Annotated in this window: 212 protein-coding genes, 6 pseudogenes and 2 riboswitches (2 of these 220 cut by a window edge); of the genes and pseudogenes, 57 read left to right on the top strand and 161 right to left on the bottom strand. The window is 36.5% G+C overall.

Translation table 11 applies throughout. From position 1 onward, the window contains the following. The 15 genes and pseudogenes from prfB to JFU18_RS17135 form a co-directional block, all read right to left on the bottom strand. A protein-coding gene (prfB, locus tag JFU18_RS17205) for a peptide chain release factor 2 (protein WP_100248371.1) occupies positions 1–464 on the bottom strand; the annotation gives its coding sequence in 2 pieces (ribosomal slippage) (positions 1–391 and positions 393–464; 1098 coding nt in all); it reaches 635 nt to the left of the window's first position. 143 nt (positions 465–607) lie between these two features. Next, positions 608–3115: a preprotein translocase subunit SecA gene (gene secA / locus JFU18_RS17200; protein WP_002034761.1), complete on the bottom strand. Its 2508-nt coding sequence runs from the start codon at positions 3113–3115 to the stop codon at positions 608–610. Between the two features lie 758 nt (positions 3116–3873). Further along, on the bottom strand, positions 3874–4401 hold the full coding sequence (locus JFU18_RS17195; RefSeq protein WP_201034625.1) for a hypothetical protein: 528 nt from the start codon (positions 4399–4401) through the stop codon (positions 3874–3876). Between the two features lie 41 nt (positions 4402–4442). Beyond that, positions 4443–5081: an ATP-binding cassette domain-containing protein gene (locus JFU18_RS17190; RefSeq protein WP_201032116.1), complete on the bottom strand. Its 639-nt coding sequence runs from the start codon at positions 5079–5081 to the stop codon at positions 4443–4445. A 3-nt stretch (positions 5082–5084) separates the two neighbouring features. Further along, positions 5085–5849 (bottom strand): hypothetical protein, encoded by a 765-nt coding sequence (locus JFU18_RS17185; protein ID WP_201032289.1) that lies wholly within the window; start codon positions 5847–5849, stop codon positions 5085–5087. 71 nt (positions 5850–5920) lie between these two features. Further along, positions 5921–6615, bottom strand: a pseudogene (locus JFU18_RS17180) (hypothetical protein). After that, a complete protein-coding gene (locus JFU18_RS17175) occupies positions 6602–7390 on the bottom strand; it encodes a hypothetical protein (RefSeq protein ID WP_201034502.1) in 789 nt (262 codons plus the stop codon). The pseudogene JFU18_RS17180 and the gene JFU18_RS17175 overlap by 14 nt, the downstream one beginning before the upstream one ends. A gap of 31 nt (positions 7391–7421) precedes the next feature. Further along, on the bottom strand, positions 7422–7991 hold the full coding sequence (locus JFU18_RS17170; RefSeq protein ID WP_098632001.1) for a hypothetical protein: 570 nt from the start codon (positions 7989–7991) through the stop codon (positions 7422–7424). A gap of 378 nt (positions 7992–8369) precedes the next feature. Next, positions 8370–8912, bottom strand: coding sequence for a ribosome hibernation-promoting factor, HPF/YfiA family (hpf, locus tag JFU18_RS17165; RefSeq protein ID WP_002034758.1), 543 nt, complete (start codon positions 8910–8912; stop codon positions 8370–8372). A gap of 319 nt (positions 8913–9231) precedes the next feature. Further along, positions 9232–9429, bottom strand: coding sequence for a cold shock protein CspC (gene cspC, locus JFU18_RS17160; RefSeq protein WP_001990088.1), 198 nt, complete (start codon positions 9427–9429; stop codon positions 9232–9234). Positions 9430–9555: 126 nt separating this feature from the next. After that, positions 9556–10260 carry a ComFC family protein gene (locus JFU18_RS17155; RefSeq protein WP_201034503.1) on the bottom strand — a complete coding sequence of 235 codons (705 nt, stop codon included), beginning with the start codon at positions 10258–10260 and terminating at the stop codon, positions 9556–9558. After that, positions 10260–11609 (bottom strand): ATP-dependent helicase ComFA, encoded by a 1350-nt coding sequence (gene comFA / locus JFU18_RS17150; RefSeq protein ID WP_201034626.1) that lies wholly within the window; start codon positions 11607–11609, stop codon positions 10260–10262. Before comFA ends, JFU18_RS17155 begins: the two co-directional genes overlap by 1 nt. Positions 11610–11739: 130 nt before the next feature. Continuing rightward, a complete protein-coding gene (locus JFU18_RS17145; protein ID WP_201034504.1) occupies positions 11740–13044 on the bottom strand; it encodes a C40 family peptidase in 1305 nt (434 codons plus the stop codon). 264 nt (positions 13045–13308) lie between these two features. After that, positions 13309–13623 carry a winged helix-turn-helix transcriptional regulator gene (locus tag JFU18_RS17140; protein WP_002089608.1) on the bottom strand — a complete coding sequence of 105 codons (315 nt, stop codon included), beginning with the start codon at positions 13621–13623 and terminating at the stop codon, positions 13309–13311. Between the two features lie 162 nt (positions 13624–13785). Further along, positions 13786–14628 (bottom strand): DegV family protein, encoded by an 843-nt coding sequence (locus JFU18_RS17135; RefSeq protein WP_002016143.1) that lies wholly within the window; start codon positions 14626–14628, stop codon positions 13786–13788. A 380-nt stretch (positions 14629–15008) separates the two neighbouring features. Here JFU18_RS17135 and JFU18_RS17130 point away from each other — a divergent pair, with 380 nt between their 5' ends. Together JFU18_RS17130 and JFU18_RS17125 are read left to right on the top strand one after the other, a co-directional pair. Next, on the top strand, positions 15009–15644 hold the full coding sequence (locus JFU18_RS17130) for a YigZ family protein (RefSeq protein ID WP_002143754.1): 636 nt from the start codon (positions 15009–15011) through the stop codon (positions 15642–15644). Positions 15645–15718: 74 nt separating this feature from the next. After that, positions 15719–16843 carry an LCP family protein gene (locus tag JFU18_RS17125; RefSeq protein WP_098635154.1) on the top strand — a complete coding sequence of 375 codons (1125 nt, stop codon included), beginning with the start codon at positions 15719–15721 and terminating at the stop codon, positions 16841–16843. Positions 16844–16896: 53 nt separating this feature from the next. Here JFU18_RS17125 and wecB read toward each other — a convergent pair whose 3' ends face one another. Both wecB and JFU18_RS17115 read right to left on the bottom strand, forming a co-directional pair. Further along, positions 16897–18012, bottom strand: coding sequence for a non-hydrolyzing UDP-N-acetylglucosamine 2-epimerase (wecB, locus tag JFU18_RS17120; RefSeq protein ID WP_201034505.1), 1116 nt, complete (start codon positions 18010–18012; stop codon positions 16897–16899). A gap of 75 nt (positions 18013–18087) precedes the next feature. Continuing rightward, the gene (locus JFU18_RS17115; RefSeq protein WP_201034506.1) at positions 18088–19458 is read right to left on the bottom strand and encodes a UDP-glucose dehydrogenase family protein; all 1371 of its coding nucleotides are present in this window, start codon (positions 19456–19458) and stop codon (positions 18088–18090) included. Positions 19459–19909: 451 nt separating this feature from the next. On the opposite strand from JFU18_RS17115, the gene JFU18_RS17110 reads away from it, so the two are divergent. The 3 genes from JFU18_RS17110 to JFU18_RS17100 all read left to right on the top strand — a co-directional run bounded on the left by JFU18_RS17110 (position 19910) and on the right by JFU18_RS17100 (position 24794). Continuing rightward, positions 19910–20983 carry a glycosyltransferase family 4 protein gene (locus JFU18_RS17110; RefSeq protein WP_012261991.1) on the top strand — a complete coding sequence of 358 codons (1074 nt, stop codon included), beginning with the start codon at positions 19910–19912 and terminating at the stop codon, positions 20981–20983. Positions 20984–21193: 210 nt separating this feature from the next. Then, a complete protein-coding gene (locus JFU18_RS17105) occupies positions 21194–21931 on the top strand; it encodes a polysaccharide deacetylase family protein (RefSeq protein WP_201034507.1) in 738 nt (245 codons plus the stop codon). A gap of 184 nt (positions 21932–22115) precedes the next feature. Further along, positions 22116–24794: a sigma-54-dependent transcriptional regulator gene (locus JFU18_RS17100; RefSeq protein WP_201034508.1), complete on the top strand. Its 2679-nt coding sequence runs from the start codon at positions 22116–22118 to the stop codon at positions 24792–24794. Between the two features lie 73 nt (positions 24795–24867). On the opposite strand, the gene exsM is transcribed toward JFU18_RS17100, so the two are convergent. Next, positions 24868–25281 carry an exosporium regulatory protein ExsM gene (gene exsM / locus JFU18_RS17095; RefSeq protein ID WP_050000995.1) on the bottom strand — a complete coding sequence of 138 codons (414 nt, stop codon included), beginning with the start codon at positions 25279–25281 and terminating at the stop codon, positions 24868–24870. 190 nt (positions 25282–25471) lie between these two features. Between exsM and JFU18_RS17090 the strand changes: the two genes are divergently transcribed. Further along, positions 25472–26653: a chromate transporter gene (locus tag JFU18_RS17090; protein WP_201034509.1), complete on the top strand. Its 1182-nt coding sequence runs from the start codon at positions 25472–25474 to the stop codon at positions 26651–26653. A gap of 41 nt (positions 26654–26694) precedes the next feature. Here the strand turns inward: JFU18_RS17090 and chbG are convergent, their stop codons facing one another. The 5 genes from chbG to JFU18_RS17065 form a co-directional block, all read right to left on the bottom strand. Further along, complete coding sequence (gene chbG / locus JFU18_RS17085; protein ID WP_201034510.1) at positions 26695–27399, bottom strand: chitin disaccharide deacetylase; 705 nt, start codon at positions 27397–27399, stop codon at positions 26695–26697. A 51-nt stretch (positions 27400–27450) separates the two neighbouring features. Next, the gene (gene celF, locus JFU18_RS17080) at positions 27451–28776 is read right to left on the bottom strand and encodes a 6-phospho-beta-glucosidase (RefSeq protein WP_002129947.1); all 1326 of its coding nucleotides are present in this window, start codon (positions 28774–28776) and stop codon (positions 27451–27453) included. A 3-nt stretch (positions 28777–28779) separates the two neighbouring features. Next, a complete protein-coding gene (locus tag JFU18_RS17075; protein ID WP_000989054.1) occupies positions 28780–29103 on the bottom strand; it encodes a PTS lactose/cellobiose transporter subunit IIA in 324 nt (107 codons plus the stop codon). Between the two features lie 183 nt (positions 29104–29286). Continuing rightward, the gene (celB, locus tag JFU18_RS17070; protein WP_002034742.1) at positions 29287–30594 is read right to left on the bottom strand and encodes a PTS cellobiose transporter subunit IIC; all 1308 of its coding nucleotides are present in this window, start codon (positions 30592–30594) and stop codon (positions 29287–29289) included. 16 nt (positions 30595–30610) lie between these two features. Beyond that, positions 30611–30913 carry a PTS sugar transporter subunit IIB gene (locus JFU18_RS17065; protein WP_201034511.1) on the bottom strand — a complete coding sequence of 101 codons (303 nt, stop codon included), beginning with the start codon at positions 30911–30913 and terminating at the stop codon, positions 30611–30613. A gap of 427 nt (positions 30914–31340) precedes the next feature. Between JFU18_RS17065 and JFU18_RS17060 the strand changes: the two genes are divergently transcribed. Then, entirely contained in the window at positions 31341–32468 is a 1128-nt protein-coding gene (locus JFU18_RS17060; RefSeq protein WP_201034512.1) for a polyamine aminopropyltransferase, read from the top strand. A 27-nt stretch (positions 32469–32495) separates the two neighbouring features. Further along, the gene (gene speD / locus JFU18_RS17055; RefSeq protein WP_060749239.1) at positions 32496–32867 is read left to right on the top strand and encodes an adenosylmethionine decarboxylase; all 372 of its coding nucleotides are present in this window, start codon (positions 32496–32498) and stop codon (positions 32865–32867) included. Between the two features lie 110 nt (positions 32868–32977). Here the strand turns inward: speD and JFU18_RS17050 are convergent, their stop codons facing one another. The 3 genes from JFU18_RS17050 to JFU18_RS17040 are packed head-to-tail and all read right to left on the bottom strand — an operon-like array spanning position 32978 to position 34923. Continuing rightward, positions 32978–33295, bottom strand: a complete 318-nt coding sequence (locus JFU18_RS17050; RefSeq protein WP_002016162.1) for a PTS sugar transporter subunit IIA — start codon at positions 33293–33295, stop codon at positions 32978–32980. A gap of 9 nt (positions 33296–33304) precedes the next feature. Continuing rightward, positions 33305–34606 (bottom strand): PTS cellobiose transporter subunit IIC, encoded by a 1302-nt coding sequence (celB, locus tag JFU18_RS17045; protein ID WP_201034513.1) that lies wholly within the window; start codon positions 34604–34606, stop codon positions 33305–33307. A 14-nt stretch (positions 34607–34620) separates the two neighbouring features. Next, entirely contained in the window at positions 34621–34923 is a 303-nt protein-coding gene (locus tag JFU18_RS17040) for a PTS sugar transporter subunit IIB (protein WP_201032130.1), read from the bottom strand. A gap of 223 nt (positions 34924–35146) precedes the next feature. Between JFU18_RS17040 and JFU18_RS17035 the strand changes: the two genes are divergently transcribed. The 3 genes from JFU18_RS17035 (at position 35147) to JFU18_RS17025 (ending at position 38112) form a co-directional block, all read left to right on the top strand. Next, entirely contained in the window at positions 35147–36364 is a 1218-nt protein-coding gene (locus tag JFU18_RS17035) for a dicarboxylate/amino acid:cation symporter (protein ID WP_002016167.1), read from the top strand. 167 nt (positions 36365–36531) lie between these two features. Then, the gene (locus tag JFU18_RS17030) at positions 36532–37689 is read left to right on the top strand and encodes an acyltransferase (protein ID WP_078184840.1); all 1158 of its coding nucleotides are present in this window, start codon (positions 36532–36534) and stop codon (positions 37687–37689) included. Between the two features lie 42 nt (positions 37690–37731). Continuing rightward, positions 37732–38112 carry a VOC family protein gene (locus tag JFU18_RS17025; RefSeq protein ID WP_002143773.1) on the top strand — a complete coding sequence of 127 codons (381 nt, stop codon included), beginning with the start codon at positions 37732–37734 and terminating at the stop codon, positions 38110–38112. A 39-nt stretch (positions 38113–38151) separates the two neighbouring features. On the opposite strand, the gene JFU18_RS17020 is transcribed toward JFU18_RS17025, so the two are convergent. Then, the gene (locus JFU18_RS17020) at positions 38152–40152 is read right to left on the bottom strand and encodes a YhgE/Pip family protein (RefSeq protein WP_201034514.1); all 2001 of its coding nucleotides are present in this window, start codon (positions 40150–40152) and stop codon (positions 38152–38154) included. A gap of 135 nt (positions 40153–40287) precedes the next feature. Here JFU18_RS17020 and JFU18_RS17015 point away from each other — a divergent pair, with 135 nt between their 5' ends. Then, positions 40288–41172 carry a LysR family transcriptional regulator gene (locus JFU18_RS17015; protein WP_201034515.1) on the top strand — a complete coding sequence of 295 codons (885 nt, stop codon included), beginning with the start codon at positions 40288–40290 and terminating at the stop codon, positions 41170–41172. 67 nt (positions 41173–41239) lie between these two features. On the opposite strand, the gene JFU18_RS17010 is transcribed toward JFU18_RS17015, so the two are convergent. Next, positions 41240–42325, bottom strand: a complete 1086-nt coding sequence (locus tag JFU18_RS17010) for a transcriptional regulator (RefSeq protein ID WP_201034516.1) — start codon at positions 42323–42325, stop codon at positions 41240–41242. A gap of 89 nt (positions 42326–42414) precedes the next feature. Continuing rightward, positions 42415–42564 (bottom strand): hypothetical protein, encoded by a 150-nt coding sequence (locus tag JFU18_RS17005; protein WP_002016173.1) that lies wholly within the window; start codon positions 42562–42564, stop codon positions 42415–42417. Between the two features lie 252 nt (positions 42565–42816). Between JFU18_RS17005 and cydA the strand changes: the two genes are divergently transcribed. The 3 genes from cydA (at position 42817) to JFU18_RS16990 (ending at position 46768) form a co-directional block, all read left to right on the top strand. After that, positions 42817–44172 carry a cytochrome ubiquinol oxidase subunit I gene (gene cydA, locus JFU18_RS17000; RefSeq protein WP_201034517.1) on the top strand — a complete coding sequence of 452 codons (1356 nt, stop codon included), beginning with the start codon at positions 42817–42819 and terminating at the stop codon, positions 44170–44172. Next, positions 44165–45190, top strand: a complete 1026-nt coding sequence (locus JFU18_RS16995; RefSeq protein WP_002089640.1) for a cytochrome d ubiquinol oxidase subunit II — start codon at positions 44165–44167, stop codon at positions 45188–45190. Before cydA ends, JFU18_RS16995 begins: the two co-directional genes overlap by 8 nt. 219 nt (positions 45191–45409) lie before the next feature. Beyond that, positions 45410–46768 (top strand): arsenic transporter, encoded by a 1359-nt coding sequence (locus tag JFU18_RS16990; protein ID WP_201034518.1) that lies wholly within the window; start codon positions 45410–45412, stop codon positions 46766–46768. A 251-nt stretch (positions 46769–47019) separates the two neighbouring features. Here JFU18_RS16990 and thiC read toward each other — a convergent pair whose 3' ends face one another. Together thiC and JFU18_RS16980 are read right to left on the bottom strand one after the other, a co-directional pair. Continuing rightward, positions 47020–48780: a phosphomethylpyrimidine synthase ThiC gene (gene thiC, locus JFU18_RS16985; RefSeq protein WP_201034519.1), complete on the bottom strand. Its 1761-nt coding sequence runs from the start codon at positions 48778–48780 to the stop codon at positions 47020–47022. A 112-nt stretch (positions 48781–48892) separates the two neighbouring features. Beyond that, positions 48893–49008, bottom strand: a riboswitch (TPP riboswitch). Between the two features lie 71 nt (positions 49009–49079). Beyond that, positions 49080–49394, bottom strand: a pseudogene (locus JFU18_RS16980) (L-lactate permease); the annotation flags it as partial. A gap of 158 nt (positions 49395–49552) precedes the next feature. Here JFU18_RS16980 and JFU18_RS30365 point away from each other — a divergent pair. Beyond that, on the top strand, positions 49553–50578 hold the full coding sequence (locus tag JFU18_RS30365) for a transposase (RefSeq protein WP_307838353.1): 1026 nt from the start codon (positions 49553–49555) through the stop codon (positions 50576–50578). 199 nt (positions 50579–50777) lie between these two features. On the opposite strand, the gene JFU18_RS16970 is transcribed toward JFU18_RS30365, so the two are convergent. From JFU18_RS16970 to JFU18_RS16945, 7 genes and pseudogenes are all read right to left on the bottom strand, one after another. After that, positions 50778–51224, bottom strand: a complete 447-nt coding sequence (locus JFU18_RS16970; protein WP_242488453.1) for a thioredoxin family protein — start codon at positions 51222–51224, stop codon at positions 50778–50780. Positions 51225–51302: 78 nt separating this feature from the next. Next, complete coding sequence (locus JFU18_RS16965; RefSeq protein WP_201050319.1) at positions 51303–51659, bottom strand: thioredoxin family protein; 357 nt, start codon at positions 51657–51659, stop codon at positions 51303–51305. A gap of 49 nt (positions 51660–51708) precedes the next feature. Then, positions 51709–53682: an ATP-binding cassette domain-containing protein gene (locus JFU18_RS16960; protein WP_374101400.1), complete on the bottom strand. Its 1974-nt coding sequence runs from the start codon at positions 53680–53682 to the stop codon at positions 51709–51711. After that, positions 53661–53777 carry a cysteine peptidase family C39 domain-containing protein gene (locus tag JFU18_RS30360; RefSeq protein ID WP_110496661.1) on the bottom strand — a complete coding sequence of 39 codons (117 nt, stop codon included), beginning with the start codon at positions 53775–53777 and terminating at the stop codon, positions 53661–53663. The genes JFU18_RS16960 and JFU18_RS30360 overlap by 22 nt, the downstream gene beginning before the upstream one ends. 86 nt (positions 53778–53863) lie before the next feature. Further along, positions 53864–54976, bottom strand: a complete 1113-nt coding sequence (locus tag JFU18_RS16955; RefSeq protein ID WP_201034520.1) for a glycosyltransferase family 2 protein — start codon at positions 54974–54976, stop codon at positions 53864–53866. A gap of 255 nt (positions 54977–55231) precedes the next feature. After that, entirely contained in the window at positions 55232–55420 is a 189-nt protein-coding gene (locus tag JFU18_RS16950; protein ID WP_201034521.1) for a hypothetical protein, read from the bottom strand. Positions 55421–55743: 323 nt separating this feature from the next. Further along, positions 55744–56047 (bottom strand): annotated as a pseudogene (locus JFU18_RS16945) (hypothetical protein). Between the two features lie 592 nt (positions 56048–56639). Here JFU18_RS16945 and JFU18_RS16940 point away from each other — a divergent pair. After that, entirely contained in the window at positions 56640–57593 is a 954-nt protein-coding gene (locus JFU18_RS16940) for an IS110 family RNA-guided transposase (protein ID WP_374101390.1), read from the top strand. Between the two features lie 169 nt (positions 57594–57762). Then, a riboswitch (TPP riboswitch) is annotated at positions 57763–57878 on the bottom strand. Between the two features lie 71 nt (positions 57879–57949). Here JFU18_RS16940 and lldP read toward each other — a convergent pair. After that, a complete protein-coding gene (lldP, locus tag JFU18_RS16935; protein ID WP_201034522.1) occupies positions 57950–59608 on the bottom strand; it encodes an L-lactate permease in 1659 nt (552 codons plus the stop codon). A 288-nt stretch (positions 59609–59896) separates the two neighbouring features. Between lldP and JFU18_RS16930 the strand changes: the two genes are divergently transcribed. After that, on the top strand, positions 59897–60214 hold the full coding sequence (locus JFU18_RS16930) for a magnetosome magnetite crystal formation protein family (protein WP_002016181.1): 318 nt from the start codon (positions 59897–59899) through the stop codon (positions 60212–60214). Positions 60215–60390: 176 nt separating this feature from the next. Here the strand turns inward: JFU18_RS16930 and JFU18_RS16925 are convergent, their stop codons facing one another. Together JFU18_RS16925 and JFU18_RS16920 are read right to left on the bottom strand one after the other, a co-directional pair. Further along, positions 60391–60882 (bottom strand): metal-binding protein, encoded by a 492-nt coding sequence (locus tag JFU18_RS16925; RefSeq protein WP_002089644.1) that lies wholly within the window; start codon positions 60880–60882, stop codon positions 60391–60393. A gap of 50 nt (positions 60883–60932) precedes the next feature. Next, positions 60933–61298: a YkvA family protein gene (locus tag JFU18_RS16920; RefSeq protein ID WP_002016186.1), complete on the bottom strand. Its 366-nt coding sequence runs from the start codon at positions 61296–61298 to the stop codon at positions 60933–60935. Positions 61299–61848: 550 nt separating this feature from the next. On the opposite strand from JFU18_RS16920, the gene JFU18_RS16915 reads away from it, so the two are divergent. The 6 genes from JFU18_RS16915 (at position 61849) to JFU18_RS16890 (ending at position 70992) form a co-directional block, all read left to right on the top strand. Further along, a complete protein-coding gene (locus JFU18_RS16915) occupies positions 61849–63777 on the top strand; it encodes an LTA synthase family protein (protein ID WP_061688708.1) in 1929 nt (642 codons plus the stop codon). Between the two features lie 482 nt (positions 63778–64259). Next, positions 64260–65144 carry a D-amino-acid transaminase gene (locus tag JFU18_RS16910; protein WP_002016184.1) on the top strand — a complete coding sequence of 295 codons (885 nt, stop codon included), beginning with the start codon at positions 64260–64262 and terminating at the stop codon, positions 65142–65144. A 211-nt stretch (positions 65145–65355) separates the two neighbouring features. After that, positions 65356–67104 (top strand): C40 family peptidase, encoded by a 1749-nt coding sequence (locus JFU18_RS16905; protein ID WP_137059364.1) that lies wholly within the window; start codon positions 65356–65358, stop codon positions 67102–67104. A gap of 362 nt (positions 67105–67466) precedes the next feature. After that, positions 67467–68678, top strand: a complete 1212-nt coding sequence (locus JFU18_RS16900; RefSeq protein WP_085312813.1) for a NupC/NupG family nucleoside CNT transporter — start codon at positions 67467–67469, stop codon at positions 68676–68678. 260 nt (positions 68679–68938) lie between these two features. After that, the gene (locus tag JFU18_RS16895) at positions 68939–69694 is read left to right on the top strand and encodes a PleD family two-component system response regulator (protein WP_201034523.1); all 756 of its coding nucleotides are present in this window, start codon (positions 68939–68941) and stop codon (positions 69692–69694) included. After that, on the top strand, positions 69691–70992 hold the full coding sequence (locus tag JFU18_RS16890) for a glycosyltransferase family 2 protein (RefSeq protein WP_016102272.1): 1302 nt from the start codon (positions 69691–69693) through the stop codon (positions 70990–70992). The genes JFU18_RS16895 and JFU18_RS16890 overlap by 4 nt, the downstream gene beginning before the upstream one ends. A 155-nt stretch (positions 70993–71147) precedes the next feature. On the opposite strand, the gene JFU18_RS30220 is transcribed toward JFU18_RS16890, so the two are convergent. Continuing rightward, positions 71148–71282: a hypothetical protein gene (locus tag JFU18_RS30220; RefSeq protein WP_002068447.1), complete on the bottom strand. Its 135-nt coding sequence runs from the start codon at positions 71280–71282 to the stop codon at positions 71148–71150. A gap of 306 nt (positions 71283–71588) precedes the next feature. After that, positions 71589–73103 (bottom strand): glycine betaine transporter OpuD, encoded by a 1515-nt coding sequence (gene opuD, locus JFU18_RS16885; RefSeq protein ID WP_088040446.1) that lies wholly within the window; start codon positions 73101–73103, stop codon positions 71589–71591. 677 nt (positions 73104–73780) lie between these two features. On the opposite strand from opuD, the gene JFU18_RS16880 reads away from it, so the two are divergent. The 4 genes from JFU18_RS16880 to JFU18_RS16865 all read left to right on the top strand — a co-directional run bounded on the left by JFU18_RS16880 (position 73781) and on the right by JFU18_RS16865 (position 79541). Beyond that, positions 73781–74656 carry a cell wall-binding protein EntA gene (locus JFU18_RS16880; RefSeq protein WP_201032140.1) on the top strand — a complete coding sequence of 292 codons (876 nt, stop codon included), beginning with the start codon at positions 73781–73783 and terminating at the stop codon, positions 74654–74656. A gap of 84 nt (positions 74657–74740) precedes the next feature. Then, positions 74741–75043, top strand: coding sequence for a DUF3910 family protein (locus JFU18_RS16875; RefSeq protein WP_201032141.1), 303 nt, complete (start codon positions 74741–74743; stop codon positions 75041–75043). A 138-nt stretch (positions 75044–75181) separates the two neighbouring features. Then, complete coding sequence (locus JFU18_RS16870) at positions 75182–76801, top strand: SWIM zinc finger family protein (protein WP_002016258.1); 1620 nt, start codon at positions 75182–75184, stop codon at positions 76799–76801. Further along, entirely contained in the window at positions 76785–79541 is a 2757-nt protein-coding gene (locus JFU18_RS16865) for a DEAD/DEAH box helicase (protein ID WP_002129993.1), read from the top strand. The genes JFU18_RS16870 and JFU18_RS16865 overlap by 17 nt, the downstream gene beginning before the upstream one ends. Positions 79542–79696: 155 nt before the next feature. Here JFU18_RS16865 and JFU18_RS16860 read toward each other — a convergent pair whose 3' ends face one another. Beyond that, a complete protein-coding gene (locus JFU18_RS16860) occupies positions 79697–80182 on the bottom strand; it encodes a VanZ family protein (RefSeq protein WP_201032142.1) in 486 nt (161 codons plus the stop codon). A 111-nt stretch (positions 80183–80293) separates the two neighbouring features. Here JFU18_RS16860 and JFU18_RS16855 point away from each other — a divergent pair, with 111 nt between their 5' ends. Continuing rightward, positions 80294–80518 (top strand): DUF1659 domain-containing protein, encoded by a 225-nt coding sequence (locus tag JFU18_RS16855; RefSeq protein WP_002089672.1) that lies wholly within the window; start codon positions 80294–80296, stop codon positions 80516–80518. Between the two features lie 21 nt (positions 80519–80539). Next, positions 80540–80755, top strand: coding sequence for a DUF2922 domain-containing protein (locus JFU18_RS16850; RefSeq protein ID WP_085312823.1), 216 nt, complete (start codon positions 80540–80542; stop codon positions 80753–80755). Positions 80756–80775: 20 nt separating this feature from the next. Here JFU18_RS16850 and JFU18_RS16845 read toward each other — a convergent pair whose 3' ends face one another. Further along, positions 80776–81174: a DUF4359 domain-containing protein gene (locus JFU18_RS16845; RefSeq protein ID WP_002034805.1), complete on the bottom strand. Its 399-nt coding sequence runs from the start codon at positions 81172–81174 to the stop codon at positions 80776–80778. Positions 81175–81368: 194 nt separating this feature from the next. Here JFU18_RS16845 and JFU18_RS16840 point away from each other — a divergent pair, with 194 nt between their 5' ends. After that, positions 81369–81875 (top strand): competence protein ComK, encoded by a 507-nt coding sequence (locus tag JFU18_RS16840; protein WP_137058234.1) that lies wholly within the window; start codon positions 81369–81371, stop codon positions 81873–81875. 54 nt (positions 81876–81929) lie between these two features. Here the strand turns inward: JFU18_RS16840 and JFU18_RS16835 are convergent, their stop codons facing one another. The 13 genes from JFU18_RS16835 to fabZ form a co-directional block, all read right to left on the bottom strand. After that, the gene (locus JFU18_RS16835; protein WP_137058233.1) at positions 81930–82406 is read right to left on the bottom strand and encodes a sigma-70 family RNA polymerase sigma factor; all 477 of its coding nucleotides are present in this window, start codon (positions 82404–82406) and stop codon (positions 81930–81932) included. 260 nt (positions 82407–82666) lie between these two features. Further along, positions 82667–82810 (bottom strand): hypothetical protein, encoded by a 144-nt coding sequence (locus tag JFU18_RS16830; protein WP_201034629.1) that lies wholly within the window; start codon positions 82808–82810, stop codon positions 82667–82669. An 82-nt stretch (positions 82811–82892) separates the two neighbouring features. Continuing rightward, positions 82893–83561, bottom strand: coding sequence for a YknW family membrane protein (gene yknW / locus JFU18_RS16825; RefSeq protein WP_201034525.1), 669 nt, complete (start codon positions 83559–83561; stop codon positions 82893–82895). A gap of 118 nt (positions 83562–83679) precedes the next feature. After that, positions 83680–84879, bottom strand: a complete 1200-nt coding sequence (locus tag JFU18_RS16820) for an ABC transporter permease (RefSeq protein ID WP_201034526.1) — start codon at positions 84877–84879, stop codon at positions 83680–83682. Further along, positions 84876–85556 (bottom strand): ABC transporter ATP-binding protein, encoded by a 681-nt coding sequence (locus JFU18_RS16815; RefSeq protein WP_002144795.1) that lies wholly within the window; start codon positions 85554–85556, stop codon positions 84876–84878. Before JFU18_RS16815 ends, JFU18_RS16820 begins: the two co-directional genes overlap by 4 nt. Next, a complete protein-coding gene (locus JFU18_RS16810; protein WP_201034527.1) occupies positions 85553–86737 on the bottom strand; it encodes an efflux RND transporter periplasmic adaptor subunit in 1185 nt (394 codons plus the stop codon). Before JFU18_RS16810 ends, JFU18_RS16815 begins: the two co-directional genes overlap by 4 nt. A gap of 249 nt (positions 86738–86986) precedes the next feature. Continuing rightward, positions 86987–88321 (bottom strand): MFS transporter, encoded by a 1335-nt coding sequence (pgtP, locus tag JFU18_RS16805; RefSeq protein WP_201034528.1) that lies wholly within the window; start codon positions 88319–88321, stop codon positions 86987–86989. Between the two features lie 19 nt (positions 88322–88340). Further along, complete coding sequence (locus JFU18_RS16800; protein WP_201034529.1) at positions 88341–89375, bottom strand: ABC transporter substrate-binding protein; 1035 nt, start codon at positions 89373–89375, stop codon at positions 88341–88343. Further along, a complete protein-coding gene (locus JFU18_RS16795) occupies positions 89372–90154 on the bottom strand; it encodes a DUF3919 family protein (protein ID WP_201034530.1) in 783 nt (260 codons plus the stop codon). Before JFU18_RS16795 ends, JFU18_RS16800 begins: the two co-directional genes overlap by 4 nt. Positions 90155–90220: 66 nt before the next feature. Next, complete coding sequence (locus JFU18_RS16790) at positions 90221–91651, bottom strand: HAMP domain-containing sensor histidine kinase (RefSeq protein ID WP_201034627.1); 1431 nt, start codon at positions 91649–91651, stop codon at positions 90221–90223. Between the two features lie 11 nt (positions 91652–91662). Further along, positions 91663–92334 (bottom strand): response regulator transcription factor, encoded by a 672-nt coding sequence (locus tag JFU18_RS16785; RefSeq protein ID WP_002166430.1) that lies wholly within the window; start codon positions 92332–92334, stop codon positions 91663–91665. 238 nt (positions 92335–92572) lie between these two features. Next, positions 92573–93481 (bottom strand): polyisoprenyl-teichoic acid--peptidoglycan teichoic acid transferase TagU, encoded by a 909-nt coding sequence (gene tagU, locus JFU18_RS16780; protein ID WP_201034531.1) that lies wholly within the window; start codon positions 93479–93481, stop codon positions 92573–92575. A gap of 170 nt (positions 93482–93651) precedes the next feature. Beyond that, a complete protein-coding gene (fabZ, locus tag JFU18_RS16775) occupies positions 93652–94086 on the bottom strand; it encodes a 3-hydroxyacyl-ACP dehydratase FabZ (RefSeq protein WP_000884318.1) in 435 nt (144 codons plus the stop codon). 509 nt (positions 94087–94595) lie between these two features. Here fabZ and JFU18_RS16770 point away from each other — a divergent pair. After that, positions 94596–95039 carry an SRPBCC family protein gene (locus JFU18_RS16770; protein ID WP_016093608.1) on the top strand — a complete coding sequence of 148 codons (444 nt, stop codon included), beginning with the start codon at positions 94596–94598 and terminating at the stop codon, positions 95037–95039. Positions 95040–95094: 55 nt separating this feature from the next. Here the strand turns inward: JFU18_RS16770 and galU are convergent, their stop codons facing one another. The 34 genes from galU to nuoA all read right to left on the bottom strand — a co-directional run bounded on the left by galU (position 95095) and on the right by nuoA (position 130789). Then, a complete protein-coding gene (gene galU / locus JFU18_RS16765) occupies positions 95095–95976 on the bottom strand; it encodes a UTP--glucose-1-phosphate uridylyltransferase GalU (RefSeq protein WP_201034532.1) in 882 nt (293 codons plus the stop codon). A 59-nt stretch (positions 95977–96035) separates the two neighbouring features. Continuing rightward, complete coding sequence (gene tagH / locus JFU18_RS16760; protein ID WP_201034533.1) at positions 96036–97712, bottom strand: teichoic acids export ABC transporter ATP-binding subunit TagH; 1677 nt, start codon at positions 97710–97712, stop codon at positions 96036–96038. Between the two features lie 15 nt (positions 97713–97727). Continuing rightward, positions 97728–98531 carry an ABC transporter permease gene (locus tag JFU18_RS16755; protein WP_201034534.1) on the bottom strand — a complete coding sequence of 268 codons (804 nt, stop codon included), beginning with the start codon at positions 98529–98531 and terminating at the stop codon, positions 97728–97730. Between the two features lie 5 nt (positions 98532–98536). After that, a complete protein-coding gene (locus JFU18_RS16750; RefSeq protein WP_201034535.1) occupies positions 98537–99730 on the bottom strand; it encodes a CDP-glycerol glycerophosphotransferase family protein in 1194 nt (397 codons plus the stop codon). Between the two features lie 48 nt (positions 99731–99778). Beyond that, positions 99779–100786 carry an NAD(P)H-dependent glycerol-3-phosphate dehydrogenase gene (locus tag JFU18_RS16745; RefSeq protein WP_201034536.1) on the bottom strand — a complete coding sequence of 336 codons (1008 nt, stop codon included), beginning with the start codon at positions 100784–100786 and terminating at the stop codon, positions 99779–99781. Positions 100787–100902: 116 nt separating this feature from the next. Next, positions 100903–101568, bottom strand: coding sequence for a DUF6270 domain-containing protein (locus JFU18_RS29880; RefSeq protein ID WP_242488452.1), 666 nt, complete (start codon positions 101566–101568; stop codon positions 100903–100905). Positions 101569–101597: 29 nt separating this feature from the next. After that, entirely contained in the window at positions 101598–102995 is a 1398-nt protein-coding gene (locus JFU18_RS16740) for a hypothetical protein (protein WP_242488451.1), read from the bottom strand. Between the two features lie 39 nt (positions 102996–103034). Beyond that, on the bottom strand, positions 103035–104207 hold the full coding sequence (locus tag JFU18_RS16735) for a glycosyltransferase family 4 protein (RefSeq protein WP_201034538.1): 1173 nt from the start codon (positions 104205–104207) through the stop codon (positions 103035–103037). Positions 104208–104227: 20 nt separating this feature from the next. After that, a complete protein-coding gene (locus JFU18_RS16730; protein ID WP_201034539.1) occupies positions 104228–107101 on the bottom strand; it encodes a CDP-glycerol glycerophosphotransferase family protein in 2874 nt (957 codons plus the stop codon). Between the two features lie 32 nt (positions 107102–107133). Next, positions 107134–108297, bottom strand: coding sequence for a CDP-glycerol glycerophosphotransferase family protein (locus JFU18_RS16725; protein ID WP_201034540.1), 1164 nt, complete (start codon positions 108295–108297; stop codon positions 107134–107136). Between the two features lie 5 nt (positions 108298–108302). Then, entirely contained in the window at positions 108303–108698 is a 396-nt protein-coding gene (gene tagD / locus JFU18_RS16720; protein ID WP_002159801.1) for a glycerol-3-phosphate cytidylyltransferase, read from the bottom strand. Between the two features lie 321 nt (positions 108699–109019). Further along, positions 109020–110021, bottom strand: coding sequence for a rod shape-determining protein (gene mreB / locus JFU18_RS16715; RefSeq protein WP_002123831.1), 1002 nt, complete (start codon positions 110019–110021; stop codon positions 109020–109022). A 161-nt stretch (positions 110022–110182) separates the two neighbouring features. Continuing rightward, positions 110183–110455: a sporulation transcriptional regulator SpoIIID gene (spoIIID, locus tag JFU18_RS16710; RefSeq protein WP_002089714.1), complete on the bottom strand. Its 273-nt coding sequence runs from the start codon at positions 110453–110455 to the stop codon at positions 110183–110185. A gap of 310 nt (positions 110456–110765) precedes the next feature. Beyond that, positions 110766–111614: a polysaccharide deacetylase family protein gene (locus JFU18_RS16705; RefSeq protein WP_201034541.1), complete on the bottom strand. Its 849-nt coding sequence runs from the start codon at positions 111612–111614 to the stop codon at positions 110766–110768. 164 nt (positions 111615–111778) lie between these two features. Further along, on the bottom strand, positions 111779–111913 hold the full coding sequence (locus JFU18_RS16700) for a hypothetical protein (protein WP_002016211.1): 135 nt from the start codon (positions 111911–111913) through the stop codon (positions 111779–111781). A 294-nt stretch (positions 111914–112207) separates the two neighbouring features. Then, on the bottom strand, positions 112208–113191 hold the full coding sequence (spoIIQ, locus tag JFU18_RS16695; protein WP_201032161.1) for a stage II sporulation protein SpoIIQ: 984 nt from the start codon (positions 113189–113191) through the stop codon (positions 112208–112210). Positions 113192–113352: 161 nt separating this feature from the next. Beyond that, positions 113353–114057, bottom strand: coding sequence for an ABC transporter permease (locus tag JFU18_RS16690; RefSeq protein WP_201032162.1), 705 nt, complete (start codon positions 114055–114057; stop codon positions 113353–113355). Further along, positions 114057–114899: an ABC transporter ATP-binding protein gene (locus JFU18_RS16685; protein ID WP_144512916.1), complete on the bottom strand. Its 843-nt coding sequence runs from the start codon at positions 114897–114899 to the stop codon at positions 114057–114059. The genes JFU18_RS16690 and JFU18_RS16685 overlap by 1 nt, the downstream gene beginning before the upstream one ends. A 179-nt stretch (positions 114900–115078) precedes the next feature. Then, positions 115079–116086, bottom strand: a complete 1008-nt coding sequence (locus tag JFU18_RS16680; RefSeq protein WP_201034542.1) for a LytTR family transcriptional regulator DNA-binding domain-containing protein — start codon at positions 116084–116086, stop codon at positions 115079–115081. 102 nt (positions 116087–116188) lie between these two features. Continuing rightward, positions 116189–117208 carry a stage II sporulation protein D gene (spoIID, locus tag JFU18_RS16675; protein ID WP_201034543.1) on the bottom strand — a complete coding sequence of 340 codons (1020 nt, stop codon included), beginning with the start codon at positions 117206–117208 and terminating at the stop codon, positions 116189–116191. A gap of 407 nt (positions 117209–117615) precedes the next feature. Continuing rightward, a complete protein-coding gene (murA, locus tag JFU18_RS16670) occupies positions 117616–118920 on the bottom strand; it encodes a UDP-N-acetylglucosamine 1-carboxyvinyltransferase (protein WP_002068497.1) in 1305 nt (434 codons plus the stop codon). A 39-nt stretch (positions 118921–118959) separates the two neighbouring features. Further along, entirely contained in the window at positions 118960–119664 is a 705-nt protein-coding gene (locus JFU18_RS16665; protein WP_002139032.1) for a YwmB family TATA-box binding protein, read from the bottom strand. Between the two features lie 51 nt (positions 119665–119715). Beyond that, positions 119716–119952, bottom strand: a complete 237-nt coding sequence (locus tag JFU18_RS16660; RefSeq protein WP_002016201.1) for a DUF1146 family protein — start codon at positions 119950–119952, stop codon at positions 119716–119718. Between the two features lie 208 nt (positions 119953–120160). Next, entirely contained in the window at positions 120161–121675 is a 1515-nt protein-coding gene (gene nuoN, locus JFU18_RS16655) for an NADH-quinone oxidoreductase subunit NuoN (protein ID WP_085313028.1), read from the bottom strand. Positions 121676–121682: 7 nt separating this feature from the next. Next, on the bottom strand, positions 121683–123185 hold the full coding sequence (locus tag JFU18_RS16650; RefSeq protein ID WP_201034544.1) for an NADH-quinone oxidoreductase subunit M: 1503 nt from the start codon (positions 123183–123185) through the stop codon (positions 121683–121685). After that, entirely contained in the window at positions 123182–125044 is a 1863-nt protein-coding gene (nuoL, locus tag JFU18_RS16645) for an NADH-quinone oxidoreductase subunit L (protein WP_201034545.1), read from the bottom strand. Before nuoL ends, JFU18_RS16650 begins: the two co-directional genes overlap by 4 nt. Before the next feature lie 29 nt (positions 125045–125073). Further along, a complete protein-coding gene (gene nuoK / locus JFU18_RS16640; protein WP_000100081.1) occupies positions 125074–125388 on the bottom strand; it encodes an NADH-quinone oxidoreductase subunit NuoK in 315 nt (104 codons plus the stop codon). After that, a complete protein-coding gene (locus JFU18_RS16635) occupies positions 125381–125905 on the bottom strand; it encodes an NADH-quinone oxidoreductase subunit J (RefSeq protein WP_001012819.1) in 525 nt (174 codons plus the stop codon). The genes nuoK and JFU18_RS16635 overlap by 8 nt, the downstream gene beginning before the upstream one ends. Beyond that, on the bottom strand, positions 125902–126321 hold the full coding sequence (nuoI, locus tag JFU18_RS16630) for an NADH-quinone oxidoreductase subunit NuoI (RefSeq protein ID WP_002016193.1): 420 nt from the start codon (positions 126319–126321) through the stop codon (positions 125902–125904). The genes JFU18_RS16635 and nuoI overlap by 4 nt, the downstream gene beginning before the upstream one ends. A gap of 25 nt (positions 126322–126346) precedes the next feature. Then, on the bottom strand, positions 126347–127348 hold the full coding sequence (nuoH, locus tag JFU18_RS16625) for an NADH-quinone oxidoreductase subunit NuoH (RefSeq protein WP_002068471.1): 1002 nt from the start codon (positions 127346–127348) through the stop codon (positions 126347–126349). Then, a complete protein-coding gene (gene nuoD / locus JFU18_RS16620; RefSeq protein ID WP_201034546.1) occupies positions 127348–128448 on the bottom strand; it encodes an NADH-quinone oxidoreductase subunit NuoD in 1101 nt (366 codons plus the stop codon). The genes nuoH and nuoD overlap by 1 nt, the downstream gene beginning before the upstream one ends. Before the next feature lie 3 nt (positions 128449–128451). Then, positions 128452–129915 carry an NADH-quinone oxidoreductase subunit C gene (locus JFU18_RS16615; protein ID WP_201034547.1) on the bottom strand — a complete coding sequence of 488 codons (1464 nt, stop codon included), beginning with the start codon at positions 129913–129915 and terminating at the stop codon, positions 128452–128454. Further along, positions 129912–130430 carry an NADH-quinone oxidoreductase subunit NuoB gene (nuoB, locus tag JFU18_RS16610; protein WP_002089729.1) on the bottom strand — a complete coding sequence of 173 codons (519 nt, stop codon included), beginning with the start codon at positions 130428–130430 and terminating at the stop codon, positions 129912–129914. The genes JFU18_RS16615 and nuoB overlap by 4 nt, the downstream gene beginning before the upstream one ends. After that, a complete protein-coding gene (gene nuoA / locus JFU18_RS16605) occupies positions 130421–130789 on the bottom strand; it encodes an NADH-quinone oxidoreductase subunit NuoA (protein ID WP_000179270.1) in 369 nt (122 codons plus the stop codon). Before nuoA ends, nuoB begins: the two co-directional genes overlap by 10 nt. Positions 130790–131095: 306 nt before the next feature. Between nuoA and JFU18_RS16600 the strand changes: the two genes are divergently transcribed. Continuing rightward, complete coding sequence (locus tag JFU18_RS16600) at positions 131096–133825, top strand: putative bifunctional diguanylate cyclase/phosphodiesterase (RefSeq protein ID WP_201034548.1); 2730 nt, start codon at positions 131096–131098, stop codon at positions 133823–133825. A 17-nt stretch (positions 133826–133842) separates the two neighbouring features. Here the strand turns inward: JFU18_RS16600 and JFU18_RS16595 are convergent, their stop codons facing one another. From JFU18_RS16595 to JFU18_RS16505, 19 genes are all read right to left on the bottom strand, one after another. Further along, the gene (locus tag JFU18_RS16595; RefSeq protein ID WP_085312853.1) at positions 133843–134496 is read right to left on the bottom strand and encodes a DUF975 family protein; all 654 of its coding nucleotides are present in this window, start codon (positions 134494–134496) and stop codon (positions 133843–133845) included. A gap of 44 nt (positions 134497–134540) precedes the next feature. Then, positions 134541–135326, bottom strand: a complete 786-nt coding sequence (locus tag JFU18_RS16590; protein WP_201034549.1) for a DUF975 family protein — start codon at positions 135324–135326, stop codon at positions 134541–134543. 331 nt (positions 135327–135657) lie between these two features. Next, positions 135658–136059, bottom strand: coding sequence for a F0F1 ATP synthase subunit epsilon (gene atpC / locus JFU18_RS16585; RefSeq protein WP_002016279.1), 402 nt, complete (start codon positions 136057–136059; stop codon positions 135658–135660). A 20-nt stretch (positions 136060–136079) separates the two neighbouring features. Continuing rightward, positions 136080–137489, bottom strand: coding sequence for a F0F1 ATP synthase subunit beta (gene atpD / locus JFU18_RS16580; RefSeq protein WP_002139020.1), 1410 nt, complete (start codon positions 137487–137489; stop codon positions 136080–136082). A gap of 194 nt (positions 137490–137683) precedes the next feature. After that, positions 137684–138544, bottom strand: a complete 861-nt coding sequence (atpG, locus tag JFU18_RS16575; protein WP_002016283.1) for a F0F1 ATP synthase subunit gamma — start codon at positions 138542–138544, stop codon at positions 137684–137686. A 214-nt stretch (positions 138545–138758) separates the two neighbouring features. Then, positions 138759–140267, bottom strand: a complete 1509-nt coding sequence (gene atpA, locus JFU18_RS16570; protein WP_002016284.1) for a F0F1 ATP synthase subunit alpha — start codon at positions 140265–140267, stop codon at positions 138759–138761. A gap of 11 nt (positions 140268–140278) precedes the next feature. Next, entirely contained in the window at positions 140279–140821 is a 543-nt protein-coding gene (gene atpH, locus JFU18_RS16565; protein ID WP_002130060.1) for a F0F1 ATP synthase subunit delta, read from the bottom strand. Continuing rightward, on the bottom strand, positions 140818–141324 hold the full coding sequence (gene atpF, locus JFU18_RS16560; RefSeq protein WP_002016287.1) for a F0F1 ATP synthase subunit B: 507 nt from the start codon (positions 141322–141324) through the stop codon (positions 140818–140820). The genes atpH and atpF overlap by 4 nt, the downstream gene beginning before the upstream one ends. A gap of 129 nt (positions 141325–141453) precedes the next feature. Further along, positions 141454–141672 (bottom strand): F0F1 ATP synthase subunit C, encoded by a 219-nt coding sequence (atpE, locus tag JFU18_RS16555; protein ID WP_000052064.1) that lies wholly within the window; start codon positions 141670–141672, stop codon positions 141454–141456. Positions 141673–141728: 56 nt separating this feature from the next. Continuing rightward, positions 141729–142448 (bottom strand): F0F1 ATP synthase subunit A, encoded by a 720-nt coding sequence (gene atpB, locus JFU18_RS16550; protein ID WP_000399874.1) that lies wholly within the window; start codon positions 142446–142448, stop codon positions 141729–141731. Positions 142449–142455: 7 nt separating this feature from the next. Then, entirely contained in the window at positions 142456–142848 is a 393-nt protein-coding gene (locus JFU18_RS16545; protein WP_002016288.1) for an ATP synthase subunit I, read from the bottom strand. Further along, a complete protein-coding gene (locus JFU18_RS16540) occupies positions 142848–143072 on the bottom strand; it encodes an AtpZ/AtpI family protein (RefSeq protein WP_002089742.1) in 225 nt (74 codons plus the stop codon). Before JFU18_RS16540 ends, JFU18_RS16545 begins: the two co-directional genes overlap by 1 nt. Before the next feature lie 26 nt (positions 143073–143098). Beyond that, entirely contained in the window at positions 143099–143212 is a 114-nt protein-coding gene (locus JFU18_RS16535; protein ID WP_000232963.1) for a DUF4024 domain-containing protein, read from the bottom strand. Between the two features lie 380 nt (positions 143213–143592). Then, positions 143593–144222: a uracil phosphoribosyltransferase gene (upp, locus tag JFU18_RS16530; protein ID WP_000517533.1), complete on the bottom strand. Its 630-nt coding sequence runs from the start codon at positions 144220–144222 to the stop codon at positions 143593–143595. 272 nt (positions 144223–144494) lie between these two features. Continuing rightward, complete coding sequence (glyA, locus tag JFU18_RS16525) at positions 144495–145736, bottom strand: serine hydroxymethyltransferase (protein ID WP_002143868.1); 1242 nt, start codon at positions 145734–145736, stop codon at positions 144495–144497. Between the two features lie 253 nt (positions 145737–145989). After that, positions 145990–146562, bottom strand: a complete 573-nt coding sequence (locus JFU18_RS16520) for a TIGR01440 family protein (protein ID WP_002130064.1) — start codon at positions 146560–146562, stop codon at positions 145990–145992. Between the two features lie 66 nt (positions 146563–146628). Next, on the bottom strand, positions 146629–147072 hold the full coding sequence (gene rpiB, locus JFU18_RS16515; protein ID WP_000869917.1) for a ribose 5-phosphate isomerase B: 444 nt from the start codon (positions 147070–147072) through the stop codon (positions 146629–146631). Between the two features lie 96 nt (positions 147073–147168). Beyond that, positions 147169–147609 (bottom strand): low molecular weight protein arginine phosphatase, encoded by a 441-nt coding sequence (locus JFU18_RS16510; protein WP_002130066.1) that lies wholly within the window; start codon positions 147607–147609, stop codon positions 147169–147171. A gap of 313 nt (positions 147610–147922) precedes the next feature. After that, a complete protein-coding gene (locus JFU18_RS16505) occupies positions 147923–148420 on the bottom strand; it encodes a PTS sugar transporter subunit IIA (RefSeq protein ID WP_002016294.1) in 498 nt (165 codons plus the stop codon). 386 nt (positions 148421–148806) lie between these two features. Between JFU18_RS16505 and JFU18_RS16500 the strand changes: the two genes are divergently transcribed. Then, positions 148807–149193 carry a DoxX family protein gene (locus tag JFU18_RS16500; protein WP_002068579.1) on the top strand — a complete coding sequence of 129 codons (387 nt, stop codon included), beginning with the start codon at positions 148807–148809 and terminating at the stop codon, positions 149191–149193. 166 nt (positions 149194–149359) lie between these two features. Next, the gene (locus JFU18_RS16495; protein ID WP_201032173.1) at positions 149360–149971 is read left to right on the top strand and encodes a flavin reductase family protein; all 612 of its coding nucleotides are present in this window, start codon (positions 149360–149362) and stop codon (positions 149969–149971) included. A gap of 179 nt (positions 149972–150150) precedes the next feature. On the opposite strand, the gene JFU18_RS16490 is transcribed toward JFU18_RS16495, so the two are convergent. From JFU18_RS16490 to spo0F, 14 genes are all read right to left on the bottom strand, one after another. Next, positions 150151–150429 (bottom strand): DUF3935 domain-containing protein, encoded by a 279-nt coding sequence (locus JFU18_RS16490; RefSeq protein ID WP_002034899.1) that lies wholly within the window; start codon positions 150427–150429, stop codon positions 150151–150153. A gap of 232 nt (positions 150430–150661) precedes the next feature. After that, complete coding sequence (locus JFU18_RS16485) at positions 150662–151210, bottom strand: manganese efflux pump MntP (RefSeq protein ID WP_002016298.1); 549 nt, start codon at positions 151208–151210, stop codon at positions 150662–150664. Positions 151211–151287: 77 nt separating this feature from the next. Next, positions 151288–152328, bottom strand: a complete 1041-nt coding sequence (locus JFU18_RS16480) for an L-threonylcarbamoyladenylate synthase (protein ID WP_002016299.1) — start codon at positions 152326–152328, stop codon at positions 151288–151290. 108 nt (positions 152329–152436) lie between these two features. After that, positions 152437–152895, bottom strand: a complete 459-nt coding sequence (locus tag JFU18_RS16475) for a GNAT family N-acetyltransferase (protein WP_002016300.1) — start codon at positions 152893–152895, stop codon at positions 152437–152439. A 49-nt stretch (positions 152896–152944) separates the two neighbouring features. After that, positions 152945–153805, bottom strand: coding sequence for a stage II sporulation protein R (spoIIR, locus tag JFU18_RS16470; protein WP_085312859.1), 861 nt, complete (start codon positions 153803–153805; stop codon positions 152945–152947). A gap of 331 nt (positions 153806–154136) precedes the next feature. Then, positions 154137–154988 (bottom strand): peptide chain release factor N(5)-glutamine methyltransferase, encoded by an 852-nt coding sequence (gene prmC / locus JFU18_RS16465; protein WP_201032176.1) that lies wholly within the window; start codon positions 154986–154988, stop codon positions 154137–154139. Beyond that, positions 154988–156055, bottom strand: coding sequence for a peptide chain release factor 1 (prfA, locus tag JFU18_RS16460; RefSeq protein ID WP_002139009.1), 1068 nt, complete (start codon positions 156053–156055; stop codon positions 154988–154990). The genes prmC and prfA overlap by 1 nt, the downstream gene beginning before the upstream one ends. A 476-nt stretch (positions 156056–156531) precedes the next feature. Beyond that, positions 156532–157116: a thymidine kinase gene (locus JFU18_RS16455; protein ID WP_000281086.1), complete on the bottom strand. Its 585-nt coding sequence runs from the start codon at positions 157114–157116 to the stop codon at positions 156532–156534. Positions 157117–157226: 110 nt separating this feature from the next. Then, a complete protein-coding gene (locus JFU18_RS16450) occupies positions 157227–157472 on the bottom strand; it encodes a type B 50S ribosomal protein L31 (RefSeq protein WP_000643447.1) in 246 nt (81 codons plus the stop codon). Between the two features lie 569 nt (positions 157473–158041). Beyond that, positions 158042–159313 (bottom strand): transcription termination factor Rho, encoded by a 1272-nt coding sequence (gene rho, locus JFU18_RS16445; RefSeq protein ID WP_002016308.1) that lies wholly within the window; start codon positions 159311–159313, stop codon positions 158042–158044. A 504-nt stretch (positions 159314–159817) separates the two neighbouring features. Further along, positions 159818–160783: a class II fructose-bisphosphatase gene (gene glpX / locus JFU18_RS16440; protein ID WP_002016310.1), complete on the bottom strand. Its 966-nt coding sequence runs from the start codon at positions 160781–160783 to the stop codon at positions 159818–159820. A gap of 183 nt (positions 160784–160966) precedes the next feature. Then, the gene (gene murA / locus JFU18_RS16435) at positions 160967–162256 is read right to left on the bottom strand and encodes a UDP-N-acetylglucosamine 1-carboxyvinyltransferase (RefSeq protein WP_002034893.1); all 1290 of its coding nucleotides are present in this window, start codon (positions 162254–162256) and stop codon (positions 160967–160969) included. A 347-nt stretch (positions 162257–162603) separates the two neighbouring features. Further along, positions 162604–163461, bottom strand: coding sequence for a class II fructose-bisphosphate aldolase (locus JFU18_RS16430; protein ID WP_002016312.1), 858 nt, complete (start codon positions 163459–163461; stop codon positions 162604–162606). 211 nt (positions 163462–163672) lie between these two features. Continuing rightward, positions 163673–164041, bottom strand: coding sequence for a sporulation initiation phosphotransferase Spo0F (gene spo0F, locus JFU18_RS16425; protein WP_000398592.1), 369 nt, complete (start codon positions 164039–164041; stop codon positions 163673–163675). A 202-nt stretch (positions 164042–164243) separates the two neighbouring features. Here spo0F and JFU18_RS16420 point away from each other — a divergent pair, with 202 nt between their 5' ends. After that, the gene (locus JFU18_RS16420; RefSeq protein ID WP_201032178.1) at positions 164244–164768 is read left to right on the top strand and encodes a DUF2529 domain-containing protein; all 525 of its coding nucleotides are present in this window, start codon (positions 164244–164246) and stop codon (positions 164766–164768) included. Between the two features lie 32 nt (positions 164769–164800). Here the strand turns inward: JFU18_RS16420 and pyrG are convergent, their stop codons facing one another. The 8 genes from pyrG to JFU18_RS16380 form a co-directional block, all read right to left on the bottom strand. Next, positions 164801–166408, bottom strand: coding sequence for a CTP synthase (gene pyrG, locus JFU18_RS16415; RefSeq protein WP_002016314.1), 1608 nt, complete (start codon positions 166406–166408; stop codon positions 164801–164803). Positions 166409–166665: 257 nt separating this feature from the next. Continuing rightward, positions 166666–167193: a DNA-directed RNA polymerase subunit delta gene (gene rpoE, locus JFU18_RS16410; protein ID WP_201034550.1), complete on the bottom strand. Its 528-nt coding sequence runs from the start codon at positions 167191–167193 to the stop codon at positions 166666–166668. A gap of 166 nt (positions 167194–167359) precedes the next feature. Further along, positions 167360–167989, bottom strand: a complete 630-nt coding sequence (locus JFU18_RS16405; protein ID WP_002034889.1) for a TetR/AcrR family transcriptional regulator — start codon at positions 167987–167989, stop codon at positions 167360–167362. A gap of 64 nt (positions 167990–168053) precedes the next feature. Continuing rightward, on the bottom strand, positions 168054–169193 hold the full coding sequence (acdA, locus tag JFU18_RS16400) for an acyl-CoA dehydrogenase AcdA (protein WP_002016320.1): 1140 nt from the start codon (positions 169191–169193) through the stop codon (positions 168054–168056). Between the two features lie 22 nt (positions 169194–169215). Beyond that, positions 169216–170346, bottom strand: coding sequence for an acyl-CoA dehydrogenase (locus tag JFU18_RS16395; RefSeq protein ID WP_002034888.1), 1131 nt, complete (start codon positions 170344–170346; stop codon positions 169216–169218). Positions 170347–170418: 72 nt separating this feature from the next. Continuing rightward, a complete protein-coding gene (locus tag JFU18_RS16390) occupies positions 170419–171270 on the bottom strand; it encodes a 3-hydroxybutyryl-CoA dehydrogenase (RefSeq protein ID WP_002016322.1) in 852 nt (283 codons plus the stop codon). 49 nt (positions 171271–171319) lie between these two features. Continuing rightward, positions 171320–172603 (bottom strand): acetyl-CoA C-acetyltransferase, encoded by a 1284-nt coding sequence (locus JFU18_RS16385; RefSeq protein ID WP_078203580.1) that lies wholly within the window; start codon positions 172601–172603, stop codon positions 171320–171322. Between the two features lie 9 nt (positions 172604–172612). Next, a complete protein-coding gene (locus JFU18_RS16380) occupies positions 172613–174724 on the bottom strand; it encodes a (Fe-S)-binding protein (RefSeq protein ID WP_002130078.1) in 2112 nt (703 codons plus the stop codon). A 378-nt stretch (positions 174725–175102) separates the two neighbouring features. Here JFU18_RS16380 and cls point away from each other — a divergent pair, with 378 nt between their 5' ends. The 3 genes from cls to JFU18_RS16365 all read left to right on the top strand — a co-directional run bounded on the left by cls (position 175103) and on the right by JFU18_RS16365 (position 180088). Further along, positions 175103–176296: a cardiolipin synthase gene (cls, locus tag JFU18_RS16375; RefSeq protein ID WP_201032179.1), complete on the top strand. Its 1194-nt coding sequence runs from the start codon at positions 175103–175105 to the stop codon at positions 176294–176296. A gap of 33 nt (positions 176297–176329) precedes the next feature. After that, positions 176330–177283 carry a UV DNA damage repair endonuclease UvsE gene (gene uvsE, locus JFU18_RS16370; protein ID WP_201034551.1) on the top strand — a complete coding sequence of 318 codons (954 nt, stop codon included), beginning with the start codon at positions 176330–176332 and terminating at the stop codon, positions 177281–177283. 126 nt (positions 177284–177409) lie between these two features. Then, the gene (locus tag JFU18_RS16365; RefSeq protein ID WP_201034552.1) at positions 177410–180088 is read left to right on the top strand and encodes a DUF4084 domain-containing protein; all 2679 of its coding nucleotides are present in this window, start codon (positions 177410–177412) and stop codon (positions 180086–180088) included. A gap of 16 nt (positions 180089–180104) precedes the next feature. On the opposite strand, the gene JFU18_RS16360 is transcribed toward JFU18_RS16365, so the two are convergent. Then, complete coding sequence (locus JFU18_RS16360; RefSeq protein WP_002068556.1) at positions 180105–180251, bottom strand: quorum-sensing peptide PapR; 147 nt, start codon at positions 180249–180251, stop codon at positions 180105–180107. 88 nt (positions 180252–180339) lie between these two features. Continuing rightward, positions 180340–181197, bottom strand: a complete 858-nt coding sequence (locus JFU18_RS16355; RefSeq protein WP_044438295.1) for a helix-turn-helix domain-containing protein — start codon at positions 181195–181197, stop codon at positions 180340–180342. Positions 181198–181367: 170 nt separating this feature from the next. Between JFU18_RS16355 and JFU18_RS16350 the strand changes: the two genes are divergently transcribed. Next, positions 181368–183128 (top strand): M4 family metallopeptidase, encoded by a 1761-nt coding sequence (locus JFU18_RS16350; RefSeq protein WP_201034553.1) that lies wholly within the window; start codon positions 181368–181370, stop codon positions 183126–183128. A gap of 37 nt (positions 183129–183165) precedes the next feature. Here JFU18_RS16350 and JFU18_RS16345 read toward each other — a convergent pair whose 3' ends face one another. Genes JFU18_RS16345 through JFU18_RS16330 form a run of 4 tightly spaced genes read right to left on the bottom strand, consistent with a single transcriptional unit; the run spans position 183166 to position 186529 of the window. Continuing rightward, a complete protein-coding gene (locus JFU18_RS16345) occupies positions 183166–183768 on the bottom strand; it encodes a response regulator transcription factor (protein WP_085312865.1) in 603 nt (200 codons plus the stop codon). Continuing rightward, entirely contained in the window at positions 183765–184895 is a 1131-nt protein-coding gene (locus JFU18_RS16340) for a sensor histidine kinase (RefSeq protein WP_201034554.1), read from the bottom strand. Before JFU18_RS16340 ends, JFU18_RS16345 begins: the two co-directional genes overlap by 4 nt. Then, complete coding sequence (locus JFU18_RS16335; RefSeq protein ID WP_201034555.1) at positions 184896–185630, bottom strand: ABC transporter permease; 735 nt, start codon at positions 185628–185630, stop codon at positions 184896–184898. It abuts the gene before it with no gap. Beyond that, on the bottom strand, positions 185627–186529 hold the full coding sequence (locus tag JFU18_RS16330; RefSeq protein WP_201034556.1) for an ABC transporter ATP-binding protein: 903 nt from the start codon (positions 186527–186529) through the stop codon (positions 185627–185629). Before JFU18_RS16330 ends, JFU18_RS16335 begins: the two co-directional genes overlap by 4 nt. Before the next feature lie 157 nt (positions 186530–186686). Between JFU18_RS16330 and map the strand changes: the two genes are divergently transcribed. The 4 genes from map to JFU18_RS16310 all read left to right on the top strand — a co-directional run bounded on the left by map (position 186687) and on the right by JFU18_RS16310 (position 200029). Then, positions 186687–187481 (top strand): type I methionyl aminopeptidase, encoded by a 795-nt coding sequence (gene map, locus JFU18_RS16325; protein WP_061673820.1) that lies wholly within the window; start codon positions 186687–186689, stop codon positions 187479–187481. An 832-nt stretch (positions 187482–188313) separates the two neighbouring features. Next, positions 188314–197457 (top strand): SpaA isopeptide-forming pilin-related protein, encoded by a 9144-nt coding sequence (locus JFU18_RS16320; protein WP_201034557.1) that lies wholly within the window; start codon positions 188314–188316, stop codon positions 197455–197457. Positions 197458–198108: 651 nt separating this feature from the next. Then, on the top strand, positions 198109–199509 hold the full coding sequence (locus JFU18_RS16315; RefSeq protein WP_201034558.1) for a M28 family metallopeptidase: 1401 nt from the start codon (positions 198109–198111) through the stop codon (positions 199507–199509). A 145-nt stretch (positions 199510–199654) separates the two neighbouring features. After that, entirely contained in the window at positions 199655–200029 is a 375-nt protein-coding gene (locus JFU18_RS16310; protein WP_201034559.1) for a hypothetical protein, read from the top strand. Here the strand turns inward: JFU18_RS16310 and JFU18_RS16305 are convergent. The 4 genes and pseudogenes from JFU18_RS16305 to JFU18_RS16295 form a co-directional block, all read right to left on the bottom strand. Further along, positions 200023–200214, bottom strand: a pseudogene (locus JFU18_RS16305) (hypothetical protein); the annotation flags it as partial. The gene JFU18_RS16310 and the pseudogene JFU18_RS16305 sit on opposite strands and share 7 nt — an antisense overlap. 35 nt (positions 200215–200249) lie before the next feature. Beyond that, positions 200250–200377, bottom strand: a pseudogene (locus tag JFU18_RS30350) (RNA polymerase sigma factor); the annotation flags it as partial. 227 nt (positions 200378–200604) lie between these two features. After that, positions 200605–202275: an arginine--tRNA ligase gene (gene argS, locus JFU18_RS16300; protein WP_201034560.1), complete on the bottom strand. Its 1671-nt coding sequence runs from the start codon at positions 202273–202275 to the stop codon at positions 200605–200607. Continuing rightward, complete coding sequence (locus JFU18_RS16295; RefSeq protein WP_002089794.1) at positions 202275–202712, bottom strand: YwiB family protein; 438 nt, start codon at positions 202710–202712, stop codon at positions 202275–202277. The genes argS and JFU18_RS16295 overlap by 1 nt, the downstream gene beginning before the upstream one ends. A gap of 148 nt (positions 202713–202860) precedes the next feature. Between JFU18_RS16295 and JFU18_RS16290 the strand changes: the two genes are divergently transcribed. After that, positions 202861–203901, top strand: a complete 1041-nt coding sequence (locus JFU18_RS16290) for a S66 family peptidase (RefSeq protein WP_201032187.1) — start codon at positions 202861–202863, stop codon at positions 203899–203901. Between the two features lie 25 nt (positions 203902–203926). Here JFU18_RS16290 and JFU18_RS16285 read toward each other — a convergent pair whose 3' ends face one another. Then, positions 203927–204289, bottom strand: a complete 363-nt coding sequence (locus JFU18_RS16285) for a YxeA family protein (RefSeq protein ID WP_201032188.1) — start codon at positions 204287–204289, stop codon at positions 203927–203929. A gap of 238 nt (positions 204290–204527) precedes the next feature. Between JFU18_RS16285 and JFU18_RS16280 the strand changes: the two genes are divergently transcribed. Next, positions 204528–205565, top strand: coding sequence for a PTS sugar transporter subunit IIC (locus JFU18_RS16280; protein WP_201034561.1), 1038 nt, complete (start codon positions 204528–204530; stop codon positions 205563–205565). A 419-nt stretch (positions 205566–205984) separates the two neighbouring features. Here JFU18_RS16280 and speB read toward each other — a convergent pair whose 3' ends face one another. The 4 genes from speB to JFU18_RS16260 all read right to left on the bottom strand — a co-directional run bounded on the left by speB (position 205985) and on the right by JFU18_RS16260 (position 209666). Then, on the bottom strand, positions 205985–206857 hold the full coding sequence (speB, locus tag JFU18_RS16275) for an agmatinase (protein WP_002016350.1): 873 nt from the start codon (positions 206855–206857) through the stop codon (positions 205985–205987). A gap of 218 nt (positions 206858–207075) precedes the next feature. Next, positions 207076–207903 (bottom strand): polyamine aminopropyltransferase, encoded by an 828-nt coding sequence (gene speE / locus JFU18_RS16270; RefSeq protein WP_000424693.1) that lies wholly within the window; start codon positions 207901–207903, stop codon positions 207076–207078. A gap of 186 nt (positions 207904–208089) precedes the next feature. Next, a complete protein-coding gene (locus JFU18_RS16265; RefSeq protein ID WP_085312873.1) occupies positions 208090–209253 on the bottom strand; it encodes an MFS transporter in 1164 nt (387 codons plus the stop codon). Between the two features lie 5 nt (positions 209254–209258). After that, on the bottom strand, positions 209259–209666 hold the full coding sequence (locus tag JFU18_RS16260) for a MerR family transcriptional regulator (protein ID WP_002034923.1): 408 nt from the start codon (positions 209664–209666) through the stop codon (positions 209259–209261). Positions 209667–209816: 150 nt separating this feature from the next. Between JFU18_RS16260 and JFU18_RS16255 the strand changes: the two genes are divergently transcribed. Continuing rightward, positions 209817–210542 (top strand): glycerophosphodiester phosphodiesterase, encoded by a 726-nt coding sequence (locus tag JFU18_RS16255; protein ID WP_061673825.1) that lies wholly within the window; start codon positions 209817–209819, stop codon positions 210540–210542. Positions 210543–210642: 100 nt separating this feature from the next. Further along, complete coding sequence (locus JFU18_RS16250) at positions 210643–212694, top strand: transglycosylase domain-containing protein (RefSeq protein ID WP_088040486.1); 2052 nt, start codon at positions 210643–210645, stop codon at positions 212692–212694. 123 nt (positions 212695–212817) lie between these two features. Here the strand turns inward: JFU18_RS16250 and JFU18_RS16245 are convergent, their stop codons facing one another. Continuing rightward, a complete protein-coding gene (locus tag JFU18_RS16245) occupies positions 212818–213327 on the bottom strand; it encodes a YwhD family protein (RefSeq protein ID WP_137057899.1) in 510 nt (169 codons plus the stop codon). A 25-nt stretch (positions 213328–213352) separates the two neighbouring features. Beyond that, positions 213353–214027 (bottom strand): site-2 protease family protein, encoded by a 675-nt coding sequence (locus tag JFU18_RS16240; protein ID WP_201034562.1) that lies wholly within the window; start codon positions 214025–214027, stop codon positions 213353–213355. A gap of 112 nt (positions 214028–214139) precedes the next feature. On the opposite strand from JFU18_RS16240, the gene JFU18_RS16235 reads away from it, so the two are divergent. Next, a complete protein-coding gene (locus JFU18_RS16235; protein ID WP_001147171.1) occupies positions 214140–214325 on the top strand; it encodes a 2-hydroxymuconate tautomerase in 186 nt (61 codons plus the stop codon). Positions 214326–214364: 39 nt separating this feature from the next. Here JFU18_RS16235 and JFU18_RS16230 read toward each other — a convergent pair whose 3' ends face one another. From JFU18_RS16230 to JFU18_RS16205, 6 genes are all read right to left on the bottom strand, one after another. Beyond that, entirely contained in the window at positions 214365–215669 is a 1305-nt protein-coding gene (locus JFU18_RS16230; RefSeq protein ID WP_002143908.1) for an HD domain-containing protein, read from the bottom strand. Positions 215670–215814: 145 nt separating this feature from the next. Beyond that, entirely contained in the window at positions 215815–216753 is a 939-nt protein-coding gene (locus tag JFU18_RS16225) for an ABC transporter substrate-binding protein (RefSeq protein WP_002138981.1), read from the bottom strand. 201 nt (positions 216754–216954) lie between these two features. Then, positions 216955–217767, bottom strand: a complete 813-nt coding sequence (locus tag JFU18_RS16220) for an ABC transporter ATP-binding protein (RefSeq protein ID WP_000212073.1) — start codon at positions 217765–217767, stop codon at positions 216955–216957. A 15-nt stretch (positions 217768–217782) separates the two neighbouring features. Next, positions 217783–218799 (bottom strand): FecCD family ABC transporter permease, encoded by a 1017-nt coding sequence (locus JFU18_RS16215; protein ID WP_201032190.1) that lies wholly within the window; start codon positions 218797–218799, stop codon positions 217783–217785. After that, on the bottom strand, positions 218796–219851 hold the full coding sequence (locus tag JFU18_RS16210; RefSeq protein ID WP_201032191.1) for a FecCD family ABC transporter permease: 1056 nt from the start codon (positions 219849–219851) through the stop codon (positions 218796–218798). The genes JFU18_RS16215 and JFU18_RS16210 overlap by 4 nt, the downstream gene beginning before the upstream one ends. A 237-nt stretch (positions 219852–220088) precedes the next feature. Further along, positions 220089–220313 (bottom strand): YuzB family protein, encoded by a 225-nt coding sequence (locus tag JFU18_RS16205; RefSeq protein WP_000526075.1) that lies wholly within the window; start codon positions 220311–220313, stop codon positions 220089–220091. Positions 220314–220602: 289 nt separating this feature from the next. Between JFU18_RS16205 and JFU18_RS16200 the strand changes: the two genes are divergently transcribed. Together JFU18_RS16200 and lipL are read left to right on the top strand one after the other, a co-directional pair. Continuing rightward, entirely contained in the window at positions 220603–221298 is a 696-nt protein-coding gene (locus JFU18_RS16200; RefSeq protein WP_002016365.1) for an RsfA family transcriptional regulator, read from the top strand. A gap of 127 nt (positions 221299–221425) precedes the next feature. Beyond that, positions 221426–222271 carry an octanoyl-[GcvH]:protein N-octanoyltransferase gene (gene lipL, locus JFU18_RS16195; protein ID WP_201032192.1) on the top strand — a complete coding sequence of 282 codons (846 nt, stop codon included), beginning with the start codon at positions 221426–221428 and terminating at the stop codon, positions 222269–222271. Between the two features lie 40 nt (positions 222272–222311). Here lipL and JFU18_RS16190 read toward each other — a convergent pair whose 3' ends face one another. Further along, entirely contained in the window at positions 222312–222728 is a 417-nt protein-coding gene (locus JFU18_RS16190) for a hypothetical protein (RefSeq protein ID WP_201032193.1), read from the bottom strand. A 142-nt stretch (positions 222729–222870) separates the two neighbouring features. Beyond that, a complete protein-coding gene (pta, locus tag JFU18_RS16185; protein WP_002016367.1) occupies positions 222871–223842 on the bottom strand; it encodes a phosphate acetyltransferase in 972 nt (323 codons plus the stop codon). A 277-nt stretch (positions 223843–224119) separates the two neighbouring features. Between pta and hemQ the strand changes: the two genes are divergently transcribed. From hemQ to gerQ, 4 genes are all read left to right on the top strand, one after another. Continuing rightward, complete coding sequence (gene hemQ, locus JFU18_RS16180; protein ID WP_002068598.1) at positions 224120–224863, top strand: hydrogen peroxide-dependent heme synthase; 744 nt, start codon at positions 224120–224122, stop codon at positions 224861–224863. A 195-nt stretch (positions 224864–225058) separates the two neighbouring features. Then, complete coding sequence (locus JFU18_RS16175; RefSeq protein WP_201032195.1) at positions 225059–226336, top strand: serine hydrolase; 1278 nt, start codon at positions 225059–225061, stop codon at positions 226334–226336. Positions 226337–226511: 175 nt separating this feature from the next. Then, complete coding sequence (gene cwlJ / locus JFU18_RS16170; RefSeq protein WP_000538158.1) at positions 226512–226934, top strand: cell wall hydrolase CwlJ; 423 nt, start codon at positions 226512–226514, stop codon at positions 226932–226934. A gap of 27 nt (positions 226935–226961) precedes the next feature. Beyond that, on the top strand, positions 226962–227399 hold the full coding sequence (gene gerQ, locus JFU18_RS16165) for a spore coat protein GerQ (RefSeq protein WP_002143914.1): 438 nt from the start codon (positions 226962–226964) through the stop codon (positions 227397–227399). Positions 227400–227430: 31 nt separating this feature from the next. On the opposite strand, the gene JFU18_RS16160 is transcribed toward gerQ, so the two are convergent. From JFU18_RS16160 to JFU18_RS16150, 3 genes and pseudogenes are all read right to left on the bottom strand, one after another. Beyond that, a complete protein-coding gene (locus JFU18_RS16160) occupies positions 227431–227799 on the bottom strand; it encodes a DUF423 domain-containing protein (RefSeq protein WP_002016371.1) in 369 nt (122 codons plus the stop codon). 63 nt (positions 227800–227862) lie between these two features. Further along, positions 227863–228150: a YwdI family protein gene (locus JFU18_RS16155; RefSeq protein ID WP_001198367.1), complete on the bottom strand. Its 288-nt coding sequence runs from the start codon at positions 228148–228150 to the stop codon at positions 227863–227865. Between the two features lie 6 nt (positions 228151–228156). Next, positions 228157–228450: pseudogene (locus JFU18_RS16150) on the bottom strand (cation:proton antiporter regulatory subunit); the annotation flags it as partial. Between the two features lie 241 nt (positions 228451–228691). Between JFU18_RS16150 and JFU18_RS16145 the strand changes: the two are divergent. Together JFU18_RS16145 and JFU18_RS16140 are read left to right on the top strand one after the other, a co-directional pair. Further along, positions 228692–229972 carry a purine/pyrimidine permease gene (locus tag JFU18_RS16145; RefSeq protein WP_201032196.1) on the top strand — a complete coding sequence of 427 codons (1281 nt, stop codon included), beginning with the start codon at positions 228692–228694 and terminating at the stop codon, positions 229970–229972. 205 nt (positions 229973–230177) lie between these two features. Beyond that, positions 230178–230686: the 5' portion of a Cof-type HAD-IIB family hydrolase gene (locus JFU18_RS16140; RefSeq protein WP_002130116.1), read on the top strand. Its footprint extends 313 nt past the window's final position; the window shows 509 of its 822 coding nt (coding positions 1–509); the start codon lies at positions 230178–230180; its stop codon lies off the right edge, out of view.

The following is a 230686-nucleotide window of genomic DNA, read 5'->3' as shown; positions in this document are numbered from 1 at the left end:
CCCAGCGCGTGTACATACGTAATAACATAGAACCCCAGTCTTGTGACTCTGTTCCACCTGCACCTGGGTGTAATTCTAAAATAGCGTTATTTTTATCATAAGGATCGCTTAATAGTAACTGCAGCTCGTACTCATTCATTTCTTGAATTAAAGTTTTCACTTCTGATTCTAGTTCCTCATGTAAATCTTCATCATACTCTTCTTTAAGTAAGTCATGCGTCATTTCTAAGTTTTCGAACGTCTCATCTAACTGACGGAACCTTCCAACCATATCTTTCAGCGCATTCGCTTCATTAATCACAGCTTGTGCGCCTTGTTGGTCATCCCAAAATCCTGCGCCCATCATCGTTTCTTCTAATTCTGCAATTTGTTTTTCCTTAGTAGGAAGGTCAAAGAGACCCCCTAAAAGCCGCTAATCTCTTAGCCATTTTTTCTAATTCTTGCCTAATTTCTACTAATTCCATTTCCTTCACCTCTATGTAATTGCTGTTACTTTCATATGAAAACAAGGGAAACTCTCTCCGCTTATTACGGAGAGAGTTTAATCCTTTTCATTATACATTTTTGATGTAAAAATTTGCAAAGCAGTCTAAACTACAGTTTCTTATTACTGCCCAATGCCACAACAGTTTTTATATTTCTTGCCACTACCACATTTACATAAATCGTTGCGTCCCATTTGGTCACCTTTTACAACCGGTTTTTTCTTCGCGTCTTCGCCATCGCTTGATGGATGAACAGCTTCACCTTGAACAACTTCTTGACGCTCTAAGTTTTGCTCAATTTCAGCTTTCATAATGTAACGAGAGATTTCCTCTTCAATAGAAGCGATCATCGACTCGAACATTGCGAACCCTTCCATTTGGTATTCACGAAGTGGATCGATTTGTCCGTAAGCACGTAAATGAATACCTTCACGAAGGTGATCCATTGCATCGATATGATCTGTCCATTTCGTATCTACAACACGGAATACAACAACCTTTTCGAATTCACGTGTCTGCTCTTCAGGTAGAAGCTTCTCTCTTTCGTTATAACGCTCTAACAATTTCGCGATAATTGATTCGCTCATTTCTTCTGGAGCAAGGCGACGTAACTCTTCTTCTTTTACATCTCCTTCTTCAAGAAGGTTTGTATTTAAGTAATCGACAAGACCTTTAATGCTCCAATCTTCTTCGATTTCTTCTTGCGTATGAAGTGCAACAGCACGTTCTATCGTAGATTTCATCATACCTTCAATAATGCTGCGTAAGTTCTCTGAATCCATTACTTCTTGACGCTGTTTATAAATTACTTCACGTTGTTGACGAAGTACATCGTCGTATTGCAATAGCTGCTTACGTGCATCATAGTTATTTCCTTCCACACGTTTTTGCGCAGATTCTACCGCACGAGAAACCATTTTACTTTCGATTGGCTGTGAATCATCCATACCAAGGCGATCCATCATCGCTTTCATATTGTCAGAACCGAAGCGGCGCATTAGTTCATCTTCCATTGATAAGTAGAACTGTGTTACACCAGGGTCCCCTTGACGACCAGAACGACCACGTAACTGATTATCAATACGACGACTTTCGTGACGCTCTGTACCGATAACTGCTAGGCCAACGTTTCTAATATCGTCGCCTAACTTAATATCCGTACCACGACCAGCCATATTCGTCGCAATTGTTACAGCGCCTTTCATACCAGCTTCTGCAATGATATCTGCTTCACGCGCATGGTTTTTTGCATTTAAGATATTATGACGTACACCTTTACGTGTTAACATTTTTGAGATAAGCTCTGACGTTTCAATTGCAACTGTACCAACAAGAATAGGTTGCCCTTGCTTATGACGATTTACAATATCCTCAACAACTGCATTGAATTTACCTTCCATTGATTTGAAGATTAAATCAGCACGATCATCACGAATAATATCTTTATTCGTTGGAATTACGATAACATTCATATTGTAAATACTACGGAATTCTTCTTCTTCCGTTTTCGCTGTACCAGTCATACCAGATAATTTTTCGTACATACGGAAGTAGTTTTGGAACGTAATTGTCGCAAGCGTCATACTTTCATTTTGAATTTCTACGCCTTCTTTTGCTTCAATAGCTTGATGTAAACCTTCGCTATAACGACGACCTTTCATAAGACGACCAGTGAATTGGTCTACGATTACGATTTCGCCTTCTTGTACAACATAATCTGTATCAAGGTGCATAACAACGTGTGCACGAAGCGCCTGATTAATATGGTGAAGAAGTGCTACATGTTTTAAATCGAATAAGTTATCGATATGGAAAGCTTTCTCAGCTTTCGTAATACCATCTTCTGTTAACATTACATTTTTCGTTTTCACATCAAATGAATATTCTTTTTCATTTTCTAATGTACGAACGAATGCATTTGCAAACATGTATAGCTCTGCTGATTTTTGAGCTTGTCCCGAAATAATAAGCGGCGTACGTGCTTCATCAACTAAAATAGAATCGACTTCATCGATGATAGCAAAATTAAGTGGACGCTGAACGCACTGCTCTCTATATAACACCATGTTGTCACGTAAGTAATCGAACCCAAGCTCGTTATTTGTGCTATACGTAATATCAGCAGCATAAGCAGCTTGTTTCTCTTCACGTGACATACTATTTAAGTTAATCCCTACAGTTAGGCCAAGGAACTCATGAAGTTGTCCCATTTCGCTCGCATCACGTTGCGCTAAGTATTCATTGACTGTAACAACGTGAACACCTTTTCCTGTTAATGCGTTTAAATATACAGGTAAAGTAGATGTTAACGTTTTACCTTCACCTGTTTTCATCTCAGAGATATTTCCTTCATGTAAGGCGATACCACCCATTAGCTGTACGCCATATGGACGCATTCCAAGAACACGATTCGCTGCTTCACGAACAACCGCAAAAGCTTCAGGAAGTAGATCATCTACTGTCTCACCTTTTGTTAGACGTTCTTTAAATTCAATCGTCTTTCCTTTTAATTGTTCATCAGTTAGCGGCTTAATAGATGATTCTAATGCATCAATTTGCTCCACTGTCTTCTGCATACGTTTAATTTGGCGTTGGTTGACATCAAATACCTTTTTTAAAATACCGATCATAGGAAATACGCTCCTCTTTTATTAAAATAAAACTTCCGATTGCTTTCTTTTTCTCTTTACAATCAGTCGTTATAAAAATCAAATTTATCCCGCATTAACGGGCTGTAAAATCCCTATCTCAAAATTCAGCAAAAGCAAAAAATTAGGTATGGGATCAACTGCCCGTAAAAGCCCGATTGGTGAAGGCTAATAATCAGTGGGTGGGAAGAACCCACCACTGATTAAAGTTTCACTTTATGTTATGCCAATTTTTCTCCTAATTAAAAAACTAAAATGTATAAACCTAATGATAATTGTAACACTTGTCTTATAACTATGACAACAATCGTCCAAATGTCGAGCCGTAGATTCAGAAAAAGTTTTTATTTTATTCGTTTCAACAAATTAATAATTCTTTTCCCTACCTCTCTATTTCAAATTCATATTCCAAATTTCATATTAATTCTAAATAATATTCTTTCCCGTTCCCTTTAAAGAGAGTAGCTGGAATGAACATATTAGTAAGATTTAAATCGACAATTACAAAAGCCAAAGATTTTGCCGGTGCAGCATCCATAGATACTCACACAATGTGCAAAACCTTCAGCTTTTGATTTCTATAAACAATATCTATCATCATGTTGCAAAATATACTCAACCATAGCAATCAAAAAACAACCTTAAAATATATCGATATCACCAAAGTACTTAACACATTTTGTATAGATTTTTTCCTTTTTTAAAACTACACTTCAAGTTAATAATACCAATGCGTTTTATTAATTTATTGGTATTTCTAATTCATGATATTTCCCTTCCTTATCCTTCATAAAAGAAATGAATTTCACCTTAGTTGATTCGTTAGAAAAATTTTCATAATTTTTACCAGGGTCATCTCCTATAAAATAATTTGTCCCTATATATCCCCGTACTGTTTTACCCGCAGGTATGAAAGGATCAAACTGATATTTTACAGGTAATTCTATTGAATAAGGAATTAAATTATAAAACTCTCCTATTTTAGAATAAAACATTGTATTAGAAATAGACTTATTACTAAGCAAGTTAATATCCCGATTTGTTGTATTTGTAATATTTAAAGGTAACACATACGTCACTACTTCACGGTCTTCATAAGGATCATAAACTTTTGTAGGATCAAGAGGATCAAGCGCATGAAACTTCACTCCTTGTCCATCTTCAAAAGCTCTATTAGATAAAAACTCATCTTTTACCACTTTATAAGATTCATTATTTTGATTTAATGTTTTAAATCTAAACAAACTAGCAAATGTACATAGCAACAGACACAATCCAATGATTATTAAGACATGTTTTCTTGTCACTATTAATCTACCAACTTTCCATTATTAACATGTACAATACGATCTACTATTTCATTATCTAGAACATGCACATCATGACTAGCTACAATAATAGTCGTCCCCTTAGATTTTTCTACTTTCAAAATATCCAAAATATCTTTTATCCCATCACTATCTAAAGCATTAGTAGGCTCGTCTAATAACAATAATTTTGGTCGTTCCATTAAAGCTTGTGCTATCCCTAAACGTTGTTTCATACCTAAAGAGTATCTTTTATACTTTCTCTTATCTGTTTTATCAAGTCCAACCCTTTGAATAATATTATAAATTTCCTCATCAGAAATTTTATTGTTAATTGATGATAAAAATTTCAAGTTTTGAAAACCAGTATACCCTGGAATAAAACTTGGATATTCAATCAATATTCCCATAGAATCTGGAAATTGCTTTTGTTTTCCGATTATTTCATTATCTACATAAACAAATCCAGAATTCAAACGCATTAACCCTGATATAGCTCGTAAAATCATCGTTTTGCCAGAGCCATTATGCCCCTTCAAAACTAAAAACTCGCCTTTTTTTACCGATAAACTAATATTATCTAACACAATATTTCCTTTTAATTTTTTCATCATACATTCACATTTAATATAATTGTCCATAAATTATTCACCTATCACATCTAGTTTTTTAAAACAAAAACTACCTAATAAAATCATTACAACAACAATTACTACTCCTATTAAAAGTAAATCATTACATTGAATAGATTGATTATTACCTAAAGTCAATTGAATTGAACTGTGATCAACAAAATACCAGCGATTTGGCATAACAAAAGAGCCTAAAAAATAAATACTATGAAAGAAAATAGACATAAATAGGTACATCAACATCAGTACAAAAACAATAGTTATTGGTATATAAAACGTTAAAAACTCAAAAATTAAAGCTAATAAAAAGCTTATGATTATTTGAATTAACATAGTACCTAATATGTTATAAGAAAATTGACTATATAAATTTAAAAAAGAATACTCGCCAAAAGAAAGCAAATAGTAAACAGTAAACCAAAGAAAATACATAACAATCCAAATACTAATTATATAAAAGAACAAAGATAATATTTTCGTTAACCAAAGAAAATGCTTCTTCTTAACACGAGGAAATAAATAAACACCATTCTGTTGAATATCTGAAAAAGCAAAATTCCCTACAAGCAACAAAGGAGTGATTTGAAAAAAAATCCAATAAAAAGGGATAGAAAATCGCCCCTCCTTATAAAAGTGAGATAAATCAACAAAGTCTACTCCATGAAAAAATCGATAAAAGGTAACATCTACTAATACAGGTTCTCTACCATTAATAAGAGACTGATTGTATAAAAAAGTAAATACAATCATAGCGTAAATTAAGAATAAAAAAGCCATTATCTTGATGGAATCTCTAAACCTTACATGTAAATCTCTTTTTAACAAATGATATAAAATCATAATGTAAACTAGATCACCTCTGTTTCATCATTCATAGAAATATAACTTTTTTAGATAAAATCCATACACTTATAAAAAAGATAGAAAAACATCCAAATAAACGTATAAATAAACCCGTAGCATCTTCAAACACATTTATATAAAAAGCATTTGTAAATAAAAATCCATGTAATATAAATCTATCTAGTAAAACAGCAGTGATCATACATATTATTGCAAGTAAACTAGGTAAAAATAATTGTAACAAAGCACTTATCATACATATAAAAATATTCGCAAATAATTGAATGCAAAATAATAATGGATAATTCACAGAAATACTATTTACAGCCATCATATTTGACATCCAAAATAACTGTAAAATCATACTCCCCGCAAAAAAACAAACGAAAACTAATAATTTTAAATAATATATAGAAACTAATTTCAATGCATTATTCACTCTATAAACAACATAAATACTAAAAAAATTCGACATAGAATATATAGAAAAAACGATGGTTAAAGGAATAAATATAGTCGATAAATTATAAAACGACATAACCTTATACAAAGTTTCCAATTCGTTCATTTTCTCTTTTACAATTCCAGGTTCAAAATACTTGAACAAACAACCAATGATACTGACATTAAGTAAAAAGAGAGTACTTAACCAAACATATTTCATCCTTATAGTTTCTTTCATTACATTAGAAAAGAACATGCTTCCTACTCCCCCGTAAATAAAGAACTACAGAACAAAGCCAAATACATAACAGTACACTAAGAAAAATTTGTAATTCGAAAAAGCCGAAGTCTTTAATTAAATAATCTTTAGGATTGAGAATCCCTTTTCCAATACCAAGCCAAAAAATATGTAAAACAAACGGAACTAAATAAATAAAATAAACTCGTTTTATAAAAAACGAAATTGATAAAGCCAAACTTGAAAAAACTGCACCGTATAAACCATTTAAAAATACATACATTAGAAAATATAAAGTAGGGTACTCATAATAAACCGTATTAAATTGAGCTGTTGGCGAAACAGTAGCAGCCATATAATTTAATATTGGGTGCGGAGCAACTGTTGGATAAGTCATTGCATATAAATAAAAATTAAATAGTAAAGGAAAACTTATAATAAAAAAAGATACAATAAAATTAATAAAATAAAGTAGCTTAAAATAATAACCTGTTCCCATTTTAGAAATAACAGGATAAATAAACCCATAATTTTTATCAGTTCTATAAATTCCGGCTACAGCCATCGCGGAAAGCATAGGAAATATAAGTAGATAAAACTCACCATAAAACGACAATCTATTAAAATGTAAAACATTGGATAAATATGGAGATACCTTTATAATCCCATCATTGTTAAATCCTTTAGTTGTTACACACATAGCAATATATTGAGCAATAACAATTACTAACATAATAAATAAGGATAACCAGAACATTCTACCTTTTAAAATTCTCCCTAAAAAGTAACTCATCTATAGCTCCTCCATAAACCATTAATTAAATTTAAATCTTTTTTAATATGAATAATTGATCCGCAACACCATAACATTTATTTTCTTTATTTAACCAAATGTAACGAAAAGAAACATTGGCTCTCTCTCCTTCAAATTTAGGAAACTCAACTTCATACTGATAAACACCATTTGCATCTTTTCTTTGCACACTCTTAACTTCTTGTTTCCACTGAATTACTTTTCCATCAATTTGTTCAATCCGTCCCAAAAGATACGTTGGTTTTTTCTTATTCGTAACACCCGTTAAAAAAACATAATAATTTTCTGGTATAACTCCTGACTTTAAATTTTTATCTAAAAGCTTATCTTCTATTGCAATATCATTTCTATCTATTTGACCTTGAAAGAAATCATTACCATTTTCATTCCCGAAAAATACTTGTTCATAAATAGTATTTTTCTTAATTTCTTGCAACTGAATACTTTTTAAATTTCCTTTTTCCGTTAAAGTATCTTCAATATTTACAATAGGTTCATCTACTTTCTTTTGACAAGAAACTAAGAAACTAATACTCAATATAAAAAAACAAACTAAAATATATTTTGAAATAAGTTTCATTACAGCTCCTCCTATTTTTAAAAATTAAATAGCAGAAAAAGTCGTATAATCTAGATTAGAAACTATACGACTTTTTTTCTTAATACTCACTAAGAACACCTCCGATAATTTGTAGCATTATATTGATTTTATTTTTTCACTGAAGGAATAAAATCAATCCTTATAATGCAATATTAGGATATCAAAACCAAAATGCACTATCAATTAATTTCAGAAGACTTAACATTTTTTTTACAATTATAAAATTTTGTTAAATTAAACAAAATTAGTATGCTCATGGCAAGGAAATACTTGTAGAGATAATCACACTCAAAATCTCAATACAACCACTAAAACATATAAAAAAAGCGCAGCCATTTCGGCTGCGCTTTTGAATGATTATTTAGTTTCGATTAAACCATATTTCCCATCTTTACGGCCATATACAACATTAGTTTCATTTGTATCAGCATTTGTGAAGACGAAGAAACTATGTCCTAGCATATCCATTTGTAAGATCGCTTCTTCAACGTCCATCGGTTTTAAATCGAATCGTTTTGTACGTACAAGTTCTAATTCATCCTCTTCTACCGCATCCAGAACAGCTACTGCTTCCGGAAGGATAAAGTTAGTTTTCACAGAACCTTTCTCACGTAATTTACGGTTTACTTTTGTTTTATGTTTACGAATTTGTCGCTCAATTTTATCAACTACTAAATCAATCGCAGCGTACATATCGCTATTTGTTTCTTCTGCACGAAGTAATAAATCTGTAAATGGAATTGTTACCTCGATACGTTGCTTGTCAGAGTATACTTTTAAATTAACCTTAATCTCTGGGAATGTATCAAAATAACGCTCTAATTTACTTAGTTTTTTCTCTACATATTCCTTTAATGCTGGAGTTACTTCAATATTTTCACCACGAATGTTGAATTTCATAGATGAATTCCTCCTTTCAAGCCTATGTACTATAATTTCGACATTGGCTTAAAAACTCCTTCTAATTTTTTAAAAAATTAGTGGAATTGCGATTTTTTTATCGTTTTTTGTTGAAATGAAAAGATGCATCGTTTCTATCTTTATTTTATCCTATTAACATCGTGAATAACGAATGTAACTGTGGACAATTAGTTACAGAAAAGAAACAACTTTTTGACAACTCCTCCAAAACAAAAAAGCCCTTGTTACGAGCAAGAGCTTTCGCCATCTATATAATGCTGCTAAAAATACAGCTCTATCTTTTCCAAAAACTTAACTTTTACAGTTTCACAACATTAGCCGCTTGTGGCCCACGTGCTCCATCAACAATATCAAACTCCACTTGTTGACCTTCTTCTAACGACTTATACCCATCTTGTTGAATAGCAGAAAAATGAACAAACACATCGTCACCATCTTCACGCTCAATAAACCCAAATCCCTTTTCTGCATTGAACCATTTTACTCGTCCTTGCATGTTCATTCCATTCCCTTCACTCTTAAAATCAGGGCATTCGCCCCATATTCTGACTATAACGAATGACAAGACTGTAAGTCAAAGAAGACCTGTCGTCTTTTTATTACTCCTTTCGACATCCACATATTAACCTCTACAAAGCGTCAAACAAGAAACCTCTCTCGCTCCTCGATCATACAAAAGGCTTCCAATTTGCCTAACAGTAATTCCTGTCGTATACACATCATCCACGATTAAAACATGTTGCTCATGAAACATCTCTTCTCCCTGAAAATAAAAAGGATTAACTCCCGATATCCTTTCTTTACGCTTCTTCTTACTTTGTTTTTCTGTTTCTACTCTTCTTAATGATGTACAAAACATTTTGATAGGCAAACAAGAAGCTAGTAACTCCGCTTGATTAAAACCACGCTCGTATTCTCGCTCTTCACTAAGAGGAACCGGAATGGCAACTGAAACATTCGCAAAATATTTTTGAAAAAGACTTCGAAAAGGCTGATGAAAAATATGCACTAATTCAGCATCTCCTCGAAATTTAAACTGTGCTAATATTTCTTTCATCCCTTCATCATACACATACAACGAACGATTTATGAGAGACGGAAACCCCTGCTCGTTCGTCCACCTTATGCAGTCCATACAAATATCCCCGTTTTTATATTCAGCTGGTACAAGTTCTAAAGGCCGACCACACGCCTTGCAAATATCTCCTATAATATAGGAAAGTTTTTGTTCACATCTATCACATATATACTTTTTATGAAGCTTAACAAAAAAAGTGTACCAACTAATCGCATATGAAATATACTCATCACAAAGTAGACAATGCATCAATCTATCAGTCCTTGTTCTTTAGCATTCTTATTCATACTTTGAATATGTTTTTTCGCACGCACCATCGCCTCTGTCTTTCCATAATGAAAATAGATAACATCTCCATGCGGTTCATCAGAGCTTCTGCCAGCACGCCCTGCAATTTGAACGAGAGCACTTTCTGAAAATATTTCTTCCTCAGCTCCTAAAACTGCAACTTGCAAATTTTTAACAGTTACTCCTCGTTCCAAAATCGTCGTTGTAACTAATAAAGGGATTTCTCCTTTTCTGAAAGCTGCTACCTTCTCTTTTCTCGCCGGATCTTCTGCATGCACACCGTCAATTTGATTGTTTAATGATTTTAATAACTGGCTAATTTCTTCTACATATCGCACATGAGGAACAAATAGAAAAATGGGGTATCGTTTCGATAAGTACAAATTTAACCATTGTAATAAAGTACGAGGAATTTTTTTACGTATAAGACCCTTTTTCCAATTTCCGCACCACCGAAATATCGGAACTGGCAATGGATGACGATGGTATCGCCCTGAAATAATAACCCCTTTTTGCTTACCACTTCGCAACTTACGCTTCCACTTTTCATCTGGAGTTGCAGTTAAATAAATACGTGCTGCCTTCTCTTTCATCGCTTCGCTTACTGCATGCTGCAACATCTTATCTGCATGATACGGAAAAGCATCTATCTCATCTACAATCATGACATGGAACGCCCTATAATAACGTAATAATTGATGTGTAGTTGCAACGATTAACGCCGCATCTTTTTCTCGGTCTAAACTCCCTCCGTATAAAGCAGCTACATTTATATTTGGAAACACTTCTTGTAATCTTGGTGCTAATTCAAGTACAACGTCCGTTCTCGGCGTTGCAATACAAACTCTTTCTCCCTTTTGTAGCGCCTCTGCAATTCCGCGAAACAACATTTCTGTTTTTCCAGCCCCGCACACCGCCCAAATAAAAAATGATTCTTTCTGCTTAACAGCGTCAACGACACTTTGCGCAGCTAACTCCTGACCAGCAGACAAAACACCTTCCCACTGTAACGGATTCAAATAATTTTCTCCTTGTATTTCAGCAATCCCGCGCACAAGTACAGTACATTCACTGACCCTTCCCATCGTTATACACTTACGGCAATACGCACATACTTCACTGCACCTTTTACATAGCAATGATGCAAATAGTCGCTGCTCTATATTTCCGCAGCGCTGACACATATATTTTGAAGACTTCTTAATTACCCCTTGTACACAAACGACGTCTCGATTCCTTTTCAGATGATCCAATTTATTCTGCAAATCTGAAGAGAGTTCTTCTAACAGTAACTGTCTACCAGCTAACATCATCAATAGCCACCTCCAGCACTACTATAAATCCTGCTCTTTATCTCGTAAAAACTCAAAAAAGCCGATAACCTACTTATAAAATAGTAAGCTATCGACTTTATACACGTTTTTTATTCAATTATAAATCCTAGAATCTACCGTATCCTAAGAAATGTTTTTGGTTGTAGCTACTGCTTAAGCTAGAGTAAGCAATCCCTTTATCACCAGCATGAATCATTTGGTCGTTACCAACGTAAATACCGATGTGAGATGGACCTGCTTTATAAGTACCTTGGAAGAATACTAAATCTCCAGGTTGTGGGCTACTTACTTTAGAAACTGAGTTCCAGTAACCTGCAACGTCTTGACGACCTACACCAAATACGTAAGAAATGAATCCACTACAGTCAAAACCACCGTTTGATGGAGATGCACTCCCCCAAACATATGGTAAACCTAAGTATTGTTGTGCTTTACCAATCACACCATGAGTTGGTGGAGTTGGTGGTGCTGGTGGTGCTGGCTTTTTCTCTTCTTGTTTAGGTGTCTCTTTTTTAGGCTCTTCTTTTTGAGCTTGTCCAGCATTGTTTGCTGGAGCAGCTTGTTCTGCAGGCGCTTGCGCTGGTGCAGCTTGTTGAGCTTGTGCTTCTTTAGCAGCTTGCTCTGCTTGTTTTTGAGCAGCAGCTTCTTGTGCAGCTTTTTCTTGCGCTTCTTTTTCAGCGATTTGTTGTAATTTTAATGCCTGTTGTTCAAGCTCTTTCAATTGACCTTCCGTACTTGTCATTGTAGTTACAACTGTATCCATTTTACCGCTTAAATCGTTTACTGCTGTTGCTTTTTTCTCTTTTTCAACGTCAAGTTCTTTCTTAGCAGTTTCAATTTGAGCTTGTGCTTCTTTTAATTCTTTTTGTTTTTCTTTTACTGTCTCAACATCTTTTTTCACGTTCGTTTGATCTTCTTGTTGTGTTTTCATGATATCTTCGTCAGATTCCATAATTTTAGACACAGAAGCTAAACGATCAACTAAATCTGCAACGTTTTTAGAGTTTACAAGAACTTCTGTTACAATGTTCGTATTTGGCTGTTCTTGTAGTGCAACTAAACGTTTTCTTAATAACTCTTCACGTTTTGCAATCTTTGTTTGTAGTTCTGCAATATCTTTATTTTTATTTTCGATTAATTGCTCAGTATCAGAAACTTTTTTTGTTGTTTCATCAAGTTTTGAAGCGTTCTCTTGAACAGACTTATCCAAACCTTGGATTGTTTTGTTTAAGTCATTCATTTGTTTTTGTAATTCATCACGTTCTTGTTGTTGTTTATGTAAAGTATCATTTTGTGTGTTAATTTGTGATTTCACGTCAGAAATTTTATCTTCTGCAAATACATTTGGTGTTAGCCCTGAAAACATTAACCCTGCAACTAATGCGCAAGATGCCATTTTTAGCTTTTTCATTTTATTTTTTACACCGCTTTCTTTTTTTCATTTTCCGTATATAACCTATTAAAATTTATACCATAATTCGGGAGTTTTTTTGCTAATGTTACGGTTTTGTAAAATAAATGTAATATTACATTTATCTCTATAGCAAAGTATATCTAAATTTGTATATATATGTAGAATTTCAGGAGCCTTACACCGTTTTTTATAGGATTGAAAAAAAACGTAAGGGAACCCCTTACGTTTTGAAAATACTCCAATATGAATGAAATAGAAACGTTACTTCATCCATTTTTCAGCCCAATTTTGGACCTCATCCATAACACTTTCCAACGCTTTCCCTTTATCAGTTACACCGTACTCGATTCTAACTGGTACTTCTGGATAAACATTACGAACTACAATACCTTCGCCTTCTAATTCCTTTAAACGTTCTGACAACATACGATCGCTCATATTCGGTATAATATCTGCGATTTCTCTGAAACGTTTCGGCTCTTCGAGCAAAGATTTAATAATTAAGCCAGTCCATTTCTTACTAAGCATTGTAAAAGCTGACTCAAACTTTGGACATAAACAAGAATTATGCTCCATATGTTTCACCTCTCTTCTATTATAATATAGTTTCTTGTAAAAAGTAAGTAATAAAACTTTCCTCATTATTTAATTTTACATACATTTTACCATTTCCAAATATTAACTTGTCAAATACCCGTAAAAAAACCCTCTTCAAGTAAGAGAGCTTTTATATCTTTATCACTTCGTATACCAACCTAAACCAAGCGCACCTTCACCTAAATGCGTCCCAATTACAGCTCCGAAATAACTCGTACGAATTGTAACATGAGGGTATATCTCTTCTAATTCTTGTTTCCATTCATTAGCTTCCTCTTCACGATTCGCATGAATAATAACAGCTTCCATAGGCACACCTTTATTTGCCTGCTCATCAAAGATTTCAACGATACGCTTTAACGCTTTTTTACGCGTACGAATTTTTTCGAATGGAATAATTACTTTATCTCTAAAGTATAATACTGGTTTTACTTGTAACAAACTACCAATGAAAGCTTGTGCACTATTTAATCTTCCACCACGTTGTAAATGATGTAAATCATCCACTACAAAATAAGCATCCATCGTTTGCTTCATTTCATCAAAGCGAGCAATAATCTCTTCTGGGGCTTTCCCTTCACTTACTAATTTCGCCCCTTCACGCACGTAAAACCCTTGTACTTCACAACTAATTTCAGAGTCGTACGTATATACATCAATACCATCTACCATCTGTCCAGCTGCCGTTGCTGTTTGATATGTACCACTAATTCCACTGGAAAGGTGAATGCTAATAACTGCATCATATTCTTTAGATAACTCTTCATATAACTCTAAAAACTTTCCAATTGCTGGTTGCGAAGTTTTCGGAAGTTCTTCTTGTTCACGTACCTTTATATAAAAATCATTTGCTGAAACTTCAGCCTCTTCTTGATAAGATTCCGTTCCAAACACAACGTTTAATGGAATCATATATATATTGAGTTCGTCACGAATATGCTTCGGTATATATGCTGTACTATCGGTAACAATAGCTGTTTTCATTTTCGTACCTGCCTTATAAAAAATTTTTATCCCCTAATTTTACACGAAAACTAGAAAAGGTGCATCCATACATAAAAATGCCGGCTAGAAACTACAATCACTCGCTCGACAAATTACAACAAAAAGATAAAGTGAAACTTTAATCAGTGGGGGTTTTGTTCATCCCCCACTGATTATTAGCCTTCACCAATCGGGCTTTTACGGGCAGCAGGGCTCCCACCTAACTTCTTTGCTCCAGCTGAATTTTGAGGTTGCCCGTTAATGCGGGATAAAATACTCACCAAAAATTTCAACATATTTGTAAAAAATGTTTGAATATAAAAACGCTCGCTTTTAAAATGTAAAGTACTAGTTATTTTGAAAGATAGGGGCGTATACCATTGTTATTACAATATTTAACAATAAAAGGCTATGGAGAGCACGAAATTGTGATTCAAAAATCAAGATTCATTTGCTATGTGAATCGCGCCACAACGGAAGAGGAAGCTCAAACATTTATACAAAAAATAAAAAAACAGCATTGGAATGCAACACATAATTGTTCCGCATATTTAATCGGCGAACAAGATCAAATTCAAAAAGCGAACGATGACGGTGAACCGAGCGGCACAGCTGGTGTGCCTATGTTAGAGGTATTAAAAAAACGAGGTCTAAAAGATACTGTCGTCGTCGTTACGCGCTATTTTGGCGGCATTAAACTTGGTGCTGGCGGATTAATTCGCGCATATGGAAAATGTACAAGTGAAGGTCTTAACCATGTAGGCGTTGTTGAACGAAAACTAATGCGCGTTATGCAAACAGAAATTGATTACACTTTACTTGGCAAAGTTGAAAATGAATTACGCAATTCAGAATATGCTATTAAAGATATACATTATCTAGAAAATGTCACATTTGATGCGTATGTAGAAGAGGACAAAAGACAACCATTCACAGATTGGATGATTGAATTAACAAACGGGAAGTGTACAATTAAAGAAGGAGATATGTTGTACTTAGAACAAGGCGTTGTCTAAGAATAGCTAACGTCTCGCCTTTAAAGATTAATGTAGTGAATTAATTCCCTACAAATGAACTAAGGAGATTATATATGGAAGAACGTTATAATCATCTCCAAAATAGCAGAATAAAAAAGAAACGTAGAAGAAAACTTTTCTTCTTTCTTATTTTCGCATTTTTATTTGGTAGCGTAGGACTTTATATGTTAAATTCCTACACTTCTCTCATGGGGATGTACAGTGGATTTAGCCGTGAAAAATCTAAATTACGAGCAGAAGATGTGGAAATCACAAAAAAACCTTTCACAATACTAATTATGGGTATTGAGGATTACGCAACAGATGGTCAAAACGGCCGAACAGATTCACTCATGTTCGCGACAGTTAATCCAAACTCAAAAAAGGTTTCACTTATGAGTATCCCACGCGATTCTCGTGTTAAGATTGTTGGCAAAAATAAAGAAGACAAAATTAACGCTGCCCATGCTTACGGTGGAGAAAAAATGGCAATCGACACCGTCGAAGAGTTTTTAAAAGTTCCCGTTGATCATTATATTAAAATTGATTTCCAAGGATTTAAAGGTATCGTTGATGCTGTTGACGGTATTACCGTTGATGTCCCCTTCGATTTCTGGGAACGCTCTGACGTGGATTACTATAAAAAAATCCAATTTAAACAAGGTCAACAGAACTTAAATGGTGAAGAAGCACTCGCATACGTCCGTATGCGAAAGCAAGATCCTAACGGTGATTATGGTCGAGCTGCTAGACAAAGACAAGTACTGGCTGCTGTTGCCCAAAAGCTAAACTCTGCTTCTACCGTATTTAAAATTAAAGATTTAACAAAGGTAGTTGGAAAATATATAAAAACCGATATTCCTATTTCAGACGGACTTGCTCTTTACAATAAAATCTCTGGATTCGATCCTTCTACAATACAAACGTTAAAACTTGAAGGAGAAGACAGAAAAATTGGCGGTATTTATTACTTCCTTCCAGATCCAATCAGTGTAGAGACTGCACGTAACGAAATTGAAAAGGAAATAGGAGAAAAAGCAAAAGTTCCAACAGAGACTACGAAAAATGAGAATACAAATTCCGATTCAAATTCTAACTCCAGCGCAAAAGCAAAGAAGGAGCCGAGTGAGAACAAAACACCACCTCCTCCCCCTTCTACAAATGCTCATGCAGAGTGGATTATGAGGAATCATGAATAAAAAAAGAGCCAAATCGTATAAGATTTGGCTCTTTTTATTTCACGCAATTGTTGTTACTTCTTAAAGTGTTGTAAAATCGCTTCTACAATACGCTCTGATGCACGACCATCGCCGTAAGGGTTAGATGCTTTCGTCATCTTATCATGAGCTTCTTTATCAGATAACAACTCATCAGCAAGACCAAAGATTGTCTCTTCATCTGTTCCTGCTAATTTCAGCGTACCTGCTTCGATACCTTCTGGGCGTTCCGTCGTATCACGAAGGACAAGGACTGGCACACCTAGTGATGGTGCTTCCTCTTGTACACCACCAGAATCAGTTAACATTAAGTATGAACGAGCTGCAACGTTATGGAAATCAATTACATCTAACGGCTCAATTAAATGAATACGGCTATGCTCGCCTAAAATATCATTCGCTATTTCGCGAACAACAGGATTCATATGAACAGGGTATACAACTTGTACATCTTCGTGCTTATCAACAAGACGCTTAATTGCACGGAACATATTGCGCATTGGTTCTCCTAAATTTTCACGACGGTGTGCTGTCATAAGTACAAGACGATCATTTCCAAGTTTCTCTAACACCGAATGGCTATAAGTTTCTTTTACAGTTGTCTTCAGTGCATCGATCGCTGTATTTCCTGTTACGAAAATGCGTGACTCATCTTTATTTTCTTTTTGTAAGTTCGTTGCTGATTTTGTTGTAGGTGAGAAATGAAGATCCGCCATTACACCTGTTAGTTGGCGATTCATCTCTTCTGGATATGGAGAATACTTATCCCATGTACGAAGTCCTGCTTCAACATGTCCTACTGGAATTTGATTATAAAAAGCAGCTAAGCTTGCAATAAATGTCGTCGTTGTATCACCATGCACAAGTACGATATCAGGCTTCGCTTCTTTCATTACTTTATCTAAACCTTCTAAACCACGTGTTGTAATATCGATTAACGTTTGACGATCTTTCATGATATTCAAATCGAAATCCGGCGTAATTCCAAAGATATTTAATACTTGATCTAACATTTGACGGTGTTGTGCTGTTACAGTCACAATTGATTCAATCTTTTCTGGGTGCTTTTGCAACTCTAATACAAGAGGTGCCATTTTAATTGCTTCTGGTCGTGTCCCGAAAATTGTCATTATTTTTAAACGTTCAGTCATTTCATTGCCTCTTTTCTTTCACTAGTTAAAACTTCTATTATCGCATATAAAAATATGCATGTGAAAATACACTTTTTAACGCGCCTGAGAAACATTACTATTACAGACGTCTTTTCGCCCAACTGAGTAATAATTTAATCCATGCTTCTCGGCATCCTCATTAGTATAACAATTTCTCCCATCAAATAGAATAGGTTCCCTCATAAGCTGTGCATACTTTTCTAGCGGATAATTTCGAATTGATTCCCATTCTGTTACGATAAAAACTGCATGCGCCTCTCTAATCGATTCATCTATACACTCAGCGTATCGTATCGTATTTCCAAATAAACTTCTTACATTTTGAATAGCTTGCGGGTCATATACAACCACATCCGCACCTACATTAATTAATTCTTCTATTATAATAAGAGATGGTGCTTCCCTAATATCGTCAGTATTCGGTTTGAATGCTGCACCAAGAACCGCAATTTGCTTCTTCTTCATATCTATAATTTTCTTCGCTTTTTCAACTAACAACAACTGTTGTTTATTATTCACTTCAATGACTGCTTTCAACAAGCGAAAATCATGAGAAACATTCCCTGCAATTTGCACAAGCGCTTTCGTATCTTTTGGAAAACAAGATCCTCCATATCCGATGCCTGCATTTAAAAAAGATGCACCAATTCTCTTATCCATCCCCATCCCTGTAGCTACATCTACTATATCTGCACCCACTTGCTCACATATATTAGAAATTTCATTAATAAAACTAATCTTCGTAGCTAAAAAAGCATTAGATGCATATTTAATCATCTCAGCACTTCGAATATCTGTAATATACGTTTGTAAGCTTAATTTACTGTACAAATTCTCTACTTTCCTTGCAGCTTCTTCACTACATGCTCCAATTACGATACGATCACCCTGAAAAAAATCATAAATACCAGAACCTTCTCTTAAAAACTCTGGATTCGATACAATATATAATTCATGTCTACCTTGTAGTTTATCCTCAATCCATTCTCTCATTACATCATTTGTCCCTACAGGAACCGTACTTTTCGTAACAACAATAATATCGTTATTCACATATGTTCCAATATCATCACAAGCGCTACGAATATACGTTAAATCTGCTGTTCCATCTAATAAAGATGGCGTTCCAACTGCAATAAATATAAACTCTACATCATTAAATGCCGCTGATTTACTTGCTGTAAAAGTTAAATGATTATTCTCGTATGCTTCATTTATTAATTCATTTAATCCACATTCATAAATAGGTAACTCGCCTTGTTTAATCCGTTCAATTTTTCCACTGTTTATATCGAAACATGTGACTGAATGTCCCAATCTCGCCAATCCTACTCCTGTAATCAATCCAACATATCCGGTACCTACTATCGTAATTTTCATTTTCCTTTCGCACAGGAATATACATAAGAAAATATACGAATACACAGAATTCTCCCTGTGCTTCCCCCTCTCACACTAAAAATGAGAAAACTCTTTTACTTCTTTATTATATGAATTGTTTTTTTATTATTTTTTAAGATTTTGTAAAGTTAAATGATGCAATATATACAAAATGTAAATTCCCACATTTTAACACGGAACTTACTCAATTTTACGTGCAACACTTATAATACTGAAACAAAAGTCATCGCTATATGAGAGGGAAGTACAATGTCACATTACAAGCCACAATATGAGAGCAACCTTCTCTAAGGACACAACATTCCATATCCAATTGTCATATATTCTATTCACTCCCCTTTACAGCCAAAAGAAAAAAAGATTGAATTCTAATCTTTTTGTGATACCATATGTTATGAGCCTGTAAATAAACATCATAATTTTCAGATAAATACAATTAGAAAAATTACGTTAAACTATAAAGGGTGGGGTATTAATGGACTCACAAGTGATTTATGCCATTTTGGCATCTTTCATCACTGTACTCGTCGTTACTCCTTTAGTTATTAAATTAGCTTTCAAAATAGGAGCAACAGACAAGCCAAATGCGCGTAAAGTACACCAAAAAATTATGCCTCGTCTTGGCGGGTTAGCAATTTTCATCGGTGTAGCCGTAGGATTTGTTGTCGGTGGATTGTACGAACAAAGAATGTTATCGATAACTTTAGGTGCTATCATCATTGTTATCATCGGGATTTTAGATGATATGTACGAACTATCTGCGAGGGTAAAATTCGGTGGACAACTATTAGTTGCCATCATGATTGTCAAAAGTGGATTATTAGTGCAAGTATTATATATTCCAATTTTCGGAGATACTGAACTCGGATGGCTTGCTTATCCAATTACTGTATTTTGGATTGTAGGTATTACAAATGCCATCAACTTAATTGATGGATTAGATGGATTATCCGCAGGGATTTCATCTATCGTACTTGCAACGCTAGCATATATGGCCTTCACTAGCCCATGGGGTACTGGAGCAGCTATTATATTACCTCTAGCACTGATTACATTAGCAAGTACAATTGGATTTTTATTCTACAACTTCCATCCAGCAAAAATTTTCATGGGAGATACAGGAGCACTATTTTTAGGATACTGTATTTCTGTTATATCGTTACTTGGATTATACAAAAGCGTAACGTTATTCAGTTTTATCGTTCCAATCATTATTTTAGGTGTACCTATATTTGATACGACGTTTGCAATTATCCGCCGTATCGTAAATAAAAAGCCTATTTCAGCACCTGATAAATCGCATTTACATCACCGTTTGCTTGCAATGGGATTCTCTCATCGTAAAACGGTACTAATTATTTACGCATTGGGTATTTTCTTTAGTGTAAATGCAATTATTTTCAGTAGTGCAACATTATGGTTATCCATTATTCTTCTTTTCATTTTAATCTTCTTTACAGAAATCATTGCTGAAGTAATCGGTCTTGTACACGAACGTTACAAACCAATTATTTCCTTCTATAAAAAAGTGAAAAAACGCGAAGACTAATTGTAGTATAGCCTTTACTATTATGAAATATTCAAATAGCATCCTCTTCCAAGGAAGAGGATGCTATTTTTTTGTTTTTTATTCCTTATTTCCTATTTCCAAAATATAGATTGTTTGAGAGTGCCTCTCTTGGAGAAAGATATACGTATAACGAAAAAAGTATCAAATTTTCATTTTTACATCTTGATTGTCAAACTGAGGGTGAATGTTATGATCAAGCGATTACTTCAATGTATAATTTTCTTTTTAACTATTACTATGTACGCATTATCGAATACAAAAGCAACTACAGACATTCAAGTAAAAGATTACCAAAGTACTCAAACTACCTCTCCTACAACAAAAATTGCGTACTTAACATTTGATGACGGACCAAATAAATACACACCACAAATTTTAAATATTTTAAAAGAGAAGAACGGAAAAGCAACTTTCTTCGTTATTGGCGGAAAGGTGCCACATTATAAAAAAACGATGGAGCGATTGATTAAAGATGGACATTATATCGGTCTCCATAGTATGTCACATGATGTAAAACGTCTTTATACTGGCGATCCATCTGTTTTAATTGCAGAAATGGAGCAAACCCAAAACATTGTCCAGCAAGTTACACATTTAAATACACATCTCGTTCGGGTCCCATACGGTAGCATGCCTTACTTAAAAAAGAATTACCGTGATGCACTCGTATCTGCCCAGTATAAAATGTGGGATTGGACAATTGATACATATGACTGGAAAAGCTATGATAATCCTTCCGCAATACTAGAAAGAGTACGAAATCAAAGCGATGAACAAGTAGAGGTTATTTTAATGCATGATTCTAGTGTCACAGTGCAAATACTCCCAAAAGTAATTGATTATTTACACTCACAAGGATATAAACTACTTCCCTACAATCCATCTTCCCATCTCGAAGTGAATTTTTGGAAAGACACAAGATTGTAACAGCTTTAGTGCCTATGTACTAAAGCTGTTTTACCCCGCGTTAACGCCCGATTGGTGAAGGCTAATAATCAGTGGGAATGAACAAAAACCCCACTGATTAAAGTTTCACTTTATTTTTCTCTTCCCACACTTCTCATTTTTGTGTAGAATTTTAAATAGTGATGAAGTTTCGAGGTGAATAGAAATGAAACGAATAGATCTCATTTTTAACGCAATACAAGAAGGGAATTATACAGAAGGTATAACAGCATCAGAACTCGCTACACTTCTACAGTTAGACCGTGCAAATGTTAGTAGCGATTTAAACAAGCTTGTGAAAGATAATCGTTTATTAAAAACGAGTACACGCCCTGTCCGTTTTTATATAGAAACGAACACTTCATTGGAAACGCATTCAACAAAGGGCACTTCATTAGATACATTTGCTATTGAAAATACAAGCCTAAAAATTGCAATTGAAAAAGCAAAAGCTTCTATTCTCTATCCTCCAAACGGTATGCATACTTTACTACTTGGAGAAACAGGTGTCGGAAAATCGATGTTTGCTTCTTTAATGCACGAATACGCAATTGAAGTGGAACAACTTCCAAAAGATGCACCTTTTATCGTCTTTAACTGTGCTGATTATGCAAACAATCCACAACTACTACTTGGACAGTTATTTGGGATAAAAAAAGGAGCTTACACAGGTGCCAGTGATCAAAAAGGGTTAATTGAAAAAGCACATGAAGGAATCCTCTTCTTAGATGAAGTACATCGCCTTCCTCCAGAAGGACAAGAGATGCTCTTCACATTTATTGATCGCGGAGTATACCGCCGCCTTGGAGAAACGGAAAATGAACGTAAGGCACGAGTGTTGATTATTACTGCAACAACCGAAGAACCAAATTCATTTTTATTAAAAACATTTACAAGACGTATTCCGATGACCGTTACGCTTCCACCACTTCGTGAGCGAACACATAAAGAACGGTTTGCTTTACTACAACTATTTTTCACAAATGAAGCAATTCGTCTAAGGAAAGAGATTCATGTTAGTCCAAATACAATGCGTGCTTTCGTCTTTTACAATTGTCCAAATAACATCGGTCAATTGAAAACGGACGTACAAATTGCCTGTGCGAAGGCTTATTCTGATTTTGTAACAAAAAAACGTGATTCTGTCTGTGTTTCAAGTACAGATTTACCTTGGTATATGAAAGAAGGATTATTTATTGAAAGAAAGAGCCGTCATCTATATCAAATACCAAATGAAACATTTGTATTTACAGGTGATGAAGGTTGGAGTAAACATACAATAAAACCCGAAGGAAGTCGCTCTTCTATTTACGATTATATTGATTATAAATATGAAGAACTTCAAGCACGCGGCATTGAAGAGGAAGAATTAGAATTACTAATAGAAAATGATATTCAAAGCTTTTTCGTCCAATACTTTAACCAAATATCTAAAAAAACAAGTCATGAAAATGTTTTTAAAATTGTGGATCGTAATATCGTTTCCGTATGTGAAAAAATTGCGGAACTAGCTGAAAAATATTTATCTAAAACTTTCGATGAAAAAGTATTTCTCGCTTTAAGTTTACATGTACAGACAACTCTACAACGTTTACAGGGCGGGAAACAAATTCACCACCCACAATTAAATCAAATTCGTACGAAATATAAAGAAGCTTTTTCCGTAGCTATGCAATGTATTCAGCTATTAGAAGAAGAATTACAAATAACAATACCTATTGATGAAGCTGGCTTTTTAACAATGTTCTTCGTTGTTGATCCAATTCCTGCCTCACAAACAGAAGTAAAAGTATTAATATTAGCACACGGTAATGGCATCGCAACAGAAATGGCAAACGTTGCAAACGAACTTCTCGGTATTGATGAAGTAACTGGTATCGATATGCCCTTGCATGAATCACCAAAAGACTTCTTAGAGCGTGTTAAAGTGTATATGAAAACACTTCAAAATATAAACGGGCTTCTTTTACTTGTTGATATGGGATCTCTCGCTTATATTGGTGATATATTAGAAACTGAATTCAAAATCCCTGTACGTGTTCTTTCCATGACGAGTACACCACACGCACTAGAAGCAGCTCGAAAAGCTCAGCTTGGCTATTCATTAGATGCACTATACGAAACAGTGAAGAACTTAACGCCGTTCTATTTAAACGTACAGGAAGAAAAGAAAAAGCCACTATCGCCAATGAAATCCGTGATTTTAACAGCTTGTTTAACCGGCGAAGGAAGTGCTTTAGCAATTCAAAAAATGTTAGAGAACTATTTACGCTTTGATAAAGACTTAATTGAAATTATTCCGATTAGCATCGTTCATGAAAAAGATTTAACGAAAATGATCGAGAACATAAAAAAAGAGCGTAATATCATTTGTATCGTCACGAATTTCGATATGCAAATACCTTGCTTAACATATCATTTCCAAGACATTGTGAACTACACAGCTATTCAACCAATTCAAGAATTGATTACGTATGAAGAAACATATGCAAAAATGGCTGATATTCTTGAACAACAAATGCAGCGTAACGATGGAGCATTACTTATTAAAACAATTCGTTATGCATTAAATACAATTCAAGAATTGATTTCTTTACAGCTAACTCCCGACAGTTTAATGGGTGTGATTTTGCATATGAGCTGCATGGTTGACCGTCTTCAAAAAGGTGAAAGTCTCCTCCCTCATCCTGATAAAGAGAAACGAAGACAAGATGAGTACTGGATGTATATGAAAGTGAAAAAAGCATTGCAACCTATTGAAAATACATTTGAAATACAAATCCCAGATGACGAAGTATTTTATATAATGGACTTCTTCATTAAAAATCAGCCTGTAAAAAATTAAACTAGGCGATATTGTAGCACTCTATATAATTAGAAAAGGCTGTTCCAAAATGTTTTTTGGACAGCCTTTTCGCTTACTTCTTTACTTCCCTTATTCTCCCCCTTATTTCTCCCTTTTTATTAGATTTCGTATTAACATTTACATATACATTTGCTTGCATTATCTCTTGAAACAAGCTGTCAAATGCTCTCCCCTGTAAAGGCCCTTCAAAATCCTCTACTCTAGCTACACCAGTAACGACTCCTTCATTCACACTAATCCCTTGCTCTAACGGACCAAACAAACTTAAAACAACTGGACCAATTTGATTCGCTTTCCCTAAATGAATTTGGCATGACGTAATTTTTTTTATATTTTTTAATATGACCCGATATTGCAACTTCTTTAAATCTTCACTAAAAATGAGCTCTGTTACACCGTAAGCTTCTGTATTTACAGGAGGTACTTCCCTCTTCCCTGTTAGCCTAGCAAAGAAATGTGTTGTCATACGGGCATTCTCCTCATATAAATTTCCCAAGCACTACTTCTACTACTTTATGGTTTAGACATAATCATTTATGACTTTTTCAAATTTTAATTACGAAGAAAAGATCCACACAATCTTTACATTAAAATCGTTTCTTTTGCTTTACTCCCTCTTGTATAATGCACTTAGAAAAACAGTCTAGGAGGAAATTTTGAAAAATAATAACTACTCTTTCCAATCATTAATAGAGATTTTTCTCGTATCATTTAAATTAGGACTTACTTCATTTGGTGGTCCCGTCGCCCATCTTGGTTATTTTCATCATGAATACGTGCAAAAAAGAAAATGGATGGATGAACGAAGTTACGGGGACTTAGTAGCGCTATGTCAATTCCTTCCTGGCCCTGCTAGCAGCCAAGTCGGTATGGGAGTTGGCTTATTACGCGGCGGATTATTAGGAGCCATTATTTCATGGATCGGATTCACTCTCCCATCTGTGCTCGTTTTAGTTTTCTTCGCTTCATTTCTTAACCAATTCGAGCTTGGGAGTACTGGCTGGATTCACGGACTGAAACTTGTAGCGGTCGCAATTGTCGCTCATGCAATATGGGGAATGGCTCAAAAGTTAACACCAGACCGAAACCGTGCAACAATCGCAATTGCAACTGCCGCAATCGCCCTATTATGGCCAAGTAGCTGGACACAAGTAATTCTCATTATAGTATCTGGTTTCATCGGTTGGTTTTTATATCGTGGTCAGCCAGTTAGCCAAGCTCATAAAATAAACGTACCTATTTCAAAAATGGTAGCCATATCTTGTCTCGTCTTATTCTTCGGACTATTAATACTGTTACCGATGTTACGACCATACTCTTGTTTCATCTCTTTATTTGACAGCTTCTATCGCTCTGGTGCACTTGTATTTGGCGGAGGGCATGTCGTACTTCCTCTTCTTGAAAGTGAGTTTGTACAAAACGGGATGATGACAAAAGAACAATTTCTTGCTGGATACGGATTAACACAAGCAGTGCCAGGGCCACTATTTACATTCGCTTCTTATATAGGAGCAGTGCTAAATGGAACCGCCGGAGCAGTTGTTGCAACGATCGCTATCTTTCTTCCTGCCTTCCTGCTCGTTGTTGGCGTTTTACCATTTTGGGACAGTGTAAGGAGAGTATCTTACATACAAGGTGCACTACTTGGAGTAAACGCAGCCGTTGTCGGCATTTTACTTGCAGCTTTTTATGATCCAATTTGGACGAGTACAATTATGAATTCTGTAGATTTCGTTTTTGCTTCTCTTCTATTTTGCTTACTCGCTTTTTGGAAAACACCACCTTGGGTTATCGTTATAATCGGGGCCTTCGGTGGATATGTTCTATCCATTTTGTAAGCACAAAAAACGACGGCCCCATTTAGCCGTCGTTTTTTCTATTAAAACTTCACAAGCTCCATTCCCTCAGGAAGCTCACTCTCCTTTAAAATACGCAACTCTTTCACGCGATCCATTACGTAAGAAGAACGTTTCACAAGCTCTGGGTCAATATAAGCTGGATGCACCATAATTTCTACCGTTTGCTCGTCCTGCACTCTTTCCTTTAACTTCACAAAGTAATCTTCCTTCACACCGTCAGCGTAAAAGTCACTGTAAAACACATCTGAAAATGGGCGCACCGCTCGCTCTTCTTCACAACGACGAATTGGAACATTATATTTACTTGCTAATCTCTCAAGAACGTCGTGTAAAAGCGGTAATCCATGCACGTGATGATGACTATCTAAATGAGTTGGTGTTAATCCGTAAGATAAAAACTTCTCAATTTGAGCAGTCCATTCTTTTTCTACCTCTTCTGGATTTATATTTCCTTCCCATACAACACTTTGTTTATGAAACAATCCATCCCTACTTACAAGTGATAGAACGTCTTTAAGAAGCGGTTCTCCTGCCGTTAATACGAGATGAACTCCTATCCCTAACGTTTTATACTCTTTCGCTAAGCGTACGGCATGCTCTGTCCCTGGCATATTCATCATCATCGTCGTTGAATTTACAATCCCGTTTTTATGTCCATCAATAATTCCGTAATTTGTACCTTCCGTAAGACCGAAATCATCTGCATTTACAATTAGTTTAATCATCGCAATACCTCCTACTAGAATTAAAAAAAGCGGGCTAAACAGCGCCGCTTTTTATTTCTCTATCTTCTTAAAGAATTGTGGAAGATGTTCTTTATGTGCTTCCAACATTTCATCTAAAATTTGTTTTGCAACTTTATCTGATGGTACAAGTGGGTTAATTGTCATAGCAAGCAGCGCCTTATGATAATCCCCTGTAACAGCAGCTTCAATTGTTGTGCGCTCAAATGATTTAATTTGCTGTACTAAACCGCGAACTGGTACTGGAAGATCTCCGACCGCAATTGGTTTTGGACCTTCTTTCGTAATAATACAGTTCACTTCAACAGCCGAATCATGTGGCAAGCTTGCAATTGTTCCGTTGTTTCGTGTATTAACAGGCTGGATATCACCTTTATTATTGTAAATAGACGTAATTAAGCTACATGCTGCATCACTATAATAAGCTCCGCCGCGCTTTTCTAATTGTGGTGGCTTAATATCTAAATTCGGGTCTTTATATAGCTCGAATAAATCATCTTCTAATTGTTTTACTACTTCTGCACGTGTACCTTTTTCAATCGAAGCTGCTTTCTCTTCTTCCAACATTTCACGTGTTTTATAGTAGTAACGATGATATGGACATGGAATTGCACGAAGACCGCGAATAAAGTCTGGCTCCCAGTTAAGCGCAGCAATGTTTTCCATCGTAATTTGCTTTTCTGGATCTGTTACAAGTTCTAATACGCGATCCATTACGCTTACGCCATCCAAGTATACATCTAATCCGTATACCATATGATTTAAACCAGCGAAATCAACGTGTACCCGGCTTGCATCTACTTCAAGTAATCTTGCAAGACCCATACGAATTCCGATTGGAACGTTACATAGACCAACTACTCGTTGAATATTCGTGTAGCGAAGTACAGCTTCTGTTACCATACCTGCTGGGTTTGCGAAGTTAATAAGCCATGCATTTGGACATAATTCCTCCATGTCCTTACAAATATCTAAAATAACAGGAATCGTTCTCAGCGCTTTGAACAAACCACCAGGACCATTCGTTTCCTGACCAATTACATCATATTTTAATGGAATTGCTTCATCTTTTGCACGTGCTTCTAACAAACCAACGCGAAGCTGCGTTGTTACGAAGTCAGCACCTTTTAATGCCTCACGGCGATCAAGTGTTAAATGAATATCAATTGGTAAACCTGATTTTTTCACCATACGTTTCGCTAAGTCACCAACGATTTCTAACTTCTCTTTTCCTGCCTCAATATCTACTAACCAAATTTCACGAACAGGAAGCTCGTCATAACGTTTAATAAACCCTTCAATTAACTCTGGTGTATAACTAGAGCCACCGCCGATTGTAGCAATTTTAATTCCAGTCATGCTTTATTCCCCTTTCGCTTCTAGCTTTTTATAAAGGTCAATAAATTCTGCCGCTAATTCTTTTACCGTAATAGAATTCATTAAATGATCTTGCGCATGAATTAAAAGAACACTAATCTCTGTTTTTTCCCCTCTTGCTTCTGATTGTATGAGCTCTGTTTGGAAATGATGCGCTTCATTAATCGCTTCTTTCGCCTTTACCATCGCTTCATCAGCTTCTGCCATTTTCCCCTGTTTGGCGAATTGAAGTGCCTCCATTGCAAAGCTTCGTGCATTACCACTATTTAAAATCAATTGGAATGGAATTTGTTCTGCTGTAGTCATCATAATTACCGCCCTCTCTATTATGGTTCAACCGATTTAAATACCCCTTCAGTTTGAACATTTCTATTAAATTATTATTTTATTAATGATAGTTTGGTGTTCTTGTAGATGGGTCTCATCTTTCTGAACATGATATAAAGGTGATTGTTCTCACAGATAATGTTACCTGTGAGAACAATTACTATGTTACATAGGTACAGAGTTGTTATTTCCTTGTGCTGCTGCTTTTTCAGTACGAACAACAGAACGGTCAGATAATACAACGAATGGATAGTAGATTACCATCGCAATTACAAAGTTGAATAACTGTAGAACTGCACCTGAGAAATGTCCACCCGTTACAAGATAACCACTAATAATTGGTGGTGTTGCCCATGGAATCATCACAACTGTTTTTGGTACCCAACCAATAGATATCGCTGTATAAGAAGTAATTACTAATACGATTGGTGTTATGATAAACGGTAAGAATAAAATTGGATTTAAAATAATTGGTGTACCAAAGATTACTGGTTCGTTAATATTGAATGCACCTGGTCCAATTGATAAGCGAGATACACCGCGTAATTGTGCACTTTTTGCTACAAGTAATACGACCACTAAGAACGCTAATGTTGCACCAGAACCACCAAGATATACAAAAGTATCAAAGAATGGTTTTGTAATAATGTTTGGAACATCAAATGCAGATGTACCACCTTGGAATAACTTCATATTTTTCTCTAATGCCGGTAAGTATAATGGCTCAATAATACCACCAACGATATTTGGCCCATGTAAACCGAAGAACCAAAGAAGATGAACAAGGAGTACAATGACAATTGCACTTGGTAATGTCCCTGCTAAACTTTGCAGTGGTGATTGAATCGTATTAAAGATAAATTCATGAACACTTGTACCAGCTAATTTCACTGCTAATTGAATACCTGCAACTACTGTTAAGATAACAAATGCTGGAACTATAGCTGCGAAAGATCTTAAAACTGCTGGTGGTACTCCATCAGGCATTTTAAAAGTAATGTTTCTTTGTACAAAGAAACGGAATACCTCAGTAACAAGGAGTGCCACGATAATTGCTACGAATAGCCCTTGTGCCCCTGTCCAAGCTAAGTTCAATCCGCCTTCTTTCGGTGTTGTTGGTGTAAGAATAATTAACGCACCAAATGAAATAATACCTGCTGACAAACCATCAACGCCGTAAGATTTTGCTAAGTTATAACTTGTTGTAAATGCTATGATTAGTGCTAGAATTGCGAAAGAACCAGTCCACATTCCACCGCCAACTTGTTTCCACGTTTCACCAAACAAACCTTTCATGAACTCTTGGAAAGCTTCAGACGGAAAACCATTAATTAGTGATGCCAATGCACCAACTAAAATAAGTGGCATAACTGCAATAAATCCATCACGGATCGCAGCTAAGTGACGTTGCGATCCGATTTTACCAGCGACAGGAACAATATACTTCTCCATAAATGCAATAAACTTTTGCATTTCGCTTCCCCCCTAATTATTTTTTTAGTGTTAATGCGTGATCTAAAACTGCTTCTCCATTCATCATGCCGTAGTCCATTGAGTTAATAACATCGACTCCAACATTTTTCTCATCGGCAAGCGTTTTCATTGTAGAAAGCATGTAACGAACTTGTGGTCCTAATAATAGTACGTCTGCTTGATCGATATTGTTTTTTACTGCATCCCCAGATACAGCCCAAATCTTACCTTCTAGACCACGAGCTTTTGCAGCCGCTTCCATTTTTGTAACTAGTAAACTTGTAGACATCCCTGCTGAACAACATAATAAAATATTCATTTATAAATCCCCCTTGTGTAGTATAAAAATTTTATGTTTTATTTATTTTTCTTTACGCTATTTATTAATGCAATTAGCGTGCCAACTTTTTAAAACCACTAAAATCAGCGCTTTTTCGAGCATTCCCTTTGTGTGTTAACGCTTTCAATTAGTGTGTTCCTTAAAAAACACACAGTGTGTTATAAAACAACATGCTTTTAACACATAACTGTATGAAAATAGATTAGTGTTTAGTTGTCTAGTTGTATTTAAAACAAAAAAACACTAATTTTTTAAAAAGTGCGAAAATATAGTACCAAAAAATATAATATTTCAACTCAAATCAAAACAAATACCTATTCAAAACACTCGTCTAGTTATTGTCCAGTCAAACTCTATTAAATTACATAGAATAGAATAAAATAAAGTATTTTGAAAGGGGATTCCAATGCCAAAGCATAGAAAAAAGAATAGAATGAAGATTTATAGAATACAGGTTCAAAATAAATGGTATAAACAAGAAGAAGATTTTGAATTAAATTCCAACACGGATACACTAGATCGACAGGACACTGAAGATAAACAAGACAGACCTGACAAACACGACGAACCAGATAAACACGACGAGGATGAAGACGATAAGCAAGTACAATCGGAAAATGTAATTATAGTACCCACAGATTCACACAGCTTAGATGTGTGGGATGAAATTTCTCTAAAGGAAATACAAGCTGGTGAACATACGAATTTATTTGAAGAAAAGAGTAATTATCAAAATATTAATTTAGTCCAAGTAAACGATGTTCGCTTATACTTGGACAAGCAACTACAATTCAGCTCCGTTGATGAGCAAATTTATCATGAAGCACTTGTACATCCGATTATGGCAAAAGTAATTGATCCAAAACGTGTTCTCATATTAGGTGGTGGCGATGGTCTTGCCTTACGAGAAGTTTTGAAATATGAAACTGTGCTACACGTAGACCTTGTTGATTTAGACGAGGCAATGATTAATATGGCACGTAATGTTCCAGAAATAGTATCTTTAAACAAAAATGCTTTTTTTGATAATCGCGTGAACGTGCACGTATGCGATGCAAAAGAATTTCTAAATTCACCTTCATCTTTATACGATGTAATCATTATTGATTTTCCTGATCCAGCGACAGAGTTATTAAGTACTTTATATACAAGCGAACTTTTTGCTCGTATAGCTACGTTTTTAACAGAAGATGGTGCGTTCGTCTGCCAATCTAATTCACCTGCTGATGCACCTCTAGTATATTGGAGCATCGGTAACACTATTGAACATGCTGGATTAACTGTGAAAAGTTATCATACAATCGTTCCTTCTTTCGGAACTGACTGGGGATTTCATATTGCTGCTAATTCTGCCTATGTACTCGATCAAATTGAGCAATTATATGTAATACCAACTCCTCGAACATTACCTTCTCTTCTTTCTCCTTTGTTTCAATTTAAAGAAGAACATTTAGAACAACGTAATCTCGCTCTTTTAAACTCAGAATCGAATCTTATCCTACATCAATGTTACAAAAAGGAAATGGAGTTTTGACAATATTATAGTAAGGAGTGCTACCCTATGGAATATTCTACTTTTGGTAAGCATATAATAGTAGATTTATGGGGAGTGGACTTTTCCCTATTAGATGATGTTCACTTTTTAGAATATCATTTAGTTAACGCTGCAGATTGCTCTGGTGCCCATATTTTAAACGTAAGTACAAAAGAATTCGATCCGCATGGCGTTACTGTTTTAGTTTTACTATCCGAAAGCCACCTTTCAATTCACACTTATCCAGAAAAAAACTTTGCAGCCATCGACTGTTATACGTGCGGTACGACCGTTGAACCGCAAATAGCGATTAATTATATCGTAAGTATATTAAGACCAAATGAGATGCATATAAAAAAACTAATTCGTGGTACAGGAGAGATTATTACTGCCGATTAATTATCACTCTTACCCATCCGTAAAAAGGAGGATTGTAAATACCATCAGTGGAACAAACACTCCACTGATGGTACGGACACATACATAAAAAAACCTCGCATAAGCAAGGTTCATTCATCCACCGACATCTTCCTATATAATTCTACAAACTCACTCGCCAATTCCTTCACTGTAATTGCGTTCATTAAATGATCTTGTGCATGCACCATCAAAAGGGTAACTTCTGTTTTTTCCCCGGCAGCCTCTTTCTGTATGAGCTCTGTTTGTAAACGATGCGCCTCTTGCAATTCATTTAAAGCTTCTTGTAGTTTCGCTTCTGCTTCCTGAAATTCACCGCGCTTTGCGCAATCAATTGCTTCCATTGAGCAGCTTCTCGCATTACCACCATGCAAAATTAAGTGAAAAGCTTTCGTCTCTATCGTATCCATTTTAGTTCTTTACTCCCCCTTTTCTTCCGCTACTTTTTGTTTATCCCATATTTTTAAGAACGGTAAGTAAATAAAGAATGCAAGTGCAAAGTTAACAAGTTGTAAAACAACACCTGAAATTTTCCCGCCTGATCCTAAATATCCACTAAAAAGAATAGGTGTCGTCCAAGGTACAGCCGCTCCGCTCGGACGTGCGACCCATCCCCATTCCATTGCAAAGTAAGAAACAACCGTTAACACAACTGGTACAAGTATAAATGGAATAAGTAAAAGCGGGTTCATTACTATCGGCATACCGAAAGTCACCATCTCATTAATATTAAAAATACCTGGTGCAATCGATAATCGCCCTAAACTTTTTAATTGCTGACTTCGCGCAAATAGTAACATTCCTACAACTAAAGCGAGTGTTGCACCAGAACCGCCCATATAAATCCATAAATCAAAGAACTGTGCAGTAATCGTATTCGGTACATCTTGCCCTGCTTGGAAAGCAACTCGGTTTTGATCCATTAACGACAACCAAACCGGGCTCATTACACCACCAACAATAGTAGCACCATGAATTCCACACGACCAAAGAACATGAACGAGAATAACTGCTATTATTGCGCCCCAAAGACTAGCACCAAGTACACTAAGTGGTTCCTGTAAAATTTGCCCCACAATATTATGGATACTGCCAAAAGAAGTATTTTCTATAATTAAGCGCAAAATCCAAATAACCGTTACAACAATAAAACCTGGAACAAGTGCCGCAAATGAACGTGTCACAGCTGGTGGAACTGTCTCCGGCATCTTTATAATCATCTTTTTTTGTACAATAAACCGATAAAGTTCAGTAGATATAATTGCAATAATCATCGCTACAAACAACCCTTGGCTTCCCATTAACGCAGCTGGTATAACTCCATCTACAAGTATACTTTCTTTCGTATTTGGTATCATATACATAACTTGGAATGGTGTTGCAAGTAAAAACGTCACAAGCGACAATGCTCCGGATGCTAAAGCGTCCACTTTATAATATTCTCCAAGTCTGTAAGCGATTCCAAAAACGGCTATTAAAGCCATTATATTAAAAGTTGCACTAACTGGATACCCTAAAGCCCTCTGCCAATTCTCACCAAATAAACCTGCCATAAAATCATTATATCCTGGTATTGGTAATGCACTAATAATAAGGAAAAATGATCCAATAATCAAGAAAGGCATCGTCAAAACAATTCCATCACGAATCGCTTGCAAATGTCTCTGTTCTGCAACCTTCCCTGCCACTGGCATCACATATTTCTCTAAAAACCCTATCATCTATCCCACACTCCTCATGGTTTCATTAACAAAGCTGCTTGCAAGATAGCTTCTCCATTACAAAGCCCGTAATGGACAGATTGAATGACATCAACAGGTATTCCCTTGTCCTTACATAATTCTTTCATTTTCGGTAATAAATAACGTACTTGCGGTCCAAGTAAAAGTACATCTGCAGTATCAATATGATTTCGCACTTCTGAACCTGATACTGCCCAAACCTTTACCTGTATCCCTCTTGCCTCTGCTGCTTTCTCCATTTTTGTAACAATCAAACTGGAAGACATTCCCGCTGCACAGCAAAGTAAAATATTCATCCCTTTTCCCTCCCCCTTTTTCCAAACCTAAGTTACGGTGCATCCTTGCCAACACTAGGTTACAAATATATATGTCTAGATTTCTAACTGTATGCCGAGCTTAAAAACAAAAATTTCTCGGTTTTCACGCTATTCCATCTATCCGTATTTTCCTAGTAAAGAAGTCTCTAACTCGCTATAATGATTCAGTATGATTTTTTATAATCGATAGGAGGATATATTTATGAAGGCATATCGCTTTCCGCTTATTTTATTATCTTCTATCCTAATTGGTGGTTTCATTGGCTATTTCATGGGTGCCGATGCAGTTGCTTTAAAGCCGCTTGGTGACATTTTCTTAAACTTAATGTTTACGATTGTTGTACCGTTAGTGTTCTTTAGCATCGCGTCATCTATTGCTAATATGGATGGATTAAAACGTTTCGGTAAAATTATGTCTAGTATGGCTGGAACTTTCTTATTTACAAGTATTTTAGCTGCTATTTTTATGATTATTATCGTGAAAGTATTCCCGCCAGCACAAGGTGTTGTATTAGAACTAACGCAGCCTGATAAAGCTGAAAAAGCAGTTAGTGTTGCTGATCAAATTGTTGGTATCATAACAGTATCAGACTTTTCAAAGTTACTATCTCGAGAGAACATGCTAGCTCTTATTTTCTTCTCTATCTTAATGGGGGTTGCAACTTCAGCAGTTGGTGAAAAAGGGAAACCATTCGCTACATTCCTACAAGCTGGTGCAGAAATTTCAATGAAAGTCGTATCTTTCATTATGTACTACGCTCCAATCGGACTAGCTGCCTACTTCGCAGCATTAGTTGGTGAATTCGGACCACAACTTCTTGGAACTTACTTCCGAGCAGCAATGGTATACTATCCAGCTTCTCTTATTTACTTCTTTGTATTCTTTACATTCTATGCGTACCTTGCAGGTCGCAAACAAGGTGTACAAGTATTTTGGAAGAACATGGTCTCTCCTACAGTTACATCACTTGCAACTTGTAGTAGTGCCGCAAGTATTCCAGCGAACTTAGAAGCAACGAAGAAAATGGGTATTTCTTCTGACGTTCGTGAAACAGTTGTCCTTCTTGGATCTACACTTCATAAAGACGGATCTGTTTTAGGCGGGGTATTAAAAATTGCTTTCTTATTCGGTATTTTCAACATGGAATTCGAAGGACCGAAAACATTAGCAATCGCACTTGTCGTTTCTCTATTAGTAGGAACAGTAATGGGTGCTATTCCGGGCGGGGGTATGATTGGTGAAATGTTAATCGTTTCTCTATACGGATTCCCACCAGAAGCATTGCCAATTATCGCAGCAATTAGTACAATCATCGATCCTCCTGCAACAGTGTTAAACGTAACAGGAGATAACGCTTGTGCCGTAATGACAGCTCGCCTTGTAGAAGGTAAAAACTGGATCAAAAATAAATTTGCTTAATATATAGAAAGAGGATGCTCGGTAGAGCATCCTCTTTTTTGTTGTTATTTGTCGAAATGTCGATATAATCCCATCCCGCCACAAATTTGTTATAATCTTCACAAATATTCCACATCCATTATCCATTCTCCGTACTATAATCATGTATGGAAAAGGAGATGGACGTAATGACTCAAAGTGCACCAGAATTCAAAGTTTTGCAAAGCATTGCATTTCTTGCTGTCGTTTTGCAAAGTTCCTTATTATATACAATGAATCAAGGAAATGTCTTACTCGAGCAATCCCTCATTATGGGCATGCTATTTAATCTTGCAAAATTTTCAGCACCTGCATTCATATTTATCGTCGGCTTCCATTTAATTCGGCTATATACGAAGCAACTCGTTTACAGAGAATATATTTATGAAAAAGCCGCACATTTACTCATTCCTTATTTCTTCTGGTCTATTCTTTACCTATTAACAACAAACGATGTCATTACACTACAAGGCGGAATAAAAAGTTTATTACTCGGAACAGCTGCACCTCATCTTTGGTACGTTATTATGATGTTCCAAATTCACTTATTGTTCCCGTTACTATGCACACTATTTTATTGGTTTCAAAAACGAACAGAAAATAAAAAAGACATATATAAATATATGACCATTTTCGCTTGTCTATATTTCTTCTTAATGTGGTACTCTTCTCACTACATTTTTAATGGAGAGAAACTGACTAGTTCAACCATTTTACATTATACAGATCGTTCCTTCTTCTTCTACTCATTCTATTTCGTCATGGGAGGAATAGCTGCTGTATCATTAAAAACTTGGCGTATATTTGTCATGAAACATATTCCGCTTATCACAATACTATTTTTCATCTTATTTTTATTCATCAATTATGAGTTATTTAGTTTTTACGGCGCCAATTCTATTCATTTAACGGTTTCTACTTATTTAAAACCGTCCATGTTTTTATATATTGTTTGTGAAATTATGATACTGTACGTGTTATCTATTACAATTGTACAGCGACGTGGTTTCTTATATAAAGCTTTACGTTTTATCGGGAATTACACGTATGGCGCTTATTTAGCTCATTTTTTCTTCTTGCAACTATGTACAAAATTTCTTTCCTTATTCGCACTGCAAGAAAACACAATATTATATAGCCTATTACTATTTATATTAACGACCACAATCTCTATTTCAGCAATGGTCATTGGTAGCATACTACCATTTCACACGTGGGTTACAGGGCCTTCCCCTACGACAAATATGAGATGGGCGAAGATTGCCATTCGGAAAAATCATGAAAAAGTATTTAAACCATATATTTGATATAATAGTATTTCATATAAGAAAAGAAAGTAGGACACACCTATGATTAATCAAATTGGACAAATTATGTTATATGTAAATAACCAAGATGAATCAGTACAATTTTGGACAGAAACAGTAGGATTCCAAATTGTTGCAGAAGAAAATAACGGTCAAGGATTTCGCTGGATTGAAATTGCGCCGGCAAAAGAAGCTGGAACAAGCATCGTCCTTCACGATAAGGCGTTAATTGCGAAGATGCAACCTGAATTAAACTTAAATACCCCTTCACTTATGTTCTTCTCTAATAACTTAGATCAACTGTATAAAGATCTTTCTGAGAAAAATGTTACAGTTGGACAAGTTGTAGATTTACCTACTGGTAGAGCTTTTAACTTCGCTGATAATGAAAGTAATTACTTTGCGGTTATGGAAAAGAAATAAGAAAAAGCTATCCGGAAAAATCGGATAGCTTTTTTCATTTTAAGAAACTTGCTCTGCATTCGTTTCCTTATGCTGTATATGACTCGTAACCCATGTGATTCCACCAGCGACAACGAGATAGCATAATAAAATTAAAATTTGCATTCGTAATTGCGACCAATCTCCTAAAGAGATAACATCTTGTAATCCTCTAAGAGAATGAGACATTGGGAGAAACTGTCCAATTTTGCTAAGAACAGCTATATTTAATTCTCCTGGGAAAGTACCTCCGCTCGTCGCTAATTGAAGAACGAGAAGCGTTACCGCTGCGAACTTCCCAACAATGCCGAATACCGTTACTAACATAAGAATAAATGTCATGAACGTAAAGGAAATAACAATACTTGATAAAACAAAGAGTGATACACTTGCAACTTCTAATTTCATAACTCCTAACACTACCACATCTACAAGTAGTGCTTGAATGAGTCCAATTAAATATACTAATCCTAGTTTATTAATAAAATGTACTGTTCCGCTTACCTTCATATTTTGTCTACGGCCAAGAGGTAAAATATTCGAAGCCATAATTCCGCCAACATAAAATGCCAGTGATAAAAAGTATGGTGCAATACCTGAACCGTAGTTAGGCACATCAGAAACTGTCGACTTCACTAATTGAACCGGCTCTGAGAACATCGTATTGCGTGCATCATCATTGCGAACATCCGCTATATTCTCTGCGCCCTCTCCCAATTTCGTAGAAAGTTCTTTCGCACCATCGTCCAGTTTAACAAGTCCGTTCGTTAACTTATCAGCACCATGATTCAGCTCTGTTCCGCCACTCGCAAGGTGATTTACACCTTCTTGTAATGATGTAAATCCATTTCCCCACTTCGTAAATCCATCAGCTAAATTCGAAGTACCATCTGCTATCTTTTTCGTTCCAGCGGTAGCTTCGTTTAACTTAACTCCGAATATATTCATGCCTTCCTCAATCTTATGCTGACCATCAGTAAGCCTCCGCGCACCTTGTGTCAATTGTTGTTGACTATTATTTAAAGTGTTTGTTGCTTTAGCTAATCCGTTAGAAGTAGCAATGATCTTTTGAAAAGCAGGATCTTGCTGCACTTCTGGATGACTTTTCACGTACTCTTCTAATTGTTGTTTTACACTATTTGCTGCATTGTCCGCTTTCACTTGCCCTTCAGCAAGTTTCTCACTTCCGTTCGCCCATTCATTTGTACCAGCACTTAATTCACTAACTCCTGATTGTAAAGACTTCTCACCCTGTGCTAGCAGCTCCATACCATTATGAAGTGATGTCGCTCCCTGACTAAGCTCATTTGCTCCCCCAGTTAAGGCCGATTGACTAGAGGCAAGCTTATCACTTCCTTCTTTTAACTTCACTGTTCCATCATTTAAACGATGAATACCATCTGTAAGCTGATTCGCCCCATTTTTTGCATCCGTCGTTCCTTCATGTAACTTCTCAGCGCCATTACTTGCATCACTCAACCCTTGTGCCAAATCTTGAAACTTTGAAAAGACACCTTCTGTATAAGATTTCGTAATACTATTTGAGATTTTTGTTTTCATATTTTCAACAGCTGTCGTTCCAATTTGAGCTGCTACAAAGTTTTTACCTGGATTTACTTTATACTGCAATTGTGCCGGCTCTGGTTTCTCATCCATTAGTGTACTTACCTTTTTAGAGAACTCCTCCGGAATCGTAACCACCATATAATACTTATCTTCTTTTAGCCCTTCATCAGCATCTTTTTCTGATACGAAATGAAACGCCAATTCCTTATTCTCTTTTAAATTTTTAACAAAATCGTCTCCAGCCTGGATTGTTTTTTCATCCATCACAGCACCCTTATCTAAATTAACAACTGCAACAGGTAATTTATCTAATTTTCCGTACGGATCCCAATATCCAGCTAAGAAGAATCCTGAATAAATTAAAGGAACGATTAATAAAAAAATTAAAGCGATACGTCCATGTTTATGGTTCCACATCGCCTTCCAATCTTTAAATATAAGTTGAATTCCCTTCATGAAACATACTCCTTCTCCTAATTTAACACCCTTCGAATGGTTTAACAGATTTACTATACACGTCACTTTCCATACTGTATAATACATCTTTAATTATCAATTCATTCCTTTTGGTCTATAGAAAGGAGATTCGAAGTGGAACTTCTTCAATTAAAATACTTTCAGACAGTCGCACGACTAGAACATATGACAAAAGCAGCTGAAGAATTGCATATCGCGCAGCCTTCACTCAGTAAAACAATCGCTAGACTAGAAAAGGACTTAGGCGTCCCCTTATTTGATCGCCAAGGTCGACAGATTACATTAAACTCTTTCGGCAAAGTATTTTTAAAACGAGTAGAACGCATTTTTCATGAATTAAGTGAAGGGGAACGCGAAATTAAAGATTTAGCTGAATTACAACAAGGCTCTATTACACTTGCAGTTTCTATTCCAAGAATATTACCCGAGCTACTCGGTTCTTTTTTACTAGAACATCCTAACGTTCGATTCCAACAATTTCTCGCATCTACTCCTTCTATGAAGCGGCAACTAGATAATATGGAAATTGATTTTTGTATCTCCTCTGTACCAATTGAAGGCGAGGAAATGGTTTGGGAACCACTTATCACAGAAGAAATTTTCTTAGCTGTTCCTTCAGGACATCGGTTATCAAACCGCGAAAGTATCTATTTGCATGAAGTAAAAGACGAATCGTTTATTAGTATGAACACTGGTTACGGATTTCGGCACTTAACAGATGAATTTTGTAAAAAAGCTGGTTTCACTCCACATATCGCTTTTGAAGTAGATGAACCAACCGTGATTAGCGATCTCATTAAGCAAGGTCTTGGCATCGCCTTTGTCCCAAGTTTAACTTTATTAAAAAACTCTACTTTAGCATCAAATAAGTTACGTATTATTGAACCTAATTGCGAACGAACTATCGGCTTAAGTTGGTCGAAGAAGCGCTATTTATCAAACACCGCCCACCAATTTCGTGAATTCGTGATTGATTACTTCTCCAATATTAGGGCGTAAAATTATATCGCTTTACAAACAAATAACGACACAAATAAAAGGTACCATCCCAATAGGGTGGCACCTTCTATTTTTTACTCTTATCCAATTCCATTTCCGCTAAAAGCGGCAATACGTTATCGAAAATATGTGTATTATTATTCTCACCTGTTACATATCCACCATAATATCTACTAAATACATTATCATTTCGAAATGTATTCATCCGCTCATACAATTCCTTCGCAAACTTTGTATCACCTGTTTGTAGTACGTACAAAATTGTTAATCCGTAAGATGCTGGTGATTCATAGTTCACAGCTTGTTTTCCCGTTTCTAAGTTATAACGACCATATAACTTTTCGTCTTCGCGAAATTTCTTCTTTATAAATTCCAAATAAGCATCTGATGAAAGACCGCCTAAACTACGATGATAAGCAACGTATGATTGATCAATAAGATTCACTTCTTTATCGTACGTAAATGTCCCATCATCTTTATACTCTTTCGGGAATGCCCAGCCCTGCCTTGGATAATCCGCTAAAAACTGAACAACTTCCTGATACTGCTGTGCAGAAATTTTTCCATACTTTTCCATATAAGAGAATGCATGCGGATTTATGTAAGATGTTGTTGCAAAGTTATTTTGTTTTCCTGTATCTGCATCATAATAATCAACGTAATAATTACCTTTTTTATTATAACGAAGTACAGAATCACTCAATTGATCTGCAAGGTTTTTATAGCGATCTTCCTTGTACATTTCATAAGCACGATATAATTGTTCTATAATACGAAGATCATCGATAAGTGCATTAGTAGCTGACTGCATTTCTCCCTTTTCAGAGATTTTCCATATAACGATGCGATCCTTGTGTACAAAGTTATTTTGAATAACCTTCACTTGTTCATCAAATAAAGCTTGATCATCTTTATCAAGTGTATATTGTAGCCATAACCCTGCAGATTCTGATAAAGCTTCACGGCCCTTCGCTTCACCCTTACCTGCCTTTGTATCCTCTAAGCGATACGTTGCAAGTGTTCCATTTTCATTCACCATATGTCGTAAAATAAAATGCTCGGTACGATTTCCTTGTAAAGCTGACCAAAATACAACTCCACCTAAAGCGATTAAGAGAATAACCCCAATCCCTATATATAAACGTTTTCGCAAGCTTTTCACCTCCTTTTAAGGCTAACCTTAATTTTACCAGAACATACGCAAATATAAAAAAGACAATCCTTTAGATTGTCTCTCTCACCTTATCCTTCGCAGGCCTCTTTAGAAGGTCTATATAGCGATTCCACAAGTCGATCATATTCACGACGCGTAATTTCTTTATTATACAACTTTAATAATAAATCTCTATGCTCTCTTGAAAATGCCATCTTTTTAATGACTTCAGGATACATAAAACACCCTCTCCATTTCACATAAACTTCTTCATCCCGGAAATAGAACTTACGTTCGCATAGAAGATTATAAAAGATTCAGCCCTAAAAAACAAATAAAATATTACTAAATATCAATTTCTTTCTTTTCGGAATATTTAAACACTATATTACCGTACTCATTTTTTAAATACATATATATTTTTGGTAGTTTTTTGAATAAATTTTCCAATTCAATCAGAAAATAATGGCAAAAAGAAGGGGAGTATACATATGGATACCGTAACATTAGCAAGGGCATTTTTTGGTTCTTCATTAGCATTCCACATTATCTTTGCAACGCTTGGAGTCGGGCTTTCTTTAATGATTTTTATAAGTGAAATACTCTATCACTGGAAGAAAGATTCCGACTATGCCATTATGGCAAAAAGATGGACAAAGGCTTTTGCTATCCTTCTCGGTGTAGCAATTCCAACTGGAACAATTGTTGGTGTACAAATTTCACTTCTTTGGCCTGGTTTCGCCAAAATTGTTGGGCAAGTTATTTCCGTTCCGTTTCAAATTGAGATTTTCGCCTTCTTTTTAGAGGCTTTATTCATGTCTATTTACGTATATGCGGCTGATAAACTACCTCCAGTTATGAGATTAATCTCGCTATTTTTCGTTATGATTGGCGCCACTGCATCTGCCGTGCTTATTACATCGGCAAACACATGGATGAATACACCTGCGGGCTTTTCAATGAATCCAGATGGCTCAGTTTTTAACGTTGATCCGTGGAAAGCTTTCTTTAATCCGAGCTTTGGCACAAGTGCATTCCACGTCGTTATTACGGCCTATACAACTGGAGCAGCTGTTATCGCTTCTATCGCTGGATTTAAATTATTAAAGAAAAATTTAAGCGCTCGTGAAATTGCTTACCATAAAAAAGGATTACTATTAGGGCTTGTCGTTACATTTATCACAGGTGCTACGATGTGGCTTTCAGGACACGAATCTGCTATTGCCTTACATAAACATTCACCTGAGAAACTAGCATCTGCTGAAGCTTTGTTTGAAACGACATCACACGCGCCTTTATCGATTGGCGGGGTTGTGGACCCTAACACACTTGAACTAAACTATGCCCTTGAAATTCCGAACATGCTTAGCTTATTAGTGGGACTAGACCCTAACACCGTTGTAAAAGGTCTAAAGGAATTCCCGCAAGAAACATGGCCACCATTTTACACACATACACTGTTCAATTTAATGGTCGGCACCGCTGCCTTTACCTTTGCAGTTGCAGCTATTGCCCTCTTATATTGGTACTTTGTTTACCGAAAAAAAGGAGTAGAGTTACCGAAGTGGCTTCTTTGGGGAGCTGCCGCCTGTGGACCCGTTATGTTGCTCGGTATTGAATTCGGATGGATTTTTAGTTGTAGTGGTCGTCAGCCATGGACAATTTATGGCATGCAACGCACGGTAGATGCTTCTACGCGCGCTGATTTCGTCGGTCCTTTATTTGTTTTATTCATCATTTTATATATCGGACTTGGTATTTTAACCATCTTTGTACTACGGACATTCTTTAAGAAACATCCGTTAAAGAATGATTTACATCACGAAGGAGGCGATTCTCGTGCATGAGGAAAGCATTGCAATCATCATCTTATGGGCTCTTATTTTCGTATATAGCATACTAGGGTCTATTGATTTTGGAGCTGGTTTTTGGGGCATGGTATACGCTAAACACCCGACGCTTGCTGCCAAGCTTGCTAATCGGTACTTATCACCTACTTGGGAAGTAACAAATACGTTTCTTGTCTTTGTCGTCGTTGCTTTTCTCGGTTTCTTCCCAAAAGCGGCCTTTACCCTTGCAACCGTTATGTTTGTACCAGTTATGTTAATTTTAGTACTCGTTGCGATTCGTAGTACATTTATGGTATTTGCTTACTCCCTGCCAAAATACCAACACCTTCTTCGGATTATTTCAGGTATTACCGGGCTCTTAATCCCAGCTCTATTAATTACCGTTCTGCCAGTTACAGAAGGTGCCTATATTACGATGTCTGAAGGAAAAGAAGTGCTCCTTTACGGAAAACTTCTTTCTAGTCCCGTTATTTATTGTTATATGCTCTTCGGACTAACTTCGGAACTATTTCTATCATCTCTCTTTCTTGCTGATTTTGCTAGGGAACAAGGTTCTGAAGATACGTACCGAATTTATAGAAGAAATGCCATCATACTTGGTCCTGCAACGCTCGTGACTGCTATTATCGCTCTCGTTGTAATGGACCCTGAAACACACTGGCTTATGCAAGGACTAATAAAGCAATTCCCATGGTTTACAGTCTCTATCATTTTATTTGTTATCGGATACTCTTCCCTTTGGTGGACAAATAAGAAATATGGCACACTAGGCTTTCCTCGCATTGCAGTTTTAGCTGTCGTCGCTCAATATGCATTTGCAAGCTACGCTTACGGCGTCGCCCATTTACCTTATATCATTTACCCGGACGTAACTGTATTTACAAGCTTTACGACGGTCGAAACATTCTATGCACTTCTTATTCTTTACGCAATCGGGATTGCAATTTTACTACCAGGATTTATTTTCTTCTGGAATTTATTCTTAAAAGATCGAACATTTTTAAAGGAAAAATAGTAAATTAGGGGCATTCACACATAGAATGCCCCTAATTTATTAGACTCCTCTCCTAATAGTTATTACACTACCCCTTATACTTGCCTTATTGCTCAAAATACACATATTCACTAGATTAAGGTAGATGCCTAGTTCTTCTTATTTTCTTTTGAATATAATGCTATATAAACTTGAGACAAGCTACATTTGTTCAAGGGAAAGTAGAAAGGTAGGTTAAATATGAGCATTGAAATATGGATTACTATTATTGTATTCTTCTTAACGATGATTGTTATCTTTTGGCGACCTCGCGGTTTAAATGAGGCGTGGCCGGCAGCAGTCGGCGCTAGCATTATCCTCATTACTGGACTTGTATCAAAACCAGACGTCATGGACATTATAAGTAAAATCGGCGGTGCCTCTATAACGATATTAGCGACCATCGTTATGGCGGTTATATTAGAAAGCTTCGGCTTCTTCCACTGGTCTGCAGCGAAGCTCGCAAATTTAGCGAAAGGTTCCGGACGACGCCTATACTGGTACATTCAATTACTATGTTTTCTTATGACTCTTTTATTTAATAATGACGGTAGTATTTTAATTACAACACCGATTTTGATTTTACTTCTGAAAAACCTTCAATTAAAACCTCATCAACAAATCCCTTATTTATTAAGCGGTGCTTTAATTGCCACTGCATCTAGTGCACCAATCGGTGTAAGTAATATCGTAAACTTAATCGCATTAAATATTGTTAATATGACTCTTTATATGCATACAGCTATGATGTTTGTACCTGCAACACTAGGACTACTGTTTATGTCATGGCTCATGTATACAGTTTTAAAGAAAAAACTTCCAGAAAGATTACCTGTTTCTTCATATGATATTGAAGAAATTTTCTTCACGAAAAACTTCCATCCGTTAAAAGGACAGAATTCTGTTAATACGAAACAAAAACGTACGAAATTCATGTTAAAAGTATTAGGCTTCGTTTTCCTTATGCGCTGTCTTCTATTCGTTGCATCCTTCTTATCGATTCCAATCGAAATTGTTGCCGTACTCGGTTCACTCGTTCTTCTCATCTGGAGATGGTACTACTTACGAACAAACCCAGTCGATATTTTGAAAAAGACACCGTGGCACATTTTAATTTTCGCTTTCTCTATGTATGTAATTATTTACGGGCTTCATAACGCAGGGTTAACAGCGGCACTTGTAAGTTGGCTCGAACCAGTTGTAAGTCAGCATCTACTCTATGCCAGCTTTGCAATGGGCGGACTCGTTTCCCTCCTCTCTAACCTCTTCAATAACCACCCTGCACTTATGATTGGTACAATCACATTAACAGAAATGGGACTAGATCCAGTCACATTAAAAACTATCTATCTCGCAAATATCATCGGTAGTGACATCGGTTCACTATTATTACCAATCGGTACACTAGCTTCCCTCATTTGGATGTATATCTTAAGACAAAACAAAATTAAAGTGAAATGGAAAGATTATTTAAGCGTATCTCTCATCGTAATCCCACTCACAACAGTCGTCACATTATTCCTCTTATACTACTGGGTACAATTATTCTTCACCTTATAAAGTGAAACTTTATAAGGTGGGTGGGTGTTCATCCCCCACTGATTATTAGCCCGTACCAATCGGGCGTTTACGGACAGTTTATCTCCCACCTAACTTCTTTGCTCCAGCCGAATTTTGAGGTGGGAGTTTTACTGCCCACAAATAGCGGGATAGACGACAGAAGCCCCCTTTGCTACCGTCTTAGCAAAGGGGGCTTCTTCTATATTTAAGTTAGGTACAGTGTGATCAATCAAGTAAAGAGGGGTAACGTGTTATTGATATAAGTGACTACCAGTTTCTTTGAATTCTACCGCTTTCTCTTTCATTCCTTTTTCAATTGCTTCTGTCGTTTCTAAGTCATTTTCTTTCGCATATTCACGAATATCATGTGAAATTCTCATACTACAAAACTTTGGGCCACACATTGAACAGAAATGCGCTGTTTTCGCCCCTTCTGCTGGCAACGTTTCATCATGGTACTCCATCGCGCGTTCAGGATCTAAAGATAAATTAAATTGATCGCGCCAACGGAATTCAAAGCGAGCTTTTGAAAGTGCATCATCACGCTGATGAGCCGTTTTGTGCCCTTTCGCAAGATCAGCTGCATGCGCAGCGATTTTGTACGTAATAACCCCTTCGCGAACATCATCTTTGTTCGGTAAACCTAAATGTTCTTTCGGGGTTACATAACAAAGCATCGCCGTTCCAAACCAACCGATCATCGCAGCACCAATCGCTGAAGTAATATGATCATAACCTGGTGCAATATCTGTCGTTAACGGCCCAAGTGTATAGAACGGCGCACCCTGACAAATATCAAGTTCTTTCTCCATATTTTCTTTAATTAAATGCATCGGTACATGCCCAGGTCCTTCAATCATAACTTGCACATCATGTTTCCAAGCGATTTTTGTTAATTCACCAAGTGTCTCAAGCTCAGAAAACTGCGCTTCGTCATTTGCATCTGCAATAGAACCTGGACGTAATCCATCTCCAAGAGAAAACGAAACATCGTACTGCTTCATAATTTCACAAATCTCTTCAAAGTGAGTATATAGGAAGTTTTCTTTATGATGGAATAAACACCACTGCGCCATAATCGAACCACCGCGCGAAACAATACCTGTCATACGCTTTGCAGTAATTGGAATGTAACGAAGTAATACACCAGCGTGAATCGTGAAGTAATCAACGCCTTGCTCCGCCTGCTCAATTAACGTATCACGATACACTTCCCACGTTAAATCCTCTGCAATTCCGTTTACTTTTTCAAGCGCTTGATAAATTGGCACAGTTCCAACTGGTACCGGAGCATTACGAATAATCCACTCACGTGTTGTATGAATGTTTTTACCTGTAGATAAATCCATAATCGTATCTGCACCCCAGCGAGTCGCCCACGTCATCTTCTCTACTTCTTCTGCAATAGAAGACGATACAGCAGAGTTTCCGATATTTGCATTTACCTTCACGTGAAAATTACGTCCAATTATCATCGGTTCCGCTTCAGGATGGTTAATGTTCGCCGGCAAAATCGCACGACCTTCTGCAATCTCCTTACGAACAAATTCAGGCTCTACCCCTTCACGAATCGCAACATATTCCATCTCAGACGTAATAATGCCATTACGCGCATAATGCATTTGCGAAACATTTGCACCTTGCTTCGCTCTAAGCGGCTTACGATCCATTTGCGGGAAAACAGGTGTATGTTTTGAAGCCACTTTCACACCGTCATCCTCAGGTTTAATTTCGCGTCCTTCATAAGCTTCCACATCACCACGCCCTAAGGTCCAAGAGTGGCGCGGCGTTGGAATCCCCTTATACAGCTCCACTTTATACTCTGGATCTGTATAAGGTCCACTCGTATCATACACACGGATTGGCGGATTTTGAACACCGTTCGTATCGCTTTGTTCAATCTCGCGCATTGGTACTTTCATACCCGCGCGGGTTCCATCCACATACACTTTCTTACTTCCTGGTAAACTCGATTTCAATTCAATTTGCTCAGCTGAAACAGACTGTTTCATAACCTTTGTTGCCCCCCTGTTCGTGACAAGGACGAGATATGGCCAGCGCATGCCAAAATAAAAAGAGCCAGGTCCATAAAAGAATAAGGACCTGGCTCATAAAGGCATAATTATGTAAAGCCGTTAACTTCCCTACGCTGGTACGAGCCAGATCAGGTCCAAAGGGTTAAGAAGTTCACACGCTTCTCTCTCAGCCTACGCATACGTTAGGCACCCCTAGTTTATCACTGATTTAATTTTCAATACTTTCCCATCATACACTATAATCTGAAAAATGAAAAGTTTATTTCTTTTGTTGCTTATGGAATCATCCAAGTTAAATAATAAGCTTGCACATACGTCATAATCCCAACAATAGTAACGAAGAATAAACTATGCTTCAATGTAAAGCGGAACAAATCTGACTCTTTCCCAGCAAGTCCAACTGCCGCACAAGCAATCGCAATTGATTGCGGAGAAATCATTTTACCTGTTACACCGCCCGTTGTATTTGCTGCAACGAGAAGTACTTCAGATACACCGACTTGCTGCGCTGTAATTGCTTGTAAATTCGAGAACAGTGCGTTCGCTGACGTATCTGATCCTGTTAAGAATACACCGATCCATCCTGTAAATTGTAGCAAGAGATGGTTCTATCACATATCATAACGCAATAACCGAAGCACACCCAGAAGCTGTACAAGTAAGCGATTGCTTCCACATTTTAAAAAATCTAACAGATTATGCGTCTGATGTATTAAAGAAGGAACTAAAGAACTCCGTAAAAATCCCTGTGGATGAATCAAAATGTGAGGAAACTTGTACGCAACAAGATAATATCCCGCAAAGCAATATCAATCGTAAACTAACTATTAAGGAAAAGTACGAACGTGCACTTCAATATAAAGCTGATGGGAACAGTAAAAGCTGGATATGTAGCCAGCTAAATATGGACGTTCGGACATATGACAAATTAATACGTCTATCAGAAGAGGAAAAGCAGAAAAAATTTAAAAAGCAAGCAACGATTATTCACGAAGAAAAGGTACAAAGGAAAATGAACGATATAAATGAAGTACGAGAGTTAAAGAAGCTTGGGCTTAGTAATAAGGAAATATCCCGTAGAACGGGCTTTGATCGTAGAACGATAAAGCGGTATTTCGATGAAGACTTCACGCCGGTACATGCTTCTTATGGAAAAAAACGGAGTAGTAAATTGGATCCTTACAAAGAGGAGATTAAAGATTTATTCGAGCGAGGGCTAATGAGTTCGAAAATAGAAAAAATAATCCAGGAAAAGGGTTATAACGGCTCATCATCTAACTTGCGAAAATATGTACATGAATTAAAGCAGAGGAAGAGAGAGCGCGCTCAAACCTTTAGTGAATCACATACTCTAACCGAAACCATAAAACGTTCAAATATCTTAAAACTTCTTTACAAGCCACTGGAAAAGGTAGAAGCTATTACACAAGAGCAATTTGAACGTGTTTGTGAAGAACACCCTATTGTAAAAATAGTTTATGACTTAACATGTGAGTTTAAAAACATCTTCACCACAAAGAGTGTTGAGAATCTCGACCATTGTATCGAGAAAATTAAGAATACTAATATACAAGAGTTTAAGAGCTTTACGAATGGATTAGCCCGGGATATTGAAGCTGTCAGAAATGCGGTAACTTATGAGAATAATAATGGTCTTGCCGAAGGGAGCATAAACAAGTTAAAGCTTATTAAAAGAATCATGTATGGTCGATGCCAATTCTCCACATTGCGGACAAAGATTCTACTTTTGGAGAGAATGAGACTTTTCAACTAACTCCGGGAAGAACCATTTTTTACTTGCCAAATACATTCATCAGTCCCGTTTGACAAAGAGCCTTTGTCTCTGCTGCATTTTGCTATTTCATTTCGTTCGTTAACATACTTTGTTGTAGTCATTTATGAACTTTTCTTCTATAATCTAATTTTGAAAAATCTTGCGAAGGTAATTTTTTTGGAATTCTAAACGTGACAAATCATTTCATTTCAAGTTTCCTAATAAATGTTTCATTCTCTTCTAACCAATTATGAAAAATTTCTTCACTCAAGCCATTTTTTTCATCCCACTGAATCATGCTTTTTACTTTACCTTGTTGAAATAATAAAAATGCTGGCGTTTGATCAAAACCGTATCTTTTTTTGAACGCTAACCACCTATTTTTATCTTGATGTATATTACTTATATTTACTAAATAAAGTGAGTCTTTAAGAGGAAAAGTTTTAACTTCCTTCTCTAATATTTTTGAGAAAAAAGAACAATCGGAACACTGACTATTTCCGATATAAATAAAAATATCATCCCCATTTTTAATTCTTTTTTCAAATGAATCTACTGTAATTGAATTGAGATAATCATAACTTCCAGTATTATCAATAACAATTTGTTTTTCTATTTCCAAAGTAGAATTATTTCTTTTTAACACTGTATTTTCTCTATAAAGAAAAAAATACTTAGCAAAAAAATAATAATAATTACTCCTAAAACTCCATATTTTTTCATATCAGAAGTCCACTTCCTTTATCGTTTGCTGAAATTCTGTGTCAGTAAAAGCAGTATTCATACGTTGAACTTCCTTTCCATTTCGATAAAATATTAATGTAGGGGTTCCCTCAATATGATATTTTTTTGATTGGCTGACATAATCTTTGTCTTTGTTTCCAATGATAGTGTATACTATCCCTTTATTTCTCTTTGCATAATCGTTCACAATAGGGTCAACTAGTTTGCAAGGTGCGCAACCATCTTGCTTTACGAAAATAATCACTTTTTCATTTTCTTCTACTATATTCGGAATTTGATTAAACTTTGTATATTCATAATTAGTCTTTTCATAGGTCATTTTGTGATACATAAACATTCCAAAAAACCTGCTAACACCAGAATTGAAATACTAATAATTATTTTTTTCATATTATCGCCTTCTTTATTATATTGTTATCTTTGACAATAAATTCTTCCAAGCATTTTTCTGTTACCTCTTTATCGTGTGTTATAAAAATTTTCAATCCTTCTAAGTTTAGCAAATAGTTAATAACAGATAATTTTACATCTTCATCTAAACCATTTGTAATTTCATCAAAAATATAAATCTTCTTTTTGATCAATGTAGAACGTAGTATTTTAACAATTTGCATTTGCCCTAAACTTAACTGTGTACCATCTACATTTTCAAAGTCTATATTTTGAAAAGCAGAATCAGCGTTGAGTTCATTTATAGTTTCTATGATATATTTGTCTTCAATATCCCGTCCTAACTTGATATTATCTAAAACATCAGACTCAAATAAACTCTCACGTCCATCTACATAAATAATATTATCTCTAATAGATTCTTCTGAAAAATCTTGTAAGTTTTGTCCATTAACCTTAATACTCCCATTATCAGGAATATAAAGACGAGCGATCAATTTACCAAATGTTGACTTTCCTACCCCATTTAATCCACTAATAGCAAGATTATTACCCTTAATATCTATTGAAAGATTTCTAAATATTTTAGCTGTTGAATCATAATCAAAGGATACATTTTCAAAACTAACTTCTATATCTTCTGCGGGTATTTCAAGTACCTCATCTCCAAAAAATTTAATTCTTGATTCAATTATATTGTAGAGTTTAGCTTGTGCTACTTTTCCTTGTACCAGTGATGACTGTAAGTTAGCAAGATTAAGAATTGGATTTGTCACATAAGAAAGTAATGCATTAAATGTTAGCAGAACACCCGTTGATAATTGGTTATTAATAATTAGATACACTCCGCATGAAAATAGCAAAATGTTAAATGAAGATAAAATAAATATTTTAAGTTGATTTTGCATAGAATCAAAATTAAACATTTTTGTTCTCGTACCAATATAGTCCGTAAGTTTATCTACTCCTCTGTTTCCAAATTCAGTTTCTAAACTAAGCTGTTTAATAATACTCATGTTGCTAAAAATATTGACTACTGTAGTATTAAATTCTTGGCCCGTTTTGACCAACGATTTACTCAATTTTTCATAACGTCCTTGTGATAAATAAAGTACAAGCAAAAGCGTAACAATTAATACAAGAACAAGACCGGATAATCTACTTTCAGATTTGAATAACAAATAAAAACTGAATCCCATAGTTATAACATTCACCGGAATCATTTGAAGATAAGTTAAAAATCTTTGTCGGATCATTAATACGTTTGAGAGGTTAGTAAGCAATTCTCCTACCTCATAAGATTCAATTGCCATATTTGGTTTAGCTAACAAGCCTTTAAAATATTTTTCAATAATTATTTTGTCAATTTTTTTACTCATCAAGTTATACATAAAATTATTAGTAAAAGATAATACGAAATTTAAGATATTTATCACTAGATAAACACCCATTAATTCTAATACAAGTGCACTTAGCTTTTGTGGTATCAGAAAGTTGAAGTACAGAGAATAAATATTTGCAAGCACTACACCCAGGAGATAAATTACAATTGATAGGACAAATGATATAACAAGTTGCCATTTTACTAATTTTAAAATTCTCCAGATACTTACTTCTTTAGTATTTTGTTCTATTTCGCACTTTATTTCAGAATTTTCTAAATCAATTTCTAATACATACGGTTGCCATATTTCTATGAACTTCTTTATTGTCATTACTTGTTGCTTATCTTTAGTAGAATCTCCAATAATTAAACTAGATTTTTTCTTTTCAAAAACTGTAACGAAATGTATTCCCTCCTCATTCTCAATTTGTGTAATAAACGGATAAGAAACTTCATCAAATACCTCTCTCTGCTTAGTTGCTTGTGAAACAGTTCCATTAATCCCCAAACGTTTTAGACCTCTTTTTAAATCCAAAAAGTTAGTCCCCAACGAATTATTTTTAATTAATGGTCGCACTTCACAGATTGAGACTTTTTTGCAAAATAGTTCTTCATTATCATAGCGACACACGCGGCGCCACAGTCTTCCTTACCAATCTGAGGAATGACTTCATATTTCATAATTAATCTCCTTACACTGAAAAATCAGTTACTTTTTAATGTTATTGAAAATTATATTAAGTGATTTTTTTGAATTTATTATATATCTAACCAAGCTTTTTTAACATTTTTGAAAGATTAGAAGAAAAATTATTTGAATTGAGCTTATGAGCTATTTCATAAGCAGTTTTGTAATCTTGCAACTCAAAAAATAATAATCCTATTAAATCATCAAATGCATATCCATTTTCAAACAGTGATTCTTCTTGATTTAAAACATTGTCTCTAGTATAAATTAGCAACCTAAGTAATTCTTTTTGTTGGGATTTCAATTTTTGAATTTCTTTTATTCCTGTGAGATATATTGCTACAGAACGATCTTCCACAGTTCCCCTCTCGGCACTTTCAAAAAGCATAGTAATATACTTTTCTGCTTCATCATTTTTATTTTTGCTTAAATAATAAAAGCCTAAATCCTTAGCAACCTGGTTACTATAAGAGTCATCAGGAAATTTTTTAAAAAAGTTAAGCATTCCTTGTTCATACTCTTGGTCAGTCAACATCGGCTTAGCATCTCTATAGTAAAAATAATAGTACCTAGAATTATTGGGATTTTGCTTAAGAATTTTTTCTATTAAAGTTGTGTTCCTGAGTGCTTTATTCTTATTTTTTATCACGACATCTTCATACCCATCATGTTTTACCACTACTTTAGATATTTTTATAGACACTAGATTTAAGCTTTCCTCTATCACAATAGGGTATTCATGAATAACTCCTTCGAATTTAACGGTGTTATCGTTAGGCAGAATTCTACCAGCATTATAAAGAACAGAATCATCTGTATTTATTATTTTCGGTGCAAAAACAATTCTTTCTCTATTGTTAGCATGTTTCAACGTATTTTTAATAGCATCATCAAGATGATCAATACTACCTTTTACTAAAATTTCATCAGAATCTATAAAAAAGATCCAATCTTTACTGGATTTAGAGATTCCAAAATTTCTAGCTTCTGCAAAGTCATCGTTCCAATCGAAATGAAAGATTTTTATATTTTCCATTGTAGCTAAGATACTCAATGTATTATCTGTTGAACCAGTATCAACAACTATTATTTCATCACCTTCTCGTAAGTCCTCATGTATAGCTTCTATACATCTCTCTATTACTCTTTCTTCATTTTTACATATAACGACTATTGAAAATGATTGACTCATTTCATCCTCCTGAAATTAGAATAATCAGATAGTTAAATCACTTTTCTATTATTGTATTATCTTACTTTGAAAAATAAATTATTATTAACAGTATTTATGAAGATATTCTGTGTACTACTGCATTTCGCTACAACTGCTATTGTTCCCCGCAATACAACCTGCTATAGCGATAGGTAACGATTTACTATACAAGGAACAAAATTGACCTGCTCCTCCATATTATTGTATTATCTTACTTTGAAAAAATAATTATTATTAACAGTTTTTACGAAGATATTCTGTGTAATGCTGCATTTCGTTACAACTGCTATCGTTTTTTGCCATACAACCTGCTATAGCGATAGGTAACAATTTACTATACAAGGAACAAAGGTAACTTGCTCCTCCATTAGGTAGCGACGTTTCCATTTCTTCATCTGTTAGTTTACGCAATAAATTAGTCATTACTTTCTCCTCCATTTAGTGATTTAACTATCTTTATTATTCAGAGCTAAAACTCAAAGAGAAAGCTCTTACATTTATTGTAACATTTTTTCCTTAATATGTTAATTCTTTTGTTGTCTTGTTAGTTAAAGGGGTACTTAGTACAAAAAATAACCGTAGATAGTAGCACGAACACTGTTCTTGTTATAATTAATTTTTTTCAGAACGTCTATAATCCTCTTTTAAAAAATATATGTAAATATAATAAAAAACGAATGATTAATAGAAATATTCTACACCACTCGTTTTTTATCGGACTTCTTTTTACTGTACTTTTATTTTCTTTATGAGTTATTAGAAAAATAATTGTCTATATAGGTCTTTATTTTTTCAAAATCCTTTTTCATAAATAAGATTGTCTGGTACTTCAATTATTGGAAGATTATTTTCATTATCAAAAGATGGACACGGTTTGGGAACTACCAAATAGTCAACTGAGTTTTTATCCCTAATATAATTAATTGAAACATCATAATACTTAGAAAAATATCCCTTCAAATCATCCTAATTCCTTAAAAATGGTAGAGAAAATATTGAACCATAATTTATACCAGCGTCGACAATTAATACAAAGCATATTTTTTTCATGATACACCCTCCTCATATAATAAGTTTTAAGTTAATAACTGTTCCTTGAAAATTAAATAGTTTTTATCTTCAAGAGCTACATCAAAAAAATGATGTATGGGTAAAATTTAGTCTTGGATACTGGGGGATTTCCCCAGATAATGGAAGTGTGAAAATGGATCCATCGGGAATATGCTTACTCCTCCTGTAGTTCGACCACGTTAAAAGACTGTGACCCAGACCAAAATGCACTGCATACGCACAAGCTGTATCGGTTTCCTTCACTTACCTCTCATAGTGGTGGGAGGGCAGTTTAGGTGAAGGCAATCATTGAATACTCATACGCGAGGTTGTGGCTATGTTTTGGACTCTAGGGAGATCCCAAAGTATCCAAGCTCATTCCAAATACTATTCAAAGAAAGGAGGTCCTTTCCATGAGATTATTCGTAGCTATTGATGTAAGCTCTGAAAAACTTGATGTATGTTTTCTTGACATTCATGACACTGTTTTGAAAGAAATTTGTCTTTCAAACGATGTGAATGGACCAACGCCATTAAGGAGGATGTTCTCCATTTTCACCAGTTGTACAACTATAAAAAAATTGTCATTGGCATGGAATCTACTTCCGTCTATAGTTTCCATCCTTCCATGTTCCTAACGGAAGATAAGGATTTGAGGGCTTTAGACGTGGAAGTGGTCGTACAAAATCCAAAAGCCATCCATCGGTATAAAAAACTCTTTGAAGAAGATAAGACCGATAAAATAGATACTTTCCGTATTGCCGATTTTTTACGAATCGGGCGGTATAATAAGTTTCTTATCAAGGAGGAAAAATACGTTGCCCTTCAACATTTAATACGATCTAGATATCAACTCGTTCACCAGCAAACAGAATGTAAGCAACACTTTCTGGAGAACCTTTACTATACGAAAGAGTTAAATACCTCTGTTTTTGGTGCGACGATGATGGAAATACTCTCAGATTCCCTTTCGTTGGATGAAATTGCAGAAATGGATCTAGAAGCACTCGCTATTCTTCTTCAGAAAAAGGGGAAAGGACGCTTTAGCGACCCGGAAAATTTAGCGAAAACCATCAAGAAAGCCATACGTGACTCCTACCGACTAGGTAATGTCGTTCAAGACTCTGTGGACGTTGTATTAGCCACTTATGCACGATTGATTCAAACATTGAAAAAACAAATCAAAGAGATAGAAAAAAGCATTACTGCTTTTTTCGAAGCCATTCCAGAAGCGAGATATTTAACAAGTGTTCCAGGCATTGGAGTCGTATACGCCGCGGGAATCATTGCAGAAGTTGGACAAATTGAACGCTTTGAGAACGAAGCACAATTGGCCAAATACACCGGTCTTTACTGGAAAAAATCGCAATTTGGAAACTTTGAATCGGAACGAACACCCATGACACGAACGGGGAACCAGTATCTTCGTTATTACATGGTTGAAGCTGCCAACTCTGTACAACTTCGTGAAGCTACTTACCGTGCTTATTATTTAAAGAAATATGATGAAGTTCCGAAATACAAACATAAAAGAGCCCTTGTCTAAAGCCGTAACTAGATTCGCTAAATTGTTTTTCAAATATTGGACCAAGCACTTGACTGATTGCTTATTGAACAACCCTATCCACTACTGTTGGTATTCCCAATTTGCGCATCTTCCATAAAAAGAGCCAGGTCCATAAAAAAATAAGGACCTGGCTCATAAAGACATCATTATGTAAAGCCGTTAACTTCCCTACGCTGGTACGAGCCAGATCAGGTCCAAAGGGTTAAGAAGTTCACGCGCTTCTCTCTCAGCCTACGCATACGTTAGGCACCCCTAGTTTATCACTGATTAAATTTTCAATATTTTCCCATTATACATAATAATCTAAAAAATACAAAGTTTATTTCTTTTGCTCTTTACGGAATCATCCAAGTTAAATAATAAGCCTGTACATACGTCATAATCCCAACAAGAATAACGAAGAATAAACTATGCTTCACTGTAAAGCGGAATAAATCTGACTCTTTCCCAGCAAGTCCAACTGCCGCACAAGCAATCGCAATTGATTGCGGAGAAATCATTTTACCTGTTACACCGCCCGTTGTATTTGCTGCAACGAGAAGTACTTCAGATACACCGACTTGCTGCGCTGTAATTGCTTGTAAATTCGAGAACAGTGCGTTCGCTGACGTATCTGATCCTGTTAAGAATACGCCAATCCATCCTAAGAATGGTGAGAAGAACGGGAATAATCCGCCAGTTCCTGCAAGTGCTAACGCTAATGTAGAAGATAGACCAGAATAGTTTGCGATAAATGCGAATCCTAATACGAATCCAATAGATAGAATTGGCATTTTTAGTTCATTTAACGTTTCTTTAAATGTTGCTACTGCATCTTTTGCACTCATTTTCAAAATAAAGATAGAAATGATACAAGCAATTAAAATTGCTGTTCCAGTCGCTGATAAAATATCTAATTTCAAGATTGCTTCATAAGGTGTTGGTTTATTTACAATAGGCTCTGCTTTCATTACTAAATTGTGCAAGCCTGGAACTTCAAATTTAAATACGAGACTTTCTAAAGCGCCGCCCGGAGCGAATAACGCTTTAAAGAAACTTTGGCTCCAGATGACTACCATCACAGTCAAAATAATGAACGGAGACCACGCTTTTACTACTTTTCCTACCGTTAGTTTCGGCATAGATGTCGCCGTCGTTGCTGCTACTTCACTATTCGCTTGCTTAGTTTGATAAATTTCTTTCGGTTGCCAAACTTTTAAGAATAGCGATAAACTTACTAAACTTACAAGCGCTGACGTAATATCCGGGAGTTCTGGTCCTAAAAACGTCGCTGTAATAAACTGTGTAATTGCAAATGAACTACCCGCTACAAATAAAGCAGGCCACGTTTGTTTTACTCCTTTAAAGCCATCCATTAAAAATACGATAAAGAACGGAACAAATAAAGATAAGAACGGTAATTGATGCCCAGCCATTTGTCCAATTTTATGCGGATCAATGCCTGTCACTTGTCCAGCAACTGTAATCGGAATCCCCATCGCTCCGAAAGCTACTGGTGCAGTATTTGCGATTAAACAAAGACCTGCTGCATATAAAGGATTTAGCCCAAGGCCTGCCAGAAGCGCTGCCGTAATCGCTACTGGTGCACCAAATCCTGCTGCCCCTTCCAAAAATGCTCCAAATGAAAATCCGATTAAAATAACGAGTAAACGATGGTCATTCGTAATGGATAATACAGATGCACGAATGACATCAAATTGACCTGTTTTCACAGAAATTTTATATAAAAATACTGACATGATGATAATCCACGCAATTGGCCATAATCCGTATAAGAAACCGTATCCGGTCGCTGCCATTGCCATTGTGAATGGCATTTTATACGCAAATAACGCCACCAAAATCGTTAATACAACTGTAATAAATCCTGCCACATACCCCTTCATGCGGAAAACCGCTAAAGCTAAGAAAAAAAAGATGATTGGAATAAGTGCGACTGCTGCCGAAATCCAAATGTTACCGAACGGATCGTAAACTTGTGTCCATGTGTTCATTGTTCTCTCCCCCTAAAGAATCCCCTTTTAAATAAGATATAACCTTATCAATAGACTACCAGGTCATCATACCTTTAAGTCTAAAAAATACAAAACGTTCAAGAAAACGTTTTCAATAATTTTATCACAACAATTTTCATTTAAAAAGATTTTTTTGAAAATTTCATCATTTAAAACAGAAAATCTTACAAAAACGTCACGTTCTTGTAATGTTAATCGATAGGAAGCTCGCCAAATCTACTGCATACTAAAGGTATAACAACGAACATTACTTATGAGGTGATATATATGAACGGAAACAAAATATTAGCAGCTTTATCATACTTTAGTGTATTATTTGCGCCTATCTTATTCCCTATTATCGTGTGGATTGTGGGCGATTCTGAAACAAAACCACATGCAAAACGTGCTCTATGGACACACATTATTCCAAGTATCGCAACATTTATTGGATTAGTTATTTTAGGAATTATGGGCATCGGATCTGATCAACCAGACGTAACACTTGGAATTGGAGCAATCATCGTCTTATGTATTTGCGGGATCATTAGCTTATACTACTTTATTTGGAATATCGTGAAAGGTATTAAGGTACTGAAAGCTTAGTTTTAAACAAACGTTTGATTAAAAAGGAACTGTCCAAAAATTGATGTCGCATGATCGTAAATGAAATTTTATCGGCGATTCGACAAGGAATATCGACTTAACTACAAAATACGACAAGAATAACCTACCTATTAATAACAAAAAAACCGTCCCAAATACCTTTTGGGACGGTCTTTTTATCTTCTGCGTTTCTTCTTTTTTCTCATCATTTTCTTGCGGCGCGTATTCGCTTTATCCGCTATAATGTGGAGCGTACTCGCCACAACAATCCCCATTACAAACGTTACAATTTCAACCTCGTGTTCCTTCGCAATTTCTATTAAATTTCCACCGAATGCGATTATATTTAATAGGAATAAAAACGGAGAAAACACGATTAACATGTATGCAATACGAATAATATCACCAATTATAATCGTATGTGTGAAGAAGGAACGATGGGGCATTACGCTCCTATATGGATACCAAAAAATACGGAGGAATCCCCATTTATTATACGCATTACTGTACGTATCTAAATCCGGTGTTAGAAATGAAGTACCTACTAAAAAGCCAATTGCAAAAGTTAATAAAAAATCAAAACTTGTTAATCCATACGAAAAGAGCATAAACAAAACAACCGGAAGGGATATTAAGTTTATTTTCGTATGCGTTCTTCCTGATGGCATAATGCACTTCCTCGCTTACGTTCGCCCTGTCATCCTATGACAGTTCTCACCTATTGATCTAATTTTTGATCGATAAATGATGTGTCTATATCCGAACCAAACCATTCTGCCAACTTCACTCGTGCCTTATCTTTCACATCTTCATTTACGTATATCGATGCTTGTAATAGTGCGGCCATTAACGCACCTAAATCATCCGTATAACCGACTCCAGCAATGAAATCTGGAATGGCATCAATCGGTGCAATGAAATAAGCAAGTGCTCCGATTACAATAATTTTCACTCGTTTTGGAACATCCGGTCTTTGCAACACGTAAAACAACAATAAACTCGCATAGATTACCGACTGCCCTGCCTGCTTCGCAACATGTTTTATTTTCTTCCAAAACGCTTCAACTGAAAATTTTTGTTTCATTCAAAAGCCTCCCTATTTTCAAAAGAAATAAGCTACAATATGTTATGTTATCAGTAAAAGTTCATCAAAATTACACATAATCTATCAATGAAATTTCATTGTAACAAACAAAACCAAAAAGAACAAGTGTTCGTTAATTTTTTCATATTTTCCTTCATATAATAGTTTTCTAGACAACCACTTAAAGATTTCTATTCCATATTTCTCAACCAAAAAACTTTCAATTCCGCTTAACATTCTTTTCTATTTTTGTTATATTTTCTAGTTGACGGGCATATAAACGAATGTTAAAGTTTTCTCTGGTAGTGACAAGTCACATACAAAAAATGTAAAACGTTATAGTGTTTCTCAGAAATGAATTTTGTTGTATAATACAGAAATGACGTTATGCTTATGAGCAGCACAAGAAACCAAAAAGGGTATGCATAGTTAAAGTCGTATATGGGTGAATATAGAAACTCTAATTATGGCCAATAAAACTATGTATTTTTTATTTTAACATTTTTCGCTCCAAAATCGACCAAGCCTGATAGAGAAAGGGTGGAAATGAATGAAAGAAACCATGAAATCACAATTTCAAAATGTGCGTTTTACTTTATTCGTAGCTTTGGCCGTATGGCTAAAATCCTACATCATTACACGCACTAGCTTCGATTTAAAACTTGAATCTTTCATGCAAGAATTTATTTTATTCATTAGTCCATTAGCAGCATCATTACTGTTTGTGGGTCTTGCATTATTTGCAAAAGGGAAAAAACGTAACTATATAGCACTAGGAATTAACTTTATCTTAACGTTCATTCTTGTTGGTAACGTAATGTTCTACGGATTCTACAATGACTTCGTTACTTTACCAGTACTAGGACAAACGTCTAATTTCGGAAGTTTAGGTTCTAGTGTGAAAGAATTATTTAACTACAAAATCATCCTTGCATTTGCGGATATTATCGTATTCTTCGTTCTATTGAAGAAGAAGAAAGATTTTGCACCGACAGAACGTGTAGCGCGTCCGATGCGTTCCCTATACTTCGTGTCAACGGTTGCTATTTTCTGCGTAAACCTAGGATTTGCAGAAGCTGAGCGTCCAGAACTATTAACACGTTCATTCGACCGCGTTATGCTTGTTAAAAACTTAGGATTATATGTACACCAAGCATACGATCTTGGCTTACAAGCAAAATCAAGTTCACAAAAAGCGTTTGCTGATGGTAGTAAATTACAAGAAACAGAAAACTACGTGAAAACAACACAAAGTAAACCAGATCCAAATATGTTTGGTACTGCAAAAGGGAAAAACGTAATTGTTGTCTCTCTTGAATCATTACAAACATTCTTAATTGGTGCACAAGTTAACGGACAAGAAGTTACACCATTCCTAAACCAATTTGCGAAAGAAAGTTATTACTTCGATAACTTCTTCCATCAAACTGGGCAAGGTAAAACGTCTGATGCTGAATTCTTAGTAGATACTTCAATGTATCCACTAGACCGTGGTGCCGTATTCTTCACACACGGTAATAACGAATATACAGCAACTCCAGAAATTTTGCGTCAGCAAGGATATCACACATCAGTATTCCACGCGAATAACGCAACGTTCTGGAACCGTAACATTATGTATCCGGCACTTGGTTATGATCGTTACTACAACGAGCTTGACTACAAAATTACGCCAGAAACAAAATTAAATTGGGGATTAAAAGATATCGAATACTTCGATCAATCTATCGATATGTTAAAACAAGTGAAGCAACCGTTCTATACTCGCTTCCTTACTTTAACAAACCATTACCCATTCACTTATGATGACAGTACGAAATTAATCGATGAATACAATTCTGGTGATGGCGTATTTGACCGTTACATGGTAACTGCTCGCTATTTAGACGAAGCAATGAAACACTTTATTGAGCGTCTAAAAGCAGAAGGTATTTACGACAACTCAGTTATCGTATTCTACGGTGATCACTATGGTATTTCTGAAAACCATAACCGTGCAATGGCACAGTTCTTAGGAAAAGAAGAAATCACTACATTTGACCATATGAACTTACAAAAAACACCGATGTTTATTCACGTTCCAGGTCAAAAAGAAGGTAAAACAATTTCAAAACCAACTGGTGAAATTGACATTAAGCCAACAATTCTAAACTTACTTGGTGTAGATTCTACGAATCAAATTCAATTCGGTCATGATGTATTCTCACCAGAAAATAAAGGATTCGTTGTTCTTCGTGACGGTAGCTTCGTTACAGATAAGTACATGTACACGAACAGTACATTCTACGACCGTACTACTGGCGAAGTTGTGCAATTACCGAAAGAAGAATCTCAACCACTAATTGATCGTGCCCAAAATGAATTGAACATGTCTGACAAAATCATTGAAGGTGACTTACTTCGCTTCTCTGAAAGTAACAAGATCAAAACTGGTGAAGTAAAGACAGCTATTAAAGAAGAAAAGAAGAGCGCTGAGTAATCTCAGCCTCTTTTTTTATTTTCTGCTATCCTTCCTCTCCTATTCATTAACTTTAAAATTACATAACCTTCACCTAATATTTACACCACATTAACGAAACATCTTTATAATAAAATATGTAAACGAGGTTCTACATATTTCTTACCCCTCACCTTCAATAAGATTCCTTAAAGAAATATGCAAATCGTTTGCTTTCTACTTTCTTATAATTGTCTTTTAAAGCGTTTTGTTTACATAAACTAAACCTTTAAAGACGATGTCCCTATGAAAGATAGCTACCCTCCTTTTGCAACATTCCATACGAATGTTGCTTTTTTTTTTCAAAAAGCAGGATTCTTATTTCTCATTTTCGAATTTGTATATACAAAATGCTATAAATCACCACTACTTCTCTATGATTTACAAATACATATACGTCATATGTAGAGAATTGCTTACATAAAAATTACTATAGTGCTTTTTATTCATGTACTAAAGAAAGGATGGGACGAAAATTGGCATACGAAAGATTTGTACTATGGAATGATGCAGTTATTGATACAACAAAACATCGCGCGTACATAGAACTTGAAGAAAGAGGTTTACAATTTGGTGATGGCGTCTATGAAGTTATTCGCCTTTATAACGGAAACTTTCACTTATTAGACCCACATTTAACAAGATTATATCGATCCCTTGAAGAAATAGAATTATCACTTCCTTTCTCAAAAGCCGAACTCATCATCTTACTCTACAAATTAATTGAAAACAATAATTTCCACGAAGACGGAACAATTTACTTACAAGTATCTCGTGGTGTACAAGCTCGAGCACATGCATTTTCATATGACATATCTCCGACAATCTATGCTTATATTTCAAAAAAAGAAAGACCATCTTTATGGATTGAATACGGTGTACGTGCTATATCAGAACCTGATACACGCTGGCTCCGCTGTGATATTAAATCGTTAAATTTATTACCAAATGTATTAGCTTATACGAAAGCTGAACGCAAAGGTTGTAAAGAAGCACTTCTCGTACGAAATGGTATTGTAACTGAAGGTAGCCACTCTAACTTCTTTCTTATAAAAAACGGAACACTGTATACGCATCCAGCTAATCACCTTATTTTAAACGGCATTATTCGTCAGTACGTCCTTTCTTTAGCTAACACTCTTCAACTTCCTGTAAAGGAAGAGCTTTTCAGCGTTCGCGATGTTTATCAAGCAGATGAATGCTTCTTTACGGGAACGACTATTGAAATTTTACCGATGACCCATCTCGATGGAACTGCGATTCAAGATGGTCAAGTTGGCCCTATCACCAAATTACTACAAAGGTCATTTTCTCAAAGCCTTTTAAAATCCAACAGCACATCTTCCTAAATACGAATAATCTTCTCATTTTCCACATCAAATATATGTATTTAAATGGAAATCAAGGTACAGATTTATACCTTGATTTTTTTTTTGTAACCTTTTTGTCATATTCAGATTACCACATAAGTCTTGACAGTAATCGACATGCTCTTTAGAATTTTTAACAGTTGGTAAATATTTCTTCACTACATTACAGACAGAAAGGAATCGACAAATTATGAAAAAATACCTTGCCGGTCTTGCGGCAGTGTCTGTAGCAGGAGGAGCAGCCCCTACACTTGATAGCGTTCAAGCTGCCCCTGAACAAAATACACAAAAAGCTGCTACACAAACTGTCCAAGCTTCCGCATCAAACAATTCATCATATACGGTGAATGCTAGCGTACTACACGTTCGTGCAGGATCAAGTACTTCTCACGACGTCATCTCTCGCGTTTATAATGGTCAATCATTAAACGTAATTGGAGAAGAAAATGGTTGGTTCAAAATTAACGTTAATGGACAAACTGGCTATGTTAGTGGCGAGTTTGTATCAAAAAACGGAGCAACGAATAACAATGTAAGCACAGGTGGAAACAATAAAGTTACTGCTGATGTATTACGTGTACGTACAGCCCCTAACACTTCTAGTTCTGTTTCAGGACGTGTATATGAAGGACAAACTTTAAACGTAATTGGAGAAGAAAATGGTTGGGTGAAAATCAATCATAACGGACAAACTGGTTATGTTAGTAGCCAATTTGTATCAGGCGCTTCTTCAAATACTGGCTCTACAAGCAATAACAACAATAGTAACAATGAAGCAACTGTTCAACCAGCAAGTGGAAACTATACAGTAAATGTATCTTCCCTTCGCGTTCGTACAGGTCCTAGCACTTCTCATCCAACTGTAGGTTCTGTTAAACAAGGACAAGTAGTACAAGTTGTAGGCGAAGTTCAAGATTGGTTCAAAATCAATTACGCAGGACAAACAGCTTACTTAAGCAAGGACTACGTAACAAAAGGCGGTTCTAACGAAAACGTTACTCAAGGTAACAACCAAGAGCAAAATAATAATGGAACTGTTCAAACTGGTGGTACTTACGTTGTTAACGCAACATCTCTACGTGTTCGTACAGGCCCTGCTGCTTACCATAGTGTAATTGGCGGCGTGTTAAATGGTACAACATTAAACGTAGTTGGATCTGAAAACGGCTGGTTTAAAGTAAACTACCAAGGTAAAACAGGCTATGTTAGTAGCGAATTCGTAAAATTCGTTAAAGGTGGCACGGCTACTCCTGAACAACCGAAACAGCCTGAACAGCCAAAACAACCTGATCAAGGTGCAATTGGCGACTACTACATTAATGCTTCTGCACTAAATGTACGTAGCGGCGAAGGTACAAATTATAGAATCATAGGCGCACTTCCACAAGGACAGAAGGTTCAAGTAATCTCTGAAAACTCTGGATGGAGCAAAATTAACTACAACGGTCAAACTGGTTACATCGGAACACGTTTCCTATCTAAAACACCAGTCGGTGGCGCAGTAGATAATAAGCCTAACGACAACCAAAATAACAATCAAAATAATAACAACAACAATAATAATACTAATAATAGCGGTGACAGTTCTTCTCTACTTGCATACGCGAAATCTATGCAAGGCGTACCATACGTTTGGGGCGGTACTTCTGCTAATGGTGTTGACTGCAGTGGTTACATCTACCACGTATTTAAGAAATTTGGTCATAACATTAGCCGCCAAAGTGTTGCTGGATATTGGAGCAGCTTACCACAAACTTCAAGTCCACAACCTGGAGACTTAATTTATTTCAAAGATACTTATAAAGCAGGTCCTTCTCACATGGGTATCTACCTTGGCGGGGGATCATTCATCCAATCCGGAGATAAAGGTGTAGCAATCGCTTCATTAAACAACTCTTATTGGAAAAGCCATTTCTTAGGGTATACGAAAGCACCTTAAGTTATAGTTTCAGAGCCTTCTAGTTTACTAGAAGGCTCTTTTTAAAAGACTCAACATAGTAATCCCCTTTCATTCTCTCTACGGAAAAATTATGCGTTCATTCTCCTATTTCGTACACTATATTCTATAAAAATTGTCCAAAACGTTATCATAATGAATATATTTCCACAAAAAACATAACCTATTTCATGTCTATTCATTTTATATGTGTTTTTTCAAAGAATTTTCTTTTTATTTAAACTTTTCATTAGACGTTTGACCTCCGATGTCCGTTATGATAAATTACTTAAGATGTTATATTCGCAAAAGTATAGACAACTGGTTTATACACTTTTTTACTATGAGGAAGGAGCATGCACTGCATGAATATTTTATGGGGAATTGGCGGCGTGATTGGAGTATTAGCAATCGCTTTCTTATTATCTTCCAACCGCAAAGCTATTAATTGGCGTACAATTTTAATCGCGCTAGCATTACAAATGACATTTTCATTTATCGTATTGCGATGGGATGCTGGAAAAGCAGGCTTAAAAGTTGCTGCTGACGGCGTTCAAGGATTAATTAATTTTTCTTACGAGGGAATTAGGTTCGTTGCTGGGGATTTAGTCAACGCAAAAGGCCCTTGGGGATTTGTTTTCGTTATTCAAGCACTACTTCCAATTGTATTTATTAGTTCATTAGTTGCAATCTTATATTACTTAGGTATTATGCAGAAATTTGTTAGTATCGTTGGTGGTGCATTAAGTAAACTTCTTGGAACTTCTAAGGCAGAAAGCTTAAATGCAGTAACAACTGTATTTTTAGGACAAACAGAAGCACCAATTTTAATTAAACCATACTTAGCACGTTTAACTAACAGTGAATTCTTCACTATTATGGTAAGTGGTATGACAGCTGTTGCCGGATCAGTTCTTGTCGGATATGCAGCAATGGGAATTCCGTTAGAACATTTATTAGCAGCAGCAATTATGGCAGCTCCATCAAGTTTATTAATTGCAAAACTAATTATGCCAGAAACAGAACAAGTAGATAATAATGTTCAACTTTCAACAGAGCGTGAAGACGCAAACGTTATCGATGCAGCTGCACGCGGTGCATCTGAAGGTATACAACTTGTTATTAACGTAGCTGCAATGCTAATGGCCTTCATTGCATTAATCGCTTTATTAAATGGCTTATTAGGATGGGTTGGTTCTTGGTTCGATATTAAACTTAGCCTTGATTTAATCTTCGGTTACTTATTATCACCATTTGCAATCTTAATCGGGGTTTCTCCAGGTGAAGCTATCCAAGCAGCAAGCTTTATCGGTCAAAAACTTGCAATCAACGAATTCGTTGCATATGCAAACTTAGGACCACACATGGCAGAGTTCTCTGCAAAAACAAATATGATTTTAACATTTGCAATCTGTGGTTTTGCAAACTTCTCTTCTATCGCAATTCAATTAGGTGTAACAGGAACGTTAGCTCCTACTCGCCGTAAACAAATTGCACAATTAGGGATTAAAGCAGTTATCGCTGGTACACTAGCGAACTTCTTAAACGCAGCAGTCGCAGGTATGATGTTCCTATAAACTCATGTAAAGTCTCCTCTTTTAAAGAGGAGGCTTTTTTATATACCTTAAATATAATTTTCGTATATATTAAATCCTTTATGTCTAGATGTATAGATGATATGTTAGAATAATTAGTATGTCTGTTTATTTTTTCTTATAAAAGAGGGATACTACTTGATGTATCTCGCCCCAAAAAACTTCCAACTACATGGTCATTTCTTAATAATTGTGCATACTACAAATATCCAGCACGAATTATTTTTAAGGAGGAAAGTTTCGTGAAAGATAAGTCCTATAAAGTCTTCTCTATGTGGATTTTACAAATTTTATTTTATTTTACTACTGTACATGTGACGAAATATGAGCACGCGCTCATTTTTACAATTATATATGTCATCATAAATGTACTATTCCTATTTTCAGCTGATAAAACAGCATTTATTTTCTTCATACTAGGAACAATCATTTCAGTATTCTATTTATTTTATCAAGCGTGGCTGCACTTATGGAGTACATCAGATCAATGGGAATATATTATTACCCACTTCCTGATGGCAGCTAACTTCTTCATTGTTTATATTTCAACCCATCTATTAAAAAAGGTTATCCTTAAAAATAAAGAGTTAACTGAACGAGTGAGAGTGCTTGAGCAATACATTGGAGAATCAAAATTATTAACAAGACAAGAATTCGAAAGACGACAAGCTTTATTAACAACTGCGATGAATCGTCGTAATGAAACAGGCATTATCATTTTCTTCGATTTCACTTCCTTTAGTAAATATACGAAGGAAAGTGTCATGGATCGTGTAGCTTCATTATTAGTTAATACAGTCAGAACTGACTTTGACCTTGCTGCTGAATATGACAGTAACACATTAGTCATTTTATTACAAAACACAAATGAAGCCGGTGCTGACATTGTAATGAACCGTCTACATCCAAAAATGGAGCAATGGCTTGCTGCTGAAGCAATTCAAGATATTAAAATAAAACGAGAACAAATCAATGCAAAGGGACATATCACATTATGATGACACTCGTTATGCTTCTTTTATTTATTTTGTTTTGTGTACTTGTTTTCTGGATCAGCATCACATTTTCAATTAAATATGTATTGATTTTTACCGCCTTTCTATTCTCTGCTTTACTCGTTTATTACTCTTTCTTAACAATTGCGGGCTTAATTCATCGAAATAGTAAACGAAAAGATCGTACGCTAGAACATTATCCAAGTGTAGATATTTTAATACCTGCCCATAATGAAGGCGTCGTTATTAAAGATACATTAGAAGCAATGGCAAAGATTGAATACCCAGGCAAACTAAACGTTTATTTATTAAACGATAACTCTCAAGATGAAACACCTGAAATTGGCGATGATTTCGACAAAGCTTATGCTCATATTCATCACATTCGTGTACCACCTGGCGAACCGAAAGGAAAATCGCGTGTATTAAACTACGGCCTTAGCATTTCGGATGGTGAATATTTCTGTGTTTACGATGCAGATAATCAACCTGAACCACATGCACTGCGAATGCTCGTAGAACATGCTGAAACAACCCAGGATGCCGTTGGAGCAGTTGGACACGTTCGTACAGTAAATGAGAAAAGAAATTGGCTTACACGAATGATTTCATTAGAATTTCAGATTTTCCAGCTCCTTATGCAATCTGGACGCTGGCTATTATTCCAAACAGGTTCACTGACCGGAACAAACATGCTTCTTCGTCGTTCTGCATTAGAAGAGCTTGGCGGCTATGATCCTTATGCAATTGCAGAGGATGCCGAATTAACATTAAGGATTACCCAAAAGGGCTATCTCTTACCAATCGTCCCGGAATCGATTACATGGGAACAAGAACCTGAGCATTTAAAAATTCTTATTAAACAGCGGACACGTTGGCTTCAAGGAAACTTATACATTTTAGAAAAAATGTTTTCTTCATTAAGCTTTTTTAAAGGAAAACTTCTCGTCCATTCCTTACAACAAGTTTTAGTGTATGTCGTATTTTGGCTATTCCTAATCATTTCAAACGTTTGGTTTATAATTGGACTGCTCGGGATATTCCAAATTCAATATAGCATTCCATTACTATTTATGTGGTATGTCGCATATATTACATATGTTTCTCAATTATTTAGTGCCCAGAGCGTCGAACGAACCTTTACACCGACCAATATTTTAATAAGCGTCATTATGTACTTTACGTACGCACAGCTCTTTACGTATTTGTTTATTCGCAGTCTCATTCTTTACTTACGTGCAAAGAGCAAGAAACAAGTAATTGGTTGGGATAAAACAGTACGATTTAAAAAAGAAAAATAGATTTCATTAAAAAATAAGCACAGAGCGCCGTATGCTCTGTGCTTATTTTTTACCGCAATACTATATATATCAGACAATACCCCTTAGCTGAAAGTTATTTCACGTCCATCCCCCAACGAACGATCGACCTTCATTTATATACGAAAAAGTGATTGCTATTTTTGTAGAACCAATTGCTTCTCTTGATGCTCTTTACGAGTTTCGGTCTTTGGTTCCGTGCTTTCTTGGGCATTTCGATGTGCCACACGTTTCAAACAAATATGCTTCCACTTTCTTTCGTAACGTTTCATTATTCTAGTTGTCCCCCTTGAATGCGCTTTAAAACTATTTGAAATCGCTTACAGGAAATAATATAGCACATATACATAAAAGTAACAACACATTTCCGACATATTTTTGTCAAAAATATGAATATAATGTGTAAAATATCGGATATTGTCGAACTATATCGATTTTTCTTTTTAAATTACCGATATCTATAGTATTCCGTAACAAAGTAATGCTTTTCCTACAATAGTATAGAACAGTGAAAAAGGACTGCCGAATGTCGGCAGTCCTAATACTATTTATATATACAGAATTTTTTTCTTCTATTATTAATGTTGTTTCATACGTCCTTCTTTTTGCAACTCTTTAAATAGTGCTGCAATCATAAAGAAAATAACAAATACGAACGGGAAGGCCGCAATAATCGACGCAGTTTGCAGCGCCTCTAATCCTCCGACATACAATAAGATCGAAGCTAACGCCGCTAGAACAATACCCCAAACCATTTTAATACGATTTGGTGGGTTTAAGCTACCATGTGTCGTTAACATCGCTAGAACAAACGTAGCAGAGTCTGCCGATGTAATAAAGAATGTTGAAATAAGTAAAATAGCTAACACACATAAAGCCGGTCCCATACTACCCATTTGGTCTAACATAGCAAACAATCCTACTTCTGTGCCCATTTCTTTAATTTGTCCATATATATTTGCACCATCAAATAGCTCCATGTGAATACCTGTTCCTCCGAAAACAGAGAACCAAAGCGCACCAATTACTGTTGGTACGAGTAACACACCAACAACAAATTCACGAATTGTACGCCCGCGTGACACACGAGCAATAAACGTACCTACGAATGGTGACCATGCAATCCACCATGCCCAGTAGAAAATTGTCCATGACTGAATCCATTGATTTCCGCCTTCATTTAATGGACTTAAACGGAAACTCATACTTGGCAATTCTTGAATGTATGAACCAATTGTTGAAGTGAAATAATTCATAATAAAGTTTGTTGGACCTGCAAATAATACAATTATCATAAGTGCAAACGCTAAAATAATATTCGCATTACTTAAATATTTAATTCCTTTATCGAGTCCCGTTTGCGCAGATAGCATATAAAGAACAGTTACAATTCCGATGATTACTAGCTGCGTTGGTAATGAGTTTGGAATGGATGTTAAATAACTAACACCACCCGCAATTTGCTTTGCCCCAAGTCCTAATGATGTCGCCACACCAAATACTGTTGCAAATACAGCTAGAACATCAAACATATGGGCAATACGGCCATGTTCACCGCCTTTAAATAGCGGACCGACCGCCGCACTAATTGTACTTGCTCTTCCTTTTCTAAATGTAAAATACGCAATACATAATGCTACAAGTGCATATAATCCCCACGGATGTAATCCCCAATGGAAAAATGAGAAACGAAGTGCAAGGCGTGCACTCTCTTCAGTCGCACTCTCTCCAAACGGAGGTGTGTATAAATGGTTCATCGGTTCTGCGACACCCCAGAAAACCAAACCGATTCCCATACCGGCACTAAATAACATAGCAAACCATGTCATATAACTATAATCAGGTTCATCATCATCTTTACCTAAACGAATCGAACCGTACTTAGAAACAATTAAGAAAATAGCAATTCCTAAGAAAATAGAAACGGAAATAATATAGAACCATCCAAACTTACTAACTAACGCAGCTTGAATTACAGTCGTTACATTTCCTAAGCTACCTTTTCCAATAATAGATTCGGGTATAATCCCCCAAAGTGTAAATGCAATACATAATGTTAATGAGACAATAAATGTTTTCGTCAGTTTCCTCATCAAATCCCCCTTCGTATGTTTCATTTCTTGTAAAAATCATAAATTCCGATATGTTAAATCGGATAGAAAACCATAGTTTTTTGTGGTGATTTTCTTTCGGCTCTCTCAAGTTTGCCTTCACCAATTAGAGTTCTTATGGACAGCCTTACCTTCCGTACAACCTTTCCACTCTGCAAGAGCTACAAGATTGGAATACTACTGTCAAATTGTGTGAGAAAAATGCGGATGGGAAGAGATTTTCCCAAAAAAGGATGTGTTACAGTTTTAAAAAAGGGCAGATTTATTCTTTACAACCCTTTCTTCTTGTAACAATTATGCGGTTTTTTGCTAGTATATAGCGCGTGTTTATAACTTCACAAACGAGATGTTTATGTTTATATAACTATATTACCCATAAAACGGTAAAATACTCAAGGAATGTAACTGTATAGTAATCATTATGTAACACCTCTGTAATATTTTTATTTGCACCGAAAAAAATATGTTGTATTAAATATTTTGAATATAACTAGAAACCTACTAATTATATGGAATGAAAAACGCTTTCCTCTCATTCTAGCTATATTACAAAGTGTTAACGACTTATTACGAATGGTTTGTAATTGTGTGTTTTCCCAAAATCCGAAAAAATCTGTTGCTATAATGAGGACACGAAAACAAACGCAATGGAGGCTATCATGAAAAAATTAATTGGAATAGCAACAGCAGCAGTTTTTGGTCTTGGGATTTTCACCGCATCTGCTAATGCAGAAACTGTTGTAACAACAGACGTACTAAACGTACGAGAAAACCCTACTACTGAATCAAAAGTTGTCGGTAAATTACAGAATGGTCATAAATTAGATGTTCTAAATACAGAAAACGGATGGTCACAAATCAAATTAGATGGTAAAGACGCATTCGTAAGTGCAGAGTTTACAAAGAACTCTTACTATGTAACAGCTAACGTATTAAATGTACGTGCTGAAGCGAACACAAACTCAGAAATTCTTGGAACGCTTAAAAAAGACGATATGATCGAAACAACGAACCAAGTACAAAATGAGTGGTTACAATTTGAATATAACGGGAAAACAGCTTATGTTCATGTTCCTTTCTTAACAGGTACAGCACCTGTTATCGAGAAACAAGAAACACCTGCTCCTGCTAAAACTGTAGCACCAGCTAAGGCTCAAGCACCTGCACCAGTAAAAACAGCTGCTAAGCCTGCTGTGAAAGCTGCTGAAACTAGCGAACCTTCTAATGGTCGTGAGTTAACAGTTGTAGCTACAGCATATACAGCTCATCCGAGCGAAAACGGTGGCACATACGGCGGCCGTGTATTAACTGCAATGGGTCATGACCTAACAGCGAACCCAAACATGAAAATGATCGCTGTTGACCCGAAAGTAATCCCATTAGGATCTAAAGTATGGGTAGAAGGTTATGGAGAAGCTATCGCTGGTGATACTGGCGGTGCAATTAAAGGTAACCGTATCGACATTCTACTTGGATCAGATAGCGCTGCTAACAAATGGGGACGCAAAACTGTTAAAGTGAAAATTTTAAAATAACCAATGACTGCTAAATTACAGCCGGTTCTCTTTATTGAGAGCTGGCTTTTATTTTTTTATAATAGCTATAAGGAGGCTATGTCCATGAATGTACAAGCGAAAGTAGACTGGGTCGGTACACCAAAACCGTACATATATAAAGATGATGTAACATATGATGCAATCGCAATTGACTTCTCACTAACAAACGATGACAATCGCTATAAATTAATTGTGCTCAAGTCTGAAGAAAATACACATTACAAACTCGTACAATACGGAATAAAACCAGGCTCTCAAAAGCCATTCCCTATTGATATTCCATTCGAGCAAAACATGTTACCAATTATAAAACAAATATTACATGATCCATATGTAAAAGCGATATTACAAGAATCACGCTCTTAATTCCCAAAAAGGATGCTACCTAGTAGGAAAGTTCAACTAGGCAACATCCTTTTTTGTAATCCAAATTTCATTTTTTCTGTTTTGAGCATTTTTTGTTTATAATGGTAAAGGAAAGAAATCTGTGTACGGAGGAATATTATGCTGCAAGACTCAATTACGAAAGATGAAATTATGATGATTGCGAATGAGTTCGTTCAAGGGCTTGATCCACAGCAAGTTGCTGATCAAGAGCATGTCGCTACAGCTCGGCAACTATATCGTAGTGGTGTTGTCTATAACGTTGACTTTGATGGCTATACGCTATCCGGAACTGTAAATGCTGAAGGTAGTGTATATAGCGTTCACATCCCGATTCGTAATGTCACTGAAAGCTATTGCGATTGCTTCGCGCCAACGCAATGTCAGCATATGCTTGCTGTGTTACTATCTGCAGCTTCTAGTTTTGGGCAAGTAGGAGATGTATTAACTTTATTCAAAAATAATACAAAACCTTCTCTTCCTCCTATTCGAACTGCACGACAAGTATTGCAATCATCAGCTTTTGAAGAAATGGATTATAAAAGTTGGCAAACATACTTTGAAAATGAATATGAATCATTTAAAAAAGAACAAGCGCGGCTCACTTATAAACAAATGTATTTTCTTATGAGTCTTTTTACAGACTTCTATACAAAATTAGAACGGAAAGCTCCGCGCATCGTTGCTATTCATGAATTATTTAAGTTGCACGCGGCACTTTATTGCTTTCAAAAATTATTAGAAGAAATTCAAGAATTTGAAGCAAACAAACTATATTCTTATCACCAACCAGTTAACGTCGTTCGCCTATTCGTTGATAAAGTTGAATCTACCGTTAGGGACCTAAAAACAGAGGCGATTCCAGAAGAATCCAAACCGATTTTAGAAGAAACAGCGCGGCTCATACATGAAGCATTCTTCTCTACCGATGCCTATACACAAGAGCGATTCTTCATTTATCGTCACGTATGGGGTGAACTGTTAAGAACAGAAGAGCAGCTACAAGAAGAAAAAAAACGAATCGATACTAAAATCAATCCACTTTCCAAAGCATTAGCATCTTCTCACCTGCTCTTTTTAAACGGTGAAGATGTATCGGCAATGGAATTACTGGAAAAACAGCCTTCTTCTGTTGTGAGCCTTTACTTCTATTGGTTAGAAGAGTTATTAAGTGCGATGGAGTGGGACCGCGGGAAAGATTGGCTTTCCTTTACTTATAAACAAGTAAAAGAAACGATAACGGAACAAGAAAATACCGTCTTCATACAAGATATCGTTCGATTATTTGTGATGATGTATGAGACATATGCAACACATACGAATGAACAAGCGGGATTAGAAATGATTTTACAAGAACTATTACCGTATAGTTTCACAAATTATGAACAATATGTACTTGCGAAGAAACAATACCATGCATGGACGGAACTTCAGCTCTTATATGGATTCGAAGTAATCGAACTTTTGAAAGAACCATTGAAAGATATTGAAAAAGAAGCGCCCGAAGCAGCACTTCCTCTTTATCACCATGCCGCAATGGAAGCAATTGAAGAGCGAAATCGCAAATCATATAAACGTGCCGTTCGTTACTTAAAGAAATTACGTATGCTTTATAAACGACTGAAGCGAACCGATGAATGGGATGCTTTCATTATTCATATCGCTAACTTACATTCACGTCTGCGTGCACTACAAGAGGAATTACGGAGAGGAAAATTAATCGATGATCATACAAACTGAAGTAACAATTAGGCTCCAGCACGTTAGTCAAGGTTGGTTCCTTTGGGGAGAAGATGATAGCGGTACTCTCTTATCCGTAGCAACTTGGAAAAAAAATGCATTCGCATGGCACTCTACTTCTTTCTACGGAACGTTTTTAAAAGAAGCAACGTATGAGGGAAAACAAGGCGTTATGTTAACGAATGCCCAGGCATTTGAATACATCGCAAATAAACCGATGAATTCATTTGCAAATATGCAAATGAACGGTCCTATTACGGCACTTACAAAGGACGCAAGTGAATTATGGGACGCTTTCGTCAGCGGCAGCTTCGCACCTGACATGAAGCATTGGTCTCAGCAGCCATCTTGGAAAGTTCAGAATACCTCAATTGAAGATGACATGTTAGCATCTCTTTTCTCTGCCGCTGTGAACGAAAGTATTTTGCAAGATGCTCGCTCAAATGACGGATGGGAAGATGCAAAGAGACTATATGAACATTACGACTTTACGAAAAGGCAATTGGAAGCAGCACTACATGAAGAAGATTGGCTTCGAAAAATTGGTTACATTGAAGATGATCTTCCATTTACAGTCGGCTTAAGACTACAAGAACCGCAAGAAGAACTTGAAATGTGGAAGCTTGAAACAATCGTTACACCAAAACGTGGTGCACATCGCATATATGTATATGAAAGTATCGATTCCTTACCAAAACGATGGCACGATTACGAAGAACGTATCCTTGAAACACAAGAAGGATTCAGTAAGCTCGTACCGTGGCTAAAAGAGGACGACAAGTTCCGAGAAGAACTCTTTGAAACGGAAGCTTGGAACTTCTTAACCGAAGCAAGTAATGAATTACTGGCAGCAGGTATTACAATTTTACTACCATCATGGTGGCAAAATTTAAAAGCAACAAAACCGAGGTTGCGTGTACAGCTGAAGCAAAGTACAGCACAAACACAGTCTTTCTTCGGCATGAATACGCTCGTTAATTTCGACTGGCGCATTTCAACGGACGGAATTGATTTATCAGAAAGCGAATTTTTCGAACTCGTTGAACAAAACAAACGTCTTTTCAATTTAAATGGTCAATGGATGAGACTTGATCCTGCCTTTATTGAAGAAGTAAAAAAACTAATGCACCGTGCCGATAAATATGGACTTGAAATGAAAGATGTGTTGCAGCAACATTTATCTAATACAGCAGAAACAGAAATTGTAGAAGACGATAGTCCGTTTACCGATATTGAAATCGAGCTAGATGGATATTACGAAGAGCTTTTCCAAAAACTTCTGCACATTGGAGATATTCCAAAAGTAGATGTACCATCTTCGCTACAAGCAACACTCCGCCCGTATCAACAACACGGTGTTGAGTGGTTGCTATACTTACGAAAGCTTGGATTTGGAGCATTATTAGCCGATGATATGGGGCTCGGAAAAAGTATTCAAACGATAACTTACTTACTATACGCTAAAGAAAACAATCTCCAAACAGGTCCTGCATTAATTGTGGCACCAACATCAGTCCTTGGAAATTGGCAAAAAGAATTTGAGCGTTTCGCACCAAGCTTACGTGTTCAGTTACACTATGGAAGTAACCGATCTAAGGATGAGTCATTTAAAGATTTTCTTCAATCAGCAGATGTTATATTAACTTCTTATGCATTAGCTCAGCTTGATGAAGAAGAACTTAGTACGTTATGCTGGGACGCTGTTATTTTAGACGAAGCACAAAATATAAAAAACCCACATACGAAACAGTCGAAAGCAGTAAGAAACCTACAAGCAAATCACAAAATTGCTTTAACCGGTACACCGATGGAAAACCGACTTGCTGAGCTTTGGTCTATTTTCGACTTTATCAATCATGGGTATCTCGGAAGCTTAGGACAATTTCAGCGCCGCTTCGTCACACCGATTGAAAAGGACCGCGATGAAGGAAAAATCCAGCAAGTTCAGCGATTTATCTCGCCGTTTTTACTGCGTCGTACGAAGAAAGATCAAACGGTCGCATTAAACTTACCAGATAAACAAGAACAGAAAGCTTATTGTCCACTAACTGGCGAACAAGCTTCCTTATATGAACAACTTGTTCAAGATACATTACAAAATGTAGAAGGATTAAGCGGAATTGAAAGACGCGGATTTATATTACTTATGCTGAACAAGCTAAAACAAATTTGTAATCACCCAGCCCTTTATTTGAAAGAAGAAGAACCACAAAATATCGTCGAGCGCTCTATGAAAACAAAAACGGTAATGGAGCTCATCGAAAATATAAAAGACCAAAATGAAAGTTGCTTAATCTTCACTCAGTACATTGGCATGGGGAACATGCTAAAAAGTATGTTAGAAGAAACATTCGGTCAGCGCGTCCTCTTCTTAAACGGGAGCGTACCGAAGAAAGAGCGTGACAAGATGATTGAGCAGTTCCAAAACGGAACGTATGACATCTTCATCTTATCGTTAAAGGCCGGCGGAACAGGATTAAACTTAACTGCCGCCAACCATGTCATTCACTATGACCGTTGGTGGAATCCAGCTGTAGAAAACCAAGCAACAGACCGTGCTTATCGCATCGGTCAAAAGCGCTTCGTTCACGTTCATAAGCTTATTACAACGGGAACACTTGAAGAGAAGATTGATGAAATGTTAGAACGAAAACAATCATTAAACAACGCCGTCATTACAAGCGATAGTTGGATGACCGAACTATCAACCGACGAACTAAAAGAATTACTTGGCGTATAAAGTGAAACTTTAATCAGTGGGGTTTTGTTCATCCCCCACTGATTATTAGCCTTCACCAATCGGGCTTTTACGGGCAGTTAATGCGGGATAAGGTGGATATTTCTATTCCCACAAATAGCGGGATAAATGAAAAAGGAGCAAATCTCTAACTGAGATTAGCTCCTTTTTCTATGCCAAAACCAATTGCTTATTATAATTCCTGTTAACCCGCCGCACGTATCAAGCAATGAATCTTGCCACATCGGTGTACGGTCTCCTGTAAACCATTGATGAATTTCATCAAATGTTGCATACCCCGCAACGAAAAGGAGGGCGTATGCAAAGCACCTTTTTCTCGAAGAACCCGATCGATGAAAAGCATAATACGTCAATGAACCGAGCATAAAGAACACCATAAAATGAGCACCTTTACGAAGGAAAAACTCAACAAATCCACCTACACCTTTATTTGCGATACTAACAGGTGTACCTCCCCCATAATCGATAGATACCCATGAAAAATGCTCTTTCACAAACTCAACATTTATATATTGCTCAATATCCGAGCGCATATCCTGTTTTTTATATGGCTGTGCTGAAGAATAGAAAATAATCCCCATCCATAGTAATACAGGAATCCAAAATAACCATTTACGATTCATTCTCCCGAAAACTCCTCTCTTAGTCTTTTAAGAGTAACAAAAAAAAGAAAAAATTTCACGCCAAAACATGACATTTACACCCTATTTATAAAGTGAAAGGGGGTGATAAACATGGCAGTTGAAACAATCATAATGGATTTAACTTTACGCCTTGTATTAAACGGAGGATTAGACAAAAACGGTAAAACAGTTTTTAAGAACAAACAATTCAAACGTGTGAAAACAAATGCAGATTTAGGAAAAGTACATGAAGTAGCACGTGCTCTTGCTTCACTACAACAATCATCACTTCACGCTGTACAACTTGTAAGCACGTCAGATCTTTCTAATCTATAATTAAAAAGGAGGGAATAAAGCATGCAGGTACTAGAGTTAGTTTTCGTGAAAGAAGATGGAAAAACAGTTGCCTTTTCTATCGAAAATCCCATCACACCAGTAAATGAACTAGTCGTAAATCAAGTAATGGATACCATTCTTGCTTCATCTGTATTTTCATCAATTAGTGAAAATACTCGTAAAAAAGGGGCTCGCCTCATAGAAAAAAACGTATCTGAAGTTCAGATCACTCCGTAAATCAAAAAGACGAATCTGCATTATTTTGCAGATTCGTCTTTTTTCTTCGGCATTTCAATTGGAATAAAAATGTTTGAAAAGCCAACACAAACATACTTATAATTCTCTCCGCCTAAATCAAACTCTGTCGTATATGTTGAGAAGAAAATATAATCATTTCGCTTTGTATAATGCTCAATTAATAATCCAACTTGTGGTTCAACATACTTATTTGCTAATTTCTTTCCCGCCGATGCTAGATCGCCAAGTATACCCTCTTTGTTTTCTTTCTCAACCTCTTCTAGCTTCTTACTCACATCATTACGCTTCATAAATTGTTTTGCTGCCCAATCCGTATATTCTCCCTTACCCGGATTACTGTTTGCTAAATAAACTAAGAGAACAACAGCTAGAGCCATAATAATATACTTTTTCTTCATGCTATATCACCGCCTACTCTTTTCTATTTTCATATATATGTACAAGCGATGCAAATTAGAAAGACTATCATCTATTGATTGTAAACGAACCGTAAAAATTTACAATACGAAACAAAAGATTAATAATAACTTTACATAATTCGTATATAATTATATTCAGAATAACAATTTTTATAAGGGAGGATTTTAGAATCATGGATAATGAGAATGATATTTTTATTTCTAGTTCTACAATGATGCTCGAACCTTGCAAACACCCTTATTACCGGACAAAAATTATCGACAGTAGCGGAAACCCTCTGTACTCTTGCCAAACAGCTATCCAACTCATAAAGAAATCTTGTCTAACACATGTCCATTCTACTTATCAAGGTAGACGTCATGCAGTCCAAATAAACTTTAAGCTCAAACAAAATGTTCCAATTCCGATTAATCACAAAGAATATATTTGCGTTTTCCCAACAGAATCTCCTTCTTCTCCAAGCTGCATTTGGTTGTTCTATAACCATATAGATGAGATAGAGTTTCCAAAAAAAACTAACAAAGCTAACATTCATTTTTTTAACGGAACTACCATAACAATACAAATAGGTTCTCATAAGTTACAGCAACAATTTTTCAAATCTGGACATGTATTATCCCGAATGAACATGAAAGATTCACTACACTCAAAAAACCTCTTGCCACATTTTCTGCCTTAATGTAAATAGAATGGAACGCAATATTTCCTTTGCCTTCCATTCTACTTATTATTCTTATCCCCTTACACTATCTCTCATTTTCTCAAGTGCTTGTCGATATACCCATCTCACTTGATAGTACGTCATCCCCATTTCAGAAGCTATCTCTCCCATATTTTTCCCTGTAAAAAATCGCTCTGAAATGATATGCTTCTCCCTCTCATCTAACACACTCATAAATTCCTTCGCCTTCGCCCTCGTTCCCGCATCTTCACACTCAAATCGTTCCTCATACTCGTCCGTGCATACATAGCGCTCTTGCACTACGCATTCTTTCTTCAACCTCTCCAATATATAACCACGTACTGTTACGACAGCATAAGCAGGGAAACTACCTTTCTCCTCCTCATACCTTTCATAAGCATGCCAAAGACCAATTAAACCACATTGATAATACTCTTCATAATCTTGGTAAATATTTAACCTCTTTATTTGATTTACAATCATACCTTCATACAAAACAACCGTATCTGCAAAAGTCGCTGGCTTCACACAGTGCCCGTTTCTAAAAGGTATACCTCTTCAGTATTCCGCGGTACCTCTACAATATAAAATGAGAAAGGAAATTTCATTGTGGGTAATTTCAAATACTGCTGCCGTAATTTGAAATTACACTAGGCAGTATTTGAAATTCTAATAGGGGTATTTGAAATAGGGATAAAAATAAAAAAGGTTCCTCCTATACATTAGAAGGAACCTTTTGTTTATATATTGGCAAACTATATTACTCTTTAGCTACGCTTTTGAAAAATCTATCGATCGCATATAAACCAGTAGCTAAAATACAGCTTGTAACCCCCAACAAATACGTATGGATTCTTATTCGGCACATATTCTACAGCTAACAACGTTACGACTAACATAAACAAAACATTCGCTAAAAATTTCTTAAGCATATGTATATCTCCTCTTTATAAAAGAAATGCTGCGATTTTTTATAATCGCAGCATTTCTTTCTAGCAGCTTGAAGTGCCGCTATTATTGGAACATACCTTGTAAGGCACCCAGCCCAAGAGTTAAGACAAAGAAGACAATAGTGATAATTGTTGCCTGCTTTTTACTTAAACTTGCCGTAATTTGAAGACCTAACCACGTTATAACAAATCCCCAAATTGTAAATACTTCAAATTTGCTTGCTATACCTTTTACAACTCCGCTACTCGAAGCAAAGATAGGACCTAATCCAGTATACATTTCTTGTCCTGATCCACCTAAAACAAACGCTAAAACTGTATTCAACAATACGCCAAGTAATGAAATAATGCTTGAATATACGCTAATTGCTAATAATTTCTTATAAGAAGTATCATTGCTCATAAACATCATTAATACTTTATACACTGCTGCACTAATAAAGAAACCTATCGCCATACCAATAGCACCAAATACTGCACCCATACCAAACGACATTATAGGTGTAACGCTAATACCCAAATCCTTATTCACCTTAATCGCCTCAGGGGTTAAAGAGCCTACATAAGCAGCAAGTCCACCAACAACTGCTCCTAATAAAACAAGTATCCAAAACGCACCCCAAACCGCATTACTAGTCTTCATTCTCTCAAACTGTACACCAGGAGATGTAATCATTCCAAATAATGACGGCTTCTCTCCACCAACTTTTTGCGTATTCAAATTCGCTTCCATCATAACGCCTCCTTCTATTTATATAACCCGTTCTAACGGGCGGTTCACATCCTCATATAGAGGATACGAACCGCCCACTAGAACGGTAATGTGTAGTAGAGACTCCCTCTACTACAACTTATTCATAACGAAGTGCTTCAATTGGATCTAATTTCGCAGCTTTGTTCGCTGGAATTAATCCGAAGATAATACCTAGTGTCATAGAGAACAATACGCCCCCAACGACAACTTCCCATGAAACGAGCGGTGGCCACTTCGCAAATGTGGAAACGATATATGCCCCGCCATACCCAAGACCAATTCCGATTAAACCACCTAGAAGCGTTAACATAACTGCTTCAATTAAAAACTGTAATAAAATTTTACTACGCGTCGCTCCAAGTGCTTTACGTACTCCAATTTCACGTGTACGCTCTGTTACAGATACGAGCATGATATTCATAACGCCAATACCACCAACGACTAATGAAATACCAGCGATACCACCGATGATCATTGTCATAATACCGGTCATCTTTGAAATACCTTCTTGAAGTTCTTTTAAATTCATAACTTCGTATTTACCAGTTGCATCAGTCGGTTTACGACTGTTTAAGACATCAGCAGCTTTTTTACCTGCTTTTTCTAAATTATCTACATTTTTCGCTTGAACAGAAATATTTTGAATTTCATCTTTTCCATACAGTGTCGGCCATAATGAAATCGGAACTAGTGCTTCTGATGGTCCCATTCCCATAAACTCGTTATCTGATTTGTAGACACCGATAATTTGCATCGGTTGCCCCTTCATTTCAATAATTTTACCGACTGGATTGGCATCCTTAAACACCTTATCTTCCATTTGTTTACTAATCATGACAACATTATTACCTTGATCCACATCTGATTCTTGTAAAGAACGTCCCTTTAACAACTTTACTTTATTTACTGAAAAATACTCACTGTCTAATCCAGTAATACTCACCATTTCTATGTTATCTTCAATATCAAGTGGTTCCATACTTGAATTTGTTGTTACAACATGTGCGATTTCTGGAATTTTTTTAATTTCAAAAATATCTTCTTCAGTTATCTTCGGTGCTTCTACCATCGCCATACCAAAAGGATCATTCATATCGGCACTATAATGAATCGGTACCGTTTGATTACCTGATCCAACAAATTGGGATTTCAGTGCAGCTTCCCCGCCCTGCCCAATCGCAACAACGGTAATAATAGAACCTACACCGATAATAATCCCAAGCATCGTCAGAGCAGAACGCAGTTTATGAGCTAGAATAGAAGATAAGGCGATTTTCATACTATCTAGTAAACTCATACCGCACACCTTCTATCTTCTGTAATTTTCCCATCTCTTAGTACGATGCGACGAGAAGAATAAGCTGCTACCTCTTCTTCATGCGTAACCATAACGATTGTCGTACCTTCTGCATTTAGCTTCGTGAAAATGTCCATAACTTGTGCACCAGACTTCGTATCAAGAGCACCTGTCGGCTCATCGGCCATAATGAACGTTGGATTATTTGCAATCGATCTCGCAATCGCTACACGTTGCTTCTGTCCACCTGATAACTCACTAGGTAAATGGTGTACTCTATCTGATAATCCAACTTTTCCAAGCGCTTCAAGAGCTCTCTGACGACGCTCTGCTTTCTTCACCCCGCCATAGATGAGCGGAAGTTCAACGTTTTCCACTGCGGAAAGACGCGGCAGTAAATTAAAGTGCTGGAATACAAAGCCGATATATTCATTACGAATTAAAGCTAGTTTTGACTCGTCTGCTGTTAAGATATTCACATCATTCAACATATATTCACCTTCTGTTGGACGATCTAAACAACCGATAATATTCATAAGCGTTGATTTACCTGAACCAGACGGTCCCATAATCGAAATGAACTCACCGCTTTGAATTGTTAAACTAATACCATGTAAAATTGGCACTGCCAATTTCCCTTGATAATATGTTTTAGAAATATTATTTAACGTAATCATTTCTCTTTCACTTCCATTCCGTCATACACGTTGTCGGAAGGATTTTTAACCACCTTTTGCCCCACTGTTACGCCTTCAACAATCTCTGTCCAATCTCCATCAGTAGAACCTTTTTTCACATTTTGTTTTTGAAGCTTTCCTTTTTCTTCGATATAAACAAATGCATCTTCGCCTTTTTCTACAATGCTCTTAGTTGGAACAGCAATCATTGTCTTATTCTCTAAATTTACTTGCAGCGAAACGTGATAACCTGGAGATAAACCATCTTGGCTATCAAGACTTGCTTTATATGTATATTGAGACATATTTTGAGTTCCTTCACCAGCAGCTTGAGCCATCTCCGCACTTGTTGGGAACTCACTTACTTCCGTAATCTTACCTGTCCACTTCTTCTTATTATTTGCTTTCGCAGTGACAGTGAACGTTTGATCTTTTTGAATTTGTGATTTTTGAAGCTCTGTTAAAGTCCCTTGAACTTGGAACGGATCTTTAGAAGCAACTTGTAAAAATGCTTTCCCTTGACCACCTAATGCTTGTGATGAACTTTGTGCTGCATCTTTATCTAACTTCTGTACAACACCAGTAAAATTACTATAAATCGTAAGTTCTTTCTGTTTTTTACTTAACTCTTCTTTTTGTAACTTCCCTTTTTCTTTCTCAAGGTCAGTTGTCTTTTGTGCCATTTCTAACTCACTTACTTGCTCTTCCATTGGGTCTGTCACTTCTTTCCCAGCCCCACTATCTTTTACCTTCTTAATTTCTTTCTTCAATGAATCAATCTTCTTTTTCCCTTGATCGTAACGCATATCAGCCATCTTCTGATCAAGATCAGCTTGCTTCATTTGAAGATTAATTTCTTCATTATCATAAGAGAATAATTTCGTTCCCTTTTCTACCTCTTGTCCTTCTTTCACCGCAATATCTTTCACTTTTCCTTTAGTCGGATCCGCATAAAAACTTTCAATATTCCCTGGCTTCACCTGACCAGAAATTAACTTCGTATTATTAAGCTTACGCTCTGTCACTTTCTCAAAACTTACAGCATCTGTATTAGCCGTACCTTTCTTCTTACCTTGCATAACAAAAATATTAACTGCTGCTACAATAACAATTAGTGCAATAACTCCGATAATAATCCATTTCTTCTTCTTGTTTGGAGTACGAACCGTATTTGGTAACATATTCTCTCTCCTTTTATATCTTAATAGTTTAATAGATATCCAATTGTATAAAACTTTCAGAAAATTATAACCCCACTTACATTGTTACACTCATTTTACAAAGTTTTACACAATCATTTATATTGTAACAAAAATACCAATGATTAGAAATATGACATTCTATCTTTTAAGATAGTTTTAAGGAAAGGTTTCCTTATATAAAAAAAAGCGATCCAAAATAATGATTGGATCGCTTTCCCGAATAAACTATTACGCCACTTTAGGACCTTTTCTCTCATGCCCACGTTGAACGATAAATAAGAATACTGTTGATAAAATACCGCCTGCTAATAGTAAGATGAAGCAGCCATCCCAGCCAGAACGGTCAACAATAATACCAATTGCTGCGTTTGCTACAAGACTTCCGCCTACATAACCGAACAGACCACACATACCAACTGTTGTACCTACTGCAAATTTCGGTACTAATTCCATCGCACTTAAACCGATTAAGAACTGTGGTACGTAAATTAAACATCCGATAATAGAAACTGCAATACTTACAACAAGTACGCTAGATGCTTGCCAATATACAACTGTACCAACAACAACTCCGGCCATACTCATAATACATAATGGCATACGTTTTCCTTTAAATAACTTATCACTTAAAAGACCAACGATTAATGAACTTGGAATTGCCATACCTTCAAAAATCGCGTATGCAGCATGTGCTTCATTTTTTGAAAAACCTTTAACTGTTGTTAAATACAGCGGAACCCAGTTAATAACACCGAAACGAATTAAATAAACAAATGCATTTGCAATACATAAATACCAAACGAACTTATTTGTCACTACATATTTCATCAAAATTTCTTTTGGTGACATCTTATTAGCATTATCTGCTTTTTCAAGATTTTCATAATCATTACGATACTCATCAATTGGAGGAAGACCTTCAGATTCTGGTGTATCCTTCGCATTAATCCAAACAAGAACTGAAATTACCATTGCGATAATCGCTGGGAAAATAAACACGCCGCCTTGCCAATGATTTTCACCAAAAATACCTACACCAATTCCGACAAGGGGCGGCACTAGCATTCCACCAACGTTATGTGAAATATTCCAAATACCTGTTTTCGTACCACGTTCTTTCTTCGAGAACCATTTCGTCATAACGATACTACAAGGTGGTGCTCCCATACCTTGTACAATACCATTTAAGACAAGTAATGTAACAATCATCCCAAATGAAGATGCAAAACCGAAGCAAATATTTACAAGCCCTGATAAGAATAATCCGACTGCGATAAAGCGCTGGGCGAAAGCTTTATCGGATAAATTCCCCATAAAGAACTTACTGAACCCATAAACAATTGCCATTACTGAACCTAGCAATCCAATTTCAGCTGTACTAAAACCATATTCTTGTACTAAATACGTACTTGATAACGTAAAGTTACTGCGCACTAAATAATAAGCAGCATACCCAACTGAAATTCCCATTAGCACACGAATACGCAGTAATGTATATACTTTAGCGATCATATCCGCTGGTAACCTCTCAATTGCAGGTGCTGGCTTAAGCCATTTAAACATATTCTTTCGTCTCCTTTTCTCACTGCTGAGAGAGACGCTGTCTATTCCATATCTCGATTATTCCGCTATTTGATATATTTTGGTTTGCCCTTCTAACCGGCTGTCCTTCTATTTCTTTCTCATTCTTCGCAAACATCGTTGGTACGCCAAACGAAACTTTTTCTAAAATATGCCCCGCTTCTTCCGATAAACAATAATCAATAAATAAATCCGCAATAATACCACTCGGCGCACGCTTTAGTTTCGAAATCGCATTAACGGACAACCCTGTTTGCTCAGGTTCGTTACTTAAAATAGGAAAGCCTTGTTTCTGAAGCATTCTCTGATCTCCCGCAAAATTGATGCCTATCATATATTCACCGCTCGCAACCAGTTCTGCGGGCATATAACCATTCACCGTTACTTCACCAACTTGCCTTGCAAGATTCTTAACATACTCTTTCGCTTCTCTTTCACCTAAAGTATCAATAAGTGATTGAAACAAAGTATATGCTGTGCCGGAAACATTTGGATCAGGCATTGCAATCTTACCCGTATATACCGGATCTAATAAATCTTGCCACCTTGATGGATATGGAAGACCGAGCGGCGCTATTTCTTCATTCCACCGCTCTTTATTAATCGCGATTGCCAGTTTCTCCACTTCATAACCGTACCAATAACCATCTTTATCTTTAACAGTCTTGGAAATACGATTCGCATGCTGGGTCGTAACAGGAATAGAAAGGTTCTTTTGCTTCATCATTTGATGCGCATCTACTGTACCGCCAATAATAATATCCGCCTTCGGATTTCCAGCTTCCGCTTCTACTCTCCGAAGAAGTTCTTCTGTCGATAGGCGAATAAATTCATATGTACACCCGCGTTGTTTACAAAATGACGAAAGCAAAGCTTCACCAACTTCCTCGCGGGCCGCTACATACGCAACGAGATGACGATCATCCAAAATAGGGAGACCACTTTTATTATATTTAATAGAGGTTGTATCTCGAGAGCAACTAGACATCGCTCCTCCGATTACTAGCAAAAAGAAGAAAAAGGCTATCTTTCTCATGACACACTCTCCTTTACAAGGAATTCTGCTAGGGAGCCCTTCATATACATGACATTCCCGTTATTATCACCGAGATATTGCACAACAAAGTACGATGGATACACAGAAATAGTTAGAATATCCTCCCGCTCATTCTTTACACGCTTGCCTGTTTTATAGGCAGTAATATAAGCAATCGGCTCATTCTGTGATTGTAATAATTTCTGAATTTCTCCGTAATCTGTAATTTGCTTTGCGTATCGAATAGAATCAAATATTTGCGTAAGATCTATAGTACGTATTACATCCCCTTGCCTCACTACAACTTCCTTTGCCTCCGCAAAGAAATTACTAATGCGCTCTGGTGTATAATACAGACTTAACAAATACGTTTGAAATGCTGAGATCATCGGATCCGTGCCCTTCTTTCCGTATACATTAGCCTCGTACTGGAACAAGTCACCTACTGCAAAAGTACGTTTATGTCCATTCAAGTACGTTACTTCTCCAGTAAATACTTGTTCTTGATTCCTCGCTTCTCTCGGCTCTATTCGAATTCGGTCAAAGAATGAAACAATCGTATGCAAACGAACTTCATCCGTTACAACAATTTCTCCCCACTTCTCATGCCTTACTTTCACTTCAATAGGAAGGGATTCATTCACTCTTTGTAAAACGGCTTGTTTGTCATCCACAATTGTAATTCGATTATATATTTGCTTCTCAATAACATAAAACAAAATAAGCGAAACGATCATACAAAAGACAAACATAAGAATTTGAAATGATAGCCTTTTCATTTCTGCCTACCTCCAAGATAAAAAAACGTTGTTTCGAAAATACCGCATAATTGTTTCATAAATGTATCATTTAACCGCTTTCAAGTTTTTTATGTCTTCCATCCGTCTCGGAAGTAAAAATGTAATGCATATTGTAGTTCCCATTTCTTCACTACTCTCAATTCGCATACTTCCGCCTTGCTTCTTCATAATCTCCTGACAAATGTATAAGCCATAGCCATTCCCGTAACTTGAAGGAAGCACCTTACCTTCCGGAGACTCATTCCATTCTGCAAGCACACCTTCATCCATACCAATACCATCATCATGAACAAAAACTTTCGCTTCCTGCTCATTTATAATTACATTCATACGAACTTGCGTAGCATCACTATATTTAATCGCATTATCAAGCACATTCAAGAAAATTTGCTTCGTCTTATCAAAATCCGCAACGACGTGTACTTCTGTTAACTCATTCATAACTTCAATTTCAAACTGCTGCAACCTGAGTTTCACAATCGAAACCGCTTCTTCTGCCAATTCTTTAATATTCACGACTGTAGGTGACACTTCAAACGTACTCTTCCCGTACTTTGAAGACTTAAGTAATTCCTCTACAAGTGATAATAGACGCTCACTTTCTACAGACACATAACGGAGGCTCTCCTGCACATCTTCCTTCGATTGTAACTTCGGAATTAAATCTACATAACCGATAATCGCTGTTAGCGGTGTTTTCAGCTCATGCGTAATGCGGTCCAAGAAATCTTTCTGTTTGTCTTTCTCTTCCTTCAGCTGCTTAATATGCAGCTCAATCCCATCAGCCATCGCATTAAAGGACGCTGAAAGCTGCGCAATTTCCACATACTCATTCAGCTCAATCTTACTTTCATAATCTCCATTCGCAAGCCGATATGCCATTTGCCTTAACTGATCAATTGGTTTATGAAGAGACTTCGCCAAACGAATCGCAAAGAAAATACCAGCAGCTACTAAACAAAGCGACGTCATTAAAAACGTCCAACTTACATTTGTTAAAACTTCCTTCTCATCCGTTAACTCATTTATAAAACGAATACTTCCAATGACATCGTTTCCATAATAAACCGGACTTGAAAACAAAAGAATTGGAGCTGGATCTCCCTCCTCGAAAACATAAGATTTCTTTCCCTTCAAAGAACTCTCAATATCGATATTCCGATGAAGTAACGCTCCTTTTTGTGTATCTGCAACAACATCTCCATTCTTCCCAATCATCTGCACCCGGACATCCATTCGCTTCGCTAAATACGAAGCAATTAAAAGCGAATTAGGACCTAACGTCTCTACTTCTGCTTCCTTCTCTAAATAATTCATCGTATAAATTTGCGCTTCCACACTTAACTTTTCTAAGGAATCTGCCGCATTATGATACACATTCTTCTCCAGTGCAATATAAACAACCGCATACAAAAGAACAAGAATTGGAATCAACAACCCAACTATTCCAAACACCATATTTCGTTTTAAAGACATATCATCACCTTTTAGCAATCAAGCTTATACCCCACACCATAAATTGTCTTAATATACTCCCCGCTCGCGCCGAGTTTCTTCCGAAGCCTTTGCACCATAATATCAACCGCTCTCGTATTTCCGATATACTCAAACCCCCATACCTTCTCTAATAGCTCATCCCTCATAAACACACGCTGCGGATTCGAAACAAACAACTGACATAAATTAAACTCTCGGTACGTTAACTGAATCTCCTGCCCACTCACATGAAGCTTTCGTTCCTTTGGACAAATAAGTAAATCACCAGCCCCAATCACCTCATGATTTAAAGGAACCTCCTTCTTCTTTACGCGCCGTGCCATATTCTTCACCCGAAGAATAAGCTCCGCATAATTAAAAGGCTTCGTCACATAATCATCAGCTCCAAGCTGAAGACCAAGTAACTTATCATTCATCTGACTCTTCGCTGTCAGCATAAGCACCGGAATATCACGCTCCTTCTCCCGAAATAAACGTAACAACTCATACCCATCCGTATCAGGAAGCATCACATCTAAAATAAGTACATCCGGCTGCTCATTCCATCTCTCTAAAGCTTCTCTCCCATCAGCCGCCGTCAACACTTCATACCCTTCCATCTCTAACTGCATCCGAATCAAATTACGAATACTCGATTCATCATCTACTACAAGTATTTTCATCATTCTCCTCCTTCCATCCTGTATTATAGTACAGTTTAGTATAGCAAAAATAAGACAAAAAAAGAGAGGGTATTGTCGAACATATTTTGTCGACGATACCCTCTCTCATTTATTAAACTTATTTCTCATATCCATTAGGTTTTTTCTGATGCCAATTCCACGCATGCTCGATATAAAAACGTTCTGCTACTAAATATCCCACACTATCTTTACAAATAGTGTGGGATATTCAAAATTACTATTTCAATTCAAGATGCGCTTTTAATTTATTCGTTAAATCTTGTTTTGCTGCATCTGGAACATAGTAGTACCAAATACCATCAGCGGCTTTGTGGCCGTCGCCTGGGATTTGGATATCTTCACTGTTCTGCAGACAATTTTTATAATTCTTTTGCATATCAAACATTTGATCTTGTGTTAAGTTTGTCTTCACATTCTTTTGAATCGCTGTAAGTACATCTCCATAACTTGCTAAAGAAGAGAAACTTGCGCCTTTCTTAATAACAGCTTGCATTACTTGGCGTTGACGCATTTGACGGCCGAAATCGCCTCTTGGGTCTTCTTTACGCATGCGTGTGAATGCTAGTGCTTGGTCACCTGTTAAGTGAATATTCCCTTTAGCGAAATGATGCTTATCCTGCGTAAATTCTAAATCATTATTTACATCTACCCCGCCGACTGCATCAACGATATCTTTAAATCCTTCCATGTTCACTTCAATATAATAATTAATAGGAACATTCAAGAATTTTTCTACTGTCGCTACAGACATATCTACTCCGCCAAATGCATAGGCATGGTTGATTTTATCACTTTTTCCTTTTCCAACAATCTCTGTATAAGTATCACGAGGAATACTTACCGTCTTCATAGAATTATTTTTAGGATTTAACGTAATAACCATTAAAGAATCTGAACGACCTTTATCATCACCGCGTTCATCTGCTCCTAATAGCAAAATTGAAACCGGTTCAGCGTTACTAATTTTTTCGCCAACCTTATTGTTGTTTTGATCACGCTTTAAAGGTTTATGAACTTCCTCTAATGTCTTAGATACAGAAGAATATACATTATAAGCATAAACTCCTCCGCCTATAATTAGTACTCCAATAATACCGAGTACCCAAAATAAAATTTTCTTTTTCATTATTTAAACCTTCCTTCTTAAACCTATCGTCAACCTAACTTACAATACATATAAACCCTATTATACAGAGCACAAAACAATTTAATAAAACTAAATTATATATTAATCCACAAAAAATAGACAAATAACAATTGTATATCGTTATTTGTCTACCATATATCTTAATATATTTATTCTTTCTTGTCACCAAGCGCAAACGTAATTTCCGTCTCACACGCGATTTCACCGTCTACAGTTGCAATTGCTTTCCCTTTTCCAATTGCTCCACGTACGCGCGTCATTTCAACTTCTAAACGAAGCTGATCACCTGGACGTACTTGTCTTTTAAAACGACAATTATCGATACCAGCAAAAAATGCCAAACGGCCACGATTTTCTTCTTTTTTTAACATTGCCACAGCACCAACTTGCGCTAAAGCTTCTACAATTAAAACGCCTGGCATTACAGGATAGTCCGGAAAATGTCCATTGAAAAATTCTTCATTGGCTGTAACATTCTTTATTCCAATAGCACGCTTTCCTTCTTCTACTTCTAACACTTTATCGACAAGTAGAAATGGGTAGCGGTGAGGAATAATTTCTTTAATTTGTTGAATATCTAGCATACACTTCTCTCCTTAAACAAAATTGGTCATACCACCAGAAGTTATACTATCATTATCCCATTTCAGCCCTTATTTGTCATTATAAAAAAACATCTTCAAAATTCTGCCTCCAAATAAAAAAATGTACACACTCTTTTCAATATATATTATTACTGACACGGAGGTTGAAAAGAGTGTATACCCAAGTTAGGGAAAGGCAAATTATATCAAATATATTAAGCCTTAATGTCGTATTCATGATTTATTATATACGACAAAAATCAGAAATAAAAACCTAATTTTCGACCTTTTTCGTATTAATTCCCCAATTTTACTTAGGATTTCTCTATTTTCCTTACATTCTCTTAAATGTGATATTTAGAAATATGAATTTTAATAAAAAATTTTTAAATAAAAATGAAAATATCTTGTAATAGAAATATCATCTTTATATTATGATAAAATGAATACAATATTTTGACCTAATTATTCAACTTCAAATACCTTTATTTTTAGAAAGGAACTGACAAATGGCAAAAGGTATACATACTATAGAATTAAAAGCTTCCCCAGATCAAATTTGGAGCTTTGTTAGTAATATAAACAATTGGGCTCCACTAGTTACAGGCTATGTTAAACATAAGATTATTGATGATAAACATTCAACTTGGCGTTTGCACGGCGATTTGGGATTTATTAAACGAGACGTTAGTCTAAACGTCGAAATTAATGAATGGCAAATGCCAGATAAAATCGGCTTTACAATGACTTCGCCAACCAAGAAGTTGATTGGCAGCGGCTTTTTTCATGCTGAATCAACCTCTCCCTCTACTACAAAGATAACAAGTCAGTTGGAAATACAAACAACTGGTAAAGGGGCCTTTATTTTTAACGGAGCAATAAAACCATTTGTTCCTAAAATGACAAAGCAATTATCTAAAAAAATAGCAGATGAATTAATTAAACAATTATAAAAAACATCCCTGGAATTTATTTACGAATAAATCCCAGGGATGTTTCATATGAAAATTAATTATGAACCATTTCTTTTTTTAATAAATTCTCCATATAACCTAATAATTCATTCTTTAACTCATCATGTTGTAAAGCCATTTCAATCGTTGTCTGAATAAATCCAAGCTTCTCTCCAACGTCATAGCGCTTCCCTTCGAAATCATAAGCAAACACTCTTTGAATCTCATTTAAACGCTGAATAGCATCCGTCAACTGAATCTCGCCACCTGCTCCTGTTTGTTGGTCTTCTAGGAACATGAAGATCTCAGGTGTTAATACATAGCGTCCCATAATTGCTAAATTGGATGGTGCTGTTCCTTTAGCTGGCTTTTCTACAAACTTACTTACTTGATAACTACGACCCTTTTGTACTAGCGGGTCAATAATACCATAGCGATGTGTTTCCGTTTCCGGAACCGTTTGAACACCAATTACTGATGATTGTGCTACCTCATATTGATCCATTAATTGACGTAAACATGGCGTTTCAGCTTGCACAATATCATCCCCAAGTAATACAGCAAATGGCTCATTGCCAATAAATTTGCGTGCACACCATACAGCATGTCCTAAACCTTGAGGCTCTTTCTGACGAATATAGTGGATGCTAATTTTTGAAGACTCCTGCACCTTCTCAAGAATTTCATACTTTCCCTTTTCTAATAAGTTTTGTTCTAACTCAAAAGAATGATCAAAATGATCTTCGATAGCGCGCTTTCCTTTTCCAGTTACAATAATAATATCCTCAATTCCAGATTCAATTGCTTCTTCTACAATGTACTGAATTGTTGGTTTATCAACGATTGGTAACATTTCCTTTGGCATTGCTTTAGTTGCTGGTAGAAAACGAGTTCCTAATCCAGCTGCTGGGATAATAGCCTTTTTTACTGTTTTCAATGGTAATCCTCCTAAAATTTTTAAAATACTACGTACTAATTTAGTAATAACAATACACTCTAATACTTTGAAACATCCAAAATTGATATCGTATTAATTGTCGAACCCACTGAAGAGAAGTTAAAGTCAAATTTATTTGATCGATAAATAAACAATGAATCATCATCAGCCTTCAGTTGTGCTTCACCTAATTTTTCAGATAAATCTCCTTTTGATATTTTCATATTTTTAATATTGATCTTCTGAGCAATTAATTGATTGTTATATACTATATCAATATCTTTATATTGAACTAATGTTCCAACTGCTAATTGTTGTTCATTTTGTGCATTACCTAATACACTACTTATTTCTTCTTTAGTTTTTCCTATAAAACTAAGATACTGTTCTAAATTTGGAGTGTTTCCATCTAATTGCTTTAATTTCCCCAAAAATTCTTCATACGCTGTTGTTTGATTATATGGGATTGACTTAACTATTGATTCACTAATCCATCCCTCTTCACCGTTATCCAAGGTCAGTTTTAACCAATTAATATCTGATTCCATCTCTTTTTGTTGTCCCTTTACAATAAACGGTGTCCCAAATAATATCGTACCAACTACTTGTCCATCTAAAGTCGGTGTACTTCTAACACGACCTTTTGCCGAATTTACATATCGAACATCTAAAGTGGCAAGTGGGTTCTCCTCTTTCTTAACATGTTCCGCCTTACTTGCTGGTTCTTTTTGCTGTTCTTTTGCCTGTAAGGAATGTAAAATATTATCCTTTTGCCAGTAGGCTATCCCACCAAGCATCATAAATAACATAAAACCGATAAAAGAACTTAAGAACTTTCGCCCCTTTTGCTTTTTTGTATGATGTGAGCTTTGTTTTCTTAATAACGATACATAATCTACAACCTGAGCATTGTCCGCTCTTTTCGTATCTTCATTTTCTATTAGATTTTTACCCGCCTGCTTCTCCATTGATTCCTTTTTAAACTTCTGCTGCTCTTCTTTACTCATTGCCTTATACTCTTTTAAGAAGTTTTCATATTTCGGCATAATTTCTTGAATTGGACCATAGTCTTTAATTTCTCCATATTCTAACCATAAAACCTTTGTACAAAACTTTTTCACTTGCCCTAAAGAGTGACTTACAAAGAAGATAGTTTTTCCTTGCTCTTTAAACTCATTCATACGTTGCAAACATTTATCCGCAAATGTTTGATCACCTACTGAAAGTGCTTCATCGATTACAAGGACGTCTGGATTAATACTTACAGAAATAGCAAAACCTAAACGGGATTTCATTCCGCTTGAGTATTTCTTGACCGGCATATCAATAAATTTTCCAATATCGGCAAATTCAATAATTTCCGGTTTCAAATTCTCAATTTTTTCTTTACTTAATCCCATCATCAAGCATTTTAATTCAATATTCTCCCTACCAGAAAGTTGATTGTTCAGCCCAGCTGCAATAGCAATAAGTGCAACTTTTCCTTGAATATCAATTTTTCCTTTTGTAGGTGGTGTAATTCCAGCGATTAAATTAGACATCGTCGATTTTCCTGATCCGTTTACCCCGACAATACCAATTACATCACCTTTTTGAGCTACAAATTCTAAATTTCTTAATGCATAAAAATCTTCACCAAATCCTCCAGGATATATAATATCCTTTAATTTCTCTGAATTTTTACTATGCATTTTGTATTTTTTTGTTACATTATGAAACCTGACTGATTCATTCATTTTTTACAACCCTCATTATAGATAATCTGCAAAGTGTTTTCTCAATTTCACATGCAATGTTGCACCAATTAAAAACATAATAAAAACAAATCCCCAAAAATATAACATATAATTTATATCCTGGAAAAACCAACTTGTTCCTAGTAAAGACGCTCGATATCCGTCAACAATATAACAAAATGGATTTAACTGCATAATCTTTTGGAAAATAGAAGGTAGCCTTTCAGGAGTCCATAATATAGGAGTTAAATACATTAACATTCTCATAATCGCTTGAACAATCATTTGAGTATCCCTAACAATTGTTGATAATGTTGATGTAATGAGAGAAAGAGAAAAAACTAGCATAAAAGTAGCAAACATATAATAAATAAGCTGAATGTAGTGAATAGAAATTCCTTGTCCAGTCACTAAAAATAAAATTGTTATAACTCCTACAAGTATTAAATGCGAATAAAAGTTAGATATAATTACAAAGCTCGGAATCACACTCATTGGAAAACTCATTTTTGAAACCATATTTAGCCTTGTATAAATAGACTTAGAAGCTTGCATCATTGCTGGATTTATAAAAAACCATACAACCAGTCCTGCAGATAACCAATAGACGAAAGGAACTCCATTTACACCTTGTCCTCCTCTAATACCTAAACCAAAAACAAACCAATAAATACTCATCTGTATTAGTGGATTCAAAAATTCCCAAAAAATACCTAAATAATTATTATTATTTGCACTTTTTACTTGATAAATAGATAAACGTTTAATTAAGTACAAACTGCTTATCTGTTCTTTCAATACCATAACCATTGAGTTCATCTTTACTATGCCTCTCCGAAAAATATTTTCCTTACTGTTCGTTTAGAAGCACAACCATCTTCTAAATAACAATACTTATTATAAAAACTATTATATTTCTCTGCAAATTCTCCTAATCCCAGCATTTCATACTTTAATATCTCGTCTAATACTGCTTTTGTATTTGTTACAACTGGTCCTGGGGCTTCTTCCAAATTGAAGTAAAACCCTCTTAATTTATCACGATAAGAATCAATATCATACGTATAAAAAATGATTGGGCGTTTTAAATTTGCATAATCAAAAAAGACTGAAGAATAATCTGTAATTAACAAATCAGATATTACATATAGTTCATTAATATCTACATGCTTAGAAAAATCGTAAACAAATCCTTTATATTTTTCTAAATCAAACTGTTCTGCTACTAAGTAATGCATACGCAATAGAATAATATAGCCTGATCCTAACTTATTTTGTAAGAGATCCAAATCTAATTGTAAATCTAATTTATATCGTCCCTTACTATAAAACTGATCATCTCTCCATGTTGGTGCATATAAAATAATTTTTTTATCTATCGGTAACTTATTCTGTCTCTTTAAAGCCTCAATTACCGAGGAATTATTACCCTGATATAAAAAATCATTACGTGGATAACCAACTTCTACGACTTCTTTTTGAAATTGAAATGCCCTTCTAAAGATTTCTGTAGAATAGGCATTAGGTGACAGCAAGTAATCCCAATTTTTCGCTTCGAGATGAAAATTATGCTTATATTTTTCTATTGTGGTACCCGGCATATGGACTTCTTTCATATCCCCAGCTAATTTTTTTAGTGGCGTACCATGCCAAGTTTGGATATATATCGTATGTTTTGGTTTAGGTAACCATAATGGCATTCTACTATTCGTGACCCAATAGCGTGAACGAGCCAATAAAATAAACCAACGAATCGAAAATCTTTTCACATACGGAATTTTATACCTATCAAACTGTTCCTTATAATCTTTATTCACACTCCAAATCATTTGAAAGTCCATTTCATTCTGAATCATATATTCATATATAGCCCTTGGATTACAACTGTATTGTTTTCCAGAATAACTCTCAAATAAAATCATTTTTTTTGTTGGAGGCAAACAACTACAAAACAGAAATATTGCCTTACACACCTTTTTTATTACTCGATGATTTTTTATTTTTCTCATAAAACCCATCTTATTTGCACACCTTCTAACTCATTTGTCTCACATGGATGCAATGTATTATTGTGAAATCTCGCCTTTTCCATTTCTCTCCATGAGTAAGTCCACTTCCTCTTTAGCATTTTTTCCGTTAAAGAGAACATTATATATAGCAGTAGTGATTGGCATTTCAACTTTAACCTTTTTAGCTAAATGATATGCCGCCTCCGCTGTACGTACACCTTCAACAACCATACCCATATTTTCTAATACTTCTTCTAAATTATGACCTTTTCCAAGTAAATTTCCTGCTCTCCAATTTCGGCTATGAATACTCGTACAAGTCACAATCAAATCACCGACGCCTGTTAAACCTGCAAAAGTAAGCGGGTTCGCTCCCATCTCACATCCCAAACGTGTAATCTCTGTTAGCCCGCGTGAGATTAAAGCCGCCTTTGCATTATCTCCGTAACCAAGTCCATCTGAAATACCAGCTCCAAGAGCAATAATATTTTTCAATGCTCCACCTAATTCAACACCAATTACATCTCGGTTCGTATACACTCGAAAGTTATTATTCATAAATAATCGTTGTGTTTCCTCAGCCGCCTGTAAATGATAAGAAGCAGCAGTTACTGTCGTAGGATGACGAAGACTTACTTCCTCTGCATGACTTGGCCCTGAAAGAACAACGATACTCTCAACTAATTCTTTTGGCACCTCTTCCTCAATCATCTCTGAAATTCGTTTAAATGATCCAGGCTCAATCCCCTTACTTGCATGAATAACTGTTATTGGTCGTTTTACAATAGATTTTAATTGCCCCGTAACATCACGAATTGCCTTTGTTGGTACAACTAATAATACAGTATTTACCCCATCCATCGCCTCTTCTAAAGACTCATATCCCTTTATTTTTTCGGATAGTTGGATCCCTGGTAAATATGTCTCATTTGTATGTTTCTCATTAATTTCCTCAATCTGCTTCTTATTATTTCCACAAATTCGTACTTCATGTCCATTATCTGCGAGAACCATAGATAAAGCAGTTCCCCAGCTCCCAGCGCCTATGACTGTAACTCTCTCCATTTTTCCCATCCTCTACTGATTCTTTAATGTATTTTATATAAAACGAAAAATTCTCATAATATTCCCAACAAAAATATTTCCCCCTAAAAATTACTTCTTAGAGGGAAATATTTGACTTAATATCTTTCCAATGAATTATAAATTTTTTTTTGCAAATCTTGCATAATAAATTTATTCAACCTATTCATAAATTCCTTATAATAACCTGGTTGATAATGCGAAAAAGTATTTCCAAATGGATGATTATACTGCCCTATATAATCAGTATCCTTTAAATCAAGAACTTTGCAATTTGGAATACAATTTATAAACCACCCATTAAGTATATCCCAAAAATAATTATTTCTTTTTATTATTTCTGGGCGAGAGAATTTTTTCACTTTAGCGTCTATATCAATATATTTATACGTGAATCCTCCCGTATTCAAAATAATACGCTCTTCAGGTAATATTTCTTTAACTTTTCGAGCAAACTTCTCCATATAATCCTGCCATATTTTAAAATATAATTGATTATTGCTATGACCAATATGCTCATATTCGCGTAATTCTTTGAAATATTGGCTTTCTCTAAGGACTAAGCTCGCACTAATATAGCTTTCGTCATTTAATTTAATTAAATCCCTAGCCGCATCTGAATACAAATCAACAATTAAGTAATCTGGTTTAGCTTCTTTTAATTTATCAAAAAAATCTTTCTCAAAATCACAACGAATAAATTCTTTATTTTTTTCTGTGACATTTTCTAATCTTTCTATATCAATGTGAACAGGATTTGACATTATACTTACAATAGAGGAATGAAATTGTGTTAAATTACAATTGTAATTTTTTTATACCCAGGATTAAAATATTCCCCTGAATTAAATGCATTACGGCTAAAACAAGAACCAAGGACAGCAATTTTCACTGACCCTTCCATCATTTTCCCTGAATCTAAAAAATAAATAGAAAATGACTTTTTAGCATTTACATATGGTTTGAATTTCCATTCACTATTTCCTACCATCGCTTCGTACATATAACTGCTTTTTTCCAAGTGCTTTTCCGGCTTTAATTCTACATCTAACATCCTACCATCCAAAGTCATTAGGCGAACAAAAATATCCCATACATCTTTCTGACGAATATTTTGATTTTTTAAGAGCTCTGAAACATCTAAGTCTATTTTTAAATTACCATTAAGAATATTTAAATTTTGCACTATCTCCTCGAAATAGATTGGTTCTCCATTAGCTGTATAACGCTTTTTAAATACGATATATGCAACATTTTCATCCAATTCTAGAACATTATACTCGTCTGAAGAAACTTTTCCCTCAACATAAATCGTATTATTTTCAAATTTAAAATCTGATGATTTAATAATAACCTCTTTTTGTCTAATAAAAAGTGCCAAATTATCTAAGCCTGTAATATACGGCTTAACTCTAAACAAATCATCATGTGTGAAATTATGATATCCAAATTTCAACTTATTACTTGAGGTACCAATCAAAGGTACCTCAATTCCTACACCATTAGAATCTTGAATTTCTACGAATGCATCCCATATCATATTTGAACTTAGTTTATAATCCTTAAACATTTGATCAATATTCATTGAAAATTTGAAAATCCCTTGATTTACGTTTGTTTCTATTAACTTAGTTTCATAGTACTCAAATAAACCTTCTTGTTCTCTCTTTTTTAAGATTAAACTAACAAGTTTCTCCTCTACATTTACATCCTGTAACTGCTCTAAATAGAAACTTACGTTTAAAATCCCTTGATTAAATTCGGCATCTTTCATAAGTGCCTTAATATCATTCTGTATCACATAAATTGAAATACCCTTATAACCCGTAATATACGGTTTAGCTTTAAAAAGGGTATTATCTAATAAATGATACGAGTTACCCTTAAAATCTAATGGACTCTCTGTTTTTAGTTTTATATATGTCCCATTGCAAATTAAAAACAGATCCCAGATCAAATTATTTTCTATGGAAGTTTCCTTAAAAAGTAAATCAATATCTTTTTTAAATTTGAAAGTCTTCCCACTAACTTCAATCGGAAATGAATGATTTTCCAAATATTCTATGCCATGTTCACTTTCACGTCTTCTAATGGAGAGAAAACAACTTTTCTCGTCCAAAATAAAATCTGTTTTTCCTTCAATATATATATAACCATTATTAAAATTTATGTTCGTTACAACTACATTCACACTAACATCTCCTATACCCATAACAAATTAAATCTTTTATTAATGATTAATTTGATGAGTAGCTTCATCAATAGTTTCCATCCATATCTTACCTATTTCGTCTATTTCAAACCTTTTCACATTCTTTATAGCCCTTTTAGCAAATTCATCTCGCTTCATAGGGTCATTCATTAACTCCATTAATCCCTTGGCCAAAAGCTCTACGTTCCCATCTTCTACTAAAATCCCATCTCTATCATGATCAATAATTTCACTTGGGCCTTTTGGGCAATCAAAACTAACTACTGGAACTCCACATTGCATAGCTTCTATAATTACCATTCCAAATCCCTCAAACCTTGAACTCAAAGCATATATAGATGATTTAGAAAGCTCTACATCTATATGTTGAGTAGCACCCATTAAAATGACATGATTGTACAATTTATTTTTTTCGATTAATTCTTCTAAATTCGCTCGCTCTCTACCAGTTCCGTAGATTTTAAGTTTCCAATCTGGATACTGCTCATTTACAATTTTGAAGGCTTCAATTAATAAATCGAATCCTTTCTGTGGAACTAAGCGTCCAGCAGCAACAATTGTTTTAGCTGTTAGGGAAGATAATCCCCCTCGAAGCTTTGGAATTGAATTTGTAATTTTTTTTACCTCTACCTTTCCATTTAGAAGAAGGTTTTTATAATCGACTGTATCTTCATCTGTTAGAGTGGCCAAACAATCTAAATTAATATAGTGCTTTAAAATAGAATTTTTTAACCTTTTAGGGTAGATTGAGAAATTCAAGTGTTCTTGTCCAATAAGATATATACCTTTATTTGCGTGCTTACTTGCAAATATATTGAAACTCGGTCTTGTTGTCACTAAAATCCCCGAATCAATACTTTTTAGATAGTTATACATTTTAACATCTGTCAACAGCGAAAAGAAGTGGTATCCCTCATCATCTGGATGAACTAACTTACTTTTCATCTTTAACATTCTATTTGCTATTCTTGTTTGAAATTTCCCATCACTTTTATCTCGATTGGCAACATCATGTAAAACAATAACTTTAATTCTTGGATCTATTTCAAAAAATGCTATTTTACGATGACGAAAAACACTAATAATCTCAACATCATAACCATTTTGTGCTAAATAATTTGTTACATTTAATACTGTACGTACGGTGCCACCCATCCCATAAATATCAAATACTAAAAAACGTATCTTCACAACCTTATCTCCTGTCTAAATTATTTTCCAATCATAGCTTCTATGGTTCTTTTAGAAGCGCGCCCATCTTCAAGGTGACAGAATTTATCTTGGAACTTTTTATATCGTTCCGCATATTTGGCTTCTACCTTACTAATATCTTCTATTGTCTTAAATAAGCGCTCCTGCTCTAAAACAATCGGTCCTGGAGATTCTTCTTTAAAATTAAAATAGAAACCCCGAATTTGAGAACCATATCTAAATAAATCATAGGTAAAGAAGATAATCGGTCTATTTAAATTTACAAAATCAAACATTACCGAGGAATAATCAGTAATTAATATGTCTGAAATCAGATATAATTCTTGGATATCATTATAGCTGGATACATTATAAACAAAATCTTCCAAACCACTAATTTGAATGCGAGTAGCATCTCTATAGTGCAATCTTAATAACAATACGTACTCTTCTCCAAATTTTTCTCTAAATTTCTTAAGATCAAATTTAAATTCGTAAGGCTTGTGCTGATTGCCATTATGAAAATCATAATCTCGCCATGTTGGTGCATATAAAATAATTTTCTTTTTAGAGTCAATATTTAATCGCTTTTTAATTTCAGTAGATTTTTTATCAATGTCTGCATTATAGAAAATATCATTTCTTGGATAACCAACATCTAACATATTCTTTTCAAAATTAAAAGCTCTCTTTAAAATTTTTGATGTATAATTATTCGGTCCTATTAAATAGTCCCATCGCTCATTACGCCTTAATAAGGCTGGAGAAGTATTCTCAGCATATGACGGCGAATTAGGATCAATATCAAAACCAAGCTTCTTTAAAGGTGTTCCATGCCAGGTTTGCAAATGAACAGTCCCTTTTCTTTTCTCATAAAAATCAGGGAAATTACCATTATTAACAAAATACTTTGATTTCGCCATATAATAATAATATTTAATCGAACCTGGTTTAACTACAATCGGTTTACCTGGTATTTCCTGCATAACATTATTAATTACCCATATAGCCCTCAGATCGCGCTTTTCTGTTAACATTTGTTCATAAATTGCTCGCGGATTACAAGAGTAACTTTTCCCATGAAAACTTTGGAAAATAACATATTTTCGATTAATAGGTAAAATCCTATTAAAAATCTGATATAAAGAATTACCCCATCTATTAATAAATTTATTAATTTTTGAATTTTGTTTCAATCTATCTTCTAAAGTTAAAATAATTTTCGAAGGGTCTATGTTCATAGTAAATGAAACTTTGCCCTCATTAAGCCTAAATTCACATTTAATTAAATCAAAATTTATATCAGCCAATAACCTATCTCGTTCTTCTCCTCTTAAAATAGTAGCTACATCTAAAATTGCCTTAAATTTAAACTCTTGTCTTGTTTTTTCATTTTTCTCTAGATTCCATGTAACTGGAATATTAATTCTTTTCCCGTAACTCCCTTTAAAGCTCATACTTCCACTTGTTTGAATTGGAACCATGTTATTGGGGGTCTGAATGTTTAATCTCCCTGATACAATCCATTCGTCCTTTTCTATTTTCACTTCCTGAATTGATTTCACATTGAGATATTCACGAACTAGAATAGAAACTTCATCATGTAAAGTATAGTAAGGCTTTACCACAATGGCTTGTCCCTCTAAATCTGATAAAAACTGCTGTGGTATCTTAATTACCTTTTGCTTATTTATAATTCCATCTAGACGGGTCACTAAGCGATAAGAATGATTATGAACTTTTAAATATACATCCCATATTCCCTTACTAAATAATCCTTTAGATACAAGATCCTCTAAATCAAATGTATGTGAATAATTAAATCCGTCTAATTCTATTTCAAATTCATATTTTTCTTCCGCGTTACGCTTTTGTATAATTAAACTCGTAGGATTTTCAGAAAAGTCCTCAACCATTTGTTTCTGTATAACTTCTCCTACAATTGTAATTTGATTATCTTCGGAGTAAATATAATTAACTTCAGCCTGCAAATCTTCTCTATTTAGTAATAAATAACCTTGATTACTCTCTTGATCTGTGCTAAACAATACTTTTTTAATACCTTCTAATGTATTTATAACAGCACAATTACTAAACACCATATTAGGTGAAATAGTTACTGGAAGTAAAACAGACTCACCTTTATATTCCATTTCAATGAAAATTTGAGTGGATTTATTGTTTTCCAACCCGTATGTATTTTTGTTGAAGTCCAATTGCACACTAAATCCCGTCCAATCATAATTTCCACCCGATTGACCGTAAAAAGCTGTTACATCTGTTCTTTTAACATTATTAATAGGTATCTTCCAAGTAGTGTTTTCCGAACGCATAACTAATTTTTTTGTTATTTCGGTTTCCTTTTTAGTTTTCCATGGTAGCATCAAGAAATACCCGTTTAATTCCAGCATTCCGTTTTCTTTTAAATCAATTACCTCGACCTTGAGATATGCATTACTATCTTGAGATTTAAATGATAAATTCCCCTTCACTGTAGAATAGGCTAGAAAAATTTTATTTAATTCTTCAATATAAAAAGGAGGGAATTCAATAGCATCAGTTACGTCATTCTTAACGCGGAATTTGTTTGTTTTCTCGCCCGATTCAATTTGAAAATAGGCATCCCATATTCCTTTTGCAAGGCTTTCAATATACTCATTCAGTTCGATTTGAGCATCCAATAAATCCGTATTATTTTGTATATTGGCAAGCACTTTAATTTCTTCTTTTGATGTTCGATTAACTAAAATAAAATAATATTTATCCAATCCTGGATTTCTAGTAATCCCCTCTATTCTCAATACAATGTTCAACTTTTGCTGAGAATACTTAATCTCTTGCAAAACACAATGGCCTTGTTCTTCAGGCAGCCATAACAACCTCATAAAATTCATTCCGCACCTCTTATACCTAAATTAGATTTATATTATATTCTGAAGACTTCTCTTATAAAATCCTCACCAGAATTCCCTTTCGAATATTGGTTCCATTTCAGAGAGAATTCTTCTATTTTTGATAAATCAAACTCATTATTCTTTATTATTGAAACTAACTCCTTTGTAGAATATACAACTGGTCCCGGGACCAAAGAATCATATTCACCCATAATCCCTCTTTGGTTTTTATATTCCTCTAGATCATAAGGATAGAAAACCATAGGCTTTTTTAACAAACAAAACTCATATGGGATTGAAGAATAATCCGTAATTAATATATCCGTCACCAAAAACAACTCATTAATATTGGGATACAGTGAATAATCATATATAAATTGTGAATACTCACTTTTATAGTAGAATTTATCCTTTATTGCTGGATGTAGCCTAATAAGCAACACATATTCTTCATGAAATGCTCTATACATCTCTCTTATCTCCAATTGTAATTTAAAAGAATTTATCTCTTTATCCCTAAAAGTTGGAGCATACAATATTACTTTTTTATTTACAAGTTCTGGATTTTCTAACAACAACTTTTCTTTAATGTTCTTTTGGCGAATTCGATCAAAAAACAAGTCGGTTCTCGGTATACCTGTCTTCACCATTTGCTGAGGGCCTACCGAGAAAGTATCCATGTATATATCCGCTAATAAATCTGATCCTACAACAATTTTATGAAAATTTTTATAAACTTTTCTGAATCGTTTTTGAGCACGCTTACTTCTCTTATTAAAGTTCGGATCTAGTAAACCAAAATTCTTTATGGTCCCTGCCGCATGCCAGAGTTGAATACATTCCGTCCCTTCTCTAAACTTAATGGCAGACAAAAACCCAAAATAATTATCAATAATAGTATATTTCGATGTTGCTAAGTGATAAATTGCCTCAATCATATTCACTATACTTAATGTTTCAAATTGATAAGCTTTTACCTCTGGATAAGCTTTTAATTTATATTTACACGTAGGTTTATATAAGAATACAATGTTTAATTCTGTTTTTTTTTCTCGCATTTTCTCATATATAGAGAGCGCATTCTCTCCATACGACATTATAAATGTCGCTTTTTTTTGAATTGGAAACAACCTAAAGAGGTTAAATAGTAGCTTAAATATTGTAAGGTATATGGAAATTTGTATTTCTCTGATCATAAAAATTATCTAGCCACTAATAATAGTTCCTGTTTAATTTTCGTCGTTGAAATTCCAGTTGTCCGAGGTAAATATGTAACTTGGCAATAATCTTCTAAGAAGTCGAACTTTCCTTTCCAGTCATCTCCCATGACAAAAACATCTATTTCATTTTTAACAACATCATTTATTTTTTGATCCCAATCATGTTCAGGAATTACTGCATCTACATAACGCACAGCTTCCAATATCATTTTTCGATTCTCATAACTATGATAAGATTTCTTATCCTTTAACTTATTGAATTCATCTGAAGAAACAGCAACAATTAAATAGTCTCCCAGGCCCTTTGCTCTCTTCAATAAATTTATATGTCCCCAATGCAGTAAATCAAAAGTACCATATGTAATTACTTTTTTCATACTAAAGCTCCTCCTATAACAACTTTTTTATAATTAATAAATAGTAAATTATAATTGAACTTTCCCCGCATCATTAAAAATAATAAAAGTCCCCTGCAAACCTGAAATTTACAAATAATTTACATTTAGTTCACACGAAATTCACAATAGTGATTATAACATAATTTTTATTAATCAACTATTACGATTACCATGCCATTCATGTAATATCCACCTTGAGAAGGCGCTATCATTGCCATTTTAAAAGGATTCATTCCATTTACTTAGCCAAATAAAAAAACCAGAAATGGTATTCTTCTGGTTTTTTAATAACTTGTATTTTTATTTCAAAGCACGACGTGGTAATTTATCAATATTCTCTAACATAATACCTGTACCAACAGCAACACATTGCATTGGGTTTTCAGCAATTAATACTGGTACCTTTAATTCTTCTGCTAGAAGCATGTCGATACCGTGTAATAAAGCTCCACCGCCTGTTAGAATAACACCGCGGTCGATAATGTCCGCAGATAGTTCTGGTGGTGTGCGCTCTAGTACGCCTTTTGCAGCTTGTACAATGATAGCTGCGTCTTCTTTTAGTGCTTCTGTAATCTCTTCAGAGCATACTGTAATTGTACGTGGTAAACCGGTTACCATGTCACGTCCGCGAATTTCAAGCTCTTCACTACGTGCACCTGGGAATACTGTACCAACTTTAATTTTAATATTTTCTGAAGTACGTTCTCCAATTAATAGCTTATACTTACGTTTAACGTAGTTTAAGATTTCCATATCAAACTTATCGCCAGCCATTTTGATAGAGGAAGAGGTAACAATATCACCCATAGAAAGTACGGCAATATCTGTTGTACCTCCACCAATATCAACAACCATGTTTCCGCTTGGCTGGAAGATTTCCATACCAGCACCAACTGCGGCTACTTTTGGTTCTTCTTCTAAAAATACTGTTTTACCACCTGAACGTTCAGCAGCCTCACGAATTGCTTTTTGTTCTACAGATGTGATATTTGTTGGACAGCAAATTAAAATGCGAGGTTTTGAAAAGAAGCTCTTCACGTCCAATTTGTTAATGAAATACTTTAACATTGCTTCTGTAATTTCGAAATCTGCGATTACACCATCTTTAAGCGGACGAATTGCTACAATATTACCAGGTGTACGTCCCACCATACTTCTTGCTTCTTCACCTACTGCTAATACTTTTCCACTATTACGATCAATTGCCACAACAGATGGCTCATTTAATACAATACCCTTACCTTTAACATGAATTAATACGTTAGCCGTACCTAGGTCAATTCCGATATCTCGCGCAAACATTCCCGTCATTTCCTCCTCGATATTCAAAATCAGGTTACACCCGAATTCTTTTACACCTAATTTCTGATTTTATCATAAATTTAACAGAAACGTAATATTCGCAAAAAGAATTCTTCTGAAAAATATTACCGAATTCGCAAGGAATGTTTGCTATTTTAGATTTATTGGCGCACAGGGTTTTCTGTATCTTCTTTTCGGTACTTTTGCTTTGTTGCTTCTCCACCTCTTAAATGACGAATAGACTTATGATAATCAAGAATTTCTTTCACTTCATTTGCGAGCTCTGGATTAATTTCTGGCAAACGTTCTGTTAGATCTTTATGGACTGTACTCTTTGATACCCCAAACTCCTTTGCGATTACACGCACTGTCTTTCTTGTCTCCACGATATACTTGCCAATCTTGATAGTTCTCTCTTTGATGTAATCGTGCACACCACTCGCCTCCCTAAATTGGATGTGAGAAGTGTGAAATGAGACTCGCTGCATACGACTATGAAGTAAATGTGAGTGCTGTTTGTAAGCGTTAAACATTCTTGGATTTATAATGAAATGATTCACGATTTCTCACCTCAAACACTCTCTTTGCATTGGTTTATACCATTGTATTGCCCGCACTACTGATATATGCTACATGTTCACTATTTTTGCGGACTAAGTACAAAAAATTAATTGCAGGAAAAGTACAATCATTATATAAAAAAAGCCCATTAGAATTTAAATATCATTCTAATAGGCTTGAATCTTACTTATTTGAAACCTCATATTTACCCGAGACCACTTTCTCAAAGGTATCTATTTTAGTATCCGCCGAAATAAACCAACGTTTTATTTCTAAAGGATTATTTTCTGGTGTCGCATATCCTTGTAGACTAGTAAATGCTAATTCCATTTTTAAATCTTTTAATATTTGGAGTGTATCTTTGTTATACTTTCCAAACGGATATGACATATAATTTGACTCTAAAATATCTTTACTTTTTAAAACATCATTTTTTACCACTTGTTTCTCTTCAGCAAGCACAGCTGCTGAGCCATTCTTAAATTTATGTAGAGTATGGGTGTGACTTCCAAATTCAAATACATCCTTCATTTTATTTATTTCATTCATACTTAACATTTGAAAAGCTTTAGGGTTAAACTTTTCTTCCTTATCAGTTATTCTAGACGTAACCGCAAATGAAACGGCATGCATATTATATTTTTTAAAAATTGGATACGCATATACATAATTTGACTTTGATGAATTATCAAATGTAATTAACACACTTTTCTTAGGAAGTTTCTTTTTATTTTTTATAAACTGATTAAATTCTTCTAACGTAAGAGTATGATACTGATTATCTGCTAAATATTTCATTTGTTTTTCAAACATTTCCACCGATACAGCGGTTGCCTTGTCTTTTAATACTGGATTTTCATTTTTATCTTTATCTTTTGTTAAATAATAATATTGCAGAACTGGTACTTTCTCCTGATTACTCGCAGCATTCATTTTATTAAAAATAAAAAATCCAATCCCAGCAATTAACACCACTGCTGCAGCAATCAAAACAAATAATTTTTTCGAACCTTCGCTCTCTCTAGCCTTCAATTTAAAACTTCCCCCTCAACCACAACAAAAAATACAGCACTTTAAATTCATACTGTATTCGAATATTGTTTTCTTATGTAAAAAAATCACAACTAGTATTATACGTCCTAGCTCTAAAAATTCCAATAGGTATACAAAAAGAAAAGACACTCTTTCTTAGAGTGTCACTCTTCTCTTTCATATTCTTCTTCTAACAACTGATGGTGGGGGACTTCTTTCTTACCGGCAATATAATAATATAAAGCGAATAAAACAAACAATAAAATGATAGCAATCGACAGAACAGATAAAAATGACACAGTATCCCCTCCCTTTTGTAATATATATTCGAGAATATCGTCATTTTTCCTTGTTATTGCAATTTTTTTCTCGAAATTGATTATTTTTATATGAAAATAAAGTGAAACTTTAATCAGAGGGGGTTTTGTTCATCCCCCACTGATTATTAGCCTTCACCAATCGGGCGTTTACGGGCAGTTGATCTCCCACCTAACTTCTTTGCTCCAACTGAATTTTGAGGTGGGCGTCTTACTGCCCGTTAATGCGGGATAAAAAAATCAGCTCTCCTAATGAGAACTGATTTTTTTACTTTATTATTCTTGTGAAGAAGAACTGTTAGATGATTCTGTAGAACCATTTGTTGATTTTTCTTCTTTTTGAGATTTCTCATCTTGTTTGCCGTTCGTCTCTTTATCACTAGTCGAACCGCTTGTCGATTTCTCTTCTTTTTGAGATTTCTCATCTTGTTTGCCGTTCGTCTCTTTATCACTAGTCGAGCCGCTTGTTGGTTTCTCTTCTTTTTGAGACTTATCTTCTGGTTTCGTGCTTGTCGACTTTTCTTCTTTTTGAGATTTGTCATCAGCTTTTTTACCAGAAGCATTTGTCGCCTTTGCAGCACCTGCATCAGCTTTAATTTCTGCTACTGATTTATTTAAATAACGCTCAGGGTTCACAGCCACATTGTCTTTACGTACTTCAAAGTGAACGTAAGAACCTGCATCTTTATTCATTGCATTTAGACCTGATTTTCCTAACACTTCACCTTGCGCGACTCTTGCACCTTTTTCTACTTTCACACTGCCTAAGCTTTGATAAGATGCTGCTACACCATTTCCACTATCTACTGTTACAACATAACCAAGAAGTGAATCTTTTTCAGCTTTCGTTACTGTACCACTTAAAGCAGCTGTAACATCAAATTCTTTTCCGTTTTTCGCAGCAATGTCAATTCCTTTATTCGGGGAATATGTGTTGTTATAAAAGACAAGTGCTTTTTCTTGTTCCGCCTCTGATGCTGCATCTTCATAGAATTTCTTCTGTACTACTACTTCTGCATTTACTGCAGCTGGCATTTTCACTACTTCTGAAGATTTTGTTACTGGTACTGCCGGATCTTCCGTTTGTGTATACGGTGTTGCTTGATCTTGGTTCGGAGCTTTCTTTGGATTAGCTCCCTGGAACCATAGCGCAACCATTAAGATTACCGCTGCACAAGCAATATATAGTGCCGGAAACACCCATCTTTTTTGAAATAAATGTACTACTTTTTGCGACTTTTTACTATTTCTTCCTCGCATTCCATCATCACCTCAGCAATCATTTTGAACAATATTCACTCATCCTATACAACCTATAACTAATTACTTTTCGACAAAATCTGTAAAAATATGTATAGGAATTGCAAAATTTCCGAGGAAATGATAGAAAAAGGAAAAAACCGAGCGTTTCAGCTCAGTTTTTAGTCCATTTGTTTCTTTTTATATACGATCAAACATGCAATAAGCGAAATGATAAGCCAAACTGTAATATTTAATACATGCCCACCAATACTACTAAACCCTGCCCCACCTACTAAGCTGTTAATTGCTTTTACAATATGAGATGTTGGAAGATATTCAATCATCGTCTTAATTGTTTTATTTTCAACTAGTGACTCAAATTGTACAGCTAAATACATCGTCATTAAAATAGGCATTCCAATTAATGATGTTTGTGGTACAGAAGATGCAAGTAATCCGATCATTGTTCCAAGCACGATAAATAAAATAGTTCCACATAGGAATATCAATCCTACCAATGGAAGATTGATATTTAACTGATCTAAAATGAATAAATTTGCAATACAAATGACCATCGTCAGACCCGCTGTTAATAAACTCTTTCCAAGAAGAACTTCAACAGAAGATGCTGGGGATAACATTAACACACGTAGTGTATGTTTTTCTTTTTCTTCTGCAATTACCATAGATTGAACAAAGCCTGCGACAAATAGGAAGGCCGTTATAGTAGTAGTGCCTAACATTTCCTTTCCCGCTCCAAATCTGCTAAATAAAAATGAAAATATAATTGGTAAAAATGCCATTAACAACACTTGTGAATTCGTCTTAAAATCTTGTACTTCTTTTCTAAAAATAGCTGATAAACGTCTCATTGAAAATGTCATTATAATCCCCTCCCAGTAACTTCAATAAAGATATCACCTAAAGTTGGTTCGTGTGAATGAATGGATAGTAATTCTCCTTTGTTCATCCATTCTGAAATACGTTTTGCACCTAATTCGTCTTTTTTCACTGTTTCTTTTTGTTTATCTTTTAACACAACTTGTATTTGATCTTTCGCGTATTTTAATCGCAAGTTTTCTGGTGTATCAAGCGCTACAATTTCTCCGCCGCACAGAAAGGCAATACGGTTACAAAGCGTCTCTGCTTCGTCCATGTTGTGCGTTGTTAAAAAAATCGTTGTTCCTTCTTTATTTAAGTCTTTTAAGATTTTATGAATGTTTTGCACATTTACTGGATCAAGTGCAGATGTTGGTTCATCTAAGAAGAGGATATCTGGTTTGTGAAGAATCGCTCTCGCTAGTGTGACACGCTGCTTCATTCCTTTTGATAATTTTTTCACTTGTGTTTTTTTATCATCCAATAAGTTCACTTGTGCTAACACTTCATCAATTCGTTCTTTTTTGCAATCGTATAAGTCACAAAATAATAGTAAGTTATCATAAATACTAAGTCTTTCGTATAAGCCGCTATTGTCTGTTAAAATGCCGATTCGTTTGTAATCGATGCTGCTTGGTCCTGTAATGTCTTTCTCCAACACTCGTACCGTTCCAATACTATGAAGCAATTGAGATGTTAATATTTTTACGGTTGTCGTTTTTCCAGATCCACTCGGTCCGAGGAATCCAAAGATTTCTCCTTGCTTTACCTCAATATTTACATTTCGAAGGGCCGTTTTTCCATCGAAACTTTTCATTACATCTTTCATTTCAATTGCCAATGTCATTTCGTCATCCCCTTTGTTTTTCTTTTATAGATGAAATTTACTTTCGCAAGTTTCGATTTGATTGTTTCGCTTTTCTTGACTCAATCATATGAAAAACAAAGGGTTTACGCAGTAAAATACCAGTAAAAGGAGTATTTTTACTGTTGAATGAATCGTATTTTGAGCTTATCGGAGCATTTTTATATCCCAATTACACCTTTTAACTCATCCATTCTTCCTTTTGAAAGCGGGATTGAACTTTTTCTTTCGTCATCCAAAATTAAACTAAAACTATTACGTGTCCACGTAATGACTTCTCGTACTCTTTGTAAATTAACGAGGTACGAGCGATGACATCTGAAGAACCCGAATCCTGTTAATCTCACTTCTAGTTCACTTAATGTTAATGTACATACGAAATCACCTTCGCGCACATGAATATGTGTCACTCCATTTTGTGTTTCAATGAAATGGATTTCCATCGGATCCAGTAAAATGATTTTATCATTCACTTTCGCTGGTATCCTTTCTAATTTCATTTGCGGAATCATTTGAATGACCTTTTCTTCGTCAACTTCTTTCACTTCTTCTTGCTCAATTTCTACCTTTTTCACACCATTGTTATTTAATATGTATACATCTTCTGTCAGCGAAAGGGCATCTGATAAAAAGGAGGACGTAATAAAGATTGCCTTTCCTTGCTCTTTCATTTTCATAATCGCTTTTCGAATAATGATCGTACTCTCTGTATCGACATTTTGCTCTGGCTCTTCTAAAATAACTAAATCCGGATTATGAATCATAACTCGCCCAAGATGAAGACGGCGTCTCTCTGAAAATGATAATTTTTCTATTTTAACGTTCAACTTATCTAGGAGACCGACATATTGTACTACCTCTTCCATACTCATATTGGATTCATAAAGCCCTAATATAAACTTGAAGTACTCCTTCACCTTCAAACGGTCGTATGCTTCATCTTTCAAAAAACAAAAACCAATGCGGGAATAATTCTTCTTTCCAATCGCTGTGCCTTCAAATAGTACATTCCCAGTTGAAGCTTCTTCTTCACCGATAATGATGCGGTGCAACACTTTAGCTGTATGGTTATTACACTGCAAAACAACACATTGTCCCTTCTCAACCTCTAGCTCAATTGCCGGTAACTGGTTCGTCTTCCCTAACTGTTTCAACTCCAGTAGCGCCATTTCGTCTCCCCCAAATGTTTTTATCCTATTATACCAAACAATTAATGGAAGATTATGATATTTTAAACAAAAAAGAAGTAGGTATCAGGAAACCCCTGACACCTACTTCTTCACCATCAATTTCCCTTCATAATCATTCATCGTCTTTATTTCAACGCCTTTATAGTAATGAGCAACTATCTCTGTATATTTCTTACCTTCCCCTGCCATACCATTCGCACCGTACTGGCTCATACCGACGCCGTGACCGAATCCTTTCGTCGTAACGGTGATGTTATCCCCTTCTTGTTTCCACGTAAAGTCTGAGGAGCGTAAATCTAACTTTTCACGAACTTGTTTTCCTGTTAATGTTTTCCCTTGGAACTCTACATCCTTTACTCGCTTTCCTTCCGTAAGGTCTTTAATATTACCAACCTTTCCGTTTGCTAGTATTTTCACACCGAGACGTTTTTGAAAATCAGCTACTGTGAATTTTTGCTCACTCGTAAATTTTGGAGAGGCTTGATCCCACGGACTATCTACACTCTTTAAGTATGGATAATCATTTCCCCAATAATCAGCTGCATTTTCTGTTCGTCCGTTACTCGTTGAGAAGAAGGATGCTGAAATTGGTTTTCCATCATACGTTAAAACTTGTCCTGCGGTTTTCGAAACGGCTTCCTCAATTTTCTTTAAATTATTTTCGTAGTTATTACCCCATTGTTTCTTCAATTCCTCTTTGCTTTTGTACACTTGATCTTTCACCGTATCTGTCACGTCCGCATTGTTTTTCTTACCTCCGCTTAGCATGCGCTGCACTACAAATGTTCTTGCTGCTAATGCCTGCGCCTTTAGCGCCTCTATTTCAAAGCTGGCATTCATCTCAGAAGCTACTACACCGGCCACATACTCCTCCATAGGTAATGTTTCTACCTTCTTCTGCTGATCACGATATACAGCAACTTGAACCGCTGTATCCACTTTCCCTGGAGCTGGTATACTTTCTATCGCTGGAGGAGTTTTAGAAGCTGCTTCTTCCCCTACTTTTGCTTTCGCAAACGGAATAACAAGAGCAGCAGGTACAATGATAACGAGCGCTATTAAGAGCGCTACTGTAATGAAAAGTGGCTTTGAAAATTTCATCCTATTCCCCCAATATAAAGTGAAACTTTAATCAGTGGGGGGTTTTGTTCATCCCCCACTGATTATTAGTTGAACCAATCGGGCATTTACGGGCAGCAGGGCTCCCACTTAACTTCTTTGCTTCAGCCGAATTTTGAGGTGGGAGTTTTACTGACCGTTAATGCGGGATAAAGTTGGATTCCTTTCATTCTTATGGAAATACGGGATCTTTTAGAACATACTTGGGGGTATCGGTATAAAGTGAAACTATAATCAGTGGGGTTTTACTGACCGCAAATAGTGGAATAAAACAAAAATTTTCTAAATATTTTTACTGAGACGTGCATAAGTATAGAATTTATTGACTATAACAGTAATAACCCAAAAAAAAATAGCCCCTATGTCAAAAGACATAGAGACTACTTCAATTAAGCGTGAAGATCAGAAACTTCTTGTTCTTTCACTTCTTCTACTTTTTCGTTTACACGTTCAATAGTTGCACCTAATGCAGCTAATTTCTTATGGAAGTCTACATAACCGCGGTCAAGATGTTTTAACTCTGTTACACGAGTATAACCTTCTGATACTAAACCAGCTAAGATTAATGCTGCTGCAGCACGTAAATCAGTTGCGCCAACTTCAGCTCCTTGCAAGCTACTTGGACCGTTCATAATTACAGAACGACCTTCGATTTTAATATCAGCATTCATACGACGGAATTCTTCAACGTGCATAAAGCGGTTTTCGAATACCGTTTCTGTAATCATACTTGTTCCATCAGCATGTAGTAATAATGCCATCATTTGTGATTGCATGTCTGTTGGGAAACCTGGATGAGGCATAGTTTTAATATCAACCGCTTTTAACTTATCTGGGCCGATAACACGTACACCTTCATTTTCCTCAATAATTTTAACACCCATTTCTTCCATTTTCGCTGTAATTGAGCGTAAATGTTCAGGCACAGCATTTTCAATTAAGATGTCTCCACCTGTAATTGCCGCTGCAACCATGAATGTTCCTGCTTCAATACGGTCAGGAATAATAGGGTGGTTTGCACCATATAATTTTTCAACGCCTTCAATACGAATCGTTCCAGTTCCAGCTCCACGTACTTTCGCTCCCATTGCATTTAAGAAGTTAGCTAAGTCAACGATTTCTGGCTCTTTCGCTGCGTTTTCAAGGACTGTTGTCCCTTTTGCTAATGTAGCTGCAGACATAATGTTTTCTGTCGCGCCTACGCTTGGGAAGTCTAAATAAATTTTAGCTCCTTTTAGTTCGCCCTCTACGTGTGCCTCAACAAATCCGTTACCAACTTTTACTTTCGCTCCCATTGCTTCGAAGCCTTTTAAATGTTGGTCAATTGGACGTGAACCAATTGCACATCCACCAGGAAGTGCAATACGAGCACGACCGTTACGTGCTAATAATGGTCCCATTACTTGAACAGATGCACGCATCTTACGTACATACTCAAATGGTGCTTCAATGTTTAATTCTTTAGAAGAATCGATTGTTACTTGGTTATTTTCAAATACGACTTCAGCATTTAAATGACGTAATACCTCGTTAATTGTGTATACATCAGATAATACTGGTACTTCAGATAGTACATTCTTTCCGTCACTCGCTAATAGGGCTGCAGCGATTATAGGTAATACAGCATTTTTTGCGCCCTCAACACGCACTGTGCCGCTTAACCGCTTTCCGCCACGGACGATGATCTTTTCCAAATTATTCCCCTCCGTGTCCTTTTTTCAGTATCTATTCACTCAATACTCAGAAGTTATGATCGGTGTGCCAACCACAATTGTATCTTTGTTGTTTGTAGAACGTATTGCTATTTGCACATTTATTTTCTCTCTATTTGTTGAAAGAGCGTCATTCCACTTTTTATTATATGCGGAGACTGATACAAATGCTCTTTCTTCTATCTGTTCGATCGCTCTTGCTGAAAGATCTTTCAAAACCTGATTGGTTTTATTTTGCAAAACACCTTCAATCTTATCATTCAGTACACCTTGAACACAAGTGTAAATTATAGGTTTTTCACTAAAAATTTTATCCATGTTCTGAACGTACTTCGGGTCCCATTTCGCCCCGCTCACTTCAAAAATAATAAAAGTGTTTTCTTTAGTATTTTCCTTACTCCAAGTTACTACTATTCGTTCTTCATGTGAAGAAGATTTTTTATAGGATGTAGCCTTATATCCATCTGGAGATTGTTCTAATTCCCAACTTTCGATGTTTGCCTCTTCCTTCACATCGTTTAACAATTTTTGAAACGTATGTATATTAGAAATTGTTTTCGTTTCTCGCGCTAACCATGACCACCGCTCTACTTTTGCATCGTTCTTCTCTAAAGCTGCAATCATGCTCTCCATTTTCTGTTCGTCGCTTATAGGTTTCATCTCTTTATATCCAACCAAAAATAAAACAACACTTACGATAACGATAAGAATGGCTTTAAACTTCAATTTCATCCCCTCCTATCCCCATTGTTAACGGAGATATGAGGTTCTATACACTTACTTTACTAAATACGTTAAACTCTTTGAATAGCCTAAATAATCAAGGAAAAAGTTACTTACAGATGTCCCAATTGCAATTGTAATTAGGATAAGTAATACTCTCGTCTGCATCACTTTTCCAGACTTCATTAAGCGCTCAATGTGAATACCTTGTAAGGCCCACCACGTAATGGTAATAAACAATAAATGCGAAACAATGGCAATCAGTGCTTGTTGCCCTAAAAGATGTGCCAAAAAATCGACCCCTTTTTTTGCTTGGCTACTACTTACGCAAAATGTAAAAAACGATACCATAAATAAGTAGGAGCCACACTTTTTCAAACGCAAATAAGCATCTTACATCGTAATTTTCTCTCGGAAAACATGTACCTATAGACGTTTTCATTTGCTGTTACTCCAAAATAAAAAGCGTAGAGTACGGACTCTACACCTTTTATTTCCACTATTGTACCACGTTCCCCAAGAAGAAGAAATCCTTCATTAATGGAAAATGTTCATAAAAGAAATTGTAACCAATCATCGGCATAATCCCTAGTATTACAATTGAAATTGCGCAAAGACTCATGACAATCTTTATATTTAACGGTAATCGGAGCTTTTCTTCTGTTTCTCCCTTGCGGAAAAACATTTGCTGTAATATTTGGAAATAATATATGAATGAAATAACCGTCGTCCCCATCATAATAGAAGCTAATACGTAATGAGCAGGTTCAACATGAAGTGCCCCTAAAAAAATGTTAATTTTTCCGATGAAACCTGCTGTCCCTGGTATTCCAGCTAACGATAAAATAAAGACCGTCATCACTATAGCTGTAAAGGGGGATCGCTTATATAACCCTGTAAAAATCGTCATATTTTCCTTATCATTTTGTAAGATTAATCCGTGGATGATTGCAAATGCTCCTATATTCATAAGCATATATGCAAGCATATAAAACCACATACTATCCATCGTAAACTGCGATAGCGCTACAAGAGGGACTAGCAAATAGCCAGCATGCGCGATACCTGAATAGGCAAATAGACGTTTTACGTTGTATTGCTTTAATGCTACTACGTTCCCAACAATCATCGTAATACTAGCTAGTACCGCAATGTATATACTCATACGCCCGTACAAAGATTGTGCGTCTCCTTGGATTGCCACACCTGCAAACACCATAAGAAACAAACGCGTAATGAGTAGAAAACCAGCAATTTTAGAAATCGTTCCGAGAAAAGCAGTGACAGGTGTAGCCGCCCCCTCATACACATCTGGTGCCCACATATGAAATGGCACTGTTGCAATTTTGAATGAGAGTCCAACGAGCAAAAGTAGAAATGCGAGGGCTAACAATAACTGAATGCCCCCGGCCAATCCTTGCGTAAATGCCTTTTGCATTTCCACTATGTTGGTCGACCCTGTAATACCGTATAAATAGCTCATTCCAAAGAGTGTAATTGCTGTTCCAATTCCTCCGTTAATGACATATTTCATTGCAGCCTCATTCGATGCGCGGTTTCTTTTTCGGATTCCTACTAAAATATAAGAAGAAAGCGAAAGCAACTCTAAACCAACGAACAATGTGATGAAATCAACGCTAGAAGCCATGAACATCGCTCCAAGAAGCGCCATTAAAAACAAATAATAGTATTCTCCTTTATCTTGAATAGGCTCCTTCTTGTCATCGCTTATTGCCATACATAAAACGAGAGCTGCTCCGCCTAATAACAATGTTTTAAATCCTTTTGAAAATCCATCTAGTACAAACGATCCATTTAAAATATCTCCTGCCGGTTCGCTATATAGCGTCATTAATGACACTATCGCTAACAAGGCAGCGGCAATTGCACCAATCGCAACATACCTATGGTTCAGCTTAAAAAACAAATCACATATGGAAAGAAGGATGGCTGCCCCAAGAATAATGAATTCTGGTACCATGAGATGCCATGATAAGCTAAGTAACGTGTTCATATCCATCCTACTTCACCCCCAATGTTTTCAATGTAGTTTGAAGTGGATTCCCTAGTAGTTCCGGCATTACCCCAATTGCAATAATACAAACGATAAGCACTATAACAGGAACGTACTCCCATCCGTGTATATCAGATTTCGCTTCCCATTCTTTCTTACCAAATGTCACTTGAAGTGTCGCTCTTAATACGTATACAGCGGTTAAAATAATTCCAAGTACACCTGCGGCGGCGATAACCGGTTTCCCTTGGAATAAACCGAGAAAGGCAAGGAATTCGCTAATAAATCCGGACATCCCTGGCATTCCAAGCGATGCCATACCGCCCGCTAGGAAGAAACCGCTAAGCACCGGAACACTTTTTGCAAGTCCACCAAGTGCTGTAATATCCGAAGTCCCGAAACGCTCTTCAATAATGCCAAGCAAGAAGAAGAGTAAGGCCGCAATTAAACCGTGAGACACAACTTGGAACAATGCCCCTTGTGTACCTGGTGCATTTAACGCCGCAAGCCCCATTAATACAATGCCCATATGCGAAATACTAGAGTAAGCAAGTACCTTTCTAAAGTCCGTTTGAATGAGTGCTAGAAAGGCCCCATACAATAAATTAATTACCCCTAAAATCGCAATTAGCGTTGCAAAATCACGAAAATATTCTGGGAATAATCCTTTCCCGAAGCGAACAATACCGTACGCGCCAATCTTCAGCAAAACCCCCGCGTGAAGCATAACTACAGCAGGATGCGCTTCTATGTGTACATTGACCATCCAGCGATGCAAAGGGAAAACAGGGAGTTTAATCGCAAAAGCAATCATTATGGCAAGAAACAAGCCGAACTGTACGCTACTTGAGACGGCCATTCCTCCCCCAGCACCTACACTCGTTAATATTTCTTTAAGCTCCGCAATATTTGTTGTACCTGTTTTCGCAAATAAAACCGAGAAAACGATAAGTAAAATAGCTGATCCAATACCGTTATATATTAAATAACTATATGCAGCCTTTTCACTCGACAATTTCCCCCACTTGCCAATTAATAAAAACATTGGTGGCAACGTAATCTCAAAGAACATGAAGAACAACATTAAATTTTGAGCAGCGAAGACACCGAGCATACCTATTTCTAACATGAGTAACAGCATGTAGAATGCTTTCAAATTTCTTTTAATAGAAAATGCCGCAATAGCTGCAAGCATCGCTAGAAGGGCTGTGAGCACCATCATTACAAGCGATAAACCATCAATGCCGAGCTCGTAATAAATTGAAAACCACCTTTTGTCCACTGCTGTGAAATCCCCAAATTGAATCCATTTCACCTTTTCATCAAATATCGATAAGCTCTTTCCTGAAGCGTATGTACAAGCAAGGACGATAGCAATTCCAAATGGAAGCGCCGTTCCGAATAAACCAAGCGCCTGCACTGTACGCGATTCTCGTTTCGGCGTTAATAAAAGCAAGAGAATTCCTAAAAGCGGGGAAAAAATGAAGAACGTTAATAGCAATCCATTCACCGTAAATCCCCTCCCGTATATAACAAAATAATTAGGAGCACTGCGAGCGAAACTGCTGTTACAGTTCCATACACTTGTACATTCCCGTTTTGAAGCCGTGATCCTAGTCCACTCATACCTTTAACGAGTCCAGCAATTAAAACTGCGATTCCTTCTACAACGTATACTTCAAATAAGCGAAGCACATGAGCGATTCCTTTCGTAATAGGAAGTACTGCCGCATTGTATAGTTCATCCGCATAATATTTTTCTTTCAAAAGGTTATAAAGAGACGTCCCTTCTCCGCCGGCCCAATCTCTAGAGATAGATTTCTTGCCATATATGAAATACGCAAGGGCAATTCCTGCGAATGAAACGAGCGTCGCAACAACCATAATCCAAACAGGTCCATGCACTTCCTTCACCTGGAATCCTATATCTTTCGTAAGCCAATCCCCAAGAAACGTCCCGAACCACGGTGTATTTATATAGCCTGCCACTACCGCAAGAACACCAAGGACAATCATCGGATACGTCATGGTGCGAGGTGATTCATGCACCTCTTCCTTCGTCTTCGTTTCCCCTGTAAAGACAAGAAAGTATAAACGGAACATATAAAATGCTGTTAGAAATGCCGCAATTACTGCTAAAACGAATAGAAAGTAATTGCCATTCATCCAAGCCGCCGCTAAAATTTCATCTTTACTAAAAAATCCGGAAAGCAGAGGAACACCACTAATTGCAAGTGTGCCTATTAAAAATAGTGCACCGGTTACTTTCATCTTTTTCTGTAAACCGCCCATTTTATTAATGTTTTGCGTATGGACTGCATGAATTACACTTCCTGCTGCCAGGAACAATAATGCTTTAAAAAAGGCGTGTGTCGTTAAGTGAAAGATACCAGCTACATAACCAGCCGAGCCTAGCGCAAGCATCATATACCCGAGCTGGCTAACTGTAGAGTAAGCAAGAACCCTCTTAATATCAGTTTGCACTAGACCGATAGAGGCCGCAAAGATTGCGGTGAAAGCCCCAACGATTGCCACAGTTTGCATCGCTACCGCACTTGCTGAAAATAGCGGGAACATCGTCGCTACTAAATATACGCCGGCTGCAACCATCGTTGCCGCGTGAATAAGCGCCGAAACAGGCGTCGGTCCTTCCATTGCATCTGGCAACCATGTATGAAGCGGGAACTGACCCGATTTCCCCATCGCACCGATAAAAATTAATATCGCCGTTATTGTAATCATAGAAGGAGAGAGGTCGCCCGTATGAATCGCTTTAAAAATCGCGTCATATTCAAAACTACCTGCGTGCCAAAAAATTAATATCATCCCAATAAATAGCCCAACATCCCCAATGCGTGTCATAATAAAAGCCTTTTTCGCAGCAGCCTTCGCTTCTTCTTTAAAGAAATAAAAACCGATAAGTAAAAACGAACCAAGGCCGACTAACTCCCAAAATATATAAAGCTGTAATAAATTCGTCGATATAACTAGCCCAAGCATCGCAAAGGTAAAGAGCCCTAAATATGCATAAAAGGTTGGTAATCTAGTGTCACCTTTCATATAACCTTTTGAGTACACATGTACAAGAAAACTTACAAGTGTAACGATAAACAACATTAAAGCCCCTAATGCGGTAACTTCAAAACCAAATGATATATCTATATCTCCTACCCTAAGCCATACCCACTTATGCTTCACTGCCTCGGATGAAAATCTTTCTATTAGTACCACTACCGCGGATATAAAGGAGAGAAAGGTAAAGAAAATACCTAGTACACTACTTCCCTCTCTAATTTTCTTCCCGAACACAATAAGTAACAAAAACGAAACAAGCGGGAAAAGCGGTATGAGCCATGCATAATCGATCATTGTTTCCTTCCCCCTTTTCGGTCACAATGCTATCCTTTGAGCGTATCCATCTCATCTACATGAACTGTCGGGCGATTACGGTACAAAGCAATCAAAATTGCAAGACCTACCGCTGCCTCCGCTGCCGCTACAGACATCGTAAACAGCGAAAAAATTTGTCCTGTTAAATTCGGAAACAAGCCTAATTTACTAAACGCTACTAGATTTAAATTGGCGGCGTTTAACATCAATTCGATACAAACTAGTACAATTACTGTATTTCGCTTTGTTAAAGCTCCAAATAAGCCGATGCAAAACAAAATAATCGCAAGTGTTAAATACGCAGAAGCCGGAACGCTACTCATGGGAATCCTCCTCTCCCTCATCCTTCTTCGCAAGGATAATCGCTCCTACAAGTGCTACAAGTAAAATAACTGAGGTTAATTCGAATGGAATAATATATTTTGAATAGAGAAGTGTACCGATTTGAAGTGTGTTATTTTCATGGAGAGGTAAACTTCCTTGTGTGCTTTGATTTGAAAAATCGATACTATTAACAGCGAAATACATAACTGCTCCAAATGCTACAACCGCAAAGAAGATAATCCATTTTCGAAGAGTAAGGCGCGATTCATTTTCCGCGTTATGTTTCGTTAACATAATGCCAAAAATCATAATAATAGTGATTGCACCAGAGTAAAGTAAAATTTGTGCCACTCCGATAAATTCGGCTGATAAGAGAAAGTACAAACCCGCAATGCTAAGGAACGTAAGCACAAGGGCCAGCATCATATGCATTACTTTCGTTAAATTCAGCATAAGAACGCCGCCGATAATCGCAGACAAGGATAATATAAAGAAAGCTACAAACTCGCCGTTCATGCTTTATTCTCCTTCCTGATGTTCTCGTCGTTCTCGTCAAGCCACTGCAAATTTTTAAATAAATCATCACGTGAATACTCTGCAAGTTCAAAGTTATTTGTCATTACAATCGCCTCTGTCGGGCAAACTTCTGTACATAAATCGCAAAGAATACAAATTTCAAAATTAATATCATACGTGTCGATAATTTTTCCTTTTTTCGTAGGATCAGGATGTTTTTTTCCTGTTAATTGAATGCAATCTGTCGGACAAATGTTGGAACACTGATTACAAACAATACATTTCTCTGGATAAAACTTTTGAATACCTCGAAATCGGTCTGGTAATGGCAACGGTTGATTTGGATAATCATACGTCACCTTTTTCTTACTCAAATTACTAAGCGTATATTTTAACCCTTTAAATAGTCCTTTCATCTCTTACTGGCACCCCCTTTATAGATTAGAAGAATAGCTCCTTAATCAATGCCGTTAAGAAAATATTTGCAAGTGCGATTGGTAATAATACTTTCCAGCCAAACTCCATTAACTGGTCACCTCTTATGCGCGGGAACGTAACGCGGAACCAAATCAATAGAAAGACCACACTGCTGAATTTCAAAGCAAACCATACGGCTCCTGGAATAAACCCAAGGAACATAACTGGATTCCAGCCTCCTAAAAAGAGTACTGTAATTAAAGATGACATCCCGAAGAAATACACATACTCTGAAAGCATGAAAAACGCCCATCGAAAACCTGAGTATTCCGTATGGTATCCTGAAACAAGTTCTGACTCCGCTTCGGGTAAATCAAACGGTGTCCTATTTAACTCTGCAACTGCCGCGATTAAGAAAATGACGAAACCGATTGGCTGTGCGAAAATGTACCATACCTTTTCCTGCGCCGCTACAATTTCATTCAAGTTAAGACTACCAGCTAACAAAACGACGCCAATTACACTCATCACAAGTGGAATCTCATAAGAAATCATTTGCGCTGCCGCACGCATCCCTCCTAAAAGGGAATATTTATTATTTGATGCCCATCCCCCAGTTACAACTCCAATCGTCGTAATCCCAGAGACAGCAATGTAATACAGCAATCCCACGCCAATATCCGCGAACTGAAATTTATCAGTAAACGGGATAACCGCAAGCACCATAAATGCTGGTGCGAATGCAATAACAGGTGCTAATATAAACAACGGTTTATCAGCAGCTTTCGGAATGCTATCTTCTTTTAATAATAGTTTCAAAACATCAGCTACCGTTTGGAGTAAACCGAACCGGCCCCCAACTTGGTTTGGTCCAATCCGCCCTTGCATAAATCCCATCACTTTCCGTTCTGCCAAAATACCGTATGTAACGAAGCCAAGGACTGCAAATAATAGAAGCACCGCTAATCCGAAAAAAATGAAGAAATTCGTCCAGCTTGAAGGTGATTGTAAGAGCGTCTCAATCATTAGCCGTCAACCTCCCCAAGTACAATATCAACCCCACCTAAAATCGTAATTAAATTGGCGATGTTTTCACCTCTCAATAACTTCGGTAAGATTTGCAAATTATAAAAAGACGGTCTGCGAAATTTCAAGCGGTACGGCTCTTTCTTTCCATCACTAGCAATATAACAGCCAATCTCTCCCCGCGGTGACTCTATCCGGACGAACGCTTCTCCCTTAGGTGCTTTAATAATTTTCGGCACTTTCGCCAGCACAGCGCCGTCTTTCGGGAACTGCTCGACTGCTTGCTCAATAATTTTTAATGACTCCTCAATTTCCTTCATCCGGCAAACGTAGCGGTCCCAAGCATCTCCCGTGCTCCCAACAGGAACATCAAAGTCAAAACGATCATAAATAGAATACGGCTCATCTTTGCGAAGATCAAAGCGAACTCCCGTGCACCGCAAATTTGCGCCGCTTAATGAATACGAGATCGCCTCTTCCGCGCTATATACGCCAACGCCTTTCACACGATTTAAGAAAATTTCATTTCCGCTAACAAGGTCGTGATACCCTTCCAACTGCTCCCTCATATACGGAACAAACTCTTTCACCTTTTCAATCCAGCCGTCTGGCGCATCCCACTTCACGCCGCCGACTCTCATATAGTTGAAAGTAAGCCTTGCACCGCACAATTCACTTAATAAATTTATAATCATCTCTCGTTCGCGAAAGGCATATAAAAATGGACTAACCGCTCCTATATCAAGCAGGTTCGTTCCCCACCAGACGAGATGGCTCGCAACCCTCCCAAGCTCCATCGCAAGCACCCGTAAATATTCAGCACGCTCTGGAATCTCAAGATCCATCATCGTCTCTACAGCGTGGCAAAGGACGTAATTATTCGTCATTGCTGATAAATAGTCCATTCGATCTGTATACGGGATAATTTGTGTATATTGCAAGCTCTCAGCTATCTTTTCTGTTCCGCGATGCAAATATCCGATAACCGGTGTAGCCTCTTTAATAATTTCCCCGTCAATCTTAATTACAAGCCGAAACACACCATGTGTACTCGGATGCTGCGGCCCTACATTTAAGAGCATCTCTTCCGTACGGATCACAAGCTACACCTCCACATCATACGGTTCATAATCCTTCCTAAGCGGATACCCCACCCAATCATCCGGCATTAAAATGCGAGATAAATTAGGATGACCTTCAAATACAATACCGAGCAAATCATACGCTTCGCGCTCCGGCCAATCTGCCCCTTTCCAAAGCGGCGTCACCGATTTTACTTGCGGCGCTTCCCTATCGAGCTTTACCTTCACTGCTACTGACTGTTTCTTTCCATATGAAAATAAATGAACGTATACTTCCATATGTGTCACAAAATCCGTCGCATGTAGCTCTGACATATAATCAAAAGCAAGTCCCTCATGCAATCGCATTAACTCCATCACTTCATAATATTTCGAAGGCTCCGCCACAAGCGTTGGAACATCTTTTGAAAGCTTATTAATATAGGAATCTACTAATGCATATTCTCCTACCCTCTCCTTAACAACCTCCACATAGCGATTTAAATATGGTTGGTTAACTGATGGTTCTTCCTGCTGCAGTTCGTCTTCTATCTTATTTACAGATCCCTTTGCCCTTGCCGCAGCAGCGGCTTTCGCTTTCGCGGCTGCAATTGCCTTTGCTTTCTCATCTCCAGAATCCCCCTCACCTTGTGAGGCTTTCTGCTTCGCTAACGCTGCTGCTTTTGCTTTTGCAGCTGCTACAGCCTTTGCCTTCGCTTTAGCTTTTTCTTCGTCCGTTACTTCTTCTGATCCTTCTCGCTTTTGCTTCGCTAATGCCGCTGCTTTTGCTTTTGCGGCTGCTGCGGCCTTTGCCTTCGCTTTGGCTTTTTCTTCGTCCGTTACTTCTTCTGATCCTTCTCGCTTCTGCTTCGCTAATACTGCTGCTTTTGCTTTTGCGGCTGCTGCGGCCTTTGCCTTCGCTTTGGCTTTTTCTTCGTCCGTTACTTCTTCTGATCCTTCTCGCTTTTGCTTCGCTAATACTGCTGCTTTTGCTTTTGCAGCTGCTGCGGCTTTTGCCTTTTCTTTAACTTTTTCCTCGTCCGTTACTTCTTCTGATCTTTCTCGCTTTTGCTTCGCTAATACTGCTGCTTTTGCTTTTGCAGCTGCTGCGGCTTTCGCCTTTTCTTTAACTTTTTCCTCGTCCGTTACTTCTTCTGATCTTTCTCGCTTCTGCTTCGCTAATACTGCTGCTTTTGCTTTTGCGGCTGCTGCGGCTTTCGCCTTTTCTTTAACTTTTTCCTCGTCCGTTACTTCTTTTGATCCTTCTCGCTTTTGCTTCGCTAATACCGCTGCTTTTGCTTTTGCAGCTGCTGCAGCTTTCGCCTTCGCTTCTTCTACATTAACCCCTTTATCTTTTGGTAGCGCTTTCTCTTTTTCTCGATGTTCTCCTTCAAGTTTAGACATTTCCGCCCCATGTTTCGCAGCAAGACGTTTTCGCGCTTCCTCTTTCGCATGACGGGCTGCTTCTCTTTTCATACTTTCTAAGTCTTTATTTGGATCACTCATTTATTCGTCACCTGCTTCCCGGTCCTCGCCTCGTAACGAATTTTTTCTTTTAATTTATTAATTCCATAAATTAAAGCAGCAGGATTTGGAGGGCATCCAGGAATATACACATCAACTGGTACAATTTGATCTACACCTTTCACAACAGCATATGAATTCACATACGGACCACCGGCCGTTGCACAAGATCCCATCGCAATTACCCACTTCGGTTCAGGCATTTGATCATATAGGCGCCGAACAATAGGTGCCATTTTCTTCGTTACCGTTCCTGACACAATCATGACGTCCGATTGTCTTGGTGAAGTCCGAAAAAATGACCCAAATCGATCTAAATCGTAATGTGATGAGCCTACTCCCATCATTTCAATCGCACAGCATGCCAGTCCAAATGTCATCGGCCATAAAGAGTTGCTCCGCGCCCATCCCTTCAACTGTTCCAATGTAGAAAAAAAGATATTCCTTTCTAATTCCGCTCGCTCCTGTGGGTGTAATTCCTCAAAATTTATAACCATTGTAACACCTTCTTTTTCCAAGCATACGCTAATCCAACTAGCAACATCACAACAAAAATGAGCATTTCAATCAGTGCAAATAAACCAAGCTTGTCATATGCAACAGCCCATGGGTATAAAAATAAAGTTTCTACATCAAAGATGACGAACAATAAAGCGAAAATGTAATAACGAGCATGAAACCGAATATTTGCATCATGAAAAGGCTCAATTCCACTCTCATACGTCGTCGCTTTCGCTGCACTCGGTTTGTTTGGACGCAGCATTTTCCCTAATGTAAGAGCCACTACCGGCAGCAATATACCTAATAGCAAGAAAATCAAAACGATCATATAACTATTTTCATATACACTTGCCATTGTGAAACCCTCCCCCCTGAATTAAGAACAAGTTCACATAGTAAACAATATGTCTTACTTGCATCATTTATTATTTTTAAATTTTTCTAAATAATGCAACTATTTAATTCATTATAGCAAACTTCAAATTCCTATGTCGATATATTGGGAACAGAAACAACAATTAATACTTGCTGAGCAAATCTATTTTTACAACTCATTATAAATGTGTAAAATAAATATAGAAATTCTATATGTTTTCAAGCAATCATAAAAAACATAAACTACAAAAAGGTGGTTCTTATGTATATACAGTGGGTGATATAAATGAAAAAACAAACACATGTAAGTATTCTTATAAGCATTTCATTGTTGTATATAGCTATTCATTACGTATCAATGTCCTTTTTATATGAGTACGCACTCCCATTTCAAATATTAACTGGAATAAGTACCATATTAATTGATATTACAATTTGCAGTTATATATATTATTTTTCAAATATAAAACAAGGGTTATCTCGTTTGTTTTGGATAACATTAACTATCGGATCCTTCTCTTATTTCATCGGCGATATAGTAGTTGCTTATCAACGCTTAATTCTGCATGACTACTATACATTCGTTGATCCATCAGACTTTTTTTACTTATTATTTTTAATTAGCTTTGCATTTGCCTTTCTATATGAAATTATTTATGGCCGAGATTTATTGGAACAGCTTTTTACGATATGTGATATTTGTATTATTGTTACTGCTCAATTTACTTTAAGCTACTATTTACTTATTGAAAGAACCATTCATATTTTTACAACATCATATATCGACATGTTTGTTCAACTCACGTATCCAATGGCTGATCTACTCTTTCTTTTAATAGGAATCAACCTTTTATTCAGACCATTATCCTTACTACCAAAGCAAGTTGGTGCTCTTCTTGGCAGTGCTTTAATTTTGTATGCTACTACGGATGCTATTTATGCTTATATAAAATACTTCCAGCCTGAGCACTCTATGTTCACAGTTGCTCCATTATATCAAGTAACCTTAGTATTAGTAGCAATCGCTTGTATACTTCACACAAAAGAGCCCGAAAAACAAGAACAAATATTACTAACGCCTCAAGTTGGTGAATCAATCCGATTATCATTACCGTATATTTCTGTCGTGATGCTTATTGTTTTTATATTGGTCGAAAATATTTTTGCACCTATCGTAGTAATTGGGCTTATGGTAACCTTCGCCTTCGTTCTCATACGCCATACGTTAGTTCGAAGACAAAATAAAATATTATTGCTAGCACAAATGCAATTCAGCTTAGAACTCGAGAAACAAATCGAACTACGTACAGAAGATTTAGTAGAACAAAAAAATGAGTTATATCATAACCAACAAATGTTTAAATCTTTATACGAGCATCATCCAGATCCAATTTTCACATTAGATTTGTACGGTAATTTTCTCAATGTGAACAACGCTGGAACTACTTTACTCGGTTATCAAACGAATGAATTATTAAACCAACCATACTATTCACTTATGTATGAACAAGATTTAGAAGAAATTATTAATGCCTTTCATCACGTGAAAAAAGGGAAATCTATTTCTTTAGAAATACGGGCATATCATAAAAATAGAGATATTTACTACTTACATGTTACAGCTGTTCCCATCTTTTTAAAGGAACATATTTCTGGGGCCTATTTAATGATTAAAGATATTACAGAAAGTAAGCAGCAACAAGAGCAAATTAATTTCCTAGCATATCACGATACTTTAACGGAACTTGCGAATCGCCGTTCATTTCATCAACAGTTAGAAAAGGCAATTGCACGAGCAAAAATATCGAAAAGACCTTTTGCTGTTATGTTTCTCGATTTAGACCGTTTTAAAGTTATTAACGATACTCTCGGTCACCGGGTAGGAGATCTTCTTTTAATTGCTGTAGCAAAAAGACTAGAAAGAATATCGACGTCAAATATGAAACTTGCTCGGTTAGCTGGGGATGAATTCACAATTCTTATAGAAGATTATAAAGAAGATAGAGATGTACAAAAAATAGCTGATATGATTGTACTATCTATGAATGAGCCATTCGAAATTGAAAATCAACATTTACAAATCTCGCCAAGTATCGGGATTGCAATATACCCAGAAGCAGGCGAAGATCCGTTATCTATTTTACAACATGCTGATATGGCTATGTACGAAACCAAAAATAAAGGAAAGAATGGTAGCTCACTTTATACGAAAGAGTTATATAAAAAAATGGAGCGAAAAGCTCGAATTGAAAAAGATTTACCACTTGCTTTAGTAAATAAAGAATTCTTTCTCGTCTATCAACCACAAGTTGACATTACAACGAATAAAATCATCGGTGCCGAAGCTTTAATCCGTTGGAAACACCCGCTCCTAGGTGACATTTCACCATGTGAGTTCATTCCAATTGTGGAAGAGACTCCGCAGGTCATCCCACTTGGACATTGGGTGCTACGAGAATCTTGTCTTCAACTAAAAATATGGCAAATTTTTGGATACACAAACTTAAAAATGAGTGTCAATTTATCAGCGAAAGAATTTCAACAAAATCAATTAATCGAAAATATTTCACGAATACTAAAGGACGTTAAGATTGACCCGAAAGATGTAACACTTGAACTAACAGAACGAATTGCGATGATTGATGAAAAAGAAACATTATCGAGACTAAAGCAATTAAAAGAATATGGTATTCAAACGTCCATTGATGACTTCGGTACCGGCTACTCTTCTCTTGCTTATTTATCAATTTTCCCTATCGATACATTAAAAGTACCAAAAGAATTTACACAACTAGCCGATCATCGGCCTGAAGAAAGAGCCATCGTTTCCACTATCCTTTCCCTTGCAAATACTTTAAATCTCTCTGTCATTGCTGAAGGAATTGAAACAGAAAAACAGCTTAAATTTCTGCAAAAAAACAACTGTAAATACATGCAAGGTTACTATTTCAGTAAACCTCTAACAAGTAAACAGTTTATAAAATTTCTACAAAAAACACCCAGTATGAACCAATAGTTCACACTGGGTGTTTTTTAAAGTGTCGGAATTCTTTTTTCGTAATATTCTTCTGCAATCTCTTCGTAAAAAGCTGCTGTCGTTGTATAAAAATATGGAATCAACCATAAAAATCCAATCCCTAATGTAATACAACTTAATATAAACCAACCAATAAAACTTAAACATAAAATGAAATATTCCATCTTATGTCCAGCCATCATACGACGACTTTCTGTAATAGCTTGATTTATTGAATACTCAGGATGATCATTTATAATAAAATACGTCATCGCATAAGAAAATGATTTAATAATGCCCGGAATAATAAATAGTAAGCACCATAAGAAAATATAAATGTTTACTACTATATATAATAAAAATGACTTTATAAACTTACTTCCTTCCGTAAACCATCTGAATATATGCCCAATACGCGCTTCTTTTTCACGAATTATATGTAGTGCTAAACAATAACCACCTAGCGTTAATGGACCTACCATCAATATTGTAATAACATCTACTGAAAGTGAGTTATCTACTTCTTTCCAATCCCAAACCTGAGAGAAAATGAAATCAACACTAAAACTAAAAGCTGAAATAAGAATCGAAATAAGTAATGTTGCCCCAACAGCTAAGCCCCATTTTCCTTCTAGTGAATCTAGTGCTTCTCCTTTTAAATCACTAATCATAATTAGCCTCCAATACGTAATAATTCTATTAGTATAGCATGTTCCTACTGCAATTCACCTTTTGCAATATAGCGATAAAAATGTGCTGTCGTTGTACCTACATATGGACTAAGCCAAAGAAATCCTATTCCAAGAGTAAGAATTGCTAAAATAGCCCATCCTATGAAGCTAAGCCATAAAAGAAATAAATCTAGTTTATGCCCCTTCATAAAGTTCTTACTTTCTTTCATCGCCTGTGAAACGCTATAATCTGGATTTTCAACCATAACATAATACGTCATCGCATAAGAAAAATACATCACAATCATTACAACAATCGAAATAGCTAATAGTACAAAGAAAGCAATTGTTAACGATACATTCCCTTCCTCACCAAAAAACGCGAATACACTTAGTAACAACATCGGAATCCACGTACCTGTATATAACAAAATCGCAAGCATAGCCCACATTGTTTTCATCATTCTTTTAAAGCCACGAAATCCTTCAAATAAATAATCTACTCTAGCATCTTCTCGTTTACTAATTTGTAGCAACACATTCGTATAACCGTATGATGTAATACCATAAGATGCATTACTCAAAATTATCATTATGCAATAAAAAATTCCAAATGTAATACCTGCCCCGACTGATATTGCTTCCTCTTCAATTGAACCTGCTAAACCAACAACTAAGAAAAATATAATAATTCCTGGAATTAAAAGTATAAGCATTGCAGCCATTGAAACAACATAACTTAAAATAATATGTAAAATCGTTGATCCAACACCTAGTCCCCATTTTCCCTTTAAAGAGTACAATGCTTCTCGTTTCATTTCACCGATCATTTGTTCATCTCCTTTATGAAATATAAATTGTTATATATTCTCTACTTATACAAACAACAATATAATTATACCAATTTTGTCAGTTTATTCTATCTATTAAATTGAGTTTCAGTTTCGACATTTAAATAAAACACATCTATGCATAACAAAAAACGAACCTGCAGTTCTTTTTATTTCTTGATTTTCACTTGGCATGGGGCAAAAAAAAGGCTCTGACCGCTTCTATGCACGGCTAGATGCTCTCTCCTACCTAAAGAGAGGCTTTTTTTTCCTCTTATTATTTATATCCATAACAAAAAATCCGTAAAGGCAAGAGCCCTTACGGATTTTTTTACTTCATATCAGAAACGTTTAAACGGTTCACAGCACGCTGCAAGGCCATTTCTGCACGTCTAAAGTCAACATGCGCTTGTTTATCTTGCATACGTTGCTCAGCGCGACGTTTCGATTCATTTGCACGATGGATATCGATATGGTTTGCTTCTTCAGCAGATGATGATAATACAGTTACTTTATCTGGACGAACTTCGATAAAGCCACCGCTTACTGCTACATAATCAGTGTGCCCACCATTTTTCAGACGGACCGCACTAATTTTTAAAGGTGCAACAGTTGGAATGTGACCTGGTAAGATCCCCATTTCCCCACTCTCTGCTTTTACGCTTACCATTTCTACTTCTTTTTCGTAAACCGGTCCATCAGGAGTTACAATACTGACTGGAAATGTCTTCATAATTCGTCCCTCCTAAGGCCTTACGCCATCATTTTCTTCGCGTTTTCAATAACTTCTTCAATGCTACCAACAAGACGGAACGCATCTTCTGGAAGGTCATCATATTTTCCTTCTAGAATTTCTTTGAAACCACTAACTGTATTTTTTACAGGTACGTAAGAACCTTTTTGACCTGTAAACTGTTCAGCTACGTGGAAGTTTTGTGATAAGAAGAATTGAATACGACGAGCACGATGTACAACTAACTTATCTTCTTCAGATAACTCATCCATACCTAAGATAGCGATGATATCTTGAAGCTCTTTATAACGCTGTAAAGTTTGCTGTACTTGACGAGCTACTCCATAATGCTCTTCTCCTACGATTTCTGGAGAAAGCGCACGAGATGTAGATGCTAATGGATCTACGGCTGGGTAAATACCCATTTGTGTTAAACGACGCTCTAAGTTTGTTGTTGCATCTAAGTGAGCGAACGTTGTAGCTGGTGCTGGATCCGTATAGTCATCGGCTGGTACGTATACCGCTTGGATAGACGTGATAGATCCTTTATTTGTAGATGTAATACGCTCTTGTAATTGACCCATTTCTGTTGCAAGTGTTGGCTGGTAACCTACCGCAGATGGCATACGACCAAGAAGGGCAGATACTTCAGAACCCGCTTGCGTGAAACGGAAGATGTTATCGATGAACAATAGTACGTCTTGTCCTTGCTCATCACGGAAATGTTCAGCCATTGTTAAACCTGTTAATGCAACACGTTGACGTGCTCCAGGTGGCTCGTTCATTTGTCCGAATACCATCGCAGTTTTCTTAATTACGCCGGAATCGCTCATTTCGTGGTATAAGTCGTTACCTTCACGAGTACGCTCACCTACACCAGCGAATACAGAGATACCACCGTGCTCTTGTGCGATGTTGTTAATTAATTCCTGAATTAATACTGTTTTACCTACACCGGCACCACCGAATAGACCGATCTTACCACCCTTAATGTAAGGAGCAAGTAAGTCTACTACTTTAATACCAGTTTCAAGAATTTCTACTTTAGTAGATAACTCTTCGAATGCAGGCGCTTGACGGTGAATTGGATCACGACGTACATCCGCAGGAACATCACCATCTAAGTCAATTGCATCACCTAATACGTTAAATACACGACCAAGTGTTGCATCACCAACTGGTACAGAGATTGCTTTACCAGTATCTTCTACTTCTGTGCCACGAACAAGTCCATCTGTGGAAGACATTGCAACTGTACGAACTGTGTCATCACCTAAATGAAGTGCAACTTCAAATGTTAAGTTAATGCTTGCTCCGTTTTCGTTGCTTTGTTTTACCGTAAGGGCGTTGTAGATTTCTGGTAGCTTTCCGCCATCAAACTTAACGTCTACAACCGGACCCATGATTTGCGTAACGCGCCCTTTATTCATCGGGTTCCCTCCTAGCTTTCTTTTAATTAGCCAGCTTTCTAAGAGAAGTCGGCTTTTAATTTTTATTAGTTTATAGCTTACGCGACTCTCCTGTTCTGGACGAGCCGCTTCCACTTTTTATTGAATCTAGTTCCAGCGGCTAGAACAGTCGGTCATTTCGCGCCTTCTGAGCAAGCCACCTACGCTTTTTAATACTATTCTAACGCTGCTACTCCACCAACGATTTCCGTAATTTCTTGCGTAATCGCTGCTTGACGCGCACGGTTGAATGAAAGTGTAAGTGAATCGATAACTTCCATTGCGTTGTCTGTAGCACTCTTCATTGCTGTCATACGCGCCGCGTGCTCACTTGCTTTACCGTCTAGTAATGCACCGTACACTAAGCTTTCTGCGTATTGTGGCAATAATACTTTTAAAATTTCTTCTTCAGAAGGTTCGAATTCATAAGCTGTCGTCGGTTTATCAGACGCCACATCCGTAAGCGGTAAAATTTTATTTTCCGTTACTTCTTGTGAAATTTTACTTACATAATGATTGTAGTAAATATACAGCTCATCATAAGCACCATCTGCGAACATCGCAATTGCTCGAGAAGCAATATCTTTAATATCAGTAAATGATGGGTGGTCAGATAATCCAACTACTTCATCAATGATGTTAAAGCCGCGACGTTTTAAATAATCACGTCCTAGTCGTCCAAGCACAATAATTGAATATTGGTTTGAATCCATATTATGACGTTCACGAATTACGTTACTTACTGTACGTAATACGTTACTGTTATAACCACCTGCTAGTCCGCGATCAGATGTAATAACGATGTACCCTGTACGCTTTACAGGACGCGCATTTAGCATTGGATGATTAATCCCTTTACTTCCTTGCGCAATGCTCGCTACTACTTCTTGAATCTTTTCCATATACGGAACGAAAGATTTAGCATTTTGTTCTGCACGGTTTAACTTAGATGCAGATACCATCTCCATCGCTTTCGTAATTTGACTCGTTTTCTTTGTCGAGTTAATCTTCGCTTTTATATCGCGTAAAGATGCCACAGGTTTTCACCACCTTTTTTCCGGAAGTTGGCACGATTAGTAAGAATCCTCTTCCTAATCTACGTTGCAAGATATTCTTGCTCATGATTGAAGGAAAAGAATAGGTGCACCTACTCTTTTCCTTTACATAACCGTCAGCAATCTCAAAAGCTGAGATGCCTTTATATATTATCTAGCTTCAGCAGCCTGAACGAGCCGCTTCCGCTTTTATTTATTACTCAGAAGCTACGAATACTTTTTTAAATCCATTAATAGCTGCTGCAAATTTGTCGTCATCCGCAAGTTTCTTAGTTGTGCGAATTTCGCTTAATAAGTCAGTTGCATTTGAATCTAACCAAGCATGGAATTCTTCTTCGAAACGAGTGATATCTACTACTGGGATATCATCTAGGAATCCACGTGTTAAAGCGTAAAGAATGATAACTTGTTTCTCTACACGTAACGGTTTGTGTAATCCTTGTTTTAATACCTCAACTGTACGAGCACCACGGTTTAATTTCGCTTGTGTTGCTTTATCAAGGTCAGAACCGAACTGAGCGAACGCTTCTAACTCACGATAAGATGCAAGGTCAAGACGAAGTGTACCTGATACTTTACTCATCGCTTTAATCTGAGCTGATCCACCTACACGAGATACAGAAGTACCCGCATCGATTGCTGGACGTACGCCAGAGAAGAATAGGTCAGATTGTAAGAAGATTTGTCCATCCGTAATAGAAATTACGTTTGTTGGGATGTAAGCTGATACGTCCCCTGCTTGTGTTTCGATGAAAGGTAGTGCAGTTAAAGAACCGCCGCCTCTTGCATCACTTAATTTTGCCGCACGCTCTAATAAGCGAGAATGTAAGTAGAATACATCCCCTGGATATGCTTCACGACCTGGAGGACGACGTAATAGTAATGAAAGCTCACGGTAAGCCGCTGCTTGTTTTGATAAGTCATCATATACTACTAATACATGTTTACCATTGTACATGAACTCTTCACCCATTGTTACACCAGCGTAAGGAGCTAGGTATAATAATGGAGCTGGTTGAGAAGCCGATGCAGTTACAACGATTGTGTAATCTAATGCACCGTGCTTACGTAGTGTTTCTACTACGTTACGTACTGTTGACTCTTTTTGTCCGATAGCTACATAGATACAAATCATATCTTCATCTTTTTGGTTAATGATCGTATCAAGTGCAACTGCTGTTTTACCTGTTTGGCGGTCACCGATGATTAACTCACGTTGACCACGGCCAATTGGTACAAGAGCATCGATCGCTTTAATACCTGTTTGAAGTGGTTCATGAACAGATTTACGATCCATTACACCTGGTGCTGGACTTTCGATTGGACGAGTGTTTGTTGTATTGATTGGGCCTAAACCATCAACTGGTTGACCTAATGGGTTTACAACACGACCGATTAGTTCTTTTCCTACTGGTACTTGCATGATGCGACCAGTACGACGAACTTCGTCACCTTCACGGATTTCTGTGTAAGGTCCTAAAATAATGATACCTACGTTGTTTTCCTCTAAGTTTTGTGCTAGTCCCATAACGCCATTAGAGAACTCTACAAGTTCACCAGCCATAACGTTATCAAGACCATGAGCACGCGCAATACCGTCACCAACTTGGATAACTGTACCAACATCACTAACTTCGATTTCAGACTGATAGTTCTCGATTTGTTGCTTTATCAGTGCGCTAATTTCTTCAGCTCTGATGCTCATGTGCTTCACCCCTATCTATTCTTCATTAATTCACGCTGAATACGTGCTAATTTTCCTTGTAAGCTTCCGTCGTAAATGCGATTTCCAATACGTACTTTAATGCCGCCTAGTAAATCTTCATCCACAACATTTTTCACGCGAATTGCATCTTTTCCTGTTTTTTTTGCAAATGCTTCTGCAATGTTAAGTTTTTCTTCTTCCGATAGAAGACGAATAGAATATACAGTTGCATCCGCTACGTTACGTTCTTCATTAGCAAGAACAACATATTCATTTGCAATTTCAGGTAGGATATCAATACGCTTGTTATCAATTAAAATATATAACGTATTTAAAATAGATTCAGAAACAGATGCGAATACGTTTGCAAGAAACGTTTTCTTCTGCTCTTTTGAAATGTTCGGTTGCGTTAAAAAGCTATGTAGTTCTCCGTTCTTTGTAAAAACGTTTTGTACAAGGCGTAATTCCTCTTCAAACATTTCTAATACGTGTTTTTCTTTTGCAATTTTGAAAAGAGCGACAGCATAACGTTTTGCTACAATCCCATTGCTCATCGCGCTTCTCCTACTTCTTTAATATAATCGCGAATTAACTTCACTTGATCTTCTTCTTTTAATTCTTTTTCAATTACTTTAGAAGCAATATGAACAGATAAAGAAGCAACTTGTTCTTGTAAAGCAGCAATCGCTTGCTCTTTTTCGCGTTGAATTTCTTGTACAGCAGATGTTTTAATTGATTCTGCTTCTTCTTTCGCAGCAGCAACAATAACATCCTTTTGATCTACAGCTTGTTTCTTCGCTCTTTCGATTAACTCTTGTGCTTCAACACGCGATTGTTTTAACATTTCACGTTGTTCTTCTACTAATTTCTTCGCTTCAGCATTACTTCTTTCTGCAGCGTCGATTTCATTAGTAACATGCTCTTCACGTTCTTTCATAATTCCCATTAAAGGACCCCACGCGAATTTGCGTAGCATTACTAATAGAAGTAAGAAAATGAACAATGTATAAGCAATCGTTCCAAATGGAATGGAAGCCCCTAATAATAAAGTTGGCACAAGGATTCACTCCCTTCAAAATATCTAAATTGATCATATGAAAAAAAAAGACATACGTTTCGTTCATAAAGCAATGGCGAAGAAAGTTCGGAAAAACACTCTTCGCCATCTATGTAAGGGGAGTCTCCCTTATTTGTTCATTACGATGAAAGCAATAACTACACCGATAATTGGAAGTGCCTCAACTAATGCAACCCCGATGAACATAATTGTTTGAAGTGCGCCTTTTAATTCTGGTTGACGAGCAACACCTTCGATTGTACGTGATACGATAAGACCGTTACCAATACCTGCACCTAATGCTGATAAACCAATTGCAATTGCAGCTGCGATTACACCTAAACTCATTTAATTTGTCCTCCTTTGTATTATAAAAAAATAAATTTTTTCTTACTTAAATTATATTAATGGTCATGGCTTACTTTATGAGCCATATAAACCATCGTTAACATTACGAAAATAAATGACTGGATTGAACCAACGAATACGCTGAATCCCATCCATGCTAACATCGGTACAAGTGCACCTAATGCTCCTAAGAATGATGCCCCGCCTAACTTAGCAAGTAATCCTAATAAGATTTCACCTGCGTAAATGTTACCAAATAAACGAAGACCTAACGTTAATGTGTTAGCAAACTCCTCAATAACCTTTAATGGGAATAAGAATTTCATAGGTTGGAAATAACCTTTAACATATTCTTTCGTACCCTTCATCTTAATTCCATAATAATGGGTGAGGGTAACTACCATCACGGCTAATGTTAATGCAACTGCTGGATCAGACGTTGGTGATCTCCACCATGCAATATGTTCGCCAGCCTCAACTGTTGAATACATGAATGGTAAACCAAGGAAGTTCGATACGATGATAAACATGATAAGCGTAACGCCAAGCGTTAAGAAACGTCCACCTGTTTTCCAATCCATCGTACTATTGATAATCCCTTTCACGAAGTCAAACACCCATTCCATGAAATTTTGCATCCCGGTTGGGCGAAGCGCTAAGCTGCGAGTTCCGATAACAGCGATTAAGAAAACAATAACTGCTGCTACAGTAACCATCATAACTGATGACAAATCGAACGTTAAACCTAGAAATTCAACTAATTTACCGTGTTCCACTAGTAATTCACCTCTCTTCCCTGCTCGTATACTCTAAATAAAGAAAATCTATGATCATGACAAGGTATCCTGTCAGCAATCCTACACCTAAGCCCCACATCGCAATTAACTCTTGATATTTGGCTGCAAATAAAATTAATAACCCAATCGTGGCGAATCTAGAATATGTACTTACCGCTGTCGCCTTAAACTTCACGTTTTCTCCATTTGTTACGCGATCTAATAGCTTGTCTGTTCTACGTGCAATGATGCGCAAACTAAGAAAACTGAAAATCGTTCCGATAATCAGCCCAAGAAATACATCCTTGTAAGAGGTAATTCCCCATCCTAGCACTAGAAGCGCAAGCAAGTAGTACATATATTTCTTTTGTCGTTGGACAAGTCCATGTACGTCTATCATCATTGCTCTCCCGAATAGTAATGTTGAATGAGTCGAATCATTGCGTATACCCCTGTTCCTAACCCGAGTAATAACCCTATAATAAGAAACAACGGAAACGTTCCAACCTTATTATCAATCCATTGCCCACCAAAGATTCCGATAAGAATAGAACCAACTAACTGAGCAAGTATTCCTGACATTAAAGCATACGCTTTTATATGGCTGCGATCGTTTTTTTGCAAGGATTCATCCCTCCAATATGTAACCCTCATTCACGATGTGTTAATAATAACTCATTTTTCTGCATAAATTCTATACAAAATAAAAAGTTTACATTTTCGTCACGGAATAGATGCATTTTTGTCACTGAAAGCCCTACCATCTATCCCCGTTGTTAGCATACAATAGGGTATTAACAGTGTCAACGAGAAATCGTAAAAAATCAAAAAATTTGAGTATTAGGCATTTCCTCCCAAAAATGAAAACGTTCCCCTTCTAAATACTGGTTAGAGATATGCAATTTCTAACAGTTTTCTCTTTATAATAGAAGAAAATGTTCACAAGTTTGTCACTATTATATTTTTAAGATATAGCGCTTTCCTTCTATAATATAGTGTCCCCGAGACGTAAGACTTCTATATTATATGTGATGTGTATATAACTTATGTTGTATATACCCTGTATATTTATCTCCCCCTCCCCCGTGCGCTGAGGGCGAAAAAAAAAAAAAACGAGCGGGGAATCCCCCTCTCGTCTGTTGTCTTACTTCGTTCCGAATAAACGGTCACCAGCATCACCAAGACCTGGAACTACATAACCATGGTCATTTAACTTCTCATCTAATGCCGCTACATAAATATCAACATCAGGATGCTCTTCCTGCACTACTTTTACTCCTTCTGGAGCAGCTACGATACACATTAATTTAATTTGCTTTGCACCGCGCTTTTTCAGAGAATTAATTGCTTCAGCTGCAGAACCACCTGTTGCTAGCATCGGATCTAGTACGATAAAGTCACGCTCTTCTACATCCGTTGGAAGTTTCACATAGTATTCTACCGGTTGCAATGTTTTAGGGTCACGGTATAAACCAACGTGTCCTACTTTTGCTGCTGGAATTAATTTCAGAATTCCATCAACCATTCCTAAACCTGCACGTAAAATCGGAATTAAACCAAGTTTTTTACCAGCGATCACTTTTGTTGTCGCTTTGCTTACAGGCGTTTCAATTTCAATGTCTTCAAGTGGAAGGTCACGAGTAATCTCGAAAGCCATTAAGCTTGCTACTTCGTCCACTAATTCACGAAAATCTTTCGTACCTGTATTCTTATCGCGAATATATGTAATCTTATGTTGAATTAACGGGTGATCAAATACATACAGTTTTCCCATGTGAATCTCTCCTTTAGATGATATTCATGCGTTTACACGCTTCTTTACACTATTTACGATTGTAAAGAAAACGCTACTAATATTCAAGGGCAAATTTGGCAAAATCATGATTTTGCGATGAATCTATCTAGTATCTTTACCAATTATGGGAGCTGTATCCTTCATTATATCGCCAAAATTTATTCATCATTTGTATACATACTTTAAAAATAATATATGTCCACAAAAAAGACTGCCAAAACAATTACGTTTCAGCAGTCTTTTTCAATCTATTATAGATCTGTATACATTGAGAATTTGCTCGTTAACGCTTCTACACGCTTACTTGCTTCTTCTAATGCAACTTCATTCTCATGATTTTTTAATGTATAAGCAATAAGTGCCGCAATTTCATCCATTTCTTCTAAACCGAAACCACGAGATGTTACAGCTGCTGTACCGATACGTACGCCGCTTGTTACAAATGGGCTTGCTGTTTCAAATGGAATTGTATTTTTGTTCACTGTAATACCAACTTCATCTAATACGTGCTCTGCTACTTTACCTGTAATTTCTAAGTTACGAACATCAATTAAGATTAAATGATTGTCTGTTCCACCAGAAACAAGTGTAAGTCCTTCCTTTTGAAGGCCTTCAGCTAAGCGGTTCGCATTATTAATGATATGTTGTGCATATGTTTTAAACTCATCTTGTAGTGTCTCACCAAATGCAACAGCTTTTGCAGCAATTACGTGCATAAGTGGGCCACCTTGAATACCAGGGAAGATTGATTTATCAATTTGTTTTGCAAATTGCTCTTCACATAAAATCATACCACCACGTGGACCACGTAATGTTTTATGTGTTGTCGTTGTAACGAAATGTGCATGTGGTACTGGGTTTGGATGTAAACCAGCAGCTACTAAACCAGCGATATGTGCCATATCAACCATAAAGTATGCACCCACTTCATCTGCAATCTCACGGAATCGTTTGAAATCGATAACACGAGGATATGCACTTGCACCTGCAACGATTAATTTTGGTTTATGTTCTTTCGCTTTTGCTAATACATCATCGTAATTAATACGGTGAGATTCAGCATCCACGCCATATTCTACGAAATTATATTGTACTCCACTGAAGTTAACAGGGCTTCCGTGTGTTAAGTGACCACCATGAGATAAATTCATACCAAGTACTGTATCGCCTTGCTCTAAAATCGTAAAGTATACTGCCATGTTCGCTTGTGCACCAGAATGTGGTTGAACATTTACATGCTCTGCGCCAAAAATTTCTTTCGCGCGATCACGTGCGATATCTTCTACTACGTCTACGTGTTCACAACCACCATAGTAACGTTTTCCAGGATATCCTTCAGCATACTTATTCGTTAGAACAGAACCTTGCGCCTCCATTACCGCTTCACTTACGAAGTTTTCCGAAGCAATTAGCTCGATCTTTGAACGCTGTCTTCCTAGTTCTGCCTCAATTGCAGCAAATACCTTTTCATCTTGACGTTTTAAATGATTCACCAAAATCCCCCTTTTCTGAACGAATTACATCAATTCCCAATAGTTTTTTCTCATTTATTCAGAAAAAACGAAAATTCAGGTTGTAATTCTTTCGAACCTTCATGTTTTCAACTACATTCTAACATGACTTTCTATATCATAAAAGAAAAAAAAAGACCAAAATTGGTCTTTTCTTTCTTCTATTATAAAGTCAGACTACATACCTTTTACCTTTCGATATACAGCTGTTATAAGACTTTATAATTTTTCATGTTTAACGGCAAGGAATAGCTTCTTCATTTGCCGCATAAACGGCACGTGCTCCACCTATTAGTTTCCCACGTGTTTTCGCCATCGTTACATGCGCACTTCCTATTTCCTTCACACTTGTACGAACCGGTACAGCTACATGCTTTAAATGCATACCGATAAATGTATCGCCGATATCCATTCCTGCATCTGCTTTAATAAACTCAATTACTACCGGATCTTTAAAATTGTGATACGCATACGTCGCTAATGCACCACCTGCTGATCTAACAGGCGTAACTGTTACAATTTCAAATTGATATTTCATCGCTACATCTCTCTCAACTACTAAAGCACGATTTAAATGCTCACAACATTGAAACGCCAATTCAATACCTGTTCTCTCTTGAAATTGTTTTAATTCAGAAAAAATCGCCTCTGCCACTTCCATCGTTCCTGATGTTCCAATTCTTTCACCTAGCACTTCGCTCGTGCTACACCCCACTACAAAAATTTGACCACTTTGCAGCGTGGCTTGTTCTTGGAAATCAGAAAGCGACATTTGTAGCTGTTCTCTTACCTTTACGATTTCTGTCATTACGCCTCTTCCTTTCACAGGTTGGTTCACCAAATTATATTTCATACTACTTATAGTTAGAATCTATTACTTTGTTTCGTACGTTTTAATTTTTCCTACGCGGTTTTCATGACGGCCACCTTCATAGTCAGTTGTTAGCCAAATTTTCGCGATATCACGCGCTAGACCAGCTCCAATTACACGCTCGCCCATCGCTAACATGTTAGTGTCATTATGCTCTCTCGTCGCTTTCGCACTGAAAGTATCATGAACTAATGCACAACGAATACCATTTACTTTGTTTGCTGCGATTGACATACCAATACCTGTCCCGCAAACTAAAATACCACGATCCACTTCACCATTCGCGACCATTTCTGCTGCTGGAAACGCAAAATCAGGGTAATCAACAGAACCAGCTTCACATTCACAACCTAAATCAATATATTCAATATTTAACTCTTCTAATAAACTTACAAGTTCTTTACGGATATTCATACCGCCGTGATCAGATGCTACTACTACTTTCATTTTTACCCCTCCGAAGTTTCAATCAATTATCTTCATTTCACACTCGCTACCTTAATGGAACAAAGTGATCTCCAATATCGTATTATACACGAAACATCAACCTTCTGAATGTTTTTTCAGTAAAGTTTGTACAAGTTTTTCCATCTCTTCTAACGTTTCTTTATAAATAGAAAGCGATCCGCCAAATGGATCTGAAATATCCTTACTTACACCCTCAGTTAATCCATATAATGTATCCAATTTCTTTTCCACGCTCGGATAATACCCAAGTACAATTTGCTTATGGTTTTCCGTCATTGTTACTACAATATCCGCCCAATCAACCAAAGTATCGTTTACCTGCTGCGCAGCATGATCGATTACAATTCCTTTTTCAGCTAAAGCTTCCTTTGCATGTATCGACACATCGCTTCCAGGATAGGCGAAGACACCAGCAGATTGCACTTCAAATTTACCTTCTCCATAATGACGAAGCAAAGCCTCAGCCATCGGACTACGGCATGTATTTCCAGTGCAAACAAATAACACCCGTTTCATCTAAACCCACCCCTTTTTTTCTGTTTCCTACATTTATCCCGATTGGTGAAGGCTAATAATCAGCGGGGGATGAACACCCTCCGCTGATTATTAGCCTTCACTTTATCATAGCGTACATTAGAATAGAACAAAAGAAATGTGAATATAAGAAAGGCGCATTTCTCTTATATTTTTTCTAAGAAAAATGCGCCTTATCCACATATATGAAACCCTATTTCCAAGTGCCCAAAGTATTTTACCATACATAATGAACACACTACGAAACAAAATAAGGAATCCATTTCATATGAAACGGATTCCTTCTATCAAATAATTATTTCATTGTAACTTTCATTACTTCTGTTGAACCTTTTGTAGCTGTTACACCTACAGTTGTCTTAATAGACTCAGCTGCATCTGTGTTTGTAATAACGATTGGAGTAATTGTGCTTTTCGCTTTTTCACGAATTAATTCTAAGTCAAATGAGATTAATTTATCTCCAGCTTTTACAGCTTGTCCTTCAGAAACGTGAGCTTCGAAACCTTCACCTTCCATTTTTACAGTTTCTAATCCAACGTGGATTAAAATTTCTGTACCGTTTTTCGCTTTAATTCCAATAGCATGTTTCGTGTGGAATAATTGTACGATTTCACCATCAACTGGAGATACAACTACACCTTCAGTAGGATCGATCGCAACACCGTCACCCATCATACGACCAGCGAATACTGGATCTGGTACTTCTTCAATATTTTTCACTGCTCCAGTTAATGGAGCTACGATTGTTTCTTCATTTGTTTTTGAACCAAAACCGAATAATTTTTTAAACATAGGATAGTCCTCCTTATAATTTACCTAAAAGTTTATAGGGCAATCTCTATTCAAGATCGAAATACACGTAAGACTTCATACTTCGAATGTTATACTGTAAAAACTCTTTCGAAATAAATCATGTCATTACTACTAGACTCTTATTGTAGCGCTTCACAAAATTCCAGTCAATTCTGATTGTCTGAATAACAATGAGAAGTTAACTTCTACTTATATTTTCTCTTTTTTTCACTTACTTGTCTAGAGGTCTTTACTACATTTTATTTTTTGTTGTTAATTTGTAAAATTCCTTTCAAATTTTTGTTGAAATCTACTTGACTAAAGTAAGTAACTATTTTATTATTACTTACATAAGATAAGTTAATAACTTTTAGGAGGTTTTTAAAATGATGGATATCGGTCTTCTTATTATTCGTCTTATTATAGGAATTACATTCATGGGTCATGGTGCTCAAAAATTATTTGGTTGGTTCGGCGGTTACGGCTTAAAGGGAACTGGCGGCTGGATGGAGTCAATCGGCTTACGTCCTGGTGTGTTTATGGCATTTATGGCTGGCGCAACTGAACTATTAGGTGGTTTCTTATTCGCAGCAGGTATTTTCACTGTAGTTGGTTCTTTATTCATCGTAGGAACAATGTTAGTAGCAATTTTCACAGTTCACGGAAAAAATGGTTACTGGGTAACACAAAACGGATTCGAATATAATTTAATGTTAATCGCTGTCGCTATCGGTGTAGCTTTAATTGGACCTGGCGCTTACGTTTTACTTTAATATTTATCTCTATTTCAAGATATTTACCAAAAAAGAGATTACTTCAGTACAATCGAGGTAATCTCTTTTTTTACATCATCAAAAAAATATTATTTTCAGCAGGAGATTCCCATTGATATCTTGTAAAGGAACAATAAGTATTCATATTTAGAAAGGGGATTACAACATGTTATCCATTAATCCAAACGAACAAACCGAAAAAGATAATTACAAATTACTAACAGGAAGTATCATTCCACGTCCTGTTGCATTCGTTACTTCTGTAACTAAAGATGGCGTATTGAACGGTGCGCCATATAGTTATTTCAATATCGTCGCTGCCAATCCACCACTTATCTCAGTTTCAGTACAACGCAAAGAAGGAAAACCGAAAGACACTTCCAGAAACGCAATAGAAAAAGGAGAATTTGTCGTACATATTTCTGATGAATCTTACGTAGAAGCGATCAACGAAACAGCAGCGAACCTACCTCCTAATGAAAGTGAAATCGAATTAGCAAAACTAACACCGATTGACAGTGATATCATTTCAGTACCAGGGGTTAAAGAAGCAAACATTCGAATGGAGTGCATATTAGAACGCGCCATCCCACTCGGCGGAACCGAAGACTCGCCAGCTTGTGACCTACTAATCGGCCGCGTCGTCCGCTTTCACGTCGCTGAACACTTATACGAAAACGGCCGAATTCACGCCGAAGAACTAAAACCAATAAGCCGCCTAGCAGGACACAACTACGCAAAACTAGGAGAACAATTTGAATTAGTGAGGCCCATTTAAAGGCGGAAGCGGCTCGCTCAGAATGAGAGGAGGATGGAGCTCCTGACGTAGAGGAAGACGCGAAGCCACCGACCATTCTAACCGCTGGCCACTGGAACTGGATATATCCCCTAAAAGCGCAAGGGGCCCGTTCACTTCCATCACCTAAACATAACCCCCCGCTGAAAGCGGGGGATTTTTTATCGTAATTCTTCGTTCTTCTCCTCTAATGCCGGGAATTTCTCTTTTTTAGATCTACCAAGCTTTATTACAAAGAAATATAAGGAAAGTAACGTAATAAGGAAAACAATTAAAAAAGGGTACGGAGAATAAAAAGTACGCGCCGCCTCCGATTTTCCTGCAACAAACTTCAATGACTCAATATCTAAAAACTCAGCAAACATTTGTACACCGAGCATACTGAACCAAAAAACAAAAAAACTAATAATAATACCAAAAACTTGCTTCAATCTCGTCATTCATCTCATCCTTTCTATATTTGTAATTTTTTAGTGTGATCAATATAGTACAAACGAAACTATGCACAGAAAGGAACTATCTCACCATTCACGGATTAACTTAATCCAACCTAACATCGAAATTTGCAAAATAACACCCAATATTATAAGTCTTCTTAGCCATCGAGGAAAGGAGGTTAAAAGCTTAACATACCATTCCAATAGCTTGTTCATAATTCCCTCCTACATAAAATTATATAGGAAAAAGGAGATACAATCCAAACCCAACAAGAATAATACCACCTACTATTTCACCGTATGTGCCAAGTATATTTTTGGCATGGCTACCAAGCAATAAACCCATCCAAGCCAGTAACATACTTATTAGTCCGAACAATAATATCGTAATAATTGTCTCTGCTCCGTAAATTCCAAGACTAAGACCTACTGAAAAACTATCTATACTGACACCAAATGCAAATACAAATAAACTAATTCCAATTGGAGCAGTTCTAGTCTCTTCCCCTTCTAAAATAGACGAATATACGATATAGAACCCTAGCCCAATTAATAAAATGGCTCCTGCAAAATTTGCGACATCCCCATACCTCTCTGATAGAAAACGTCCTAGTACCATTCCGATAAATGGCATAATAATATGAAATATCCCAATCGTCATACCTATATAAAGGATTTGTCTTAACTTTAATGTTACCATCCCCATACCGAGGCTCACTGAAAATGCATCCATCCCCAGGGCAAATGCCATAATTATTAAAGGTATTAATTGTTCAAGTGTCATTCATATCCCCCCTCGGACGTGCTACTTCACAATATGCTTATCCGAAGAGAAATATTCTGTTTGCTAAAGGTACATTATCATTCAATAATAATCTGATGTCCCGCAGCTTTTGTTAAACGATTCATAATTGCATTTCCTATGCCTTCATTCGGGAATGATTCACTAAAAATAACATCTACTTCACTTGCATCAAACGTTCTAAGCACATCATATAACTTAGTCGCAACGCTGGCTAAATCGCTTCGCACACCACAAGACAATACAACATCTGCACTATACACATGCTGATACTCTTCTGTCGTTAATACACCTACTTTAAATCCTTCTTTCTTTTTCTCATCCACAATACGTTGAATAAACTCACGGGACCCTTCAACAATACTAAGTGGCGCTTTCGGTGCATAATGTGTATATTTCATTCCAGGTGATTTCGGTTTTTCTTTCTCATCCTTTAAAGCTGGATCTAAAGAAACATTTCCTATCACGGCCTCTAATTGCTCCTTCGTAATCCCACCTGGACGTAAAATCGTCGGAACCTCGCTCGTACAATCAATTACAGTTGATTCAACGCCTACTCCTGTTGCCCCGCCATCAACAATACCAGCAATTTTCCCATTTAAATCTTCATACACATGAGAAGCTAACGTTGGACTTGGGCGTCCTGAACGATTCGCACTCGGTGCCGCAACAGGCACGTTTGCCTCTTCAATAAGGGCGAGCGCTACTGGATGATCGGGCATCCTCACTCCGACTGTATTAAGTCCTGCTGTAACCCTCTCTGAAATCCCTTTTTTTCTCGGTAAAATGATTGTTAATGGTCCTGGCCAAAAATGCTCCATTAACTTTTCTGCAACCGGCGGAATTTCTCTTACGATACCATCTAACTGAGATTTTGTTCCTATGTGGACAATCAGTGGATTATCGCTCGGCCTCCCTTTCGCTTCAAAAATTTTCGCTATCGCTTCATCATCCATTGCGTTTGCTCCTAACCCATATACCGTTTCCGTTGGGAAGGCCACCGCTTCATTTTCTCTTAATAATCTCGCTGCTTCTTTTAATTGTGGATAATATTTTTTTCTTTCCACAACATTATCCACAACCCACATATTTGTATGCATTTTTTCCCACGTCCTTTTCTACCATGAAATACTTGTCTATTTTTAGTTTACTATGAGATTTATCCAAAAGACAAACAAGGTTTATCCACAAAATGTGGATAAACCTTGTTAATCCGTGGATAACTTTGTGAATAGCTGACAATTTAGTATTATTGCATTTAGCTCTTTTATATTTTTACAAAAGTGTTCTAACTGTCGAATTTCCTCTGGCACTTCCTCTTTCTCTATAATGACAAAGTTAAAAAACTGAAAGATGGTCACAGATTGTGGATGATTTGTGAGTAAGTACAATTGTCGAATATCTTTTTCTTTCATATACTGCAAAAACATCTCGAAAAAATATAAGAAAGTCTGTTTATCCACATTAGGTGTGAATAAACAAGAACGGATAAGTGCATTTTCTCCACTTTGTTCATATCCAATTACCGCTCGTATTTCTCCCGCCTCTTCCAAGATCATAAATTGTGCGTACAACTCATTTATTTTATCATCTTTTTTATTAGCTTGTCCGAAAAAAGAATGTAATCTTTCTACATCTGCTTTCGTAGCAAAATAAACGTTCTTCATAGTAAATCCCTCCTCATTGATATATATGAGGAAGGATTTATTAATAGCACTATTTAGAGAATAAAGATGTAAAAGCTTCGACGATAAATAATTTAACCTCTGGTTTCTCCTCCTCTTCTACTGTTACATATTCATTTTGCCTTTCTTGTTTTTGCTCCACAGGTTTCTCCACTTTTTCCACAGTTTTTGTTTCTACTTTTTTTACAGGCTGTTCTTCTACTTGTGTTTCGTGTTTTACTACTTTCTTTTCCTGTGCTGTTACTTTTTCAGCTTTTTCCGGCTTTACTACTTTCTTTTCTTTCACCTTATCCTCTTTCTTCTCCGGTACATCCACTACTTCCTCATCTGATTGTCTCACCTGCTCCTCTTCAGGAGATTCAGCTTTCACAACATGTTCTTCTTTCCTTACAGCTGTACCACTTGAAAAATCTAAGAAACACATCGGTGGAAATAATACACACCACCAGTTTGCACCTTCACCTTTTCCAATTGTAATAAGTACCGCTTCATATTCTCCTGCCGGATAAATAAAATTCCCATATACCTTTGTAGGAAACTTCACATTCTTACCGAATTTCACTTGAAACGCTTCTTTACTCCCCTCTCTTTTCAGCGTATTCGCCACTGTCTTTTCAATTTCAGGAATATGATTTTGAATTACTTTTCGAGCTTCTTCAAATGACGTTAAATCCGCTACCCATCCATCAATTTGCGCTTTCACTTCATCACGTACTTTACGTTTTAATGCCTGATCTTTATCGGAATCACTATTAGCTAAAATACGTAATCGAACGGCCTCTTTCGGAATAACAGTAGGCCCTTTTGCATCAGCTTTCATATATCCAAACTGCACAAGTAACTGTGCACCAATTAATAATAAAAGAAAGTAAGCAATAACTTGTTTTTTCATTTCCTCCACCGTCCCCTCTAGAAACAGTGTGGACAGACTTTCATCTTTCTAAACTATTAAATTCAAAATCTATATAAAAAACCGATAGAAAAGCATTTTTTTAATTGGCGAGAGGGACTGGCTATGTATAGGGGCGGCCAGGGCCTTTTCCTGCCACACGCAAAGTTTTAAAACAAAGACAGGCAACAAGGTGTATGTCCATTTTTATCTTTACGACAGCAATCTATAGCTTATTTTCGCTGAAATGATACCCCTTACCAAAATTCTAAATAAAATGTATGGCTGAGTAGTTACGAATTTTTCATACAAAAAATAGAGTAAGGCTTATGCCTTACTCCATCTCTGCAAATACCATGCGATCTTTTCCATTAATATCAAATACAACTTCAACTTGAGCGCGCGGGAAAGTTTGCTGTAATAATGCTTTCACATCTTCACCTTGCCCTACACCAATTTCAAACGCCACAATCGCCTTGTTCTGTAATACATTCGGCAATTCCTCCATAAAACGACGATAGAAATCTAGTCCATCTTCCCCACCAACAAGCGCACGCTTCGGCTCATGCTCCTTCACAACATTAGAAAGACCACGCCAATCTTCCTCTGGTATGTACGGAGGATTGGAAACAACAACATCTAACTTCTGACCTGTTTCATAAAACGGAGATAGTAAATCGCCGTGATAGAAAGTTACATCCGCCCCTAAAGTTTTTGCATTTTCTTTTGCAACTTCAATCGACTCCTGTGCGATATCTACTGTATACACATGAAGATTTTTATTTTCTAAAGCGAGCGTAATAGAAATCGCTCCACTACCTGTTCCAATATCCGCTATGTGAAGCTCCTCATTACCGAAATGGCGCTCAATTCTCTCTAGCACTCCAACTATAAGTTCCTCTGTTTCCGGTCTTGGTATCAATACCTCTTCATTTACAAAGAATGATCGGCCATAAAACATTTCATAACCGAGCATATATTGGATCGGAATACCTTCTACATGCTTGTGGATAAATTGTGCAAAACTTTTCTCTTGTTCCGCAGTTATTTCTTCACGCATATTCATGAGCATTCCGGTTCTGTTCGTCTTTAATACATGACAAAGGACAATTTCTCCCGCATTTTCATCTCGTCCATTTTCCTGTAAAAAAGAAGAAGCCCATTTCAGGGCTTCATAGACACGCATTACTCAGCTGCCTCCATCTTTTGCGCCTGATCTTCCATCACTAAGGCATTGATGAAATCATCTAACTTACCTTGTAGGATTTGATCTAGCTTTTGAATCGTTAAACCGATTCGATGGTCTGTAACACGGTTTTGCGGGAAGTTATACGTACGAATACGCTCTGAACGATCTCCCGTACCAACAGCTTGTTTACGGTTTTGATCATACTCAGCTTGCGCTTCTTGTCTAAATTTATCATAAACACGTGCGCGTAATACTTTCATCGCTTTTTCTTTATTCTTAATTTGTGATTTCTCATCCTGACAAGATACAACTACACCAGTCGGTAAATGCGTTAAACGTACCGCTGACATCGTTGTATTAACGCTTTGTCCACCAGGACCACTAGAAGCAAACGTATCAACACGAACATCTTTTTCATGAATATTAATTTCTACTTCTTCTGCCTCTGGTAGTACAGCTACAGTTGCTGTAGATGTATGAATACGTCCACCAGATTCCGTTTCAGGAACACGTTGCACACGGTGAGCACCATTCTCGAATTTCAGCTTCGCGAAAGCACCTTTACCATTAATCATAAAGATAATCTCTTTATATCCACCTAACTCTGTATAGCTCGCTTCGATAATTTCAGTTTTCCAACCTTGCACCTCAGCATAACGGCTATACATACGATATAAATCACCAGCAAATAAAGCTGCCTCGTCACCACCAGCAGCGCCACGAACCTCAACGATAACGTTTTTATCATCATTAGGGTCTTTTGGAACAAGTAAAATTTTCAGACGTTCTGATAATGTTTTCTCTTGTCCTTCTAATTCAGAAACCTCTTCTTTTACCATATCACGCATATCAGCGTCTAACTTATCTTCTAACATTGCTTTTGCATCTCGTAATTGCTCACGAACATCTTTATACTCACGGTACACCTCTACCGTGTCCTGAATATCAGATTGCTCTTTTGAATACTCACGAAGCTTATTTGTATCACTAATAACCTCTGGGTCACTTAACAATTCATTCAACTTCTCATAACGATTTTCTACAGCTTGCAAACGATCTAACACACCATTCACCTCTACATCCTAGTATCTAATACAAATAGTATATGGTACTTAATCAAAAAAACGCAAATTATATTTAAAAGCGTAAGCGGCTTGCTCAGAATCGCAGGACATTGGAACTCTCGACCTTGAAGCGCTTTTTGCTTCGAGCGAGAGAGTGAAATGGCCGGAGATTCTAGCCGCTGGAGCTAGATAATATTTAAAGCGCAAGCGGCTCGCTCAGAATGGGAGGAGGTTGGAGCTTCTGACAGAGAGGCGCCCTTTGCCTCGCAGGAAGAAGCGAAACCACCGACCATTCTAGCCGCTGGAGCTAGATAATATTTAAAAGCGCAAGCGGCTCGCTCAGCTCTGACTGGCTAAGGTTCTCTCGCACAAAAGGTGCTTTTCACCTTGAGTTGCGGCGGTTCTTAGACACGAAGAGCTTGCCACCAATCTTCATCTATTTTCGAAAAAAACCCGCTCTACATAGCGAGTTTCACTTATCTTTGTTTTGTAGGTACTGCATGACAATGACGACAACGTGGTTCATACGATTCTGAAGCCCCAACTAAAATAATTGGATCATCAAATGCCGCTGGTTCTCCATCGATTAAACGTTGCGTACGACTTGCAGGAGATCCACATGCAGAACAAACTGCCTGCAATTTAGTTACATGTTCAGCAATCGCCATCAGCTGAGGAACTTGTCCAAATGGTAGACCACGGAAATCTTGGTCTAATCCAGCTACAATGACACGATAGCCACGATTTGCCAATACTTGCACCACTTCCACAATGTCCCCATCAAAAAATTGTACCTCATCGATTGCAATAACATCCATTTCTTCTGTTACATGGTTAAATATATCTTTTGAAGCTGAAACAGGAACTGCTTTAACCTTTAATCCATTATGTGATACAACATCTTCTTCACTATAACGATTATCAATACATGGTTTAAATACAATCGCATGTTGTTTCGCAAATTGTGTACGGCGTATACGGCGGATGAGCTCTTCTGATTTCCCAGAAAACATACTCCCGCAAATCACTTCAATCCAACCATTTTGATTCATTAAGTACATTGAGCTCTCCTTTCATCTACTTTCCTAATCCAAAGTAGGGTAAAGGTTTAATATTTTCGCAAAAAAAACAGACAAGCGAATACATACACTTGCCTGTTTTATGTTCTTTATTACTTGATGCCGTATTTCTTATTGAAGCGGTCAACACGTCCGTCTGCAGTAGCAAACTTCTGACGTCCAGTGTAGAATGGGTGAGAATCAGAACTGATCTCAATTTTTAGTAATGGATAAGTGTTACCATCTTCCCACTCAACAGTTTCGCTAGAGCCTTTTGTAGACCCGCTTAAGAATTTGAAGCCAGTGTTCGTGTCCATAAATACAACTTTATTGTAATTTGGATGGATTCCTGCTTTCATTCTTTTCATCTCCTTCCGCCCTGAATCATTTTCGAAACAGAGTTTTTCATCTTCAGCTGCTTACACAACTATATTGATGAAACACATATGATGAAATTATAACAAGGCTAACTCCATTTTGCAACTACCTGTTTTTGTCTTTTTAAAAATTAAAAGCACAAGCGGCTCGTTCAGAATCCAGGTCACTTCAAGCTCTCGACCAAGAAGCGCTTTTTGCTTCGACCGAGAGAGCGAAATGGCCGGAGATTCTAGCCGTTGGAGCTGGATATACCTAAAAGCACAAGCGGCTTGTTCAGAATGAGAGGTGGATGGAGCTTCTGACGTAGAGGCGCTTTTTGCCTCGTAGGAAGAAGCGAAGCCACCGACCATTCTAGCCGCTGGAGATGGAACTAGATACACCTTAAAGCGCAAGCGGCTCGCCCAGAATCGTAGGGCACTTCAAGCTCTCAATCCAAATATGATTTCCATCTTAAAAAACAAATTTTTTTCCATATATTACTCTCTAATATTCCCTTAAAAACATAAAAAACTCGCTTACTACGAAATAAGCGAGTCCCCATCTTTTCCCTTTACTTAGTGGTTACATACCTTTTTGAGTCTGCAACAATGTTTTGTAAAAATTCTTCATTTGTCTTTGTTTGACGAAGTTTACGTAAGAAGCCTTCAACAAAGTCTGGTGTATCACGCATTGTTTTACGAATACCCCACAGCTTGTCTAAATGTTCTTTCGGAATTAATAGGTCTTCTTTACGCGTACCAGAGCGACGAATATCAATCGCTGGGAAGATACGGCGCTCAGCTAATGAGCGATCTAAGTGAAGTTCCATATTTCCAGTTCCTTTAAACTCCTCGTAAATTACATCATCCATACGAGACCCTGTATCAACAAGCGCTGTTGCTAAAATCGTTAGGCTACCGCCCTCTTCGATATTACGCGCAGCCCCAAAGAAACGCTTCGGTCTATGAAAAGCAGCAGGATCAATACCACCCGATAAGGTTCTACCACTTGGCGGAATAACAAGGTTGTAAGCACGCGCTAAACGGGTAATACTATCCATTAAAATGACAACGTCCCTTTTATGTTCTACAAGACGCATTGCACGCTCTAATACAAGCTCCGCTACTTTAATATGATTCTCTGGCACTTCATCAAAAGTAGAACTTACAACATCACCTTTAACAGAACGTTCAATATCTGTTACTTCCTCTGGACGCTCATCAATTAAAAGTACAATTAATTCTGCTTCCGGATGATTTGTTGTGACACTGTGTGCAATTTCTTTTAACAGACTTGTTTTACCAGCCTTTGGAGGCGCAACAATTAAACCACGTTGTCCAAATCCAACTGGTGCGATTAAATCCATGATGCGTGTCGGTAACTTTTTCGTTTCCGTCTCCAATTTCATTTGGCGATCTGGGTATAACGGTGTTAATGCAGGGAAATGTACACGCTCTTTTGCTGAGTCTGGATCATCTCCATTTACAGCTTCAACTTGTAGCAATCCAAAATAGCGCTCATTTTCTTTCGGAGGTCGTACTTTACCAGAAACCTTATCTCCATTACGTAAATCGAAACGACGAATTTGCGAAGCCGAGATATAAATATCTTCTGAGCTTGGAGAATAATTGATAGGACGTAAGAATCCAAATCCTTCTGATTGAATAATTTCTAATACGCCTTCCATGAAAAAGAAACCTTCTTTTTCTGCTCGAGCTTTTAAGATAGAGAAGATTAGCTCTTTTTTCGTTAACTTGCTGTAATACGAAATCTTAAATTCCTTCGCAAGCTCGTATAACTCTTTTAATTTCATGTTTTCTAATGCTGCAATTGACAAATTCATTCAGACACCACACTTTAACTTTATTCTCTTTTCACATGGGTAAAGGGAAAAATACGGAAGGCAAATAAATAATAATGAAAGGCAATAAGTTCAAGTAGGATAATATTCACTATTGTAACCCTTTTATCTAGTTTTAATCAATACGTTGAAACACAAATACAAGAAGCGAAGACAAGAAAATTTGTCTTCGCCTTTTCATATTTCTTTCTTTTTTCTACTCACCTGATTTTAAGGCAGAATAGATAAGGCATTTCTGCTTTTATTTAATCCAGCTTCAGCAGCTAGAATGGTCGGTGGTTTCGCTTCTTCCTGCGAGGCAAAAAGCGCCTCTTCGTCAGGAGTTTGAAGTGTCCTGCGATTCTAAACGAGCCGCTTGCACTTTTTACTTAATCCAGTTCCAGCGGCTAGAATGGTCGGTGGCTTCACTTCTTCCTGCGAGGCAAAAAGCGCCTCTTCGTCTGAAGCTCCATCCCCCTCCCCTTCTGAACGAGCCGCTTGCACTTTTTATTTAATAACCAAATTCGGTTTTTTATTTAAGCTATGGCGGCCGTCTACGAAGCGTACTGTGCCTGATTTTGCACGCATAACAAGGGATTGTGTTGTTCCGACGCTACCTTTAAATTGAACGCCTCGTAATAGTTCTCCGTCTGTTACACCTGTTGCTGCAAAGATTGCATCGTCACCTTTTACTAAGTCTTCCATACGAAGGATACGATTGATATCTTCAATACCCATTCTTTTACAACGAGCTAGTTCAGCTTCGTTTTGAGGTAAGAGCTTCCCATGAATTTCTCCACCTAAGCATTTTAATGCGACCGCAGCTAATACACCTTCAGGTGCTCCACCAGAACCGAATAGAATATCTACACCAGTACGGTCAAATGCTGTATTGATTGCTCCAGCTACATCTCCATCGTTAATTAATTTAATACGAGCACCAGCTTTACGAATTTCTTCGATAATTGCTTGATGACGTGGACGGTTTAAAACTGTCGCTACAACATCTTCGATATCTTTATTTTTCGCTTTCGCAACTGCACGTAAGTTGTCGATAATAGGTGCGTCAATATCAACTGCACCAACTGCTTCTGGACCAACCGCTATTTTATCCATGTACATGTCAGGAGCATGTAACAAATTGCCGTGATCTGCAATTGCAATAACAGCAAGCGCATTCCAGCCGCCAGCCGCTACGATATTTGTCCCTTCTAAAGGATCAACTGCAACGTCTACGCGTGGTCCATATCCTGTACCCAATTTTTCTCCGATATATAGCATTGGCGCTTCATCCATTTCACCTTCGCCAATTACAACTGTACCTTTCATCGGAATTGTATCAAATACATCACGCATAGCTGATGTTGCTGCACCATCTGCCTCATCTTTTTTTCCGCGCCCCATCCAACGCGCTGATGATAATGCTGCAGCCTCTGTTACACGTACTAACTCCATAGATAAACTTCTTTCCACGATAATCCCTCTCCTTTAAGCCTTTATATTTCTGCCGTATTTTGTGAACCTTATTTTTCTATAAAGTGTACTTCCGTTAGTAGTGATTCTTCGCTCCCCATTAACGGAAGTATCACCACCTTATCCCGATTGGTGAGGGTTAATAATCGACGTGGGATACCCCATACTGATTAAAGTTTCACTTTATGCATTCTTCATTTCTTCAATTTCTTGCTTTGTCATTTGTTCTCGCCAAATGTTTGCACCAAGCCCTTTAAGCTTGTCTACTATATTTTCGTAACCTCGATCAATATGATCAAGTCCCGTTACTTCTGTAATGCCATCTGCCATTAAACCCGCAATAACAAGGGACGCACCAGCTCGTAGGTCACTCGCTTTCACCTTCGCACCTTGCAATAAAACCGGTCCAGTCACAATTGCTGAACGGCCTTCTACTTTAATTTGCGCGTTCATACGGCGCAATTCATCAATATGCTTGAAACGTGCGCTGTAAATTGTATCAGTTACAACTCCTGTTCCATGTGCTTTTGTTAAAAGCGTTGTAAACGGCTGTTGTAAATCCGTTGGAAACCCTGGATATACAAGCGTTTTTACATCAACTACTTTTAACCTTCTATTGCCGTTCACTGTAATTTGGTCATCGTTCGTTTCAATTTGAACACCAGCTTCTCTTAGCTTCGCAGTAACGGATTCTAAATGCTGAGGAATAACATTATCAACTGTTACTTCTCCTCCTGATGCTGCTCCTAAAATCATATACGTACCAGCTTCAATACGGTCTGGAATAATAGTGTGGTGACAACCGTGCAGTGAATCCACACCATCAATTCGGATTACGTCTGTACCAGCACCTTTAATACGTGCTCCCATACTCGTTAACAATGTAGCTACATCAATAATCTCTGGTTCTTTCGCTGCATTTTCAATAACAGTTCTACCTTTCGCTCGTACAGCCGCTAGCATAATATTAATTGTAGCTCCTACACTAACAACATCTAAATAAATACGTGCCCCACGTAGTTCGTCTGCTCTTAAATAAATGGCACCTTGTTCATTTGTAACATATGCCCCTAACGCTTCAAACCCTTTAATATGCTGATCAATCGGTCGTGGCCCTAAATGACATCCACCTGGAAGCCCAATAACAGCTTTTTTAAAACGGCCAAGCATTGCACCCATTAAATAATAAGAGGCGCGCAATTTTTTCACTTTTCCATTTGGTAAAGGCATCGCAACCATGTTAGAAGGATCGACTACCATCTCTTCTTCCTGCCCATAAGTTACTTTCCCTCCAATTTCCTCTAGTAAGTCTCCTAACATTTTCACGTCCGAAATATTAGGAACACCGCCAATAGTTACTGGAGTATCTGCTAAAATTGTCGCTGGAATTAGTGCAACAGCACTGTTCTTTGCACCACTCACACGAATCGTTCCATTTAAAGCTCTTCCGCCTTCAATTAGCAACTTTTCCATATTGAGCTCCCTTCTTATGAATGTATTTATCTTCTACTTCTTTATAAGAAGTAGAAGATTCCCCCTTAAGAATCTCAATCACTCTTTCCATCCCGAAACTCAATAAGTAGAAAACCATCACCTGTAGCTCCCCTGCTGTACAAATAGATGAAGATTAACTATTCATCGAATCAAATTACTCAATTCAGATACTTACCACATTTATTAATAGGACTATGCACATTATTTTCTATATTTGCAAACCAAAAATTCACTTTATAAAATCTTTAGACTTGTTCGCGCTTTCATTATACAACGAAAGGAAACCGTCTAAAAGACTAGACGGTTTCCAAAACGGAATTTTATTCTTACGCTTTACCGTTAGAACCGAACTCACGCATTTTACCAGCAACAGTTGCTTTGATAGCGTCGCGGCCAGGTCCAATATATTTACGAGGATCGTAAACTTCTTGGTCTTTGTTTAATGCTTCACGAACAGCTTTTGTAAACTCAATTTGGTTCTCAGTGTTTACGTTAATTTTTGAAGTACCTAAAGAAATAGCTTTTACGATATCAGCAGTTGGGATACCAGTACCACCGTGTAATACTAAAGGTACGCCAGTGAAGTCGCGAACTTGTTCCATTTCAGCGAATCCTAAGTTAGGCTCACCTTTGTAAGGACCGTGTACAGAACCTAAAGCTGGAGCTAGGCAATCGATACCTGTTGCTTCAACAAGGTGCTTACACTCTGCTGGATCAGCGTAAATTACGCCTTCAGCGATGATGTCGTCTTCTTGTCCGCCAACTGTTCCAAGCTCAGCTTCAACAGATACGTTACGAGCGTGTGCGTATTCTACCACTTTTTTAGTAGTTTCAACGTTTTCATCGAATGGGTGGTGAGAAGCGTCGATCATTACAGATGTGAAACCTGCATCAATTGCTTCTTTACATTTTTCGAAGCTTGAACCATGGTCAAGGTGAATCGCTACAGGAACAGAAATGTTCATTTCTTCGATTAAAGCTTTAACCATAGCTACAACTGTTTTGAAACCAGTCATATGACGAGCTGCACCCTCAGATACACCTAAGATTACAGGAGATTTTTCTTCTTCCGCAGCAGCTAAGATAGCTTGAGTCCACTCTAAGTTGTTCATGTTGAATTGACCAACTGCGTATTTTCCTTCTAGTGCTGTGTTTAGCATTTCTTTCATAGAAACTAAAGGCATGGTGAATCCTCCTAAAAAACGTTTTTTGTATCCGATAAATTCTTATCGCTGGTAGTATGACCAGAATAAGGTAAAATATGTATATTTACATACCGGACTTCTTTCTACACTCAATAGGATAACAACTTGTACTCAAAAACTCAACTGTATTCACCTGCTCAATAGTCCATGTAAACGCTTTTTTCTATATTTTTTATAAAAAATTCATTTTTTACGCCTCTACAGCAAGCTGATCTCTCACTGCTTGACGAATCTCATCAATATCAAACGGTTTAGCAAAGTGCATTAAAGCTCCTAAATCTTTCGCTTCTTGAATCATATCCAATTCTCCATAAGCAGTCATTAAAATCACTTTAATACTCTCATCAATTTCTTTTACATGTTTTAAAATCTCTATACCATCCATACCTGGGATTTTCATATCTAACACTACTAAATCCGGATTATCTTTTTTCACGATATCTAAAGCTTGAAATCCATTCGCTGCTTGGAACGTCTGATAACCTTCTTTTTGGAACACTTCATGCAATAAAACACGAATGCCGTATTGATCATCAACGATTAAAATTTTCCCTTCCATAACTCCCAACCTTTCTGTGTAAGTACAAGATTTAAAGCTTCTTATATCTTATCGGTTTATTTTCGCTACTCTTTGCCAAATCCCTTCCTATTCTTTCTTATTTTACCGTTTCCTATTTTGTTATGCCACCCTACTATTTCCCCTTTCCAAAAAAAATAAGCTATAATGAGAACCAGCTAACACGAAAGAAAGGAGCAACAACATGTTAAAAATTTTCTCGACTCAATTAAGTGGATATTTCTCCAAAATTTCTCAAAAAGAAGAAATGAATATAGAAGATAGCGCTCGTCTACTTGCCCAGGCGTTAGTTGGCAACGGCTTCATTTACTTGCATGGTACAAACGAAATGGAAGGTATTGTTTCAGAAGCATTATTTGGCGCCGAACCAATGAAACAAGCAAAACGTTTAATAGAAAACGGTGAACCGGCGGCAGTGACTTCTGCGGACCGCGTACTTCTTATTAGTCGTTTTTCGACAGATGAAGAAATTATAAAAACCGCGAAAAAACTTCATGAAGAAGGCCAATCTATCGTTGGAATCTCGGCTATTCAAGAAGGTGTTGAATCACTGGAACAATATACAGATGTACATATTGATACAAAGCTGTTAAAAGGTCTTATTCCAGATGATGAAGGTAACCGCTATGGGTTCCCAAGTTTAATTATAGCTTTATTTGCTTATCACGGATTGAAATTTACAATTGATGAAATGTTAAACGAATATTAAAAAAAGCGCCCTATTTCAGGCGCTTTTTTTTATTACTTGCTCTCTTTATTCGTAATAGAAGCACTTACAAAGTCATGGAACAATGGTTGTGGACGGTTTGGACGAGATACAAGTTCTGGATGGAACTGTGCTGCCACGAACCAAGGGTGATCTTGTAATTCAATAATTTCCACTAGACGACCGTCTGGGCTTGTACCAGAGAATACAAATCCTGCTTTTTCCATATCTGGACGGAATTGATTGTTGAACTCATAACGATGACGATGACGCTCATATACAACCGGCTCATTGTAAGCATTGTAAGCATTTGTTTCTTCAGCAAGCTTACATGGGTATAGACCAAGGCGAAGTGTACCACCTAAATCTTCTACATCTTTTTGTTCTGGTAATAAATCGATAATTGCATAAGGTGTGTCAGGATTAATTTCAGAAGAGTTAGCTCCTTCTAATCCTAATACGTTACGTGCAAATTCGATTGATGCAAGTTGCATACCTAGGCAAATTCCTAAGAATGGAACTTTGTTTTCACGAGCATATTGAATTGCAACGATTTTACCTTCTACACCACGATCGCCGAAGCCACCTGGTACAAGGATACCATCTGTGTCGCCAACTAATTCTTTTACGTTCTCTGCTGTTACGTGCTCAGCATTTACCCATTTCACTTCTACATCTGTGTCGAATGAATAACCTGCATGACGAAGCGCTTCTACAACAGAAATGTATGCATCTTGAAGCTCTACGTATTTACCAACAAGAGCGATTTTTGTTTTCTTAGAAAGGTTACGTACTTTATTAACTAGCGCAGTCCAATCTGTCATATCTGCAGCTGGATTGTCTAACTTCAAGTGATCACAAACGATTTGGTCCATGTTTTGTTCTTGAAGAGATAATGGAACCGCATATAAAGTATCTGCATCGCGTGCTTCGATAACTGCTTTTGTATCGATGTCACAGAATAATGCAAGCTTGTCTTTCATGTCCTGAGAAACAGGTAGTTCTGTACGAACAACGATAATATTTGGTTGAATACCTAAGCTGCGAAGCTCTTTAACGCTATGTTGCGTTGGTTTTGTTTTCATTTCACCCGCTGCTTTTAAGTACGGGATTAACGTACAGTGAATGTACATTACATTGTCACGACCGATGTCGCTCTTAATTTGACGAATTGCTTCTAAGAATGGTAAAGACTCGATATCACCAACAGTTCCACCGATTTCTGTAATAACAACGTCGGCATTTGTTTCGCGACCAGAACGATATACACGTTCTTTAATTTCGTTAGTAATGTGAGGAATAACTTGAACTGTTCCTCCTAAATATTCACCACGACGCTCTTTTTGAAGAACTGAAGAGTAAATTTTACCTGTTGTTACGTTGCTGTATTTGTTTAAGTTGATGTCGATAAAACGCTCATAGTGACCTAGGTCTAAGTCCGTTTCTGCACCATCATCTGTTACGAATACCTCACCGTGTTGGTAGGGGCTCATAGTCCCTGGGTCTACGTTAATGTATGGATCAAACTTTTGAATAGTTACGTTTAAACCACGATTCTTTAAAAGTCTTCCAAGAGATGCTGCTGTAATACCTTTACCTAAAGACGATACTACACCGCCTGTTACAAAAATATACTTAGTCATGAAAAAGCTCCCTCCTATTTTGCTGTTATATAATCACCGTTGCAAAGCGCAACGTATGTAGATAACACTGTATCCATCTTATTGTTAGACTCTTTTTATTTTCTAAACAAAAAACAAAAAAGAAAATTGCTCCCCTCATCACATAAAGTAATAAGTAGGGAGCAATTTTCTTTTATATTTACACTTTAAAAGTATTATCGTCTTTTTTTAAAGAGCCCAAAAATGATTCTACATGGACGATAATGAAAAGTCAAGAACTACCGCTCTTCCTCTTCTTCTTCAGTTTCATCATACTCAAGTTCTTCTTCTGCGAAGTCTTCATTATCTTCTTCTAAATCATCAAGATCATCATCTTCATCATCTGCGTCTTCGTCTTCAAGAACTTTGTCCAAATCTACTACATCTTCTTCTACTTCTTCTTCTTCTACTTCTTCTACATCATCTTCTTCAATGTAGTCGTCAAAACCGTCTTCTTCAACTTTGCGTTTCTTCTTCGGTTTTGGCTGAGGCAGAATTTCTTCATCAATTTGCTCATATGGGTACCAGCTACGTAGCCCCCAACGATTTTCTCCTAAATTAATGAAACGTCCATCGATGTTTAAATCTGTATAAAATTGTGCGAGTTTCGTATTAACTTGCCCTTGAGATAGTCCCAGCACTTGAGCGATTTCTTGAACCAACTCGTTGAATGTCGTTGCTTGTCTTTTATTCCCTAAAACACTATGTACAACTTCAATCATTGAACATTCTTTTAGCTCTTCTGGTGAATATTGCTTAAAACCCACTTATGCGGCACTTCCTTTCTTCAAATATAAGCTTATATATAACGGTCTGCTTAAAAAAATCCATACTATTCATTATAAACAAAAGTCGCACAAATATGCTACAAAAAAAAACGGGAAACTTTTATCGCGCTATTTACGGGCAATAAAATTATAATTTGTCCATTCTTTATTTCGGAGACATATGTGCTCCTTGCAGTACATACCTAATTTGCATTTCTGTATATTCTTCGAGAGTATACAGTTTTTGCAGGGCCCAACGTCTAAATCCCCACATTTGTCCTTGTATGAAAATATTATGTGCAAGAAGCTGTATTTCCTTTTTATTTAGTGTAAATGTCCCATTTTCCGTACACTGCTCTAAAATATCCTCAAACATCCCGACCATTTGAAACTCTTTTTCTAATACATATGGGAGTGATTCCTTCGGTAAAAAACGTACCTCTTGATACATAATTAATACTTCTTCTTGCAATTCATCCATCACTTTAAAATAATTCATTATCGCTATCTTTAAGCTTTCTATACTTCCCTTCTCTGTACACACTACTTCCTCTAACCGCTCTTTTACATGTTCATAAATACTATCACAAACTAAATATAATACATCATCTTTTGTGCGAATATACTCATAAAGTGTTCCGATACTAAATCCAGCCGCTTTCGCAATTTCTCTCGTTGTTGTACGCGGGAATCCTTTTTGCTTAAACAGCTGCACCGCACCTTTAATCATTTGTTCACGTCTTAACGCAACTAATTTTTCATCTTTCACTGACGCATGTACATTATGTTTAACCATCCCTTCACCTCTCTCTATTATTTTTGGAAGTAAAAAGCGTAGGAAAATACCTACGCTTTTGTTCCTACTTCGTTAACATACGAGAAATTACAAGCCTTTGAATCTCTTGTGTTCCCTCATATATTTGTGTAATCTTTGCATCGCGCATATAACGCTCTACTGGATAATCTTTCGTATAACCATAACCACCAAATACTTGTACCGCTTCAGTCGTTACCTTCATCGCTGTATCACCTGCAAATACTTTTGACATCGCTGACTCTTTCCCATACGGAAGCCCTTCAGATTCAAGCCAAGCCGCTTGATATGTTAAAAGACGCGCTGCCTCTACATCCGTTGCCATATCCGCAAGTTTAAAGCCAATTCCTTGTTGCGCCGCAATTGGCTTCCCAAACTGATGACGTTCTCTTGCATATTCTACAGAAGCATCTAAAGCGGATTGTGCAATACCGACTGCTTGTGCCGCAATACCATTACGGCCGCCATCTAATGTCTGCATCGCAACTTTAAATCCTTGGCCCTCTTCCCCTAGTAAATTCTCTACAGGAATACGGCAGTCTTCAAATATAATTTCAGTTGTTGGCGAAGAACGAATCCCCAGCTTACTTTCCTTCTTCCCAACCGAAAATCCTAGCGTATCACTCTCCACAATAAATGCACTCGTGCCGCGCTGCTTCGAATCAGGATCTGTTAATGCAAAAACAACATAAATATCAGCAATACCGCCATTTGTAATAAAAATTTTCGAACCATTTAAAATGTAATGGTCTCCATCTCGTTTTGCAGTCGTCCTCATTCCACCAGCATCTGATCCAGAGCTTGGTTCTGTTAAGCCATATGCACCAATTTTCTTCCCTTCAGCCATTGGGCGCAAAAACTTTTGTTTTTGCTCTTCCGTTCCAAATTTAAAAATTGGCCATCCAGCAAGTGAAGTATGTGCAGACAACGTTACACCTGTAGAAGCACAAACGCGGGATAATTCTTCAACGGCAATTACATACGCCAAGTAATCGCTTCCAATTCCGCCGTATTCTTCAGGCCACGGAATACCGGTTAAACCAAGCTCTGCCATTTGATCAAATAAAGCGCGATCAAATCGCTCTTCCTCATCACGCTCTGCTGCTGTCGGTGCTACTTCATTCCTCGCAAAATCCCGAACCATTTTTCTTATCATTTCATGTTCTTCTGATAATTTAAAATGCATTCCCGTCTCCCCCTCTGCCTTTTTATAAAGCTCGACTAATTACAAGCTTTTGTATTTCGCTCGTTCCTTCATATATTTGTGTGATCTTCGCATCACGGAAAAATCTTTCTACTGGATAATCTTTCGTATAACCATAACCACCAAATACTTGCACCGCTTCAATCGCAACTTCAACAGCCGTCTTAGAAGCAAATAATTTCGCAATAGAAGCTTCTTTACCGCATGGTAATCCTTGTGCTCTTAGCGATGCTGCTCTGTATACAAGTAATCGCGATGCTTCTACACTTGTTGCCATATCTGCAAGTTTGAATCCGAGTCCTTGCTGCGCCGCAATTGGCTTTCCAAATTGCTCACGCTCTTTCGCATAATCAATCGCACATGCAAGCGCCGCTTCCGCGATTCCTAATGCTTGCGCTCCGATTCCAATTCGCCCAACATCTAAATTCGCCATTGCCACCTTAAATCCTTGTCCTTCTTCACCAAGTAAATTCTCGGCCGGCACTTTCATATCTTCAAACGTAAGTTGCACTGTACGAGAACCAAGAAGACCCATCTTATGCTCATCTTTTCCAATGATTAAGCCTGGTGTATCTTTCTCTACTATAAATGCTGAAATCCCGCTTTTCCCCGCATCTGGATTTGTAGACGCGAAGACGATATATGTACTTGCTTCACCACCATTTGTAATAAAGACTTTCGATCCATTAATGATGTAGTGATCGTCTTTCTTTACAGCTCTTGATTTCAAACTACCTGCATCTGATCCTGCATTCGGTTCTGTTAGAGCAAATGCGCCTAAATATTCACCAGTCGCCAGTTTAGAAACATATTTCTGCTTCTGTTCTTCTGTTCCGAAGTATAAAATCGGATTCATTCCAACTGACGTATGTACAGCCAAAATTACACCAACCGTTGCACTTACCTTTGAAATTTCCTCAATTGCTAGAATGTAAGAAATAAAATCCATTTCTGCCCCGCCATATTTTGCAGGCGCTGGAATACCCATTAGTCCAAGCTCACCCATCTTTTGCAAAATCTCTTTCGGGAACACCCCTTGTTCCATACTAGGAACAAAGGGAGCTATTTCCTTCTGCGCAAAATCTCGAACCATTTTCCTCATCATTTGTTGCTCTTCAGTAAAATGAAAATTCATGTACTTCGCCTCCGTTTGCTATATATCTTCTTAACAATTTGGTCAGACCACTACTTTAATAAAGGGAGGAATTTATTCGTAAACGTAGAAACCACGACCCGTTTTACGTCCTAACCATCCTGCATTCACATACTTACGTAATAATGGACATGGGCGATATTTACTATCTCCTAATCCTTCATGCAACACTTCCATAATGTATAAACACGTATCTAAACCGATAAAGTCGGCTAACGTAAGAGGTCCCATCGGATGATTCATACCCAGTTTCATTACTTCATCAATCGCTTCTTTCGTCGCTACTCCTTCGTATAACGTATAAATCGCTTCGTTAATCATCGGTAATAAAATACGGTTCGATACAAACCCTGGGAAATCATTTACTTCAACTGGCACTTTCCCGATTTTTTTCGTAATATCCTCAATCGTTTCGTACACTGCATCATCTGTAGCTAAACCACGAATAATTTCAACGAGTTTCATAACTGGAACTGGATTCATAAAGTGCATGCCGATTACTTTCTCAGGACGTTTCGTTACCGCTGCAATTTCCGTAATTGGTAACGATGACGTATTCGTCGCTAAAATTGCGTGTTCTGGAGCGATTTCATCTAAATTCGCAAAAATTTTCTTTTTAATATCCATTTTTTCAACAGCTGCTTCAATAATAAGATCAGCTTCTTTGACACTATTTAAATCGAGCGTCCATGTAAGACGATTTAAAGTCGCATCTTTCTCTTCTTCCTTCATACGGCCTTTTTCTACTTGGCGGGCTAAATTTTTCGAAATAACAGCTAGCCCTCTATCTAATTGCTCTTGCTTTAAATCTTGCACTTTCACATCATAGCCTGCCATTGCACACACTTGTGCGATACCTGAACCCATTTGCCCTGCACCAATTACAACAATCTTTTGTACACTCATTTTTTCTTCCCCCTTAATTGTTAATAAACTATATATCTTCTAATCTTAATTAGTGAACTTCAATCATCACTGCATCACCTTGACCGCCACCGCTACAAATAGAAGCAATTCCAATTCCGCCGCCGCGCTGCTTCAGTGCATGGATAAGTGTAACGATAATACGTGCTCCGCTCGCTCCAATTGGATGCCCCATTGCTACAGCACCGCCATTTACATTCAATTTTTCCGGATCGATCCCTGCGATTTCTGTACTTGCAATTGCTACAGCCGCAAATGCCTCATTGATTTCAAATAGATCTATGTCTTCAATTGTCTTACCTGTCTTTTTCAGCAATTCATTAATTGCATAACCTGGCGTTCTTGGGAAATCCTTCGATTCTACCGCAATCGCCGTATGCGCCAAAATTGTCGCTAATGGTTTTCTTCCTTCTTGCTTCGCTCTGTCCTCGCTCATTAATACAAGTGCAGCACCGCCATCATTTAGTCCCGGAGCATTACCTGCTGTCACCGCTGACGTCTTATCAAATACAGGCTTTAATTTCGCTAATTTTTCAATCGTTGTATCCGCGCGTGGCGCCTCATCCTTAGCCACGACGATAGGATCGCCTTTTCTTTGCTGAATTGTTACTGGTACAATCTCCTCTTCAAAACGCCCTTCTTTATGTGCCGAAACCGCACGTTGATGGCTACGATATGCCCATTCATCTTGTGCTTCGCGAGAGATTCCATCTTCCTTCGCAACTTCTCCGCCATAAACACCCATGTGTATACCTGAAAATGCGCATGTTAAACCGTCTGCAACGTTTAAATCGATAACTTCGTTGTTACCCATTCTGTATCCCCATCTTGCCCCTCGTAAAATGTAAGGGCTGTTACTCATCGATTCCATTCCACCAGCTACAATCAGTGATTGATCACCAGTACGAATAATTTGATCTGCTAACGTAACTGCGCGAAGCCCTGATGCACAAACTTTATTTATTGTTTCTGTCTGCACTTCCCAAGGAATGCCGGCCGCTCTTGCTGCTTGGCGTGATGGAATTTGTCCTTGCCCTCCTTGGATAACCGTTCCGAATATAACTTCTTCAACATCACTAGCGGAAACATTCGCTCTTTCAAGCGCTGCCTTAATTGCGATTCCTCCAAGTTCTGTTGCTTTCACGTCTTTTAAAGTTCCTCCAAATTTTCCAACCGGTGTTCTTGCAGCACTTAAAATAACTGTTTTACTCATGTTTCTTTCCCCCATTTCTTTTTTTAGCACCGAGCGCTCGCTCGGTATCCTTGCGCCTAGAAGAGGTGCAATTATTGCACCTCTTTCTAGATTTGAATGCATTCCTACAAACTACATTGCTTCTTTCTTCTGTCCGATAACTGAGCGTTCTAAAATCTCTGTTACGTCCAAAGTTTGAACTGTTTCTTCAACTTCTTTCGCTTTCGTGCCGTCACTAATCATCGTTAAGCAATACGGGCATCCTGTACCGATAATTGACGGCTGTACAGCTAGCGCTTGTTCTGTACGAGCAACGTTAATACGAGAACCTGTCGTTTCTTCCATCCACATTAGGCCGCCACCCGCACCACAGCACATTCCCGTTTCACGGTTACGCGCCATTTCTACAAGGTTTACACCTGGAATTGCTTTTAGAATATCGCGCGGCGCTTCGTATACTTCGTTGTATCTTCCTAAGTAACAGGAATCATGGTACGTAACTGTCTCTTCAATAGAATGGACAGGTTTTAAACGACCTTCCTTCACCCACTGGGCTAGTAATTCTGTATGATGATAGACTTCTGCTTGTAAGCCAAAGTCCGGGTACTCATTTTTAAAAGTGTTATAAGCATGAGGGTCAATCGTAACGATTTTCTTCACTCCTGCTTTTTCAAATTCTTCAATATTTTTAGTCGCCATTTCCTGGAATACAAATTCATTTCCAAGGCGGCGCGGTGTATCACCAGAGTTCTTTTCCTTATTACCAAGAATTGCGAATGAAATGCCTGCTTCATTCATTAGCTTCGCAAATGATATCGCAATCTTCTGACTGCGATTGTCATACGAACCCATTGATCCAACCCAGAATAAGTATTCAAACTCTTCGCCAGCTTTTGATTTCTCCTTTACAGTTGGAACTGTTACTTCATCGTCACCTTGGCGCCATGTTTCACGCTCTTTACGGTTCAGTCCCCACGGATTACCTTGACGCTCAATGTTTGTCATTGCACGCTGCGCTTCCGCGTCCATTTTTCCTTCTGTTAAAACGAGATAGCGGCGTAAATCAATAATTTTGTCAACATGCTCATTCATAACTGGGCACTGGTCCTCACAGTTACGACACGTTGTACATGCCCAAATCTCTTCTTCTGTAATAACGTCTCCGATTAAACTTGGGTCGTACGCTAGCGCTGTAGCCGCTGATTCTTGTTGTCCTTTTCCAGCTGCCATCATCGCTAACTGATTTCCTTGTGTATTATTAAAAGCAACAACTGGAACCCACGGTGCTTTTGATGTTACCGCTGCGCCTTTATCAGTTAAATGATCACGAAGTTTTAAAATTAAATCCATCGGTGATAACATTTTCCCTGTTCCTGTTGCCGGACACATATTTGTACAACGACCACATTCGACGCAGGAATATAAGTCGATAAGTTGATTTTGTCTAAAGTCTTCAATTTTACCAACACCGAATGTTTCTTGTGTTTCATCTTCGAAATCAATTTTTTCAAGTTTTCCCGGATTTGAAAGTCGACCAAAAAACACGTTAACTGGTCCAGCAATCAAATGCGCATGTTTTGATTGTGGAACATAAACTAAAAACGTTAACAAAATTAGTAAATGCACCCACCAAGAGAAATAGAACACTGAAATGGCTACGGTTTCATTTAATCCCGAGAAAACGTAAGCGATTGCAGAAGCGATTGGTTCACTCCATGAAAGCTCCTCGCCGTGCCATATAATTCCCATCCCATTACCAAGTAGCACAGAAATCATTAAGCCACCAATAAAGATAAGAACAAGGCCTGATTTAAAATTACGTTTCAAACGAACAAGCTTTTCAATATAGCGTCTATGAAAAGCCCAAAAGACTGCAATTAAAATAACGAGTGTGACAATTTCCTGGAAGAATGTAAATGCAGGGTATAGTGGTCCAAGTGGAAGATGCGATCCTGGTGCAAGTCCTTTCCAAACGAAGTCAATTGCTCCAAATTGGACAAGAATAAATCCGTAAAAGAACATAACGTGAATGATGCCGCTCTTTTTATCTTTCAGCAGCTTTTTCTGACCGAAAACATTGACCTTAAGAAGATCCCAACGCTCTTTAAAACGACGGTCAAATTCGATCTTTTTTCCTAATTGTATGTAGGCCATCCTTGTTCGTATAAGATATACAAACAAATACCCCGCATAAGCAATAACAGCAATGGCAGCCAGCCAATTAATGATTAGTAAGCTATTCATTTTATGCTACCCCTCTCTTTGTAAGCTCTCTTTCTTTTTTAGAATCTTCGAAAATATATAATTTTCTGAATTATATCCCCTATTCCCATTATATAATGAGTGAGCATTCAGTCAACAGTTTTTTGTTATACAACAACACATTTTTTAATAAAGCTGTTTATTTCGGTGAAACTATAAAGTGAAACTTTAATCGGCGGAGAGCTATTCATCCCCACTGAGTAAAAGCCCTCACCAATCGGGCTTTTACGGGCGGCCTGAATCCCAACCAACTTCTTTGCTTTAGGTGGGCGTCTTACTGTCCGCAAATAGCGGGATACAGTGAAATTTTGATTTGTAAAAAATTGATGGTGAAAAGACCGTGAAGGAGGGAATTTACTTATGTTTTTCTTATCTCTCTTGTTATTAGGCAGCGCTCTCTGGATTACAATCGACCTTTCATATGGGAGAATTGTTCATTTAAAGCGTGTACGTTCTCGTTCTTTCCCTTTACGTCAAAGTGATTTTCGCCTTTATACATACGGAAATGATCTATACGATGCTCTCTTTACTGATATAAAACAAGCTAAACACCATGTGCACGTTTTATTTTTTATTGTAAAAAACGATGATATAAGCCGTACGTTTTTAAAGTTACTTATCGATAAAGCACAAGAAGGAATTGAAGTAAGACTTTTACTCGACCGGTTTGGAAGTCATTATTTATCAAAAGAAGCAATTTACTCCCTACAAAAACATGGTGTCTCTTTTTCATTTTGTCATAAAGTGAAATTTCCTTTTCCTTTCTTTTCTGCAAATCAAAGAAACCATAGAAAAATTACAGTTATTGACGGAAAAATTGGTTATATTGGTGGATTTAACATTGGCGAAGAATATTTAGGGCATAATCAAAGGTTAGGGTTATGGCGAGATTATCATTTACGTCTTACAGGAGAAGGGATACAAGATTTACAAAAACAATTTTTACATGATTGGCTCGACGATACAGACCAAAATTTATTAGATTCATCTCTTTATTTTCCTATGCAACAACCAGGGACCATTCTACATCGTTTCATCCCTACTGATGGTGCCTATTTACAAAATACATTTTTACATTTAATCGAAAGCGCGAAAAAAGAACTCTTTATCGGTACACCATATTTTATTCCTGGAAAAAAAATTATGAATGCATTATTAAAAGCGCGAAAACGTGGGGTTCAAATAACTATTCTCGTTCCACAAAAGGCTGATCACGCCCTCGTTCGAGAAGCAAAATTCCCATATTGCCGAAAGTTAATACAAGCTGGTTGTAATATTTACGCTTTTCAGCAAGGATTTTTCCACGCAAAAATTATTATAGTAGACGATCATACTTGTGATATCGGAACTGCTAATTTCGATATGAGAAGTATATATATTAACCATGAAATCAATTGCCTTTTATACGATAAACATTTCATACAAGAAGTAAAATGTAAATTCGAGGAAGATTTGGAACGCTCCTTATTACTTTCCTTTGAAGATGTCAATCCTCTCTCCATTATCGATAGAGGAAAGGAATGGATAGGAACGATACTCGCGTTCTTTTTATAGAGAAATTTCAAGGGCCAAGGAGGTGCATCACATATGATAATTAGATTTGGATATGTCTCACATGCTACGGCATTATGGGACTGTTCGCCTGCCAAAACAATGACATTTACAAGCTGGAAAAAGCTAAAAAAACAAGAGCGTGAAGATAAATTATATAATGTTACACTGCAAAATCTAGAACATACAATACGCATCCTTCATTACAATATTGCACACGAAATTCCATTATATCGTTTATCATCTTCTATCGTCCCGCTTGCAACACATCCTGAAGTTGAATTTGATTACATTCAAATATTTGCTCCACTATGGCGTAAAATAGGAGCATTAATTCAAGAACACAATTTACGCGTAAGTTTTCATCCCAACCAATTCACACTATTTACAAGCGACAAACCACATATTACAACTAATGCTATTACAGATATGAGCTATCATTATAATGTGTTAAATGCTATGGGAATTGCGGATTCTTCCTACATTAATATCCATGTAGGTGGTGCGTATGGAAATAAGGAGAAGGCAATCGAACGTTTTCATGAAAATATACAAAAACTCCCTTACCATATAAAAAGACAAATGACTCTTGAAAATGACGATAAAACGTATACAACTTCTGAAACTTTGGCTATTTGTCAAAAAGAAAAAATCCCTTTCGTGTTCGATTATCATCATCACATAGCGAACCTTTGTAATGAACCGCTAGAAGAATTGCTTCCTATGATATTTAAAACTTGGTCACATACAAATGTCCTTCCTAAAGTTCATATTTCTTCTCCTAGATCAGAAAAAGAATTTAGGGCCCACGCAGATTATATTGATTTAGAATTTATTAAACCCTTTTTACACATTACAAAAAAAATTAATCATGATTTCGATATTATGATTGAAAGTAAACAAAAGGATTTAGCACTTCTTCAGTTAATAGATGAAATCTCTTCTATAAGGGGAGTGAAAAGAATAAAAGGCGCAACACTACAATGGTAAATTGTAACGTTGCGCTATTTTTTTCAAAAAGTATTTCTTATAGTAAAAAAGCTCCTGTTTTATATGCTATTATTTAAATTAGCATTTTCCCCCTGTGATTCAACTTTATTGAAATGGAGCCATTATATGATCAATCAAAAAAAATATGTACAATTTGTCATGATGTATATAATTATATTTTCTCTTTGGATATTCCTTATCCCTAAGGATTTAAATATAAAAGAAATTGGAATTCTCTTCTTATTTTGTTTTGCTACACTCTTTTCTTGCTATTGCTTATATAAAGCAATTAAGAAGATGAAGCACGGTGACAAACTATTTTGGGTTCTAGTACTATGTACTTGTATATGCGGATTAGCTATGGAGATAACTTTGTTTCTTCATTCACTTTCTATATATGATCAAGTCATATTCTCATATAAGGCATTGCCTTTTTTCATCATACAATATATTTTGCTCTTTTCTGGCTTTGCTATAAAGTTTATAAAACATTACTCTATTAGAGGCCTTGCTCAATTTTCATTTGACAGCATCTTTATTGTTATTATGAATATTTATTTTACCTTAACCTTTATTTTAGATATTTCAAGCTTTCGTATGTTAACGAAGGAAACGTGGATTTTGATTGGGTATTTTATCGCACAATCATTAGTAATTTACGCCGTTATTAGCCTATATAGAAGAGAACGGTATTCTTCTAGTAGAATCTCATTAATTATTGGCTTTACTATTATACTTGTATACGGATATATACATCTATTCCAATTAAACACGGGAATGGGAACTTCTTCTGAAGTCTCTTATTTAATACATACTGCTTCGATTTTACTAATCGGTTTATCGTCCATACTGTACATTTTGGATAAACCAATGCAACATGAAACGAAAACGAAATATTATCGATTCGATTATGTACGCTTTATATTACCTTATTTTAGTATAATCATTACTTTTTCCTTTGTTGTTATTCAACCTTGGGATGATAAGTTCATGCTAATCGGTCTAGTATTATCACTAGTATTATTATTCCTACGACAACTTTACATGTGGAAAGATAATCAAGTATTAATCGATACGTATGAACAGTTGACTACACAACTAGAAGATGAAGTTGAAGAAGGCGTATCTGCCCTATCAAAAAGTGAACAACGTTATAAATCTTTATTCGAAGATCATCCTGATGCTGTTTTTTCTTTAAATATGAACGGGATTTTTCAACAATCTAATAAGGCTTGTGAAAGTTTATTTACAGCCTATTATTGTGAAGTAACAAGCTATTCTCTTCAACACTTCATTGATCCACAAGATCATGAATTATTGAAGAAATCTTTACAAATTACAAAAGAAGGTAGACCACAAACTCTAGAAATTCGTACAAAAGAAAAAGAAGGCTATTATTATCACCTTCACATTACATTCATCCCTATTTTTATAAATAAAGAAGTTGTTGGGATGTTTGGTATCGCACGTGATATTACAACTTTATATGAAAAACAAAAGCAAGTAGAGCATATGGCTTTCCATGATGCACTTACAGGACTACCGAATCGACGGAAATTCGAAAAAGATTTAAAAACGATTTTAAATCTAGCTCAAAACAACACTAATGACGTTGCGGTTATGTTCCTCGACCTAGATCGATTTAAAAAAATTAACGATCGACTCGGCCATGATGTCGGGGATTTATTATTAATTGAAGTAGCAAAAAGATTACGTGGATGTTTGCGTTCAAAAGATATCGTTGCCCGCCAAGGCGGAGATGAATTTACGATTCTATTACCAGATATGTACTCTGAAAAAAGTGCTTCTTTTATGGCTGAACAAATTTTAACTATTTTAAATAAGCCTTACTTTATTAAAGATGAAGAACTTTCTGTTACACCGAGTATCGGAATTGCGATGTACCCTGACTACGGAACCGATGTAACCGAATTAATGAAAAATGCAGATATGGCTATGTATCGAGCAAAGGCTAATGGAAAAAATAGATTTATTTTCTTCTCAAAAGAAATGAGTATTGCGCAAAATGAAATACACTTCCTAGAAGGTGAACTTTCAAAAGCTCTACAACAAAATGAATTTTTCCTTGAATATCAACCACAAGTAAATACAAAAACAAAACAAATTATCGGTTTTGAGGCATTAATTCGCTGGAAACATCCAAAACTCGGAATTGTATCGCCTGCCCAATTCATTCCTCTAGCAGAGGAAACAGGATTTATTATTGAACTTGGTAATTGGATTTTGCGTACCGCCTGCTTAGAAGCAAAAAAGTGGCATAACCAAGGATTTTCTCACTTAAAGGTTGGTGTAAATTTATCTGTTGTTCAATTCAATCACGCAGATTTAATATCAACTATTTCAAAAGTCTTGGAAGAAACCGAACTAAAGCCGGAAGCGCTAGATATTGAGATTACAGAAAGTATCGCGATTAATCAAAATCATTCTGTAATTGCTAAACTAGAAGAACTTCAAAATCTCGGTATCCAAATTTCAATTGATGACTTTGGAACTGGTTATAGTTCTTTAGCTTATTTAACGAAATATCCAATCAATACATTAAAAATTGCTCGAGAATTTATTTGTGGAATTACAAATAGCCCTTTAGAAGAAGCGATTATCGCTTCCATTATTACGCTATCAAAAGAATTAAATTTAGAGGTTATTGCGGAAGGTGTAGAAACAGAAGAACAATGGAAGTTTTTACACGAACAAAACTGTGACCACATTCAAGGATTCCTCTTTAGCAAACCAGTTTCTAGTAAAGATGTTTGGATGTTACTCCACAAAAAAACAACCGTCTAAGTAAGACGGTTGCTTTTTAATACTCAAAAGGCATATCTGAAGCTAATTGTACCTCTTGATCATTATGAGAAATTACTTGGCTTTTCTCTAAAGCTGTATCTGCTAATGAAATACCCCATGCCATCGCTAACGTTAATAGACTACCAATAAGTAGTTTTTTCATATTCCATCACCCACATTTTTCTTTTAATATATCATGAAAATTTATCCATATCGTATGCAATTATGCATATTTATTTTTTAGGTCGTTTTTATTTCTTCATTTTTTTTATAAGCGTTTCTTTATACGCATGCATTTCTAATATATCGAAAAAGAAGCAAGCTTTTTCATAAGCATCTTCAATCTCTGCCCCATCATACTCTAGCTTTTCTAAGCATTCACCTTTTTGATAGTATAACTGTCCAATCAATGCCATACTATTAATTCGACATGATATTTCAATGGCTTTATTTATTTGATAAAGCGCTTCTTCATATTGATTATCTAAGTATAATGTTTTTGCATGATTATGTCTTACCTTCACATCAAACTCTTTATTTTCAGGCAATGCCTCTAATTGCTTTAATATACCTTCAAATAACTCCATACCCTTCTTAAAATAACCATTTTCAGCATAAATATTTGCAATTGCATTTTCTATATAAAGTTTTTGATACACGTCTATTCCAGTTAACTGTTGATTTAGTAGCTTTTTTAGCTCCAGAATACAATATTCATAATCAATCTTCTTTAGCACATACGCAGATACATGATATTGCCATTGAAGAAACTGCTGAAACTCAGGATGATATTCTTCCTTTTTCAGTTCATTCCATACTTTATTATATATTTCTTTATATTTCTTTTGCTTACAAAGCATAATGATTTGATCTTTTAACTGCTTTTTCCTCTCGATATCAGAATAAATGAGTACCTCATAAAAATGAATAATGGGAACTTGTAACTTTGCTGCAATACCTTGCAATATATCCATACTTGGGTATACCGCGCCCGACTCAATTCTGCTTACCTCCGATTGATGACATACATTATCGGAGAGTTGTTTCTGTGTTAATCCTCTCATTCCCCTAATTTTCTTTATTTCGCTTCCTAGTTTTTCTGCGTGCATACTTGCTCACCGTCCCATTATAACAATCTAATTTTTTAAGTTGTCATACCACTACAATAATGTGCATTCGACAATTTTTGATATGAAATAATGCATAATATATATAAAATTCGGCAAATTCCTCATACAATTCATCTCACATACACAATACAAGATTAGGAGTGTTATAGATGAATTATAGAAAACTTGCTAGTGCTTTCGTTACATTCGGTCTTCTTTGTCCTTTATCAACAGAAGTTATTCACGCTCAAGAATTAGATAAAAATGAAGTGAAAGTTGAAATTGCTCAGCCTGGTTTAACAATCGGAAAATTAACACAACCTCAAAACGATACAAAAGAGAATATTGCTAAAAAGTATTTAAAAGGTGAGGTAAATGGGGCTAAAGCTCAACAAGAGCAAGTTACTACTGAAAAGAATGTCGATTTTCAACCTACAAATACAGAAACAAAAGAAAATCAAACCGAATTACGCCTTGCACAAACATACAAAAACTATAAAGTATATGGTCAAGATCTCATTGTAAAAGTAGATAAAAATGGAGTAATTACAACTGTTAGTGGTAAAGTTGCCCAAAATTTAGACCAACAACTTAATCTTACTATAACAAATTTTTTGTCGAAAAATGAAGTAAAATCTAAATTACGCAATATACTTCAAATTCCAAGTGATGCGACAGAAACAGAATTTTCTAGCGAAACGGTAGTTTATAAGAAAAAAGATGGCTACTATACATACGCAACGGTCCTTACATTTACTTATGAAAACAATGAACAAGTTATAAACGGAAATGCAATCATGGACTTACAAACTGGTGAAGTACTTTTCCAAGAAAAGTTTATTAAAAATAAAGAGAATAAAACTATTAATCAAGTAACAGCACCTAAACTATCACCAGCGAAAGAACAAGGAACTGGGAAAAATGCGCTACAAGAAAATGTATTATTTAATATTGCGAAAGGCTCTGATGGAAAATTTTATTTAGCTGATTTATCCCGCGGAAATGGTATTTATATTTACAACGCAAACTACGCTGATTCTCTTGGTGGCGATAGCCAAGCTGGTTATCCAGGGACACTTATTTCAAGCGATAACTCTAACTTCTTAGATAAAGAAGCAGCTGGTGTTATGAAAAATATGAGTGATATTTACGACTATTTTAAGAAAGAACATAATCTGAAAAGTTACGATAATAAAGACTCAAAAGTTGTTGCTAGCGTCCATGGATTTGATTCTACTGAAGTTAGTGATGGTGTAAAAGAAAACTATGTAAATGCATTTTGGCATCCAGGTTGGAATCAAATGGTCTTTGGTGATGGGCTAAATGGAAAATTAACCTCTGCTCTTGACGTAACAGCCCATGAATTTGGACATGCTGTATTTAGTGGTACGACGAAAAATAAAATTGTGCGATATCCAAGTGCTGAAACATCTGCGCTAAATGAAGGTTTAGCAGATTTTTGGGGTACACAAATAGAATATTACGTAAAGAAAGATAAAGGAAATTGGATTATGGGTGATACGTTAGGTGGTCTAACAATTCGTGACATCCCAGGGGAAATTGGTGACGGCGGCAACAAACTATACACAAACTTACAAGATTTCTATAATGATGGAAATAATCAAGAATCTCATGTGAATTCCGGAATCATTAGCCATGTATTATATCAATTAGCTGAAGGTAAAACGTATAACGGTATATCTGTTCAAAGACAAGGAAATGAAAAAGTAAGTAAAGTTGTTATGCGTGCATTGCAAAACTACGCAACTTCAGCAGAAGATTTTGAATCACTTCAATCTCACATTGTACAAGCTGCAAAAGACTTATATGGTAATATGACAGTAACAGAATTCGAAAAGGCTTTCCAAGCACATGGATATAAGACTCTAGCAAAAATTAGTAAAGTAGTAGAAGTACAACAAGGAAAATAAGCAAAAAGAAGTTTACCACTCATAGGTAAACTTCTTTTTATATCCATCCCTTTTCTTCCGCAATTGTAATTGCCTCAATTCTATTTTTTGCGTCGAGCTTCGTTAACACTTCGGAAATATAATTACGTACTGTACCCGGTGAAAGATAAAGTGTTTTCGCAATTTCATTTGCCGTCTTTCCTTCTTTAGCAAGTAACAATACTTCTTTTTCACGATCTGATAATGGATTTTGCTCCTGCCATAAACCAAACATTAAATCTTGAGAAACCTCTCGTTTTCCCTTCATTACATTACGAATTGCTGCGGCTAAATCTTCACTCGGGCTATCTTTTAACAAATATCCGTGCACACCAGCTTTCATCGCCCTTTCAAAATACCCTGGCCTTGCAAATGTTGTTAAAATCATTACTTTGCATAATGATTTTTCTTTCTTTAAAGTTTCAGCAACATCCAATCCACTTTGAATCGGCATTTCAATGTCCATAATACTTATATCCGGCTTTAACGATTCAATTAATTTTAACGCCTCTTCCCCATTCGCAGCCTGACCAACTACTTCAATATCATCCTCTAGATCAAGCAGGGCTCCTAACGCACCACGAAGCATTCGCTGATCTTCTGCAATAATAATTCGAATCATGCCCTCACCTCATCTTTTCCTGTTCTAATTACAATTGGAACCTTCACTGTTAACAGCGTCCCCGGATTAATCGTATCTAGCTCCACTAGACCGTCAATTAAGGCAATTCGTTCCTTTATACCACGAATGCCGTTTCCATCATGATTTTGCTCCTCTAAACCGACGCCATTATCTTCTACTTTTAAAATCAATTCACCTTGTGATTCTAATATAGAAACAATGCACACTGTCGCCTTACTATGCTTCACTACATTCGTAACAGCTTCACGTAAACACATGCCTAAAATATTTTGCTCAATTGGCGATAGCGAACTAGAATTAGCCTCTTGCTTTACTTCTAATTCAATATTGGCAGCTTGCAAAATCGCTTTTATTTGCTCAAGTTCTTCTTCCACTGTAATCATACGCATATCAGAAATTAATTCTCTCAGCTGTTTTAAAGCGGTGCGAGATGTTTGTGTAATTTCCTTCGCTTCCATACTTGCACGATCTGGATTTTTCACAATTAACTTCTCCACGAGCTGACTTTTCAAAGTAATAAGAGATAATGTGTGTCCTAACGTGTCATGAAGATCTCTTGCAATTCGCTGGCGCTCTTCACGTTTTACTAAGTCTTTAATTTGTTCATTTGCTTCGTTTAATTGATTTTTCAACATCTTTTTTTGATTAAAATTACGCATTCCAAATGGCGTAAGAAGCATTAAAATAAACATTGGAACTATATTCACTAAACTCGGGATTGTTAGTTGATTAACATTTACAAATATAAAAGCTCCAAGCATTACAACTAATAAACATAACAACACACGAAATGCCTTCTTACTTGGCGCAAATCCCATCGCACTCGCCGTAAAATATCCGAACAATATCATGAAGGGATTATAAAATAAAGCAAATGAGAATGTGAGCACCATTTGAATACACGCCCACAAAATGAACGTTTTGTTAACAAAATAAAGTTGACGGTATGTGACGGTGAAGACTATCAACATACCGATCCCTATTACAAGCTTCCATCCTGATACTTGCGTTAAATTATAGATTGGAAATAATAAATACACGAGCCACATATACGGGAAGAAACCCATCTGTTTCGGAAAAACTTCAAACCTCTTCTTCTCTATCATTTATACCGCTTCCTGTCTTTTTCTTATATATATTGATACTACAACAAATATAAGGAAATAACCTCCTAGTACCGCGATATTTTCCCACCCAACTGACTTCCCAGCTACAATATCCCATGCCCCACTACCAAAATGATATGTCGGTGTCCATTCTCCAATAGACCTTAATACTTTTGGGAATACTTCTATCGGCATCCATAATCCGCCAACTACCGCTAAGCTCATATTTAAAATATTAGCCAGGCCAGCAGCTGCATCCGCCTTCTTAATTGAACCTATTACTGTTCCGAGTGCTAAAAATGGTGTCACGCCTAATAATAACCATAATCCGGCACCAATCCATTGACCTACTGTTAACTCAACATTATTAATTAATATTCCTGCCATAAAAATAACTAAGATTGAAAAAGCATTCACTACTGTTTGGGCAATAATTTTAGCTGCTAAATATGCCCCCTCTGGAAGTGGTGTAATTTTTAAAAGATGTGTCCATCCTTGCCCTTTTTCCTGAGAAAGTCTCACACCGAAACTAAAAAGGGCAGTCCCTACAATACTGAAAGTCGCCATTGAAATTAAATAATGTGCTTTCCATGCATCTCCGTTTTGCGGGACTTGAACAACATTTGTAAAGATGTAATAAAACATAACTGGCATTAATAATGAGAAAAAGATGAATAATTTATTGCGGAACGTACGTAAAACCTCTATTTTACATTGCATCCATAATGCTCTCATGCGATTCCCTCCTTCTGATTTGCAACAAACTGTTCAAATGCTTCATCGAGGCTTCCACGTTCAACTGAAACGTCTGTTACAGGTAGATTCCTCTGATAAATTGCTTGTAAAGTGGCATCTGTATCTTCCGTCGTTAAAGTGAAGCGCCCTTCATTTGACTGTACTTCTGTTACATGCGGTAATTCCTTTAGTAAACTCTTAGGAATTTTCTCTTTCGAATAAAACGAGATTGTTTTTCTAGAAATCGTCGCTTTCATCTCATCTGGTGTGCCATCTGCGATAATCTTTCCGTTCGCAAATAATAAAATTCGATCTGCTAGCGCATCCGCTTCTTCTAAATAATGTGTTGTTAAAATAATCGTTTTCCCTTCACTTGCTAATTTTCTAATCGTTTCCCAAAACGTTTTTCGAGATGTTATGTCCATCCCTACAGTTGGTTCATCTAAAAATAACAACTCTGGATTCCCTGCAAGTGCCAGCGCAAAATTTAACCTTCTTTTTTGACCGCCCGATAATTTCTCACATCTTTGCTTTCGTTCTGATTCTAAGTTCGATAGCTGCAGTAATGTTTCTTTCTCTACAGGATTCGTATAATAACTACGGAATAACTCAATTGCCTCTTCTACCGTGATACTATCAATCACACTTACTTCTTGTAGCATCGCACCAAGGCTATTACGAACATCTCTATGCTTCGGACTCTTTCCAAATATAGAGACATTCCCCTCTGTCGGATCTTTTAATCCGAGCATCATTGAAATTGTCGTTGTTTTCCCCGCACCATTTGGACCGAGTAATGCTACTATTTGCCCTTTATTTACATGAAATGAAACGTTATTTACTGCTTTTTTATGTTTAAATGTTTTAGAAACACCATTTACTTCAATAATCTTTTCCATCTCTCCACCCCCGCCGTTTCTTATATTTACATTGTATGCTCTGGAAAAGTTAGGAAACAGTATGATGCGTCATGACATCAATATGACAATTGTCATGTATTCTTTATGAGAGGAATCAACCCGCATACCGCACGCGAGTAGCAGTACAAAAATAAACATGATACAATCGGATAAGACATATATTCGAGGAAGGACAGTGGTTTTCATGATTATTCGTAATGAACAAGATTTAGAAGGTTTACGAAAAATCGGCCGCATCGTTGCACTTGCACGCGAAGAAATGAAAAAGCAAGCGAAGCCAGGTATGACAACGAAAGAGCTTGATTTAATTGGTAAAAAAGTATTAGATGAGCACGGTGCTATTTCAGCGCCTGAAAAAGAATATAAATTCCCAGGTGTAACTTGCATTAGTGTAAACGAAGAAGTTGCTCACGGCATTCCAAGCGATCGCGTATTAAAAGAAGGCGATTTAGTAAACGTAGACGTATCAGCAGCACTTGACGGATATTATGCAGATACAGGTATCTCATTTGTTCTTGGCGACGATGAAGAAAAAGAAAAACTTTGCCAAGCAGCAGTAGACTCATTTTGGGAAGCAATGAAAAAAGTAAAAGCTGGCTCAAAACAAAATCAAATTGGTCGTGCTGTTTCTAACTTTGCACATAAAAATGGATATAATGTAATCCAAAACTTAACTGGTCACGGTATTGGTCTTAGCTTACACGAAGCTCCAAACCACATTTTAAGCTACTATGATCCAATGGATAATGCGCTTCTAAAAGACGGCCTTGTTATCGCTGTAGAACCATTCATCTCTATGAAGGCTGATCATATTATTGAGCGCGGTGATGATGGTTGGACATTCGTTACACCAGATAAAAGCCTTGTTGCACAATGTGAACATACAGTTGTTGTAACACGCGGTGAACCGATTATCTTAACAGAAATATAATATAAAATGACCGTTTTGTAGATTCCTTCTACTGAAACGGTCATTTTTACATTTTTGGAAAATATACGGACTATTATTGAACTCTTTATCATTTAAGTATATAATTTTTAGCGGAGGTTATTTAGGGTTATCTTTGCCAAAAGATAATCGCGCTAAGACATAAAATACCTTCTTTTTATTATGTAAAACAGCTCCAAAAATGACCGTAGTAACGATTGGGTCGGATATTCCAAACAACTTATATTCCTCTAATGACGAAAGGAACAATCGTATCGTAACTTCGGTCCATTAATCGTACAACTCTCTTTAGACAAAATAGTTGGCTATTTTCAAAGTACATATTGTCTTCATCCTGACCAAAATCAACCCTATCGAGATTTTTTATTTCCACATAACTTTAAGGCGAAAAACAAGCCTTCACAATGGGATACATTACTTTGGTTAGCATGTATCGTAAAACTTACCTTTATAACCATTTTTTATCTATTGAAGAATGGTATTCATCAGAAAATAGGTTAAGCAGCTCATTGAATATTTTTTGCATACGCCTATTTTATGGAAATCCACACAACAAATCTCGTCCTATAAAGGTCTGATATCATTCCTTATCAGTATTTATTTCTTCATTTTTTGTCGAAATTTGTATATTAATTCTCTGCATTATTAAAATATACATTTTGTTTTACGTTATATTACTTTGAATATGAATAATTTTGTCAAAGAGCATACGTAGTAAAGGAGGAATCATACAATCCAAAATCCATTGATCCATAATAACTAAGCCCTTCAAAATTCAGTTTTATACAATAGAAGGATTAACAAAGGAGGAACAATGAAAAAACTTTTCAATGCATGTTTAATTATATTCGTACTATTTTCGCAGCTTGCTAGTTTTCCATACAATCAAGTGAGAGCGGAATCCTTAACAGGTAATTCATTATTTGACACTGTTGAAATGAAAGATGCAACTAATCATATTATTGACGAAGCATTAAATCCTAAAAACTTAATAAAGATAGGATCAACCATTCAGTTAGAATATACTTGGTCAATAAAAGATTCTCAAGTTTTACATGCAAACGATACAGCAGTGCTTCAAATACCACTTGCATTAAAAGTATCTAAAGATACGCAAGGAGATTTGGTGGTTGATCAAAAACATATTGGTCAATATTTTGTGACAGCTAAAGATAACAAACTGAAACTAATATTTAATGATCAAGTAGAAACTTCAAAAGATGCTAAAGGTAAAATTAAACTTGAAACTGTATTTAATCCAACTTTAAAAACTGGAGAAAAATCAGTTCAAATCGCTTTTCCTTTAGGAACAATGGTTCATCCTATATCAGTTCCTGTTCAAGTAGAAGATTCTAAAGAAGATGAAACCAAACAGGATACTAATAAACAAGCGCAAGATCCAGCAGCTAAACCTGTTACTGACAATCCGGAACAAAACCCAGCAGCTAAACCTGTTACTGACAATCCGGAACAAAACCCAGCAGCTAAACCTGCTACTGACAATCCGGAGCAAAACCCAGCAGCTAAACCTGCTACTGACAATCCGGAGCAAAATCCAGCAGCTAAACCTGCTACTGACAATCCGGAGCAAAACCCAGCAGCTAAACAAGACACTGACACCCCAGAACAAAATCTAGCAAGCAATCCTGCTGAGAATAAAAATTCAGGTCCAAAGCAAATAACAACAAACATTTTAACGGGTGTAAAGTTAACGGACAAAGACGGAAAACCATTTATAGAGGATAACCGTCCAAGTACAGATTCCCCTGCCAACATTGAGTTTACATGGGAACTTTTAAAATCGATGAATGTAAAAAGTGGAGATTACTATATTTTTGATCTTCCTAAACATTTTAAAATTCACAATACAATTAACAGTCCTTTATACGATAGCGACAACAACCCAATTGGGAACTTTACTGTTACAAAAGAAGGAAAAGTCACGATGACATTCAACGATTATGTTGAAGAACATCCAGATGTTGCTGGTAATCTACAATTAAAGACAGAATTTAATAAAGTTGAAATTAAAGGTACAACAACACAAGAAATTCCTTTCCCAATTAAAGATAAAGATGTTTCTATTACAGTTGACTTTAAGCCTAATGTACAAACAGCTACGAATAAAAAAGGGTTACCTGATAGGCCAATTAATACAAATGAAATTAATTGGACAGTAGAAATAAATAAAACGAAAGATACTCTTAAAAATGCTGTTTTTAAAGATAACATCCCACAAGGTACAAGCTTAAATAAAGATTCTATTAAAGTTTATTATTTAGAAGTTGATGTTAATGGGAACGCAACACGTGGTGCAGAAGCTGATCCAGCAGATTACAAAATCACTTCATCAGATGGTTCAAAATTGGAGATTGCTTTTAAAGATAGCATCAATAAAGCATACCAAATCGAATATGCCACAAAAATCACTGATGAAAATGTAACAAACTTCCAAAATAACGTTGCGATAACGAGTGATAATCAAAAGCAACAAAATGTAAGTGCTACTGTAACGGTTTCTCGTGGTACACATTTAAACAAAACAAGTAAATATGATCCAAAGACGCAAATGATTGAATGGACAATTACTTACAATGGTGATCAAAGAGATATCAAAAAAACAGATGCGCTTTTAAAAGATATTTTTGACAATACACATGAACTCGATGAAAATTCTATTGTCATAAAAAATGCTGCTTATGATGATAAAGGAAAACTTGTGACTGGTGATACTGCTAATAATTACACTGTAAACAAAAAGAACAATGGGTTCGATTTACAATTTAATGAAGATATTAACAGTGCTTATGTAATCACTTATAAAACAAAGCCAACTGATAAAGTCATAAAAGATGGAAAAGTCAAAAATACAGTTACCGCAGATAATGGTTCAAGTAAAGAAAATGAGGCTAGCTTCAAGCAGCAAAACATTATTAAATCTAATAATAAAGCTGAAACAAACTACAAAGACAAAACAACAACTTGGACAATTATAGTAAATAATAACAACTATCCATTAAACAACGCGACCATTACGGATACCTTTGATCATGGTGGATTGCAATTAAAAGATAAGAAACTAGAAATTAAAGACGGAGATTATACTCTTCAAGCTGGGACTGACTATGTTTTAGATGTGACGGATAAAGGTTTCAATATTACTCTTATAGGTACATATCAGTCTAATATGACAAAGACATTAGTCGTAAAATATACTACAGACTTTGATTATACAAAATTAGAAAGTGGCCAAACTTCATTTAAAAATACAGGTAACTTATCTTGGATAGATACCGATTCTAAGCCACAATCAAATAAAGATGCAGCGAATTTTGATCCTGATACTTTCACAAAGGCGAATGGATATAAATACGGTTCTTATAACGCCCAAACAAAGGAAATTACTTGGATAATAGGCTTCAATTATAATAATATTGAGATTAAAGACCCTTATGTTATAGACGTAATAAAAGATAAACAAAAGTTAGTACCAGGATCCATTGAAGTACGTGACATGATTTTAAATGGAAGCCCGGATAATGCAAGACCTGGTAATGCTGTACCAACTGAGCAATATGAACTTGAAGAACCTACAGATAAAAATAACAACACCCTAAAGGTTCATTTCAAACAATCAATTAATTCACCTTATTATATTATCTTTAAAACAAGCCTTGATGGTGAGCTTATCCAAGCTACTTACAACAACGAGGCCGATTTAAAAGATGGCTCTAAAATTGTTAACACTCTTAAAGGTGATGCTCAAGTAAATAAAGGTGGCAGCTTCGTCACAAAAAAAGCTGTACAAGACGACAACTATATTAATTGGAGTATCGCAATTAATGAAAGCCAATCAACCATCACAGACGCGGTTGTAACAGACGATCCAACAGATAATCAAGTGCTTGTGGAAGATTCATTCCACTTATACCCGACTACTGTTGATCCATATGGGAATTTAACAAAAGATACAGCAAATGAATTAAAAAAAGGAACAGACTATAAGTTAACGATCACAACAGACAATAAGACCGGAAAGCAACATTTCGAAATTGCCTTCTTGAAAAAAATTGATCGAGCTTATATTTTAGAATATCGTTCACTTATTAATGCAGACGATAGAGACAAAGTAAGTAATAAAGCGAAAATCGCAGGCAATAAGTTAACAGTAACGAATACGGAAACTACCGAAACGATTGAAGTACGAATGTCTTCCGGTTCGGGCGGAGGATCTGCTACTAAAGGCCGCGGAAACCTTGAAATTATAAAGGTTGATAACGACAATAAGAACGCACCATTGGCCGGAGCAGAATTTACTTTATACGATCGTACAGGGAAAACCGTTATCCGTAAAATAACAACAGACAAAGACGGTATCGCTAAGTTTAATAACTTAAAACGCGATAAATATTTATTAAAAGAAACGAAGGCCCCAGCAGGGTATGTAATTAGCTGGGATTTAAAGCAAGGCAGACTTGTTGAACTTGGTTCACAAGAAACGACAACATACAAACTTAGCAATAAGAAATTCGTTGGTAGAGCTGTACTTACAAAGGTTGATGACCTGAACAATAACGAAACACTTAAAGGTGCAGTTTTCGCCTTACTAGATAGAAATAACAAAGTAATTCCTGGCTACGAAAAATTAACAACTAATGAAAATGGACAAATTACTGTAGATCCATTGAAACCTGGAACTTATCAATTAAAAGAAATCGAAGCTCCAGTTCATTATGATCTAAATAGCCAACCAATCTGGTTTACTGTCTCAGAAGATCAAACAACAGTAATTAATGTAACTGCTAAAAATAGTCTGAAGAAGGGTTCAGTCATCTTAACGAAATTTGATGAGAATAAGAAACTTCTTGAAGGTGCCATTTTTAGCTTACAAGACGAAAAAGGTAAAGTAATCCCTGGCTATGAACAATTAACAACAAATAAAGATGGATATATTGAAGTAAAAGACTTACGTCCTGGCAAATATCAATTTGTTGAGACACAAGCTCCTCTTCATTACGTTACAGACCCGACACCTATTAAGTTTGAAATTGAAAAAGGACAAACAAAGGCGGTCTCTGTCAAAGCAGAAAATAACCTAATTAAAGGTGGCGTCACTTTAACGAAAGTTGATGACGTTGAAGAAAATGTAACTCTTGAAGGTGCGGTATTTAAAATCGTCAATGAAAAAGGCGATACAATTCAACAAAACTTAAAAACAGGATCAGATGGAAAGTTAATCGTTAAAAACTTAGAGCCTGGTAAATATAAATTTATCGAAACAGAAGCTCCTAAGTACTATGAATTAAATAAAGAACCGATTGATTTCACTATTGAAAAAAGTCAAACCTCCTTCGTTTCTGTTACTGCAAAGAACAGTTTAACGAAAGGTGACGCTGAATTAGTAAAAGTTGATAACGTTGATAAGAAAGAATCCCTAGAAGGTGCAGTCTTCAAGGTTATTGACGAACACGGAAAAGATGTTCGTACTGACTTAACTACAGATGCTGAAGGGAAAATTAAGGTTTCTGATTTACGTCCTGGCAAATATCAATTTGTTGAAACACAGGCTCCTGAGCATTATAAACTAAGCACAGAACCTATCAACTTCACAATTGAGAAGGGCCAAAAAGAAATCATCACTGTTACAGCAGAAAATCGTTTAGTACCGGGTAATGTTGAACTATTAAAAGTGGATGATGTGGATGGAAATGCTCTTGAAGGAGCAGTCTTCAAGATCGTTGACGAAAACGGAAAAGATGTTCATATGAACCTTATTACTAACAAAGAAGGTAAAATAGCTGTTTCTGGACTACGTCCTAGTAAATATCAGTTCATCGAAACAAAAGCTCCTGAACACTATGATTTAAACAAGAAACCGATTGATTTCACTATCGAGAAAAGTCAAACCGCTACAAAATCTATTACAGCTACAAACACCTTAACTAAAGGCGGTATCGAATTAACGAAAGTAGATTCTTTAAACGATAAAGAAAAACTTGAAGATGCCGTATTTAAAATCGTTAACGACAAAGATGAAGACGTTCATACAAACCTTACTACTGATAAAGAGGGAAAATTAGTAGTAAAAGATTTACGTCCTGGCAAATACAAAATTGTCGAAACAAAAGCTCCTATTTACTACGATGTAAATATAGAGCCTATTGAATTTACAATTGAAAAGAGTCAAAAAGAACTCCTTCCACTTACATTTAAAAATAGCTTGACGAAAGGTAAAGTCAAACTAATTAAAGAAGATGATGTGGAAAGCAATATAACTCTTGCTGGTGCGGTATTCACATTACAAGACGCAACTGGCAAGGAAATTATGAAAGATTTAACAACAGATGAAAACGGAATATTAGTTATTCCTGATTTAGCACCAGGGGATTATCAATTTATTGAAACAGCTGCCCCTGAACATTATAAATTAGATCAAACACCTATTAAGTTCACGATTAAAAAAGGTAACGAGGCAGATTTACCTGTACCTGTCACTGTAAAAAATAGTTTACTTACAGGTGGCGTCACTTTAACAAAAGTAGATGACGTTGATGGCACTACACTTGAAGGTGCGGAATTTATAATCGTTGACGCTCATGACACTAAAAAGGTAATTCGCAAAGGCTTAACGACTGATGAGAACGGTATAGTTACCGCTTCTGATTTACGTCCGGGAGATTATCAATTTATTGAAGTAAAAGCTCCAAAAGACTATGACTTAAGCAAAGACCCTATTCCGTTCACTATCGGAAAAAGTCAAAAAGAAAATATTACCGTTACTGCTAAAAACAGCTTAACGAAAGGTGCTGTCACTTTAACAAAAATCGATGACATCGATCGTACGATGCTGAAAGGCGCAATCTTTAAAATCGTTGACATGGACGGTAAGGAAGTTCATACAAACCTTGTTACAGACGACAACGGCGAAATTTCTGTTTCTGACTTACGCCCTGGAGACTATCAATTTATTGAAACAAAGGCTCCTGAACATTATGTGTTAGACGGAACACCGATTCCATTTACAATTGAAAGAAGTCAAACGAAAAAGATCACTGTTACAGGTAAAAATACTTTAAAAAAGGGTAGCGTTGAATTAACTAAAATTGACGATATTAATATCGATACAAAACTTGCTAACGCTGTATTTAATTTATTAGATGCAGACGGAGAGCTAGTTGAAGAAAGCTTAAAAACAAATAGTGAAGGAAAAATTGTTGTTGAAAATCTACGTCCTGGTACGTATCAATTCGTTGAGACAACAGCTCCTGAACATTACGATTTAGATAAAAAGCCTATCGTATTTACAATTAAGAAAAGCCAAATTGAAACTCTTCATGTTACGGCTACGAATGCTTTAACAAAGGGTGCAATTGAACTTTCTAAAGTAGATAATGTTGATGGCACTACTCTTGAAGGTGCGGTATTCAAAATCGTTAATATGAATGGTGATGTAATTCATACAGACCTTGTTACAAATGAACAAGGGAAAATCAAAGTTAAAGACCTACGTCCTGGTGATTACCAATTCATCGAAACGAAAGCTCCAAAGCATTACGTTTTAGATGAAACACCTATCAGTTTCACTATCGAAAAAGGACAGAAAAAAGCTATTTCTTTAACTGCTGAAAATAGCTTACAACAAGGTAGTATCGAACTACTTAAAGTTGATGATCTAAACGATCAAACAAAACTTGCTAATGCTGTATTTGATTTACTGGATCAAAACGGTACGTTGCTTCAAAAAGATTTAAAAACAAATGATGAAGGAAAAATCGTTGTTGAGAACCTACGTCCTGGCACGTATCAATTTGTCGAAACAACAGCTCCTAAACATTACGATTTAGATAAAAAACCTATCGTATTTACAATTGAGAAAAGCCAAGTAAGTATCGCTACTGTTACTATGAAAAATAGCTTAACAAAAGGCGGCGTGGAACTTTCTAAAGTGGATGACGTCGATGGCACTACTCTTGAGGGCGCAGCATTTAAAATTGTTAATATGAATGGCGATGTGATTCGCAAAGATCTTATCACGAATCAACAAGGTAAAATTAGCGTTTCTGACCTGCGTCCTGGTGATTATCAATTTATCGAGACAACAGCGCCGAAACACTACGATTTAAATAAAGAACCAATTCCATTCACAATCGAAAAAGGACAAGCTGAACCTATTTCTGTTACTGCTAAAAACAGTTTAACGAAAGGTGCAGTCGAGCTTTCTAAAGTAGATGATATTGATGGTACTGTCCTTAAAGGTGCTGTATTTAAAATTGTTGATATGAACGGTAATGATGTTCGCACTGATCTTACGACAGATGCATATGGTAAAGTTGCTGTTCCTGATTTACGTCCGGGAGACTACCAGTTTATTGAAACGAAAGCTCCTGAACACTATAAATTAAATGATACACCAATTAAATTTGCAGTTAAGAAAAGCCAAAAAGAACAGCTGCAAGTTACTGCTACTAACAGCTTAACTGAAGGTGCTGTAGAGTTAATTAAAGTAGATGATGTAAACCCAGATACAAAACTTTCTGGTGCGGTATTTAACATCGTTGATGCGAAAGGTAAAGTTGTTCGCACAAATTTAACTACTGATGAACACGGGAAAGTTTCTGCTTCCAATTTACGACCGGGAGATTATCAATTCGTAGAAACGACAGCTCCTAAAGATTATGATTTAAATAAAACACCGATTCCTTTCACTATCGAGAAAAGCCAATCAACTCGAGTTTCTGTTACTGCTAAAAATGGCTTAACAAAGGGTGGCGTGGAATTAACGAAAGTTGACTCTTTAGATGCGAAAGAAACGCTGGAAGGTGCGGTATTTAAAATTACTGATCTGAACGGTAACGACATTCGTACAAATTTAGTTACCGATAAAGATGGAAAAATCATCGCTAAAGACTTACAACCTGGAGACTATCAATTTATTGAAACGAAAGCTCCGAAACATTATGACTTAAATGAAGATCCGATTAAGTTCACAATTGAAAGAAGTCAAACAAAACATGTCTTCGTTACAGCTACAAATAGCTTAACGAAAGGTAGTGTGGAGTTAATTAAAATTGACGATGTTGAAGAAAACACAACACTTGAGGGTGCGGTATTTAAAATTGTTAATAAGGATGGACACGATGTTCGTACTGATTTAACTACTGATAAAGATGGGAAAATTAGCGTTTCTGATTTACGTCCAGGAGACTATCAATTCGTTGAAACGAAAGCTCCTACTGGCTATGATTTAAGTGCTAAGCCAATTCCTTTCACAATTACGAAGGGACAATCTGGGGTTACCTCTGTTAAAGCTTTAAATAACTTAACAACAGGTTCAATTGAGTTAACTAAAGTTGATATTGATCACCGTGGAACACTTGAAGGTGCCATTTTCAATATCTTAGACTACGATGGAAAAATAATCCGCGAAGGCCTAAAAACAGACAGGCACGGTAAATTAATCGTAAATGATTTGAAACCTGGTAATTATCAATTAGTGGAAACAAAGGCTCCTGAAGGCTATCAATTAGATGCTTCACCGATAAGCTTTACAATTGAAAAAGCTCAAGCTACACCACTACAAATTACAGTTTCAAATAAGAAGATCGAATCTTCACCAGGTGGAGATGATAAACCAATTACTCCTCCAAATAAAGATGAGAAACCAGGAAAAGAAACTTCCGAAGAAGTAGAAAAAGGAAATCCTGAGACTCACGGAAAAGAAACTTCCGAAGAACTAGAAAAGGGAAATCCTGAGACTCACGGAAAAGAAACTTCCGAGGAACTAGAAAAAGGAAATCCTGAAACACAGACAAACAAACAGCAAGATGATCAAAATACAGATAAAAAACTTCCAAATACAGGTCATAAAGAAGATCATACACAAGCAGCAGGTATCGTTCTTCTACTGGCTGGATTGTTAAGTATTTTAGCCACAAAACGTAAAAAACAGTATAAATAATATATTTTACAGCCAATCAATTTATTAATTGATTGGCTGTTTTTTTTTGTGCAAAAAAGACGATACATAAAGTATCGTCTTTTTAACGGGGTGAGGCTGTCCAAAAGTACGGAAAACTCTTGAACAGCCTCGTATTTTCATATGGATGCCTTACATATATCACTGATGATAATTATGAAATGCGGAAACATAGTTACCATCATATGATTGAAACAAAACAAAAGAAAAGAAATCCTATAACGGATCTCTTTTCCCTACATAATCTAAAGTTTGGGTACACTAGATTCATGCAATGTAGGAGCCTTCAAAACAGAAAGCGATCCTTCATTTAAAATGATAGCATACATATATCCGCTGAAAATATGCAAATGTGCATATAGCGTTTTTATTTCTCAATATATATTTATTGAAAATTCAGATATATAAAGGTAAGATAAAGTGAAACTTTAATCAGTGAGGGTTTTGTCCATCCCTCATTGATTATTAGCTCACACCAATCGGGCTTTTACGAGCAGCCCGACTCCCATCTAACTTCTTTGCTTTACAGCTGAATTTTGAGAAGGGGGTTCTACTGCCCAAAAATAGCGGGATATAGTCGTTATCCGTCTTCTTTTGTCAGTCAGAGAGAATAGAAGAATGGGAGAGGAAAAAATGAGAAAATCACTGAAACAAAAAATAGTAAGCTCCTTGCTTGCTGTATCACTCGCCGTTAGCTTAGCTCCAATCGGGCAAGCAAAAGCTAATTCCACGTCAGAAATTACACAGACTCCACCTATTACAAAACAAGTTGATGCAAACCGCGCCATCGAGCATATCCGTTTCTTATCCGAAACAATCGGTCCCCGTCCGGGTGGTACAAAATCAGAAGAATGGGCTTCTCGTTATGTTGGTATGAAGCTTAAATCAATGGGATATGAAGTAGAGTATCAGCCCTTTCAAGTGCCGGATCAATACGTTGGATTTATCGAATCACCATTAGGGACAAAGCGTAATTGGCAAGCTGGTGCTGCTCCAAATGCACTAATTTCTACAGAAGCTGTTACAGCTCCGCTTATCTTTGTTCAAGGTGGTACAAAATTAGACGATATTCCAAATGAGGTAAACGGAAAAATTGTTTTATTCGAAAGAGCTGCAACCGTAGCAGATTATAATAAACAGGTTGAAAATGCTGTTAGTAAAGGGGCAAAAGGTGTTCTTTTATACAGCTTAATTGGCGGACGCGGAAACTATGGACAAACTTTCAATCCTCGCTTAACTAAAAAACAGGCTATCCCTGTCTTCGGTCTTGCTTATGCTCAAGGAAATGCATTTAAAGAAGAACTCGCTAAAAAAGAGACAACAATTCTTTCCCTAAAAGCGAGACATGAATCTAATTTAACATCCTTAAATGTCATCGCTAAAAAGAAACCCAAAAATAGCACAGGTAATGAAAAGGCTGTCGTTGTAAGTTCACACTACGATAGTGTCGTTGGAGCACCTGGGGCAAATGATAATGCTTCTGGTACAGGATTAGTATTAGAACTGGCTCGTGCTTTTCAAAATGTAGAAACTGATAAAGAAGTTCGTTTTATTGCTTTTGGTTCTGAGGAAACTGGCTTACTTGGCTCTGATTATTATGTTAATAGTCTGTCCCAAAAGGAACGTGATCGAATTTTAGGTGTCTTTAACGCAGACATGGTTGCAACAAATTATGATAAAGCAAAAAATTTATATGCAATGACTCCTGATGGCTCAACAAACCTTGTAACAGATGCTGCCTTACAAGCAGGTAAACAATTAAATAATGATCTCGTTCTCCAAGGAAAATTTGGCTCTAGTGATCACGTACCATTTGCTGAAGTGGGTATTCCTTCTGCACTATTTATTTGGATGGGCGTCGATAGTTGGAATCCATTAATCTATCATATCGAAAAGGTATATCACACGCCTCAAGATAATGTATTAGAAAACATTTCTCCTGAACGTATGAAAATGGCATTGGAAGTTATCGGAACTGGTGTTTATAACACCCTTCAAAAACCTGTTGCTCAAACTGAACAGAAAGCTGCTTAATCATTTAAAAGACCACTGATTTAATTAGTGGTCTTTTATTGAGAAAAAATATATATGCATAAAAGCATATTTTTTCCTATTCATTATCGTATACAATATTAACTGTAACAAAAATGATTACAACTAATAAGGAGGCTTTTCTACTATGAAAAATATGATTTTAGCCGGCGCATTAACTTTAACAGGAATTACTGGCGCTACCGCGTTTATTCCTGAAGCAAAAGTCGCTGCTGCCGCTCAAGAACAAAGCTTTACAAAATTTTATTCTTTGCAAACTGGAGCTAGTTCTGAACAAGAACCTATTTTCCTTCAAAAGGGACAAGAGCTAACAATTCAACCTAACAGCAAAACTCCTAGTTACAGTGTTTATGACTCAAATCATAACCTTATTGGGCGTTATTCTGATGGTTACGGCCGAATTTTCACTGCAAAAACAGATGGAAATATGTACGTTCAATTTCATGCACCTTTCGTTTACTACAGTCCTGTTAGCTTTTCTGTTACTTATACTATTCAATAGAAAAGAGGTCCTTTACAGGGCCTCTTTTCTTTCTCTTTCCAATTTATTTTTACAAATCCAACTTTCACCATTACACCACTTATATTAAACACATACTTTTCATTTGCTTTTAATGTAACTGTAAAAACACCTTTTTTCGATTCACAGATCTCCTTCAACTCTTTTATCCCTTCCCCTTGTCTTTCGTTTTCGCTAATTTATAGCATAGGGAATATATTTACTTATATATATCAATTAATTCTTCTACCTTTTCTTCCATCTTAAACCTCCTGTCATTTATATAAGACGACGCAAATTCTCCTTTTGTTTGATAATTTTTTTATTACCTCCATACAAAAAGGCAATCACAACATCGTGTGATTGCCTTTTATTTAAAGCGAGCTCTGCCTCCCAATCCCTTCCGTCTAAGAACCTTAGCCTTCGGGACTAAACAGTCGGCTCCGCTTTTCTTTATGTCCAGCTCCAGCGGCTAGAATACTCGGTGGCTTCGCGCCTTCCTCCGAGGCAAAGTACGCCTCTCTGTCAGGAGCTCCATCCACCTCCTATTCTAAACGAGCCGCTTCCGCTCTTCTTAATTACATTTTTTCTGGTGCAGATACTCCTACGATTGCTAATGAGTTTTGAAGTGTAGTGCGTACTGCTTTCATTAATTCGTAACGAGCTTTACTTAATTCTAAGTTATCTTGGTTTAATACTTTTTCTGCATTGTAGAAGCTGTGTAATGCTGCAGCTAATTCAAATGCATAGCTTGTAATGCGGTGTGGCAAACGTTTTTGCGCTGCATCCGCAACTACAGCCGGGAATTCACCAAGTTTTTTCAGTAACTCTACTTCTTTCTCAGAAGTAACAAGTTTGTAATTTACGTCTCCGCCTGTAGCTAATCCTAACTCTTCACCTTGACGAAGGATACTGCATACACGAGCATGTGCATATTGTGCATAGTATACTGGGTTTTCATTAGATTTTGATACAGCTAAGTCCATATCGAAGTCTAAATGAGAATCACCGCTACGCATTGCGAAGAAGTATCGCATTGCGTCCACGCCTACTTCTTCCATAAGCTCACGAAGTGTAACTGCTTTACCTGTACGCTTACTCATTTTCATTTTTTCACCATTTTGGTACAGTTGTACCATTTGGATGATTTCTACTTCAAGTGTTTCTTTATCGTAACCTAGTGCTTGAATAGCAGCTTTCATACGAGGAATGTAACCGTGGTGGTCAGCACCCCAAATGTTGATTAGCTTATCGAAACCACGCTCTAATTTATCACGGTGATAAGCGATATCTGGCGTTAAGTATGTGTAAGAACCGTCATTTTTAATTAATACACGGTTTTTGTCGTCACCGTAAGTCATTGAACGGAACCAAGTTGCTCCGCCTTCTTCAAAGATTTCGTCACGCTCTTTTAATACAGCAAGAGCCTGATCAATTTTTCCGTTTTTGTATAATGATGTTTCTGAGAACCACACATCGAAGTTAACACGGAAGCTTGCTAAATCTTTTTGAAGTTTTGCTAACTCATATTTTAAACCGTATGAACGATAGAATTCATAGCTTTCTTCTACATCAGCTTTTGCATAACGATCGCCAAACTCTTCAGCTAAGCGTTTACCGATTCCAATGATGTCCGCACCATGGTAACCGTCTTCTGGCATTTCTTTCTCTAAACCTAAAGCTTGCATGTAACGAGCTTCAACAGAAAGAGCTAAGTTATGAATTTGGTTACCAGCATCATTAATGTAGTACTCACGAGATACATCATATCCTGCTTTTGCTAATACGTTACATAAAGTGTCACCTACTGCCGCACCACGTGCATGTCCTAAGTGAAGATCACCTGTTGGATTCGCAGATACGAACTCAATTTGTACTTTTTCACCTTTACCAGTATTCGTTTCACCGTATGCTTCACCAGCATTGACGATTGTTGGGATTAAGTCTGTTAAGTAGCTATTATCCATGTAGAAGTTAATGAAACCAGGACCAGCGATTTCAATTTTTTCAATAGAAGCTTTTGCTTTATCGAAGTTTGCAACTAAGTCTTCTGCAATCATACGAGGTGCTTTTTTCGCAACGCGTGCAAGTTGCATTGCCATATTTGTAGAGAAGTCACCATTTGTTTTATCTTTTGGAGATTCTAATACAACGTTTGGAATTTGTTCTTCTGTCGCTAGTTCTGCCTTTAATACAGCAGCTTGAATTTCTTCTTTAATCAATCCTTTTACTTGTTCTAAAGAATTCATTATTTTGCCTCCTTCAAATTAAGTGTAATTGTATATCTGCCAGCTTCTTGTTCACTTAGAAGCAATGCGTACGTTAAGAAGAGTTGTCCTTTTTTCTTTTCATCCGACCATTTAAAAAGAACGTTATCAGTTTTCGTTTGCAATGCAAACGTACCAAGTTCACTCGTATACGTACCAGTTGTCCATTCACCTTTCACATGCGTCTGACGCATAGAAATAGCACCTGAACGCATAATGAGAACTTGTTCATCTTGAATTTTAATAATTGTTTTCACTTCGCCTTGTTCGTTCGGCTCTTGGAATGTTATATATGTACCTTGACCTTTTACATAGTATTGACCATTTGCTTCAAAAGCAACGGTTTCCTTCCTCGCCCCTTCACGGATTTCTGTTACGAAATGAACGTGTACCGGCAAGCCTGCAAGTTGTTTCTTCACGTCTTGCACACCCTTCAAATGTTATAGATATTAAATACTACTTATAATAAATCACTTTTCCTATCATATCAAAAAAAGACTCTGTCTGTCTGCTGAAAAATCAGGAAAACTCCTTTTCAAAAAATAATTCACCTTCACTTTATTTCATATGTTAAAATATTTTTTAAATCTAAATATTCTTTCATTTCAAAGGGGGAATTTGGTGCTACTAACAAAATTAAAAAAAGGTGATGAAATAAGGATTATTTCACCATCTTGCAGTTTAAGTATTGTCTCAAATGAAAACAGAGACCTTGCTATAAAAAGATTAACCGACATAGGCTTTCAAGTTACATTTTCAAAATATGCTGATGAGATAGATCGATTCGCTTCCTCTTCTATTTCTTCACGAGTTCAAGACCTCCACGAAGCATTTAGAGATCCTAATGTAAAAGCCATTTTGACGACACTTGGAGGATACAACTCTAATGGTTTATTGAAACATCTCGATTATGATTTAATTCGAGAAAATCCGAAAATTTTCTGCGGTTATTCTGATATTACCGCTTTAAGTAACGCGATTTATGCTAAAACAGGCTTAGTTACATATTCAGGTCCTCACTTCTCTTCATTTGGAATGGAGAAAGGGCTCGATTATACGACCGATTACTTTTTAAAGTGCTTAACTTCTCATGAACCTATTGAAATACTACCAGCTGAAACTTGGAGCGATGACTCTTGGTATATGGATCAAGAAAATCGAGGATTTATTAAAAATGAAGGATATGTTTCAATTCAAGAAGGGGAAGCGATAGGAGATATTATTGGTGGCAATATGAGCACATTTAATTTACTGCAAGGTACACCATATATGCCAAGCTTACAGGGCAAAATTTTATTTCTTGAAGAGGATAGTTTAACAGGAAAATCTACCCTAAAAACTTTTGATCGATATTTACATTCTCTTATGCAGCAACCTGACTTTGAACATGTAAAAGGCATTGTTATAGGACGAATGCAAAAAGGAGCAGAATGTACGATAGAAGACATTCAAGAAATGATTGCTTCAAAGCCTGAACTTACACATATACCTATCATTGCAAATACAAGTTTCGGACATACAACTCCTATTTTTACTTTCCCAATTGGCGGAAGGGTAAAAATCATTTCTAATAAAGAAAGTTCAGCTATCACCATTTTAACGCACTAAAAAAGGAGCGAACGATTTGCTCCTTTTATGGTTTTTCTATTTTTTGCAACGCTTTTTGCGGGATTGATTCTTTCGAGATTTCAGCCCATCCTTTTCCCTGCATACCTTTTGCATAAATTTTTATAAAAGCACCCGTATGCAATTCACGGTTCACCATTCTTTTAATAACTTGTAACTTTCCATCTTCTGTATACCCTTTAAATGTATACAAATATTCATCGTCTTTTTTTTCACTTTTATCTATAACAGCATAATAATCTTGTATTTCTTTATTTGAAAAGAAGTTGTCTACAAAAGCATGCATACCTTCTGTTTTCGTGTTTAAATAATATGCTGTTCCTCCTAAAATAATGGCGAACACAGCTAAAACTTTAATTACCAATTTCATAAATGCGCCTCCTGTTTGCACTTCTTTCTTTCTCACTAACTGTCTGTCTATACCTGTATTATACGAAAAAAGGCATACTATACTCTATCGAAATGCCTTACACTTTCCTTACATTATTGTAAGAGTTTTTCACCTTACAGCAATTTCCCAATAAAATTTTTTTCCGTTTAACAAACTTTTATATTATTATTGAATGATACAAATTTTTATTACAAAAATCAAAGGAGACAGTTTTCAAATGGCTATCTTGCAAGGTTTAGCACTATTACTTGTTGTACTTTGTCTATTTACACTTTTCAGTTACCGTGCGCCTTACGGAATGAAAGCAATGGGCGCTTTAGCTAATGCAGCAATCGCAAGTTTTCTTATTGAAGCATTTCACCGTTATATTGGTGGAGAAATGTTTCATAATGACTTTTTACAATCAGTAGGAGAAGCTTCTGGTAGTATGAGCGGTGTCGCAGCGGCAATTTTAGTCGCATTAGCAATCGGTGTTTCACCCGTATACGCTGTTTTAATCGGTATAGCTACTAGTGGATTCGGTATTTTACCAGGATTTTTTGCTGGATACGTTTGTGCTTTCGTCGTGAAATTTCTCGAAAAGAAATTACCAGCTGGTGTAGAATTTTTAGCAATTCTATGTATTGCCGCACCAATTTCACGCGGAATGGCCATGCTTATGGATCCACTCGTTAACGCAACACTCGGTAAAATCGGTTCTATGATTTCAGTTGCAACTACAGAAAGTCCTATCATTATGGGTATTATGCTTGGTGGATTAATAACAGTTATTTCTACATCTCCATTAAGTTCTATGGCACTAACTGCAATGCTTGGATTAACTGGTTTACCAATGGCAATTGGTAGTCTTGCCGTAGCAGCTTCTGCCCCAATGAACTTCATTTTCTTTAAGCGACTAAAAATCTGTTCAAAGAAAGATACAATCGCCGTGGCAATCGAGCCGTTAACACAGGCCGATGTTGTCTCAGCAAATCCAATTCCTATCTATATGACAAACTTTGTTGGCGGTGCGCTTGCCGGTATTATTACGTCGCTATTCCAGCTCGTTAATAATGCACCAGGGACAGCATCACCAATTCCAGGACTTCTCGTACTGTTCGGATTTAATGATATAATAAAAGTAACGATTGCTGCCGTATTATGTGGAATCGTTACCACTATTGTTGGATACGTCGGTTCCATTGTGTTCCGCAAATATCCAATCCGTTCTGCTGATGAAATTCGCGGAATTACTTCGGAAGAGAAAGTTGCGTAAAGAAAGGGAGCTATTCTCATCGTTTGAGAATAGCTCTTTTTTATGTCGCTTGACGGTAAGTAAAATTATATTGAACACAACTCCGCATATATCGACTTAACTACTAAATAAGACAATAATAACCTACCTATTAATAAAAGAAGCCGGCTCAAAACACTTTTTGAGTCGGCTTCACTTTTACTTTATCCAGCTACAGCGGCTAGAATGATCGGTGGCTTCGCTTCTTCCTTCGAGGCAAAAAACGCCTCTACGTCTGAAGCTCCATCCCCCTCACATTCTGAGCGAGCCGCTTGCGCTTTTATTTTATCCAGCTACAGCAGCTAGAATCTCCGGCCATTTCACACTCTCGTTCGAAGCCAAAAGCGCTTCTCGGTCGAGCGTTCCAATGACCTGCGATTCTGAGCGAGCTGCCTACGCTTTTATTTAACCCAACCGAGCAGCATTTCCCGCACGAATTTGCTTGCTGCGATTGGTGTTTGATCACTATGATCGTAGACTGGAGCTACTTCTACTAAGTCTGCTCCGACTACTTTTATATTTGAATTTGCAATTGCTACGATGGACTCTAATAGTTCTTTAGATGTGATACCTCCAGCTTCTAATGTTCCTGTTCCAGGAGCGTGAGCTGGGTCTAATACGTCGATGTCAATTGTGACATAGACTGGGCGTCCTGCAAGTTTCGGTAATACTTCCTTTAACGGTTCTAATACGTCAAATTTATATAAGTTCATACCTACTTCTTTTGCCCATTCGAATTCTTCCTTCATTCCAGAACGAATACCGAAAGAATATACGTTTTCCGGACCAATTAAATCGCACACTTTACGAATTGGTGTAGAGTGGGATAAAGGCTCTCCCTCATATGACTCACGTAAGTCAGTATGAGCATCCATATGGATGATTGCTAAATCCGGATATTTTTTTGCCATTGCCTTAAAAATTGGCCAAGACACTAAGTGCTCTCCGCCGAGACCTAGTGGAAACTTACCGGCATCTAATAGTTTTGTTACATATTCTTCAATCATGTCTATGCTGCGCTGTGGATTCCCAAATGGTAATGGGATATCACCCGCATCAAAATATTTTACCTCTTCTAGTTCACGATCTAAATACGGACTATATTCTTCAAGACCGATTGATACTTCACGAATACGTGCAGGGCCAAAGCGAGATCCTGGACGGAAACTTACTGTCCAATCCATAGGCATCCCGTAAATAACTGCCTCTGACTCTTCAAAACTTGGATGACTTTTAATAAATACTTTACCTGAATAAGCTTCATCAAAACGCATATTCTTTTCCTCCTTATGTGGAACTTAAGGTATCCCAACCTTTCACTATTTCTCAAATTTGGAGCGCATTGCTCCTCTTTCTCGATTTACCTGGGCCTTCTTGTTATCACAAGAAGACTACTTCATTTGTAGCAGTGTAAGTAACTAGCATGTTCAAGCCTTCTAGACAAACACCTTAAATGAGTTACTTACACTTTATTTATTTCAATTTAACGCTCTTACTTAATTAAATCGCCAACAAATTTCGGTAATGCGAATGCTGCATTGTGTAATTCTTTTGTGTAATATTTCGTTTCGATTTCATGGAAACGCTCTTCACTTACTTCTAATGGATCATGTTTTTTAGATCCGATTGTGAACGTCCAAAGTCCACTTGGATACGTCGGAATGTTTGCTGTGTATAGACGAGTAATTGGGAAAATCTCTTTTACGTCTTTAAACACAGTTGTAATTAGTTCTGGTGTAAACCAAGGGTTGTCCGTTTGAGCAACGAAAATACCATCTTCTTTTAACGCTTTAGAAATTCCAGCGTAGAAGCCTTTTGTAAATAGGTTTACTGCTGGGCCTACTGGCTCAGTAGAATCTACCATAATTACGTCATATTCGTTTTCGCTTTCTGCGATGTGTAGGAAACCGTCTCCTACTTTTACTTCTACACGCTCATCATCTAATGCGCCTGCAATTGATGGTAAGTATTGTTTAGAGTACTCAATTACTTTTCCATCAATTTCAACAAGAGTTGCTTTCTTTACGCTTGGGTGTTTTAATACTTCACGAATAACACCACCATCGCCACCGCCTACTACTAATACGTTTTCAGGGTTTGGATGTGTAAATAAAGGTACGTGCGCTACCATTTCATGATAAACGAACTCGTCCTTTTCTGTTGTCATAACCATGCCATCTAAAATAAGCATGTTTCCGAACTCTTCCGTTTCAACCATATCAAGTTTTTGGAATTCTGTTTGCTCCGTATGTAATGTGCGGTTAATACGCGCCGTAATTCCAAAATGCTTTGTTTGTTTTTCAGTGAACCATAGTTCCATCGTACAATCACGCCTTTCAATGCAAATTTATAATAGGGACATCATTAATGTCCCCTAACAAAAATAAAACAAAACATCCAAAAAGTATAGTTAAAAGTACAAAAATACCGAAAATATATTTTAGTCAGAGGGTTCTAACATATATGTGAAAAGGGATTGCTCTGTAATAGGAAAGAAAACCCTTTCTTAAGAAAGGGTTTTTGTCTCTATTTCTACCGGTTTACGAATCGGAATTAAGATCATTACGCAACCAACTAACACAACAATTCCACCGACTAAAAACGGACTTTGTGGTGAAACTGTATGACCGATGACTCCTGATAAAATTGGAGCAATCGCGCCTCCTAACCAACGAACGAAGTTATAAACACCTGATGTAACAGATCTTTCACAAGGTGAAATATCCATTACATAACTTGTAAATAACGCGTTATTTAAGCCTGATGCTAATCCTGATAGAACGATTAACACGATTTGTAACCACATGATTTTAACGAAGAATAGTGCAATTAAGAAAATCGCAAATACAAGTAAACTACCTTTTAACAATGTTTTTGGTTCATATTTACCTTCTAGCTTATGCGCTAAAATTGCTGATCCGTAAGCTAATGCTAATCCCCATCCGCAAAATACAAATCCTAATTGAATAGCAGATAAATGCATAATAAGTGGTGAATATGCTAACACGACGAAAAATCCGTAGTAGTATAACATTCCCGAAATAGCACCTTGCATAAACGGTTTATACTTCACCAGGTTAAGTAATTCTCCTACGCCTGCCGCTTTACGCTTCACTTTTCGCTCCGGTTCTTTTACAAAAAAGAAAACTAAAATAAATGCTAAGAAAATTAAAATACTCGTCGCAAAAAATGGGTAACGCCAAGAATATCCACCTAATATACCGCCTAATAAAGGTCCACCTGCCATCCCTAAACCGATAGCTGCTTCATATAATCCTACTGCTTCATGAACTTCTTTACTTAATGCAATTAATAATGTCATCGCCGTTGCGAAGAACATCGCATTTCCTAATCCCCACCCCGCGCGGAAAAGAGATAATTGAGCAATCGTTTGCGATATACCACATATAAATGCAAATACAGTTACAATCGCAAGACCGATCGTCATCATTCGTTTATCACCAAATCTTGATGCGAATATTCCAGCTGGTAACATCATAATTGCCATCGTTAAAATATAAGCTGTAAATAACATCTCGACTTGCCAATGCGAAGCACCAATTTGTTCAGCAATACTTGGTAAAATTGGGTCGACTACTCCTATACCTGAAAAGGCAAGGAAGGTAGCCACCACTGTAATCAATCTCCCTAATTTTTGTTTGCTCTCCATTTTGATTACTCTCCTTTTGTATTCTCTAAAAATGTAACTGCACGGCTTAAACTATCCTCTAGCTCTGCCTTAACACGCTGCATTTGCTCCATTTTTCCGTCTAACGTTTGCACTTGTTTTTCAAGCATCTCTTTAATTTCTTGAATCACTTCACGGTCACGCGGATTCTCACTATTTCTTCTTTGTTCCATTCTTTCTTTTAACGATAAGAAATGTTGCATTTCCTGAAGCGTAATTCCTAGTACTTCTTTCGCTTCCACAATCCTTTTAATTCTCGCAATGTCCTCGTCTGTATACAGGCGAATGTTCCCTTCACTGCGTTCTGGGGGATGAATTAAACCAATTTCCTCATAATAACGAAGTGTACGCTTTGTTAAACCAACTTGCTTTGTTACTTCATCAATTTTATACATGTGTATTCCTCCCTTCACCGATTATTACATTTTACGTTAACGTTAACTTTTGTGCAACTGTTATACTTTTGTAAATGTTTGTCATATGAATTGTATTTTTCTCAAAGCAGTTTCATAATGAAAGAAAAGAGATGATAAGGAGATTTCCACATGAATAAACCACTTATTTTCGCTCATCGCGGGGTAAAAGGAACACACCCAGAAAATACGATGATTGCCTTCCAAGAGGCTGAACGCATTAGTGCTCACGGAATTGAACTTGATGTTCATCTATCAAAAGATGGTGAACTAGTTGTTATTCATGATGAAACGGTGGACCGCACAACAAATGGCGTGGGACTTGTTTCTGAGAAAACTGTAGAGGAATTACAAGCTTTAGATGCTGGTAGCCATAAAGATCCTTCTTTCCATGAGGCGAAAATCCCAACATTACGAGAAGTATTTATTTGGCTCTCTACAACAAATTTACAACTTAACATTGAATTAAAAACAGATGTTCTTCATTATCCAAATATTGAAGAAAAAGTTGTTGCTCTTGTTCGTGAATATCATCTATCCAATCAAATTGTATTTTCATCATTTAACCACGATTCCGTTTCATTATTAGCAGAAATTGCTCCAGAAATTCCAAGAGCGATTTTGTACGATACACCACTTGCAGATCCTATTGCTGAAGCAAAAAAACATGGGGCAACTGGATTACATCCAAACTTTCAATTATTAACGAAAGAGTTTGTCCAATTAGCACAGGGGCAAGGATACGTTTTTCGTCCTTACACTATTAATGAATATAAAGATTTACAAACTATGATTGACTATGGTGTAGATGTCATCATTACCGATTGGCCAGCACGTGCCTTTGAGCTCCTTTCTTAATTGAAGGGGCTTTTTTGTTTTCAAAATTTCATTGTTTAAAATAAACGAAAACCCTCAATACTAATACAATAATGCTTGTATTAATGAGGGGCTGAAAAAGATGGATCAAACTATGAATCCAAAACTTAAAAAATATAAACGTCTTTTCTTCACCGTAATGTTTTCTTGTGTTCTTTTTTTCGTTTTTTCCTTTTTTATTATCATTATAGCTGCAAAAATTATGGGGCCTCCCCCTGTTGCAGTGCCGCAAACGAGTGTCTTTTACGCTAATGATGACACTGTTATAGGACAAAGTAATGAAACACAAAAGCGCTATAATGTATCTCTTGATGAAATTTCTCCTTATGTAAAAGAGGCAACACTATCTATTGAAGATCAACGATTCTACAAACATCATGGATTTGATATAAAGCGCATTGTTGGTGCCATTGTTGCCGATTTAAAAGCAATGGCAAAAGTACAAGGTGCTAGTACTATTACACAACAGTATGCTCGTAACCTATACTTAGATCATGATAAAACGTGGAAGCGTAAACTATTAGAGGCAATGTATACCGTTCGCCTTGAAGTGAACTATAATAAAAATCATATTTTAGAAGGATATTTAAATACAATTTATTACGGGCATGGTGCTTACGGAATCGAAGCTGCTTCTCGCCTGTATTTCGATAAAACTGCAAAAGAATTAACATTAGCAGAAGCTAGTATGCTCGCAGGCATTCCGAAAGGACCTAGCTTTTACTCTCCCTTTTTAAAAGAGGAGCGTGCTAAAGGGCGTCAATCTCTCATACTAGATGAAATGGTAGAACAAGGTTATATTACAAAACAGCAAGCTGCCTCGGCAAAAAAGGAACCGCTAACTTTCGCCTCATTAGATACGAAAAAAGTGGCAGAGGTCGCGCCTTATTTCCAAGATGCTGTACAAGCTTCTCTTCTTCGTGATATCGGATTAGATGAGCAAGCCTTACAGCGAGGCGGCTTACGTATTTATACAACGCTAGACCCTAAATTACAATCTGTAGCAGAGCAAGCTGTAAAAAATCATATACCTGAAACAACAAACATCCAAACTGCCCTCGTCTCTATGAATCCAAAAACGGGTGAAGTGGCTGCCCTTGTTGGTGGAACTGATTATAATACGAGTCAATTTAACAGAGCTACACAAGCCACTCGTCAGCCCGGCTCTACATTTAAGCCATTCCTATATTACGCAGCCTTAGAACGAGGATTCACCCCTGCTACGCGCTTAAAAAGCGAATACACTGTATTCACTTTAGGTGACGGTGTTTCCAAATATAAACCGAAAAATTATAAAAACTATTATGCAGACGACTTTGTGACAATGGCACAAGCACTCGCTGTTTCTGATAACGTATATGCTGTGAAGACAAATCTATTTTTAGGCGAAGACATTCTTACAAAAACAGCGAAGCAATTCGGTATTACTAGCGCATTAAAAGATGTTCCGTCTCTTGCTCTCGGCACATCTCCTGTAAAACCAATTGAAATGGTCAATGCTTATAGCATGTTTGCAAACGGCGGGAAAGAAGTAAAACCAATCTTTATAAGGCGCATCGTTGATCATGAAGGAAATATGCTATACGATGCTCATTTAGAAAGTAAACAAGTTCTAGATAAAAGCAAAGCCTTTGTGATGGAAGAAATGATGGCAGGTATGTTTAATAAAAAACTAAGCAGTTATGCCGCTGTGACCGGTCAATCGATGTTATCAAAACTATCAAGAACATATGCTGGAAAGTCTGGTTCTACAGAAACTGATAGTTGGATGATTGGATTTACCCCACAACTTGTAACAGGGGTTTGGATTGGATACGATCAACCTAAATCCATTTCAAACGTAGCAGAACAAGGATACGCAAAAAAAATATGGACCGATACAATGGAAAAAGGATTAGATGGACAGCCTAAACAAGAGTTCAAACAACCAGCAGATGTTGTTGCAGTCGATGTTAATCCTGAAAACGGTAAGATTGCTACAAAAAATTGTCCCATTTCTGTGAAAATGTATTTCGCAAAAGGTACAGAGCCAACAGAGTATTGTATGGATCACGTTGATGATAAGGAAGAGTTCGAAAAGGTTAGTGAAGAGAAGAAAAAGACGGGTTGGTGGAAGAAATATCTCCCGTGGTAAGAAAGAATGCTATTGATATTCCTTGTCGAATCGCTGATATATTTTCATATCCCATGGTCCTATTCACAAAATAAAAAGGATGCCTCACTAGTCAAAAATCGACTAATGAGGCATCCTTTTCGTTTATTCACCTAATAATGCACGGCGCAATTCTTCACTAGATTCGTTCCAAATTGCTTCATTATGCTCTTTTAAGAATGTACCAAGTACTTTTTTAGATGATTCATCCATATGATCAATCATGATGTAACGCTTTAGTGATTTATCCATTTTGTTTACATGCTCTGGAAGTGATTTATATCCGCGGCGAATTTCACGATCAACTGTCATTTCGCAAGCAGTTACACCTGCGTAATATGCACCGTTTGGTGTTCTTTCAATTGTTACCCAAACAAGCCAAAATGGTTTTCCGTTTGGGACTTCATCTTTATTTGTTAAAAATTTAATACCTTTTTCTACTGTACTACGCGCATGCATCGCACCGATATCAACGAACGCAGTTTTCTCTAGTACATCAACAAATACAGGAGAAATATTTTCTAGGCTTAATGCCCCAACGCCAAAACCACCATGTCCATCTGTTGAGTCATTCTTCACGATATTAAAACCGATTTTTTTCTTTTTCTCTGTCATATGTAAACTCCTCCTCGCTTAATGATTAAAAAAGCCTGAAAATAGGCGCAATGATATTTTGTAAAAATACTAATACATATGGAATAACAACATTGAAAATAGGTTGAATTGTGTAATTGCTAAGCGGTGTAATAACAAGAATTAATAACGCAATTGATCCATACTTTTCATACTGTGTCATTTTCGCACGAATATTTGCTGGTGCTAAATCTTCCACAACGCGATAACCATCAAGTGGCGGGATTGGTAATAAATTAAATACAAGTAAAACAATATTAAGCATAATAAAAATCTGGAAGAATTGATCCAGCGTATCTGCTACTGCAAGTGGCATCGCATCTAACACACCAAATGTTATTAAGCTATACCAAATAATTAAACCAATTGCACTTAAGATAAGATTACTTATCGGTCCCGCAATAGAAACTAATATTCCTGCAAGACGCGGTCTTTTAAAGTTATATGGGTTAACAGGCACGGGTCTTGCCCAACCAAATCCAAGAATTAATACAGCAATCATACCGATAGGATCTAAATGAGCCATCGGTGATAACGTTAAACGTCCTTGCTTTTTCGCTGTATCGTCTCCAAATTTATATGCAACATACGCATGTGCAAATTCATGCACAGATAGCGCAATAATAATTGCCATTGCTACCAATGGAATTTGGTGCAACGGGTATCTAAATAACTGATCCATAACTCATCTCCTCTTCCATATGTCAAAAAAAGAAATTATTTGTTTTTCCGATTGTTCTTCCTCATAATCCGCTATAATAAGAGTGTAACTTACATAAAAGGAGCGATTATACATGCCATACGTAACAGTGAAAATGCTAGAAGGACGCACAGAAGAACAAAAGAAAGCTCTTGCTGAGAAAGTAACAGCAGCAGTAAGCGAAACAACTGGTGCTCCTGAAGAAAACATCGTTGTTTTCATCGAAGAAATGTCTAAAAACCATTATGCAGTTGGCGGAAAACGCTTAAGCGACAAATAATTTCAAGTTTTTTCATAAGAAGCAGCTCTTAGCTGCTTCTTATTTCTTTCCTTCTAACAACTCGATGATTCTCTCTTTATATTTTCCTTTTCTTCCATCTTCATAGATTAAATCATGCGGATAAAATAGCTTTTGATCCGTTCGCTTCTTACCTGTAATCGCCTCAACAATATCCGATTCACGCGAAAGCTCTCTAAGTTCCCCGTTCGGCATAAGAAGTAAGATTGGCAGACGCTCTTCTTCTTCTCCTGCGCGGTAAAAGTCATACGGTAAATCCGATGTTGAATCCACAACTAAGTAATACTCTGGATCGAGTCCAATCTTTTTAAATAAGCTACTTAGTTCCATCCAATTATCTAAACCGTGCTTATCTGTAAACTCTACATATTTAAATAGATTTCGATTCATAAAACGGCGGCATAAGTCACTTAAAATCGGATCTTCTTCATCTTGCCATACTTGGAAGTAATAATACATTACGTTCTCGTCTAACTTTAAATAATCCTCTACTGTCACTTCTTCTTCAAATAAAGAATAGAAATGAACAGGATGATTTTTAAACGCATAATACTTCTCATGCAACGATTTAGCTCGGTGTAAAATCTTCGTTAAAATTACTTCTGCACTACGTGTTACCGGATGAAAATATACTTGCCAATACATTTGATAACGGCTCATAATATAATGCTCTACAGCATGCATACCACTATTTTTAATGACAACTTGATTACCGTACGGGCGCATGACACGCAGTATACGTTCCATATCAAAGTTCCCATACTTTACACCAGTAAAATATGCATCTCTTAATAAATAATCCATACGATCGGCATCAATTTGGCTCGAAATCATACTAATCGCTAATTTATTAGTAGATGTTTTCGCAATTACATCTGCTACCTTTTGCGGGAAATCCTTATCAACACGGCTTAACACACGATTAATTTCCGTATCACCAACGATAATCTTTTGCGTAAATTTCTCATGATCTAACGAAAATACTTTTTCAAACGAGTGAGAAAATGGGCCGTGACCGACATCATGAAGTAATGACGCACATAAACATAACAATCTATCTTCAGCATTCCAGTTCGGTCTGCCATCAAACACATCATCAATCATACGACGAATAATTTCATATACACCTAACGAATGAGTAAAGCGACTATGCTCTGCACCGTGAAATGTAAAAAATGTCGTACCAAGCTGCTTAATACGGCGCAAGCGTTGAAATTCTTTCGTTCCGATTAAATCCCAAATAACGCGATCACGCACGTGTACATATTTATGTACTGGGTCTTTAAACACTTTTGTTTCGCTGAGTTTGTCGTTTAAATATACCACTTTCCGACACCCCCCTTTCTTTACTGCATTCTTACTATATATTATAAACGATATAGGAAACAGAAAGAAATGAAAGACTATATTAATTCCTATTATATAAAGAAAAATCACCTTTACCAAAGCAAAGGTGATTTTTCTTTATATATTATTTTCCTAAAATGAACTCAGTAACTTCGTCTAGGATCATTTCTTTACCTAGTGGGAAGTATCCTTTGTTTACATCTTCATTACTGATTGTAAATACATGGTTGTTTTTAACAGCGTTCATATTTTTCCAAATTGATTCTTCTTGGAATTCTTTTAGACGCTGAGAACCGTCACCAGTTGTAAATACGAATAAGTAATCTGGGTTGTAATCAATTAAAGCTTCTTTTTGTATTTGTACTAACGGTTTATCAGTTGGTGTACCTTTAACTGCTGGTAATTTTAAATCACCAAAGATTACGCTACCGTAACCGTAGTCACCGTATACACGGAATGCATTTGGATATGCAGCCATTTTCATGAATGTTGCATCGCCAGTTTTAGCAACGATTTTATCATGTAATTTGCTTGCTTTTTCATCATACTTTTTGAACCATTCTTTTGTTTCTTTCTCTTTACCGAAGATTTGACCTACTTCTTCGAATTTTGGACGCCATTGGTCTAATGGAGTCTTTAACATAACTGTTGGTGCAATTTTAGATAATTGATCATAAATCTTTTCTTGACGATTGTTTACAATAATTAAATCTGGTTTTGCAGCAGCCACTGCTTCGATGTTAATTTTATCGCCCCACGCAGAACCAACCGGTTTTACATCTTTCAATTTCTTCTCAATATGTGAATCAATTTTTTCTTGTGTTGTATTTGCAGTAATAATCGGTTTCATACCGAAAATTAATAATTCTTCTGTTGAACCACTAAGGTCAGCAATTTTCTTTGGATTTGCAGGAATTTTAATTTCCCCTTTTGCGTGTTGTACAGTGCGCTCTTCAGTTTTCGCATCTGCTTTCTTTTCTTCTTCTTTGTTAGAACAAGCTGCAAATAGTACAGAAGTAACAACTAGTACCATTGCTAATAGTGCCATTTTAAAATTCTTCATATTCCGACTCCTTCTAGCTGTATTTCTCTTATAATTTGCATGTAACTATAAGAAACGAAACAACATTTAATTAATATATTTTTATTAATTGTTGTTTATAACCCGTTCTAACGGGCGTTCAACTTCCCATCCGTGGGTAAGAAGCTCAACGTCCATTAGAACTCCCCCTCTCACCTCTTTAAGAGGGGGAAATTCTATTAATTACGCTTTTTTACGCAATTGATTATTAATCATCGCTAAATCGTATGTTAAACAAATTGGTTTACAGTTTACTGGACATGGAACGATTTGAGCTTCGATTTCAAATACATTTCGAAGCGTTTCACTTGTCATAACTTCATCTGGCGTTCCTTGTTTCATTAACTTCCCAGCTTTTAATGCAATCATATGATCAGAGAAACGAGAAGCATGATTTAAATCGTGAATAACCATAACAATCGTTCTGCCTTCTTCTTTGTTTAACTTCTTCAGTAAGTTTAGTACCTCAAGTTGATGAGCCATATCTAAGTATGTTGTTGGTTCATCTAACACAAGTAAATCTGTGCCTTGTGCAAGAGCCATCGCAATCCATACACGTTGACGCTGACCACCTGATAAAGCTTCTGCTGGACGATTTGCGAATTCTGTCATCCCCGTCACTTCAAGTGCCCAATGAATGTAGCGATAATCCTCTTCTTTCAATGTTCCAAATCCTTTTTGATGAGGAAAACGTCCATATGAAACAAGTTCAAACACAGTAAGGCCTGTTGGCACTTCTGCAGTTTGTGGTAAAATCGCCATTTTCTTTGCGATTTCTTTCGTTGGCTGTTTCTCAATTGCTTTTCCATCAAGATAAACAGTACCTCGTTTTGCTTTCAAAATACGAGAAGCCGTTTTTAATAATGTGGATTTCCCACAACCATTTGGTCCAATAATCGTTGTAATTTGTCCTTCCGGAATTTCAACTGTTAATCCATCTATAATTAACCCTTCATTATACCCAACAGATACCGCATCAACTGCTAAAGTTGCCATACAAAAAGCCTCCCTTTATTTTGTCCTCATAAGTAAATATATGAAATATGGTGCACCAATTACAGAAATAACAAGACCGACCGGTATTTCTGAAGTTGGTAACACACTTCTTGAAATTACATCTGCAAATAAAAGCAAGAACGTTCCTATTAATGCAGCCGTTGGTAACATAATTTGATGTTTACCACCAACGAGGCTTCTCGCTAAATGCGGAGCCATTAAACCGATAAAACCAATACCGCCCGCAACAGCGACAGATGCACCAGCTAAACAAACTGCAATAAATAATAATTTACGTCTTTCCTTTTCTACGTTTACACCAAGACCAACTGCTGTAGAGTCGCCTAAATTCATTACATTTAATATGTGCGCTTTACTAATGGCAAGTGGTAAGAAAATAACCATCCATGGGAGTACACTTAGTACGAACTTCCAATCTGTTCCCCATAAACTTCCTGCCAACCAAATCGTTGCAAAACGGAAGTCGTTCGATGTCATCTTCATAGAAAAAATTAAACTAACAGCACCAAATCCGGCTGCAACAGCGATACCAACAAGAATTAATCGAGTGGATGAAACGCCGTCTTTCCATGCTAGTAAATAAATAATAACCGCTGCTAATATCGCACCAACTAGCGCAAAGAATGGAAGGATAAATACAGATAAAAATGTACCTGTTCCAACTTTTCCAAAGAAAAAGTAGACGAATACAACAACTGTTAATCCCGCTCCAGCGTTAATACCTATAATACCTGGATCAGCAAGTGGATTTCGTGATAACCCTTGCAAAATTGCACCTGACATAGCTAATGCAGAACCAACTAATATAGCAATAACCATACGTGGCATACGAAATTCAAATAAAATAACAGATTGATCTTCTGCACCTAATCCAACCAATGACTTTAATACATCTATTGGAGGAATTTTAAATGTTCCTGTATTTAAACTTATTAAAAATATAGCAACAATTAATCCTACTAAAATCGTTAAAATAGAAACGTTCTTTTTTGTTAAGACGCTCGTCCTCACATCTTTCCTCTCCCTTCATTACGTGCTAAGTAGAGGAAGAATGGCACCCCAATTAGCGCTGTAATTGCTCCAATTGGCGTTTCAAATGGTGGATTAATAATGCGAGATAACATATCTGCACATTCAATTAGCAATCCACCTAAGACCGCAGAACATGGAATAACCCATCTATAATCTGAGCCTACAAGGAAACGAGTCATATGCGGAATTACAAGTCCAACAAATCCAACTGATCCTGCCATAGAAACCGCAGAACCTGTTAATACAAGAACAAGTACTGTTCCGATAAATTTAATTAATGTCGTATTTTGACCAAGTCCAATCGCAATTTCTTCACCAAAGCTTAAAATTGTGATATATCTCGACATCATAATTGCTATAACGAGACAAACAAGACCAATCGGTACTAACATATTAATACTTTGCCATTTCACTCCGGCAACACCGCCTGCATTCCACATACTTACCTCTTGGGCAAGGTTGAAATACAATGCAATTCCAGATGAAATTGCCCCTAATAAAGCACTAATTGCTGCACCTGCTAAAGCTAATTTCACAGGCGTTAATCCACCTGGTGAAGAAGACCCAATACCATATACAATGCTCGCTCCAAACGCAGCTCCAATAAAAGATGCAATAACAAACATTAAATAAGGTGAATTAGGGAAAAATGCATACATAATTGCAATTCCGAATACAGCACCATCTGTAATCCCCATTAACGATGGAGATGCAAGTGGATTTCGTGTCATACCTTGCATAATTGCACCTGATACCGCTAAAAAAGCACCTGCAACTACGCCCCCTATTGCTCTAGGCATGCGAAGTTCTTGAATTACGTTATGATGCGTGATAGACCCATCAAACTGAAATACAGCTTGCCAAACGGTATTTAAACTAATATCTGCTGCACCAAACGAAATAGAAACTGCCATGCTTAAAGCTAACAAAATTGTACCTGCTATTAAAATAATAGAAGCAACGAGCGGTCTGCTCTTAATCTCTTTAACATTCACATCTTGCTGTTCTATACTCCTTGCGCTCGCTTCCATCCCTCAACCATCCTAACCAACAACATATATTTAATAAAATGAAATTTATTCTCAAATAATAATAAAAAAATTAGGTGAATTGACCTTTTTCATGATAATGATTATCAGAATCAGACACTTTCTATTCTACCTACCACGTCAAAAGACTGTCAACCATTATTTTGAAATACGAATTCATACAAAACGCTATCTCATAGGCATAAAAAAAGAAGAGTAATCTGTTCACTCTTCTTTTTCTTACTTATTTAACTTTGCTTCAATTTTTACAATTAATTCGTCTTCTGTTGGAGCCGCAACTGGACGATTATTTACAAACGCGAATGATTTTTTACGACCAGGGCCACAGTAAGACTGACATGCAACCTCAATCGTTGCACATGAATCTACTTTTTTTAACTTCGGAATCAGCGTTTTAACGTTCGTCGCCTGACAATCATCACACACACGAAATTCGTTTCCCATTATATATAACACTTCCTCTATTTTAAACTTTTCACAAGTACATTTAAAAATAAACACTAAATGGTATTTTACCGCTCTTTGAAGCTTGTTGCAAGTCTCCGGGCGTAGCTCTATTCCTATATAAAGCTACCTATTTTTTATATTTTCTCCTTCAAAAGCTTTCATCATTCATAGCCACATTTCTTCTCTTCATTGAAATCTACCATATTTTTAAAAGCTTTGTATAAAAGCTCATTTTTTTGCCCATTATAAAAATAGGAAGTTCATAAAAAGAAAGGGAGTTGAATCTATGAAAGTAAGACAAGATGCTTGGACAGACGAGGACGATTTATTACTTGCTGAAACGGTGCTTCGCCATGTTCGAGAAGGAAGTACTCAATTAAATGCTTTTGAAGAAGTAGGAGATCAGTTAAATCGCACATCTGCTGCTTGTGGTTTCCGCTGGAATGCTGTTGTTCGCTATAGCTATGAACAAGCTCTTCAACTAGCAAAAAAACATCGTAAAGATAAAATGCGTGCTGCGGGCGGTGAACAGACAAAAAAACGTTTGCTTTACACACCACCAGCTTCAGCGGCGGCGATAACTGATTATGAAGAACACGTACCGTATGAAACAGCTGTTCAATATACAGAAGCTACTCCATATCAAAAGCCGACTGTCCCTGCTCCAAAAAGCTCAATAACAATGCAAGATGTTATTTACTTTTTACAAACAGTTGGATCTTCAAATATAAAAGTAACAGCTCTTGAAAACGAGAATACGAGATTGAAACAAGAAATTAAAACGCAAATCCTGCGAAATGAAGAACTAGAAAAGAAACTAGAAAAATTAGAACAACAATCTCATACTGTACAAGAGGATTACGAAACACTAATGAATATTATGAACCGTGCTCGTAAATTAGCAGTAATGGATGATGAGGAACGCTCACAAACATCTTTCCGCATGGATCGAAACGGTAACTTAGAAAAAATTGCAGAATAAAAAGGATGCATGCAATGCATCCTTTTTATTCTTTCACCTCTAAACTTCCCTTTATATATGAGAAAACCCCTTTCTACATTTTTTGCTATAATAGAGATTGTCATTTTAAAAATAAGGGGTTAGTTATATGAGCAATTCCCGTTCGATTTTATCTCAGCCAGAGTGGCGTATTGTAGATCAGTCTAGTTTAGGACCAACTTTCCATGCACTTCAGTCATTCGCAATGGATGACACGTTATGCACAAGTATTGGAAATGGTCTATCCGCTGCAACAATGCGCTCTTGGGTTCATCACAATACAATTGTTCTTGGCATTCAAGATTCACGCCTACCACATTTAGAAGAAGGTATTTCCTTTTTAAAAGAAAACGACTTCAATGTTATCGTTCGTAATTCTGGTGGACTTGCTGTCGTACTTGATGAAGGTGTTTTAAACGTATCACTTTTATTCCAAGAAACAGAAAAGGGTATTGATATCGACCTTGGATACGATACGATGTGGCATTTAATTAAGGAAATGTTAAAAGATTACGATGTTACTATCGAAGCAAAAGAAATTGTTGGTTCTTATTGTCCTGGTAGCTACGATTTGAGCATTCGCGATCAAAAATTTGCTGGTATTTCTCAGCGTCGTATTCGCGGAGGCGTTGCTGTACAAATTTACTTATGTGCGACAGGAAGCGGATCTGAGCGTGCCGCACTCGTTCGTGATTTTTACAACGTAGCAATTCAAGGCGAAGAAACAAAATTTACGTATCCTGAAATTGTACCGAGTACGATGGCTTCACTATCTGAATTACTTGGCGAAACAATTACAGTGCAAGATTTAATGATGCGCCTTTTAAAAACGTTGCAACAATTCGCGCCAAAGTTAACCTCATCTCAGCTAACAGTAGATGAAGTTCCTTTATATGAGACGAATTTACAACGTATTATTGACCGTAATAATAAGGCACTTGGCTTAGAGAAATAAAAACCGCCGCTATAGCGACGGTTTTTTTATATACATGCTTTTATTTTTTCACCACAACAAATTGCTTATCTTCTAAGAAAAATGTTTCTCCTAATTGTTCAATATATTTTTTCTTATTTAACTTAATGTGCTTGCCGAATTGAAGGTTTTTCAAATCAATTGTAATGTCTAGCTTATCATCTTTCTCATGTTCCTCTTCTCCATCTAAACAACTGTAGATTTCTATTTCTTCACCATCATTTAAATTGCTATTTATATAATGAAATAATACTTTCACACCTTCCCCCGGTCTCCCTAAATATCCATCCATTTCATAGACCCACATTTTATGAAAGTGTTTTTTGATCGGCTCATAGTACGTTTCTAATTTCACAATCGTTATAAAATCCCCTTCAATCATTCCGTAATCCCCTACTGGTAGTTCTTTATTTGCCGCAATAAATTGGTGTACTGTCACTTTCATCCCTCCCCCTATTATTAAAATTATATATATTCCTTAAAGATTTAAAACTACTTAAATTTTAAAGGATAAACAAAAAAGACCACCCTCATTTCAAAAGAAATAGGGTGGTCTTTTTTCATATTAATTCATTATAGAATTAAAGTGCTTGAGCTGCTGTAATTAAAGCTAACTTGTACACTTCTTCTTCGTTACATCCACGAGATAGATCATTTACAGGCATGTTTAAACCTTGTAAGATTGGTCCTACTGCTTCGAAGTTACCTAAGCGTTGAGCGATTTTGTAGCCGATATTACCAGCTTCTAAGCTTGGGAATACGAATACGTTAGCATCACCTTTAATTGTAGAACCTGGAGCTTTCTTCTCAGCTACAGATGGTACGAATGCAGCATCGAATTGGAATTCTCCATCTAAAGTTAATTCAGGAGCCATTTCTTTTGCAATGCGAGTTGCTTCTACAACTTTTTCTGTTTCTGGAGATTTCGCAGAACCTTTTGTAGAGAAGCTTAACATAGCAACGCGTGGGTCAATACCGAATAGTTCAGCAGTTTTCGCACTTTCGATACCAATTTCAGCTAAATCTTGGCTGTTTGGTGCAATGTTAATTGCGCAATCAGCGAATACATACTTCTCTTCTTCACGTACCATGATGAATACGCCTGAAGTTTTTGTAACGCCTGGTTTTGTTTTAATAATTTGAAGCGCTGGACGAACTGTATCCGCTGTAGAGTGAGCTGCACCACTTACTAAACCTTGTGCTTTGCCCATGTATACAAGCATTGTACCGAAGTAGTTTTCGTCTTTAAGAATTTTACGAGCATCTTCTTCTGTTGCTTTACCTTTACGGCGTTCAACGAACGATGCTACCATTGCATCCATCTCTTCGTATGTAGCTGGATCGTAAATATCAACACCTGCTAATGTTAAGTTCATGCTAGCAGCTTTTGCGCTAATTTCTTCTTTATTACCAACTAAAATTGGTTTTACTAACTCTTCTTTTGCTAAACGCTCTGCAGCGCCTAAAATTCTTTCATCAGTTCCTTCAGGAAGTACGATAGAAATGCCTTTTCCTTGAACTTTTTCTTTTACTGCTGTAAATAAATTGCTCACGAATAAACCCTCCTACAAATGTTAAAAACTCTACCTTTAAGAATACTTCTTTTCAGCTATATTTTAAACTTATAGCTCCCAAAAAATAGATAAAATGAAAATGATTATATTTTCATAAAATTCAGCCGAGAAAAAAAGCCTACTTAAGCCTTATTTTCTCCCGTTTTCCAGTAAATATAAATGTGACAGTTTTATGCACCGAAACTTTATTTAGATGTTTTTAATCCTATATATGCTATAGTTAACGTGTAAAATATCATTAACTGAGGTGAATAGAATGAGTGAAGCAACAACAACGTTAGATGGCTGGTATTGTTTACATGATTTACGTTCTATTGATTGGGCAGCATGGAAAACATTATCTAGTGACGAACGCGGACAAGCAGTGTCTGAATTTTTAAATGTCGTTGAAAAATGGAACGAAGTAGCTACTGCAAAAAAAGGCAGTCATGCAATGTATACAGTTGTTGGTCAAAAAGCAGATATTATGCTTATGATCTTACGTCCAACAATGGAAGAGTTAAATGAAATCGAAACAGAATTAAATAAAACAACATTAGCTGAATATTTAGTTCCTGCATATTCTTACGTATCTGTTGTTGAACTAAGCAACTATCTTCCAGCTGATGAAGACCCATACCAAAACCCACAAGTCTTAGCTCGCTTATATCCTGAGTTACCGAAAGCAAATCACATTTGCTTCTATCCAATGGATAAGCGTCGCCAAGGTAATGATAACTGGTATATGCTTCCTATGGATGAACGTAAGAAACTTATGTACAGCCATAGCAAAATCGGTCGCCAATACGCAGGGAAAGTACGCCAAGTAATTTCAGGATCAGTCGGATTCGACGATTTCGAGTGGGGCGTAACATTATTTGCTGACGATGTTCTTCAATTTAAGAAGCTTATATATGAAATGCGCTTCGATGAAGTAAGTGCTCGTTACGGTGAATTCGGTACATTCTTCGTTGGGAACATTTTACCAGACGAAAAAGTAGAGAAATTTTTACACATATAATAATGAAAAAGGAACGAATTTCGTTCCTTTTTTTATTATCCTCTATATTTACCCACAAAAAACTTCTTTTCTCTGCGAATTTGAACAAAAATCGACAAATTCTTTTCAATTTCCTTACAAAATTGTAACCTTTCTATATCCAAATTTATGCTAAAATGGTACGAGCTATATGCTAATAACGATGCGAAGGTGATAATGTATATGAAGAAAATCTTGTCTATTTTACTAGTGTCTCTATTGTCAATTTCTTCCTTAGGAGTAACAACATCCCATGCAGAAGAAAAAATACATATAGAGGCAGCTGCTGCACTGCTATTTGATGCGGATACAGGAAAAATACTGCATGAACAAAATCCAGATGAATTACTAGCTATCGCTAGTATGTCAAAATTAATTGTTATTTATGCCGTATTAGAAGCAATTAAAGAAGGAAAAATCACTTGGGATACGAAAGTAACTATTTCTGATTACGCTTATGAAGTTTCACGTAATAATGAATTCTCTAACGTGCCGTTCGAAAAAGGACGTCAATATACTGTAAGAGAATTATACCATTCTATCGTTATCTTCTCTGCAAATGGATCTAGCATTGCTTTAGCAGAATTACTTGCAGGAAGTGAAAAGAACTTCTTAAATCTCGCAAATGAACATGCGAAAAAACTAGGGTTAAAGAAATATAAATTTGTAAACGCTACTGGGTTAAATAACGCTGATTTAAAAGGAAAACATCCTGAAGGAACTGATCCGAATGGAGAAAACTCCATGTCAGCTCGCGATATGGGTATTCTTTCAAAAACAATTATTACAAAGTATCCAGAAATGCTAGAGGATACAAAACAAAGATTTAGAAACTTCCCAGATAATCATCCGAAACCAATTCGTATGGAAAACTGGAACTGGATGTTACCAGGTGCTGCTTTCGCTTATGAAGGAGCAGATGGTTTAAAAACAGGAAGTTCTGATACTGCTGGATATGGCTTCACTATTACAGCAACACGTGGTGATTTACGCCTCATTTCAGTTATTATTAAAACAAAATCAATGGATGAGCGTTTCACAGAATCTCGTGCATTAATTGAATATGGATTTAATAACTTCGAAAAACAGAAATTAAAAATAGATAAAAATAACAAAATTTCTGTAGTAAAAGGAAAAGAAGACTACGTAACAGTTGCACCAGAAAAAGAAGTGACAGTAGTTACTGCAAAAGGTAGCAAATCACCTTACAAAATTTCTACTGAAGCAGATAAATCACTTGCTGAAGATGGGCATTTAGTTGCTCCTATTAAGAAAGATGCAAAGGTAGGTTCAATCGTCTTAGAGCCAACTGATAAATATGGTTTCTTAGACGGAAATAAAAGTATAAAAGTTACTGCAAAAGCGACTGAAGAAGTAGAAAAAGCAAATTGGTTCGTATTAACAATGCGTTCAATTGGCGATTTCTTCTCAAACTTATGGTCTAAAGTATTTTAATGATGAAAAGCTAGCTCACGCTAGCTTTTTTTATTTTCCCCTCTAGATGTAAAACTTCGTTTGGTTGTCATATCTGCGTCCTTTTTCTCATACGTATGAACTAGTAATTGTTCCACACTTCATCTAGAAATGAACCTCTTTCTACAAGGCATTCCAAAAAGAGAGGTGACACATAATGGGTGTTATCGCGTATAACGAAGAAGATGTTAAGTTATTAGCTAGACTGATGCGTGCTGAAGCCGAAGGAGAAGGCCAACAAGGGATGTTAATGGTCGGAAACGTTGGGGTAAATCGTGTCCGCGGAAATTGTTTAGATTTCAAAAAAATACGTAATTTACGTCAAATGGTTTATCAAAATCCTGGTGGTTTTGAAGCAACTCAAAAAGGGTATTTTTATCAACGAGCGAGAGAACAAGATATTGCCTTAGCCCGCCGGACAATTCAGGGACAACGTTTTTGGCCCGCCAACTTCGCCTTATGGTTCTTTAGACCTGAAGGTCCCTGCCCACCAACTTGGTATGACCAACAAAATTCTGGTCGCTTTAAAAAACACTGCTTCTTCCAACCATCTGGTGGAGATTGTCCAGGCGTATATTAAGGAATGAAAATGAGGAGGGATTTTTGAATGACACAGCAACAAAACCCGTACTACGGAACAGGTTTTTATCAACCATCTGGAACTTATGTGCAACCGCAACAAATGACCCCACAGCAGCAGCAACAGCAACAACAACAGCAAGCGATGCAACAACAAGCTGCTCAAGCTCAACTTGCAGTTTCTCAAGGTATGTTACCACTAGAGCAATCGTATATTGAAAACATCCTTCGTTTAAATAAGGGTAAGCCAGCTACAGTTGTAATGACTTATGAACGCGGTAGTTCGCTTGGTACACAATCTTATACAGGGATCATCGAGGCAGCTGGCCGTGATCATATCGTAATTAGTGAGCCGAAATCTGGAAAACGCTTTTTACTACTAATGATTTATTTAGATTATGTAGAATTCCCAGGAGAAATTACGTATTTACCTGGTCAACAAGCAACTTATGCTCCAAGACCATAAAAAAAAGCTGGCGAATGCCAGCTTTTGTTTTTTATAACCCTTTTACAACTGCAGTTCCGACTAAAATCCACGCCACAATAAACGCTACACCACCAAGGGGTGTAATTGGGCCAAAGAATTTAATACCTGTTGTACTTAATGCATAAAGACTGCCTGAGAACATAATAATCCCAGCTACCATAAGCCAACCCGCAGTGCTTAAAAGTGATGATTGCATTTTGTCCATTAATAGAGCAACTACGAATAAGCCACCTGCATGAAACATTTGATATGTAACGCCCGTCTTCCACACTTCTAACATTTTTGCAGAAATTTTATTTTCTAAACCATGTGCTCCAAAAGCCCCTAATGCAACAGATAGCCCCGCTGCAATACAACCTAGTAAAAAGAAAATTTTCATCTTAATTCCCCTTTTTATTTTTATCATAAGCAATTTTCACATATAATCCAAACGATTTAATCCCTAAAAATCAAATAAAGAATTACCATTTGCACCTTCTTCTTTTATATACACAGGTTCTCCAGAAACTGGCATAACCGGTTGAACTGTTGTTATAGGCTGAGATCCGATTATTTGTGATTGAACTTGTGGTTCTCTATACGTAGAAGGCTCAACTTGTTCATCTAATAATAAATCACATAATGCACGCACAACTAATAAATGCTCTTTTGATTTTTGTCCTTCACTACTTTTTGCCTTTGCAATTTCACTCGCCATTTTATTTAAAACCTTATCGCTAGATACTTGCATTCCTTGTCACCTCTTACTTTGTAGTTCTTTCTCAAATTGCCTCAGTTTCTCCACTGAACCAAATACTATTATCATATCATGTTCTTGCAGTTTTTCCTGCCCCGTTGGATTATGGATAATATCCCCATCTCTTAAAATCGCTAAAATTGTTACACCAAATTGATTTCTCACATTACTCTCTAATAACGATTTACTAGCTAAGTTAGAATCTTTACCAACTTGAATTTCTTCAATTACAAATGATTGCTCTATTCCATACAATACTGTATCAATATAATGCACTGTTAACGGATTCGCAATATCCAACCGTTAATACAGTAATCATCGTCATCCAAAATGCTTAAAACAAGCTAATCTCTTCAATTGTCATAAATTATAGCATTCCTAGAATTACAACAAAAGTCATACATATAACCGCTATCCATAATTGCTTCCGTACATTCATATTATGTTTCAACTCTTTTCTCTATCTACAATCTTTGCCAGAGGAAATGAAATACGTATATACTAGAAAACGGAATCTATGAAAGAGGTTGATATAATGAAGCTATTTCTTTCTGCCTTACAATGGGCACTATTTATTTTAGCTGGAAGTCTTATTGTACCAATTAGTGTCGCAACTAGTTACGGCCTTGATGGCACTGAAGCTATCGCGTTTGTACAAAGAACATTATTTGTTCTCGGTTTTGCCGGTCTCTTGCAAGCCATATTTGGTCATAAACTTCCTATCCAAGAAGGTCCTGCAGGCCTTTGGTGGGGAATTTTCTCCTTGTATGCAAGTTTAGGCGTCGTACTATTTGGATCAAGCAATGAAACACTTAAGGTCCTTCAGTACGCTTTCCTATTAAGTGGCATCATTTGTATTATTCTTAGTGTTTTTGGACTTATTGATAAACTAGTTCGTTACTTTACACCGACAGTAATTGGAACGTATTTATTCCTTTTGGTCGCACAACTTAGTGGCTCCTTCTTAAAAGGCATGTTTGGCCTTGATGGACAACATACAGAAGTACAGCCAAAGGTATTTATTCTTTCACTCATTGTTATTTTACTATCTTTTTTCATTATGAAGCTACCTATTATTGGACAATATTCCGTTCTTTTCAGTATCGTCTGCGGCTGGATATTATTTGCGTGCTTCGGATTATCTAATCCAGTAACACCTGTGACAGATATAATTCGTCTTCCATCTCTGTTCGTTTTCGGAATGCCTCGCATTGAATGGAACATGGCAATTACGGTAGTTTTCGTCACACTACTACTTCTAACAAATATGTTAGCAAGTATTCGCGTTGTACAAAAGGTTGTTTCTAAGTATGAAGAAGATGCTCCAGATCGCTTCAAACAAGCTGGCATTATAACAGGAATAAATCAATTGCTAGGCGGTCTATTTTCAGCCATTGGTCCTGTTGCCATTTCTGGATCCGCAGGATTTATTGCAACGACAAATATTTATAAGCGCCTTCCATTTATGTTAGGGTCAAGCTTTATCATTCTTGTTAGTATATTCCCAAAGATTACTTCATTCTTTGCAGCCATCCCCGTTGCAGTTGGGTATGCTGCAATTTATCCTGTATTTGCAAGCATGATTGGTCTCGCTTTCCGCGAATATGACACTGTACAAAATAAAGAACAATTATTTAAAGTAGCAGGCCTTTCAATCTTTACAGGAGTCGGCGTTATGTTCGTTCCAGCAGGAGCGTTTTCTACGCTACCACCATCTTTAGCTTCATTTTTAAGTAACGGTCTTGTTCTTGGATCTGTAATGGCTATCTTGCTGGAAATATTATTTTCTCGTTCGCACGAAAAACAACCATCGTAAATTGGAAAACTTCCATTATTGCACTCTATCTTTAGAGTTGTTACGATAATGATAAATTATCATGGGCAACACGCTCATGATAATTTATACTAACAATGCAGAACTTCTCCTAGTTTCATGCAAAGAAGTTCGATGTCTTACTATATATTCCCCACTATCTTCATAAAAATTTATTTCTATTTCAACAAAGAAAGGAATTTTCTATATGACTTATAAAATGATTGTTTTAGATTTAGATGATACTTTATTACGCGACGACCATACAATTTCACCTCGTACGAAAGAGGCTTTAATGACAGCACAAGAGCAAGGAGTTAAAGTTGTACTTGCTTCTGGGCGCCCAACGTTTGGTATGCGCAATGTTGCAAAAGAACTTCGTTTAGAGGAATACGGTAGCTTCATTCTATCTTTTAACGGCGCAAAAATTATTAATTGTAAAACAAATGAAGAAATCTTCAGTAGTACGCTATCTCCTGAAATCGTTCACAACCTATTTGAAATTAGTAAAACTGAAGACGTATGGATTCATACTTATATTGGCGATGATATCGTAACGGAAGAAAATAATCCGTATACTGAAATTGAGGGCGACATTACTGGTATGCCAATCGTTGTAGTAGATGATTTTAAAGCCGCTGTAACAGAGCCTGTAGTAAAAGTATTAATGAACAAAGAAGCTGAACGTCTTGTTGAAGTAGAAAAGAAACTACAAAA

It is taken from the genome of Bacillus sp. TH22, from assembly GCF_016651015.1.
In the GTDB taxonomy this organism is placed as follows: Bacteria; Bacillota; Bacilli; order Bacillales; family Bacillaceae_G; genus Bacillus_A; species Bacillus_A mycoides.
The sequence above is the reverse complement of the archived record's forward strand: the minus strand, read 5'-3'. Positions and strand labels throughout refer to the sequence as shown.

Coding starts and splice junctions, on each gene's coding strand:
- secA (WP_002034761.1), bottom strand. CDS start 3,115: ATGATCGGTATTTTAAAAAAGGTATTTGATGTCAACCAACGCCAAATT.
- JFU18_RS17190 (WP_201032116.1), bottom strand. CDS start 5,081: ATGGACAATTATATTAAATGTGAATGTATGATGAAAAAATTAAAAGGA.
- JFU18_RS17185 (WP_201032289.1), bottom strand. CDS start 5,849: ATGGCTTTTTTATTCTTAATTTACGCTATGATTGTATTTACTTTTTTA.
- JFU18_RS17175 (WP_201034502.1), bottom strand. CDS start 7,390: ATGAGTTACTTTTTAGGGAGAATTTTAAAAGGTAGAATGTTCTGGTTA.
- JFU18_RS17170 (WP_098632001.1), bottom strand. CDS start 7,991: ATGAAACTTATTTCAAAATATATTTTAGTTTGTTTTTTTATATTGAGT.
- hpf (WP_002034758.1), bottom strand. CDS start 8,912: ATGAAATTCAACATTCGTGGTGAAAATATTGAAGTAACTCCAGCATTA.
- cspC (WP_001990088.1), bottom strand. CDS start 9,429: ATGCAAGGACGAGTAAAATGGTTCAATGCAGAAAAGGGATTTGGGTTT.
- JFU18_RS17155 (WP_201034503.1), bottom strand. CDS start 10,260: ATGCATTGTCTACTTTGTGATGAGTATATTTCATATGCGATTAGTTGG.
- comFA (WP_201034626.1), bottom strand. CDS start 11,609: ATGTTAGCTGGTAGACAGTTACTGTTAGAAGAACTCTCTTCAGATTTG.
- JFU18_RS17145 (WP_201034504.1), bottom strand. CDS start 13,044: ATGAAAAAGCTAAAAATGGCATCTTGCGCATTAGTTGCAGGGTTAATG.
- JFU18_RS17140 (WP_002089608.1), bottom strand. CDS start 13,623: ATGGAGCATAATTCTTGTTTATGTCCAAAGTTTGAGTCAGCTTTTACA.
- JFU18_RS17135 (WP_002016143.1), bottom strand. CDS start 14,628: ATGAAAACAGCTATTGTTACCGATAGTACAGCATATATACCGAAGCAT.
- JFU18_RS17125 (WP_098635154.1), top strand. CDS start 15,719: ATGGAAGAACGTTATAATCATCTCCAAAATAGCAGAATAAAAAAGAAA.
- wecB (WP_201034505.1), bottom strand. CDS start 18,012: ATGACTGAACGTTTAAAAATAATGACAATTTTCGGGACACGACCAGAA.
- JFU18_RS17110 (WP_012261991.1), top strand. CDS start 19,910: ATGGACTCACAAGTGATTTATGCCATTTTGGCATCTTTCATCACTGTA.
- JFU18_RS17105 (WP_201034507.1), top strand. CDS start 21,194: ATGATCAAGCGATTACTTCAATGTATAATTTTCTTTTTAACTATTACT.
- JFU18_RS17100 (WP_201034508.1), top strand. CDS start 22,116: ATGAAACGAATAGATCTCATTTTTAACGCAATACAAGAAGGGAATTAT.
- exsM (WP_050000995.1), bottom strand. CDS start 25,281: ATGACAACACATTTCTTTGCTAGGCTAACAGGGAAGAGGGAAGTACCT.
- chbG (WP_201034510.1), bottom strand. CDS start 27,399: ATGATTAAACTAATTGTAAATGCAGATGATTTCGGTCTTACGGAAGGT.
- celF (WP_002129947.1), bottom strand. CDS start 28,776: ATGACTGGAATTAAAATTGCTACAATCGGCGGTGGCTCTAGTTATACA.
- JFU18_RS17075 (WP_000989054.1), bottom strand. CDS start 29,103: ATGATGACTACAGCAGAACAAATTCCATTCCAATTGATTTTAAATAGT.
- celB (WP_002034742.1), bottom strand. CDS start 30,594: ATGCAAAAGTTTATTGCATTTATGGAGAAGTATATTGTTCCTGTCGCT.
- JFU18_RS17065 (WP_201034511.1), bottom strand. CDS start 30,913: ATGAATATTTTATTATGTTGTTCAGCAGGGATGTCTACAAGTTTACTA.
- JFU18_RS17060 (WP_201034512.1), top strand. CDS start 31,341: ATGCCAAAGCATAGAAAAAAGAATAGAATGAAGATTTATAGAATACAG.
- speD (WP_060749239.1), top strand. CDS start 32,496: ATGGAATATTCTACTTTTGGTAAGCATATAATAGTAGATTTATGGGGA.
- JFU18_RS17050 (WP_002016162.1), bottom strand. CDS start 33,295: ATGGATACGATAGAGACGAAAGCTTTTCACTTAATTTTGCATGGTGGT.
- celB (WP_201034513.1), bottom strand. CDS start 34,606: ATGATAGGGTTTTTAGAGAAATATGTGATGCCAGTGGCAGGGAAGGTT.
- JFU18_RS17040 (WP_201032130.1), bottom strand. CDS start 34,923: ATGAATATTTTACTTTGCTGTGCAGCGGGAATGTCTTCCAGTTTGATT.
- JFU18_RS17035 (WP_002016167.1), top strand. CDS start 35,147: ATGAAGGCATATCGCTTTCCGCTTATTTTATTATCTTCTATCCTAATT.
- JFU18_RS17030 (WP_078184840.1), top strand. CDS start 36,532: ATGACTCAAAGTGCACCAGAATTCAAAGTTTTGCAAAGCATTGCATTT.
- JFU18_RS17025 (WP_002143773.1), top strand. CDS start 37,732: ATGATTAATCAAATTGGACAAATTATGTTATATGTAAATAACCAAGAT.
- JFU18_RS17020 (WP_201034514.1), bottom strand. CDS start 40,152: ATGAAGGGAATTCAACTTATATTTAAAGATTGGAAGGCGATGTGGAAC.
- JFU18_RS17005 (WP_002016173.1), bottom strand. CDS start 42,564: ATGTATCCTGAAGTCATTAAAAAGATGGCATTTTCAAGAGAGCATAGA.
- cydA (WP_201034517.1), top strand. CDS start 42,817: ATGGATACCGTAACATTAGCAAGGGCATTTTTTGGTTCTTCATTAGCA.
- JFU18_RS16990 (WP_201034518.1), top strand. CDS start 45,410: ATGAGCATTGAAATATGGATTACTATTATTGTATTCTTCTTAACGATG.
- thiC (WP_201034519.1), bottom strand. CDS start 48,780: ATGAAACAGTCTGTTTCAGCTGAGCAAATTGAATTGAAATCGAGTTTA.
- JFU18_RS16965 (WP_201050319.1), bottom strand. CDS start 51,659: ATGTTTATGTATCACAAAATGACCTATGAAAAGACTAATTATGAATAT.
- JFU18_RS30360 (WP_110496661.1), bottom strand. CDS start 53,777: ATGAAATATGAAGTCATTCCTCAGATTGGTAAGGAAGACTGTGGCGCC.
- JFU18_RS16955 (WP_201034520.1), bottom strand. CDS start 54,976: ATGAGTCAATCATTTTCAATAGTCGTTATATGTAAAAATGAAGAAAGA.
- JFU18_RS16950 (WP_201034521.1), bottom strand. CDS start 55,420: ATGACTAATTTATTGCGTAAACTAACAGATGAAGAAATGGAAACGTCG.
- JFU18_RS16940 (WP_374101390.1), top strand. CDS start 56,640: ATGGAATCTACTTCCGTCTATAGTTTCCATCCTTCCATGTTCCTAACG.
- lldP (WP_201034522.1), bottom strand. CDS start 59,608: ATGAACACATGGACACAAGTTTACGATCCGTTCGGTAACATTTGGATT.
- JFU18_RS16930 (WP_002016181.1), top strand. CDS start 59,897: ATGAACGGAAACAAAATATTAGCAGCTTTATCATACTTTAGTGTATTA.
- JFU18_RS16925 (WP_002089644.1), bottom strand. CDS start 60,882: ATGCCATCAGGAAGAACGCATACGAAAATAAACTTAATATCCCTTCCG.
- JFU18_RS16920 (WP_002016186.1), bottom strand. CDS start 61,298: ATGAAACAAAAATTTTCAGTTGAAGCGTTTTGGAAGAAAATAAAACAT.
- JFU18_RS16915 (WP_061688708.1), top strand. CDS start 61,849: ATGAAAGAAACCATGAAATCACAATTTCAAAATGTGCGTTTTACTTTA.
- JFU18_RS16910 (WP_002016184.1), top strand. CDS start 64,260: ATGGGACGAAAATTGGCATACGAAAGATTTGTACTATGGAATGATGCA.
- JFU18_RS16905 (WP_137059364.1), top strand. CDS start 65,356: ATGAAAAAATACCTTGCCGGTCTTGCGGCAGTGTCTGTAGCAGGAGGA.
- JFU18_RS16900 (WP_085312813.1), top strand. CDS start 67,467: ATGAATATTTTATGGGGAATTGGCGGCGTGATTGGAGTATTAGCAATC.
- JFU18_RS16890 (WP_016102272.1), top strand. CDS start 69,691: ATGATGACACTCGTTATGCTTCTTTTATTTATTTTGTTTTGTGTACTT.
- JFU18_RS30220 (WP_002068447.1), bottom strand. CDS start 71,282: ATGAAACGTTACGAAAGAAAGTGGAAGCATATTTGTTTGAAACGTGTG.
- opuD (WP_088040446.1), bottom strand. CDS start 73,103: ATGAGGAAACTGACGAAAACATTTATTGTCTCATTAACATTATGTATT.
- JFU18_RS16880 (WP_201032140.1), top strand. CDS start 73,781: ATGAAAAAATTAATTGGAATAGCAACAGCAGCAGTTTTTGGTCTTGGG.
- JFU18_RS16875 (WP_201032141.1), top strand. CDS start 74,741: ATGAATGTACAAGCGAAAGTAGACTGGGTCGGTACACCAAAACCGTAC.
- JFU18_RS16870 (WP_002016258.1), top strand. CDS start 75,182: ATGCTGCAAGACTCAATTACGAAAGATGAAATTATGATGATTGCGAAT.
- JFU18_RS16865 (WP_002129993.1), top strand. CDS start 76,785: ATGATCATACAAACTGAAGTAACAATTAGGCTCCAGCACGTTAGTCAA.
- JFU18_RS16860 (WP_201032142.1), bottom strand. CDS start 80,182: ATGAATCGTAAATGGTTATTTTGGATTCCTGTATTACTATGGATGGGG.
- JFU18_RS16855 (WP_002089672.1), top strand. CDS start 80,294: ATGGCAGTTGAAACAATCATAATGGATTTAACTTTACGCCTTGTATTA.
- JFU18_RS16850 (WP_085312823.1), top strand. CDS start 80,540: ATGCAGGTACTAGAGTTAGTTTTCGTGAAAGAAGATGGAAAAACAGTT.
- JFU18_RS16845 (WP_002034805.1), bottom strand. CDS start 81,174: ATGAAGAAAAAGTATATTATTATGGCTCTAGCTGTTGTTCTCTTAGTT.
- JFU18_RS16840 (WP_137058234.1), top strand. CDS start 81,369: ATGGATAATGAGAATGATATTTTTATTTCTAGTTCTACAATGATGCTC.
- JFU18_RS16830 (WP_201034629.1), bottom strand. CDS start 82,810: ATGCTTAAGAAATTTTTAGCGAATGTTTTGTTTATGTTAGTCGTAACG.
- yknW (WP_201034525.1), bottom strand. CDS start 83,561: ATGGAAGCGAATTTGAATACGCAAAAAGTTGGTGGAGAGAAGCCGTCA.
- JFU18_RS16820 (WP_201034526.1), bottom strand. CDS start 84,879: ATGAGTTTACTAGATAGTATGAAAATCGCCTTATCTTCTATTCTAGCT.
- JFU18_RS16815 (WP_002144795.1), bottom strand. CDS start 85,556: ATGATTACGTTAAATAATATTTCTAAAACATATTATCAAGGGAAATTG.
- JFU18_RS16810 (WP_201034527.1), bottom strand. CDS start 86,737: ATGTTACCAAATACGGTTCGTACTCCAAACAAGAAGAAGAAATGGATT.
- pgtP (WP_201034528.1), bottom strand. CDS start 88,321: ATGTTTAAATGGCTTAAGCCAGCACCTGCAATTGAGAGGTTACCAGCG.
- JFU18_RS16800 (WP_201034529.1), bottom strand. CDS start 89,375: ATGAGAAAGATAGCCTTTTTCTTCTTTTTGCTAGTAATCGGAGGAGCG.
- JFU18_RS16795 (WP_201034530.1), bottom strand. CDS start 90,154: ATGAAAAGGCTATCATTTCAAATTCTTATGTTTGTCTTTTGTATGATC.
- JFU18_RS16790 (WP_201034627.1), bottom strand. CDS start 91,651: ATGTCTTTAAAACGAAATATGGTGTTTGGAATAGTTGGGTTGTTGATT.
- JFU18_RS16785 (WP_002166430.1), bottom strand. CDS start 92,334: ATGAAAATACTTGTAGTAGATGATGAATCGAGTATTCGTAATTTGATT.
- tagU (WP_201034531.1), bottom strand. CDS start 93,481: ATGAAAAAGAAAATTTTATTTTGGGTACTCGGTATTATTGGAGTACTA.
- fabZ (WP_000884318.1), bottom strand. CDS start 94,086: ATGCTAGATATTCAACAAATTAAAGAAATTATTCCTCACCGCTACCCA.
- JFU18_RS16770 (WP_016093608.1), top strand. CDS start 94,596: ATGGCAAAAGGTATACATACTATAGAATTAAAAGCTTCCCCAGATCAA.
- tagH (WP_201034533.1), bottom strand. CDS start 97,712: ATGAATGAATCAGTCAGGTTTCATAATGTAACAAAAAAATACAAAATG.
- JFU18_RS16755 (WP_201034534.1), bottom strand. CDS start 98,531: ATGAACTCAATGGTTATGGTATTGAAAGAACAGATAAGCAGTTTGTAC.
- JFU18_RS16750 (WP_201034535.1), bottom strand. CDS start 99,730: ATGGGTTTTATGAGAAAAATAAAAAATCATCGAGTAATAAAAAAGGTG.
- JFU18_RS16745 (WP_201034536.1), bottom strand. CDS start 100,786: ATGGAGAGAGTTACAGTCATAGGCGCTGGGAGCTGGGGAACTGCTTTA.
- JFU18_RS29880 (WP_242488452.1), bottom strand. CDS start 101,568: ATGTCAAATCCTGTTCACATTGATATAGAAAGATTAGAAAATGTCACA.
- JFU18_RS16730 (WP_201034539.1), bottom strand. CDS start 107,101: ATGAATTTTATGAGGTTGTTATGGCTGCCTGAAGAACAAGGCCATTGT.
- JFU18_RS16725 (WP_201034540.1), bottom strand. CDS start 108,297: ATGATCAGAGAAATACAAATTTCCATATACCTTACAATATTTAAGCTA.
- tagD (WP_002159801.1), bottom strand. CDS start 108,698: ATGAAAAAAGTAATTACATATGGTACTTTTGATTTACTGCATTGGGGA.
- mreB (WP_002123831.1), bottom strand. CDS start 110,021: ATGTTTGCGCGAGATATCGGAATTGACCTAGGTACGGCTAACGTATTA.
- spoIIQ (WP_201032161.1), bottom strand. CDS start 113,191: ATGCGAGGAAGAAATAGTAAAAAGTCGCAAAAAGTAGTACATTTATTT.
- JFU18_RS16690 (WP_201032162.1), bottom strand. CDS start 114,057: ATGACATTTTCAATGAGACGTTTATCAGCTATTTTTAGAAAAGAAGTA.
- JFU18_RS16685 (WP_144512916.1), bottom strand. CDS start 114,899: ATGACATTGGCAATTGAAATGAAAGATGTAATGAAAAGTTTCGATGGA.
- JFU18_RS16680 (WP_201034542.1), bottom strand. CDS start 116,086: ATGGCGCTACTGGAGTTGAAACAGTTAGGGAAGACGAACCAGTTACCG.
- spoIID (WP_201034543.1), bottom strand. CDS start 117,208: ATGAAATTTTCAAAGCCACTTTTCATTACAGTAGCGCTCTTAATAGCG.
- nuoN (WP_085313028.1), bottom strand. CDS start 121,675: ATGAACACGTTACTTAGCTTATCATGGCATCTCATGGTACCAGAATTC.
- nuoL (WP_201034545.1), bottom strand. CDS start 125,044: ATGATCGATTATGCATGGCTCATACCGCTTTTCCCGCTTGTTTCGTTT.
- nuoK (WP_000100081.1), bottom strand. CDS start 125,388: ATGAGTAGCGTTCCGGCTTCTGCGTATTTAACACTTGCGATTATTTTG.
- JFU18_RS16635 (WP_001012819.1), bottom strand. CDS start 125,905: ATGAACGGCGAGTTTGTAGCTTTCTTTATATTATCCTTGTCTGCGATT.
- nuoI (WP_002016193.1), bottom strand. CDS start 126,321: ATGAAAGGACTATTTAAAGGGTTAAAATATACGCTTAGTAATTTGAGT.
- nuoH (WP_002068471.1), bottom strand. CDS start 127,348: ATGATTGAGACGCTCTTACAATCACCTTCAAGCTGGACGAATTTCTTC.
- JFU18_RS16615 (WP_201034547.1), bottom strand. CDS start 129,915: ATGAGTGATCCAAATAAAGACTTAGAAAGTATGAAAAGAGAAGCAGCC.
- nuoB (WP_002089729.1), bottom strand. CDS start 130,430: ATGGTTATAAATTTTGAGGAATTACACCCACAGGAGCGAGCGGAATTA.
- nuoA (WP_000179270.1), bottom strand. CDS start 130,789: ATGGCAAGTGTATATGAAAATAGTTATATGATCGTTTTGATTTTCTTG.
- JFU18_RS16600 (WP_201034548.1), top strand. CDS start 131,096: ATGAAAAAACAAACACATGTAAGTATTCTTATAAGCATTTCATTGTTG.
- JFU18_RS16595 (WP_085312853.1), bottom strand. CDS start 134,496: ATGATTAGTGATTTAAAAGGAGAAGCACTAGATTCACTAGAAGGAAAA.
- JFU18_RS16590 (WP_201034549.1), bottom strand. CDS start 135,326: ATGATCGGTGAAATGAAACGAGAAGCATTGTACTCTTTAAAGGGAAAA.
- atpC (WP_002016279.1), bottom strand. CDS start 136,059: ATGAAGACATTTCCAGTCAGTATTGTAACTCCTGATGGACCGGTTTAC.
- atpD (WP_002139020.1), bottom strand. CDS start 137,489: ATGAATAAAGGGCGCGTTACGCAAATCATGGGTCCGGTTGTAGACGTT.
- atpA (WP_002016284.1), bottom strand. CDS start 140,267: ATGAGCATCAGAGCTGAAGAAATTAGCGCACTGATAAAGCAACAAATC.
- atpH (WP_002130060.1), bottom strand. CDS start 140,821: ATGAGCAATGGGATTGTAGCAAAACGTTATGCTGTCGCTCTTTTCAAA.
- atpE (WP_000052064.1), bottom strand. CDS start 141,672: ATGAGTTTAGGTGTAATCGCAGCTGCAATTGCAATTGGTTTATCAGCA.
- JFU18_RS16545 (WP_002016288.1), bottom strand. CDS start 142,848: ATGATAGACGTACATGGACTTGTCCAACGACAAAAGAAATATATGTAC.
- JFU18_RS16535 (WP_000232963.1), bottom strand. CDS start 143,212: ATGGTAGGGCTTTCAGTGACAAAAATGCATCTATTCCGTGACGAAAAT.
- upp (WP_000517533.1), bottom strand. CDS start 144,222: ATGGGAAAACTGTATGTATTTGATCACCCGTTAATTCAACATAAGATT.
- JFU18_RS16520 (WP_002130064.1), bottom strand. CDS start 146,562: ATGACAGAAATCGTAAAGGTAAGAGAACAGCTACAAATGTCGCTTTCT.
- rpiB (WP_000869917.1), bottom strand. CDS start 147,072: ATGAAAGTAGTAGTAGCATCTGATCACGGCGGTATGAATATCCGTAAA.
- JFU18_RS16510 (WP_002130066.1), bottom strand. CDS start 147,609: ATGAAACGGGTGTTATTTGTTTGCACTGGAAATACATGCCGTAGTCCG.
- JFU18_RS16505 (WP_002016294.1), bottom strand. CDS start 148,420: ATGTTTAAAAAATTATTCGGTTTTGGTTCAAAAACAAATGAAGAAACA.
- JFU18_RS16500 (WP_002068579.1), top strand. CDS start 148,807: ATGATGGATATCGGTCTTCTTATTATTCGTCTTATTATAGGAATTACA.
- JFU18_RS16495 (WP_201032173.1), top strand. CDS start 149,360: ATGTTATCCATTAATCCAAACGAACAAACCGAAAAAGATAATTACAAA.
- JFU18_RS16490 (WP_002034899.1), bottom strand. CDS start 150,429: ATGACGAGATTGAAGCAAGTTTTTGGTATTATTATTAGTTTTTTTGTT.
- JFU18_RS16485 (WP_002016298.1), bottom strand. CDS start 151,210: ATGACACTTGAACAATTAATACCTTTAATAATTATGGCATTTGCCCTG.
- JFU18_RS16480 (WP_002016299.1), bottom strand. CDS start 152,328: ATGCATACAAATATGTGGGTTGTGGATAATGTTGTGGAAAGAAAAAAA.
- JFU18_RS16475 (WP_002016300.1), bottom strand. CDS start 152,895: ATGAAGAACGTTTATTTTGCTACGAAAGCAGATGTAGAAAGATTACAT.
- spoIIR (WP_085312859.1), bottom strand. CDS start 153,805: ATGAAAAAACAAGTTATTGCTTACTTTCTTTTATTATTAATTGGTGCA.
- prmC (WP_201032176.1), bottom strand. CDS start 154,988: ATGCGTGTCTATGAAGCCCTGAAATGGGCTTCTTCTTTTTTACAGGAA.
- JFU18_RS16455 (WP_000281086.1), bottom strand. CDS start 157,116: ATGTACTTAATGAATCAAAATGGTTGGATTGAAGTGATTTGCGGGAGT.
- JFU18_RS16450 (WP_000643447.1), bottom strand. CDS start 157,472: ATGAAAGCAGGAATCCATCCAAATTACAATAAAGTTGTATTTATGGAC.
- rho (WP_002016308.1), bottom strand. CDS start 159,313: ATGAATTTGTCAATTGCAGCATTAGAAAACATGAAATTAAAAGAGTTA.
- murA (WP_002034893.1), bottom strand. CDS start 162,256: ATGGAAAAGTTGCTAATTGAAGGCGGAAGAGCTTTAAATGGAACGATT.
- JFU18_RS16430 (WP_002016312.1), bottom strand. CDS start 163,461: ATGCCTTTAGTTTCTATGAAAGAAATGCTAAACACAGCACTAGAAGGA.
- spo0F (WP_000398592.1), bottom strand. CDS start 164,041: ATGGAAGGGAAAATTTTAATCGTTGATGATCAATACGGCATTCGTGTT.
- JFU18_RS16420 (WP_201032178.1), top strand. CDS start 164,244: ATGTTAAAAATTTTCTCGACTCAATTAAGTGGATATTTCTCCAAAATT.
- pyrG (WP_002016314.1), bottom strand. CDS start 166,408: ATGACTAAGTATATTTTTGTAACAGGCGGTGTAGTATCGTCTTTAGGT.
- JFU18_RS16405 (WP_002034889.1), bottom strand. CDS start 167,989: ATGGTTAAACATAATGTACATGCGTCAGTGAAAGATGAAAAATTAGTT.
- acdA (WP_002016320.1), bottom strand. CDS start 169,193: ATGCATTTTAAATTATCAGAAGAACATGAAATGATAAGAAAAATGGTT.
- JFU18_RS16395 (WP_002034888.1), bottom strand. CDS start 170,346: ATGAATTTTCATTTTACTGAAGAGCAACAAATGATGAGGAAAATGGTT.
- JFU18_RS16390 (WP_002016322.1), bottom strand. CDS start 171,270: ATGAGTGTACAAAAGATTGTTGTAATTGGTGCAGGGCAAATGGGTTCA.
- JFU18_RS16385 (WP_078203580.1), bottom strand. CDS start 172,603: ATGCATTCAAATCTAGAAAGAGGTGCAATAATTGCACCTCTTCTAGGC.
- JFU18_RS16380 (WP_002130078.1), bottom strand. CDS start 174,724: ATGAATAGCTTACTAATCATTAATTGGCTGGCTGCCATTGCTGTTATT.
- cls (WP_201032179.1), top strand. CDS start 175,103: ATGTTTTTCTTATCTCTCTTGTTATTAGGCAGCGCTCTCTGGATTACA.
- uvsE (WP_201034551.1), top strand. CDS start 176,330: ATGATAATTAGATTTGGATATGTCTCACATGCTACGGCATTATGGGAC.
- JFU18_RS16365 (WP_201034552.1), top strand. CDS start 177,410: ATGATCAATCAAAAAAAATATGTACAATTTGTCATGATGTATATAATT.
- JFU18_RS16360 (WP_002068556.1), bottom strand. CDS start 180,251: ATGAAAAAACTACTTATTGGTAGTCTATTAACGTTAGCGATGGCATGG.
- JFU18_RS16355 (WP_044438295.1), bottom strand. CDS start 181,197: ATGCACGCAGAAAAACTAGGAAGCGAAATAAAGAAAATTAGGGGAATG.
- JFU18_RS16350 (WP_201034553.1), top strand. CDS start 181,368: ATGAATTATAGAAAACTTGCTAGTGCTTTCGTTACATTCGGTCTTCTT.
- JFU18_RS16345 (WP_085312865.1), bottom strand. CDS start 183,768: ATGATTCGAATTATTATTGCAGAAGATCAGCGAATGCTTCGTGGTGCG.
- JFU18_RS16340 (WP_201034554.1), bottom strand. CDS start 184,895: ATGATAGAGAAGAAGAGGTTTGAAGTTTTTCCGAAACAGATGGGTTTC.
- JFU18_RS16335 (WP_201034555.1), bottom strand. CDS start 185,630: ATGAGAGCATTATGGATGCAATGTAAAATAGAGGTTTTACGTACGTTC.
- JFU18_RS16330 (WP_201034556.1), bottom strand. CDS start 186,529: ATGGAAAAGATTATTGAAGTAAATGGTGTTTCTAAAACATTTAAACAT.
- map (WP_061673820.1), top strand. CDS start 186,687: ATGATACAATCGGATAAGACATATATTCGAGGAAGGACAGTGGTTTTC.
- JFU18_RS16320 (WP_201034557.1), top strand. CDS start 188,314: ATGAAAAAACTTTTCAATGCATGTTTAATTATATTCGTACTATTTTCG.
- JFU18_RS16315 (WP_201034558.1), top strand. CDS start 198,109: ATGAGAAAATCACTGAAACAAAAAATAGTAAGCTCCTTGCTTGCTGTA.
- JFU18_RS16310 (WP_201034559.1), top strand. CDS start 199,655: ATGAAAAATATGATTTTAGCCGGCGCATTAACTTTAACAGGAATTACT.
- argS (WP_201034560.1), bottom strand. CDS start 202,275: ATGAATTCTTTAGAACAAGTAAAAGGATTGATTAAAGAAGAAATTCAA.
- JFU18_RS16290 (WP_201032187.1), top strand. CDS start 202,861: ATGTTAAAATATTTTTTAAATCTAAATATTCTTTCATTTCAAAGGGGG.
- JFU18_RS16285 (WP_201032188.1), bottom strand. CDS start 204,289: ATGAAATTGGTAATTAAAGTTTTAGCTGTGTTCGCCATTATTTTAGGA.
- JFU18_RS16280 (WP_201034561.1), top strand. CDS start 204,528: ATGGCTATCTTGCAAGGTTTAGCACTATTACTTGTTGTACTTTGTCTA.
- speB (WP_002016350.1), bottom strand. CDS start 206,857: ATGCGTTTTGATGAAGCTTATTCAGGTAAAGTATTTATTAAAAGTCAT.
- speE (WP_000424693.1), bottom strand. CDS start 207,903: ATGGAACTATGGTTCACTGAAAAACAAACAAAGCATTTTGGAATTACG.
- JFU18_RS16265 (WP_085312873.1), bottom strand. CDS start 209,253: ATGGAGAGCAAACAAAAATTAGGGAGATTGATTACAGTGGTGGCTACC.
- JFU18_RS16260 (WP_002034923.1), bottom strand. CDS start 209,666: ATGTATAAAATTGATGAAGTAACAAAGCAAGTTGGTTTAACAAAGCGT.
- JFU18_RS16255 (WP_061673825.1), top strand. CDS start 209,817: ATGAATAAACCACTTATTTTCGCTCATCGCGGGGTAAAAGGAACACAC.
- JFU18_RS16250 (WP_088040486.1), top strand. CDS start 210,643: ATGGATCAAACTATGAATCCAAAACTTAAAAAATATAAACGTCTTTTC.
- JFU18_RS16245 (WP_137057899.1), bottom strand. CDS start 213,327: ATGACAGAGAAAAAGAAAAAAATCGGTTTTAATATCGTGAAGAATGAC.
- JFU18_RS16240 (WP_201034562.1), bottom strand. CDS start 214,027: ATGGATCAGTTATTTAGATACCCGTTGCACCAAATTCCATTGGTAGCA.
- JFU18_RS16235 (WP_001147171.1), top strand. CDS start 214,140: ATGCCATACGTAACAGTGAAAATGCTAGAAGGACGCACAGAAGAACAA.
- JFU18_RS16225 (WP_002138981.1), bottom strand. CDS start 216,753: ATGAAGAATTTTAAAATGGCACTATTAGCAATGGTACTAGTTGTTACT.
- JFU18_RS16220 (WP_000212073.1), bottom strand. CDS start 217,767: ATGGCAACTTTAGCAGTTGATGCGGTATCTGTTGGGTATAATGAAGGG.
- JFU18_RS16210 (WP_201032191.1), bottom strand. CDS start 219,851: ATGGAAGCGAGCGCAAGGAGTATAGAACAGCAAGATGTGAATGTTAAA.
- JFU18_RS16205 (WP_000526075.1), bottom strand. CDS start 220,313: ATGGGAAACGAATTTCGTGTGTGTGATGATTGTCAGGCGACGAACGTT.
- JFU18_RS16200 (WP_002016365.1), top strand. CDS start 220,603: ATGAAAGTAAGACAAGATGCTTGGACAGACGAGGACGATTTATTACTT.
- lipL (WP_201032192.1), top strand. CDS start 221,426: ATGAGCAATTCCCGTTCGATTTTATCTCAGCCAGAGTGGCGTATTGTA.
- hemQ (WP_002068598.1), top strand. CDS start 224,120: ATGAGTGAAGCAACAACAACGTTAGATGGCTGGTATTGTTTACATGAT.
- JFU18_RS16175 (WP_201032195.1), top strand. CDS start 225,059: ATGTATATGAAGAAAATCTTGTCTATTTTACTAGTGTCTCTATTGTCA.
- cwlJ (WP_000538158.1), top strand. CDS start 226,512: ATGGGTGTTATCGCGTATAACGAAGAAGATGTTAAGTTATTAGCTAGA.
- gerQ (WP_002143914.1), top strand. CDS start 226,962: ATGACACAGCAACAAAACCCGTACTACGGAACAGGTTTTTATCAACCA.
- JFU18_RS16160 (WP_002016371.1), bottom strand. CDS start 227,799: ATGAAAATTTTCTTTTTACTAGGTTGTATTGCAGCGGGGCTATCTGTT.
- JFU18_RS16155 (WP_001198367.1), bottom strand. CDS start 228,150: ATGCAAGTATCTAGCGATAAGGTTTTAAATAAAATGGCGAGTGAAATT.
- JFU18_RS16145 (WP_201032196.1), top strand. CDS start 228,692: ATGAAGCTATTTCTTTCTGCCTTACAATGGGCACTATTTATTTTAGCT.